This is a genomic window from Burkholderia sp. Bp8991 (assembly GCF_003853795.1).
Lineage (GTDB): Bacteria > Pseudomonadota > Gammaproteobacteria > Burkholderiales > Burkholderiaceae > Burkholderia.
The window spans coordinates 1-223,747 of the sequence record NZ_QTQJ01000002.1 but is presented as its reverse complement, the minus strand read 5'-3'; the positions used below and the strand labels follow the sequence as shown (position 1 = coordinate 223,747).

211 protein-coding genes, 1 tRNA gene and 8 pseudogenes (1 of these 220 cut by a window edge) are annotated in these 223,747 nt (G+C 67.1%); 133 read left to right on the top strand and 87 right to left on the bottom strand.

Translation table 11 applies throughout. The features are described from left to right. The 5 genes and pseudogenes from DIE02_RS03060 to DIE02_RS03040 form a co-directional block, all read left to right on the top strand. Positions 1 to 706, top strand: the 3' portion of a protein-coding gene (locus DIE02_RS03060) for a sugar transporter (protein ID WP_044843420.1). Its footprint begins 479 nt before the window's first position; only the last 706 of its 1,185 coding nucleotides appear in the window; the start codon falls outside the window, past its left edge; the stop codon is at positions 704 to 706. A 570-nt stretch (positions 707 to 1,276) separates the two neighbouring features. Continuing rightward, entirely contained in the window at positions 1,277 to 1,540 is a 264-nt protein-coding gene (locus tag DIE02_RS03055) for an ESPR-type extended signal peptide-containing protein (RefSeq protein ID WP_124528696.1), read from the top strand. After that, positions 1,537 to 1,884 (top strand): hypothetical protein, encoded by a 348-nt coding sequence (locus DIE02_RS03050; RefSeq protein ID WP_124528694.1) that lies wholly within the window; start codon positions 1,537 to 1,539, stop codon positions 1,882 to 1,884. Before DIE02_RS03055 ends, DIE02_RS03050 begins: the two co-directional genes overlap by 4 nt. Positions 1,885 to 1,911: 27 nt before the next feature. Next, positions 1,912 to 2,493: pseudogene (locus DIE02_RS03045) on the top strand (POTRA domain-containing protein); the annotation flags it as partial. Positions 2,494 to 2,532: 39 nt separating this feature from the next. Beyond that, positions 2,533 to 2,805 (top strand): annotated as a pseudogene (locus tag DIE02_RS03040) (hypothetical protein); the annotation flags it as partial. A gap of 310 nt (positions 2,806 to 3,115) precedes the next feature. Here the strand turns inward: DIE02_RS03040 and DIE02_RS03035 are convergent. After that, on the bottom strand, positions 3,116 to 4,354 hold the full coding sequence (locus tag DIE02_RS03035; RefSeq protein WP_124528692.1) for an alpha-hydroxy acid oxidase: 1,239 nt from the start codon (positions 4,352 to 4,354) through the stop codon (positions 3,116 to 3,118). A gap of 88 nt (positions 4,355 to 4,442) precedes the next feature. After that, positions 4,443 to 5,375 (bottom strand): glutarate dioxygenase GlaH, encoded by a 933-nt coding sequence (glaH, locus tag DIE02_RS03030; RefSeq protein WP_124528690.1) that lies wholly within the window; start codon positions 5,373 to 5,375, stop codon positions 4,443 to 4,445. Positions 5,376 to 5,470: 95 nt separating this feature from the next. On the opposite strand from glaH, the gene DIE02_RS03025 reads away from it, so the two are divergent. After that, positions 5,471 to 6,379, top strand: a complete 909-nt coding sequence (locus tag DIE02_RS03025) for a LysR family transcriptional regulator (protein WP_124528688.1) — start codon at positions 5,471 to 5,473, stop codon at positions 6,377 to 6,379. Between the two features lie 104 nt (positions 6,380 to 6,483). Here DIE02_RS03025 and DIE02_RS03020 read toward each other — a convergent pair whose 3' ends face one another. From DIE02_RS03020 to DIE02_RS03005, 4 genes are all read right to left on the bottom strand, one after another. Then, positions 6,484 to 6,930, bottom strand: coding sequence for a MaoC family dehydratase (locus DIE02_RS03020; RefSeq protein ID WP_221623410.1), 447 nt, complete (start codon positions 6,928 to 6,930; stop codon positions 6,484 to 6,486). An 83-nt stretch (positions 6,931 to 7,013) separates the two neighbouring features. Further along, entirely contained in the window at positions 7,014 to 7,655 is a 642-nt protein-coding gene (locus DIE02_RS03015) for a glutathione S-transferase family protein (protein ID WP_124528684.1), read from the bottom strand. 4 nt (positions 7,656 to 7,659) lie between these two features. Then, positions 7,660 to 8,286, bottom strand: a complete 627-nt coding sequence (locus DIE02_RS03010) for a glutathione S-transferase family protein (RefSeq protein ID WP_124528682.1) — start codon at positions 8,284 to 8,286, stop codon at positions 7,660 to 7,662. Between the two features lie 53 nt (positions 8,287 to 8,339). Then, a complete protein-coding gene (locus tag DIE02_RS03005; protein WP_124528679.1) occupies positions 8,340 to 8,963 on the bottom strand; it encodes an isochorismatase family cysteine hydrolase in 624 nt (207 codons plus the stop codon). A 245-nt stretch (positions 8,964 to 9,208) separates the two neighbouring features. Between DIE02_RS03005 and DIE02_RS03000 the strand changes: the two genes are divergently transcribed. After that, on the top strand, positions 9,209 to 9,721 hold the full coding sequence (locus DIE02_RS03000) for a helix-turn-helix domain-containing protein (protein ID WP_124528677.1): 513 nt from the start codon (positions 9,209 to 9,211) through the stop codon (positions 9,719 to 9,721). Between the two features lie 104 nt (positions 9,722 to 9,825). On the opposite strand, the pseudogene DIE02_RS35890 reads toward DIE02_RS03000, so the two are convergent. Together DIE02_RS35890 and DIE02_RS02990 are read right to left on the bottom strand one after the other, a co-directional pair. Continuing rightward, positions 9,826 to 10,659: pseudogene (locus DIE02_RS35890) on the bottom strand (MFS transporter); the annotation flags it as partial. A 141-nt stretch (positions 10,660 to 10,800) separates the two neighbouring features. Continuing rightward, positions 10,801 to 11,445: an isochorismatase family cysteine hydrolase gene (locus tag DIE02_RS02990; protein ID WP_124528673.1), complete on the bottom strand. Its 645-nt coding sequence runs from the start codon at positions 11,443 to 11,445 to the stop codon at positions 10,801 to 10,803. Between the two features lie 433 nt (positions 11,446 to 11,878). Here DIE02_RS02990 and DIE02_RS02985 point away from each other — a divergent pair, with 433 nt between their 5' ends. From DIE02_RS02985 to DIE02_RS02935, 11 genes are all read left to right on the top strand, one after another. Beyond that, a complete protein-coding gene (locus DIE02_RS02985) occupies positions 11,879 to 12,169 on the top strand; it encodes a muconolactone Delta-isomerase family protein (RefSeq protein WP_124528671.1) in 291 nt (96 codons plus the stop codon). A gap of 101 nt (positions 12,170 to 12,270) precedes the next feature. Then, the gene (locus DIE02_RS02980; RefSeq protein WP_124528669.1) at positions 12,271 to 12,843 is read left to right on the top strand and encodes a hypothetical protein; all 573 of its coding nucleotides are present in this window, start codon (positions 12,271 to 12,273) and stop codon (positions 12,841 to 12,843) included. Positions 12,844 to 13,476: 633 nt separating this feature from the next. Then, positions 13,477 to 14,613, top strand: coding sequence for a muconate/chloromuconate family cycloisomerase (locus DIE02_RS02975; protein WP_124528667.1), 1,137 nt, complete (start codon positions 13,477 to 13,479; stop codon positions 14,611 to 14,613). 35 nt (positions 14,614 to 14,648) lie between these two features. Continuing rightward, positions 14,649 to 14,939 (top strand): muconolactone Delta-isomerase, encoded by a 291-nt coding sequence (gene catC, locus DIE02_RS02970; protein WP_044843427.1) that lies wholly within the window; start codon positions 14,649 to 14,651, stop codon positions 14,937 to 14,939. 74 nt (positions 14,940 to 15,013) lie between these two features. Then, on the top strand, positions 15,014 to 15,958 hold the full coding sequence (gene catA, locus DIE02_RS02965) for a catechol 1,2-dioxygenase (protein ID WP_124528665.1): 945 nt from the start codon (positions 15,014 to 15,016) through the stop codon (positions 15,956 to 15,958). Positions 15,959 to 16,074: 116 nt separating this feature from the next. After that, on the top strand, positions 16,075 to 17,433 hold the full coding sequence (locus tag DIE02_RS02960) for a Rieske 2Fe-2S domain-containing protein (RefSeq protein ID WP_124519710.1): 1,359 nt from the start codon (positions 16,075 to 16,077) through the stop codon (positions 17,431 to 17,433). Continuing rightward, complete coding sequence (gene benB, locus DIE02_RS02955) at positions 17,430 to 17,918, top strand: benzoate 1,2-dioxygenase small subunit (protein WP_044843430.1); 489 nt, start codon at positions 17,430 to 17,432, stop codon at positions 17,916 to 17,918. Before DIE02_RS02960 ends, benB begins: the two co-directional genes overlap by 4 nt. A gap of 39 nt (positions 17,919 to 17,957) precedes the next feature. Then, positions 17,958 to 18,980 carry a benzoate 1,2-dioxygenase electron transfer component BenC gene (gene benC, locus DIE02_RS02950; RefSeq protein ID WP_124528663.1) on the top strand — a complete coding sequence of 341 codons (1,023 nt, stop codon included), beginning with the start codon at positions 17,958 to 17,960 and terminating at the stop codon, positions 18,978 to 18,980. Further along, entirely contained in the window at positions 18,977 to 19,753 is a 777-nt protein-coding gene (benD, locus tag DIE02_RS02945) for a benzoate diol dehydrogenase BenD (protein ID WP_124521064.1), read from the top strand. The genes benC and benD overlap by 4 nt, the downstream gene beginning before the upstream one ends. Before the next feature lie 112 nt (positions 19,754 to 19,865). Next, complete coding sequence (locus DIE02_RS02940; RefSeq protein WP_044843433.1) at positions 19,866 to 20,264, top strand: RidA family protein; 399 nt, start codon at positions 19,866 to 19,868, stop codon at positions 20,262 to 20,264. 80 nt (positions 20,265 to 20,344) lie between these two features. Next, entirely contained in the window at positions 20,345 to 21,691 is a 1,347-nt protein-coding gene (locus DIE02_RS02935; RefSeq protein ID WP_044843434.1) for an MFS transporter, read from the top strand. Positions 21,692 to 21,757: 66 nt separating this feature from the next. Here the strand turns inward: DIE02_RS02935 and DIE02_RS02930 are convergent, their stop codons facing one another. The 4 genes from DIE02_RS02930 to coxB are packed head-to-tail and all read right to left on the bottom strand — an operon-like array spanning position 21,758 to position 27,480. Further along, complete coding sequence (locus tag DIE02_RS02930; RefSeq protein ID WP_124528661.1) at positions 21,758 to 23,374, bottom strand: cytochrome c; 1,617 nt, start codon at positions 23,372 to 23,374, stop codon at positions 21,758 to 21,760. Further along, the gene (locus DIE02_RS02925; RefSeq protein WP_044843436.1) at positions 23,365 to 23,766 is read right to left on the bottom strand and encodes a hypothetical protein; all 402 of its coding nucleotides are present in this window, start codon (positions 23,764 to 23,766) and stop codon (positions 23,365 to 23,367) included. Before DIE02_RS02925 ends, DIE02_RS02930 begins: the two co-directional genes overlap by 10 nt. Then, a complete protein-coding gene (gene ctaD / locus DIE02_RS02920) occupies positions 23,763 to 26,402 on the bottom strand; it encodes a cytochrome c oxidase subunit I (protein ID WP_124528659.1) in 2,640 nt (879 codons plus the stop codon). Before ctaD ends, DIE02_RS02925 begins: the two co-directional genes overlap by 4 nt. Positions 26,403 to 26,415: 13 nt before the next feature. Next, positions 26,416 to 27,480, bottom strand: coding sequence for a cytochrome c oxidase subunit II (gene coxB, locus DIE02_RS02915; protein WP_124528826.1), 1,065 nt, complete (start codon positions 27,478 to 27,480; stop codon positions 26,416 to 26,418). Between the two features lie 304 nt (positions 27,481 to 27,784). Here coxB and DIE02_RS02910 point away from each other — a divergent pair, with 304 nt between their 5' ends. Together DIE02_RS02910 and DIE02_RS02905 are read left to right on the top strand one after the other, a co-directional pair. Then, entirely contained in the window at positions 27,785 to 27,994 is a 210-nt protein-coding gene (locus DIE02_RS02910; RefSeq protein WP_260441478.1) for an SDR family NAD(P)-dependent oxidoreductase, read from the top strand. A gap of 5 nt (positions 27,995 to 27,999) precedes the next feature. Beyond that, positions 28,000 to 29,775, top strand: a complete 1,776-nt coding sequence (locus DIE02_RS02905) for a glycoside hydrolase family 15 protein (protein ID WP_124528657.1) — start codon at positions 28,000 to 28,002, stop codon at positions 29,773 to 29,775. Between the two features lie 74 nt (positions 29,776 to 29,849). Here the strand turns inward: DIE02_RS02905 and DIE02_RS02900 are convergent, their stop codons facing one another. After that, positions 29,850 to 31,676 (bottom strand): thiamine pyrophosphate-requiring protein, encoded by a 1,827-nt coding sequence (locus DIE02_RS02900; RefSeq protein WP_124528655.1) that lies wholly within the window; start codon positions 31,674 to 31,676, stop codon positions 29,850 to 29,852. Between the two features lie 189 nt (positions 31,677 to 31,865). Here DIE02_RS02900 and DIE02_RS02895 point away from each other — a divergent pair, with 189 nt between their 5' ends. From DIE02_RS02895 to DIE02_RS02885, 3 genes are all read left to right on the top strand, one after another. After that, positions 31,866 to 32,261 carry a DUF305 domain-containing protein gene (locus tag DIE02_RS02895; RefSeq protein ID WP_044843440.1) on the top strand — a complete coding sequence of 132 codons (396 nt, stop codon included), beginning with the start codon at positions 31,866 to 31,868 and terminating at the stop codon, positions 32,259 to 32,261. Between the two features lie 512 nt (positions 32,262 to 32,773). Beyond that, positions 32,774 to 33,256 (top strand): BON domain-containing protein, encoded by a 483-nt coding sequence (locus DIE02_RS02890; protein ID WP_044843441.1) that lies wholly within the window; start codon positions 32,774 to 32,776, stop codon positions 33,254 to 33,256. Positions 33,257 to 33,369: 113 nt separating this feature from the next. Further along, positions 33,370 to 33,855 carry a DUF1641 domain-containing protein gene (locus DIE02_RS02885; RefSeq protein ID WP_124485837.1) on the top strand — a complete coding sequence of 162 codons (486 nt, stop codon included), beginning with the start codon at positions 33,370 to 33,372 and terminating at the stop codon, positions 33,853 to 33,855. Between the two features lie 93 nt (positions 33,856 to 33,948). Here DIE02_RS02885 and DIE02_RS02880 read toward each other — a convergent pair whose 3' ends face one another. The 3 genes from DIE02_RS02880 to DIE02_RS02870 all read right to left on the bottom strand — a co-directional run bounded on the left by DIE02_RS02880 (position 33,949) and on the right by DIE02_RS02870 (position 35,276). Beyond that, a complete protein-coding gene (locus DIE02_RS02880; protein WP_257772146.1) occupies positions 33,949 to 34,503 on the bottom strand; it encodes a GNAT family N-acetyltransferase in 555 nt (184 codons plus the stop codon). A gap of 211 nt (positions 34,504 to 34,714) precedes the next feature. Then, positions 34,715 to 34,936, bottom strand: a complete 222-nt coding sequence (locus DIE02_RS02875) for a hypothetical protein (RefSeq protein ID WP_124528651.1) — start codon at positions 34,934 to 34,936, stop codon at positions 34,715 to 34,717. Between the two features lie 76 nt (positions 34,937 to 35,012). Beyond that, entirely contained in the window at positions 35,013 to 35,276 is a 264-nt protein-coding gene (locus tag DIE02_RS02870) for an HPr family phosphocarrier protein (protein WP_124528649.1), read from the bottom strand. 366 nt (positions 35,277 to 35,642) lie between these two features. On the opposite strand from DIE02_RS02870, the gene DIE02_RS02865 reads away from it, so the two are divergent. Together DIE02_RS02865 and DIE02_RS02860 are read left to right on the top strand one after the other, a co-directional pair. Next, on the top strand, positions 35,643 to 35,987 hold the full coding sequence (locus tag DIE02_RS02865) for a zinc ribbon domain-containing protein YjdM (protein ID WP_044843445.1): 345 nt from the start codon (positions 35,643 to 35,645) through the stop codon (positions 35,985 to 35,987). Positions 35,988 to 36,033: 46 nt separating this feature from the next. Then, entirely contained in the window at positions 36,034 to 36,870 is an 837-nt protein-coding gene (locus DIE02_RS02860) for a spermidine synthase (protein WP_124528647.1), read from the top strand. A gap of 21 nt (positions 36,871 to 36,891) precedes the next feature. On the opposite strand, the gene DIE02_RS02855 is transcribed toward DIE02_RS02860, so the two are convergent. Further along, positions 36,892 to 37,077 (bottom strand): ribbon-helix-helix protein, CopG family, encoded by a 186-nt coding sequence (locus DIE02_RS02855; RefSeq protein WP_044843447.1) that lies wholly within the window; start codon positions 37,075 to 37,077, stop codon positions 36,892 to 36,894. A gap of 373 nt (positions 37,078 to 37,450) precedes the next feature. Here DIE02_RS02855 and DIE02_RS02850 point away from each other — a divergent pair, with 373 nt between their 5' ends. Together DIE02_RS02850 and DIE02_RS02845 are read left to right on the top strand one after the other, a co-directional pair. Then, positions 37,451 to 37,801, top strand: a complete 351-nt coding sequence (locus tag DIE02_RS02850; protein ID WP_044843448.1) for a hypothetical protein — start codon at positions 37,451 to 37,453, stop codon at positions 37,799 to 37,801. Beyond that, complete coding sequence (locus tag DIE02_RS02845) at positions 37,798 to 38,010, top strand: DUF2909 domain-containing protein (protein ID WP_044843449.1); 213 nt, start codon at positions 37,798 to 37,800, stop codon at positions 38,008 to 38,010. Before DIE02_RS02850 ends, DIE02_RS02845 begins: the two co-directional genes overlap by 4 nt. A 203-nt stretch (positions 38,011 to 38,213) precedes the next feature. On the opposite strand, the gene DIE02_RS02840 is transcribed toward DIE02_RS02845, so the two are convergent. The 7 genes from DIE02_RS02840 to hyfB form a co-directional block, all read right to left on the bottom strand. Continuing rightward, a complete protein-coding gene (locus DIE02_RS02840; RefSeq protein ID WP_044843450.1) occupies positions 38,214 to 38,411 on the bottom strand; it encodes a DUF2970 domain-containing protein in 198 nt (65 codons plus the stop codon). Between the two features lie 201 nt (positions 38,412 to 38,612). After that, positions 38,613 to 39,128: an NADH-quinone oxidoreductase subunit B family protein gene (locus tag DIE02_RS02835; protein WP_044843451.1), complete on the bottom strand. Its 516-nt coding sequence runs from the start codon at positions 39,126 to 39,128 to the stop codon at positions 38,613 to 38,615. Beyond that, positions 39,128 to 40,690 carry an NADH-quinone oxidoreductase subunit C gene (locus DIE02_RS02830; protein ID WP_124528645.1) on the bottom strand — a complete coding sequence of 521 codons (1,563 nt, stop codon included), beginning with the start codon at positions 40,688 to 40,690 and terminating at the stop codon, positions 39,128 to 39,130. Before DIE02_RS02830 ends, DIE02_RS02835 begins: the two co-directional genes overlap by 1 nt. A 3-nt stretch (positions 40,691 to 40,693) precedes the next feature. Beyond that, positions 40,694 to 42,157, bottom strand: a complete 1,464-nt coding sequence (locus DIE02_RS02825) for a hydrogenase 4 subunit F (protein WP_124528643.1) — start codon at positions 42,155 to 42,157, stop codon at positions 40,694 to 40,696. Then, complete coding sequence (locus DIE02_RS02820) at positions 42,150 to 42,809, bottom strand: formate hydrogenlyase (protein WP_044843454.1); 660 nt, start codon at positions 42,807 to 42,809, stop codon at positions 42,150 to 42,152. The genes DIE02_RS02825 and DIE02_RS02820 overlap by 8 nt, the downstream gene beginning before the upstream one ends. After that, on the bottom strand, positions 42,810 to 43,760 hold the full coding sequence (locus DIE02_RS02815; protein WP_044843455.1) for a respiratory chain complex I subunit 1 family protein: 951 nt from the start codon (positions 43,758 to 43,760) through the stop codon (positions 42,810 to 42,812). Then, complete coding sequence (hyfB, locus tag DIE02_RS02810) at positions 43,754 to 45,760, bottom strand: hydrogenase 4 subunit B (RefSeq protein ID WP_124519723.1); 2,007 nt, start codon at positions 45,758 to 45,760, stop codon at positions 43,754 to 43,756. Before hyfB ends, DIE02_RS02815 begins: the two co-directional genes overlap by 7 nt. A 245-nt stretch (positions 45,761 to 46,005) precedes the next feature. Here hyfB and DIE02_RS02805 point away from each other — a divergent pair, with 245 nt between their 5' ends. Together DIE02_RS02805 and DIE02_RS02800 are read left to right on the top strand one after the other, a co-directional pair. Then, positions 46,006 to 46,773 carry a YoaK family protein gene (locus DIE02_RS02805; RefSeq protein ID WP_044843457.1) on the top strand — a complete coding sequence of 256 codons (768 nt, stop codon included), beginning with the start codon at positions 46,006 to 46,008 and terminating at the stop codon, positions 46,771 to 46,773. Between the two features lie 168 nt (positions 46,774 to 46,941). Then, entirely contained in the window at positions 46,942 to 47,139 is a 198-nt protein-coding gene (locus tag DIE02_RS02800) for a ribbon-helix-helix protein, CopG family (protein ID WP_044843458.1), read from the top strand. Between the two features lie 319 nt (positions 47,140 to 47,458). Here the strand turns inward: DIE02_RS02800 and DIE02_RS02790 are convergent. Continuing rightward, positions 47,459 to 47,813, bottom strand: a pseudogene (locus DIE02_RS02790) (zinc ribbon domain-containing protein YjdM). A 206-nt stretch (positions 47,814 to 48,019) separates the two neighbouring features. Between DIE02_RS02790 and DIE02_RS02785 the strand changes: the two are divergent. The 10 genes from DIE02_RS02785 to DIE02_RS02740 all read left to right on the top strand — a co-directional run bounded on the left by DIE02_RS02785 (position 48,020) and on the right by DIE02_RS02740 (position 54,560). Then, positions 48,020 to 48,466 (top strand): hypothetical protein, encoded by a 447-nt coding sequence (locus tag DIE02_RS02785; RefSeq protein WP_124485844.1) that lies wholly within the window; start codon positions 48,020 to 48,022, stop codon positions 48,464 to 48,466. A gap of 35 nt (positions 48,467 to 48,501) precedes the next feature. After that, a complete protein-coding gene (locus DIE02_RS02780) occupies positions 48,502 to 48,765 on the top strand; it encodes an HPr family phosphocarrier protein (RefSeq protein ID WP_044843459.1) in 264 nt (87 codons plus the stop codon). Between the two features lie 5 nt (positions 48,766 to 48,770). Beyond that, positions 48,771 to 49,583, top strand: coding sequence for a fused MFS/spermidine synthase (locus DIE02_RS02775; RefSeq protein WP_124528641.1), 813 nt, complete (start codon positions 48,771 to 48,773; stop codon positions 49,581 to 49,583). A 49-nt stretch (positions 49,584 to 49,632) separates the two neighbouring features. Beyond that, positions 49,633 to 49,854, top strand: a complete 222-nt coding sequence (locus DIE02_RS02770) for a hypothetical protein (RefSeq protein WP_124485847.1) — start codon at positions 49,633 to 49,635, stop codon at positions 49,852 to 49,854. 184 nt (positions 49,855 to 50,038) lie between these two features. Then, entirely contained in the window at positions 50,039 to 50,518 is a 480-nt protein-coding gene (locus DIE02_RS35880) for a hypothetical protein (RefSeq protein WP_260441477.1), read from the top strand. Between the two features lie 96 nt (positions 50,519 to 50,614). Continuing rightward, a complete protein-coding gene (locus DIE02_RS02760; protein ID WP_124528639.1) occupies positions 50,615 to 51,037 on the top strand; it encodes an ACT domain-containing protein in 423 nt (140 codons plus the stop codon). A gap of 661 nt (positions 51,038 to 51,698) precedes the next feature. Further along, complete coding sequence (gene groES, locus DIE02_RS02755) at positions 51,699 to 52,016, top strand: co-chaperone GroES (protein WP_124528637.1); 318 nt, start codon at positions 51,699 to 51,701, stop codon at positions 52,014 to 52,016. A 77-nt stretch (positions 52,017 to 52,093) separates the two neighbouring features. Continuing rightward, positions 52,094 to 53,716, top strand: a complete 1,623-nt coding sequence (gene groL, locus DIE02_RS02750; protein WP_124528635.1) for a chaperonin GroEL — start codon at positions 52,094 to 52,096, stop codon at positions 53,714 to 53,716. 109 nt (positions 53,717 to 53,825) lie between these two features. Then, positions 53,826 to 54,080 (top strand): hypothetical protein, encoded by a 255-nt coding sequence (locus DIE02_RS02745; protein WP_124485851.1) that lies wholly within the window; start codon positions 53,826 to 53,828, stop codon positions 54,078 to 54,080. 84 nt (positions 54,081 to 54,164) lie between these two features. Further along, positions 54,165 to 54,560: a hypothetical protein gene (locus DIE02_RS02740; RefSeq protein ID WP_124528633.1), complete on the top strand. Its 396-nt coding sequence runs from the start codon at positions 54,165 to 54,167 to the stop codon at positions 54,558 to 54,560. A 79-nt stretch (positions 54,561 to 54,639) separates the two neighbouring features. Here DIE02_RS02740 and DIE02_RS02735 read toward each other — a convergent pair. From DIE02_RS02735 to DIE02_RS02715, 4 genes are all read right to left on the bottom strand, one after another. After that, positions 54,640 to 54,713, bottom strand: a tRNA-OTHER gene (locus DIE02_RS02735). A 47-nt stretch (positions 54,714 to 54,760) separates the two neighbouring features. After that, complete coding sequence (locus DIE02_RS02730; RefSeq protein WP_124528631.1) at positions 54,761 to 55,324, bottom strand: Hsp20/alpha crystallin family protein; 564 nt, start codon at positions 55,322 to 55,324, stop codon at positions 54,761 to 54,763. Positions 55,325 to 55,736: 412 nt separating this feature from the next. After that, a complete protein-coding gene (locus tag DIE02_RS02720; protein WP_044843463.1) occupies positions 55,737 to 56,144 on the bottom strand; it encodes an Hsp20/alpha crystallin family protein in 408 nt (135 codons plus the stop codon). A 15-nt stretch (positions 56,145 to 56,159) separates the two neighbouring features. Next, entirely contained in the window at positions 56,160 to 56,600 is a 441-nt protein-coding gene (locus DIE02_RS02715) for an Hsp20/alpha crystallin family protein (protein ID WP_124528629.1), read from the bottom strand. Positions 56,601 to 56,849: 249 nt separating this feature from the next. Between DIE02_RS02715 and DIE02_RS02710 the strand changes: the two genes are divergently transcribed. After that, the gene (locus DIE02_RS02710; protein WP_124519732.1) at positions 56,850 to 57,233 is read left to right on the top strand and encodes a hypothetical protein; all 384 of its coding nucleotides are present in this window, start codon (positions 56,850 to 56,852) and stop codon (positions 57,231 to 57,233) included. Between the two features lie 174 nt (positions 57,234 to 57,407). Here the strand turns inward: DIE02_RS02710 and DIE02_RS02705 are convergent, their stop codons facing one another. Both DIE02_RS02705 and DIE02_RS02700 read right to left on the bottom strand, forming a co-directional pair. After that, on the bottom strand, positions 57,408 to 58,712 hold the full coding sequence (locus DIE02_RS02705) for a HipA domain-containing protein (RefSeq protein WP_124528627.1): 1,305 nt from the start codon (positions 58,710 to 58,712) through the stop codon (positions 57,408 to 57,410). Further along, entirely contained in the window at positions 58,702 to 58,986 is a 285-nt protein-coding gene (locus DIE02_RS02700) for a helix-turn-helix domain-containing protein (protein ID WP_044843467.1), read from the bottom strand. The genes DIE02_RS02705 and DIE02_RS02700 overlap by 11 nt, the downstream gene beginning before the upstream one ends. A 381-nt stretch (positions 58,987 to 59,367) precedes the next feature. Here DIE02_RS02700 and DIE02_RS02695 point away from each other — a divergent pair, with 381 nt between their 5' ends. Further along, the gene (locus DIE02_RS02695) at positions 59,368 to 60,078 is read left to right on the top strand and encodes an MgtC/SapB family protein (RefSeq protein ID WP_124485856.1); all 711 of its coding nucleotides are present in this window, start codon (positions 59,368 to 59,370) and stop codon (positions 60,076 to 60,078) included. Between the two features lie 75 nt (positions 60,079 to 60,153). Here the strand turns inward: DIE02_RS02695 and DIE02_RS02690 are convergent, their stop codons facing one another. Beyond that, the gene (locus tag DIE02_RS02690) at positions 60,154 to 62,343 is read right to left on the bottom strand and encodes an ATP-binding protein (protein WP_124528625.1); all 2,190 of its coding nucleotides are present in this window, start codon (positions 62,341 to 62,343) and stop codon (positions 60,154 to 60,156) included. A 363-nt stretch (positions 62,344 to 62,706) separates the two neighbouring features. Here DIE02_RS02690 and DIE02_RS02685 point away from each other — a divergent pair, with 363 nt between their 5' ends. The 7 genes and pseudogenes from DIE02_RS02685 (at position 62,707) to DIE02_RS02655 (ending at position 69,750) form a co-directional block, all read left to right on the top strand. Beyond that, complete coding sequence (locus tag DIE02_RS02685) at positions 62,707 to 63,621, top strand: TauD/TfdA family dioxygenase (RefSeq protein WP_124528623.1); 915 nt, start codon at positions 62,707 to 62,709, stop codon at positions 63,619 to 63,621. Between the two features lie 43 nt (positions 63,622 to 63,664). Beyond that, positions 63,665 to 64,720 carry an ABC transporter substrate-binding protein gene (locus DIE02_RS02680; protein ID WP_124528621.1) on the top strand — a complete coding sequence of 352 codons (1,056 nt, stop codon included), beginning with the start codon at positions 63,665 to 63,667 and terminating at the stop codon, positions 64,718 to 64,720. 127 nt (positions 64,721 to 64,847) lie between these two features. After that, positions 64,848 to 65,789, top strand: a complete 942-nt coding sequence (locus DIE02_RS02675) for an ABC transporter ATP-binding protein (protein WP_260426155.1) — start codon at positions 64,848 to 64,850, stop codon at positions 65,787 to 65,789. After that, positions 65,786 to 66,673, top strand: coding sequence for an ABC transporter permease (locus DIE02_RS02670; protein ID WP_124528619.1), 888 nt, complete (start codon positions 65,786 to 65,788; stop codon positions 66,671 to 66,673). The genes DIE02_RS02675 and DIE02_RS02670 overlap by 4 nt, the downstream gene beginning before the upstream one ends. A gap of 175 nt (positions 66,674 to 66,848) precedes the next feature. Then, a pseudogene (locus DIE02_RS35875) lies at positions 66,849 to 67,847 on the top strand (acyl-CoA dehydrogenase); the annotation flags it as partial. Then, a complete protein-coding gene (locus tag DIE02_RS02660) occupies positions 67,759 to 68,337 on the top strand; it encodes a hypothetical protein (protein ID WP_260441474.1) in 579 nt (192 codons plus the stop codon). The pseudogene DIE02_RS35875 and the gene DIE02_RS02660, both read left to right, overlap by 89 nt. A gap of 39 nt (positions 68,338 to 68,376) precedes the next feature. Further along, complete coding sequence (locus DIE02_RS02655; protein WP_124528617.1) at positions 68,377 to 69,750, top strand: LLM class flavin-dependent oxidoreductase; 1,374 nt, start codon at positions 68,377 to 68,379, stop codon at positions 69,748 to 69,750. Between the two features lie 2 nt (positions 69,751 to 69,752). Here DIE02_RS02655 and DIE02_RS02650 read toward each other — a convergent pair whose 3' ends face one another. The 4 genes from DIE02_RS02650 to DIE02_RS02635 all read right to left on the bottom strand — a co-directional run bounded on the left by DIE02_RS02650 (position 69,753) and on the right by DIE02_RS02635 (position 74,182). Beyond that, complete coding sequence (locus DIE02_RS02650; RefSeq protein ID WP_124528615.1) at positions 69,753 to 70,952, bottom strand: LLM class flavin-dependent oxidoreductase; 1,200 nt, start codon at positions 70,950 to 70,952, stop codon at positions 69,753 to 69,755. Positions 70,953 to 71,061: 109 nt separating this feature from the next. After that, the gene (locus DIE02_RS02645) at positions 71,062 to 71,610 is read right to left on the bottom strand and encodes a c-type cytochrome (RefSeq protein WP_124528613.1); all 549 of its coding nucleotides are present in this window, start codon (positions 71,608 to 71,610) and stop codon (positions 71,062 to 71,064) included. Next, positions 71,603 to 72,871, bottom strand: coding sequence for a sulfite dehydrogenase (gene soxC, locus DIE02_RS02640; RefSeq protein WP_124528611.1), 1,269 nt, complete (start codon positions 72,869 to 72,871; stop codon positions 71,603 to 71,605). The genes DIE02_RS02645 and soxC overlap by 8 nt, the downstream gene beginning before the upstream one ends. A gap of 126 nt (positions 72,872 to 72,997) precedes the next feature. After that, positions 72,998 to 74,182, bottom strand: a complete 1,185-nt coding sequence (locus tag DIE02_RS02635; protein ID WP_124528609.1) for a porin — start codon at positions 74,180 to 74,182, stop codon at positions 72,998 to 73,000. Between the two features lie 478 nt (positions 74,183 to 74,660). Here DIE02_RS02635 and DIE02_RS02630 point away from each other — a divergent pair, with 478 nt between their 5' ends. After that, positions 74,661 to 75,005, top strand: a complete 345-nt coding sequence (locus DIE02_RS02630; protein ID WP_044846516.1) for a DUF3088 domain-containing protein — start codon at positions 74,661 to 74,663, stop codon at positions 75,003 to 75,005. Between the two features lie 67 nt (positions 75,006 to 75,072). Then, positions 75,073 to 76,071 (top strand): ABC transporter substrate-binding protein, encoded by a 999-nt coding sequence (locus DIE02_RS02625; protein ID WP_124528607.1) that lies wholly within the window; start codon positions 75,073 to 75,075, stop codon positions 76,069 to 76,071. Between the two features lie 249 nt (positions 76,072 to 76,320). Here DIE02_RS02625 and DIE02_RS02620 read toward each other — a convergent pair whose 3' ends face one another. Beyond that, on the bottom strand, positions 76,321 to 76,641 hold the full coding sequence (locus DIE02_RS02620; RefSeq protein WP_044846518.1) for a hypothetical protein: 321 nt from the start codon (positions 76,639 to 76,641) through the stop codon (positions 76,321 to 76,323). 303 nt (positions 76,642 to 76,944) lie between these two features. Here DIE02_RS02620 and DIE02_RS02615 point away from each other — a divergent pair, with 303 nt between their 5' ends. After that, a complete protein-coding gene (locus DIE02_RS02615) occupies positions 76,945 to 77,715 on the top strand; it encodes a class I SAM-dependent methyltransferase (protein ID WP_124528605.1) in 771 nt (256 codons plus the stop codon). A 53-nt stretch (positions 77,716 to 77,768) separates the two neighbouring features. Here DIE02_RS02615 and DIE02_RS02610 read toward each other — a convergent pair whose 3' ends face one another. Continuing rightward, positions 77,769 to 78,890: a porin gene (locus tag DIE02_RS02610; protein WP_124528603.1), complete on the bottom strand. Its 1,122-nt coding sequence runs from the start codon at positions 78,888 to 78,890 to the stop codon at positions 77,769 to 77,771. Positions 78,891 to 78,982: 92 nt separating this feature from the next. After that, a complete protein-coding gene (locus tag DIE02_RS02605; RefSeq protein ID WP_124519747.1) occupies positions 78,983 to 81,409 on the bottom strand; it encodes a membrane-bound PQQ-dependent dehydrogenase, glucose/quinate/shikimate family in 2,427 nt (808 codons plus the stop codon). Between the two features lie 481 nt (positions 81,410 to 81,890). On the opposite strand from DIE02_RS02605, the gene ppsA reads away from it, so the two are divergent. After that, positions 81,891 to 84,302, top strand: coding sequence for a phosphoenolpyruvate synthase (ppsA, locus tag DIE02_RS02600; protein WP_124528600.1), 2,412 nt, complete (start codon positions 81,891 to 81,893; stop codon positions 84,300 to 84,302). A gap of 48 nt (positions 84,303 to 84,350) precedes the next feature. Here ppsA and phaZ read toward each other — a convergent pair whose 3' ends face one another. Continuing rightward, positions 84,351 to 85,565, bottom strand: coding sequence for a polyhydroxyalkanoate depolymerase (gene phaZ / locus DIE02_RS02595; RefSeq protein ID WP_124528597.1), 1,215 nt, complete (start codon positions 85,563 to 85,565; stop codon positions 84,351 to 84,353). 163 nt (positions 85,566 to 85,728) lie between these two features. Here phaZ and DIE02_RS02590 point away from each other — a divergent pair, with 163 nt between their 5' ends. The 12 genes from DIE02_RS02590 (at position 85,729) to DIE02_RS02530 (ending at position 97,841) form a co-directional block, all read left to right on the top strand. Next, the gene (locus DIE02_RS02590) at positions 85,729 to 86,244 is read left to right on the top strand and encodes a flavodoxin domain-containing protein (protein ID WP_260427850.1); all 516 of its coding nucleotides are present in this window, start codon (positions 85,729 to 85,731) and stop codon (positions 86,242 to 86,244) included. Beyond that, positions 86,241 to 88,574: an FAD-dependent oxidoreductase gene (locus DIE02_RS02585; RefSeq protein WP_124528595.1), complete on the top strand. Its 2,334-nt coding sequence runs from the start codon at positions 86,241 to 86,243 to the stop codon at positions 88,572 to 88,574. Before DIE02_RS02590 ends, DIE02_RS02585 begins: the two co-directional genes overlap by 4 nt. Positions 88,575 to 88,742: 168 nt before the next feature. Then, positions 88,743 to 89,156: a hypothetical protein gene (locus DIE02_RS02580; RefSeq protein WP_124528593.1), complete on the top strand. Its 414-nt coding sequence runs from the start codon at positions 88,743 to 88,745 to the stop codon at positions 89,154 to 89,156. Between the two features lie 72 nt (positions 89,157 to 89,228). Then, complete coding sequence (locus DIE02_RS02575; protein ID WP_124528591.1) at positions 89,229 to 89,879, top strand: BON domain-containing protein; 651 nt, start codon at positions 89,229 to 89,231, stop codon at positions 89,877 to 89,879. Between the two features lie 61 nt (positions 89,880 to 89,940). Next, positions 89,941 to 90,390, top strand: coding sequence for a CBS domain-containing protein (locus tag DIE02_RS02570; RefSeq protein WP_124519754.1), 450 nt, complete (start codon positions 89,941 to 89,943; stop codon positions 90,388 to 90,390). A 164-nt stretch (positions 90,391 to 90,554) separates the two neighbouring features. Beyond that, positions 90,555 to 90,794, top strand: coding sequence for a hypothetical protein (locus DIE02_RS02565; RefSeq protein WP_124519755.1), 240 nt, complete (start codon positions 90,555 to 90,557; stop codon positions 90,792 to 90,794). A gap of 545 nt (positions 90,795 to 91,339) precedes the next feature. Next, a complete protein-coding gene (locus tag DIE02_RS02555; protein ID WP_124519934.1) occupies positions 91,340 to 92,716 on the top strand; it encodes a nicotinate phosphoribosyltransferase in 1,377 nt (458 codons plus the stop codon). Between the two features lie 66 nt (positions 92,717 to 92,782). After that, positions 92,783 to 92,956, top strand: coding sequence for a hypothetical protein (locus DIE02_RS36390; protein WP_185702551.1), 174 nt, complete (start codon positions 92,783 to 92,785; stop codon positions 92,954 to 92,956). Beyond that, positions 92,953 to 93,912 (top strand): acetyltransferase, encoded by a 960-nt coding sequence (locus tag DIE02_RS02545; protein ID WP_124519756.1) that lies wholly within the window; start codon positions 92,953 to 92,955, stop codon positions 93,910 to 93,912. Before DIE02_RS36390 ends, DIE02_RS02545 begins: the two co-directional genes overlap by 4 nt. 198 nt (positions 93,913 to 94,110) lie before the next feature. Then, positions 94,111 to 95,844: an ABC transporter permease subunit gene (locus DIE02_RS02540; RefSeq protein WP_124528589.1), complete on the top strand. Its 1,734-nt coding sequence runs from the start codon at positions 94,111 to 94,113 to the stop codon at positions 95,842 to 95,844. A 119-nt stretch (positions 95,845 to 95,963) separates the two neighbouring features. Further along, a complete protein-coding gene (locus DIE02_RS02535; RefSeq protein WP_185640832.1) occupies positions 95,964 to 97,223 on the top strand; it encodes a nitrate/sulfonate/bicarbonate ABC transporter ATP-binding protein in 1,260 nt (419 codons plus the stop codon). A 153-nt stretch (positions 97,224 to 97,376) separates the two neighbouring features. Further along, a complete protein-coding gene (locus DIE02_RS02530) occupies positions 97,377 to 97,841 on the top strand; it encodes a hypothetical protein (protein ID WP_124519759.1) in 465 nt (154 codons plus the stop codon). Between the two features lie 31 nt (positions 97,842 to 97,872). On the opposite strand, the gene DIE02_RS02525 is transcribed toward DIE02_RS02530, so the two are convergent. Next, complete coding sequence (locus tag DIE02_RS02525) at positions 97,873 to 98,466, bottom strand: rhomboid family intramembrane serine protease (RefSeq protein ID WP_124519760.1); 594 nt, start codon at positions 98,464 to 98,466, stop codon at positions 97,873 to 97,875. Between the two features lie 289 nt (positions 98,467 to 98,755). Between DIE02_RS02525 and DIE02_RS36305 the strand changes: the two genes are divergently transcribed. Then, positions 98,756 to 99,205: a CBS domain-containing protein gene (locus DIE02_RS36305; RefSeq protein ID WP_124519761.1), complete on the top strand. Its 450-nt coding sequence runs from the start codon at positions 98,756 to 98,758 to the stop codon at positions 99,203 to 99,205. A gap of 62 nt (positions 99,206 to 99,267) precedes the next feature. On the opposite strand, the gene DIE02_RS02515 is transcribed toward DIE02_RS36305, so the two are convergent. Beyond that, on the bottom strand, positions 99,268 to 100,872 hold the full coding sequence (locus DIE02_RS02515; RefSeq protein ID WP_124528585.1) for a bifunctional aminoglycoside phosphotransferase/ATP-binding protein: 1,605 nt from the start codon (positions 100,870 to 100,872) through the stop codon (positions 99,268 to 99,270). Positions 100,873 to 101,187: 315 nt separating this feature from the next. Between DIE02_RS02515 and DIE02_RS02510 the strand changes: the two genes are divergently transcribed. The 4 genes from DIE02_RS02510 to DIE02_RS02495 all read left to right on the top strand — a co-directional run bounded on the left by DIE02_RS02510 (position 101,188) and on the right by DIE02_RS02495 (position 103,234). After that, positions 101,188 to 101,628, top strand: coding sequence for a hypothetical protein (locus tag DIE02_RS02510; RefSeq protein ID WP_124528583.1), 441 nt, complete (start codon positions 101,188 to 101,190; stop codon positions 101,626 to 101,628). A 203-nt stretch (positions 101,629 to 101,831) separates the two neighbouring features. After that, positions 101,832 to 102,305, top strand: coding sequence for a universal stress protein (locus tag DIE02_RS02505; RefSeq protein WP_124519764.1), 474 nt, complete (start codon positions 101,832 to 101,834; stop codon positions 102,303 to 102,305). A 41-nt stretch (positions 102,306 to 102,346) separates the two neighbouring features. Further along, positions 102,347 to 102,622, top strand: a complete 276-nt coding sequence (locus DIE02_RS02500; RefSeq protein WP_124519765.1) for a DUF1488 domain-containing protein — start codon at positions 102,347 to 102,349, stop codon at positions 102,620 to 102,622. A gap of 177 nt (positions 102,623 to 102,799) precedes the next feature. Further along, on the top strand, positions 102,800 to 103,234 hold the full coding sequence (locus DIE02_RS02495) for an Hsp20/alpha crystallin family protein (protein ID WP_124528581.1): 435 nt from the start codon (positions 102,800 to 102,802) through the stop codon (positions 103,232 to 103,234). A 104-nt stretch (positions 103,235 to 103,338) separates the two neighbouring features. Here the strand turns inward: DIE02_RS02495 and DIE02_RS02490 are convergent, their stop codons facing one another. Then, positions 103,339 to 104,004 (bottom strand): nitroreductase family protein, encoded by a 666-nt coding sequence (locus DIE02_RS02490; protein ID WP_124528579.1) that lies wholly within the window; start codon positions 104,002 to 104,004, stop codon positions 103,339 to 103,341. Between the two features lie 230 nt (positions 104,005 to 104,234). Here DIE02_RS02490 and DIE02_RS02485 point away from each other — a divergent pair, with 230 nt between their 5' ends. Together DIE02_RS02485 and DIE02_RS02480 are read left to right on the top strand one after the other, a co-directional pair. Continuing rightward, on the top strand, positions 104,235 to 104,885 hold the full coding sequence (locus DIE02_RS02485; protein WP_059452433.1) for a BON domain-containing protein: 651 nt from the start codon (positions 104,235 to 104,237) through the stop codon (positions 104,883 to 104,885). A gap of 48 nt (positions 104,886 to 104,933) precedes the next feature. Further along, entirely contained in the window at positions 104,934 to 105,173 is a 240-nt protein-coding gene (locus DIE02_RS02480; protein ID WP_124519768.1) for a hypothetical protein, read from the top strand. 122 nt (positions 105,174 to 105,295) lie between these two features. Here DIE02_RS02480 and DIE02_RS02475 read toward each other — a convergent pair whose 3' ends face one another. The 4 genes from DIE02_RS02475 to DIE02_RS02460 form a co-directional block, all read right to left on the bottom strand. Continuing rightward, on the bottom strand, positions 105,296 to 105,538 hold the full coding sequence (locus DIE02_RS02475; RefSeq protein ID WP_124519769.1) for a hypothetical protein: 243 nt from the start codon (positions 105,536 to 105,538) through the stop codon (positions 105,296 to 105,298). A gap of 140 nt (positions 105,539 to 105,678) precedes the next feature. Then, positions 105,679 to 106,698, bottom strand: coding sequence for an LOG family protein (locus DIE02_RS02470; protein WP_124528577.1), 1,020 nt, complete (start codon positions 106,696 to 106,698; stop codon positions 105,679 to 105,681). 22 nt (positions 106,699 to 106,720) lie between these two features. Then, complete coding sequence (locus tag DIE02_RS02465; RefSeq protein ID WP_124521041.1) at positions 106,721 to 107,056, bottom strand: c-type cytochrome; 336 nt, start codon at positions 107,054 to 107,056, stop codon at positions 106,721 to 106,723. Positions 107,057 to 107,075: 19 nt separating this feature from the next. After that, positions 107,076 to 108,083, bottom strand: a complete 1,008-nt coding sequence (locus tag DIE02_RS02460) for an Acg family FMN-binding oxidoreductase (RefSeq protein WP_124521039.1) — start codon at positions 108,081 to 108,083, stop codon at positions 107,076 to 107,078. A gap of 173 nt (positions 108,084 to 108,256) precedes the next feature. Here DIE02_RS02460 and DIE02_RS02455 point away from each other — a divergent pair, with 173 nt between their 5' ends. Continuing rightward, positions 108,257 to 109,246: a zinc-dependent alcohol dehydrogenase family protein gene (locus DIE02_RS02455; protein ID WP_124528575.1), complete on the top strand. Its 990-nt coding sequence runs from the start codon at positions 108,257 to 108,259 to the stop codon at positions 109,244 to 109,246. Positions 109,247 to 109,271: 25 nt separating this feature from the next. On the opposite strand, the gene fnr is transcribed toward DIE02_RS02455, so the two are convergent. The 3 genes from fnr to DIE02_RS02440 all read right to left on the bottom strand — a co-directional run bounded on the left by fnr (position 109,272) and on the right by DIE02_RS02440 (position 113,104). Beyond that, the gene (gene fnr / locus DIE02_RS02450) at positions 109,272 to 110,045 is read right to left on the bottom strand and encodes a fumarate/nitrate reduction transcriptional regulator Fnr (RefSeq protein ID WP_124528573.1); all 774 of its coding nucleotides are present in this window, start codon (positions 110,043 to 110,045) and stop codon (positions 109,272 to 109,274) included. Between the two features lie 426 nt (positions 110,046 to 110,471). Beyond that, on the bottom strand, positions 110,472 to 111,119 hold the full coding sequence (locus tag DIE02_RS02445; RefSeq protein ID WP_124519775.1) for a response regulator transcription factor: 648 nt from the start codon (positions 111,117 to 111,119) through the stop codon (positions 110,472 to 110,474). Further along, entirely contained in the window at positions 111,116 to 113,104 is a 1,989-nt protein-coding gene (locus DIE02_RS02440; protein ID WP_124528571.1) for a PAS domain S-box protein, read from the bottom strand. Before DIE02_RS02440 ends, DIE02_RS02445 begins: the two co-directional genes overlap by 4 nt. 250 nt (positions 113,105 to 113,354) lie before the next feature. Here DIE02_RS02440 and DIE02_RS02435 point away from each other — a divergent pair, with 250 nt between their 5' ends. After that, positions 113,355 to 113,825: a universal stress protein gene (locus tag DIE02_RS02435; RefSeq protein WP_124519777.1), complete on the top strand. Its 471-nt coding sequence runs from the start codon at positions 113,355 to 113,357 to the stop codon at positions 113,823 to 113,825. Between the two features lie 52 nt (positions 113,826 to 113,877). Here DIE02_RS02435 and DIE02_RS02430 read toward each other — a convergent pair whose 3' ends face one another. From DIE02_RS02430 to DIE02_RS02415, 4 genes are all read right to left on the bottom strand, one after another. Continuing rightward, positions 113,878 to 114,711 (bottom strand): universal stress protein, encoded by an 834-nt coding sequence (locus DIE02_RS02430; protein ID WP_124519778.1) that lies wholly within the window; start codon positions 114,709 to 114,711, stop codon positions 113,878 to 113,880. Further along, complete coding sequence (locus DIE02_RS02425) at positions 114,708 to 115,211, bottom strand: universal stress protein (protein ID WP_124521033.1); 504 nt, start codon at positions 115,209 to 115,211, stop codon at positions 114,708 to 114,710. The genes DIE02_RS02430 and DIE02_RS02425 overlap by 4 nt, the downstream gene beginning before the upstream one ends. A gap of 69 nt (positions 115,212 to 115,280) precedes the next feature. Next, on the bottom strand, positions 115,281 to 116,483 hold the full coding sequence (locus DIE02_RS02420; RefSeq protein ID WP_124528568.1) for an acetate/propionate family kinase: 1,203 nt from the start codon (positions 116,481 to 116,483) through the stop codon (positions 115,281 to 115,283). Between the two features lie 8 nt (positions 116,484 to 116,491). Beyond that, complete coding sequence (locus tag DIE02_RS02415) at positions 116,492 to 117,331, bottom strand: universal stress protein (RefSeq protein ID WP_124528566.1); 840 nt, start codon at positions 117,329 to 117,331, stop codon at positions 116,492 to 116,494. Positions 117,332 to 117,527: 196 nt separating this feature from the next. Here DIE02_RS02415 and DIE02_RS02410 point away from each other — a divergent pair, with 196 nt between their 5' ends. Genes DIE02_RS02410 through DIE02_RS02390 form a run of 5 tightly spaced genes read left to right on the top strand, consistent with a single transcriptional unit; the run spans position 117,528 to position 122,697 of the window. Further along, on the top strand, positions 117,528 to 118,058 hold the full coding sequence (locus DIE02_RS02410; RefSeq protein WP_124519782.1) for a hypothetical protein: 531 nt from the start codon (positions 117,528 to 117,530) through the stop codon (positions 118,056 to 118,058). Further along, positions 118,048 to 118,794, top strand: a complete 747-nt coding sequence (locus DIE02_RS02405) for a beta-ketoacyl-ACP reductase (RefSeq protein ID WP_124528564.1) — start codon at positions 118,048 to 118,050, stop codon at positions 118,792 to 118,794. The genes DIE02_RS02410 and DIE02_RS02405 overlap by 11 nt, the downstream gene beginning before the upstream one ends. Continuing rightward, complete coding sequence (locus DIE02_RS02400; protein ID WP_124528562.1) at positions 118,791 to 120,626, top strand: alpha/beta hydrolase; 1,836 nt, start codon at positions 118,791 to 118,793, stop codon at positions 120,624 to 120,626. The genes DIE02_RS02405 and DIE02_RS02400 overlap by 4 nt, the downstream gene beginning before the upstream one ends. 2 nt (positions 120,627 to 120,628) lie before the next feature. After that, positions 120,629 to 121,660, top strand: coding sequence for a bifunctional enoyl-CoA hydratase/phosphate acetyltransferase (locus DIE02_RS02395; protein ID WP_124485950.1), 1,032 nt, complete (start codon positions 120,629 to 120,631; stop codon positions 121,658 to 121,660). Then, positions 121,657 to 122,697 carry a zinc-dependent alcohol dehydrogenase family protein gene (locus DIE02_RS02390; RefSeq protein ID WP_124528560.1) on the top strand — a complete coding sequence of 347 codons (1,041 nt, stop codon included), beginning with the start codon at positions 121,657 to 121,659 and terminating at the stop codon, positions 122,695 to 122,697. The genes DIE02_RS02395 and DIE02_RS02390 overlap by 4 nt, the downstream gene beginning before the upstream one ends. A 72-nt stretch (positions 122,698 to 122,769) precedes the next feature. Here the strand turns inward: DIE02_RS02390 and DIE02_RS02385 are convergent, their stop codons facing one another. After that, entirely contained in the window at positions 122,770 to 124,173 is a 1,404-nt protein-coding gene (locus DIE02_RS02385) for an MBL fold metallo-hydrolase RNA specificity domain-containing protein (RefSeq protein ID WP_124528558.1), read from the bottom strand. Between the two features lie 280 nt (positions 124,174 to 124,453). Here DIE02_RS02385 and DIE02_RS02380 point away from each other — a divergent pair, with 280 nt between their 5' ends. After that, positions 124,454 to 124,903 carry a hypothetical protein gene (locus tag DIE02_RS02380; RefSeq protein ID WP_124519786.1) on the top strand — a complete coding sequence of 150 codons (450 nt, stop codon included), beginning with the start codon at positions 124,454 to 124,456 and terminating at the stop codon, positions 124,901 to 124,903. A 50-nt stretch (positions 124,904 to 124,953) separates the two neighbouring features. On the opposite strand, the gene DIE02_RS02375 is transcribed toward DIE02_RS02380, so the two are convergent. From DIE02_RS02375 to DIE02_RS02335, 9 genes are all read right to left on the bottom strand, one after another. Next, entirely contained in the window at positions 124,954 to 126,444 is a 1,491-nt protein-coding gene (locus tag DIE02_RS02375; protein ID WP_124519787.1) for an efflux transporter outer membrane subunit, read from the bottom strand. Continuing rightward, on the bottom strand, positions 126,422 to 127,507 hold the full coding sequence (locus DIE02_RS02370) for an HlyD family secretion protein (protein WP_124519788.1): 1,086 nt from the start codon (positions 127,505 to 127,507) through the stop codon (positions 126,422 to 126,424). Before DIE02_RS02370 ends, DIE02_RS02375 begins: the two co-directional genes overlap by 23 nt. Continuing rightward, a complete protein-coding gene (locus DIE02_RS02365) occupies positions 127,504 to 128,208 on the bottom strand; it encodes an ABC transporter ATP-binding protein (RefSeq protein ID WP_185640954.1) in 705 nt (234 codons plus the stop codon). The genes DIE02_RS02370 and DIE02_RS02365 overlap by 4 nt, the downstream gene beginning before the upstream one ends. After that, a complete protein-coding gene (locus DIE02_RS02360) occupies positions 128,205 to 129,341 on the bottom strand; it encodes an ABC transporter permease (RefSeq protein ID WP_124519790.1) in 1,137 nt (378 codons plus the stop codon). Before DIE02_RS02360 ends, DIE02_RS02365 begins: the two co-directional genes overlap by 4 nt. Positions 129,342 to 129,373: 32 nt before the next feature. Then, the gene (locus DIE02_RS02355) at positions 129,374 to 129,559 is read right to left on the bottom strand and encodes a DUF2964 family protein (protein ID WP_124519791.1); all 186 of its coding nucleotides are present in this window, start codon (positions 129,557 to 129,559) and stop codon (positions 129,374 to 129,376) included. Between the two features lie 141 nt (positions 129,560 to 129,700). Next, positions 129,701 to 130,825 carry an ABC transporter permease gene (locus tag DIE02_RS02350; protein ID WP_124528556.1) on the bottom strand — a complete coding sequence of 375 codons (1,125 nt, stop codon included), beginning with the start codon at positions 130,823 to 130,825 and terminating at the stop codon, positions 129,701 to 129,703. Between the two features lie 2 nt (positions 130,826 to 130,827). Continuing rightward, on the bottom strand, positions 130,828 to 133,641 hold the full coding sequence (rbbA, locus tag DIE02_RS02345; RefSeq protein ID WP_124528554.1) for a ribosome-associated ATPase/putative transporter RbbA: 2,814 nt from the start codon (positions 133,639 to 133,641) through the stop codon (positions 130,828 to 130,830). Beyond that, positions 133,638 to 134,711, bottom strand: coding sequence for an HlyD family secretion protein (locus tag DIE02_RS02340; protein WP_124528552.1), 1,074 nt, complete (start codon positions 134,709 to 134,711; stop codon positions 133,638 to 133,640). The genes rbbA and DIE02_RS02340 overlap by 4 nt, the downstream gene beginning before the upstream one ends. After that, positions 134,708 to 136,201, bottom strand: coding sequence for an efflux transporter outer membrane subunit (locus tag DIE02_RS02335; RefSeq protein WP_124528550.1), 1,494 nt, complete (start codon positions 136,199 to 136,201; stop codon positions 134,708 to 134,710). Before DIE02_RS02335 ends, DIE02_RS02340 begins: the two co-directional genes overlap by 4 nt. Positions 136,202 to 136,579: 378 nt before the next feature. Here DIE02_RS02335 and DIE02_RS02330 point away from each other — a divergent pair, with 378 nt between their 5' ends. The 3 genes from DIE02_RS02330 to ftsH are packed head-to-tail and all read left to right on the top strand — an operon-like array spanning position 136,580 to position 139,717. Next, on the top strand, positions 136,580 to 137,227 hold the full coding sequence (locus DIE02_RS02330) for a BON domain-containing protein (protein WP_124528548.1): 648 nt from the start codon (positions 136,580 to 136,582) through the stop codon (positions 137,225 to 137,227). A gap of 39 nt (positions 137,228 to 137,266) precedes the next feature. Next, positions 137,267 to 137,776, top strand: coding sequence for a BCAM0308 family protein (locus tag DIE02_RS02325; RefSeq protein ID WP_124528546.1), 510 nt, complete (start codon positions 137,267 to 137,269; stop codon positions 137,774 to 137,776). 33 nt (positions 137,777 to 137,809) lie between these two features. Then, positions 137,810 to 139,717 carry an ATP-dependent zinc metalloprotease FtsH gene (ftsH, locus tag DIE02_RS02320; protein WP_124528544.1) on the top strand — a complete coding sequence of 636 codons (1,908 nt, stop codon included), beginning with the start codon at positions 137,810 to 137,812 and terminating at the stop codon, positions 139,715 to 139,717. 68 nt (positions 139,718 to 139,785) lie between these two features. On the opposite strand, the gene DIE02_RS02315 is transcribed toward ftsH, so the two are convergent. After that, the gene (locus DIE02_RS02315) at positions 139,786 to 141,582 is read right to left on the bottom strand and encodes an adenosylcobalamin-dependent ribonucleoside-diphosphate reductase (RefSeq protein WP_124528542.1); all 1,797 of its coding nucleotides are present in this window, start codon (positions 141,580 to 141,582) and stop codon (positions 139,786 to 139,788) included. A gap of 217 nt (positions 141,583 to 141,799) precedes the next feature. On the opposite strand from DIE02_RS02315, the gene DIE02_RS02310 reads away from it, so the two are divergent. The 3 genes from DIE02_RS02310 (at position 141,800) to DIE02_RS02300 (ending at position 144,907) form a co-directional block, all read left to right on the top strand. Further along, a complete protein-coding gene (locus DIE02_RS02310; RefSeq protein ID WP_124528540.1) occupies positions 141,800 to 142,735 on the top strand; it encodes a 1-phosphofructokinase family hexose kinase in 936 nt (311 codons plus the stop codon). Between the two features lie 118 nt (positions 142,736 to 142,853). Continuing rightward, positions 142,854 to 143,654 (top strand): polysaccharide deacetylase family protein, encoded by an 801-nt coding sequence (locus tag DIE02_RS02305; RefSeq protein ID WP_124528820.1) that lies wholly within the window; start codon positions 142,854 to 142,856, stop codon positions 143,652 to 143,654. Beyond that, positions 143,651 to 144,907 carry a putative glycoside hydrolase gene (locus tag DIE02_RS02300; RefSeq protein WP_124528538.1) on the top strand — a complete coding sequence of 419 codons (1,257 nt, stop codon included), beginning with the start codon at positions 143,651 to 143,653 and terminating at the stop codon, positions 144,905 to 144,907. The genes DIE02_RS02305 and DIE02_RS02300 overlap by 4 nt, the downstream gene beginning before the upstream one ends. A 285-nt stretch (positions 144,908 to 145,192) precedes the next feature. On the opposite strand, the gene DIE02_RS02290 is transcribed toward DIE02_RS02300, so the two are convergent. Further along, the gene (locus DIE02_RS02290; protein WP_124521068.1) at positions 145,193 to 145,690 is read right to left on the bottom strand and encodes a lecithin retinol acyltransferase family protein; all 498 of its coding nucleotides are present in this window, start codon (positions 145,688 to 145,690) and stop codon (positions 145,193 to 145,195) included. A gap of 468 nt (positions 145,691 to 146,158) precedes the next feature. On the opposite strand from DIE02_RS02290, the gene DIE02_RS02285 reads away from it, so the two are divergent. From DIE02_RS02285 to DIE02_RS02255, 7 genes are all read left to right on the top strand, one after another. Further along, positions 146,159 to 146,623, top strand: coding sequence for a carboxypeptidase regulatory-like domain-containing protein (locus tag DIE02_RS02285; protein WP_124528536.1), 465 nt, complete (start codon positions 146,159 to 146,161; stop codon positions 146,621 to 146,623). Between the two features lie 121 nt (positions 146,624 to 146,744). Beyond that, a complete protein-coding gene (locus DIE02_RS02280; RefSeq protein ID WP_409364359.1) occupies positions 146,745 to 149,123 on the top strand; it encodes a serine hydrolase in 2,379 nt (792 codons plus the stop codon). A gap of 327 nt (positions 149,124 to 149,450) precedes the next feature. Next, positions 149,451 to 149,813: a DUF1924 domain-containing protein gene (locus DIE02_RS02275; protein WP_260426165.1), complete on the top strand. Its 363-nt coding sequence runs from the start codon at positions 149,451 to 149,453 to the stop codon at positions 149,811 to 149,813. Positions 149,814 to 149,825: 12 nt separating this feature from the next. Next, the gene (locus DIE02_RS02270; protein WP_124528532.1) at positions 149,826 to 150,347 is read left to right on the top strand and encodes a diheme cytochrome c; all 522 of its coding nucleotides are present in this window, start codon (positions 149,826 to 149,828) and stop codon (positions 150,345 to 150,347) included. Continuing rightward, the gene (locus DIE02_RS02265; RefSeq protein WP_124528530.1) at positions 150,313 to 151,050 is read left to right on the top strand and encodes a cytochrome b/b6 domain-containing protein; all 738 of its coding nucleotides are present in this window, start codon (positions 150,313 to 150,315) and stop codon (positions 151,048 to 151,050) included. Before DIE02_RS02270 ends, DIE02_RS02265 begins: the two co-directional genes overlap by 35 nt. Positions 151,051 to 151,074: 24 nt before the next feature. Next, a complete protein-coding gene (locus tag DIE02_RS02260) occupies positions 151,075 to 151,740 on the top strand; it encodes a response regulator (RefSeq protein ID WP_124528528.1) in 666 nt (221 codons plus the stop codon). Next, positions 151,737 to 153,125: an ATP-binding protein gene (locus tag DIE02_RS02255; protein ID WP_124528526.1), complete on the top strand. Its 1,389-nt coding sequence runs from the start codon at positions 151,737 to 151,739 to the stop codon at positions 153,123 to 153,125. The genes DIE02_RS02260 and DIE02_RS02255 overlap by 4 nt, the downstream gene beginning before the upstream one ends. Before the next feature lie 117 nt (positions 153,126 to 153,242). On the opposite strand, the gene DIE02_RS02250 is transcribed toward DIE02_RS02255, so the two are convergent. Continuing rightward, positions 153,243 to 153,629, bottom strand: a complete 387-nt coding sequence (locus DIE02_RS02250) for a hypothetical protein (protein ID WP_124519809.1) — start codon at positions 153,627 to 153,629, stop codon at positions 153,243 to 153,245. A gap of 271 nt (positions 153,630 to 153,900) precedes the next feature. Between DIE02_RS02250 and DIE02_RS02245 the strand changes: the two genes are divergently transcribed. Beyond that, positions 153,901 to 154,854 carry a cation diffusion facilitator family transporter gene (locus tag DIE02_RS02245; protein WP_124519810.1) on the top strand — a complete coding sequence of 318 codons (954 nt, stop codon included), beginning with the start codon at positions 153,901 to 153,903 and terminating at the stop codon, positions 154,852 to 154,854. Positions 154,855 to 154,904: 50 nt separating this feature from the next. Here DIE02_RS02245 and DIE02_RS02240 read toward each other — a convergent pair whose 3' ends face one another. Further along, a complete protein-coding gene (locus DIE02_RS02240; RefSeq protein ID WP_124519811.1) occupies positions 154,905 to 155,522 on the bottom strand; it encodes a VTT domain-containing protein in 618 nt (205 codons plus the stop codon). Between the two features lie 234 nt (positions 155,523 to 155,756). Here DIE02_RS02240 and DIE02_RS02235 point away from each other — a divergent pair, with 234 nt between their 5' ends. Then, positions 155,757 to 158,060 carry a heavy metal translocating P-type ATPase gene (locus DIE02_RS02235; protein ID WP_124528524.1) on the top strand — a complete coding sequence of 768 codons (2,304 nt, stop codon included), beginning with the start codon at positions 155,757 to 155,759 and terminating at the stop codon, positions 158,058 to 158,060. 12 nt (positions 158,061 to 158,072) lie between these two features. Here the strand turns inward: DIE02_RS02235 and DIE02_RS02230 are convergent, their stop codons facing one another. The 3 genes from DIE02_RS02230 to DIE02_RS02220 all read right to left on the bottom strand — a co-directional run bounded on the left by DIE02_RS02230 (position 158,073) and on the right by DIE02_RS02220 (position 160,255). Continuing rightward, positions 158,073 to 159,026 carry a universal stress protein gene (locus DIE02_RS02230; RefSeq protein WP_124519814.1) on the bottom strand — a complete coding sequence of 318 codons (954 nt, stop codon included), beginning with the start codon at positions 159,024 to 159,026 and terminating at the stop codon, positions 158,073 to 158,075. A 244-nt stretch (positions 159,027 to 159,270) separates the two neighbouring features. Next, positions 159,271 to 159,837 (bottom strand): cytochrome b, encoded by a 567-nt coding sequence (locus DIE02_RS02225; RefSeq protein WP_124519815.1) that lies wholly within the window; start codon positions 159,835 to 159,837, stop codon positions 159,271 to 159,273. Between the two features lie 43 nt (positions 159,838 to 159,880). Beyond that, the gene (locus DIE02_RS02220; protein ID WP_124519816.1) at positions 159,881 to 160,255 is read right to left on the bottom strand and encodes a cytochrome b562; all 375 of its coding nucleotides are present in this window, start codon (positions 160,253 to 160,255) and stop codon (positions 159,881 to 159,883) included. A 164-nt stretch (positions 160,256 to 160,419) separates the two neighbouring features. Between DIE02_RS02220 and DIE02_RS02215 the strand changes: the two genes are divergently transcribed. From DIE02_RS02215 to DIE02_RS02205, 3 genes are all read left to right on the top strand, one after another. Next, a complete protein-coding gene (locus DIE02_RS02215) occupies positions 160,420 to 161,082 on the top strand; it encodes a response regulator transcription factor (RefSeq protein WP_124519817.1) in 663 nt (220 codons plus the stop codon). Beyond that, positions 161,082 to 162,431 carry an ATP-binding protein gene (locus DIE02_RS02210; protein WP_185640956.1) on the top strand — a complete coding sequence of 450 codons (1,350 nt, stop codon included), beginning with the start codon at positions 161,082 to 161,084 and terminating at the stop codon, positions 162,429 to 162,431. The genes DIE02_RS02215 and DIE02_RS02210 overlap by 1 nt, the downstream gene beginning before the upstream one ends. A 153-nt stretch (positions 162,432 to 162,584) precedes the next feature. Beyond that, positions 162,585 to 162,905: a DUF4148 domain-containing protein gene (locus DIE02_RS02205; RefSeq protein ID WP_124519819.1), complete on the top strand. Its 321-nt coding sequence runs from the start codon at positions 162,585 to 162,587 to the stop codon at positions 162,903 to 162,905. A gap of 142 nt (positions 162,906 to 163,047) precedes the next feature. On the opposite strand, the pseudogene DIE02_RS02200 reads toward DIE02_RS02205, so the two are convergent. Next, a pseudogene (locus DIE02_RS02200) lies at positions 163,048 to 164,029 on the bottom strand (hypothetical protein). Positions 164,030 to 164,423: 394 nt separating this feature from the next. Between DIE02_RS02200 and DIE02_RS02195 the strand changes: the two are divergent. The 6 genes from DIE02_RS02195 (at position 164,424) to DIE02_RS02170 (ending at position 168,244) form a co-directional block, all read left to right on the top strand. After that, on the top strand, positions 164,424 to 164,651 hold the full coding sequence (locus tag DIE02_RS02195; RefSeq protein ID WP_124519820.1) for a hypothetical protein: 228 nt from the start codon (positions 164,424 to 164,426) through the stop codon (positions 164,649 to 164,651). Next, entirely contained in the window at positions 164,648 to 165,454 is an 807-nt protein-coding gene (locus DIE02_RS02190) for a transporter substrate-binding domain-containing protein (protein WP_044846546.1), read from the top strand. The genes DIE02_RS02195 and DIE02_RS02190 overlap by 4 nt, the downstream gene beginning before the upstream one ends. Before the next feature lie 89 nt (positions 165,455 to 165,543). Then, a complete protein-coding gene (locus tag DIE02_RS02185; protein ID WP_124528522.1) occupies positions 165,544 to 166,230 on the top strand; it encodes an amino acid ABC transporter permease in 687 nt (228 codons plus the stop codon). After that, positions 166,227 to 166,877, top strand: a complete 651-nt coding sequence (locus DIE02_RS02180) for an amino acid ABC transporter permease (RefSeq protein ID WP_124519822.1) — start codon at positions 166,227 to 166,229, stop codon at positions 166,875 to 166,877. The genes DIE02_RS02185 and DIE02_RS02180 overlap by 4 nt, the downstream gene beginning before the upstream one ends. Continuing rightward, a complete protein-coding gene (locus DIE02_RS02175; protein ID WP_044846549.1) occupies positions 166,864 to 167,613 on the top strand; it encodes an amino acid ABC transporter ATP-binding protein in 750 nt (249 codons plus the stop codon). Before DIE02_RS02180 ends, DIE02_RS02175 begins: the two co-directional genes overlap by 14 nt. A gap of 73 nt (positions 167,614 to 167,686) precedes the next feature. Continuing rightward, on the top strand, positions 167,687 to 168,244 hold the full coding sequence (locus DIE02_RS02170; RefSeq protein WP_260428045.1) for a GNAT family N-acetyltransferase: 558 nt from the start codon (positions 167,687 to 167,689) through the stop codon (positions 168,242 to 168,244). 157 nt (positions 168,245 to 168,401) lie between these two features. Here DIE02_RS02170 and DIE02_RS02165 read toward each other — a convergent pair whose 3' ends face one another. Both DIE02_RS02165 and DIE02_RS02160 read right to left on the bottom strand, forming a co-directional pair. After that, a complete protein-coding gene (locus DIE02_RS02165) occupies positions 168,402 to 169,346 on the bottom strand; it encodes a MarR family winged helix-turn-helix transcriptional regulator (protein WP_052664729.1) in 945 nt (314 codons plus the stop codon). A gap of 154 nt (positions 169,347 to 169,500) precedes the next feature. Then, on the bottom strand, positions 169,501 to 170,532 hold the full coding sequence (locus DIE02_RS02160; RefSeq protein ID WP_124528520.1) for a Gfo/Idh/MocA family protein: 1,032 nt from the start codon (positions 170,530 to 170,532) through the stop codon (positions 169,501 to 169,503). A 218-nt stretch (positions 170,533 to 170,750) separates the two neighbouring features. Between DIE02_RS02160 and DIE02_RS02155 the strand changes: the two genes are divergently transcribed. The 7 genes from DIE02_RS02155 to DIE02_RS02125 all read left to right on the top strand — a co-directional run bounded on the left by DIE02_RS02155 (position 170,751) and on the right by DIE02_RS02125 (position 177,826). Beyond that, complete coding sequence (locus DIE02_RS02155) at positions 170,751 to 171,605, top strand: fumarylacetoacetate hydrolase family protein (RefSeq protein ID WP_124528518.1); 855 nt, start codon at positions 170,751 to 170,753, stop codon at positions 171,603 to 171,605. Next, on the top strand, positions 171,602 to 172,645 hold the full coding sequence (locus DIE02_RS02150; protein WP_082088610.1) for a cupin domain-containing protein: 1,044 nt from the start codon (positions 171,602 to 171,604) through the stop codon (positions 172,643 to 172,645). Before DIE02_RS02155 ends, DIE02_RS02150 begins: the two co-directional genes overlap by 4 nt. Before the next feature lie 71 nt (positions 172,646 to 172,716). Further along, positions 172,717 to 173,874, top strand: a complete 1,158-nt coding sequence (locus DIE02_RS02145; protein ID WP_409364358.1) for a porin — start codon at positions 172,717 to 172,719, stop codon at positions 173,872 to 173,874. Positions 173,875 to 173,909: 35 nt separating this feature from the next. Next, complete coding sequence (locus DIE02_RS02140) at positions 173,910 to 174,899, top strand: ABC transporter substrate-binding protein (protein WP_124528516.1); 990 nt, start codon at positions 173,910 to 173,912, stop codon at positions 174,897 to 174,899. A gap of 25 nt (positions 174,900 to 174,924) precedes the next feature. Beyond that, on the top strand, positions 174,925 to 176,271 hold the full coding sequence (locus DIE02_RS02135; protein ID WP_185702550.1) for an MFS transporter: 1,347 nt from the start codon (positions 174,925 to 174,927) through the stop codon (positions 176,269 to 176,271). A gap of 52 nt (positions 176,272 to 176,323) precedes the next feature. Then, the gene (locus DIE02_RS02130; RefSeq protein WP_124528512.1) at positions 176,324 to 177,574 is read left to right on the top strand and encodes a flavin-dependent oxidoreductase; all 1,251 of its coding nucleotides are present in this window, start codon (positions 176,324 to 176,326) and stop codon (positions 177,572 to 177,574) included. 48 nt (positions 177,575 to 177,622) lie between these two features. Next, positions 177,623 to 177,826, top strand: coding sequence for a hypothetical protein (locus tag DIE02_RS02125; protein ID WP_124528510.1), 204 nt, complete (start codon positions 177,623 to 177,625; stop codon positions 177,824 to 177,826). Between the two features lie 187 nt (positions 177,827 to 178,013). Here DIE02_RS02125 and DIE02_RS02120 read toward each other — a convergent pair whose 3' ends face one another. Together DIE02_RS02120 and DIE02_RS36385 are read right to left on the bottom strand one after the other, a co-directional pair. Continuing rightward, positions 178,014 to 179,291, bottom strand: coding sequence for a formylglycine-generating enzyme family protein (locus DIE02_RS02120; RefSeq protein ID WP_409364360.1), 1,278 nt, complete (start codon positions 179,289 to 179,291; stop codon positions 178,014 to 178,016). A gap of 3 nt (positions 179,292 to 179,294) precedes the next feature. After that, positions 179,295 to 179,918: pseudogene (locus DIE02_RS36385) on the bottom strand (caspase domain-containing protein); the annotation flags it as partial. Positions 179,919 to 180,318: 400 nt separating this feature from the next. Between DIE02_RS36385 and DIE02_RS02115 the strand changes: the two are divergent. The 8 genes from DIE02_RS02115 to DIE02_RS02080 all read left to right on the top strand — a co-directional run bounded on the left by DIE02_RS02115 (position 180,319) and on the right by DIE02_RS02080 (position 191,780). Further along, entirely contained in the window at positions 180,319 to 180,747 is a 429-nt protein-coding gene (locus DIE02_RS02115) for a DUF4399 domain-containing protein (RefSeq protein WP_124485919.1), read from the top strand. 42 nt (positions 180,748 to 180,789) lie between these two features. Then, positions 180,790 to 181,215, top strand: coding sequence for a DUF4399 domain-containing protein (locus DIE02_RS02110; RefSeq protein ID WP_124485920.1), 426 nt, complete (start codon positions 180,790 to 180,792; stop codon positions 181,213 to 181,215). Positions 181,216 to 181,636: 421 nt separating this feature from the next. Beyond that, on the top strand, positions 181,637 to 183,064 hold the full coding sequence (locus tag DIE02_RS02105) for an efflux transporter outer membrane subunit (protein ID WP_124528815.1): 1,428 nt from the start codon (positions 181,637 to 181,639) through the stop codon (positions 183,062 to 183,064). Positions 183,065 to 183,255: 191 nt separating this feature from the next. After that, on the top strand, positions 183,256 to 185,115 hold the full coding sequence (locus DIE02_RS02100) for an FHA domain-containing protein (RefSeq protein ID WP_124528508.1): 1,860 nt from the start codon (positions 183,256 to 183,258) through the stop codon (positions 185,113 to 185,115). Continuing rightward, positions 185,102 to 186,511, top strand: coding sequence for an HlyD family efflux transporter periplasmic adaptor subunit (locus DIE02_RS02095; RefSeq protein WP_124485922.1), 1,410 nt, complete (start codon positions 185,102 to 185,104; stop codon positions 186,509 to 186,511). Before DIE02_RS02100 ends, DIE02_RS02095 begins: the two co-directional genes overlap by 14 nt. A gap of 101 nt (positions 186,512 to 186,612) precedes the next feature. Beyond that, positions 186,613 to 187,365, top strand: a complete 753-nt coding sequence (locus DIE02_RS02090; RefSeq protein ID WP_044846561.1) for a peptidylprolyl isomerase — start codon at positions 186,613 to 186,615, stop codon at positions 187,363 to 187,365. An 18-nt stretch (positions 187,366 to 187,383) separates the two neighbouring features. Continuing rightward, positions 187,384 to 190,455 carry a peptidase domain-containing ABC transporter gene (locus tag DIE02_RS02085; protein ID WP_124528505.1) on the top strand — a complete coding sequence of 1,024 codons (3,072 nt, stop codon included), beginning with the start codon at positions 187,384 to 187,386 and terminating at the stop codon, positions 190,453 to 190,455. Then, positions 190,452 to 191,780: a sigma-54-dependent Fis family transcriptional regulator gene (locus tag DIE02_RS02080; protein WP_124528503.1), complete on the top strand. Its 1,329-nt coding sequence runs from the start codon at positions 190,452 to 190,454 to the stop codon at positions 191,778 to 191,780. The genes DIE02_RS02085 and DIE02_RS02080 overlap by 4 nt, the downstream gene beginning before the upstream one ends. Positions 191,781 to 191,795: 15 nt before the next feature. Here the strand turns inward: DIE02_RS02080 and DIE02_RS02075 are convergent, their stop codons facing one another. Both DIE02_RS02075 and DIE02_RS02070 read right to left on the bottom strand, forming a co-directional pair. Further along, the gene (locus DIE02_RS02075) at positions 191,796 to 192,566 is read right to left on the bottom strand and encodes a PP2C family serine/threonine-protein phosphatase (protein ID WP_124528501.1); all 771 of its coding nucleotides are present in this window, start codon (positions 192,564 to 192,566) and stop codon (positions 191,796 to 191,798) included. Between the two features lie 84 nt (positions 192,567 to 192,650). Further along, positions 192,651 to 192,935: a hypothetical protein gene (locus tag DIE02_RS02070; protein ID WP_044846565.1), complete on the bottom strand. Its 285-nt coding sequence runs from the start codon at positions 192,933 to 192,935 to the stop codon at positions 192,651 to 192,653. 481 nt (positions 192,936 to 193,416) lie between these two features. On the opposite strand from DIE02_RS02070, the gene DIE02_RS02065 reads away from it, so the two are divergent. Further along, positions 193,417 to 193,938 (top strand): lecithin retinol acyltransferase family protein, encoded by a 522-nt coding sequence (locus DIE02_RS02065; RefSeq protein WP_124528499.1) that lies wholly within the window; start codon positions 193,417 to 193,419, stop codon positions 193,936 to 193,938. Positions 193,939 to 193,980: 42 nt separating this feature from the next. Further along, complete coding sequence (locus tag DIE02_RS02060; RefSeq protein ID WP_044846567.1) at positions 193,981 to 194,223, top strand: hypothetical protein; 243 nt, start codon at positions 193,981 to 193,983, stop codon at positions 194,221 to 194,223. A gap of 29 nt (positions 194,224 to 194,252) precedes the next feature. On the opposite strand, the gene DIE02_RS02055 is transcribed toward DIE02_RS02060, so the two are convergent. Continuing rightward, positions 194,253 to 194,471, bottom strand: coding sequence for a hypothetical protein (locus tag DIE02_RS02055; RefSeq protein ID WP_124485927.1), 219 nt, complete (start codon positions 194,469 to 194,471; stop codon positions 194,253 to 194,255). Positions 194,472 to 194,918: 447 nt separating this feature from the next. Here DIE02_RS02055 and DIE02_RS02050 point away from each other — a divergent pair, with 447 nt between their 5' ends. Continuing rightward, complete coding sequence (locus DIE02_RS02050) at positions 194,919 to 197,042, top strand: serine/threonine protein kinase (protein WP_124528497.1); 2,124 nt, start codon at positions 194,919 to 194,921, stop codon at positions 197,040 to 197,042. A gap of 17 nt (positions 197,043 to 197,059) precedes the next feature. On the opposite strand, the gene DIE02_RS02045 is transcribed toward DIE02_RS02050, so the two are convergent. After that, positions 197,060 to 197,518: a (2Fe-2S)-binding protein gene (locus DIE02_RS02045; protein WP_044848690.1), complete on the bottom strand. Its 459-nt coding sequence runs from the start codon at positions 197,516 to 197,518 to the stop codon at positions 197,060 to 197,062. Then, a complete protein-coding gene (locus DIE02_RS02040; RefSeq protein WP_124528495.1) occupies positions 197,446 to 199,830 on the bottom strand; it encodes a molybdopterin cofactor-binding domain-containing protein in 2,385 nt (794 codons plus the stop codon). Before DIE02_RS02040 ends, DIE02_RS02045 begins: the two co-directional genes overlap by 73 nt. A gap of 281 nt (positions 199,831 to 200,111) precedes the next feature. Here DIE02_RS02040 and DIE02_RS02035 point away from each other — a divergent pair, with 281 nt between their 5' ends. After that, positions 200,112 to 202,457 (top strand): hypothetical protein, encoded by a 2,346-nt coding sequence (locus DIE02_RS02035; RefSeq protein ID WP_124528493.1) that lies wholly within the window; start codon positions 200,112 to 200,114, stop codon positions 202,455 to 202,457. 11 nt (positions 202,458 to 202,468) lie between these two features. Further along, on the top strand, positions 202,469 to 203,440 hold the full coding sequence (locus tag DIE02_RS02030) for an NAD(P)/FAD-dependent oxidoreductase (RefSeq protein ID WP_124528491.1): 972 nt from the start codon (positions 202,469 to 202,471) through the stop codon (positions 203,438 to 203,440). A gap of 149 nt (positions 203,441 to 203,589) precedes the next feature. Here the strand turns inward: DIE02_RS02030 and DIE02_RS02025 are convergent, their stop codons facing one another. Further along, a complete protein-coding gene (locus tag DIE02_RS02025; RefSeq protein WP_044848682.1) occupies positions 203,590 to 203,850 on the bottom strand; it encodes a hypothetical protein in 261 nt (86 codons plus the stop codon). 424 nt (positions 203,851 to 204,274) lie between these two features. On the opposite strand from DIE02_RS02025, the gene DIE02_RS02020 reads away from it, so the two are divergent. Further along, a complete protein-coding gene (locus DIE02_RS02020; protein WP_124528489.1) occupies positions 204,275 to 204,598 on the top strand; it encodes a hypothetical protein in 324 nt (107 codons plus the stop codon). Between the two features lie 18 nt (positions 204,599 to 204,616). Here DIE02_RS02020 and DIE02_RS02015 read toward each other — a convergent pair whose 3' ends face one another. Continuing rightward, positions 204,617 to 204,877 carry a hypothetical protein gene (locus tag DIE02_RS02015; protein WP_044848681.1) on the bottom strand — a complete coding sequence of 87 codons (261 nt, stop codon included), beginning with the start codon at positions 204,875 to 204,877 and terminating at the stop codon, positions 204,617 to 204,619. 370 nt (positions 204,878 to 205,247) lie between these two features. On the opposite strand from DIE02_RS02015, the gene DIE02_RS02010 reads away from it, so the two are divergent. The 7 genes and pseudogenes from DIE02_RS02010 to DIE02_RS01980 form a co-directional block, all read left to right on the top strand. Further along, positions 205,248 to 206,843, top strand: a complete 1,596-nt coding sequence (locus tag DIE02_RS02010) for a GMC oxidoreductase (RefSeq protein WP_124528813.1) — start codon at positions 205,248 to 205,250, stop codon at positions 206,841 to 206,843. A gap of 51 nt (positions 206,844 to 206,894) precedes the next feature. Further along, the gene (locus DIE02_RS02005; RefSeq protein WP_124528487.1) at positions 206,895 to 207,200 is read left to right on the top strand and encodes a hypothetical protein; all 306 of its coding nucleotides are present in this window, start codon (positions 206,895 to 206,897) and stop codon (positions 207,198 to 207,200) included. A 91-nt stretch (positions 207,201 to 207,291) separates the two neighbouring features. Then, entirely contained in the window at positions 207,292 to 208,101 is an 810-nt protein-coding gene (locus DIE02_RS02000; protein WP_124528485.1) for a prohibitin family protein, read from the top strand. A gap of 263 nt (positions 208,102 to 208,364) precedes the next feature. Beyond that, positions 208,365 to 209,378, top strand: a complete 1,014-nt coding sequence (locus DIE02_RS01995; RefSeq protein ID WP_124528811.1) for a hypothetical protein — start codon at positions 208,365 to 208,367, stop codon at positions 209,376 to 209,378. 533 nt (positions 209,379 to 209,911) lie between these two features. Then, on the top strand, positions 209,912 to 214,054 hold the full coding sequence (locus DIE02_RS01990) for a CheR family methyltransferase (RefSeq protein WP_124528809.1): 4,143 nt from the start codon (positions 209,912 to 209,914) through the stop codon (positions 214,052 to 214,054). Positions 214,055 to 214,259: 205 nt separating this feature from the next. Continuing rightward, positions 214,260 to 215,264, top strand: coding sequence for a chemotaxis protein CheB (locus DIE02_RS01985; RefSeq protein ID WP_124528483.1), 1,005 nt, complete (start codon positions 214,260 to 214,262; stop codon positions 215,262 to 215,264). A 179-nt stretch (positions 215,265 to 215,443) separates the two neighbouring features. Next, positions 215,444 to 215,599: pseudogene (locus tag DIE02_RS01980) on the top strand (BON domain-containing protein); the annotation flags it as partial. Positions 215,600 to 215,648: 49 nt separating this feature from the next. Here DIE02_RS01980 and DIE02_RS01975 read toward each other — a convergent pair. The 4 genes from DIE02_RS01975 to DIE02_RS01960 all read right to left on the bottom strand — a co-directional run bounded on the left by DIE02_RS01975 (position 215,649) and on the right by DIE02_RS01960 (position 218,185). After that, on the bottom strand, positions 215,649 to 216,140 hold the full coding sequence (locus DIE02_RS01975; protein ID WP_124528479.1) for a PRC-barrel domain-containing protein: 492 nt from the start codon (positions 216,138 to 216,140) through the stop codon (positions 215,649 to 215,651). Between the two features lie 674 nt (positions 216,141 to 216,814). Continuing rightward, complete coding sequence (locus DIE02_RS01970; protein ID WP_124528477.1) at positions 216,815 to 217,369, bottom strand: phasin family protein; 555 nt, start codon at positions 217,367 to 217,369, stop codon at positions 216,815 to 216,817. Between the two features lie 130 nt (positions 217,370 to 217,499). Then, entirely contained in the window at positions 217,500 to 217,697 is a 198-nt protein-coding gene (locus DIE02_RS01965) for a hypothetical protein (RefSeq protein ID WP_044848675.1), read from the bottom strand. Positions 217,698 to 217,795: 98 nt separating this feature from the next. Next, complete coding sequence (locus tag DIE02_RS01960; protein ID WP_124528475.1) at positions 217,796 to 218,185, bottom strand: hypothetical protein; 390 nt, start codon at positions 218,183 to 218,185, stop codon at positions 217,796 to 217,798. A gap of 703 nt (positions 218,186 to 218,888) precedes the next feature. Between DIE02_RS01960 and DIE02_RS01955 the strand changes: the two genes are divergently transcribed. After that, the gene (locus DIE02_RS01955) at positions 218,889 to 222,974 is read left to right on the top strand and encodes a CheR family methyltransferase (RefSeq protein WP_124528473.1); all 4,086 of its coding nucleotides are present in this window, start codon (positions 218,889 to 218,891) and stop codon (positions 222,972 to 222,974) included. Positions 222,975 to 222,995: 21 nt separating this feature from the next. Next, entirely contained in the window at positions 222,996 to 223,592 is a 597-nt protein-coding gene (locus tag DIE02_RS01950) for a recombinase family protein (protein WP_124528471.1), read from the top strand. The last annotated feature ends 155 nt before the right edge of the window (positions 223,593 to 223,747 follow it).

Below are 223,747 nucleotides of genomic sequence, written 5' to 3'. Positions count from 1 at the left end.
GATCGGCGAGGCGCTGGGCTGGCGCGTGACGTTCCTCGTGATCGGCGGCGCGGCGGCCGTCGCGCTGCTGATGCTGCGCATGACGCTGCCGGTGCTGCCGAGCCAGGGCGCCGGATCGCTTTCCAGCATCGGCGCGTTTCTCCGGAAGCCGGCGCTCGTGGCGCTGTATGCGATCACCGTGCTGGTCGTGTCCGCGCACTTCACGTCGTACACGTACATCGAGCCGTTCGTGCAGAGCGTCAATCATGCGAGCAGCAGCCGGATCACCTACGTGCTGATCCTGTTCGGCGTGGCCGGCATGCCGGCCGCGCTCTGCTTCAATCGCGTGTTTCCGGAGCGGCCGGCCGATTTTTTGCTCGCGTCGATCATCGCGCTGTCGGCCTGTCTGCTGATCCTGTTCCCGAGCGCGCTGAACATCGTCACGCTGTCGGTTCACACGCTGGTGTGGGGCGGGGCGATCGTCTGCTTCGGGCTCGCGATGCAGGCGTGGGTGCTGAAGCTGGCGCCGGAGGCGACCGATCTCGCGGTGTCGATCTTTTCCGGGCTGTACAACGTCGGGATCGGTGCCGGTGCGTTGCTCGGCAACCATATCGCCGGGGATTTCGGCCTGCCGTGGATCGGCACGTTCGGCGGCGTGGTCGGGATCTTCTCGGCCGGGATTGCGTGGGCCGCGTTGCGGCTGCATGAGCGGCGGGCGTTGGCGTAGCCGCCGCTGGGCCGGCGGGGGCGGCGATCGTGCCGCCGGCGCGTTGCACTGATCGCTGCGGCCCCGTCAATGCACAGGATGTTTACCGGCACGCGATGCGGCCGGTCACGACGCCGCGCCCGCGCGGTGCGCGCCCGCTGGGCGCCTTCAGCCTCAAACTCGATCGTTGTCCGACTTCAGGCACGCGTGCTTGGCATGCGTGATTTCACGTGGCGCCGCACGTGCACGCCGATCTGCCTCCATGTGTTCCCTGATGCTGCGATGCGTGAGCGGAAAATCGCGCGGTTGTGGCGCGCCTCGCTGAAGAGGTCGATCTCGTTGAGATCCTTTCCACGCTGCGGTAATGGGCCGGGGGATGTTAGCCGTCGGATATATCGTGGAAACTCGAGCAGCGAGGCTTGAGCGCAAGTCAATCAGTCACGTCTGAAATTCGAAATTTGAATCTCGTTTCGAAGCGTTTGACAATTGTTGACTCGCCAGTGCGAGACGCGCGGTTGTGTTCTGCGAGATGATGTGGTCATCAAATAATCGGTTGTACGCGGGTGTGCGATTTTCGAGTAGACCACAACAATGAACCAAAATAACTATCGGTTGGTGTTCAGTCGCGTGCGCGGCATGCTGATTGCTGTCGAAGAAACCGCCACCGCGTCGGGCAAGGTTGGCGGGGGCGAAGGCCCTCCCGTAGCGCGTGTGTCGCGTGGATTTGCGCGATTCGCGTTGCGTCACGCGGCATTTGCTGTACTGGTCTCGGCAGGCGCGACACCCATGTGGGCGAATGCGCAGATTGTCGGCGGCGGTGCGCACGCGCCTTCGGTAGGATTCGGAAAGAAATGAGCAATCTAACTGAAACGCAAAGGGAAGTGTGCGAGCGCTTCAATGCTCCATTTTTCGGCTGCGACATGAATCTAAAGGTCGGCATATCGCGAAATGTAAAAGAGGGAATCCGTCCTTTGAACGGGCTTCGCTTTGAGCCGGATAGCACGACGTGCGGCTGGTACATTTGGGCGGGTGAAGAGTTTTCAGAATCACCGGATTTTTTTGTGCCGCTTCATGCATTGCACCTTTCAGATTGGGCGCCATTGGTAATTCCTTACTTGGGGTTGCCGCCCGGTTGGCGCTTTTTAATTACTGAAGAATATGAAGACGTTTGGGAAGACAGCGATCTTCTTAAAGATTAATAAATTTATTTATTTTAGTGTGTGCGTATGAATAGAATCCCTCCGCGACTGGCGACGTTGTCGCTTGTACTCGCCGTACCGGTTGCGGTCCACGCACAGCAAACGCCGACGCCCGAAGATCGGGCCGCCGCCGCCCGCGCGAACGCGGAACGGGATCGACAAGCGCAGCAGCAACGCGACGCGCAGCGGCGTGACGCGGCGTTGCGCACCCCTTCCGTCCGGTCGGATGTACCGCGCGCCGAGACGTATCCGCCGTTGCCGAGCGAACAGCCGTGTTTCCGTATTGACCGCTTCGCGCTCGACGTGCCGGATTCACTGCCCGATGCCGCGAAGTCAGCCGGAGCGTCCGGGCTGCCGATGGATCGCTTCGCCTTCGCGCGTGAATGGCTCGGCCACTACGCGGGCCAGTGTGTCGGTAAGCAAGGCGTCGATACGATCGTCAAGGCGTTGTCTCGGGAAATCTTGGCGCGCGGTTACATCACGACGCGCGTAATGCTGCCGGAACAGGATTTGGCAACCGGTACGCTGAAGGTCGCATTGATTCCGGGCATGATTCGGCACGTTCGTTTCGCCGACGAGAAATTGCGCGGCACGTGGAAGACCGCGTTCTGGCGACGCTGATTGTGTTGCGCGCACTGTTCGGTGTGGCGGGCGACCTTCCCAGGCCTCGTTTACCAGCTTGGCAATCTGCTGGCATCGGTCAATGCACCATTACAGTCCGCGATCGCTGTGCAACATGCCAACAACTACGGGTATGCACTGGCGCTCGTGGCCGGATCTGTCGCCGTCACCATCGCGATACTCATCCTGTTCAGTCGCGAAAACCGGGGTGTCAACATGACCGCGGCATCGGCAACGGAAGCAAGCGGTGCGACGCCGGCTGAGGCATTCGCCACCACGCATTCATCTCATAACGCATGACTAGAAAGATCGCGAGATGAGTTCACTGTAAACGTCCGGATTGTTCGAGCGGGATGCCCTTTGCTACTCGATCAGCAGCTGACTGCGGAAGAGCGTCTGGTTCGCGAATCCGCTACACCTATGCACAGGAGCATCTCGCCCCCCCCCCCGTGATCGATGCATTTCGCCGCAAACAGACCGACCCGATAGTCTTCCGCGAGATGGGGCGATGCGAGCGGGCGGCGGCCGGCAGGCCGCACAACGCCGGAACACGCGTATGCCCCAAATCGCCTCCGGGCGCGCATCGCGGTGATATCGCGCGCTGAAACGTTCAGGCCAGTATTGCACGATCGATCTCTCCAATCGCTACCGTACCGAGCATCGCCATGTTTCGGTCGACTTCATCCCTTAGAAGGCCGATTGCATGTCGAACACCCGGCACGCCGCCCACCGCGGCGGCATACATGAACGGGCGCCCGGCAAATACGAACCTGGCACCGAGCGCGAGCGCCTTCAGAACATCTCCGCCTCGCCGGATCCCACCGTCCATCATCACGACGGTCTTGTCTCCAACGGCATCGCAAATTTGCGACAACACGGATAGCGGTTCGACCGCACCGTCGAGTTGACGCCCGCCGTGGTTCGACACGATGATCCCGTTTGCGCCAATCGCGACTGCGCGCGTTGCATCATCTGGGTGAAGGATGCCTTTGATGACCAGATTCCCGCTCCAACGCTGACGAATGTTTGCGATGTCCGACCATGACAGATGGTCGCGTCCAGTGGTGTCGCGTATTGCCGAAGCGGACAGCATTGGCGCCCCTCGTGTCGCGAACGAGTTCTCGAAGTGGGGCATTCCGTGATTGATCAGCGTCCGGGCGAACGTGCCGAGCAGCCAGCGCGGGTGGGCAATGCCGTCCATCGCGAGACGTAGCGACGGACGCAACGGAAGCGAGAAGCCCGTGCGCACGTTGTTTTCGCGATTAGCCCAGACGGGAATGTCGACCGTGAGGACGAGCGTCGAGAATCCGGCGGCTTTGACGCGCTCGATCAGTGCGTCGCGGCGAGTGGTGTCACCGGGAAGGTAAGCCTGGAACCATGTGCCCGGTGCCGCTGCATGGACCGTTTCCATCGGAATGAGCGAGGAACCGCTCATGATTGCAGGGATATTTTCATGCTTCGCGGCCGAGGCCAACACGATGTCGCCTCGGTATGCGGACATGGCACTGATTCCGACCGGTGCGATTCCGAACGGAGACGAGTAGGTGTGGTTGAAGATCGTTGTCTGCTGCGACCGGCAAGACACGTCGACAAGCACTCGCGTGCGGAACTTCAGGTGTTCGAACGCAGCCCGATTCGCCGCGTTCGACAGACCGTCCTCCGCTGCGCCTGAAATATAGCCGAAGAGCGGACGCGGCAGGACACGCCGCGCTGCCGCCTCGAAGTCCGCGAGCGAGAGGATCTGGCGGAGTCGCGGGGAGAGATGCTGTTTGACCCCGTAAGCTGCCTGTTCAATTCGCCCGACGGGCGTCGTCTCCTGCACAGTCGCGTGCTCTGCATAGTCTTTCATTTCATCGTCTCACTGTGTTGCTTCAAATCGCTGCGTTAGCCCGCCACGGTTGGTGTGTCCGACAACACGGCGAGCTGACGACGGCGCGTCAATACGCAAACCTGCCCCGCTGACGCATCAATTCACGGAACAGTGATTCGTTCGACTGGAAGGGCGCCCGTCCGTGGAGGTAGAAATAATTGTTCAGAACCACCAGGCCGCCAACCGGCAAAGAGACTTCCTTCGTGCCGGCCGATGCTTCCATCGACCTCGACAGTGCGCGGAGAAACGCCGCTTCTTCGCGGTTGGATGGCTGAACGAACTGGTCGATAAACGAGATCGACAGACCAAATTCGCCTTGAAAGAACAGCGGACGCTCGATCTGCTCGTTGACGTTCTTGGAGTCGGATCCTTTGTAGAAGAACGGCTTGGTTCCCAGCTTGTGATTGACGAAGCGATCGCGCTCTTCCCAGTCGTCGAGGTGCAGAAACCTTGATTCGCCGCCAACCGCGTTTCGTTCTGCGAATTTCATCATCAACAGCCAGTCCGTCGCGTCGCTCACGTACGTACCGTCGGTGTGCATCGTGAACAGCCGGTACGCCTGACGAAGATACGAGTCGCTGTTGTCGGTGTGCTTTACCACGAAGCGGGCGTAGTACGTTCCCGACATTGCGTCGTGATTGCTCGGGCCGAGGATATGACCGATGGCCGTACCGAACTTCACAAAGTCGGAAGGCTCCTGCGAAACGTCCTGGAGGCCGACGGTAAAGCCGCCATGCCGACGGTCCTTCACCAGTTCGATGAGCATGTCAGCAAAGTCGTTGCCGAAGCGCTCGACCAGCAGATCGGCCAGGTGATGGCGCATGAATGGGACATATTCGAGATTCTGAACGTCGATAGTGCTTGCGTCCGCGAGGAATCCGGCCAGCGCGCTGGGCTCGACCGTCACGTTCATGATGCGGTGATGCGTGGGATGCGCCGACAAGCGGAAAAGGGGGGGCCGATGCGTGATCGAACGAGGGTGGGTGATCAGTGTGTCCATGTTGTCCTCCTGTTGTTTCAGGCCTCTATTTGATGCCCCTTCTTTGATATCATCCAGAGGCAATCTGCGAATATTTATTCGCTTCTGGAGATTAAATGATCGATGCCCGTCAACTGCGATATTTCGTGGCAGTGGTGGAGGATCTGCACTTTGCCAAGGCAGCGGATCGACTTGATGTCGCACAATCAGCGCTCAGTTCGCAGATCCAGCGTCTCGAGAAGGAGATCGGCGTTCGCCTCCTGAACCGGAACAAGCGACAGCCCGTCACGCTGACCGATGCGGGGCGTTTGTTCCACGCCGAAGCGGTTGCCGCGCTACGGCATATTGAGCGTGCGGATCAGGTCGGCCGGTTGGCGGCCAGAGGCCTCGCCGGTGTCGTGCGGATCGGATCGGTAGCATCCGGTGTGAGCAGCGGTGTGCTCTCGAGAATGCTGCATCAGTTTCGGCTCACGCACGGCGACGTGCGAATCGAGGTCGTAGCCATGGAGACGCCGCGTCAGTTCGAGGCACTCGTCAGCGGTGAGATCGACGTAGGTATCGTGAGACCCTGGCGCCAACATCCGGCGGGCGTCGTGGCGACAATTGTGCAGACCGAATGTCTTTTGGTCGCGATGGCAGAAGACCACGCACTGGCGGCGAGCATGCACGTGTCGGTCAGTGACCTGAAAGATCAGCATTTCATTGCCCCACACTTCGATGATGACGACGGCGGATTCAGCGAGGTACTGACCGCGCTGGGGGTAGCGGGGGGCTTCGTCCCCTTTCTGGAGCATCGCGTTCATGATTTCATCGCCGCAATCAGTCTCGCATCTGCTGGCTACGGCGTGGTCGTCGTCCCGGAATCGATGCGTAACTTCACGCAGCCCGGAATTTGCTATCGGCCGATCGCGGATTTCGAATATCCGTGTCATCTCGCGATGGCCAGCAGGAACCGGGAGCTTTCACCCGCGGTTCGCGCATTCGTGAAGGAGTCTCTCGCGCTGTTCACCGTTCGCGCACCTTGAACGAGCTGAGCGACTTGACATCCGGCTCGGCGCCTGGCCGCTGACCGGTGTGAGCAGTCCGATTGCGTCGCTACAGATAGACAAGGCGTGGTCCCGGGCGGGCATCAACCGCGCCTGAACGCGAGGAGGCGGGCAACAGATCGCTGACACAGTTCGCCACGCTGGTTAAGCGTGTCGCTCTGCACCGTTACGACTCCGCGGTCCGGCTTCGATCTCGACGGCGAAATCTCCATGATCGTGCTGACGACATGCAGGACATCGCCGGGCCGGGTGGGGCGCGGCCACGTAATCTCGCTTCCCGCACCGATCACACCGCCTGCCAACGGAAGACTCTCTACCAGCAGCTTCATCGTGATCGCCGCTGTGTGCCAGCCACTCGCAGCGAGCCCTCCAAAGAACGTCTCGTTTGCCGTTTCCTCATCGAGATGGAAGGGTTGAGGGTCGAAACTTTGCGCGAACCGGCGTATCTGTTCGACGTCGAGCCTGTACTCCGAACTCGTGTATACCGCTCCTGGCATGAGGTCTTCAAGGTAAATCGGATTTGCGTTCATGAGGTTGCTCCTGAAAACAATGTGCTCGAACATCAGGCGATTCGGGGCACCATACGTCACTGCGCGCGATTGGGGTTCACGGCTTACCTTTGGTCAAGCTTGACCTCGAAGCCGCGTCGCACCGCGGGGCGCTCGAGCATCGCGTCGTACCATCGCTGGACGTTCGGGTAGTCCGAAAGATCGACCTTGTGCCGCTCGTGTCGCCACGCCCAGCCAACAATGGCAAAGTCGGCGATCGAAAGCTCGCCGGCCACGTACTCATGGTCGGCGAGCCTTTTGTCCAGCACCGAATAAAGCCGGCGCGTTTCGTCCGAGAAACGCTTGAGACCGTAGCGTCTATCGTCTTCCGAAGTGAGGGCGGCGAAATGATGTACCTGTCCGGGCATAGGCCCGAAGCCGCCCATCTGCCACATCAGCCATTCGATTACGGGCACTCGCTCGCGTAGGCCGCGTGGGAGAAAACGGCCCGTCTTTTCGCCAAGATAGAGCAGGATCGCGCCCGACTCGAACACGCTAATGGGCTGACCATCGGGGCCGTCCGGATCGACGATGGCCGGAATCTTGTTGTTCGGGCTGATGGCGAGAAACGCTGGCTCGAACTGCTCGCGGTTGGCAATATTCACGGGCTGAACGATGTACGGCAACGCCATTTCCTCGAGCGCCACGCTGGCCTTGCGGCCATTCGGCGTGTTCCATGCATAGAGCGTGATCGGTCCGGTTTTCATGGATTCAGCTCAGTTCGATATCAACATACTTTACGAATCCCGGACGCGTGGCAAGTAACCCGTACCAACGTTCGAGGTTGGGAAGCGGGGCACGCTCAATGCCCGGCATTCCAAACCAACGCTTCGCGAACGCGCCGAGCACGATATCCGCGATCGTGAACGTGTCGCCTTCGATGAATTTGCAGCCTTGCAACCGTACGTCGAGCACTTTCCATAGTTCCGCGACCTTCGTGGCGTCGATGGCGATTTTCGCGAGATCTCGCCTTGCCTCGGGCGTCCGGACGCTTCCCCAGAACACGGGCCGCTCAGCCGGTTGCAAGGATGACAGCGACCAGTCGAGCCAGCGGTCGATGCTGGCCCGTGCTTTCGCATCGGCGGGATAGAGTTTGGTGGATCCTCCGTACTGCATCACGAGATAGCGCAGGATCGAGTTCGATTCCCAAAGTACGAAATCACCGTCGACTAGCGTGGGGACCTTGCCCATCGGATTCATCGCGAGGAACGCGGGTTCGGTGTTGTGTCCGAACTGCAGACCGGCGTCTATCCGGTTATAGGGAAGGGCGATCTCCTCACAAAGCCACAAGACCTTCTGGACGTTGACGGAGTTGGCACGTCCCCAGATGGTAATCATGTGCGGGTCCATTCGGTTATTTATTGCTTGAGTCCGTCATCGTCGGCTAGCACTTATGCCGCGAGTGCTGCGAGCAATTCGGCCGTCGTGACGATCGAGTGGGCGAATGTGGGGCCGTTCAATTCGTGGGCGGCTCGCATCATTTCCGGGGAGAAGGCAGCGGTCGCGTCGCGCACGAGCGTCACGTGATAGCCGAGTTCCATCGCGAATCTCGCCGTGGACTCAATGCAAGTGTTTGCGAGGAGGCCAACGGTAATGACGTGCGAAATTTTGTGCTGCTTGAGCTGGAAATCGAGGTCCGTGTTGGCGAAACCGCTTTGCGCCCAATGCTCGTGGACAATGATGTCGTGTTCCTGCGGAATAAAATCGGGGTGCCAGTCGCCGCCCCAAGTCCCCTTTGCGAAAGACTGTCGCCTTTGCACGGCCCGTTGCGTTGGGTTCGGATGATCCCAGTCCTCGTAATCGCCAGGCTGCCAGCGCCGATGCGGCACATAGAGGACCTGGATGCCAGCATTGCGGGCGGAACCCACCGCTGCGCGCAAATTGTCGAGGAGCCGGACGTCGTTGGCGACTGCTTCAATCATCGGAAAGATCTTGCCGCCATGCGACAGGAAGTCGTTGTAAGGGTCGACCAGCAAGAGGCCAGTGTGTTCGGCATGGTAGACGGGGTCCGACATGGTGCTCTCCGGAAAGCGGTTCGGGGGGGGGCACGGCGCAACCGACACGGAACTTCCGTGCGACTTCGAGCATTCTCATGCCTTGAACACTCAGTATATATATGAAATTCATAGTTGCAAGGGAAGCATTAATGCCATATTGACGTCAGGGGCATCAGTAGATTGCTTCCAGCCAGTTGATGCCCTCCGCGCCAACGCGGAATCCGTGATACTATGAAAACCGTAGTTACTCTGAAGGGGGCGAAATGAAGCGCAGAGAGAAGAGAGTGACCTCGGTGTGCCCGGTGGCGCGTTCGACCGAGGTCGTCGGTGACAAATGGACGACGCTCGTGCTGCGCGAACTGTACATGGGCGCGACCCGGTTTGAGGAAATCCAGATTCAGACGGAGGCGACCCCGCAGATGCTGGCGACGCGTCTGAAGTCGCTTGAAGCGGACGGAATGGTCGAGCGACACGCGTATCAGGAAAGGCCGCTACGCTACGAGTACCGTCTCACAGAGAAAGGTCGGGCGTACTACCCGGTGATCCAGGCGCTTCGCACCTGGGGCGAAACCTGGTGCAAGAGCAAAGGCGAGGAAGTCGCCGTGCGGTTTACGCATCGTGTGTGCGGGCACGAGGTCGGCCTCGACTATATCTGTCCGTCATGCGGCGAGTATGTGGAGCGCCGCGACCTCGATGCAACCTTGAGTGCAACGTTCGCAAAAGAGCGCGAGAAAAGGCGGGAGACATATCGGGCCGCGAAGGCACGATCTGAATGATTGAGTTGGCGCACAGCGGGCAATCGTCCAGACAGCTCTGTGCGCGGCGCGCGCATCAGGACGTCGGCGACGAAGGCTAGCGCCAGACTGCGTCCCCCCGCTGCAATAAACGCGAACGCGATGGCAACCGTGAGCGCACCCGCGGTCGCGACACGGCGAGCGCCGACGCGGTCGACGATGGCGCCCAGTTGTGCCGAAACCGACAGACCGACAAGCCCGATCAGCCCAAATGCGCCAATCGTGGCGGGACCGTAGTGGTAGGGCGGGCGTGCGAGCAGTACCGCAAGGGTTGCCCAGAGCGCGCTGAAGGCGGCGAATACGAGGAACCCCATCGACGCGGAGCGGCGTAGCAACCGTTCCTGGCGGACGAGGCCAGCGAGCGAGTGCATCAACTCACGATAGCGGATCGCCGCGAGTGAGCTCGACACAGGCAGTCCCCCGATGACAAATAGAAGCCCGATGTCGATGGCGGAAGCGATGACGAATATCGAGCGCCAGCCCCACAGCGCGCCGACGATGCCGCTCAGCGTGCGTGCCAGCAGAACGCCGGAGGAAAGACCACCCAGCAGTGAACCGACCACGCGTCCGCGCGTCTCCGGTGTAGCCATGCCCGAGACCGCTGGGATGATGATTTGCGCCGAGATCGACGTCATGCCAACCAGGAAGCTGCAGAGGGCCAGCGCGAAGAAGGACGGTGCCGCTGCGCAGGCGACCAGCGCAACTGCGTTCGCGATGATCGCTCGCGAAGCCAGCGTGCGTGGCTGGATACCGTCGGCGAGCGGGACAAAGGCTAGCAGCCCCAGCGCATAGCCTAGCTGGGTGAGCGTGGCAATAAGGCTCCCACGCTCCGACGCCACAGCAAACGTTGATGCAATCTGCGGCAGCAGTGGCTGGTGGTAGTAGATGGGCGAGACCGCGAGCGCGCAGCAAAGAGCCATCAGAAAGACCTGGCGTGGGGAGACCATGGGTGCCTTTGCGAAAGTAGGGGCAGAATTGCGCCGGATTTACGGTATCGTCGGAGTCCGGAAGACTGGCGGGCATCGAATGGGAAGGCGATACCCACCATGCAGGCGAGCAAGTTACAGGGCAACGCGTGCCCAGGCTTTGGGCAACGCGTCAAGGAGCTCGCGGGTGCTCACGATACTGTGCGCGTAAGTTGGCCCGTTCAGTTCATGTGCTGCGTGCATCGATTCCCGCTTGAGAGCGGCCGTTGCGTCCTTCACGAGCGTAACGTGGTAACCAAGCTCCGTTGCATATCGCGCCGTCGCCTCTATGCAGGTGTTGGCCAGCAAACCCACGATCACCACGTGTGTGATGCGATGCTGCTTGAGCTGGAAGTCGAGATCCGTATTGGCAAAACCGCTTGAGCCCCAGTGTTCGAGTGCCACGATATCGCCCGATTGCGGCGCGAAATCGGGATGCCACTCGCCACCCCACTCGCCTTTGGCGAAGTGATGACCGCCCATGATCTTGCGCTGACTCGGGCTCGGATGACTCCAGCTTTCGTAGTCGCCCGCCTGCCACCGGCGGTGCGGTACGTAGACCACCTGGATACCGGCACTTCGCACGGCTGCGTTGATCAGTCGCAGGTTATCCAGCAGTCCGACCTCTTCGGCGACGTCCTTGACGAAGGGCCAGACTTTGCCTTCTTCAGCCAGGAAGTCGTTATACGGGTCGACAAATAGCAGTGCGGTTGATCGGGCCTCGTAGACGAAGTGGCTCATTGCGTTTCTCCGGAAGTGGGTGACACCAGAACGGTGACTTGAAGGATCACCCCTCATGCGGACACGCGCTCAGGTAGCGGCAGCGGTTCAGCTAAAGGGGGTTCCTTTGTTCACGCATTGTAGATATGAAAATCATAGTGTCAAGTTTGGCGTGAAATCCATAAGACGAGTGCGGATTTATCTCGAGTTTGGATGGGTATTTTGTGTGGTTACACGCATGGAAAAATAGTGTTACTATGAAAAACATACGCGAAGGTGTTGACACGGCGAACCGAATCGGCGGGCTGCCGTGCGGCGGCCGACGGTGTCGCAGGAACGCTGCCACTTCGTACAGACCGGCGCGATCCATTTCACCCATCGATGAGTTCCGGTGTTGTTCGTATGGTTCGTACGAACGCACCGCCTGACCGCAGGGCCATAACAGGAGAGCAACATGCAATACCTCGTAATGATTTCCCGTTCCGAAAACGCATCGTCCATGTCCCTTCATAAAGAGGAGGTCGAAGCGGAGGCTGAGTTTGTCCGCCGGCTTTACGCCTCCGGGGTAGTTCGGCAGGTATGGGTGAGGGCAGAAGGCGGGGCCTGCATGATTACGGAAGCCGACGACGAAAACGGTCTACGAAAACTCCTGAGCGAACTCCCTTTGGTCAAGGCTGGTTATCTTGCGCAGCCGCAGATCAGCCAATTGCGTTCGTATTCGGGATTTGGGCCGCGCAGTCTCTGAGTCACTCGAGCTATGACGCCGGCACGGGCCGGCGAATCGGTGGAGATGACGGCTCGCAAGTCATGTCCGAAAGTCGGCAAAACTTTGTTTGAACAATCGATATGACACGCTGGAAACTATTTGGTGTACTGATCGTAATCGTAGCGCTATTCGCTCTGGTGGCCTCTGCGATGGCACCGGACCGCGTAGCCTCGCTGCAATATGCAATACGGGCAACGGCTCGCACGTCCTTTGTTCTGTTCCTGGCCGTGTTCCTGTCTACCTCGTTTGCGAGACTCTTGCCGTCGGCGCTAACCCGGTCCCTGGTCAGGGAGCGGCGCTACATCGGATTGTCGTTCGCCGCTTCGCAGGTCCTGCATGCGATAGCGCTCATCATCTACATCAGGACAGCGCCCGAAGCATTCTGGGTGGGGCGTACGCCCGCGACGAACATACCGGGTTCCATAGGCTATTTGATGATTCTGTTGCTTACGCTCACATCGTTCGCAATGCCGGCTCGTCTGATAGGTCCGTCCAACTGGAAAAAGCTCCACCTCGCAGGCGTGTGGATACTCGCCGTCATTTTCGCGGCTTCCTTCCTCACCCGCGCCCACCATCATGCCGTTTATCTAGTACCCGGAATGATTATGGTCGTCGCCATGTTGCTACGCATGGCTGAGCGGCTTGAAGCATGACGTCAGGCAGAGATCTAGAAGCAACTTGAACGGCGGCTGCCTAATGCCGTACGTATTAGTTGGCGTGAACGTACCAGATGGTCTGCGCCGAACGCTCGTGGGTGTTCGCCGGATGTCTTCTCATGGATGGTCTGGGGCCCTTCGAGCGGCTGGGTTGTGGGACTGCTCGGTGACTGCTTGTGGCTGATTGCGGCCTTCGCCGATGTCAGAGGACCCTCGCGCCGTCGTCGGTTGCGTCCCTGGTACCCCACCTGACGCATACCGACCTTCATCGGTTCATCCGCAGAAACCGACGCCAAACCCGAAGACCGCGCGGCCACCCCACCAATCCCCTCAGGAAAACCCTGATCGGCTCAGACAGTCCACCGGTTTTCAGCCGATTTTCCCCCCGCTGAAAGCAGCCGCACCGCACCCCCGCCCAAGCAACACCCCGGACACGCAAGACCGCGCTCCAGCAAGCCTCTCAGCCCGCATACCTAGCCAAAAAAGGTATGGTGCGCCGCAATATTCCACACATTGAAGCGATTTTCAATACCTAAGAGGTATCAAAAAACGAGGCCAAAAGTATTGGACGCCCCATTTCCCCGCCGCGTATAAATCCGTCCCATGAACTCCCCACACGCAGCGTGCCCCATGTCCTCAGTCACCATCGAACGCATTGAAACCCGCCTCGTCGACCTGCCGACGATCCGTCCGCACAAGCTGTCGGTTGCCACGATGCACGGCCAGACGCTGATGCTGGTGAAGGTGACCTGCAGCGACGGCGTGACGGGCCTCGGCGAAGGCACGACGATCGCCGGGATGGCCTACGGCCCGGAAAGCCCGGAAGCGATGAAGCTCGCGATCGACGCGTATCTCGCACCCGCGATCATCGGCCGCGACGCGACGCGCATCCAGACGCTGATGGCGTTCCTCGGCAAGCTCGCGAAGGTCAATCATTTCGCGAAGAGCGCGCTCGAAACCGCGCTGCTCGACGCGCACGGCAAGCGCCTCGGCGTGCCGGTCAGCGAACTGCTCGGCGGCCGCCGGCGCGATCGCCTGCCGGTCGCGTGGACGCTCGCATCGGGCAACACCGCGACCGATATCGCCGAAGCCGAACGGATGCTCGACCTGCGCCGCCACAACGTGTTCAAGCTGAAGATCGGCGCGAAGGCGCTCGACGCGGACATCCGGCACGTGGCCGAGATCAAGCGGGCAGTGGGCGAGCGTGCCTCGGTGCGCGTCGACGTGAACATGGCATGGAGCGAAACGCAGGCCGCGCGCGCGATTCCGGCGCTCGCCGATGCCGGCTGCGAACTGGTCGAGCAGCCGGTCGCGTCGGCCGCGGCGCTCGCACGGCTGATGCGCCGCTTCCCGGTCGCGCTGATGGCCGACGAAATCCTGCAGGGCCCGGACAGCGCGTTCGAGATCGCGAAGCAGCACGGCGCGGACGTGTTCGCGATCAAGATCGAGCAAAGCGGCGGCCTGTTCGCGGCGCAACGCGTCGCGGCGATCGCGGATGCGGCCGGCATCGAGCTGTACGGCGGCACGATGCTCGAAGGCGCGTTCAGCACGGTCGCGTCCGCGCATCTGTTCGCGAGCTTCGCGAACCTGCAGTGGGGCACCGAACTGTTCGGACCGCTACTGATTACCGAAGAGATTCTCGCGACCCCGCTCGACTACAGCGATTTCGAGCTGACCGTGCCGAGCGGCCCGGGCCTCGGCATCGAACTCGACGAAGCGAAGGTCGCGCGCTTCACCCGCCACGGGCTGACGAAAGTCGCCCGCTGACCCGCGATAACCCGCTCACGTACCAGGACATCACGATGCTTTTCCACGTACGCATGGACGTCAACCTCCCGGCCGACCTGCCGGCCGCGGTGGCCGACGAGATCAAGACCCGCGAGAAGGCGTACTCGCAGGAGCTGCAACGCAGCGGCAAGTGGCGCCACATCTGGCGCATCGCCGGCGAATACGCGAACTACAGCGTGTTCGACGTGTCGGGCAACGCCGAGCTGCACGAGATCCTGACCGGCCTGCCGCTGTTCCCGTACATGAAGATTTCGGTGACGCCGTTGTGTCGCCACCCGTCGTCGATACACGACGGCGACGTTTGAGCCACGGAGCCGCCGCTTCTGCAACGGCGAGCACCCCGGGTCACCTTTCCCCAAATACACGTGGAGACACCATCATGAGCGTCAAAGTTTTCGAAACCAAGGAAGTGCAGGATCTGCTGAAGGCCGCGTCGAACGCGGGCGCCAATGGAGCGAATGGCGGCGACGCGCGCACGCAGCAGATCGTGCTGCGGCTGCTCGGCGACCTGTTCAAGGCGATCGACGACCTCGACATCACGCCCGACGAAGTGTGGGCCGGCGTGAACTACCTGAACAAGCTCGGCCAGGACGGCGAAGCGGCGCTGCTCGCGGCCGGCCTCGGCCTCGAGAAGTATCTCGACATCCGGATGGACGCCGAGGACGAGGCGATCGGCCTCGACGGCGGCACGCCGCGCACGATCGAAGGCCCGCTGTACGTCGCCGGCGCGCCGGTGCGCGACGGCGTCGCGAAGATCGACCTCGACGCGGACGCAGGCGCGGGCCCGCTCGTGATCCACGGCACCGTGAAGGATCTCGACGGCAAGCCGGTGGCCGGCGCGCTGGTCGAGTGCTGGCACGCGAACTCGCACGGCTTCTATTCGCACTTCGACCCGACCGGCGCGCAGAGCGAGTTCAACCTGCGCGGCGCGGTGAAGACGGGCGCGGACGGCAAGTACGAGTTCCGCACGCTGATGCCGGTCGGCTACGGCTGCCCGCCGCAGGGCGCGACGCAGCAGCTGCTCGACCGCCTCGGCCGCCACGGCAACCGACCGGCGCACGTGCACTTCTTCGTGACGAGCGACGGCCACCGCAAGCTGACAACGCAGTTCAACATCGACGGCGACCCGCTGATCTGGGACGACTTCGCGTATGCGACCCGCGAGGAGCTGATCCCGCCCGTCACCGGCAAGACCGGCGGCGCCGCGCTCGGGTTGAAGGCCGACGCGTACCAGGACATCGAGTTCAACTTCGTCCTGACGCCGCGCGTCGAGGGCAAGGACAACCAGATCGTCGAACGCCTGCGCGCTTCCGCCACGGCATAACCGCCCGACGGCCCGGCGGCGCGCAGGCGCCGCCGCCGGCCGGGCTCCCGCGAGATTCAATCGATACCGATGCGAGCGTGCTTGCAGGACCCGGCACGCGCACAGGAGGAACCAACATGTCCGCCACGATCGACCCCACCACCGAACTGGACCACCTGCTCGCCACCGCCGTGCAGGACGACAAGGAGGCCGGCATCTTCCGCTGCCGCCGCGACATCTTCACGAACGAGGCGCTGTACGAGCTCGAGATGAAGCACATCTTCGAGCGCAACTGGGTGTACCTCGCGCACGAAAGCCAGATCCCGAACAACAACGATTACTACACGACGTGGATCGGCCGCCAGCCGGTCGTCATCACGCGCGACAAGACCGGCGAGCTGCACGCGGTGATCAATGCATGCGCACACAAGGGCGCGATGCTGTGCCGGCGCAAGCACGGCAACAAGGGCAGCTTCACGTGCCCGTTCCACGGCTGGACCTTCTCGAACACCGGCAAGCTGCTGAAGGTGAAGGACGAGAAGACGACCGAGTATCCGGTGCAGTTCAACACGCACGGCTCGCACGACCTGAAGAAGGTCGCGCGCTTCCAGAACTATCGCGGCTTCCTGTTCGGCAGCCTCAGCGACGACGTGCTGCCGCTCGAGGACTACCTCGGCGAGGCGCGCGTGATCATCGACCAGATCGTCGACCAGGCGCCGAACGGCCTCGAAGTGCTGCGCGGCAACTCCTCCTACATCTACGAAGGCAACTGGAAGATGCAGATGGAGAACGGCTGCGACGGCTATCACGTGAGCACCGTGCACTGGAACTACGCGGCGACGATGGGCCGCCGCAAGGAGGACGGCACCAAGGCCGTCGACGCGAACAGCTGGAGCAAGTCGGTCGCGGGCGTGTACGGCTTCGACCACGGCCACATCCTGCTGTGGACCAAGACGATGAACCCCGAAGTGCGGCCCGTGTACCAGCACCGCGACGAGATCAAGGCGCGCGTGGGCGAAGTGCAGGCCGACTTCATCGTGAACCAGACACGCAACCTGTGCGTGTACCCGAACGTGTTCCTGATGGACCAGTTCAGCACGCAGATCCGCGTGGTGCGCCCGCTCGGCGTCGACAAGACCGAAGTCAGCATCTTCTGCTTCGCGCCGAAGGGCGAGAGCGACGCCGACCGCGAGACGCGGATCCGCCAGTACGAGGACTTCTTCAATGTGAGCGGCATGGGCACGGCCGACGACCTCGAGGAGTTCCGCGCGTGCCAGGCCGGCTACGCGGGCATCACGGCGATGTGGAACGACCTGTCGCGCGGCGCGCCGCTGTGGATCGACGGGCCGGACGAGAACGCGAAACGGATGGGGCTGAACCCGCGCATGTCGGGCGAGCGCAGCGAGGACGAAGGGCTGTTCGTGTGCCAGCACGAACACTGGGTGCACGTGATGCGCGATGCACTGAAGCAGGAACGCGGGGAGGTGGAAGCATGAACATCGATTACCGGACCATTTGCGCGGCGCTGTATCGCGAAGCGCGGCTGCTCGACGACCGCGAGTGGGACGCGTGGCTCACCTGCTACACGGAAGACGTCACGTACTGGATGCCCGCGTGGGACGACGACGACCGGCCGACCGACGATCCGCACAGCCAGATCTCGCTGATGTACTACGCGGATCGCGGCGGCCTCGAGGATCGCGTGTTCCGGATCAAGACCGAGCGCAGCGGCGCGTCGACGCCCGAGCCGCGCACGAGCCACAACGTGACGAACGTCGAGGTGCTGGCCGAGCGCGACGGCGAGGTGGACGTGCGCTACAACTTCCACACGCTGAACCACCGCTACCGCGTGACCGATCACTTCTTCGGCACGATGTTCGTCACGTTGCGCCAGGTGGGCGACGCGCTGCTGATCTCGAACAAGAAGATCGTGCTGAAGAACGACTACATCCGGCAGGTGCTCGACGTGTACCACGTCTGACGCCGATTGTTTCGACCAGTAACACAGGGAGACGAGGTCATGTCCACCTACAAGATTGCACTGAACTTCGAGGACGGGGTCACCCGCTTCATCGACTGCAAGGCCGGCGAGAAGGTGCTCGACGCCGCGTTCCGCGCGAAGATCAACCTCCCGATGGACTGCTCCGACGGCGTGTGCGGCACCTGCAAGTGCCGCGCGGAAAGCGGCAGCTACGACCTCGGCGACGACTACATCGACGACGCGCTCACCGAGGACGAGAAGGACGGCGGCCTCGTGCTGACGTGCCAGATGGTGCCGCACAGCGATTGCGTGATCGCGGTGCCGAGCTCGTCGGTCGCGTGCAAGACAGGCCACAGCGCGTTCGCCGCGACCGTGACGAAGGTCGACCCGCACAACGACGCGGCGATCGTGCTCGAACTCGACGTCGACGCGGCCGCACCGGTGTTCCTGCCGGGCCAGTACGTGAACATCGGCGTGCCGGGCAGCGGCCAGCACCGCTCGTACTCGTTCTCGTCCGCGCCGGGCGACACGAAGGTCGGATTCCTGATCAAGAAGATTCCGGGCGGCGTGATGAGCACGTGGCTCGAATCGGCCAAGCCCGGCGACACGCTCGAACTGAACGGGCCGCTCGGCAGCTTCTACCTGCGCGACGTCGCGCGGCCGCTGCTGTTCCTCGCGGGCGGCACGGGTCTCGCGCCGTTCCTGTCGATGCTCGAGGTGCTCGCGCGCAGCGGTTCGCAGCAGAAGGTGCACCTGATCTACGGCGTGACGCGCGATCTCGACCTCGTGCTGGTCGACGCGATCGAAGCGTATGCGGCGAAGCTGCCGAACTTCAGCTTTGCGACGGTCGTCGCCGATGCGGCGTCGAGCCACGAACGCAAGGGCTGGGTCACGCAGCACATTCCGGCCGATGCGCTGAACGACGGCGACGTGGACGTCTATCTGTGCGGCCCGCCGCCGATGGTCGACGCGGTGCGCCAGTACTTCGACGATCAAGGCGTGAAGCCCAACAGCTTCCACTACGAGAAGTTCACCCCGAACGTGACGGCAAAGGCGGCATGACCATGCAACGATTCTCCGGAAAGGTCGTCGTCGTCACCGGCGCGGCGCAGGGCATCGGCCGCGGCGTCGCGCTGCGCGCGGCGGCCGAGGGCGGCCAGGTGCTGTTCGTCGACCGCGCGGACTTCGTGGCCGAGGTGGCCGCCGAAGCACCTGGCGGCAACACGGCCGGCTTCATCGCCGATCTCGAGACCTACGACGGCGCGCGCGCGGCGATGGCGTGCGCGGTCGCGACGTTCGGCCGGATCGACGTGCTGATCAACGGCGTCGGCGGCGCGATCCGGATGCGGCCGTTCGCCGAGTTCGAGCCCGAGCAGATCGACGCCGAAATCCGCCGCTCGCTGATGCCGACGCTCTACAGCTGCCACGCGGTGCTGCCGCACTTGCTGGCCGCGGGCGGCGGCACGATCGTCAACGTATCGTCGAATGCGACGCGCGGGATTCGCCGCGTGCCGTACTCGGCGGCGAAAGGCGGCGTCAATGCGCTGACGGCGGCGCTCGCGATGGAATACGCGGAGCACAACGTTCGCGTGGTCGCGACCGCGCCGGGCGGCACCACGGCGCCGCCGCGCCGGGTGCCGCGCAATGCGGCCGGCGACAACGCGCAGGAGCAGGCGTGGATGGCCGAAGCGGTGCGGCAGGTGACCGATTCGACGTTCTTCAAGCGCTACGGCAGCCTCGACGAGCAGATCGCGCCGATCCTGTTCCTCGCGTCGGACGAGGCGAGCTACATCACCGGCACGGTGCTGCCGGTCGCGGGTGGCGATACGGGTTGAGGGGCGCACTTCTTCCGACACATGCGCGCCGCAGTCCGGCGTGCGCGCGAACGACCATCCAACGACCATCCAACAACCGGCCGGCGCCGACACGCCGGCCCCGGAGACACTCATGCCCAAACGCGAAGCGATCATCCCCGCCGGAATGGAAGCCGTGTACGAGAAAATCGGCTACGCGCCGGCGGTCAAGGTCGGAGATACCGTCTATGTATCCGGCCAGATCGGCCGCGATGCCGCGATGCAGCTCGTCGAAGGCCGCGAGGCGCAGATCGTGCAGGCGTTCGAGAACCTGAAGCGGGTGCTCGAGGCGGCCGGCGCATCGCTCGACGACGTGGTCGACCTGACGACCTTCCACACCGACATGCGCGACCTGCCGCTGTTCATGGAGGTACGCGACCGCTATCTGCATGCGCATCCGCGGCCCGCGTGGACCGCGGTCGGCGCGCACATGCTCGGCGGCTCGCCCGGTTACATCGTCGAGATCAAGGCCGTCGCGGTGCAGGCGGACTGATACGCGACCCCTTCACGCCGTAATTCAAAAACGATAAACGGATCGCCCCGCAACGACGGGGCGATCCTGGAGACGCTTTCATGACTGCTGCTTCCGTTCGCTCGATTCCCGCGCTGATCGACGACGCGCCGCTCGGCGCGTTGCAGATTCGCGTACTCGCGCTGTGCGTGCTGATCGCGCTGCTCGACGGCTTCGACACGCAGGCGATCGCGTTTACCGGCCCGGCGATCCTCGCGTCGTTCCGGCTGCCGGCGGGCGCGCTCGCCCCGATCCTGACCGCCGGGATCGTCGGCATGACGATCGGCGCGATGACGCTCGGCCTCGTCGGCGACCGCATCGGCCGCCGGCCGGCGATCATGATCGGCCTTGCTCTGTTCGGCAGCGCGACGCTCGCGACCGCATGGGCCGGCGACCCACGCCACATCCTTGCGCTGCGCTTCGTCGCGGGGCTCGGGATGGGCGGCTGCACGCCGGTGCTGCTCGCGCTCGCGGCCGAATACTGTCCGGCCCGGCTGCGCGGCGCGGTGATGACGGGCGTGCTGCTCGGCCTGCCCGCCGGCGCGATGCTCGGCGGGCTGCTCGCCGCGCGCATGCTGCCGGTGATCGGCTGGCCGGGGATCTTCGTCGTGGGCGGCGCGGCGCCGCTCGCGGTGCTCGGCCTCGTCGCGCTGCTGCTGCCGGAGTCGCTGTTTTATCTGGCATCGCGTGACGACGCACGCGCGCAGCAGCGGGTGCGGGCGACGCTGTCGAAGATCGTCGCACAGGCGCTGCCGTCCGACGCGCGCCTGTCCGTGCCCGAAGAGGCGACGACGAAAGCGAGCGTCGCCGCGCTGTTCCGCGACGGCCACGCGGGCAACACGCTCGGCATCTGGGCGATCTACCTGCTGAACTGGATCGCATGGTTCATGCTGCTGTCGTGGCTGCCGACGGTGCTGAAGGCGGCCGGCCTGACCGCGCAGCAGGCGCCGGTCGGCACCGTGATCGTCAATGCGGTGTTCATCGTCTGCGCGATCCCGCTGTCGATCGTGCTGCCGCGCGTGAATACGCGCAACCTGCTCGGCGCGATGTTCGCGTCCGGCATCGCGATCGCGCTCGCCCTCGGCTACGCCGGCACGAACTGGGCGCTGGTGTTCGCGCTCGTCGGCGCGGCCGGGTTCGGCATCGGCGGGCAGCAGATCGCGCTGAACTACCTGATCGTCGGCGCGTATCCGACCGCGCTGCGCGCGACCGCGACCGGCTGGGCGATCGGGATGGGCCGCGCGGGCGCGATCGCCGGCTCGGCCGTCGGCGGCACGTTCCTGGCGTGGGGCGGGCCGTCCGGATTCTTCCTCGCGCTGGCCGTGCCGCTCGCGGGCGCCGCGCTTGCCACGCTCTGCCTGCGCCCGGGCCGGTCCGACGTCGAAGCGGCGCCGGCGATGCCGCACTGAGCGCGTGAACCGGCCGGTCCGGTTCGTACGGTTCGATTAGTCATACATGTCGATCGCGGCCGGGGTTCAGCGGTGGATCGCCGCCCGCAACCGTCTCACATCCTGCTCCGACACCGGTGCGGCGCGATTGCCCCACGCGCCGCGCACATAGCTGACCACCGCGGCGATCTCGCTGCTGGTCAGCGCGCCGCGCATCGCCGGCATCCGCTGCACGGGCCCGTGCGTGCCGGGCGCCGGCCGTGCGCCTTCGACGACGATCCGGATCGCGCTGGTCGGGTCGGCCGCGAGCACGGCGGAATTGCCGGCGAGCGGCGGCCCGCGCCCGGGCACGCCCGCGCCGTCGGCGCCGTGGCAACGCGCACAGAATCCTGCATATACGCCGGCTCCCGGCGCCTGCTGGCCGCCTTCCGGCCGCGGCCCGGCGGCCGTCAGCCGCGGGACGCCGACGCCGAGCGGATTCGTCGCGGCGGTCGGTTGCGCGGGCAACGACTTCAGGTACACGGCGATCGCGTGGCGGTCCGCATCCGTCAGCCGCGCGGTGCTCTCGGCGACGACCGGTGCCATCGCGCCGAACACGGCACCGCGCACCGCGTGGCCGCTGCGCAGGAACGCGGCGAGGTCGTCGGTGGTCCAGCGCCCGAGGCCGTCCGCATCCGCGCCGGTCAGGTTCGGCGCGAACCAGTGATCGTTGATGCCGCCCGTCAGGAACGCGGGACTGCGTTCGTCGTAGCCGCGCTCGTTGTAGGCCGGGCCGCGCGGCGTATGGCATGCGCCGCAGTGGCCGAGCCCCTGCACGAGATACGCGCCGCGATTCCATTCCGACGATTGCGACGGCTGCGGCGCGAAACGGTCGTGGTTCGCGAACGCGAGGCTCCATAGCGCGAGCGCCCAGCGCTGGTTGAATGGAAACGGCAGTTGCGTGAGCTTCGCAGCGTTCGCGGACGGCGCCACGTCGCGCATGAAATACGCATACAGCGCGCGCACGTCATCGTCGGTCATGCGCGCGAACGACGGGTACGGCATCGCCGGATAGAGCCGGCTGCCGTCCGCGCGCACGCCGCGCCGCAACGCGTCGTCGAACTGCCGCAGCGTGTAGTCGCCGATGCCGTGCGCCGTGTCCGGCGTGATGTTCGGCGCATAGATCGGTCCGAACGGGGAATTCACCGGCTGGCCGCCCGCGTACGGCGTGCGGTCGGCCGCGTCGTGGCAGGCCGCACAGTCGCCGGCGAACGCGAGATAGCGGCCGCGCGCGATGGTGGCGGCATCGGCGCTCGCGGCGGCGGCGGCGACGACCGGGCGACGGGCGGCGGCCGCCGCGGACGCTGCGTCGCGCGGCGTGGCGGACGCCCCCGACGATGCCGAATCCGACGCCGTCGCATCGCGCGACCGCGACAGCCGGCGATCGCTTTCCACCCGCGCCGACATCGACGCCCCGGCATCGGCTGCCGCGCGAATCTTCACGAACCGCCAGCCCGATGCGGGCTCGGCCGCTTCGGCCGCCGACGCGGCATCGGCCGTATCGCCGGCGGACATCGCGTGGTCGTCGCGCTGCATGTCGCATGCGGCGAGCGCGGCGCACGCGGCGAGCGCGACGCCGACGCCGACGCCGACGCCGCGCCCCGGAACGAGACGCGCCGGGCGCGAAACGATCGAAGCGAGCGCAGCGAACGAGATCAGCGCCATGGACTGCACGGCCCCAGGAAAGCGGTGACGATCCCCGTGAACACGAGACCGATCACGAACCCGAGCGCGGCGAGCATCCCGCAGCGCGCGAGGAATCGCGTGCTGTCGTCGCGCGTCGCGGCCTCCACATCGGCGTCATGCCGGCGTTGCCACGTGCGCACGAGCCACGTGGCGAAGACGGCCGCCAGCGCGAACGCGCACGCGGCGATCAGCGCGAGCCACACGCCGACGTGCGCCCAGCGCGGCACCGCCTGCGCGACGCCGAGCGGATAGCAGGCGGTCGACGCGAGCGTTTCGGACGCGAGCATCTGCGCGAACCACAGCGCGGGCGCGCCGACCAGGCCGGCCGCGATCGCGAGCAAGGGCGTCCACGAGCGTCGCGCGCCGTTCATCCCGGGCTCCTGAGCCAGTACGGCGACACGTACAGCGCGGTGAAGATGAACAGCCACACGATGTCGACGAAGTGCCAGTAGAGCCCGCCGACCGTCAGCGCGACGCGTCGCTCGCGGCCGAAGAAGCCGGCGGCGGTCCACCCGGCGAGCAGCGCGAGGATCACGAGGCCGGCCACCACGTGTGCGAGGTGGAAGCCGGTGATCGTGAAGTACAAGCTGCCGTACAGATGCGCGGTCGGGCCGTACGGATGGTCGCGCCACTCGTGCAGTTGCACGAGCGCGAACGCGACGCCGAGCAAGAGCGCGACGGCGAGCGCGGCCACCGCGCGGGCCTGCCTGCCGGCCCGCACCGCGCGCTCGGCGAGCCACACGAACCCGCTGCTCGACAGCAGCACGACCGTATTCCCGGCCGCGAGCCCGAGCTTCGGCATCCCTTCGGGCGGCCACGGCGCGGCCGCTTGCGACTGCAGGTAGAAATAGCAGAACAGCAGGTAGCCGAACAGTCCGGCCTCGGTCACGATCAGCGTGATGACGCCCCACCAGCCGCCCGCGCGTTCGCCGTAACTGCCGACCGGCAACGGCTCGACGCACGCGGCCGGCGCGCCGGGCGGCACCGCGGCCGACGGCGGCCGTTCCGGATCCAGCCCGGCGGCCGCCGACGGCGCCTGCGTGGTATCGCGGGCCGCGAGGCGTGCGCGCTGCCCGAGCGTGCGGCGCGGCCACAGCCACACGGCGGTCCCGATCGCGCAGCCGGCGACGGCCGCGCACACGAGCGTCGGCGAGCGCGCCAGCATCGCGGCGCACACCGCGGTCGCGAGCAGCGCGAGCACGAACGGCACGCTGCTGTCTTCGGGCATCTTCAGGATCGCGCTCGGCGTCGCCGCGAGCGGCGTGACCGCGAGCGCCTCGCGCCCGTCCGCGAGCCGGTAGCCGACCTGCACGCTGGTGCGCTTCGCGTCGTCGCGCGTTTCCCACAGCGGGTGCCGCGACGCCACGAGCGGCAGCACCGCGAAGTTGTACACGGGCGCGGGCGACGCGACCGACCATTCGAGCCCGGCCGCGCCCCACGGATTGCCGCCGGCGCGCGCGCCGCGCCGCGCGCTGACCAGCGCGTTGACGACGAACATCACGATCCCGATGCCGAACACGAACGAGCCGATCGTCGTCAGCAGGTTCGACGTGTCCCAGCCCATTCCGGACGAATAGGTATAGATGCGGCGCGGCATCCCGAGCAGCCCGGAGACGTGCATCGGGAAGAAGCCGAGGTTGAAGCCGGCCAGCACGACCCAGAACGTCAGGCGTCCGAAGCGCTCGTTCATCATCCGCCCGGTGAATTTCGGGAACCAGTACGTGAGCCCGCCGAGCACCGGGAACACGTTGATGCCGAGCAGCACGTAATGCAGGTGCGCGACGACGAAATACGTGTCGGTCAGCTGCCAGTCGAGCGGCACCGCGGCCGTCATCACGCCGGACACGCCGCCGATCACGAACATCAGCACGAAGCCCGCGAAATACAGGAACGGCGTGCGGAACACCGGGCGGCCGGTCCAGATCGTCGCGAGCCACGCGAACACCGCGACCGCGCTCGGGATCGAGATCAGCATGCTCGCCGCGCCGAAGAACGCGAGCGCGAGCGGCGCGATGCCGGTCGCGAACATGTGGTGGACCCACACCTCGAAGCCGATCAGCATCGTCGCCACCGTCGATACCGCGACGGCCTCGTAGGCGACGAGCGGCCGGCGGCAGAAGGTCGGCAGCGCGTCCGACACGATCCCCATCGCGGGCAGCACGACCACGTACACCCACGGGTGCGCGAACATCCAGAACAGGTGCTGCCACAACAGCGGCCGCCCGCCGTTCGCGACGTCGAAGAAGTGCGTGCCGGCGTTTCGGTCGAGCCACAGCAGCAGGAACGCGAGGCTCACGGACGGCACCGCGACGAGGTTCGCGACCGATGCGGTGAGCGTGCCCCACACGATGATCGGCAGCCGGTCGATCGACATCCCGTGCGCGCGCATCCGCAGCAGCGTGACGACGAAGTTCGCGGCGCCGCCGGTCGTCGAGACGCCGAGCAGGATCATGCCGAGCGCATAGACGTCGATGTTCGCGCCGGCGCTGTAGTCGAGCGACGTGAGCGGCACGTAATTGAACCAGCCGCCGTCCGGCACCGCGCCGAGCGGGAAGCTCGCATACAGGAACAGCCCGGCGAACAGGAACGCCCAGTACGAGAATGCGTTCAGGCGCGGGAACGCCATGTCGCGCGAGCCGAGCATCAGCGGCCACAGATAGTTCGCGAAGCCGGACAGCACCGGCAGCGCGTACAGGAAGATCATCGTGACGCCGTGCATCGTGAACAGCGCGTCGTATTGCGCAGGCGTGAGCACCGTCGCATCCGGCCGCGCGAGCTGGATGCGCATCACGAGCGCCTCGACGCCGCCGAGCAGCAGGAATGCGAACGCGGTGACGATGTAGCGCAGCCCGATGCGCTTGTGGTCGACCGTGCCGAGCCAGCCGCGCCAGCCGGGTTCCGATTCCCACAGGCCGGCCAGTTCGCGCTCGTGCGCGGAGCCGGGCGGCGCTTCGCCGAGGTCCGGCACGCGGCTGAGCGGGGCGGGCGGGTCGCGGACAACGGCCATCGTCATCCTCCGTTCAGTGCAGCGTCGCGAGATACGCGGCGAGATCGTCGGCGTCGCGCGGCGCGAGCGCGAACGACGGCATCAGCGTCTGCGGCTTGATCTGCTGCGCTTGCGCGAGCCAGCGCCGCAGGTTGTCGGGCGTGTTGTCCAGCGTGCCGGCCGCAAGCAGCCGGCGCGATCCGAGATGCGACAGGTCGGGGCCCGCGTCGCCAGCCGCGCCGCTGCCGCGTACCGTGTGGCACCCCGCGCAGCGCGCGTCGAACAGATGTCGGCCGCGCTGCTCGGCGCCGGCCGCCGGGGCAGGCGCCGGCTGCCGCTGCGCGGCGAGCCACGCGCGAAACGCCTCGGGCGGCTCGGCCACGACCTCGAACGCCATGTGCGCGTGCTGCGCGCCGCAGTATTGCGAGCACTGTCCGCGATAGACGCCCGGCCGGTCGGCCTGCAGCCACTGGTGATTCGTCTGGCCCGGGATCGTCTGCGTCTTGCCGGCCAGTTGCGGGACCCAGAACGCATGGATCACGTCTGCACTCTTCAGTTCGACCGCGACGGGTTCGCCGACCGGGATGTGGATCTCGTTCGCGGTGACGAACGCGGTGCCACCCGCGTCGTCCGGATAGCGCACGGCCCACCACCAGTCGCGCGCGGTCACGACGATCGTGAGCGTGGGCGGACGCGGCGGCGCCGCGACCGCGCCGAGCACGCGCAGCATGTAGACCAGCGCGCCGAACAGCAGCGCGATCGAGATCGCGGAGCCGACCGTCACGATCGCGAGCCCGCTGCCGTGACCGCCGCCCGCCTGAGCGCGGCGGCGAAACATCGCGATCAGCAGCAGCACCGCGATCGTCGCGCAGACGAACGTGCACAGCGCGAGCAAGGCCCAGCCGAGCACGAGCACCGGATCTGCAGCGGGGCCGGCAGCATGCGCGACGTACGCGAGCGGCAGCGGGCCGGCGGGTGACGCAGAAGCGTCGGCCGCACGCGCTGCCCGCGGCGCGACGATGCACGCGGCCGCGGCGATGCCGGCGATGCCGGGAATGCCGGCGATATCGGCGGTATCGGCAATACGGCACGCATTCATGAACGGCGGGACGAGCAACGGCGACTCCTTGCCGGATCCGGCGGCGTGACGACAAACCGTTCGCGGCGGAGCAAGTTCCGTGCGCGGACGGCGCGTAGGCGAGGCGCCCGGCGTTGTGCACGCAACGTGCAGCGCGTTACAGCCGGCTTGTAAATCGGGCGACGGTTCATCGTTCGGGGGCAGGGTGCCGCGGCCCGTGCGATATCCGGCACGCAGTTTGCTACGCCGATCGTGTTACGGCCGGCAATCCCGGGAATGTCTCGGCGGCGTGCCGGCCACCGCGAAAAAACAGGAGGAATCGACCGTGAGGACCGTCGCGATCACGAGTGCGAATGCCGGGGGCGGCCGGGCCGCCACTCATGCGTTCGCGCGACGCGCTGCCAAGGTCGCGCTGCCTGCCCGCGATCCGCGCGCGCTGCACGACATCGCGTGCGAAGTGCGCGCGCATGGCGTCGAAGCGCTGCCGATCGCCGTCGACGTCGGCGACGCCGCCGCGCGCAAGCTGAACCGGTGAGCGCGATGCTAATCGAGGACTACGCGCTGATCGGCGACGGCCGCAGTGCCGCACTCGTCGCGCTCGACGGCAGCATCGACTGGCTGTGCTGGCCGGACTTCGATTCGCCGCCATGCTTTGCCGCACTCGTCGGCACGCCGGACAACGGCCGCTTCCGCATCGGGCCGCGCGAGCCGGGGGCCCGCGCGACGCGCCGCTACCTGCCCGGCAGCGCGGTGCTCGAAACGACGTTCGAGACGTCGTCCGGCTGCGTCGTCGTGATCGACTGGATGAACTGGGCGGCGCCCGACCCGTGCCTGATCCGCAGCGTGCGCGGCGAGCGCGGCGCGGTCAAACTCGACGTCGATCTCGGCGTGCGCTTCGACTACGGCCACGCGCTGCCGTGGTGCCGGCGGCTCGGCCGGCGCTGGCGAATGATGACGGGCGGCGACGCGATGTGGCTCGATACCGACGCGCACCTCGACGTGCGGGACGACCGGCTCGTCGGCACGCAGCGGATCGCCGCGGGCGAGCGCGCGGATTTCTGCATCAGCTACGCGCGTTCATATGACCGGCCGCCGCCCTTGCCGGATGCGTACGCGTCGCTGCGCGACACGCTCGCGTCGTGGCGCGCCTGGTCGACGTGCAATACGGCGCAAGGCCCGTATCGCGACGCGATCGAGCGCGCGCTGATCACGGTGAAGCTGCTGTCGAGCGTGCGCACCGGCGGCATCGTCGCGGCGCCGACGAGCTCGCTGCCCGAATCCTTTGGCGGCATGCGCAACTGGGACTACCGGTACTGCTGGCTGCGCGACGCGAGCTTCACGCTGCGCGCGCTGGTGCGCTGCGGCTACCGCGACGAGGCGGCGCGCTGGCGCGACTGGCTGGTGCGCGCGATCGCCGATCATCCGGCGCAATTGCAGGTGCTGTACGCGGCCGACGGCGGCCGGCGGGCGGACGAATGGGAAGCCGCGCACCTGGCCGGTTACGAAGGCGCGCGGCCGGTGCGCTTCGGCAACGCGGCGGCCGAACAACTGCAGCTCGACGTGTACGGCGAAGTGCTGGCCGCGCTGTACCAGGCGCGCCGGCACGGGCTGCCGCCCGACGACGACGCATGGATGCTCGAGCGGCGACTGCTCGAGCATCTCGCGACGATCTGGCGCGAGCCGGACGAAGGGATCTGGGAAGTGCGCAGCGGCCGGCACCCGTTCACGTCGTCGAAGGTGATGGTATGGGCGGCCGTCGAAAGCGCGTGCCGCTCCGCGCACGCGTTCGATCATCACGCGCCGCTCGACGCGTGGCGGCGCTGGGCCGATACCGTGCATGCGGACGTCCTCGCGCGCGGCTACCACGCGAAACTCGGCCGCTTCGTCGACCGCTACGACGGTGACGGGCTCGACGTGAGCCTGCTGCTGATTCCGCTGACGGGGATGCTCGACGCGTCCGACCCGCGCGTCGCGGCGACGGTCGCTGCGATCGAGCGCGAGCTGGTCGAGGACGGCCTGCCGTTCCGTTATCGCCCGCCGCGCTTCGACGATGGTTGCGAGGGCAACGAAGGCGCGTTCGTCGCGGCCGGCTTCTGGCTGGTGCAGGTGTACCGGATGCAGGGGCGCGACGCCGACGCGCACGCGCTGTTCGAGCGGCTGCTGGGCCTGCGCAACGACGTCGGTCTGCTGGCCGAGGAGTACGACGTGAAGGCGCGGCGCATGTGCGGGAATTTCCCGTTCGCGCTTGCGCAGGTCGGCCTGGTCAACGCCGCGCTCGCGCTGCAGGATGGCGGCGGCGACGTCGACATCGGCTGACCCACCGCGCTGCGCCGCGCCGCACGCGACGGGGCGGCACGACACGCGTACCGCGCCGTCCCGCCCGTGATGCGCTACGACCGGCTTGTCCCGCCCTTGCCACCGTGTTCGCCGTTGCCCGGCAACACGGCCGACAGAACCTGCCGCGCGGTCTCGACGATCACGTTCGCCTCGCGCGCGTCGCCCTTCACCAGCGTTTGCGCGAAGTGCTTCGCCTGCTGCAGCGTCACGTGCGGCGGCAGCGGCGGCACTTCCGGATCGCTCTTGACCTCGAGCACGACCGGACGGTCGGACGCGAGCGCCTCGTCCCACGCGGCGCCGAGCTGCTCCGGGTCGTCGACGTAGATGCCCTTCAACCCGAGCAGCGTCGCGAAGCGGTAGTACGGCACATCCGGGATCTGCTGCGATGCGTCGAACTTCGGGTCGCCTTCCATCACGCGCTGCTCCCACGTGACCTGGTTCAGGTCCTCGTTGTTCAGCACCATGCAGATCCAGCGCGGATCGGGCCATTGCCGCCAGTACTTCGCGACGGTGATCAGCTCGGCCATGTTGTTCATCTGCATCGCGCCGTCGCCGACCATCGCGATCACGGGGCGCGCCGGGTGCGCGAACTTGGCGGCGATCGCATACGGCACGGCGGCGCCCATCGACGCGAGGCCGCCGGACAGCGAGCCCATCATCCCGCGCCGCATCATCAGGTCGCGCGCATACCAGTTTGCGCAGGAGCCCGAATCGCTCGTCAGGATCACGTCGCCGGGCAGCCGTGGCGACAGCTCGGTGAACGCGCGTTGCGGATTCACGCCGCGACCGGGGCTCGCCTGCGCGGCCGCGCGTGCCGCGAGCGTGTCGCGCCAGTCCGCATTCCATTTCGCGATCCGGTCGCGCCAGCCGGTGTCGTCCCGTTCCTTCAGCAGGGGCAGCAGCGCGCGCAACGTCTCGGCGCTGTCGCCGACGAGGTTGACCTCCATCGGGTAGCGCAGGCTCAGCATGTCGGCCTTCAGGTCGATCTGCACGCCGCGTGCCTCGCCTTCCTTCGGCAGGAATTCCGAATAAGGGAAACCGGAGCCCACGACGAGCAGCGTGTCGCATTCGCTCATCAGCTCGTAGCTCGGCCGGGTGCCGAGCAGCCCGATCGCGCCGGTCACCCACGGCAGGTCGTCGGGTAGCGCCGCCTTGCCGAGCAGCGCCTTCGCCGCGCCCGCGCCGAGGCGGTCGGCCACCGCGATCACCTCGTCGGTCGCACGCAGCGCGCCCGCGCCGACCAGCATCGCGACCCGCTTGCCGGCATTGAGCACGTCGGCCGCGCGCTGCAGGTCGTCGGGATAAGGCACCACCTTCGGCGGCGTGTAGCCGATCCCCGAATGCACGGTGCCGTGCGCGCGCTTCGGCGGCGCGTAGTCGAGCGACTGGAGGTCGTTCGGCAGCACCAGCGCGGTGACCGTGCGCGCACCGAGCGCGATGCGCACCGCGCGGTCGACCAGGTGGCGCACCTGGCCCGGCACGACGGCAAGCTGGACGAATGCGCCCGCAACGTCCTTGAACAGCGCCGGCAGGTCGACTTCCTGCTGGTAGTGGCCGCCGAGCGCCGCGCGCGCCTGCTGGCCGACGATCGCGAGCACCGGCATGTGGTCGAGCCGCGCGTCGTACAGGCCGGTCACGAGGTGCGTCGCGCCGGGGCCCGAGGTCGCGACGCACACGCCTAGCTCGCCTGTAAATTTTGCATGCGCGGACGCCATGAAGGCGGCCATCTCCTCGTGGCGCGCCTGGACGAACGCGATCTTGCCCTCGGCCCGGCCGAGCGCGCCGAAGAAGCCGTTGATGCCGTCGCCCGGGTAGCCGTAGATGCGGCGCACGCCCCAGTCATACAGCCGTTCGACGATGAAATCCGCCACTGTCGCCATGCCGTTTCTCCTTGGTTCGGGATGAGCCGGTACGCCGGGCGCGGGCGATCGCCGTGCGCGGCGTTGCCGGTGCGTCGCGCAATGCGCGTGCCGTGCGGGCGTGCCGTCTGCGTCGGGTACGGGCGTTGCAGGCAAGCGTTGCACGCGAAGAGCAGGCAACCGACCGTTCAATTCCCGAGGAGCCGTGACATGGATGCATTCACCCGCCGCCCGGTGCGCGCGGCCCGGCACTGCGCCGCCTGCGCACTGCTGGTCGCCGCCGCGGCAGCCGTATCGCCGGCCGGGGGCCAATTGCGCCCGCCCGACACCGTGACCGTTCCCGACACCTCGACCCAGGCGTACAAGCGCGCCGACCGCAGGATGATGGATGCGATGGAGGGCGCGCGTTATTCCGGCGATGCCGATCGCGATTTCGTGTCGCAGATGGCGCCGCATCACCAGGGTGCGATCGACATGGCACGGGTCGAGCTGAAGTACGGCAAGGATCCGACGCTGCGGCAGCTCGCGAGCCGCATCGTCGCCGCGCAGCGCGACGAGATCGCGTTGATGGAGCGCTGGCAGAAGATGCACGGCGCGACGCCGTGAGCGCCGGCCATCACGCGGTTGAGCGGGCGCGGTCGGTCGTGTCGCGGCGGGCCGCATCCGAGCAGGGGGCGGGGGCATGACCGACGGCGGATGCCGCATGCCCGCGGCCAGCACCCAGGCGGGTGATCCTGCAATTGCAACTAACGGTCAGTCGCATGCCCGCCCGCGGCACGGATACGCACGCGCGGCGGCAACGCACGTCGCCGGACGCTCACGCATGAACCGGCTCGCAGGCCGCGGCCGGCTCGTGTACCGCGCCATTCGACGCGCGTCAACGACGCATGCCGCGGTTTTCGCGCCCGGCACCGTCCATGGCCGGCGGTGCTCGCCGGTCGCGGAATTTTCAAGCGCTTGTCATTTCGATCGCCCCGCCGCAGAGTAAGCCACGCGGCCCGGATGCCGCACCGGCGTGCGCGCAACGCCGCCGCAGCGGCGGCGTTGCGGCGAGGAACGGCTCATGCTGCACGTGTCGGCGAAGCCCGGCTGTCCCGGGTATCGACCACGGTGCTCCCATGACTTCCAGAACACGCTCGAACAACCCGTTGTTGAATCTCGCGGTAGCCGTCGCGTGCGGCGCGGCGGCGATGTATTTCCTCGATCCGGCGTCGGGCCGGCGGCGGCGCGCGTACGTGCGCGACAAGGCTGCCGCGGGCCGCCACGGCGTGGTCGACTACGCGAATACGCAGGCGAAGCGCGCGGCCGACCATGCGCGCGGCGCGATCGCGGGGCTGCGCGCCGACTGGCTCGCCGGCGACGCGGACGACGCACTGGTCACCGAACGCGTGCGTGCGGCGCTGGGCCATCTGGTCGGGCGTCCGCGCGACGTCGACGTGACCGTCGAGCACGGGCACGTGCGCCTGAGCGGGCAGGTGGAAGAAGCGGAACGGCATGCCGTCGTCGACGGCGTGGCCGCGCTGCGCGGCGTGCAGACCGTCGAGGACGCGATGGGCGCACGCAGCGAATACAAGGCGCCGCCCGGCGGCCCGACGCACTGACGGCGACATCGGCTGCGCGCCGGCGGGCGCGGTGAACGAAGCACGACACGAATCCGGCGCACGCGTGGCGGCCGCAACGTCCGTCACGCCGCGCCTCATCCGGAGAACCGCTGATGACCGATCGTCCCTATCCCGCCACGACGCCCCCGGCACCGGAGCCCGACGCGCACCACGCGCTCGAAAGCCTGCTCGGCAGCCTCCACCGCCATGGCTTCCTGCGCTTCGCGAACGAGGTCGTCAGTGCGAATGCGCAGATGGCCGAGACTTTCGTCGGCGCGTTCGACAAGCCCGGCATGCAAAGCGGCATGCAGAACCTCGCGGCACTCGTGACGGCGCTGTCGCGGATTCCGCCGGAGCAGTTCGGCAAGGCCGTGTTCGCGGCAGCCGACGCGCTGCATCACATCGGCGCGTGGCAGCCGGCCGAGCACGAGCACGTCGCGCCCGGCGTGCGCGGCGCGTACCGGCTGTTGCACGACGAAGCGCTGTGGGATGCGCTGACGCCGCTGCTCGAAGGGTTGAAGGTGTTCGCGCAAGGCCTCGCGCGCGAGCCGGAGAATCCGGCGTCGTCCGCGCTCAGCGACAAGCCGGCGGACACGTGACGGCGGCGGGCGCACCGACCCGCGGCATGCAAGGGTTGTGCTGGCTCGCGATCGTTGCGCGTTCCGTCGTCGGCAGCGACGGCGGCATCGTGCCTAGCGGCACGCGCGCGAAAACAGCAGCGAATCGGCGTCGTTGAAGCGGATCCGCACCGGATCGGCATACCCGGCCTTCTGCGCGACGCGGATCGACGCGACGTTGGTCGGTGCGATCAGGCACACGCTGCGTTCGAACCGGTTCTGGGCATCGAGCCAGCCGAGCGCATGCGCCAGCGCCTCGGTCGCATAGCCCTTGCCGTGCGCCCAGCTCGCGAGCGCCCAGCCGGCTTCCGGCACGCCGCGAATCGGCGGCTCGACCGCGCGGTGGAAGTCGGCGAAGCCGAGATCGCCGACATAGCGGCCCGACGCCTTCTCGCGGATCGCCCAGTAGCCGTAGCCGAGCAGCGGCCACAGCCCGCGATACGCGAGCAGCCGCATCCACGAGTCGCGCGGCGCCGACGGCTTGCCGTTGAAGATGTGCTCGACGACGGTCGGCTCGGTCCACATTGCGGCGAGCGCGTCGAAGTCGCCGAGCGGATGGCCTTCGAGGATCAGGCGGGGCGTGTCGAGAACCGGTGGGGACGTGACGGGCGGCAGGGCGCGGGAGGTCATCGGGCGTTCCATGAGGAAAGGAAGGCGAAGGCGGCACGGTGCGCCGCGCTGGGGTCCCGTACGATACCGCGGAAACCGCGGCGCGGCCGCAAATCCCCGCCGGCAGCGGGGCATGCGAATCGCATCGCCGGAATAGCCGTCGCCCGACGGGGGGGGCACGGGATGGCGGCCGCGTGACGGCAGCGCGCCCGTGCCGGCCGTTTCCTGTTTCCTACTTCCGGCTTTTCAGGAAGTCGCGGCCGTGCGCGGTGATCGATGCCGCGGAACGGCCATGCGCGGCATGGCTGACGAAGCCCGCGCCGACGAGTTCCTGCTCGACCGACCAGCCGAGCGCCGGCGCATCGCGGCCGTAGCGCACGTCGGCGAGGCGCTCGAGCGCCCAGAGCGCGGACGCGGACAGGTTGGGGGTATTGGACGTGACGTTGTCGTTCATCGCTTCCTCAGGGGACGGGTGATTCAGGGTGAACGGCACGAGGCCGTGGGATCGGGCGACGCGGCGCGCGGCGGCGTCAGCCCGCCTGCAGCAACGGCAGCAGCGCCTGGAGCGCGGCTTCCTCGTCGGGGCCGGTGGCAAGCATCTGCGCCGACGTGCCGCCATGCATCTGCAGCGCCGCGATGGCCGTTGCGTCCTTCGCGCTGCCGCTGAGCCCGTTGGCGAGCAGCAGTATCTCGCTGTGGAAGCGGTGTGCCGCCGCGACGATCGCGTCGCGGGACGCGGCCGCACGGCCGCGGTTCCATGCGGGGCCGATTTCAACGTAGACGACGGTTGCCACGTGCGGATCACCCTCGGGGAAAATCGCCGGAACGGCGTGCAATGGCCGGCCGCCAACACGGCGGGAACGCGCGGCGCGCGGCTTCCCGACGGGGCGCCGCGCGCCGTGCATCGCGTGCCGGTGCGGCATTCATCTCGAACATGTCGACATCCTCAGCGAAACCGCCATCAAGTCCGGCGAATGATCGAAAGCTGACGATTATAATACGACAACTGGATTATGTGTATTGCATTATAATGTCGTGTGCGCGTTGCGCTGCCCTGCCGATCCGTGGATCGCAGCGGTGCGCGCGCGGTCCGGGCCACGTGCTTGCGTGCCCGGTATTTTTTTTCGATTGACCTGAACCCCCACCGAATGGAAGCTGCAATGAACGCCGCCCCCGCCTGCCCGCAATGCGCGATGGAAAACACCTACCCGGACGGCACGCTTTACGTGTGCGCGGACTGCGGCCATGAATGGTCGGCCGGCGCCGGCGCCGAAGCGGGCGACGAACCGGCGGGCGACGTCGTCAAGGACGCGAACGGCAACGTGCTGTCGGACGGCGATTCCGTCGTGCTGATCAAGGATTTGCGCGTGAAGGGCTCGTCGATCACGCTGAAGATGGGCACCAAGGTGAAGAGCATCCGTCTCGTCGGCGGCGATCACGAAGTCGATTGCAAGACCGACATGGGCGGCTTCATGCTGAAGGCCTGCTACCTGAAGAAGGTATGACCGCACGCGGCGCGACCGACGCTCCGATCAACCGGGCCTGCCGAGCATGAGCGAGGATCGAGCGTCCTATGACGCATTCCTGCAGTTCCTGGCGATGCCGTTGAACGACGGCCGGCCGTTCGTGCTCGAGACGAAGCACGCGGTGTCGCTGCACTTCGACCACTTCGGCACGCAGAGCTTCATGTCGCTGCAGGATCCGGTCAGGCTCGAACTCGGTTATACGCGCGTGATGATGGGTTTCCTGCTGCTGCAGCCGGTGCCGGCGCGCATCTGCATGATCGGGCTCGGCGGCGGATCGCTCGCGAAATACTGCTATCGGCACCTGCCCGACACGGCGATCGACGCGGTCGAGATCAACCCGGACGTGATCGCGCTGCGCGACGTGTTCCGGATTCCGCAGGACGACGCGCGCTTCGCGGTGGTCTGCGCGGACGGCGCCGACTACGTGGCAAGGCCCGAGGTTCGGGCGGACGTGATCCTGCACGACGCGTTCGTTGCCGACGGCATGCCGGGCAGTTGCACGGGCGTGGCCTTTCTCGACGCGTGCCGTGCGCGGCTGAGCGAAACGGGCGTGCTCGCGATCAACTTCATGGACGACGATCCGGCGTTGCCGCGGCATCTCGAGCAACTGCGCGCGGTGTTCGACGATTCGTATGCGCTGGTGCCGTGCGGCGACGACAACAACTTCATCGCGTTCGCGTGGAAGAACGGCAACCCGTTGCCGTCGCTGCGGATCCTGCTCGAACGCGCGCTCGGGTTCGGTTCGGCCGGCGCGCTCAAGCTGTCGTCCACCGCCCGGCGCATGAAGGCCGGGGAGGGCATCGATCCCGCGCGGCTCGTGTGGCGCGCGCGTGAACATGCACGGTGGGAGATCTGCGCGTGACGGCGCCGGGTTCGGCCGGGCTTACTTCACCCGCTTGCCGAGCGTGCTCTTCGTCTTGTACGTGACGCCGTGTTTGTCGAGATACTCGCGGATCAACTGACGCACGACTTGCGACGGCGTGAGATCCTGCTCCGCGCAGAGCAGGTCGAACGCTTCTTTCTTCGCGGGGTCGATCAGGACGGTCAGGCGGGCGGTTTTCGTTTCCATCGTGAGGCGGGCGCGGTCGATATGTTAATCAAATTATAATCCATCCGTTTTCGCTGCTCTGTCCGAATGCGCGATTGTGGTGTGCGAGCGAACTCGCGACGCCGGCATTCGCGCGCTGAGAACGGATCGTCGATCGCGCGGCAAACATGATAACCGGATTATCATACCCTGTTGGCCGTATGGGGCTTTAAGTACAATGTCGGACGTGGCTGCCGGCAGCCGGGCTGCCCAAGCGGCGCCGGCGTTTGCGCGATGGGCGCCGGCCGCTTCCGTTTCCATGCGGCCCGTGCGGGCCGTCACCGCGGCGCTGCCTGGCCGTTGCTTCGCCATTACTACACGCCACTCCGCTACACGCCACTCCGATATCCGCCTCATGACCCCGATCAAGTTCGTTCTCCGCTATACGGCGATTCCGTTTGCAGCCATCGTGGCCGTCGTGGTGTGGGCCGTCGTGCCGTCGTCGAAAGAGATCGACGCGCGGCAATATGCCGCGCTGTCGCGCGGATACGCGAGCTTTCCGCTACCGTTTCGGCATGAGATATCGGAAGCGATGGAGCAGGGCCGGATCAGCGACCGCCATTACCAGACGCTCGTGCGCGATTCGCTGGGTAATGGCGTGGCGCTGGACTGGCCGGCGTCGGGCGTCGCCGACGTCGCTGCCGAGCGGCAAAGGCTGGCCGAACTGCTGAAGACCGATTCGGGTCTGGAGGAACACAAACAATGAAGATTGCGCTGGTTTCGGCGGCTTTCGTGATGATTATCGGAAGCCTGGTTTTCGCGTTGTATTTCATGAATCACGACCGCGGCGGAAGCAAGCGGATGGCGTGGTCGCTGGCGGCGCGCGTCGGGTTGTCGATCACGCTGTTCCTGTCGCTGCTGATCGCATACCGGCTCGGGTGGATCGAACCGACTGGGCTGCCGATCGGGCGGTGATGGGCGGCATTCGGTCGCGCGTCGACCGGCGCGGTCGGCGCCGATGACCTGGATCGTCGATGCGATACGGGAGAACCGGCCGATCGAGCCGGGCGACCCGATCGCACCGGGCCTGCCGATCTTCACGCCGTAGCGATCGGGCATGCGCGCGACCTGGCCGGTGCGTTGCCGTGGCGAACTCGCGCATTCGTGGCGGCGAACCGTCAACCCACGACCAGATGAACGACGATCAGCAGCAGCGCAATGAATGCGCCAAGCGCAACGAACGCGGCAATGACTACCGCGAACGGGTTGAGTTGCGTGGCATCCGCTTCGAGATTCTTTCGTTTGTTGACGCCGAGAAACGCCAGGAAGACCGCGCGGAACGCACGAACGATCTGGTCTTTACCTTTTTCAGTCATACAGTTTTCCTTCGCCTCAATAAAAGTTGCAGGGATACCGATACCGCGCGTCGCGACGCGCGTGAGCATCGCGTTTCCGTTTGCACGCGGATCGTTCGGTGGCTGTGCGCCGGGGCCGGCTTGCGTTCGAACGAGACGACGTCATGGATCCGGATATCCGCGCCTCATCGGCCGCCTGAAGGATTGCCGCGGGCATCCGCTTCACGCTCCGCGTGATCGGCAGGCGGTCAGGATGCCGCGCAGCAAATCGACCGGAGGGGGCGGGCATCCGGGGATGGTCACGTCGACGGGCAGGACCGACGAAACGGGGCCGCACACCGCATAGCTGTCGGCAAAGATGCCGCCCGTGCATGCGCACTCGCCGGCCGCGACGACGAGTTTCGGCGCCGGCGTGGCGTCGTACGCGGCAAGCACGGCGGCCTTCATGTTCAGCGTGACGGGGCCGGTCACGAGCAGCAGATCCGCATGGCGCGGGCTGGCGACGAATTTGATCCCGAGCCCTTCGATGTTGTAGTACGGGTTGTTCAGCGCGTGGATCTCCAGCTCGCAACCATTGCACGAACCCGCGTCGATCTGCCGGATGCACAAGGCGCGGCCGAGGAGGTCGAGTATGTCCTGACGAATCTGCTGCGCCTCGTGTCGCCACGCGGCTTCGGTGGCCGGCACGGGTTCGTCGGGAAAGTCGGTGCGCGCGAATTGACGGATGAGTTGCCACATCAGAGATCGTGCCCCGCGTAGTTCAGGTTGAACGACTTGTTGATCAGCGGGAAATCGGGAACGATGTTGCCGATGATCGCGTGCTCGAGCGCCGGCCAGTTCTGCCAGGACGGATCGTGGCAATGGCAGCGCGCGATGGCATCGCCCGATGCCGTCTCGAGCGCGACGAACACGTCGCCGCGCCAGCCCTCCACCCAGCCGATGCCCGCGGATGGCGCCGCCGCGGGCATGACGGCGGCGGCGATCGGCCCCTCCGGAAGATTCGCGAGCAGGTCGGTCATCAGGCGCAGCGATTCGTCGATTTCGGCAAACCGCACGGCGACCCGCGCCGCAACGTCGCCGCGCGCATCGCTGGCCGCCTGGACGGCCAGGTCGTGGTACGGGGCCGGCCGCAGGTTCGCGCGCACGTCGAAGGTCTGGCCGCTGGCGCGGGCGGCCATGCCGCGCACGCCGAAATGCGCGACGACGTCGGCATTCAGGCGGCCGGTGCCGAGAAACCGGTCCTGCAGCCCGGACTGGTCCTCGTAGATCTTGCGCATCACGTGCACGTCGCGTGCAATGCGTTCGCACTGTTCGGTGAGGATCGCCGCGTCTTCCGGATCGATGTCGACGGCCAGCCCGCCCGGCACGATCCGGTCCATCAGGTAGCGATGCCCGAAGACGCCGCCGTTGGTCCGGATCCAGTTCTCCTTGAGCCGCGAGAACTGCGCGAGACCGAACGCGAATCCGGCATCGTTGCCGAGCGCGCCGAGGTCGCCGAGGTGATTGGCGATGCGCTCGCGCTCGAGCAGGAGGGCGCGCAGCACCAGCGCACGCGCCGGCACGGCCGTGCCGCAGGCCTGTTCGAGCGCCATGCAATAAGCCCACGAGAACGCGACGGTCGAGTCGCCGGCGATCCGGCCCGCAATGCGATGGCCGTTCGATGCGGCCGTCCGTTCGAACAGCCGCTCGACGCCGCGATGTACATAGCCGAGCCGTTCCTCGAGCCGCAGCACCTTCTCGCCGACGACGGAAAACCGGAAATGGCCCGGCTCGATGATGCCAGCGTGAATCGGCCCGACCGCGATTTCATGCACGCCGTCGCCGGCAACCTGCACGAACGGGTAATCCGCTTCGTTCGATTCGAATCGCTCGATGCCGGTTGCCTGCTTCTGCAGCGGAAAGTAGTCGTCGGGCCAGTTGCCGTGATTGAGCCACGGGCGCGTGTCGCGCGCATCGCGCGCGCGCAGGCCGGTCAGGTCGAAAATGGCGCGCTGCATCCGCGTCGCGGCGGGAAACACGCCCGCGAGGTCGGGATAGTCGCCGTCGGCCCGCGGTTCCGGCCCGATCGCGAGACGCACCCACAGGACGCCGTCGTCGCATTCGTACGCCGCATTGACCGAAAATACGCGCGCGCGCGTTTCGCCGCCCCACATCGCGACGAGCCGGCTTCGTTCGCTCCGCGCGGCATGCGCGATGTCGAGCCAGCGCGGTTCGTCCACGTCAACCACGGCAGCCGGAACCTGGCCTGCCGCGTGCCGCAGGCGCGTCGAGCCGTCCGCCTGAATCAAGTCGAGTCGCATCGTTCACCCTGCCAGCATCGTCGCCGCCTGGCGGTACCACATGGCCAGGTAAGGCGGCACGTACAGGCCCAGCATCAGGCCGAGTCCCAGATGCACGAACACCGGCAGCAGCGCCGGCCGGTGTTCGAGCGGCGTCGCCGTCGTCGTTTCGCCGAACACCATCCGCTGCACGCGCGCGAAGATCGCCGCGAACGCGACGGCGAGCCCGAGCAGCAGCAACGGCGCGGTCCACGGGAGCGTGTTCATGGCCGTCGTCAGGATCAGGAATTCGCTCGCGAACACGCCGAACGGCGGCAGGCCGAGAATCGCAAGCGTGCCGAGCATCATGGCCCAGCCGACCGTCGGGCTGACCTGCAGCAGCCCGCGAATGCCGTCGATCGCCTGCGTGCCGGCCTTCTGCGCGGCATGGCCGACCGCGAAGAAGATCGCCGACTTGACGAGGGAATGGACCGTCATGTGCAGCAGCCCGGCGAACGTCGCGATCGGGCCGCCGAGCCCGAATGCGAACGTCATCAAGCCCATATGCTCGATCGACGAGTACGAGAACAGGCGCTTCACGTCCTTCTGCCGGAACAGCGAGAACGACGCGATCAGGACCGACACGAGCCCGAACCCGACCAGCAGCCGCCCCGGCAGGCCATTGCCGAGCGCGCCGTCGGCCAGCACCTTGCAGCGCAGCACCGCGTACAGCGCGACGTTCAGCAGCAGGCCGGACAGTACCGCCGAAATCGGCGTCGGACCTTCGGCGTGCGCGTCCGGCAGCCAGCTGTGCATCGGCACGAGGCCGACCTTGGTCCCGTAGCCGACCAGCAGAAACACGAAGGCGATCGACACGATCGTCGGGTCGAGCTGCGTCTTGACGGCGGCCAGGCTCGTCCACAGCAGCGCGTCGCCGTCGGTGAGCTGCCGGCTCGCGGCGAGGTACAGCAGGATCGTGCCGAACAGCGCCTGGGCGATGCCCACGCCGCACAGGATGAAGTACTTCCATGCGGCTTCGAGGCTCGCGGCGGTTCGGTAGACGCTGACGAGCAACACGGTGGCGAGCGTGGCGGCCTCCATTGCGACCCACAGCACGCCGACGTTGTCGGTCAGCAGCGCGAGCAGCATCGCGAACATGAAGAGCTGATACATGCTGTGATAGAGCCGCATTCGCGCGGCCGTCATCCGGCCGCGGGCTTCCTCGATCTGCATGTAGGGCCGGGAAAACAGCGACGTCGTCCAGCCGACGAACGCCGTGAGCGCAACGAGATAGACATTGAGCGGATCGACGAAAAACGCGCGTCCGAATGCGTACGACGGGCCGTGCTCGACGGTGCGCGCGGCAAGCACCAGCGTCGCCGCGAACGTCAGGAAGCTGAAGCCGACGTTCAGATGGCGCGCGACCCGGCTCGGCCGCACGCAGGCGAGGCACGCGGCGCCCGCGAGCGGCAGCCCGAGCACGGCGAGCACGACGTGGGCGTCATTCATCTTTGAGTTTCTCGAGGTGATGGATGTCCAGGCTGTCGAACTGCTCGCGAATCTGGAACATGAAGACGCCCAGAATCAGGATGCCGATCAGCACGTCGAGCCCGATGCCGAGCTCGACGATCATCGGCATGCCGTTGGTCGCGGCCGCCGCAGCGAAGAACAGCCCGTTTTCCATCGACAGGAAGCCGATCACCTGTGGAATGGCCTTGGCGCGCGTGATCATCGCCATGAACGACAGCAGCACGCACGCGAGCGCAATGCCGAGCGTGCCGCGCGCGACCGAGGTCGCGAGCTGGCTGATCGGCGCGGCGACGTTGAACGCGACGATCACGAGGACGATGCCGATCAGCAGCGTGGTCGGGATGTTGATGAGCGGTTCGACGTCGGTCTTGACGTCGAGCCTGCGCACGAGCCGATACAGGAACCACGGAATCACGCCGACCTTCAGCACGAGCGTCAGCCCGGCGGACACATACAGGTGCACGTCGGCCGTGACGAAGCCGAGGATCAGGTTCGCCGACACGAGCGCGACGCCCTGCAGCGTGTAGAGATGGATCAGTGACAGGATCCGGCGCTGGCTCAGCATCGCGAACGACAGCATCAGCAGCACGGCCGCGAGGAAGTTGATCAGTTGTGTCGCGTAGGCGTGCATTCATGCCCCCAGCAGCAGGTGGACGAGCATGCCGATCACGGCCAGCAGGAAGGCCGTGGCCAGGAATTCCGGTACCCGGAAGATGCGCATCTTCGCGTTGGCCGTTTCGACCACGGCGAGCGCGACACCGCCTGCCGTCAGCTTGATGAAGAGCACCGGCACCGCCAGCAGCAGCGCGACCGGATCGCCCGCATTCGCGATGCCCCAGGGCACGAACAACGCGAGACCGATGCACGAATACGCGAACAGCTTGAGGCTTGCCGCCCATTCCATCAACGCAAGGTGCCGCCCCGAATATTCGAGGATCAGCGCCTCGTGGATCATCGTGAGCTCGAGGTGGGTGGTCGGATTGTCGACCGGCAGCCGCGCATTTTCGGCCAGCGCGACCAGCGTGAACGCGATGCCGGCGAACGCCAGGCTCGGATAGATCGTGAGCTCGCCGCGGCCGAGCGTCGCGACGATGCTCGTCAGCAGCGTCGACTGCGTAATCAGCGAGGCCGACAGGAGCACCATCAGCAATGCCGGCTCCGCGAGGAAGCCGATCAGCATTTCGCGGCGCGCGCCGAGCGTGCCGAACGCCGTGCCGACGTCCATCGCCGCGAGCGACAGCGCGACGCGCGCGAGCGCGAACAGGCCGACGAGCGCGATCGCATCGGCGGCGGGCGACAGCGGCAACTCGGTCGACAGGGTCGGCACGATTGCGCACGCGAGCGTCATGGCGGCCCAGACGACATAGGGCGCGCCGCGGAACACGGGGCTCGCGCCGTGCGCGATGACCGATTCCTTGTTGAACAGCTTGTGGAGCATCCGGTACGGCTGCCAGATGGACGGCGCGCGCCGGTTCTGAAGCCAGGCGCGGCATTGGTTGACCCACCCCGTGAGCAATGGCGCGGCCGCGATCGCTATCACGATTTCGAGAGTCTGCGAGATGACGCCGGACAGGGTTACCATCGTCTCACCAACATCAGCAGCACGATCAGCACGACGAAACTGTAGGTCAGGTAAACCGCGATCTTGCCCGTCTGCAGGCGGCCTGCCCAGTCGGCGGCGCGTTGCGTGAGCGCCGCGATGCGCGCGTAGAGCGCGGACCAGGTGCGATCGGTCACCGACACCCGGTAGGCCGGCTGGGTGTCGAACGGCGACGGCAATTGCCGCTCGATGTGCAGCAGCGGTGCGAAGATTTCGCGGATCGGCTGCCCGAATCCTTCCGCCGTATCCTGCATGCGCGCGGTCGTGAACGGGAAGCCGCAGCCCCAGGGGGCCGCGCGGCGCAGCCGGCCGTGATAGAAACGCCGCACCAGCACCCACGCGAGCCCGCAGCAGGCGATGAAGAACAGCATGAACGCCGCCGGCATGTAGCTCGCGCGAGCGGCCGACACGGGCGCGAACAGCAGCCAGCCATGATTGTCCGCGCCGACGCCGGCGCCGACCAGCGTGTGCGTGACGCGATCCAGCAGCTTGACGAACTGGGCGGGCATCAGCCCGAGCAGCACGCTGGCGGCCGCGAACCAGCAGAACGCGAGCCGTTCCCACGCGTTCGCGTCGCGGGCGCGGTTCAGCTTCGCTTCTCTCGGCTGCCCGAGGAACACGATGCCGAAGAACTTGACCATCGTGTAGCCGGCCAGCGCGGCCGACATGGCGATCAGCGCGGCGGCGATCGGCACCGTCATCGCGAGCACCGAATCCGGCAACCGCGGCGCGAACAGAAAGCCCTGCAACAGCAGCCACTCGGCCACGAAACCGCTTAGCGGCGGCAGGCCCGCGCTGGCCGCGACGCCCGCGAGGACGGCCCACGCGGTCCACGGCATGAAGCGGATCAGTCCGCCGAGCCTGCCGAGGTTGCGCTCGCCGGTGGCGTGGAGCACGGCGCCCGTGCCCAGGAACAGCAGGCTCTTGAACGCCGCATGCGCAACGATCTGGTAGAGCATCGCGGTCAGCGCGAGCGCCGACAGGCTCGTCATCCCGTACGCGCGGAACAGCACCGCGAGACCCAGCGCGACGAGCATCAGGCCGACGTTGTCGATCGACGAATAGGCGAGCAGGCGCTTCATGTCGACCTGGATGGTGCTGAACACCACGCCGAGCAGCGCGGTGCCGAGCCCCAGCATGAGCAGCAGCACGCCCCACCACGCAATCTGCACGTGCAACAGGTCGAACAGCACGCGCAGCAGGCCGTACAGGCCGACTTTCAGCACGAATCCGCTGAGGAGCGCCGAGACCGGCGACGGCGCCGCGGGGTGCGCCTCCGGCAGCCACACATGCAGCGGGAAGATCCCCGCCTTTGCGCCGAACCCGACGAGCGCGAACAGGAAGGCGAACGACGCGGGCAGGGCATCCAGCGACTGCGCGCGCAGGTTGGCGAAGGTGTAGTCGCCGGTGCGCGCCTGCAGAATGCCGAAGCAGAGCAGCAGCGCCAGCGCGCCGACGTGCGAGATCAGGAAATACAGGTAACCGGCCCGGCGGATCTCGCCGATCCGGTGGTTGGTCATGACGAGAAACGTCGCGGACAGCGTCAGCGTCTCCCAGGCGACCATGAATACATAGGCGTCGTCGGCGATCAACACCAGCGCGATGCTTGCGACGCAGACGTGGTATTCGAAGCAGATCAGCCCGGGCGCGGATCCTTCACCCTTGCGGAAATAGCCGGCTGAAAAGGCGCCGATCCCAGTGCCGACGAGGCCGAGCACGAACAGGAAATAGCCGGACAGGCGATCGAGACGCAGATGAAAGGGCAGGCCGGGAAGCCCGATCGGCAGCACCGCGGCTGACGGTTCGGCAAGGATGCCGGCGAGGCCCGCCGCGCCGACGAGCAGCCCGACCAGTGCGCCGAGCGGAAAGAGGCCGTGGGCAACCAGTCGCGTGCGGCGCAGCGCCCCGAGCCCCAGCGTGCCGACCGCGAGCCACGCGGCCACGGCCAGCAGGACGAAATGGACGACCGGCACGGGTGCCATCCGGAATGTCTCCAGTACGCTCGGGTTGGACGAGGTGATGGAAAGACCGCTTCTTCCGCAGCCTGTTCCTGCCCGCATTATGACACCGAAAGACGAATCAGGATAACAAGGTATGATAATGCCGTTATCATGAAAGTCTCATGGCACCCTGGATGGAACGGGCGACCGTGGCGGTGTGCCGCGGCGCGCCGGGTTCCGCTCGGGGCGTCGTTGTCTCCCGATCCGGGCGAATGAGGGAAGATCCTATGCCAGCGCAGTACTTCCGAAGCCTGACGGGAAAACACCGCAGCGCGGCCGCGAACCGCCAGCTCGGGTTTTCGCTTGCCTTCGTCGCCGGCGCGACCAATGCCGGCGGTTTCCTCGCGGTCAAGCAATACACGTCGCACATGAGCGGGATCGTGTCGGCGATCGCGGATCAGACCGCGCTCGGCGACATCCGGCTCGTGCTGGCCGGGGTGGGTTCGCTCGCGTCGTTCCTGGTGGGTGCCGGCTGCTCGGCCGTGCTCGTCAACTGGGGGCGGCGCCGTGGCCTGCAGAGTCAGTATGTGCTGCCGCTGCTCGTCGAAGCGGCGCTGCTGCTCCTGTTCGGGCTGCTCGGCAGCCATCTCGCGCTGTGGGAAGCGTTCTTCATGCCGGTCACGGTGATCCTGCTGTGCTTCATCATGGGGCTGCAAAACGCGATGATCACCAAGCTGTCGGGGGCGGAAATCCGCACGACGCACATGACGGGCATCGTGACGGACCTCGGCATCGAACTCGGCAAGCTCTTTTACTGGAATCGTTCGAGTGCCGACGTGCACGCGCAGACGGTGATCGCGAACCGCGCGAAGCTCAGGATTCACGCGACGATGCTGGCGTCGTTCTTCGTCGGGGGGCTGGCCGGCGCAATCGGCTTCAAGCATGTCGGCTACGTGTCGACCGTGCCGCTGGCCGCGGCACTCGTCACGCTGGCGATCGTGCCCGTCGTCGACGACGTGCTCGACTATCTCTATCGGCTTGACCGCCGGTCGTGAGCCTGCACAAGGTGAAACGAAACCCGACTGCGCGTTGCCGGCGGCGGATCCTGCTTGGGGCGCTTTCGCCGAGCGTGGGCCACCCGCGCGTGCCGAATGCTTTCGGGCGCGGTACGCAAGGGCCGATGCATTATAATTAAATTAGCATATCGCCGACTCTGCCCTGCAATGGAAACGAAAACCGCACGCTTGACCATCCTGATCGATCCCGCCAAGAAAGAGGCGTTCGACATGCTCTGCGCGGAGCAGGACCTGACGCCGTCGCAAGTCGTGCGGCAGTTGATTCGCGAGTATCTCGAACAACACGGCGTGAGCTACAAGACGAAAAGCGCGCTCGGCAAACGGGTGAAGCGAAGCGCGGACTGAGTTCGCGAGCCGCCTGGACGTCGATTTCCCGGTGCGCATGCCGTGCGCATGCCAGGGTCGGTATGGGCATCCTTCCGTGTCACGTACTTCGTGCCATCCGCACGGGCCATCTTGAACCGGGCATCGTCTGCAGGAATCCTGAATACATCGCGTAGCGCGATCGCGTCCGGATCGGTTTCGATCGCGTCGATGGTCACGCCGGGCAGATTCCGATAACCGCGCTCCATGCCCGATCGATCCGGGTAGATATGTTGTCGGTGGGGAGCGCGTGCAGCGAACTGCAACGACAAGCGGGTTCGCCGTAGGTAAGCGCGCGGCGTCACGCTTCCCGGCGAAAGCACGCCGCGAGCACGAAGCTGCCCGCGTCGGTCTTGCCGTCGATCTCGTAATCGCCGCCGACGATCCGGATGCTTTTTACCTTGGCGCCCATTCTCGGCGTGATCGATGAACCCTTCACGCGCGGATCCTTGATCGGCGCGACCGCGCCCCCCGTCCGACAGCACATTGCCGTTCGCGTCCTTGACGACTCGCCTGGCCGATTCGTCAGCGGATTCGATGCCGGCGCCCGCCGACCATTCATGACCTCAGTCCGCGCACAGATGCAGTGTGCCGTTCGGGCAGGTGTATTCCATTGCGCATTGCGGGCAGGCGGGGGCACCGTTCGCGGCTTCCATCGGACGGATTCGAACCGGTCGGCGGCAAAAGCGGGCGGATACCTGCCTCGCCGGAACGGGCGCCGTGCCGTCGGCTCGCAGGCGGGCCGACCACGGGGTGGCGCACACAACATTATAATGAAATACACATTCCATGAATGCTGTCTTATAATCCAGTCTTGCCGCCGATCGCCGGAATTGAGGGCGGATTCGCGGAGGTAGCCGACATGTTCGATCTGGATGGGATGCTGCTGTTGCCCGATCGGCGGCCCATATCCCTGCCGGAGGTCGCGGGGAGCCGGGGGCTTGTCGTGGTGGGCGTCGGGCGCGGCGGCGAGCGCGGCTTCCAGATGGTCCACCGCTTCCATGATGTGGGCGAGCGGCTCGCGGCCGCCGGTATTCATCTGGCGTTCGTCTATCCGCGGGAATCGGCTCGGCATGTGATGGATCCCATCTCGGTCGCCAGTGCTCGCTTGCGGCACCATCCGCGCCTGCTGCTCGATGCGGATGGCTGCTGTTTCGCGCAGGGCGTGCCGCCTCGAGTGCTCCGTGTCGTGTATCTGAGCGGCGCAATGCAGCGTCTCGTCGGTTTCGAAATCGACATGCGCGACGCGGCATGGGAAACCGAGTTCCAGGCGTTCCTGATGGCCTGCCGGATCGCCCCGTCCCACTGAATACCAGCATCCCTCTCACGCCACACGCGAGGAACATGGCAACCGTCGTCTATTTCGAAGCAGGTCCCGCCTGGAGCCGGAACGGTGCGACCGCCGTGCGCGATGCGCTCGTGGTCACGGCGCGCCGTTTCGACAGCGACATCCTGCTGATCGCCAATGGGCGGCGCGGGAATGCCAAGGACGGCATGGCCATGTCATCGCTGCAGGTGCGTCGCGGCGCATCCGCGCAAGTCCTTGCAAGCGGTCCGGACGAAGAGGCGGCGCTTCGTGCGCTCCTGCCCTTGCTTCAAGAGGGCTGACCGACGTGCCGCCTGTCGATTTTCCGTTCCTGGGCCTGCGCGCGGCTTCCCCGGCCGAGATCGCCGACAAGCCGATCGTCGTGGAAAACGAGCACCTCGTCTCGCTGTGCTTCGACGGCCGTGGCATGCAAAGCACGATGCTGCGGGAGGCCCCGGACGCGCTCGCACTCGGCTATACGCGCACGATGATGGGGTTCCTGCTGTTTCAGCCGGAACCCGCGCATGTGGGCTTGATCGGGCTCGGCGGCGGTTCGCTCGTGAAGTATTGCTATCGGAACCTGCCGAACACCCGTCTCACGGCAATCGAAATCAATCCGGAAGTGATCGCGCTTCGCGACCGGTTCCACGTTCCACCCGACGACGCGCGCCTGGCGATCATCTGCGCGGACGCGGCGCGGCACCTGTCGACGACCGCGCACACATTCGATGCGTTGTTGCAGGATGGTTTCAATGCGGATGGTGCGCCGTCCGAGCTCTGCAGCGCAGCCTTCTACGATACCTGTCGCGCGCGACTGAACGACGACGGCGTGCTCGTCGTCAATCTGCTCGGCGACGATCCGCGACTCGGTGAGTGTCTCGCGAGGCTGCGTGAGACGTTCGGCCCGTCCGTCGCAATCGCACCGGCTGAAGACGGTGCGGGCAACGTGATCGCCTTCGCCTGGAAGAGCGACGCACCGCTGCCGTCGCTCGAGGCACTCATCGAACGTGCGGATCGGCACTGCGGCCACCACGGCATCGACCTCGTCGATGCCGCCGTACGCATCGAGGTCGGCGCCCGTTACGACTGGACGCGCCTGAGTGCGTGCCTTGCCGATTGAGTCCGATACATGCAGCACCCTTGATCATGATCAAACACCTGGAGACGCCATGAGCGATAACCAAGCTTCGACCGTTCCGACCATCTCGGCATCCGCGATCTGGGCACTGGAGCGCCTTGCCGATATTCGTTACGGTCGCGATACACCCGCACTTGGCTGGTCCATTACCCGCGAGCTCATCGGCGCAGGGTTCGTGCGCTATCCGACGAACGGCCGCGGAAGCGTCTCGATTACGGCAGCCGGACAGACGTTCCTGAAGAACCGGAAATAGTTCTGGCCGGCGTCGCTCGCGAATCGCACGGTCGCGTCGATCCGGACATCCATGCCGGGTCGTTCATGTAATGGGCGGTTGCGTTCGACAGGGGGAGCGTCAACGCGCCAGGGTGCGGCTGCGAATTGCGGTGGCGCGCGAAGATGAGCAAGCGTGCCGCTGCGGACATGACGAAAGGCTGAACGTGCTTTCCTACCTGCGGTTGTTTTTTGCGCGACGCAAATTTCGCCGGCTTCCCGTGATTCGTTTTCAATCGACGCCGATCGATCTGGGCATCGACGGTGTGCCGCATTCGGGGTGGGAAGTCGCGATACTCGCGGCATCCGGCGGTATCGTCGGCGCGGCGACATACAGCCTAGCGCCGCGAACCGATCGGGTATATGTCCATCGACTGGAAATTCTCCCGACGATGAGGCGCCGCGGCTACGGTCTCGCCTTCCTGTCGTATCTGCATCGAACGTACCAGTTGCCCATTACTCCCATCGACGACGGGTCCGAGGCCCGATCGTTCTGGCGCGCCGCGAGATCCTTTCAATCCGGAGCATGGCGCGTTACGTCCGGACAATCATCCGACGAGTTCCGCGACGCGCTGCTTCAATGGCGGCATCGGCAGGCGGTCATGCTCGGCTTGCGTTCCCCGTCGGCGAAATCATCGGATTCCTAGGCGAACCTGCGTGCCGCCGTTCGCACAAGCGGCCTTGCTCGCCGGTCATGCGCGACATAGATTGTCTTCATCGAGGTCCGACTTTCTGGAGGGGCCATGGAACTGCTCGTGGAACGCGTCGACGTATGGGCGGCAACCATCGAGGACAAGCCGGGCGGTCTTGCACGCGTGCTGAACGCGTTGCGGGATGCCGGCGCGGATTTGCAATTCATCGTCGCCCGGCGCACCCAGGAAGCACCCGGCAAAGGGGTGGTATTCGTCGCGCCGCTGCAGGGAGATCGGGAGACCCGTGCTGCCACGCAGGCGGGATTCAGCCCTAGCTCGAGCCTGCACTCGATCCGTGTGATGGGGCTGGACCAGATGGGGATCATCGCGGAGCTGACCCAGAAACTGTCGGACGGCGGGATCAATCTCCGCGGCGTATCCGCCGCCGTGCTCGGTTCGCAGTTCATTGCCTATCTAGCGCTCGACTCGCTGGCCGACGCCGAGCAGGCGACAGACATCCTGCAAAGGCCCTGAATTGCCGCTTCAGTCGACTGCCGGGTGAGGCGGGGTGCCTTTCACGGCTGAATCTCGCGTGCATTGCATCGGGCGTGCGGCGCGGTCTGCCCGAGCTTCGACCGGATGAGGCCGCCGCGGAATATCGACGGCCAATCGATTGCGGCATGCGCGCGGGCGACGCGCCGCAGCGGTGCTTCGTTCGCGTGATTCGCCGCGTACGTCTGCCGTGTTCCTGTGTATTCGCGTGCCTTCGCGTTTCGTCATGCCGTGTGAGGCAAACACGGGCGAGCGGGCAGGGGAATCGAGTTGCCCGGTGTATTTCTTCGTGTTCGAGTTTCGATGAAAAACAGATGCATTGTGATAAGAATACTTATCTTATCCTGTCTTATTCATTCAGCATCGCCCATTCCCCCGCTTGCACATTGCCGGGCTCGCTCCGGGCGCTGCGAGGGACGCGGCCGCACCGTACGTCGCCTCGGCAGGGCAATCCCATTCCGCTGCCGCTCCGAAACAATTTGTTACAAATAGCCGTTTTCACACCCCCTTGAAGCGCGCGACGGCCGCCTCTATTTCGCAATCCGCCAGACATTGGCTCGGCTGCACGGCGGCGTTCCACGCGCCCCGGTACGCGCGGCCGGATTCCCTTATTGGTGATCCTTTAATCGCTCAGGAGATGGAAATGCAGATTCGTCCCCTCTACGACCGGGTTATCGTCAAGCGAATCGAGACGCAGCGGACGACGGCTTCGGGCATCGTGATACCCGATTCCGCGGCAGAAAAACCAGAACAAGGCGAAGTCGTCGCAGTCGGCAGCGGCCGGCTGCTGCAGGATGGAACGCTGCGCGCGCTCCAGTTGAAAGTCGGTGACCAGGTTCTCTTCGGCAAATACGCAGGCCAGACCGTCAAGGTCGATGGCGAGGAACTGCTCGTCATGCGCGAGGAAGACGTCATGGGCCTCCTCGAGGCCGACGTCGGCGCCTCTTGTGAGGCCGCCTGACATCCCGAGCCGGTCGCGAACACCCGACTGGCGGTTCGCGACGGGTCGAGTCAACGACTACTATCCGGAGCAGCAACATGAGTGCAAAAGACGTCCAATTCCACGACAGCGCCCGCGCCCGTATCGTCAAGGGCGTGAACGTTCTCGCCGATGCCGTGAAGGTCACGCTGGGGCCGAAAGGCCGCAATGTGCTGATCGAGCGCGGCTTCGGCGCGCCTGCCCTCACGAAGGACGGCGTGTCGGTCGCGAAGGAAATCGAACTGAAGGACCGCTTCGAAAACATGGGGGCGCAGATCGTCAAGCAAGTCGCGTCGAAGACCGCCGATGTGGCCGGCGACGGTACCACCACGGCCACCGTGCTCGCCCAGGCGATCGTGCAGGAAGGCATGAAGCACGTCGCCGCCGGCATGAATCCGATGGATCTCAAGCGCGGCATCGACAAGGCCGTGGCCGCCGTGCTCGACGAACTGCGCAAGCTGTCGAAGCCGATTTCCACCAACAGGGAGATCGCACAGGTGGCGGCGGTCTCGGCGAACGCCGACGAGACCATCGGCAAGATCATCGCCGACGCCATGGAGAAGGTCGGCAAGGAAGGCGTCATCACGGTCGAGGATGGCAAGTCGCTCGAGAACGAGCTGGACGTGGTTGAAGGGATGCAGTTCGACCGCGGCTACGTCAGCCCCTACTTCATCAACGATCCGGAACGGCAGGCCGCGTACCTGGACGACGCGCTGATCCTGTTGCACGACAAGAAGATCTCGAACATCCGGGATCTGCTGCCGATCCTCGAGGTCGCCTCCAAGGCAGGCAAGCCGCTACTGATCGTTGCGGAAGATGTCGACGGCGAAGCGCTGGCCACGCTCGTGGTCAACGCGATGCGAGGCATCCTGAAGGTGGTGGCGGTCAAGGCGCCCGGTTTCGGCGACCGGCGCAAGGCCATGCTCGAGGACATCGCCATCCTGACTGGCGCGACCGTCATCTCGGAAGAAACCGGCAAGCAGCTGCAGAAGGCGGCACTCGAGGATCTCGGCCGTGCCAAGCGCGTCGAGGTGCGCAAGGACGACACGATCATCATCGACGGCGCGGGCGACGAGAAGCGCATCGAAGCGCGCGTGAAGTCCATTCGCACGCAAATCGAGGAAGCCACGAGCGACTACGATCGCGAGAAACTGCAGGAGCGCGTCGCGAAACTCGCGGGCGGGGTGGCCGTCATCAAGGTCGGGGCGGCGACCGAACTCGAGATGAAGGAGAAGAAGGACCGGGTGGACGACGCGCTGCATGCCACGCGCGCGGCGGTCGAGGAAGGCATCGTGCCGGGCGGTGGCGTAGCGCTCCTGCGCGCCCGTTCGATGGTGGCGAGCCTGACAGGCGCCAACGGCGACCAGGACGCCGGTGTCCAGATCGTGCTGCGCGCGCTCGAAGCGCCGCTGCGCGTAATCGCCTCGAACGCGGGGGACGAGCCTTCGGTGGTCATCGCGAAGGTGCTCGAAGGCAAGGGCAACTTCGGCTACAACGCGGCCACCGGAGAATATGGCGATCTGGTCGAGGCGGGTGTGGTCGATCCCACCAAGGTTACGCGTACGGCGCTGCAGAACGCCGCATCGATCGCCGGGCTGATCCTGACGACCGACGCGACGGTTGCGGACGCGCCGAAGGACGAAAAGCCGGCGCAGTCCGCCGAACCGGCGCTCGAGTACTGACCCGGGCAGCGGGTCTCGTACGCGCCGGCCAACAGTCGCGGCCGGCGCGACACGTTCGGCGCCGCGCGCTGCCCCGCTGAAGCGGCGCCGCTTTTTGCGGGTGACCGACATGAAACTCGAACTTTGCATCGACTCGAAGCCGCTCGACATCGAGCTCGACGACGTGGTGGCGGGACTGCTGGCCGTCCGGCTCGACTTGCCCGCAGGCGCAGACAACCGCGACGCGCTCGCGCGTTATCTCAGCGCCAAGGGCGCGCCCTGGAGTCTCGACGAAGAGCACATGCGCAGGCGCATACTGCGCCGGCTGATTCTGGATATCGCCGACCCGGCGCTGGTCATCCGCCATCTCATGGCCGACGAATGAACTTGCCCGACCGGCCGGCTCGGGATGCGGCGACATCAACCCGCGTCCCGATCGTCTTGCCAACCCGCTGAATCGGACATTGTCATGGCCAATGAACCGCGTTCGCCTGTCCGCTCGTCGATGGGGCTTCCTGCCGGCGTGCTCGGGAGGGACTACCTCAAGTTCTTGCAACTCTCAGTCGATGATGCACTGCGCGGCGCGCAAACATTCGCCGACGAAGCGCTGGAGGAAGCCATGACCGCTATCCGCCGTGGTTCGATGCGCGCGGCGCGGCCGGCCATGAAGGTCTTCTTCGACGGGGGCCGGTTCTGGCTCGCCAGTCACTTTCATCGCTACGAGGCGGCCCGCCGTCTCGGTGCCCGTCATCAGGAATTCTGGTGCGAGATCGAGCCGGGTCCAAAGGACGACGCCGTGCGATATGCGTCGCGAGTGTCCCGCTTCGGGCATGTCTGCCACGACACTTCCACCGCGGCTGGCTGACCGTCATCCATGGCTTCGGTGCGTTCGTCACCCATCGCAAGCCGCGTTTGTCGGGTGGCAGCGGATGTTCGGTTTCATGCGGGCCGTACCGGATTCGAACCAGTGACCAACGGACAAAAAAGTCGGCCGCTCCACCAACTGAGCCAACGGCCCGGTTCGTCCGATATCCGCCCGCCACCACGGCACTTTTCGTGTTTGCCCTAGCGGATTTCGATCATGCGACTTGCGGTCTGTGTCGGCTCCGACTTTGGCACGGTCAACGTGAGTACACCGTTATCGAACTTTGCCAACGTGCGATCGGGGTCGGCGTAGTCCGGCATCGGGATCGTGCGGATGAAGCTTCCGTGGGCGCGCTCCAGCCGGTAACAGCCGTTTTCCTCGCTGCGTACGTCCTGCTTTTTCTCTCCGCGCAGCACGATTGCCCCGTCCTCGACGCTCACCTTCAGATCTTCGCGCGTCATTCCGGGCAGTTCGGCGGTCACGCGCAGCACCGGTCCTTCGTCGACGACGTCGATGCGCGGCTGGAAGCGCGATGAACTGAAGTCGCCGAACCATCGTTCGAGCGCGCCACGGCCTGCGAGCGGGTCATGAAGGAATTCCTCCACCGCACGCCACGGCTCACGCGAGAACAGTCGCGGAATGTCGGGCCACGCGGCCCGCCACTGTTCGCTTGACGGCGGGTTTTCCGGGCCTTCCGCGTCGGACTTGCGGGCAGCTCCGCGAAGGAACTTGAAGGGGTTCCACTTTTTCGGATCGGTATTCATGGCATCCTCCGATTCAGCTTCAATCCGTTTCGAGCGTGGCGGCCAGCCCCTCGGGCAGCATGCGTGCCCCGAGCCTCGGCTGCGCCGGGCATGTCGCGATCGATCAGTTGCACCGCGTACTCGAGCGCATCGCGCTGCGTTTCGGCCGCGCTTGTCCAGCGCTCGCCGAAACGCGGCGGATGCCGGTCGGCCGACACCTCATCGTTCCGTTCGATCCGGGCGATGGCGATGTAGCCATCCGGTGCGGACGTGCGTGTCGCGATCGTCGCATGGGCACGGTGCGGACAAGGACCGCATGCCCTCTCCAGGACTCCTGAGCGACATCGGAAACCGGTGCCTCCCGCGCCTGGTTCGCGACGGGCGGCGGCGTTTTCCCCGCCGCCCATCTTCCCGACCCGCCATTGCCGCAGGGTCAGCCGGTCCTGACTTCGATGCGCCGTGGGCGAGCCTCGTCGCGACGCGGGATCGTCAGCTTCAACACCCCGTCCTGGAGGCTTGCCTCGATCTTCGACGTATCGAAGTCCGGTGACAGCGTGAACGTCCTCGCGAAGTGCGGCTCCCGGACCTCGGCATGCTGCAGGCGCAGATTTGCCGGCGTCGGCACCACCGCCTCGGCCTCGATCGAGAGGCTGCTGTCGTGAACCTTGACGTCCAGCTTGTCCTTCGTCACGCCGGGCAGATCTGCCCACAGTGTGACGCCCTGGTTGCTCTCGTAGATGTCGACGGCCGGGGTGAGGGTTATCCGGCGCGTAGCCTGTTCCGCGTCGCGACGCGTGACTGCGGACGGGTCGCGTTCAGCCAGTTTGGTCATGTCGTTCATGATCGGCTCCTCGAGTTACTGGACAGTGATGGCGCGTGGCTTGGACGACTCGCGCTTGCCGATACTGATCGACAGGCAGCCATTTTCGTAGCGCGCCTGGACCTTGTCGGGATCGGCGGTGTCGGGCAGCTCGATGACGCGCCGGAAGGCGCCGACGAAGCGCTCCTGCGCGTACGTACGCGTCTCGCTTTCAGTGTCGGGTTGCGTCGATTTGCGTTCGCCGCTGAGGGTCAGCAAGCCCTTGTCGATCGATACGTCGAGTTCGGCGGCGCTGACGCCCGGGGCGAAGGCGACGATCTCGATCGACTCGTCCGTCGCGCCGATGTTGATCTGAGGAAATGCGCCGAGCCGGCTCGCGCGGATGCTGGACGGGAAGCCGCCGAAGAGTTGCGCCATCTGCTGCTGCAGGCGGTCGAACTCGCTGAAGAGATCGGTTCCGAAGTAAAGATCGCTCATGATCGTATCCTCCTGGATGGCAATCGGGAGGCGAACGGGCCTACGCGCTCCAGTTCGCCTGCCGGACTGCCGGCAAACAAATCGAAACACGCAGCGCGCGGGATGAAACGGTTCGCGCGTCTGCCTGAGCGAAACTCAAGATAGGCACTCTGCGGAAAATTTCAAGGGGCGTCGGCAGATTTTTGCACTTGAAATTCCGGTGCTGGAACCTATCATCGCAGCGGCTTGGAACTGCATGCGGAGGACGCCATGGAATTCGATACGGACTGGCTTACGCTGGGCAGGCATCGTATCCGGCTGCGCTCGACGAAGGGCTTTCCGACCGAGACGATGCGCACCGTGACCGAGGTCGTCAGGCTCGCGATCGACAACAACATGAGCGCGCGGGCGCGACTCGTCGAGATCGTCTGCCGGCAGGAAAAGACCTACGACGTGCTGGTCGGCACGACGATGGCGGAGGACAAGGCTTGTGCACCGCAACTTGAAGCCGCGGTCGCGGTCGTGCTGGGCCTGTTGCCCGAACAGATCAACATCACGGTCACCCCGGTCACGCAAAAGGAGGTCGATCTGCACTTCGGCGTGTACGAACGGATGCTGTCGGAGAAGCTGAGTTCGACGCCGCCGATCCGCTGACCGAGCGGTTCGGCGCCCGGCCGTACGGCGGGCGCAGGTTCGCGTCTGCCGACATGCCGGCGCGGGGCGGGCACGGCGGCAACGATCGCGGAATGGGGCACCCGACCGACGCAGGACGTCGGATTGGCGATCCACCTGGACCGGCGCGCCCAGGTGCATGCTTCGTGCCCGTCCTCAACCGTGCGTCGGCCGAAGCGCGCGCCCCATCTCCGCGATCGGCATCGCCGCGATCGAATTCAGCAGCCGCGTCTCGCCGGCGTCCGGGCGCGCGATTGCCTGCACTTCCTCGAGCGTCTGCGCGACATGGCGATCGAGCGGTTCGAGAAAGCGCTGCAGTTCGCTTGCCGCCGCTTTCTCCCTGAGCCCGAGCGCCTGACCGAACGCGATCAGCGCGGCCGCATCGATTTCGACAAAGCGCGTCGCGTTGCCGAGCGGCATCGTCAATTCGCAGTGCGGCCAGTGATCGCCGCGATGGTCGGGGCGGTGCGTCGGCGTGTGATACACGACCGTGCTGACGATGTCGTAGAACGGCGCGAGCCGGTAGCCGCGCGCGTCGACGAAGAACGACAGGTTCTTCAGGTGCGCGTCGGCATTGCCGACCACCACGTTGAACACGGTCCAGCGGAACACCGACAGGCGCGCCAGCGCGCGCGTGCTGGTGCGCTCGATCGCGCGGGCGAGCTCCTGCGCGTTCGCGCGCTGGTACTTGAAGCCGCGGTCGTAGTTGAGCAACTGCATCGCGTCGATCGTATGCACGCGTGCGGCCGGCGCCGACGCGACGTCGCGGTCGAACCGGTCGATCACGTAGCACGCGGACGGCGCGCGCAGGAAGTGCACGTCGGGGACGTCGAGCCCCATCTTCTTCGCGAGCTTCATGCAGAAGAATTCGTTGATCGCCGAGTGCGGGTAGCCGGCCGCGCGCATGTCCGGCTTGAGCAGGTGCATCGACGGCTCGCTGCCGACCGGCTCGTACAGCGCGTAGTCGGGTGCATCGCCGCGCAGCACCAGCAGCAGCTTCTGCTGCGCGCCGGCCGCCGACATGCGCTTGGGCGCGGTGGCCGTCAGCGCGCGCTCGGGCATCGCCCGGATCCGGCGTTCGAGCTCGTCGAGCGGCAGCGGCTGCAGGCTGCCGGGCGCTTCCCGTTCGCCGTCGGCCAGCAGCGTCAGCGCGCCGGCCGATTCGCGCCCGAAGTACGCGAGCAGGCCCCACGCGTCGGCGGCGTCGACCTTCGCCTCGCGTGCGAGCGAGGTGCGCATGCCTTCCTCGGGCAGCAGGTTGTCGAAGAACCACTGGACCGGGCGATCGGTCGACGTGTCGGTGTAGGGGCCGGCGCGCAGCGCGAACGCCGGGGACAGCGGATAGGCAGCCGGCGACGCAAGCCATTGCGGGTCGTACGCGAACGACCAGATGCCCTTGTCGTCGGTCAGCGTGCCCATGCGCACGCCGTTGGCGGACGCGATCAGCGTTCTAGCCGCCATGGCTGCTCCTGCGGCGTTGCGCGGCCTTCAGCGCGGTGGCTTCCGAAATCTCGACCGACGACTCGGCGTACAGGCGCACGCCCAGTTCGCCGAGCAGCAGCATGACCTTGCCGATTTGCGCGGTCGGCTTTCCGCCTTCCACCTGGCTGATGAATTTCGGCGACAGCCCGGTCGCGTTCGCGAGTTCGTCGCGCGTGAACCCCTGCTGGAGCCGCGCCGCGCGGATGAGGTGGGCGAGCGCGCCGATCGTGTCGACGGACTGGGACTCCGACATGACGTTCTCCGTGCTTCGTATCTGATCGGGAACAGTATTGCACAACTCGCCGGCCGGGGCATCATTTCGTATCCGTACAGGAACGGAGCGGCGAACCGGGGAGCCGGTGCGCCGTTTCGTACCCAGTCGGATACGGGGAGGCGCGAAATCATGACGCAGGCGATTTTCGTATCCGAACGGATGCGGAGAAGGACGGGACCGTGACGGCGGCCCGGTCGCATGCGCGCGCGACGACTGAGCGGTCAGGGCGCTAGCCGTGCGCGCGGCGACACGCCGACACTGTGACACGCGCGCGAGCCGGGCCCGAACCTTGCGCGCCGCAAGCGTCGTCCGCGGCCACGCCGCGACGCATCACGCAAGAAGATTTGCAGGGAGGCGCGCATGGAGCCGATGCCGGTCGTACTTCAGTGGGATGCGGTCCTCGTCAGGATCGTCCTGGCGCTCGTCGCGGGCGGGCTGATCGGCCTCGATCGCAGCGAGTCCGGCAAGACGGCAGGGCTGCGCACGACGATCTTCGTTTGTCTCGCCGCGTGCCTGGCGATGCTGCAGGTCAATGCGCTGCTGCTGCAGGCCGGCAAGCCGCAGGACGGGTTCTCGGTGCTCGACCCGATGCGCCTGCCGCTCGGCATCCTGACCGGGATGGGCTTCATCGGCGGCGGCGCGATCCTGCATCGCGACGGCCTCGTATCCGGCGTGACCACGGCCGCGACGCTGTGGTTCGTCACCGTCGTCGGACTGTGCATCGGCGGCGGCCAGCTGTCGCTCGGCGCGCTCGGGCTCGCACTCGCCCTCCTGGTCGTATGGCCGCTGCGGTTGGTCGAGCAGCGCGTGCGCAGCGTCAGGACTGCGCTGGTCACGGTCGAGTACGAACTGGGCTCGACGGCGCGCGAGCGCCTGACGACCGGGCTGCACAATGCGGGCTTCGCGTGCCGCACGCGCGGTTTTCGCGAAACGGCCGCGCGTGCGTTGCGCGAGGAAGAACTGCTCGTGAAGTGGCGCGAACCGGCCGACGCCGATGCGATGCTGCGTCAACTGATCCGGATCGTCGAATCGGCCGGCCTGACGTCGATCCGCTGTTCCGAGGAGAACTGAGCCGCACGGCGCTTGCCGGAACGTCGGCTGGTTGCATGCCTCGTGCCGCATTCGGCATTCAGGATCCGGCAGCGTTCAGCGCCCGGCCTCCGCACCGGCGCCGTCGTGCGCATCGCCGTCCGTCCCCGGCCGGCTCATCGCGAGATGGAGCGCGGCCGGGTCGACCGGTTTCACGAAATGCTGCAGAAACCCGGTCGCGAGACAGCGTTCGCGATCCGCGTTGCGGCCATAACCGGTCAGCGCGAGAAAGATGCACGGCGTGACCTCGGTGATCGCCTTCAGCCGCCGCAGCAGCTCGTAGCCGTCCATCACCGGTAGCCCGATGTCGAGGATCGCGACGTCGGGGCGATAGGCGCGGTACGCGGCCAGCGCGGTGACCGGGTCGTGCACGACGGCGACCTCGTGACCGGCGTCGCGCAGCCATTGCGCGAGCGTCGACGCGGCATCCTCGTTGTCGTCGACCAGCATCACGCGCCGGCCGGTGCGGCCCGGCGCCAGGTCGCGGATGCCGGGCGGCGGCTGCGGCACGGTGACCGCCACCGTTTTCGGCCGGTATTCGGGCAGCGTGATCGTAAACGTGCTGCCGCAGCCGGGGCCGGCGCTGTCCGCGCGCACCGTGCCGCCGTGCAGCGTCACGAGGCTGCGCACGAGCGCAAGGCCGATGCCGAGGCCGCCATGCGCCTGTTTCGCTTCGCCGTCGAGCCGGTAGAACGGCTCGAAGATGCTGTCGAGACGATCGCGCGGAATGCCGGCGCCGTTGTCGCACACCTCGACGATCGCGGTGTCGTCCGCGCCGCGCGCCGCGCGCAGCGTGATGTCGCCGCCCGGCAGCGTGTATTTCGCCGCGTTGGTCAGCAGGTTCGCGACGGCCTGCGACAGCCGCACCGGGTCGCCGTGGCAGCGCGCGTCCGGATCGGCGTCGACCTGCAGGCGGTGGCGGCGTTGCTCAAGCAGCGGGCTCGCGATCTCGACCGCGCGGTCGGCGATGTCGGCGAGCCGCACGGCTTCCTTCTTCAGCGTGATCTTGCCGCGCGTGATGCGCGACACGTCGAGCAGGTCGTCGATCAGCCGGACCATGTGATCGAGCTGGCGCTGGATGATCGCGATCTCGTTCGGCGTCGCGTGGCCGTCGCGGTTGCGGATCAGCTCCAGCGCGAGCGAGATCGGCGTCAGCGGATTGCGCAGCTCATGACCGAGCACCGCGAGAAACTGGTCCTTGGCCTGATTCGCGTCGCGCAGCTCGCCCAGCAGCCGGTCGCGCTCCGCGTTCGCGGCGACGAGCTTCTCGCGCGCGGCGACGTGCTCGGTCACCTCGACCGCACTGACGATCACGCCCAGCCCGTCCGCGAGCGGCTGCGGATTGAAATGCAGCCGATACACGCGGGCGCCGTCCGGCTCGGGCCGGTCGCGGTGCTCGCCGATCGTCGTCGAGCAGCCCTGCGCGCGGGCGGCTTCCAGTGCACGCACGATCTCGGGCGCATCGCCGCCGGGCAGCACCGCCGTCAGCGGCTGGTCGACGATGTCGGTCCGGCCGCACAAGGCCGAGAAGCGGTGATTCGCGAGCACGATCCGGTGCGCGGGGCCCGACAGCAGCGCGATCGGCAATGGCGCGTGCATCAGGACGCCGTTGCGTTGCTGTTCGGCATCCTCGCGGCGGCGGATCTCGTCGCTCAGCGCGCGCGAGCGCTGCTGCGCCAGCGCCAGCGTCGGGTACAGCCCGCCTTCGTCGTCGCGCAGCGATGCGACGGGCAGGATGCGGCGGTGCAGCGCGCATACGTGGCGGAACGTCTCCGACTGCTCGGCGCTCGCAAACGCGTCGTGCGGATAGCCGCAGTAGAGCGAGAAGCGGTACCGCTCGATCAGCGCGTTCCATAGCGCTTCCACCCGCAGCGCCGCGGCGTACCGGTTGCGCGCGCACAGCAGCGCGACCATTTCGCCGAACGCATGCACGGGCCGGCCGGCGCGGATCGCCGCTTCGACGATCGTGCCGATCGAGCGGCGAAAGCGCGCGGGGTCGGGCAGGTCGCCATTCATGAAGCTGTCGAGCAGCGCATGCGCGCTCGACATGAAGATGCGGCCGCGAGCCGCGCCGCCGGCCGATGCACCGAGCGTGTGCAGGCGTTCGTGCACCGCCGCGAGGCAGGCGGGCCGCGCGATCACGATCGCGCTGCCGCCGGCGCTCAGCGCCTGGGCCGCGAACACGGCGACTTCCGACATGAGCTGCGCGTCGGACTCGTAGAACTGGACGAAGTGATCGGCCCGCATTGGCGCCGATTCCAGCAGGGGAGGGACTGTTTTCATCGCTCACGACCAGGCAATGCCGTTGGCGGCCGGCGATTCCGTGCCGCGGCCATATCCGGTCCGGCGCGCGCAAGCTGCGTGCCGGACCGGCGCCGATGCCCGGCGACGCCGCGGCATGGGCCCGGCCCACGCGGGCGGTGCCGGACGGCGCTGCATTTGTAAATACTGCAGAAAGCCCGCGCGGGGTGGCGGACGCCCGCCTGCCGGCCCCGCCGTCCGAGCAGCGATCTTTATCGCTGCAGCAGATAAACGTATCCGAATCGCTTCGTTGACGCACTGCGGCACGCGCTCGTAGATTCGCATCTTTACCGAATCAAGGGCTGTACCGTGACGACTTCCGCCATCCGCGCCGCAATATCGACGCCCGCGTTGCCGCCGGAGGCCGGCACGCAGCGATTCGACATCGTCCCGTTCGATGCGCCGCTCGGCGCCGAAGTCGTCGGCATCGACCTGTCGCAACCGCTCGGCGCCGCCGATTTCGCGCGCATCCATCGCGCGCATCTCGACCATCACGTGCTGGTGTTTCGCGACCAGCGCATCACGCCGGCCGAACACATCGCGTTCAGCCGCCGCTTCGGCCCGCTGCAGATCCACGTGCTGCACCAGTTCGCGCTGCCCGCGCATCCGGAAGTGCTGATCGTGTCGAATATCGTCGAGGACGGCAAGCCGATCGGGCTCGGCGACGCCGGCCATTTCTGGCACTCCGACCTGTCGTACAAGGAAAAGCCGAGCCTCGGCTCGCTGCTGCATGCGCAGGAGCTGCCGGCCGAGGGCGGCGACACGTTGTTCGCGAACATGCATCTCGCGTGGGACACGCTGCCCGCACACCTGCGCCGCGCGGTCGAAGGGCGGCGTGCCGAGCACACGTATCTCGCCCGCTATGCGGAGCTGCAGGCGCGCAGCCCGTGGCGGCCGAACCTGTCGGCCGAGCAGATCGCGCAGGTCGAGGCGGTGGTGCATCCGGTCGTGCGCACGCATCCTGAAACGGGCCGCAAGGCGTTGTTCGTCAGCGAGCATTTCACGACGCGCATCGTCGATCTGCCCGAAGACGAAAGCCGCGCGCTGCTCGACGAACTGTTCGCGCACAGCGTGCGTGCCGAGCATCTGTATCGGCACCACTGGCGCGAGCACGACCTCGTGTTCTGGGACAACCGCTCGCTGATGCATCTCGCGGCCGGCACGCCCGACCATCTGCGCCGCAAGCTGTACCGCACCACGATCGAAGGTGACGCGCCGTTCTGAACGGCACGTCCCGGTTCGCCGCCTCATTCTCACTGGAGTTCCGATGTCGTTTCCGCTTTTGCCGGCCCTGCGCCGCACGACCCTGGCCGCGCGCCGCGCACTGGCCGCCACGCTCACCGCGGCGCTCGCACTGGCCGCCGCCGGCACGCCGCAAGCCGCGCACGCGGAAGGCCGCATCCGCATCGCCGAGCAGTTCGGCGTGGTCTACCTGATGCTGAACGTCGCGCGCGACCAGCAACTGATCGAGAAGGAAGGGCGCAAGGCCGGCCTCGACATCAAGGTCGACTGGGTGCGCCTGTCGGGCGGCGCGGCCGTGAACGACGCGCTGCTGTCGGGCGCGGTCGACGTCGCCGGCGCGGGCGTCGGGCCGCTGCTGACCGTGTGGGATCGCACGCGCGGCCGGCAGAACGTGAAGGGCGTCGCGTCGCTCGGCAATTTTCCGTACTACCTCGTCAGCAGCAACCCGAACGTGAAGAGGATCGCCGACCTGGGCGCGAAGGACCGCATCGCGGTGCCGGCCGTCGGCGTGTCGGTGCAGTCGCGCGTGCTGCAGTACGCGGCCGCGAAGCAGTGGGGCGACAAGCAGTTCGACAAGCTCGATCCGCTCACGCAGGCGATCCCGCATCCCGACGCGACGGCCGCGATTCTCGCGAACAGCAACGTGATCACGGGCCACTTCGGCAATCCGCCGTTCCAGGAGCAGGAACTCGCGGGCAATTCGAACGCACACATCGTGCTGAATTCCTACGACGTGCTCGGCGGCCCGAGTTCCGCGACGGTGCTGTACGCGACGGAGAAGTTCCGCGACGAGAACCCGAAGACGTACCGCGCGTTCGTCGCCGCGCTCGCCGACGCCGCGCACCAGATCGCGGCAGATCCCGAGCGCGCTGTCGATACCTATATCCGCGTGAACGGCTCGAAGATCGATCGCGCGTTGCTGCTGAAGATCCTGCGCAATCCGCAGGTGCAGTTCAAGACGGCCCCGGAGAACACGCTGAAGCTCGCGCAGTTCATGTATCGCACCGGCGCGATCCGCAACGAGCCGAAGTCGTGGCGCGACTACTTCTTCGACGATCCGGCGACGGCCGGCGGCAGCTGAGCGGGCGTGGCGCTGCGGCGCCGCGATCGACGCTTATGCGTCGACGCGGTTTCGATATGTGTAATCGTTGGTTGGGCCGCGCGCGGTGCCGCCGTATGTTGATGCTTTACCCGCAAGAGTTTCGATCGTGAACGCCACTTCTCCCCGAATCGGGCTGCCGCCGTACGCGGCGCGCGGCGCCGCCGCACCGCCCGCCCAACCCGTCACCGACACCGACGCGGCGAGCCGGCCGGCATCCGCGTCCGCGCCGGCCGGCGCGCACAGCGAGCGCCTGCTGGCGATCGATCGCGTGAGCCTCGAATACCGGAGCGGCGCGCGGATCGTGCGCGCGACCCATCAGGTCAGCTTCGACGTGTACGGCAGCGACCGTTTCGTGCTGCTCGGCCCGTCGGGGTGCGGCAAGTCCACGTTGCTGAAGGCGATCGCCGGCTTCATCGAGCCCGTGTCGGGCTCGATCGCGCTCGACGGCCGGCCCGTGCAGGGGCCGGGCCCCGACCGCATCGTCGTGTTCCAGGAATTCGATCAGTTGCCGCCGTGGAAGACGGTCGTCGAGAACGTCGCGTTTCCGTTGCGCGCGGCCGCGAAGCTGTCGCGCGCCGAAGCACGCGAGCGCGCGCTGCACTATCTCGACAAGGTCGGCCTCGGTGCGTTTGCCGATGCCTATCCGCACACGCTGTCCGGCGGCATGAAGCAGCGCGTCGCGATCGCGCGTGCGCTGGCGATGCAGCCGCGCGTGCTGCTGATGGACGAACCGTTCGCCGCGCTCGACGCGCTCACGCGCCGCAAGATGCAGGAGGAACTGCTGCGGCTGTGGGACGAGTTCCGCTTCACGCTGCTGTTCGTCACGCATTCGATCGAGGAGGCGCTCGTCGTCGGCAACCGGATCCTGCTGCTGTCGCCGCATCCGGGCCGCGTGCGCGCGGAGCTCAACAGTCACGATCATTCGCTCGACAGCGTCGGCAGCGGCGACTTCCGCGAGCGCGTCGCGCGCATTCATCATCTGCTGTTCGATACCGACGTAGCGGACGAAACGCGGGCCGCACCGGCCACGGAGGGCATCGCATCATGAGCACGATCGATCCGGTCCTGCCGCCGCTGCCGCCCGTGCGCGCCGAATACGTACGCCCGCTCGACACGCCGCCCGACGCCGAACGTGCGGCGCCCGCACCGCTGTGGCGCCGCATCGTCGGCGCGAGCGGGTTTCGCCGCGCCGTCATCGCGCTCGTGCTGATCGCCGCATGGGAAATCATCGCGCGCATCGTCGCGAACGACCTGCTCGTGCCGACCTTCGGCGCGACGCTGGCCGCGTTCGTGCAGGGCATCGCGTCGGGCGAACTGCTGGTGAAGACGGGCATCTCGATGTCGGTGCTGCTGCGCGGCTATGCGCTCGGCGTATTGCTCGCGTTCGTGCTGACTTCGCTCGCGGTGTCGACGCGCATCGGCCGCGACGTGCTGTCGATGCTCACGTCGATGTTCAATCCGCTGCCGTCGATCGCGTTGCTGCCGATCGCGCTGCTGTGGTTCGGGCTCGGCACCGGCAGCCTGCTGTTCGTGCTCGTGCACGCGGTGCTCTGGCCGCTCGCGCTCAGCATGTACACGGGGTTCGCCGGCGTGCCGGCCACGCTGAAGATGGCCGGGCGCAACTACGGCCTCACCGGCCTGCGCCAGATCGCGCTGATTCTCGTGCCGGCCGCGCTGCCGTCGATCCTGTCGGGGCTGCGCGTCGGCTGGGCGTTCGCGTGGCGCACGCTGATCGCGGCCGAACTCGTGTTCGGCGCGAGCGCGGGGCAGGGCGGGCTCGGCTGGTACATCTTCCAGAACCGCAACGAGCTGTATACCGACCGCGTGTTCGCGGGCCTCGCGGCCGTCATCGTGATCGGCCTGCTCGTCGAGCATCTCGTGTTCGATACGCTCGAACGCGTGACGGTGCGCCGCTGGGGCATCCCGCACTGATCGTATCGATGCGCGTGCGCGCCGCATTCCCGGCGCACGCATAACCAAAGCTGAAATCGGTTTTTCACGCGCACCGGATGCGTCCCTATACTTTTCGGTGCTGCCTGCGGGCTGCGGCGACGGCCTGCGCAATCGTGCGGCGGGCCGTCGCTTTTCGACGATGAGGAACCGCTGCATGAATGCCCGTCATGGTGCCGAACCGCACGACGCGTTGCGCGCCGCGCTCGCCGCACTGCCCGAACTCGCGACGGCGATCGGGCGCGACGCCGCGCAACGCGAGGCGCGTCGCGAACTGCCGTTCGAAGGCTTCGCACTCTTTCGCCGTTCCGCGCTCGGCGTGCTGAGGATTCCGGTCGAACGCGGCGGCCTGGGCGGCACGCTGGTCGACCTGTTCGAGACGATCGCGACGCTCGCGGCCGCCGATTCGAATCTCGCGCACGCGCTGCGCATCCACTACGACCTGACCGAGACGCTGCGGCTGTCGCCGCGCACGCCGTTCAACGACGTGCAGCTCGAGCGCGCGCTGGCCGGCGCGATCTTCGGCGGCGCGTCGACCGAGCGCGGCACGTCGCGGCCGGGCGAGAACACGACCGTGCTGCGCCGCGACGGCGGGCACCATCGCGTGACGGGCCGCAAATACTATTCGACCGGCACCGCGTTTGCCGATTTCGCGCGCATCAACGTGGAGAACGAGCAGGGCGACGCGCTCGCCGTGATCATCCCGGTCGCGCGCGACGGCGTGCAGGTGCTCGACGACTGGGACGGCATGGGCCAGCGCATGACCGCGAGCGGCAGCCTGTTGTTGCACGACGTGCAGGTATTCGCGGACGAAGTCGCGGCCCGCGACGGCTCGACGCTCGTCGGCCGCCATTGCGGCGCGCTGCGGCAGCTTCATCTCGTCGCGACGGGCGCGGGCATCGTGCGCAACGTGGCGGCCGACGCGCGCCGCTACGTGCTCGAGCATGGCCGGCCGGTGCTGCACAGCCCGGCGGCGAGCGCGCGCGACGATCATTTCATCCAGCAGATCGTCGGCGAGCTGTCGGCGCACAGCCACGCGATCGACGCGCTCGTGCGCGACAACGCGCGTGCGCTCGACCGCTCCGCGGACGCGATCGAGGCCGGCGCCGCTCGTCGGCCGCCATTGCGGCGCGCTGCGGCAGCTTCATCTCGTCGCGACGGGCGCGGGCATCGTGCGCAACGTGGCGGCCGACGCGCGCCGCTACGTGCTCGAGCATGGCCGGCCGGTGCTGCACAGCCCGGCGGCGAGCGCGCGCGACGATCATTTCATCCAGCAGATCGTCGGCGAGCTGTCGGCGCACAGCCACGCGATCGACGCGCTCGTGCGCGACAACGCGCGTGCGCTCGACCGCTCCGCGGACGCGATCGAGGCCGGCGCGGCGGACGCGCACGAACGCGTGCTCGACAGCGCGCTCGCGACCGCGCGCACGCAGCTGATCGTCGGCAAGCTCGCGCTGTACGCGGCCGAACGGCTGTTCGAAGTGGGCGGCGCGTCGGCGACCGCGCGCGTGCACAACCTCGACCGGCACTGGCGCAACCTGCGCACGATCTTCAGCCACAACCCGCTGCTGCACAAGGCGCGGGTGATCGGCGACTACGACCTGAACGGCGTGACCACGCACCTGACCGAAGGACGCGTGTTCTGATTCCGCTGCGCCCGCAGCCCACTTTCCGGGAGCTCCCCGATGACGACCCGCACCGGCCACCTGCACCTCGGCGCGTTCCTGTATCCGACGGGCCATCACATCGCCGCGTGGCGCCATCCCGGCTCGCAGGCGGACGCCGGTGTCGACTTTCGTCATTACGTGCGGCTCGCGCAGGCGGCCGAGGCCGCGAAGTTCGACCTCGTGTTCCTCGCGGACGGCGTCGGCACGCGCGGCGACGACGTCGAATTCCTGAGCCGCACCGCGCACAGCTACGTCGCGCAGTTCGAGCCGCTGACGCTGCTGTCGGCGCTCGCGGCCGTCACCGAACGCATCGGCCTCGTCGGCACCGCGTCGACGAGCTTCAACGAGCCGTTCCACATCGCACGCAAGTTCGCGTCGCTCGACCACATCAGCGGCGGCCGCGCCGGATGGAACCTCGTCACGTCGTCGAGCGCGCACGAAGCGCGCAACTTCAACCGCGATGCGCATTTCGATCACGGCGAACGCTATGCGCGCGCGGAGGAATTCGCCGACGTCGTGCGCGGACTGTGGGACAGCTGGGACGACGACGCGTTCGTGCGCGACCGTGCCAGCGGCCGCTTCTTCGACCCGTACAAGCGCCACGTGCTCGCTCATCGCGGCCGCTTCTTCCGGGTGGACGGGCCGCTGAACGTGCCGCGCGCGCCGCAGGGGCAACCGGTGATCGTGCAGGCCGGCTCGTCGGCGGCCGGCACGCGGCTGGCCGCGCGCACGGCCGAGGTGATCTTCACCGCGCAGCAGACGCTCGACGACGCGGTCGCGTTCTACGCGGACGTGAAGGGGCAGCTTGCCGCGTTCGGCCGCGACCCCGACACGCTGAAGATCATGCCCGGCGTCTTTCCGGTGGTCGGTCGCACCGAGAGCGAGGCGAAGGAGAAGTTCGACGCGCTGCAGGCGCTGATCGACCCGAAGGTCGGGCTCGCGCTGGTGTCGGGCCTGACCGGCGGCGTCGACCTGTCCGCCTATCCGCTCGACGGCCCGATCCCGCCGCTGCCGGAGACGAATGCGAGCAAGAGCCGGCAGACGCTGACGCTCGAGCTCGCGCGCCGCGAGAACCTGACGATCCGCGAGCTGTACCTGCGCATCGCGGGCGCGCGCGGTCACTGGCAGCTCGTCGGCACGCCGGAGCAGATCGTCGATGCGCTCGAGGAACGGTTCGTGCATTACGGCGCGGACGGCTACAACGTGATGGCGCCGACCCTGCCCGGCGGCCTCGACGATTTCATCGCGCTCGTGCTGCCCGAATTGCGTCGTCGCGGGCTGTTCCGCAGCGACTACGCCGGCAGCACGCTGCGCGATCACCTCGGATTGCGGCGCCCCGCGGCGCGGCGCGCGTCGGCCGTGCCCGGCGCCGCGGCGGCCGCGGCTGCCTGAGTTCAGCGCCGCAGGCCGGCGTCGCGCAGCAGCGGCAGCACGCGTGCGCCGAAGAAGTCGAGATCCGGCCTGAAGTCGTAGAAGCTCAACTGGATGCCGTCGATGCCCGCGCGATGCAGCCGCACGATGTAGTCGGCGACTTCCTCGGGCGAGCCCGTGATCGAGATGTTGCCGCCGATCGCACGCGCGGCCGCCTGCGCGCGTTGTTCGAAGCCGCCGCGCCACGCATGGGCGTCGCTGTCGAAGCGGTGGAAGCTGCCTTCGTCCGCATGCGCGACGATCGCGTCGCGGTACGCGCGCGCCTCGGCCGCCGTCTCGCGGCAGATCACGAGCGGATTGAGCAGCGTGCGGATCGTCCTGCCGCGCGCGGCGGCGGCCGCCTTCACGCGGGCCGTATGCGCGGGCAGCGCGTCCAGCGCGAGATCGACGTCCGGGCCGGCCGGGCTCGTGACGAACACGATGTCCGAATAGCGGGCCGCGAAATCGATGCCGGCGTCGGAGCCGGTCGCGTTGATCAGCAGCGGGCGGCCGTAGCGCGGCTTCGGCGTGACGAACGCGCCGGAGAGCCGCCAGCTCGACAGCGCGGGCGCATAGCTGAAGTTGTCCGGCTGGGCCCACAGCTGGCTGACCGCGTCGACGAACTCGGCGGCCATCTCGTAACGCCGGTCGTGCTCGATCCGGTTCCAGCCGAACATCTCGTGTTCGATCGCGCGGTGGCCGGTCACGACGTTGATGCCCCAGCGTCCGCGCGAGATGTGATCGAGCGTTGCCGTGAACTTCGCGAAATGCAGCGGATGCCACGGCCCGTAGAGCACGTGGCTCGTCGCGACGAGGATGATCCGTTCGGTGCGCGCGGTGAGCGCCGCGAGCGTCATGAACGAGTCGAGCGCCTGGCCGTCGAACACGCCGCCGTAGCCGCCTTTCGGCAACCACTGCGACAGCGCGAACACGAGATCGAAGCCGAGCGCCTCGGCGCGCGCGACCAGGTCGGCGTTGTAGTCGAACGTCCAGTCGGTCGAGCGCGGCAGCGTCGAGGCGCTCCAGCCGCCGGCCTGGATCGGCAGGAACAGCCCGAGCATCAGCGGCTGCGCGAGCACGCGCGACGCGGGGCTGTCGGGGAAATCGGCCGGCGAACGGACGTCGACGAACGGCGACGCCACGAGCGGCGCGTCGGCCCGGGCCGCGGCGGATGTGTCGGTCAAGGTAGGCTCCTTGCGCGGCGCGCTGGCGCCGAACGAAAAAATCCGGCACGCGATGCCGGCAGTCTTGCCGGGCCGTTCTGCGTCGTGCCGGCCGGTGGATCGCGTCGCGTCACAGTCGTCCCGGCCGCGGGTCGGGCACGAAGCCGTCGCGGTTCGGCATCCTGACTCGCGGCAGCGTGTGCGCGTCGAGCGTCGTCTCGTCCGGCACGATGCCGTTCAGGTGCAGCACGTAGGCCGTGACCGCATAGACTTCGTCCGCGCTCAGCGACTGCGGCGCGTTGTACGGCATCGCGCGGCGGATGTAGTCGAACAGCGTCGTCGCATACGGCCAGTAGCTGCCGACCGTCTTTTTCGGCTTCGCGCCGGCCAGCGAGCCGAGGCCGCCGACGAGCGGATCGCCGACGCCGCCCTGGCCGCCGGCGCCGTGGCACATCGCGCACTTGTCGGCGAACACGTGCGCGCCGCGTGCGACCGTGCCCGCACCGGGCGGCAGGCCGCCGCCGTCGGGCGCGACGTCGATGTCCCATGCGGCGAGCGCCGCGCGGTCGACCGGCTGACCGAGGCCGAAGCCGGCACCGAACGCAGGTAGCGCAGACGACGCGAGCGCGCCCGACACGACCGCGCACGACGCGAGCCGACGCACGATCGTGTTACGCATTGCGCACCTCCCCGTCCGCGCCGACGCGCCAGTTCTGGATGCCGTTGTAGTGGTATTGGGAATTGACGCCGCGCGCGGCGACGAGCGCGTCGCGGGTCGGCTGCACGTAGCCCGTTTCGTCGGTCGCGCGGCTTTGCAGGTCGGCGGGCTCGCCGTTCCAGACCCAGTCGGCTTCGAAGCGCGTCAGCGCGCGATCGCGCACGTCGCCCGCGAGCCGCGCGGCGCGCCAGGTGCGGCCGCCGTCGGTCGAGACGTCGACCGCGCGCACCCGGCCGCGCCCCGACCACGCATAGCCGCTGATCGGGTAGTAGCCGTGCGATGCGAGCCGGTGGCCGGCCGACGGGCGCGTGATCACCGATTTCGCGTCCATCTCGAACACGAACTGGCGGGCGCAGCCGTTCGGCAGCAGGCTCGTGTACTTCGACGTTTCCTCGCGCGTCATCTCCGGCGCGCGCACGAGCTTCAGCCGCCGCAGCCACTTGATGTTCGTATTGCCTTCGAAGCCCGGCACGATCAGGCGCACCGGGTAGCCGTTCTCGGGGCGCAGCCGCTCGCCGTTCTGCGCATAGACGACGAGCGCACGCTCGAGAATCCGGTCGAGCGGCAGGCTGCGCGTCATCGCCGCGCCGTCCGCGCCTTCGGCGAGCAGCCACTGCGCGGCCGGATCGACACCCGTTTCGTCGAGCAGCGTCGACAGCCGCACGCCCGTCCATTCGCAGCACGACAGCAGCCCGTGCGTGAACTGGACGGGCAGGCCGCTCGGGCCGTTCCATTCGCTGCCGGTATTGCCCGAGCATTCGAGGAAGTGGATCCGCGATTCGGACGGAAAGCGCAGCAGGTCGTCGAGCGTGAAGCTGCGCGGTTCGCGCACGAGGCCGTGCACGACGACGCGGTGGCGTTGTGCATCGATCTCGGGCACGCCCGCGTGATGGCGCTCGTAGACGAGGCCGTTCGGCGTGATGTCGCCGAACAGGTCGGCGAGCGGCGTCATCGACGAGCCGGAGCCGGGCAGCGCCGGCGTGCGCGCGCTGCGACGGATGACGTCGCGTTCGTGCGCGCCCGGCAGGCCATACGGCGGCGACAGCAGCGGTGCGCCGGGCGTGCGCGTCCACGGCGGCACGTCCAGCGGTGCGAGCGGGGCGAGCGGCTGGCCCGCGAGCGCGCCGCCGGCCGGCAGCATCGCGGCGGCCCAGCCGCCGGCGAGCTGGCGCAGCGCCGCGCGTCGGCCGGCGCGGCGTGGGCGGGAAGGAGAGTCGGTCATGAGAGAAGCCGTGCCGCGCGCGGGCGCGGCAGCATCCGGAAAAACGGACATTCTCGGCAACCGGGCGCGACGCGGCAAACAACGATTCCCGCTTTGCTTATCGCGCCGCGCCGGCTGCGCGAACGCTCAGAACTTCACGCGCAGCCCGCTGACGAACGCGAGCTGCCGATTCGTCGACGATGCGCTGCCGATGTTCGAGATTGCTGCGATCCGGCGATAGCCACCGGACGTCGCGGTGCTCGCATCGCCCGCGGCCAGCTGGTAGATGCCGGACAGGTAAATGTCGGTGCGCTTCGACAACGCATAGTCGAACCCGAGCGTGAACTGGTGCCAGCGCGGCTTCAGCGTCTGGCCGCCGGTGCCCGGCAAGCCGCTCGCGCGTCCGTCGGTGAACGTGTAGACGCCGATCAGCGTCGCCGCCGGCGTGATCTGGTAGCGCCCGTTCACGTCGTAGTTGTTGAACTTGCGCGACGAGCCGTCGACATAGTCGAGCTGCGTGTGGCTCCACGCGAAGCCGAGGGTCGCGCGGCCGAGCGCGTAGTTCGCGCCCGCGACGCCGATCTGCTGCTTGCGCACGCCGCCGTTCAGCCCGTAGAAGAACGCGCCGCTGTAGTCGTTGCCGGTCGTCGTGGTCGCGCCGCCCACCGCGCCGCTCGTGTTCGACGTCGCGTTCGGGTGGTTGAGCCGCACATAGCCGGCGCCCGCCGACAGCGGGCCGTTCACGTAGTTCGCCGACACGCCCCATGCGTTGTTGTTCGAGAAGCCGGTGCCCGCGCCGCCGTTCGCCTGGTTGCTGAACGCGTACAGCACGTCGGCGGTGAAACCGGCGATCGTCGCGCTGCGGAACTTCACCGCGTTGTTGATCCGGAAGCTCTGGTTCAGGTTGTCGTTGTCGCCGACATGGGTGGCCGGCGACCAGAAACCGGACCCCGCGTACTGCGCGACGAGATCGGTGATCGGCTCGTACTGGCGGCCGAACGTCAGCGTGCCGAGGTCGGCCTTGCTCAGGCCCACGTACGCGGAGCGGCCGAACAGGCGGCCGCCCTGGCCGAGCCCGCCGTCGCTCGGCCGGAAGCCGCTTTCGAGCGTGAACACGGCCGCCAGGCCGCCGCCGAGATCCTCGCTGCCTTTCAGGCCCCAGCGGCTGCCGCTCAGCTTGCCGCTCGTCTGCTGGATGTTGCTCGCGCCGCCCTGGCTGTTCGTATAGGCGAAGCCGGCGTCGACGACGCCGTACAGCGTGACGGAACTCTGCGCATGCGCGCCGATGGAACCGATCGAAACCAAACCCAGGACTACCGACTTCTTGATCATGAATAACCTCTTTTTTATGGGTGAATCTGCGAGGATCACGATGCTATTGACGTCGGTCCGGTCGACGAACGTTCGATCCGTGGTTTGCAATTCGCTGCGCGAGCGAATTGCAATGCGTGCTGCTGCACGCTCGACGCGTGCGCCGCGATCGCGTCCGGCGCGCGTGCTGCAGCGGACGTATCGGCATGGATGGCGAACATCGCGCGACGGCCATGCGCGGTCGTGCGCATATCGATCGATGAAATCGTTGGATATCGCGACGAGATCCGTTCGGATGACGATGTTTTTATGCAACGCGGCTCTGTGAGACGCGCGGCCGATGCGGTAGGCACACCTGCATATCGATTCCGCAAAACGTTGGTAGGGCCGCGCGATGCAAGGCAGTAGAGTCGGGCATCCGGCCGCGAGCCGGCCAGCGCCGGGCGCAGCGCACGCAGCGAGCAGCCCGGTTGAACCACGAATATGGGAGCCGTGTGAAATGAGTCGGGATGTGTTGTTTCTGCTGGAACCGGGTTTTGCGGATCCGAAGTATCCGGGCCGACACTTCGTCTGTCCTCACGGACTGGCGATCGAAGGCCTGCTTGCGAGCGCGCCCGAGCGGGCCGGCCGCCTCGACGTGCGCCGGGTCGGTTTCGAACGGCCGCGGCACGCGGTGATCGACGTGCTCGACGACGCGCATCAGGGCCTGCCGGTGCTCGTGCTCGGTAGCGCGCAACCGGCGCCGGACGACGCGCAAGCGCTCGGCACGACGCGCTTCGTCACCGACCCGCGCCGCATCCTCGACCTGCTCGCCGAGCGCCACGGTTTTCCTTCGCTGCATTGACGCACGTCGGCCGTCGCGCACGGCGGCTTCCTTTTTCCCTTTACCGTTCAATCGACAGGAGTATCCGATGGCGTCAACTTCGGCGGCACGCCGCCGCCTGCTGCTCGCCGGCGCCGCGATCGCGGCGGGCCCCGTGGTCGCGCGGGTCGCGTTCGCCGCGCCGACCGTCAACGCCGATCTTGCCGGCACCACGCTGCGCGTCGCGACCTACAAGGGCGGCTGGCGCGCGCTGCTGCAGGCGGCCGGCCTGGGCGACACGCCGTACCGGATCGAGTGGCGCGAGCTCAACAACGGCGTGCTGCACATCGAGGCGCTGAACGCGGATGCGCTCGACATCGGCTCGGGCAGCGAGATTCCCGCGGTGTTCGCCGCACGCCAGAAGGCCAGCGTCCGGTTCATCTCGCGTACGCGGGAGGATCTGAACAACCAGGTCACGCTCGCGCGCAAGGACACGCCGATCCTTGGCATCGCGGACCTGAAGGGCAAGCGCGTCGGCTACGTGCGCGCGACGACGTCGCACTATTTCCTGTACCGGCAGCTCGCGGAGGCCGGCCTCGGTTTCGACGACATCCATCCGATCAACCTGTCGCCGACCGACGGGTTGTCCGCGTACGACCGCGGCGACCTCGACGCGTGGGCGATCTACGGCTACAACGGCCAGCTCGCGCGCAACCGTTACGGGGCGCGCGTGCTGAAGACGGGCAAGGGCTATCTGTCCGGCAATTTCCCGATCTATGCGAACCCGCGCACGCTGGACGACCCGCGCCGGCGCGCGGCGACCGGCGATCTGCTGCTGCGGTTCCAGCGCGCGTACGCGTGGGCGAACGGGCATTTCGGCGCGTATGCGCGCGCACAGAACGGCGAGACGCGCGTGCCGGTTGCCGATCTCGAGGCGATGTTCGCGCAGCGCAGCGACGACTACGCACTGCTGCCCGTCACGCCCGACGTGATCGCGCAGCATCAACGAGTCGCGGACGTATTCGCGCGAATCGGCGTGCTGGATGGGCCGGCGAACGTCGCGCCGTTCTGGGATACGTCGTTCAACGCGCTGGTGGCGTCGGCGTGATGCGCGAGCGGCGCTTCAAACGCCGGTAGGTGATGCGCGGGCGCGGCAAGGGCGAATTCTCCGTGGCGTGAGATCGCATGGTCGGCCGCCTGCGCGGCGAACGGCCAGTCGTCGTGCGTGCGGTTGCGCGGCTGGCGGATCCCGACGCTCGTGCCGCGACAGGGACGCGCAGGCGCCGAAGCGGGCGCGCCCGGCGCGAATTCAGTCGCGCGGACCGAATCAGGAGAACGTCGATCGGGCGAACGTCGCTCAGGCGAACGTCGTCGCGACCATGATGCCGAACACCAGGCCGAGCGCGATGCCGGTCAGCCGGCCGTAGATCGACGCGCGCACATTGTCGTCCAGCTCGAACGGCGAGCGCTTGTGCTTCCATACGGTGCTGAATGCCACCGGGCGGGTCAGCAGCACGGTGCACGCGATCAGCACCGGCGTCGCGACGAGCATCGCGATGCGCGGCCCGGTCCAGTCGACGCCATGCATCATCAGCGAAACGAGCACGGCGAGCGGCACCTCGACGCACAGGCCGAGCAGCGAGCCGCCGACGAAGGAGTCTCCTGGTGATTGGAACATGGTCGGTCCGTCCGTTCGAATGAAAGCCGCGCCCGTTTTCGCGTCGTTGAAAATGGTGACCGCGGTCCTTGCTGAAGCCCGTGGTCGATCGTGTGGCCGGATGTTAAGGCAAATTGTCGACCGGTTGTCGGCTATTCAAGCTATTTAACAAATGTTCGCCGGAAACCGGGTATCGTGCGCGGATCGGGACGATTCGCCGCGGTAGCCGTCGGCCACGTCGTTCCGGCAGACGGCGCCGGGGCGCCGGGGCGACGTGACCGAGCGGGTGGCGCGTACGCCTGAAGCCAACCAGGGGACTGCAACATGACTGACATTCCGGCCAACCATCCGGCGACGATCGCCTGCAAGGTGTGCGGTGCCGACGCGGACATCTGCGGCGTGGTCGATTTTTCGCGCTGCGGCGCCGACATGATCGCCGGAAAAAAGGTCGATCCGTTCGTGGGCGTGCCGATCTACTACTACGCGTGCCGGCAATGCGGATTCACGTGTACGCCGGCCTTCGACCGCTGGACGCACGACGACTTTGCGCGTCACGTGTACAACGACGACTACGCGCGCCACGATCCGGAGTATCTCGAGCATCGTCCGCAGCAGCACGCCGACCTGATCTGCACGAGCTTTCCGTCGATGCGCGAGACCCGCATTCTCGATTTCGGCTCGGGGCTCGGGCTGCTGGAAAAGAAGTTGTCCGCGCACGGCTTCGCGGATGTGACTTCGTATGATCCGTTCAGCCATCCCGTCGCGCCGCAGGGGCAGTTCGATTCGATCCTGTCGTTCGAGGTCTTCGAGCATCATCCGGATCCTCGAAGCCTGTTCGCCGACATCATCCGCTACCGGGCGCCTGCCGGCGCACTGCTGTTCCAGACGTCCCTGATCACGCCGGAGATCCTGGCGCGCGGGATCGAGCAATGGTGGTACTGCGTGCCTCGCAACGGGCATATTTCGTTCTATACGAGCCAGGCGCTGACGCTGCTGGCGACGCGGCATGGGCTTGAATTCGGCTCGTTCAGCCCGGAGCTGCACGTGGTTTTCGATCGCGCGGCGGCGCCGGGGTGGCTGGCGAAGTTCTTTTAGTGAAAGGGGCGCGTCGAGTCGATCGCGACATCGGCCGCGAACGTGCGCTTCGTCTAGAAACGATCGATCACGCCGAACTGGATACCGCGCACCGACGCACCCGGCCACGAAGGCGTGAGGCCGGTCACGTTCACGCCTCTCAGCGTGTAGGTGGCCTGGCCGCGGTTGTGAAGCCACGCGGCACTCGCATAGACCAGCACCCGCTTCGACACATCGTATTCACACGCCGCGCTGAACTGGTCGGCATCGTTGTCGCGGCCCGACCGGTCGCGCAGCCACGTATAACCCAGCGACGCGCGAAAACGCGCGTTCACCGCGTAGCGTGCGGAAGCCGACACGCCGTCGCTGTGATATCGCGGCGTTCCGCCGTCGCCATTGAAGTACGACAGGAAGGCCGTCACCGGGCCGAACGCATAGGACACGCCGCCGAGGTTGGCGCGCAGTGCGCCGCTGCCGTGGGTTTGCTGGTGTGCGTACGAAATGCGCAGCGGGCCGTCATGCCAGGCGAACGTCTCGATGTGGCCTGCCAGCCCGTTGCCGTCGCCGTCCTTCGCGTCGCGCAACGACGCCATGATCGTGGTCGAAAAGCCGTGCACCTCGGGGGACAGGTACGTGATCGCATTGCTTTCGTACGGCGTGATTTTCGACAGATTGTTCAGCCCCGACGCGATCGTGCCGGCCCCGAACGCATCGAGCTGCCCCTTGAACGGGATGTAGATCGGCGAATACTGACGGCCGACCCGCACCGTGCCGTAGCGTGAGCTCACGCCGATCCAGGCCTGGCGGTTGAACAACGTGTTGGCGGCGGCCAGGGTGCCGTCCGCCGAGCCGAAGCCGTTCTCGAGATCGAACAGGATCTTCACGCCGTTGCCGATATCCTCCGCGCCGCGCACGCCGATGCGCGAGCCGCGATACGCGCCGGAATCCATCCGGGCGACGTAACCCGCACCGGGATTCGTGATCTCGATGCTCGTGTCGATCGTGCCGTACAGCGTCACGCTGCTTTGCGCATGGGCCGCCGACGCGTGTGCGGCAATGGCCGTTGCGGCCGCACCGATGCGCAGTGCGAAACGTGTGACGGCCGCCGGCCGGCGCGATCGGCGGCGTCCCGGCGTGAGGTCGTGATTTCGGATGCGGGAAGCGGGAAAGGAATGAGTCATGGACAACGGTAGCATGCAGTCAAGACGGTGAGGTGACACGCTGAATGCGGGATGGTGCGGCAACCCTCGCCGCACCATCCCGCACGCGATCCGGTCGATTCCGGCGCTTACTTGCTGTCGGGCAGGGCGTAAGCCACTACGTAGTCGCCCCGATCGGGCGACTGGCGCGCGCCGCCTGCAGAGATGACGATGTACTGCTTGCCGCCGATTGTATAGCTCATCGGCGTGCCCTGGCTCCCGACCGGCAGCCGTGCCTTCCACAGTTCCTTGCCCGTCGAGCTGTCGAACGCGCGCAGGTAGTAGTCCTGCGTTGCGGCGAAGAACACGAGACCGCCGCCGGTCGTCAGCGAGCCGCCGATGGTGGGCATGCCGATCGGTGACGGCATGTTCATCTGCACGCCGTGAAGGCGCGTGTCCTTCACGGTACCGAGCGGGACTTGCCATGCGATGCGGCGGGTTTTCAGGTCGACCGCGGTGAGGCTGCCGAACGGCGGCTTCTGGCACGGGATGCCGATCGGCGAGAGGAAGCGGTCCTTCAGCACCGAGTACGGCGTGCCGCCGAGCGGCACGGCACCCATGCCCGCGTTCACCGATTCGTTGCCGTCGGAGGCGCCGCCGCGGTTCTTCTCCTGCTCCAGGTGGACCCAGAGGCCCAGCCGCATGTCGTTCACGTAGATCATGTCCGCGTTCGGATCGTACGACAGGCCGCCCCAGTTCATGCCGCCGAGCGAACCCGGGAAGCTGAGCGAGCGATCGGTGTCCGGCGCGGTGAAGAGGCCGTCGTAGCGCATGCCGCGAAAGATCACGCGGCACATCAGCTGGTCGATCGGCGTGACGCCCCACATGTCCGAATCCTTGAGCACGTCGGCGCCGATCTGCGGCATGCCGACGGACAGCGGCTGGGTCTTCGAATACGGCTCGTTCGGAATCGACGCGGTCTTGACCGGATGTTCGACGACCTGCGTCAGCGGCTTGCCGGTCACGCGGTCGAGCACGAACAGCTGGCCCATCTTGGTGCCGACGATCAGCGCCGGCACGCGCTTGCCGCCTTCCGCGGGGAACTCGATCAGCGTCGGCTGCATCGGCACGTCGTAGTCCCAGAGGTCGTGGTGGACCGTCTGGAAGTGCCACTTTTCCGCGCCCGTCGTGGCGTCGAGCGCGAGGAGGGACGCGCCGTATTTCTCGTCGAGCGCGGTGCGCTTCACGCCCCACAGGTCGATCGCCGCGTTGCCCACCGGCATGTAGATCGTGTTCGACGTCGCATCGTAGGTCATCGGCGCCCACACGTTCGGCGTCGAGCGCACGAAGGTCTTGCCTTGCGCCGGCTGCGCGTGATCGTCCGGATTGCCCGGATCGAATGCCCACTTCATCTTGCCGGTCATCACGTCGAAGCCGCGGATCACGCCGCCGGGCATGTCGAGCGACACGTTGTCGGCGACACGGCCGCCCGTGACCACCGTCGTGCCCGCGACCGTCGGCGGGGATGTGAGCTGGTACAACGGGCTCTTCGCGTTACCGAGGCCGGCCTTCAGGTCGACGATGCCGTGATCGCCGAAGCCGTCGCACGGCTTGCCGGTGTCCGCATCGAGCGCGACGAGCTTCGCGTCGATCGTGTTCATGAAAATGCGGCGGCGGCACACGGCCGGATCCCCGGACGCGGCGACCGGCAGGACCGGCGTCGATCCGGCGACGGTCGGCTGCACGAGCGGCTTGTCCGCATCGAAGTACGCGAGGCCGCGGCAGCGCACCCAGACCGTCGTCTTGGTCGGGAACGCATGGCGCCACTTCTCCGTGCCCGTCGCCGCATCCACGGCGATCACGGTGTTGTGCGGCGAGCACAGGAACAGCGTCTTGCCGACCTGCAGCGGGGTTTGCTGATCCTCCGAGCCGCCGCCGTCCGGGCTGAGCGGCGTGTCGCCGGTGCGGAACGTCCACGCGACCTGCAGGTGCTTCACCGTGTCGCGATCGATCTGCGCGTAGCGCGTGAAGCGGTCGCCGCCGTCCGAGTGACCGTAGGCCGTCCAGTCGTCGGTGCCTGCATTGCCGGCCGCCGGCACGGGCGTCTCGGTGCCGAACGTGCCGTGCGGCACGAACATGCCGTAGACGAATGCGCCGTTGCAGGCGAGCAGGAGTGCGGCAATGCCCCATGCCATGCCGCGTGCGGGTGCCTTGCCTTCGGCACGGCGCAGCAGCGGCCACGCCGGCGCGAGCAGCATGCCGATCATCGAGAACATGAAGATCCGCGCGTTGAGCGGCCAGAACGCGAAGCCGACTTCCCACACGGCCCACAGCGCCGTGGCGATCAGCATCACGAGGTAGATCGCGACCGCACTGGCGCGGCGCCGGGCGAACTGGACGCCGGTCGCGCACAGGGCGAGCCCGGCCAGCAGGTAGTACGGGCTCCCGCCACGGGCGACGAGCATGCCGCCGCCGATGACGAAATAAAGGCCGAGGAGCAGCGAGACCGCGCCCGCGGCGGTCAGGCCGATGCGGGCGGAAGCACGAATCGGCTCTGCAGGGGATTGCTTGGACATGAGTGTCTTCTTATCCGTTTGCGCCGGGCTGCATCGACAGGCGGGAAGAGGGCGCCGTGGGTGGCCCCGTTCGAACACGTGGAGAAGGCGCCGCACGGCATGCATGCGCGGGCTTCGCAGGTCCTGATCGTGCAGCCTGGTTAGCTGTAGAAATTAACCAAGCGGTGCATTTTAATGGCGAACCGGAGATTTTGCTCGCCCATTTTTTCGTCGATTCTTGTTCGATTGGTTGAAAGTGTGTTGCAGATTGGTGCGACGGGCGATCGATCGGAAACCCGTCGATTTCTTGCAGCAAGCGAACGAACCGCAGCGGGAAAGCCGCCCCGGGCGAAGCCGGGTGCGATGCAGCGCCGTTCTTGATGCAGGTCACGGGAGACGCCGACGCGCCGAGCCACGATGAACGTGTTCGGCCGACCGCGCCGGCCACTGCCGGCCCGCGCCTGTCGCTCGCGGCTCGGCCGCGACCATCGGAGGGCTCGTCATGGATCACGGAAAATCACACATCGTCTGGTTCGACGATCTGCGACGCGGCGACGTGGCGCGCGTCGGCGGCAAGAATGCGTCGTTGGGCGAACTGATCGCCAACCTGTCCGCACGGGGCGTGAGCGTGCCACCCGGGTTCGCTTCGACCGCGGATGCGTACTGGCGCTTCATCGATGCGAACGGGTTGAGGCAGGCCATCGGCAGCACGCTCGAAGCGTTCGGCGCACGCAAGATGTCGCTTGCCGAGGCCGGTGCGTCGATCCGGCAGGCGATCCTCCACGGAGACTGGCCCGACGACATCGCCGACGCGATCCGGGACGCGTATCGGCAACTGTGCCGCGAGGCCGGCAGCGACGACGTCGATGTCGCCGTCCGGTCGAGCGCGACCGCCGAGGATCTTCCCGACGCGAGCTTCGCGGGTCAGCAGGAAACCTACCTGAACGTGCGCGGCGAGCATGCGTTGCTCGCGGCTTGCCGACGGTGCTATGCGTCGCTGTTTACCGACCGGGCGATCGCCTACCGCGAAGAAAAGGGTTTCGATCATTTGCGCGTCGCGCTGTCGATCGGCGTGCAGCGGATGGTGCGTTCGGACCTCGGCGCGGCCGGCGTGATGTTTTCGCTCGACACGGAAACAGGATTCGACAAGGTGGTGCTGATCAACGCGGCGTGGGGGCTTGGCGAGAATGTCGTGCAGGGCACCGTGGATCCCGACGAATATGAGGTGTTCAAGCCGTTGCTCGGCGATCCGGCGTGCACGCCCGTCATCGGCAAGACGCTCGGCGGCAAGGCACGCAAGCTGATCTATGCGCGCGACGAGCATGCACCGACCCGCAACGTGCCGACCTCGAAAGCCGAGCGTGCCACCTTCGTGCTGGCGGACCGCGACATCCTGGCGCTTGCGAACTGGGCCTGCGCGATCGAGGCGCACTATGGCCAGCCGATGGACATCGAGTGGGCAAAGGACGGCGTAAGCGGAGAACTGTTCGTCGTGCAGGCACGTCCCGAAACGGTGCAGTCCCGGCGCGAGGCCAGCGCCATCAAGACCTATCGACTTGGTCGGGCCGGCCGCAAGCTGCTCACCGGCGTCAGTGTCGGCGAGGCGATCGCGGTCGGCAGCGTATGTGTGATCGACAGTCCGCGCGACATGGGGCGATTCGTCGATGGCGCGGTACTGGTGACGCGCACGACGGATCCGGACTGGGTGCCGGTGATGCGCCGCGCCGCGGCGATCGTCACCGATCATGGCGGCCGCACGTCGCATGCCGCGATCGTGAGCCGCGAACTGGGATTGCCGGCCATCGTCGGCACCGGCAATGCGACCCGCATGCTGCACGATCAGCAGGAAGTGACGGTATCGTGCGCGGAGGGCGAGGCCGGGTTCGTGTACGAAGGCATCGCGCAATACGACGTGGAGGCGATCGACCTGACCGACCTGCCGGCTACCCGTACGCAGGTCATGCTGAACCTCGCGAATCCGGCCGCGGCGTTCAGGTGGTGGCGACTGCCTGCCGACGGCGTCGGGCTCGCGCGCATGGAGTTCGTGATCAGCAACCATATCAAGGTTCACCCGATGGCGCTGGCCCACTACGATGCGCTGACGGACGCGCATGCGAAGCGCGCGATCGCTGCCCTGACGGCGGGCTATGACGACCCGTCGAACTATTTCGTCGACCGGCTGGCGCATGGCCTTGCGCGTATCGCGGCGGCCTGTCATCCCGCGCCGGTGATCGTCCGCATGAGCGACTTCAAGACGAATGAGTACGCTCATCTGGTCGGCGGCGCGCAGTTCGAACCGCGGGAAGAAAACCCGATGCTCGGCTTTCGCGGTGCGTCGCGCTACTATTCGCCGCGCTATCGTGCCGGATTCGCGCTCGAATGCCGGGCCATCGCGCGGCTGCGAAACGACATGGGATTCAGGAACGTGGTCGTGATGATCCCGTTCTGCCGGACGCTCGACGAGGCGGACCGCGTGCTCGAGGTGATGGCCGCCAACGGCCTGAAGCGTGGCGATGACGGATTGCAGATCTATGTGATGTGCGAAATCCCGTCGAACGTCATCCTCGCGAGCCAGTTTGCGCAGCGCTTCGACGGCTTTTCGATCGGAAGCAACGATCTGACCCAACTGACGCTTGGCGTGGACCGCGATTCGGCGGAACTGGCCGGGTTGTTCGACGAACAGAACGCCGCCGTGAAGTGGATGATCGCCCGCGTGATCGAGTCGGCCCGCAACGCGGGAGCGAAGGTCGGCCTGTGCGGCCAGGCGCCGAGCGATCATCCGGCGTTCGCCGATTTTCTCGTGGCGTGCGGCATCGACTCGGTTTCCGTCAGCCCCGACAGCTTCATCGCGGTCAAGCGTCGCGTGGCCGCTGCGGAGCGCGCTGCGCCCGGCGAGCGTGCGGCGCCGGAATGAACGGGGTCGGATGGGCACACGACGGTCCCGCACTGGGTTGAAGGCGCATCACGCCGCGCACGAGCGCGGCCAGCCGCGTTCGGCCCGGACGAACGCCGCTTGCAGTACCGGATGCACGTCGGCGTGCCAGTGATCGCCGGTAAAGAGCCCGTAGTGGTCGCAATCGTCGATGTCGACGCGTTGCCGGGCATCCGCCGCGAGGCCGCTGCACATGGCCAGCGCGGCATGGGTCTGGCCGGCACCGGTGACGGCATCGCACTTGCCTTCGACGGTCAGCAACACGATCGAGCGCAGCGCGGCGGGCTCGACCCGCTGGCCGTGAACGTGCCACGTCCGGTTTGCCAGGCAAGCCCGCTGGAACACGATGTCGACTGTATCGAGGAAATACTCGGCGGGCATGTCGAGGAGCGTCAGGTACTCGCGCAGTGCGCGGCGTGCGGTTGCGAGTGCGTCGGCGTCGTCGCTCGACACCGCTCGTCGATAGCGATCGACCAGCGCCATGTAGCGTTGCGGGTAGGTGACCGCGATCTCGGCGCGCTGCAGATAGGCCGGAAATACCTGCCGCCCGTATCCGGCGAAGCCGTGCGGCACCGTATCGATCAGCGTGGCGCGACACCAGTCGAGAGAATGCGACCGGGCCGCGGTGCCGAGCGCGCTCGGATTGATGCGGGCATCGAGCGGGCCGCCGATCAACGTCAGGCTCGCCGGCAGCGCGGCGTCGCGTTGCGCGCGCAGCGCGACGGCACCGAGCGACGGAAACGTCGCCTGACAGACGGCGACGACGTGCACCGGCCGGGCGTCCGCAAGCAGGGCATCGATGAAGCGGTCGAGCATCGACACGTACTCGTCGAGGCCGAATCGGCCCGCGTCGCACGGCACGTCGCGCGCATCGGTCCAGTCGGTGATGCAGACGTCGCCGTCGGCCAGCAGGGTCTCGACCGTCTCGCGCATCATCACGGCCGCATGGCCGGCCAGCGGCACGCAGAGCAGGATCACGCGTTGAGCACCGGCGTGCGAGAAGCGGCGCAGCGTGCAAAACGGCGTGTGCGAGACGATCGTTTCGTCGACGTCGATGCGACGGCCGTCCACGTCGATCGAATCGATGGCGAACCGTGGTGCCTCGGCATGCAGGTCGAGCAGGGGTTCGAAAAGGTCGGCGTAGCACGCCGCCGCGGCATCGGGCCAAAGACCGCACGTGAACCGCGCCGCCGCGCCCCACGTTCGCAACCATTGCCGTTGCCGTTCGATCAGGTCATACCACATGGCGGATGGGCGGAAAATCGCGGGAAATTTGGACAAGCCTACTGTCGCCGGATTGTGCCGCGACGGGTTGACCTGCATCAGTGTCGCCCCGATCGCCGGTGCATAAGCTGGTCCATGGATCCCGGACGGATGCACGGAGTGGGCCATGGACACGTCTCGACGCATGCTCGTCGTCTTCTACTCGCGCAGTGAAACGACGGCGGCGGTTGCGCACCGGCTTGCCGCCGAGCTTGGCGCGGATTGCGAACGGCTGCGGGAAGCCGACGATCGGCGGCGGACGGGGGCCGTCGGCTTCCTGCGTTCGCTCGCGGACGTGATCCGCGATCGTGCCGCGGACCTTCGGCCAACAGCCTGTTCGCCGTCCGCATACGATGTGGTCGTGCTAGGTACGCCGGTCTGGGCGGGCCGTGCATCGACGCCGATTTCGACCTGGCTCGCGCGGCACGGGAGCGAACTGCGCGCGACCGCATTCTTTTGCACGATGGGCCTGCGCGGCGACATCACTGCATTCGGGCAGATGCAGGCGCTGGCGCGGCAAAGGCCGATCGCGACGTGCGCGATTTCGGGGCGCGATATCGGTCGCGGCCTGGCCGCTCGGAAGCTCGCCCGTTTTGCGCGTTCGATCGCCCGCCGGCTTGCCTCCGGCGAACGGCACATGCGCGCGGAGCGGGCAACGTGACGGCGCAGTCCGGGGCCAGGCGCGACTACGATCATGTGCTGGTCGGCGGCGGCATTGCCAGCGTGTCCGCGGCGCATACGTTGCGGCGCGAAGATCCGTCCGCGCGCATCGCGATCCTGTGCGGCGAACACGTGCTGCCGTATCAGAGACAGCCGCTGACAAAGGAATTTCTCGCAGGAAACCTCACCCCGGCGGCAATCGCGATACACCCGGCGGGGTTCTACGAGATGCGCAGGATCGATCTGCTCCTAGGGGCGAGGGGCGCGTCGGTCGACTGCGGCGCGCATGTCGTCAGGCTGGAGGATGGCACCGCGATACACTACGGCAAGCTGCTGATCGCGACCGGTGCGTCGCCACGCCGTCTGGCGGTGCCGGGGGCGACGCTGGCGGGCATCGGTCACCTTCACGACCTCGACGACGCGCTCGTGCTTCGCGACAACGCCGCCCGGCGACGACGCCTGCTCGTCGTGGGCGGAGGCTTCACGGGTTTCGAGGCGGCGGCCACGCTGCGCGGGCGCGGTCTGGAGGTCACGCTCGTCGAGCGCTGCGAGCGGCTGTTGCCGCAGCTGAATTCCGTTCGGCTATCCGATCACTTTGCCGGGTTGTGTGCGACGCGCGGCGTCGACGTTCGAACCGGAACGACGGTGGAGCGCTTCATCGGAGAGCATTCGATCGAGGCGGCCGTGCTCACCGACGGCAGCGTCATCGAATGCGACCTCGTCGTGATTGCCGTGGGCGTCGAGCCAAACTGCGGGTTTCTCGCGGGCAGTGGCATCGCGACAGTGGATGGCGTGCTTGTCGACGAATGCCTGCAATCGTCGGATCCGGACGTCCATGCGGCCGGCGACGTCGCGCGGTTTCGCGATCCGGTATTCGGCGTGCAGAGGCGTATCGAGCACTGGGACAACGCGGTGCGTCAGGGGCGCTTGGCCGCCAGGAACATGCGCGGTGCGCGCTTGCCCTATCGGGATGTATCGATTTTCTACGGAAGCGTATTCGACGTACCGTACAACTTCCTCGGCAACGCTGCTGATGCGACCGAAGTCGTCGAGCAGGGCCGATTCCCGCATGCTCCGTACTCGTTGCTCTATCTGAGACATCATGTCCTGCGTGCGATGTTCTCGATCGGTGTCCGCGCGGATGAAATGACCGCCGCCGAGGAGACGATACGCCATCGGGTCAATCTCGGCGCGCAAGTCGAGGCTGTGACGCACGACGTATCGCGGCTGTGCGAACTCCCCGCGCAAACGGTCTTGATCCTGCAGGGTGGCGGTGCGCTCGGCGCATTCGAAAGCGGAGCGATCGCCGCGCTCGAGTCGCGGGGCGTCCGTCCGGACGTGATCGCGGCCGTGTCGATCGGCGCGTTCAACGGCGCGATCGCAGCGAGCCATCCGGGGCATGCGGCCGAAGCACTCGACGCATTCTGGCGCGAGCTGTCGATCAGGAGTCCGGTGGGCGTGCCGTCGTCCGCCTATGCGGGACATGCGTTGCTCGCGTGGCATATCGCGCTGTTCGGCGTTCCGAATTTCCTTCGGCCGCACTGGTGGCCTGACGGGATTCCGCCGTCCAGCTTTGCTACGTGGTGGACGAGCTGCTACGACACGCAGCCGATGCTCGCGCTACTGCGCCGCCATGTCGATTTCGACGCCCTGGCGGGCAGCGCGACGCGCCTGCTGCTTGGAGCCGTGGACGTGGAAAGCGGGGAGCGGCGCATCTTCGACAGCTATGTCGATCGCATCACGCCCGAGCACCTGCTCGCCAGCGGTAGCCTGCCGCCCGCGATGCCGTGGACGCGCATCGACGGCCGCGCTTACTGGGACGGCGGCATCATCAGCAACTCGCCGCTCGATCTCGTGATCGAACGGTGCGGGCGGATAGCAGGGCGCGTGTTTGTTGTCGATTTGTTTTCAGGGTCGCGCCCGTTGCCATCGAACCTGATCGAGGTCATGCTGCGGCGCGACGAGATCGTCTATGCCGATCGGGTTCGTAACGACCTGCGATTCGAGGAAAACGAGAACGACTTTCGCGATCTCGTCGAACGTATAACCTGCCAGCTTGATCCCGAAACGGCGGCCCGCATGCGACAACTCCCGGAATACATCCGACTCATGGGGAGTCGTGCGCCCGTACGGGTCTTCAGGATCGCGCTGAATGGCCACGCCGGAGCCACGGACACTTTCGCGCGCGACTTCGATTTTTCCGATACATCGATTGCAGCGCTGTTCGAACTCGGCCGCCGCGCGGCGCTCGCAGTGCTCGCGTCCAACGCGGCGGAACCGCTCGGGGGCGCAGCCGGCCGGCCTGGTCGAGCGAGGCCACCAACGCCTTGAACGCTTCCCACTCCACGGCGGGGAACGTTTCGATCGCTCGCGTCTTCCGGATGACCTGCATCAAGAACGCTTGCCCGGCAGGAGCGGATATTGACGTTCTCGCATGTCGACCGCGATCGACATGTCCCGTGCCTTCAGCGTCTTCACGTTCATGATCCGGACACCATCATGCCCGCCTTGTTTACGAACACGTCGAATCGCCAGATCATTTGCCGTTCCGAAGCATCGGCGCTGCGCGTGTCGGCTGCCGCGCATCGCCAGCATCACCCGATCGACGCCGGCGGCGACTGGCTGCTGAGTCCCCACGAAATCGCGATCCTGATGGTGCTCGCCAGCGAGCCGCGGCGCCAGCAGGGCGACCCCGCCGACCTGCGCTGCCTCGCCGATCGCGGTCTCGTTCGACTGGATGCGGCATCGCTTGCCGAGGCGCCCGCCCGCCTGTCGCCCGACGGGCGCCGGATGGTATCGCGACTCGCCAGGCGCGATCGCGCCTGGCAGGGGCGCAATGTCGACGTAAGGACCGGGTTTCGCGCGATCGCAGCGGAGACATCGGTCGCGATCGCTCACCACGCCGCGCGCTGACCTGTATCAATTCCACGCGGTGCAGCGGGAATTACCGTTGTTTTCATCGATTGCGGACAGGAGTCGATGGCCATGAAAAGCGACAGCGCGCTGAAGAAGGACGTCGAGCAGGAACTCGAGTGGGACCCGTCGATCGATGCGGTGCGCATCGGCGTCGAAGTGCACGAACGCATCGTGACGTTGACTGGGCACGTCGCCAGCTATCTGGAAAAGGTCGCGGTGCGCAAGGCCGTCGAGCGTATCGAAGGCGTGCGCGGCATCGTGCTGGAACTCGAGGTGCAAACGGACGACGGCAAGCATCGCTCGGACGAGGACGTCGCCATTGCAGCGCGCTCGCTCCTGATGTGGGATGCGGGGCTTGGCGAGCAGGCCGTGCACGTGACGGTCGAGAACGGGTGCGTGACGCTGTCGGGCGAGGTGATGTGGAGCTACCAGATGCAGGAGGCGGAGCGGGCCGTCGAGCGGCTGCGCGGCGTCACCCGGATCATCAACGAGATCCACGTCCGGCCGCATCCGACGCAATCCGACATCGCGGGCAAGATCCAGGCGGCCTTGATTCGGCATGCAACGGAAGAGGCCGCACACGTCGGCATTACCGTCCAGGACGGTTGCGTGACGTTGACGGGCCAGGTGGGCTCGCTGGGCGAACGGCGGCTTGCCTTCCATGCCGCGTGGTCGGCGCCGGGCGTGCGCAACGTGGTCGATCAACTTACGGTTGCATGATGGTTCGGGCGGCGGCGGACATCGATCGATGGTCCGCCTCGCCCCGGCCGGGAGAACGAACATGAATGCCGCGATGCTCTGTACCCGCGATGTTGCCATGTGTTCGGCACGAGCAACCGTCGTCGAGGCGGCGGAAATGATGCGCGGCGCGCACGCCGGCGATCTGATCGTCGTGCGCGAACAGGAGGGGCGATGCGTGCCGGTCGGTGTCGTGACCGATCGCGACATCGTGCTGACGGTCGTCAGCCCCGATGCGCAGGCCGGCTCGCTGTTCGTCGGTGACATCATGTCGGCGCCCGTCGCGACCGCGAACGTCGACGACGACATCTGGCTGCTCGCGAAGCGGATGCGCCAGCATGGCGTCCGTCGATTGCCGGTCGTCGGCGGCGACGGCGAACTGGTCGGCATTGTCTCGCTCGACGATCTGCTGCGCGCGGCCGCGGCGCTGCTCGACGAGTTGCGGCTCGTGGCGGCCCGCCAGCCGTATTTCGAGGAGAAGCAGCGTGGCTGATCCGGCCGGTTCCGGCTTCCGTCGCGCCGCGCATCGCGCAGCGGCGGTCTCGATGCCGGTGCGATGCGCCCTTCGGGCGCGCGCGAACGCCATCGCGGCTCGCGGCGTGGCGCGACCGATGAGGGAAGCAGCTTGCGCTCGCACGGCAAGGTAAGGGGGTAATCATGACGATTTCCGGTGAATTGAACGAAGCGGACTGGACCGTGGAGATCGAAACGGTTGGCGTCGAGTCCGGCGGGTACCGCTGCCGTGTCCACGTGACGGTTCGCTCACCCGACTGCAAGTGCGAGCATGTCTTCCCGCATCACCGGGTATTCGCGACCGAGCGCGAGGCAGCGCTGGAGGGACTGCGAAGCGGAATGACATGGGTCGAAATGAAGAAATCGGACACGTTCACGTACTGACGGACGGTGCTGCTCACCGTCGTCTGCACCGCATGCGCATCGGCAAGCACGGCGACACGAACCCTGCGCGCGCGGCATGACCTGGCGCCTGCGAATGCCGCGTCGCCGGCGTCCCGCCGGGCCGCGGGCATGCGTTGATCCCGGTCAAGGCCGCAGGGCACGGCCTCAATACGATGGATCGCATCTCCGCGAAGAATGACGACCATGAACAGGCTCAGACGCGCAAGCCGCGTGCTTGTGCCGTGCGCGGCCGCATGTTGCATGCCGACGCAGCCGGCACATGCGCAGCATGCACGCCATGTTCCCCGCCAGGATTTCCACGGGCGGGACTTTCGCCATTTCGCGCCGAGGGAGCGTACGCGGTGACAGCGCGGTCGAGGACCCGCGCGGATACTATCCGTATGTCGCGTCGTGCAATGGCGTGTGGACCGCGGTCCCGGCGAGTCCGGGACCCGCGCCGCAATGACGGAAGCGACGCTGCTCCAGATCGCAGCGGCCGGGTACCGGTTGCACGATTGCGCGCGAGCGACGCGGGAGGGCGCATGATGAACGGATCCTGGCCGGACGCTGGCATCGACGACGCGCTGCTGACGGATTGGTATGAACTGACGATGATGCAGGCCGCGTTCGATGCCGGAATGAACGACATGGCCAGCTTCGAGTTCTTCGTACGGGCGCTGCCCGAGCAGCGGGCATTCCTGATGGCGGCGGGACTGGAGCTCGTCCTCGACTATCTGGAGGGCCTGCGCTTTACGGCCGCCGGCCTTGAGCGACTGGCCGCGACCGGGCGCTTGCGAGCGGATTTCCTCGCGTCACTCGCCGGCTTGCGCTTTACCGGTACGGTCGACGCGATGCCGGAAGGCACGGTGTTTTTCGCCGACGAACCGATCCTGCGGATCACGGCGCCGCTTCGCGAGGCGCAGTTCGTCGAGAGCCGCGTGATGAACCTGCTCCATTACGCGACGCTGGTTGCAAGCAAGGCCGCACGCGCCACGCTCGTCGCGCATGGCAGGTTGCTGGTCGATTTCGGCCTGCGGCGCGCGCATGGCGCGGAGGCGGCGATGCTGTCCGCGCGGGCCAGCTACCTGGCAGGATTCTCCGGCACGGCGACCCTGCTCGCCGGCTTGCGCTACGACATTCCCGTGTACGGCACGATGGCGCATTCATACGTCCAGGCGCACGACGACGAAGCGCTCGCGTTCGAGCATTTCGCCCGATCGCAGCCGGATAACGCGGTGCTGCTGATCGATACGTACGATACGGAGCACGCGGCGCACAAGGTCGTCGAACTGGCGCGGCGGCTTGCGCTCGACAACGTGCGCATCAAGGGCGTCCGGATCGACAGCGGCGATCTGGCGGCGCACGCGCGCAACGTGCGCGCGATTTTCGACCATGGCGGCCTGACGGAAGCGACGATCTTCGCGAGCGGCAATCTCGATGAAATCCGGCTGCGGGAGCTCGTCCGGCAGCACGCGCCGATCGACGGTTTCGGAATCGGCACGCGGATGAGCACGTCGGCGGACGCACCGTGTCTCGACTGCGCGTACAAGCTCGTCGAGTATGCGGGCCGGGCGCGCTGCAAACGTTCGGAGGGCAAGGCCACGCTGCCCGGCCGCAAGCAGGTGTTCCGGCAATACGGCCCGGATGGGCGAATCGCCGCCGACAGCCTCGGACTCGACGGCGAGCGCATCGACGGAACGCCGCTGTTGCGGCCCGTCATGATCGGAGGGGCGCGACTCGCGGCCCCCACGCTCGGCGAGAGCCGCATTCACGCAATGCGCGAACTGTCCACGCTGCCCGATCCGATGCGTGCACTGGCGCCCGTCATGCCGCTGCAGCCGGCGATTTCTCCGGCGCTGGCGGCACTGGTCGCGCAGGAGAATGCCCGGCCGGACACGCACGCGGGGCGGCAAGCGGCATGAACGGTGCACGCATCCCGGCCGGCCGCGCGCCATCGCTTCTGTTGCGAGGAGGTGCGCGCGCGTCTCGTGTTCGCCGTCCTCGAACGGACGTTCCTCGTGCGCGGCGGGCGTGACGCCGAGACGGGCCGCGATCCGTTCGCCGAAGGCGCGACACGAGGCGAAGGCAAACAGGCTGAAAGGGAGTCGTTCCATGGCATGGCTACCTCGATTCATGCAGTTATCGCGCGTCGCGAATCATGACGCGCTTTGACGTGTTCAACGGTGATGCGGACGGCATCTGTTCGCTTCAGCAGCTGCGGCTCGAGATGCCGGCCGAGTCGGTGCTCGTGACGGGTCCCAAGCGCGACATCGCGCTGCTCGCGCGCGTGCCGGCCGCCCGAGGCGACATCGTCACCGTCCTGGACATTTCTCTCGACGTGAACCGCGCGGCACTCGACGCGCTGCTGGCGCGCGGGGTCGACATCGACTATTTCGATCACCACATGGCCGCCGCCGTGCCCGCTCATCCGCACCTTCGCACGCATATCGACACGGCGCCGGACACCTGTACGAGCGTCATCGTCGACCGATACCTGGCGGGCCGGCAGCGACTCTGGGCGGTGGTCGGTGCCTATGGCGACAATCTCGTCGGCGTGGCCGGCAGGCTCGCCGCCGCCTGCGGCCTGACGGATGCCGATGCCTACCGTCTGCAGGTGCTCGGCGAATCCGTCAACTACAACGGCTACGGCGATTGCCCGGACGACCTCTTCATGCCGCCGCCGGCCGTGTATGCGGCGGTGCGGCAATATGCGAACCCGCTCGAGTTCGCGAGGTCGCCCCTCGCGCGGCGGCTCGACGCCAACCGGCGACGCGATATCGCGCTTGCGGAGCGACAGCGCGCGAACATCGCGCTGCCGGGGGCGGACGTCTATATCCTCCCCGACACGCGCTGGGCGCGTCGCGTGCGCGGCGTTTTCGCCAATCGGCTCGCGCGTGGTGACGCGGCACGCGCTCACGCGGTGCTGACGTTGTCGGCCTCGGGTGGGTACACCGTCAGCGTTCGCGCGCCGGTCGCCGCACCGTACGGCGCAGATCGTCTTTGTCGCGCATTTCCGGAGGGCGGCGGCCGGGAAGGGGCGGCCGGCATCAACCGGCTCGCGCCGGAGCGCCTCGACGCGTTCGTCGAGGCGCTCGCGAACGCATACCCCGCCGCGTGAGCCGACGCAGGCGCGCTCGTCGGTGTGGTACGGCGTGGCCGGAACGGGTGTCATCGGGATGCTCCTGACCGGTGGCCGTTGCGCGGCAGGACTCGCTGCGATCGTGGCGCCGGGCAATGCAGGGCGGTTGACGCAGGTCAAGCCCGCCGGCCGCCCCACCCGGGAAGATGAACCGCCATCATCGGCGGGAGAGGCGTCGTGGAGCACCATGCTGAGGTATTGCGGGGCGGGCGCTGGACGCTGCCCGTGCCGGGCTGGCGGGACATCGTCGCGACGCTGATCGTGGTCGGTTTCCTGTTGCTGGCCGGCATCGCGGCGCACCAGATGGCCGGCCCGCTGGCGGTGGCGCAGCCCCCGGCGATTTCGCTGTCGCCCGCGGCGCTGCCGGGCTACACGCTGCGCACGGTCGCGCGCATGTTCGCGGCACTGCTCGCGTCGATCGTCTTCACGTTCGCCTACGCGACCGCGGCCGCGCGCAGCCGTCGCGCCGAGCGCGTGTTGATCCCGCTGCTCGACGTGCTGCAGTCGGTGCCGATCCTCGGCTACCTGTCGTTTACGGTGCTGTTCTTCCTGTCGCTGTTTCCGGGGCGGATCCTCGGCGCCGAGTGCGCGGCGATCTTCGCGATCTTCACGAGCCAGGCCTGGAACATGACGTTCAGCTTCTATCAGGCGCTGCGCACGGTGCCGCTCGATCTCGACGAAGCGAGCCGCAGCTTCCGGCTGTCCGCGTGGCAGCGTTTCTGGCGCCTCGACGTGCCGTTCGCGATGCCGGGACTCGTCTGGAACGCGATGATGTCGATGTCGGGCGGCTGGTTTTTCGTGGTCGCGTCCGAGGCGATCGCGGTCGGCAACCTGCACGTCGACCTGCCGGGCGTCGGCGCCTACGTCGCGCAGGCGATCGCGAGCCGCGACCTCGCCGCCGTGGGCTGGGCGATCGTCGCGATGAGCGTCGCGATCGTCCTGTACGACCAGTTGCTGTTCAGGCCGCTGGTCGCATGGTCGGAACGGTTCCGCTATGGCGATGCCGCGCCCACGGTCGGGTCGCGCAGCTGGATGCTCGACCTGTTCCACCGATCGCGATGGATCGGCCGTGCGGTCGGCCCGGTCCGGGCGGTGCTGCGTCGGGCGGCGCGCGCGCGGCTGCGCGGGTTCATGCCGGCATGGCGCGGCCGGATCGCGCTGCCGCGACACACGGGCGACGTGCTCTGGTTCGCGGCGTGCGGCGCGGGATGCGCGTATGCGGCGTACGAACTGTTCCGGCTCGGACGCGCGACGCTGACCTGGACGGACCTGCGCGCCGTCGCAAGCGAAGGCGGGCTCACGTTCGTCCGCGTGACCGTGCTGGTCACCCTCGCGTCGGCGATCTGGGTGCCGATCGGCATCGCGATCGGCCTCCGCCCGGGCGTGGCCGCCCGCATCCAGCCGGTCACGCAGTTCCTCGCCGCGTTTCCGGCCAACCTGCTGTTTCCGGTCGCGGTGTTCGCGATCGTGCGCCTGCGGCTCGAACCCGACATCTGGCTGTGCCCGCTGATGATATTGGGCGCGCAATGGTACGTCCTGTTCAACGTGATCGCCGGTGCGAGCGCGTTCCCGGCCGACCTGCGCGAAGCGGCCGCCTGCTTCCGGGTGCGGCCGCCGACCTGGTGGCGTCACGTCATGCTGCCGGGCGTCCTGCCGTACTTCGTGACCGGCGCGATTACCGCGTCGGGCGGCGCATGGAACGCGAGCATCGTCGCCGAAGCGGTGAGCTGGGGCGGCACACGCCTGGATGCCGGCGGACTCGGCGCCTATATCGCGCGGATGACCGACGCCGGCGACTATCCGCGCATCGCGCTCGGCGTGGCCGCGATGTCGTTGCTCGTGATCGCGACCAATCGGCTCGTGTGGCGCCCGATGTACGCGTTCGCGGAGCGCCGCACGCGGCTCGATTGAGCCCTCCACCGATCATTTATTCACGGGAGACCCGTGTGCCGAACCTCAGCGAATACACGGAAGGGAACGTCGCGAGCGCGGCCGCGCCGGCTTCGGACCCGGCGGCGGTCGTGCTCGAGATGCGGGCCGTATGCAAATCGTTCACGAAGCCGTCCGGCGAGCCGCTGCACGTGCTGGCCGATATCGATCTCGCGCTGCATGAAGGCGAGATCCTCGGGCTGCTGGGCCGCTCCGGCTCGGGCAAGTCCACGCTGCTGAGGATCGCCGGCGGGCTCGTCAAGCCCTCGTCCGGCACGGTCGCGTATCGCGGTGCGCCGCTCGCCGGCCCGACCGACGGCATCGCGGTGGTGTTCCAGACCTTTGCGCTGTACCCGTGGCTGACCGTCATCGAAAACGTCGAGCTCGGCCTCGACGCGCTGGGCCTCGCGCCGGGCGACGCGCGCGCACGCGCGGCCGCCGCGATCGAGCTGATCGGGCTCGACGGGTTCGAATCGGCGTTTCCCCGCGAACTGTCGGGCGGCATGCGCCAGCGGGTCGGTTTCGCCCGCGCGCTCGTCAGCGAGCCCGCGCTGATGTTGATGGACGAACCGTTCTCGGCGCTCGACGTGCTGACCGCGGAAACGCTGCGCACGGATTTTCTCGACCTGTGGGACGCGCACCAGCTGTCGACCCGGTCGGTGCTGATGGTGACGCACAACATCGAGGAAGCCGTGCTCATGTGCGATCGCATCCTGGTGCTCGGCGCCGGTCCGGCGCGCATCGAGGCAACGCTGAACGTGCCGCTGCCGCGTCCGCGCAGTCGGCATGATCCGGCCGTTCAGGCGATCGCCGGCAAGATCTATGCGACGCTGACGGCGCGCATCACCGACGCGACGGCAGGCCGGGAAGCGACGGGCAGCGCGCTGGCCATGAAGCTGCCCGACGTGTCGAGCCACCATCTCGCCGGATTCGTCGACACGCTCGCTGCCGCGCCGTACGAGGGGCATGCCGAGCTCGGCACGATCGCATCGGCGCTCGCGCTCCGGGTCGACGCGCTGTATTCGACGGCGGCCGCGCTCCATCTGCTCGCGTTTGCCGAATGGCACGACCGGAGCATCCGGCTGAGTGCCGCGGGTCACGTGTTCGCGCAAAGCGACGACGACGCCCGGCGGCGTCTGTTTCGCGAGCATGTCGTCCGGTTCGTGCCGCTCGCCGGGCATATCGACGAAGTGCTGGGGGAACGCGAGGGGCATCGCGCGCCGCGCGAGCGTTTCGAGCTCGAACTGGAGGATCATCTCGATCCGCGCAGCGCCGACCAGGCGCTGAGGGTCGTGATCGACTGGGGGCGCTACGCGGGACTGTTCGACTACGACGACCATACCCGCACGTTCGGCCGCTGACCGCTCGGGCCGCATGTCGGGCGCGTGCTTGATCGGCATCAAGCGTCGCGCGGCGGGGCGTGCGACGCTGGACGAACCGTCGACGCGACCGCGTCGATCCGGCAGACAAGCTCCGCAACCCGACGTCAATGACCGTTCACGGGAGGACTGACCATGAACTGGCTTTCGGAATACTTCGCCCAGCGCACGAGCCCGCTGTCGCTTTCGCTCTGGGCTCATCCGCCGCTCGCGCTCGGGCCGGACGGCCCGATCTGTCGGGAGCCTTACCGGTTGCCGTACCCGGGTGTGGAACTCGTTTTCACGGCGGCGGAAGCGGTCGAGCGCGGCGGGAAGGTCTACACGCTGCCGGCGCGTTATGACGTCAGGGGGCTGCTTGCCGCGCGCAGCACGGCGCGCGACGAGGCCGCGTCGTTCTTCCGCGAGGTGACGATTTTCGGGCCGTCGCAGTTCAATCGCGACTTCGTGGTGACGGTCAACGGCGAATTTTCGTTCGTGCCGTCGTTCTGGCAGGACGGGTCGCCCGGTTTCTCGGGCATCTGCGTGCCCGCCGCGAGCGGTCGCGCGACAGGCGAGAGAACCGGCCCGCCGTGGCTGTTCCAGGGATATCTCAGCATCTAGGGCTCGCTCCCGCCATCGGCGGGAACAGGCGTCACGCACGCATGCCCGCGCGTTTTCGCCAGAAGGCGAGGCACACGAGCGCGCCGAGCATCCCGCCGAGGTGGGCGAAATGCGCGACGCCGCTCGTGTCGCCGCTGAGGCCGGACAGCAATTCGGTCAGTGCATAGCCGGCCGCGAAGAGCCAGGCGGGCATCGGTACCGGCGGGAACAGCAGCACGACGCGCCGTTTCGGAAACAGCACGGCGTAGGCGATCAGCGCGCCGAAAACGCCGGCCGACGCACCGACGGTCGGTGCGTCGGCGGGCGGCAGGGCACGCATCACCCCGAGCTGCGCGATCGCGCCGGCCAGCACGCTCGCCAGATAGAGCGCGAGAAAGCGTGCGCGCCCGAGCACGCGTTCGACATCGCGTCCGAACATGTAGAGCCCGAACATGTTGAACGCGACATGGGCGAGACTGGCATGCAGCACGCTATAGGTCAGCAACTGCCAGACGTGGAAATCCGGTGTCGCCGGCGCGCCCGATCGGGCGGGCGGCCATAGCGCGAACAGGTCGATGAGCACCGGCCAGCCGCTCGCCTCGGCGATGAACACGGCGAAGTTCACCAGAATCAATGCGTAGGTCATGGCGACGGAATCCGCGGGACGGAGGTGGCGTTGGCGGCCAGCGGTGCGGCCGGCATCGAACGTCACGACATACCGTCACGTTAGCGGTGGCACATGCGCGGCCGTTGAGGCAGATCATGGATGGCCGCCGCCTCGCCGTCCGCGCCTCGTCGGCCCGACGGCGTACGGCACATTGACGTGCGTCAAGCCCGCCCAGGGCGCCGCGCTTACCCTGAACTCGGGAAACATGCGTCGCCGCGAGGCGGCGCGCATGCGTATCGTCCACGCAAAGGGCAACGGGAGCTTCATCATGCACATTGGAAGAATCAGTACCCGACCGGTCGAATCGTGCACGGTCGAATGCAGTGCGTTCGAACTGGCCGATCGCATGCGGCACGCGCATGTCGGCGACATCGTCGTGATCGAGTACCGTGATGGCGAAGCCATTCCGATCGGCCTGGTCACCGACCGCGACCTGGTGATCGAGGTGATGGCCCGCGGCGACGATCCGGGCGACGTGACGGCCGGCCAGATCATGTCGCGGGGTCTCGTCGTCGTGTCCGACACGGACGAGATCGGCGTCGCGCTCGATGAGATGCGCCGGTCGGGCATTCGGAGACTGCCGGTCGTCGACGATGCAGGCCGCCTCGTCGGCATCGTGACGCTCGACGATATCGTCGGGCATCTCGCGGGGCTGCTCGGCAGCGTCGCGGAAGTCGGCAAGCTGCAGCAGATCGAGGAGCAGCGTTTCCGCGCGTGACGCCGCGGGGCCGGCGCCCGGCGCGGGCCGGGCCGCTCGTCCGAGGGATTCGCGCCGCGTGCCTACGCGTGCAGCGCGGCGAGCAACGGCGCCCAGAACGCGCCGCTTTCATACGCCGCGGCATCGCAATCGGTGTCGAAACGAATCGCGATCGCTGCTTCGGCTTCGGTCAGCGGATCGGCATGCTCGATCTGCCGGGCCAGCACGGCGGCATCGGCATCGGAGGCATCGCGTCCGCGTGCCGCCCGGGCAGCGACACGCGCGGCGAGCGTTGCCCGGCTCGCGGTGAAATCGAGCATCGCGACGCGCACGCCGAGCCGTGCGGCGAGCGCGATGAACGCCGCCCGGTTGCGCCGGCGCAGGAACGTCGCATCGACGATCGCCGTGTAGCCGCTGTCGATGACCACGCGAGCCTCCGAAAGCAGTCGGTCGTAGATCTCGTCGACCGCCGTATCCGAATAGGCAACGGCGGGCAGGCGGGCGCCGGCCGATGCCCCGGCCAGGCGCTTGCGCTCGACGTCGCTGGACAAGCGGATGGCGCCGAGCCGCTCGGCCAGCGCACGGCTCGCCAGCGACTTGCCCGAACCGGAAACCCCGTGACACAGGAGCAACGCCGGCTGCGCATCGCGTCGTGCGTCGGCCATCGCCGACGCAATGCGCAGATAGCGGGCGCGTGCCGCCGCGTCGCCGCGCAGCCGGGCGGTCAGCGCGCGCACCAGCGCACGGTAGACGAAGTAGCACGGCAGCACGCCCAGTGCCGCGTGGTCGCCCGTGCGGGCCAGCCAGCCGGAAAGGAGGCGGTGGGCGCAATCCTCGCGTCCGTGGGCGGAGAAATCCATCAGCGCGAACGCGAGATCGCTCGCCACGTCGATCCAGCGGAGCGCGTCGTTGAATTCGACGCAGTCGAACATCAGGATCCGGTTCCGCCAGCGCACGATGTTCTCGAGATGCAGGTCGCCGTGGCACGCGCGCACGAAACCGCGCGCATGCCGATCGGCGAGCCGCGGTGCGATGCGGGCCAGTTCGGCTTCGTACCAGGCGCGCAGCGCGGCTTCGTCCGGTACCGTAACGTCGAGCGTGTCGAGCAACGGCCGGCATTGGGCCGCGACGCTCGCCGCGCTGCCGGGATGGCCGCGCGGCGCACGGCGCGGCGCGTGCAGATGATGGTGGGCCAGCGTATCCGCGAGGGCCTCCGCATCCGCCAGACCGTCGTCGCGCGATGCGCTGCGAACCGACAACATCGCCTGCGCGTCGAACCGGCGCATGCGCACCACGTACTCGCCCGGCACTGTCTGCTGCCGGCGCCGGCGCCCGCCGGTCGGCACCGGTGCGGCGAACGCGCATCGCCGGCCGTGCGGGACGAGCGGCCAGACACCCAGGTACAGCGGGCCGGCGAACGGCCGATTGAGCGTGCACTCCGCGAGCGCGCAGCGGCGCCGCTGTGCAGGCCGCATGAGATCGACGAAGGTGAAGTGCACCGGCTTGATGCGCTTGTACGCATAGCGCCCGGCCAGATAAACGACGGACAGATGGGTTTCGATCCGCTCGATCCGGCCCGCGGGGTGGGGATAGGTATCTGGCCGGCTCAACGCGCGATCGAATTGTCTCGACTTTCGTCGTGCATTTCCGCGACTCAGCGCGAATGGAGTATGCGGCGCTCGGGACATGATGAACGGATCGGTTATACGGGGCGCGCGTACGCGTTGCCGCGCCCGGCGGGTTGGATTCGAAACGGGCACGCACGCTCTCGTCTGCCCGATGTCGCCTGATCCGGCTGGCAGGCCGGGAACTGCCGACTCGACGAACCCTATTGCAACCGACCACGGCGCTTTCCGGGTTGATGCCAGTCAAGCCAGCCGCGCGAGAGGGCGCTTGACGCAGGTCAACCGCATTCCCCGGGGCGGCAATACAGTCGGTTCGAGCGCCCGCGCAAAGCGGTGCGTGACCGTATGCGGAATTCATGGCCGGACGAGGCATTGACGATGAAACGACGGGCATTGGCGATGAGTGTGCTCCTCGCGCTGGGTGCGTGTGCCGGGGCGGAGCGAACCGGGACATTCAGGACGATGGAAACACGACTGCTTGCAATGCGTCAGGCCGCCTCGCTGCAGTGTTCGACGCCGTCCGAGTGCGACCGGGCGTGGAGCCGCACGCGGCGCTACGTCCAGGATCATTCGTCGACCCGAATCACGCGATTCAGTGCGGACCGGATCGAGACGGCGCAACCGTATGTGGCCGGAGAAGTCTATCTCTGGGCGTCGCGCGCGGAATCGGGTGGCGGTGTCTCGGTGATCCGGCTCAAGGCGATGTGCAAGGGCATGTATGACAGCAACGGCGGCCCGGGATGGCAATACGACGTGTGCGCCAGGAAGATCCTTGAAATCGAGCAAGGTTTCCGGTCGGACGAAAACCCGCCGGGCTAGCGGCGGATGCCGTCGGTCCTCGGCAATGCGGCGCCTCGCCTCCCGGTCGGCCGGATGCCGGCCAGCGGCCGCCAGTTTCTTCTCGTGCCGGTTTCGCAATGGCTCCAAACCGTTGACCTCGGTCAACGCCTGCTCGCGGCGAGCACCGATGATGGAAGCGAATCCGAACGCCGCCGGCGCGTCGGTTCATCAGCGAGGTTCGCATGTACACGAATATCATGGTCGCCACGGACGGCAGTCCTTCGGCGCATCGGGCGCTCGAAGAAGGTCTCAGGATGGCCGGGTTGTGCGGCGCCCGCCTGTTCGCCGTGTTCGCCGTCGACAAGTCCACGCTGTTCGCCTACGGCGGCCGTATGGAGCCGGAAGCCTTGCTCGACGAGATCCGTAGCCACGGCGCCGCGATCCTGCGAGACGCCGACCGGACGATCTCGCGCGCGGCAGTCAACGGCGAGACGGACATCATCGAGACCGATTTCGGCGAGGACGTCGCGGCGCGCCTGCAGCGCTACGTCGTCGATCATTCAATCGATCTGGCCGTGATCGGCACGCACGGTCGGCGCGGGGTCCGGCGGCTGGTACTCGGCAGCGTCGCCGAAACTTTCCTCCGCGCATCGAGTTGCCCGGTCCTGCTCGTGCGCGGTGAGGATGCCGCGCCCGCGACGGTTGTGGCGGCCTAGTGTTGCTGTCGGCCAGTGTGCTAGCTGCACAGGTGATCATCATGCAGATATCGTTTCCTTCCGAACATCCGACGTATTGCGACCTTGATTCCGCGCTGAGCTTTCCGGCACTCGTCGAAGGCCGCCGCGTGCGCTGCGCGATCACCTCGGCCGCGCTGGAAGATCACTTCCGCGCGGCGTCGCCTCGCGAGCAGGATCTCGTCGACGCCTTTGCGCGCCATCGTCCCGCCATCGAGCGCGCTGCCCGCTGCCTGCTCGAGGAAATCGGCGGACGGCCGATCCTGCTTCACAGCGGCTATTTCCGCTTCTGTACGTAATCGGCCGCCGCCCTTGACGCGCATCAAGCGCGTGCCGGGGCGGGAGGGTACGCTGGATTTCGAAAGATCATTCGTCCCATGCGCGGCATGTGCTGTCGCGCCCTCCGATCTTCATTGCGGCCGCTGCTGTCGGGACGAGAGCGCCGGCCGTATGTCACCGCATCAGGAGTACGAACCATGAGCAACATGACGCGTTACGATCCGTTTTCGATCGAACCCGTATCCGACCTGTTCCAGGGGCTGTTCAGGCCGCTGCGCGGCATGGCGCTGGCAGACCAGCCCGATCTTGCATCGATGAAGATCGACGTCACCGAAAACGACAAGGCGTATACCGTCAACGCGGAGCTGCCCGGCGTCGCCAAGGACGACATCGACGTCCAGGTGACGGGCAATACCGTATCGATCCATGCGAAGGTCGAGCGCAACAACGAGCAGAAGGACGGCGAGCGCGTGATCCGTCGCGAGCGCTACAGCGGTGCGATCAGCCGCTCGTTCTCGCTGTCGGGCGACATCGACGACGCCGGCGCGACGGCGACGTATCAGGATGGCGTGCTGTCGCTGACGCTGCCGAAGAAGGCGCCGGTCGGGCAGAAGAAACTCACGATCAGCTGATCGGACGACGGGCAACGGGCGATGCAGGCACGCGTCGCCCATCGGGTGGATCCGGCGCGCGGAGCGATCCGCGCGCCGCTTCGTTGGTGCGACCGAATCTGCCCTCACGCATGCGATGGCGTACTGCCGGGCCGGTAGCCGACCGTCTGCGCGAGGATCGGCAGCTCGTCCTCGTTCAGCCGCAACGCGTCGGCGAGCGTGCGGTGATTGATCCAGCCGCGCACGACCGTTCCGAGGCCGGCCGCCGCGCAGTACAGCGAGACGTTCTGTGCGATGGCGCCGGCCGCGATCGCCGAGAACACGTCGCGCTGCTGCGGCGGCATGTCGAGTATCGCGGCCGTCCGGACGACGTAGACGAGATCCAGCGGCGCGCGGCCGACGAAGTCCTGATAGCCCGTGAGGTTGCGCGCATCGACCGCGTGTTTCAGCACGAGCCGATGCGCGGGCGCATCGTAGCGATAGACGCCGTAAGGCAGCGCGACGTAGATGTCGATTTCATTGAATGCGTGCGCGGACGGTGCCGTACGACCGCCGCTCGCCGGGCGGTTGATGCCGTCGGCCGCCCACAGCATCGTGCCGAGCGTCATCGGCGGGAGCGGTGTGGCGGCGAATTCGCGGGAGCTCATTCGGGTCGCGAGCGCCGCCATCAGCGGCACGTCGCTGTCGAGCATCGGGCGCGGCAGGTCGACGATCGCCGGCGACTCGCCCTCGGGCGATGCCGGCTGCATCACGGGCGCCGGCGAATAGGCCAACAGCTGCTGTTCGGTCATGCGAGTCTCCTTGAAGCGTGATTGCGCGTGCCTGGAACGTCGCGCCTCGGCGATTTCACGATAAGACGGCCGGGCCGTAGCGGCTTGACTTCCGTCAAGCGGCGCACCCGCCGGCCACGACGTGCGGCGCGCGGCATACGTTGACCTGCATCAGCGATCGGGCGCCGCACGTGTGCAAATCTGGCTACGTGCGGCGGACAGGCACGCCGCGGCTCACAGGAGAGCAGACGATGAAAACCGACAAGCAGTTGAAGCAGGATGTCCAGGACGAACTGGAGTCCGACCCGTCGATCGATTCGACACGCATCGGCGTCGAGGTGACCGACCGGATCGTGACGCTTTCGGGGCACCCGCCGAGCTACGCGGAGAAGCTGGCGATCGAGCGCGCGGCGAACCGCGTGGCCGGCGTCAAGGCGCTCGTCGTCGACATGACCGTGCATCTGCCGGACGACGACGTGCGCACCGACGAGGACATCGCGAAAGCGGTGCGATCGGTGCTGCACTGGACGGTCGGGCTGCATGACGACGCGGTCAAGGTGCAGGTCGAGCGCGGCTGGATCACGTTGTCCGGCAAGGTCGACTGGGCATACCAGAGCCATCTGGCCGTGCGCGCGATCTCGCAGATGCGCAGCGTGACGGGCGTGACCGACCACATCGCGGTACAGGGGACGGTCGGTGCGGACGACATCGGCGGGAACATCAAGCGCGCGATCATGCGTCACGCGGAGCGTGAGGCGAAGCATATCGCGATCGACGTGCACGACGGCACCGTGCGGCTATCCGGCAAGGTCGGCTCGTTCTCCGAGCGCAAGGCCGTGCGCGGTGCCGCGTGGTCCGCGCGCGGCGTGCGTGCCGTCGTCGACGACCTGGTGGTCGAGTAAGTCCGGCAGGCGCAGGCGCGATCCGCGGCGATCCAGGAGGGCGGCCGGATGACACTTTCAGGCGAACTTCACGAAACGGACTGGTCGGTCGCGATCGAGACGGTCGCGGCCGAAACGGGCGGCTTCCGCTGCCGGATCCACGTCACGCTCGAATCGCCGGACGGCATGTGCGAGCGGACGTTCGCGCACTGCAGGACGCATGCGACCGAGCGCGAAGCCGCGATCGACGCGCTGCGCGCCGGGATGACGTGGATCGAGATGAAGAAGTCGAATACCTTCACGGTCTGAACCGGTGGGCGGGGCGGGTCGACGAAGGCGTCGGTCACGTCGCGCGCTGCGCGCAGCCGCGCAGCGACGGGGGCCGTCGCACCGGCGACCGATACCGAGGCGCGACGCCACGACGCCGGGTATCACTCCACCTTGAGCGCGGAAAGCTGCAGCGCCTGGGCGAAGCGGGCCAGTGTGGCGATCGATCCCGTCACGCTTTCGTAGCGCTCGCGCCCGATCTGTCCGTCGAGTGTCACCAGCATGCCGGCGTCCCGGGCGAGCGCGACGAGTGCCAGCGTGTCGAGCGCGGCCGTGCCGGATGCGTCGGACGTGTCGGATGCGGCGGCCCGCATCCCCGAATCGGAACGATAGTCGGCGTGTGACATGACGGCTCTCCTGGTTGTTGTGCGATCGGCTTGCCGGTCGGCCGGTATCCGTGATTTCAGTATCGTTGCCGCGCGCCCCCGATTCAATCAGCGTGCCCCGAAGTCGAGGTAGGAATCGCACCCGTCTCGTCGGCGGATTCCTACACGGCGCGTGGCTTCGAAGACCCGTTGCAGCGTGCCGGCGCGCGTTCGCGACGCCGCGCATACCAGCTGCCTATCGCGTCCCAGATCGCCTCGGCGGATTCGCAATACGTGAACAGTTCCAGGTCGCGGCGGTCGATCATCCCTTCGTCCGCGAGAAACGCCAGGTCGACCGCGCGGCGCCAGTACGCCTCGCCGACGAGGACGACCGGCAGCGGCGCGATCTTGCGCGTCTGCAGCAGGGTCAGCACTTCGAACAGCTCGTCGAACGTGCCGTAGCCGCCGGGGAAGAAGACGGCCGCTTTCGCGCGCTCGAGCAGGTGCAGCTTGCGGATCGCGAAATAGTGGAACCGGAAGCAGAGCGCCCGCGTGATGTACGGATTGGGCGCCTGTTCACGCGGCAGCTCGATATTGAAGCCGATGCTCGGCGCGCCGCGCTCGTACGCCCCGCGGTTGGCGGCCTCCATGATGCCGGGGCCGCCGCCGGTGACGATCGCGAGCCGCGCGGTGCGCGTGCACCGGTCGGCATGGGCGACGATGCGCCCGAACGCGCGCGCGACGCGGTAATACACGCTGTATTCGACGAGCCGGCTGGCGATCGTGACGGCGCGCCGGCGGCTCGCGTCGTACGGACGCTCCGCGAGCAGGCGATTCGCTTCGTCCAGCCGCGCCTTCGCGACCGACGGCGCGACGATACGCGTGCTGCCGTAGATCACGACCGCATGGCCGATCCGTTCGTTCTGCAGGCGCTCCTCGGCTTTCCAGTAATCGAATTGCAGCCGGATGCCGCGCATGCCGGAACCCCGCAGAAGGGTCGCGTCTGCTTCGGCCGGGGCGCGGTTCGGGGATGGGGCGACGCGCCGCGCGCGGCGCGGGATGGCGTCCTTGCCGACGACGGCATCGGGCCTCGCGCGTAGCCGTTTGCCGCGCATCTTCGCGATCGTCGCGGCGGGGGCGGGGCGGCGGCGTGCGTGGCCGCGTGTCATGCCGGCGGGCGCGCGTTTGACGAGGGTCGACATGAACGGAAGCGCCCCGCGACGGTCACTGGCTCAACACCCATTGCACGAGCCGATGCGCGTCGTCGCGAGACAGCGGGCCGCCGCGATCGATGGCGGACGGCATCGGCGTGTCGCCCCAATGCACACGGCCGCCGACGCGCAGCTTGCGTTCCAGCTGCGCGGCGGCATGCGGATCGCCGCGATAGCGCTCGGCGATCTCGTGAAACGACGGCCCGAGGAACGTCATGTCGGGCGTATGGCAGAACATGCAGTGCTGCGCGTTGACGAGTTCGGTCGGCTCGGGCACGGTCGTTTGCGCGGCGGCCGTGCCGGCTATCAGCGCAATCGCGCAGAGGGCGGCGCAACGCATGATGCTCATGTTCGTTTCCTTGTCGAGATCAGGAGAAGGAGATCACTTCGTCGAGCGGGCGACGCGGCGAATGCGGCGTATGCGGGCCGCGCCCGACGCGCAGCAGCAACTGCGGCTCGCCGCGCAGCCCGAGCATGTGGCGCAGGTGGGCGCGCAACCCGGCCGTCTCGATCGGCTGGTTCAGGTACGACGCGGTATAACCGGCGCGCGTCGCGACGAGCAGGATCCGCTCGAGCGCCTGACCGGCAGCGAGCCACGCTTCGCGATCGTCGCGCACGGTCGCGATGCACACGATCAACGGCGACGCGCCGACGAGCTGGTGATGCAGCGCGGCCAGCCCGTCGCCGAGATCGAAGGTCCGTACCGCCATCGTCACGACGGGCGCGGCGAAGTCGAGCAACGTCGGCACGCCGGCCGCGAAAGCGGGCATGCCGTCCACGTGCCGGCGCGGGTCGATCCAGCTCGCCAGCTCGCGCCGGAAGCGCGGGTCCGCGAACTGTTGGCGGTCGGCCTCGGCAACCAGTTCGGCCACGCGCGCACGGTGCGCGAGCGCGTCGACGCACGCGACGTCGGCGCCTTCCGCGACGCCGGCAGCAATCAGCGCCTGCTGGATCTCGTGCGGCACGGCCGTCGATTCGAACGGCGCGCGCGTCGTGACGCGCTCGGCAATCGCATCGAACAGCGCGCCGAGGGACGCATCGGAATAGCCGTCGTCGCAGACCCGGACGAGCGCCAGCAGATCGGGATCGACTTCGGAAGGAAACGTGGTGATCGTGTGGGCGAGCCCGGCGTGATCGAGCGCGACCCGCAGGTTGAGCAATGCCGCGCCGCAGCTGATGATCAGCTCGCGATCGAACGGATCGACCACCGGCAACGCGCGGACGCGGTCCGCGCACACGGAAATCGTGGCGCCGTTGACCAGGAAGCGCCACGGCTGGGAATTGTGACTGGACGGCGCCAGCACCGCGTAGCCCAGCAGCTCCCTCAGCTGCTGGTCGGGATGGGCGCTTGCGGCAAGCGGGGGAACGGATATCATCGATCATCTCCAGGTTGCCGCGCGGGCGGCGTTTCGCCACTTCATCGTGTCAGCAACCGTCCGGCGGCCGTTGACCCACGTCAAGCGCCTGTCATCGGGGCAAACGCACGCGGTGGCGGACGACTAGCCTTGGAAAGCGAAGCGCGCGAAACCGGTCGCGCAGGGAGGCGAGCATGCTTGCGATGATGTTTGACGGCACGACCCCGCATTTGCGCGAAGCGCGCGTGCCGGAGCCGTCGCCCGCGGCGGGCCAGCTGCTGATCGACGTACACGCATGCGGCGTCTGCCGGACCGATCTCCACGTCGTCGACGGCGACCTCGCGCACCCGAAGCTGCCGCTGATTCCGGGTCACGAAATCGTCGGGACGGTGCGCAGGCTGGGCGAAGGCGCGACGGGCTTCGCCGTCGGCGACCGGGTGGGCGTGCCGTGGCTGGGCTCGACGTGCGGGCATTGCGCGTATTGCAGGTCCGGCCGCGAGAATCTGTGCGACAGCCCCGGATTCACCGGCTATACGATCGACGGCGGCTACGCCGAGCGCGTGGTCGCCGATCACCGCTATTGCGTGCATCTGCCGCAACGCTATTCCGATCTGGAAGCCGCGCCGCTCCTGTGCGCGGGCCTGATCGGTTATCGCACCCTGCGCATGGCGGGCGACGCGCGCCGCATCGGCATCTACGGCTTCGGTGCGGCGGCCCATCTCGTCGCGCAGGTCGCGCATTGCGAAGGACGCGAGGTGTTCGCGCTGACGAAGCCCGGCGACACGGCCGCGCAGCAGCTCGCGCTGTCGCTGGGTGCGGCGTGGGCGGGCGGCAGCGACGAAGCGCCGCCGGAGCCGCTCGATGCCGCGCTGATCTTCGCGCCGGTGGGGGCGCTGGTGCCGGCCGCGCTGCGCGCGCTCGACAAGGGCGGGATCGTCGTGTGCGGCGGCATTCACATGAGCGACATCCCGGGCTTTCCGTACGCGTGGCTGTGGGGCGAGCGCCGCATCGCGTCGGTGGCCAACCTGACGCGTGCGGACGCGGTCGAATTCATGCGGATCGCGGCCGCGATGCCGCTGCGGGTCGAGGCGGTGCGCTATGCGCTGACCGACGCGAACCGCGCACTCGACGACCTGCGCGGCGGGCGCGTATCGGGCGCCGCCGTGCTGGGCATGCGCGGTTGACCTGCCCGACGGCGCCGCGGCGCGCTCAGATTTGCCGCAGGCCTTCCGAATCGACGATCCGGATCTGCTTGCCTTGCGCCGCGACGAGCCCCTTGTGCTGGAACTTCGACAGCATGCGGCTGACCGTTTCGAGCTTCATGCCGAGATATTCGCCGATCTCGTCGCGCGTCATCCGCAGCACGAATTCCGCGGCCGAGTAGCCGCGTGCCTTGAAGCGCGCGGACAGATTCAGCAGGAACGCGGCCACGCGCTGTTCTGCGCTCATCGTGCCGAGCAGCAGCATCTGCGACGATTCGCGCACGATCTCGCCGCCCATCATCTGGTACACGTGATGCTGCATCGGGCGCACTTCGCGGCACATCTGCTCGAGCTGGCCGAACGGGATGATGCAGACCGTGCTGTCCTCGAGCGCGATCGCGTCGCCGTTGTGGTGCCCGGTGTACACGCCGTCGAGCCCGAGCGACTCGCCGACGATCTGGAAGCCGGTGATCTGCTCGTCGCCGTCGCGATGCATCACGATCGTCTTGAACGACCCGGTTCTCACTGCGTAGATGCTGTTGAACGCATCGCCCGCGCGAAACAGCGTTTCGCCGCGCTTGACGTGGCGCGTCGTGCAGATCATCGCGTCGACGCGCGCGAAATCGTCGGGCGTCAGATCGGACGGCATGCAGACGGTACGCAATGCGCACGTCGAACAGCGGGACGCGGCGCGCTTGGGCTGATCCGTCGGTTCGACGGGATGCAGCGGGATGAACGGGCGTAACGGCATGGTCGTCGAAACTTCGGCACTGCTGTGCATGATCGGCTCCAGTTCGGGGGCAGCGGCGGCTCGCCGTCGGGCGGGGTCGCGCTGGCCGTTGTACCGGCGGCTTTGGTCTCTGCCGCCTTCCTGTCGGGAAAGCCCCACCGGACGCGCCGGGAGACCGATACACCGGTCTCGTCGATGATGCTGCCTTGGGCTCCGGGAGGCACGTTTGTGCGTTTTTCTTGATGTGCAGTATGGATGTTGCGCAACGTCAAGAAAATCAGCCGGAATTGAAGTTGCAGTAGGTGAGATGGAAGTCTTGTAGGAGGTTTCCTACAGGGGCGCGGCAACTTGTCGCGAGCGTCGCGGGCGGGTGCGGGACGCTGATGAAGGGCGGGGCGCGGCCCGCGCGGGCCCGGCCGCCGTCACCGATGCCGTCGGGACAGCCGGGCGGGGCGCCGCCCGCGCCCGATGCCGCCGTCAGAGTTCGTCCGGGTCCTCGAACAGCTTGTGGCGCATCGCGTAGCGCACGAGTGCCGTGTCGTTCGGCATCTGCATCTTCTCGAGGATCCGCGTCTTGTACGTGCTGACGGTCTTGACGCTGACGCAGAGCGCCTGCGCGATCTCGGAAATCGACTCGCCGGTGGTGACGCGCCGGAACACGTCGAATTCGCGGTCGGACAGGCGCTGGTGCGGCAGGAGATCGGTCGGCTCGTTCAGGCTCTGCGCGAACTGCTCGGCCATGGTCAGGCTGACGTAGACGCCGCCGGCCGCGATCTTGGTCAACGCGGCGACCAGTTCGGCGCTGGCGCTTTCCTTGGTCATGTAGCCCGAGGCGCCCGCGCGGAATGCGCGCACCGCGTACTGCTGTTCGGCATGCATCGTCAGCACGAGGATATGCAATCCCGGCTTCTCGTCCTTGATCTGCTTGATGAGTTCGACACCGTTGCGGCCGGGCATCGACAGGTCGAGCACCAGCACGCTGGCATCCGTGTCGCGCATGAGCGCGATCGTCGAGGCACTGTCCTGCGCTTCGCCGACGACCTCGAAACCGCTCGCGCTCTGCAGGATGTGCCGAAGACCGTCCCTGACGAGTGCGTGGTCGTCGGCGATGAGTACCCTGATCATGACAGCACATCTCCTTGCTGGATGGCGTGAAGCGGCAGCGCCACGGTGATCGTGAATCCCGCACCCGGCCGGTTGTCGATCGTCACCGTCCCGTCGAGCATGTGCGCGCGCTCGCGGATCCCGATCAGGCCGAACGACGGGCGATCCTGCCCGTTGCGGGTGGGCTCCGGCGCGCCGTGACCGTTGTCCGCGATGCGCAGCATGCAATAACCGTCTTCCACTTTCAATGCCAGCGTCACGTTCGTCGCGTCCGAGTGTCGCGCGACGTTGGTCAGCGCCTCCTGCACGATGCGGAACAGCGTCGTCGCACCGGCGCCGGTGAACGCGGTATCGACGGGGGCGATGTCCCGCTCGACCGTGATCCTGTAACGGCGCGTGAAATCGGTTGCAAGCCATTCGATCGCCGGAACGAGGCCGAGGTCGTCCAGCATCACCGGCCGCAGATCGGCCGCGATGCGCCGGACCGACGCAACGATCGAATCGATCAGGCGATGCATGCCGCTCAGCTGCTCGCGCACGCCGGTGTTGGGGGCGACGATGCCCGCGAGCCCCAGCTCGACGGCGGACAGATCCATCTTGAGCGCGGTGAGTTGCTGGCCGAGGTCGTCGTGCAATTCGCGCGCGATCCGCGTTTTCTCTTCCTCCCGCACGTTCTGCAGGTTGGCGGACAGCTCGCGCAGTTCCTCGCGCGAGCGCTTGAGCGCATTTTCCGCGCGCACCCGCTCGGTCACGTCGCGCAGCATGACCGTGTACAGCTTGCCGGTGCCGTCGCGAATCTGCGAGATCGACGCCTCGATCGGAAACTCGGTGCCGTCGGCGCGCAAGCCGAACAGCACGCGTTGCCGCCCCATCTGGCGCTCCGACACGCCCGTCACGCCGAACTGCTCGACGTGTCGCGCATGCGCGGCGCGAAAGCGCTCGGGGATGAAGCGGGACAGCGGCGCGCCGATCGCCTCCATCGCGCTGACGCCGAACACGTGTTCGGCGGCCGGGTTGAAGATCACGATCGTCTGACTCTCGTCGACGGTGATGACGGCCTCCATCGACGACCGGATGATGCCCATCATCCGCGCCTCGGTGGGTTGGCTGTCGCCGGCGGGGGCAAGCGCTCGTTTCGCGACGACCTGCCGCACGAGCGCGGCCAGCGTCAGCGAGAGCACGGTGCCGGCCAGCAGGACGGCCGTCGTCAGACCGGACGTGTCGGCGCGCGGCGCGCTGTAGCGCAGCGCGAGCGGCGTGCCGCCGAACGTCACGGAATCGGTGCGCCGGAACAGGTCGCCGGCGGCGCTCGAGTCGCCGGCGCCGAAGCCGCCCGCATACACCGGCGCGGCCGGATTGTCGGCCATGATTTCCACGCGCAGCCGATCAAGCACGGACGAATCGACGAGACGAGCCGGATTCAGCGCGGCATAAACGTATCCGGTCGCCGTGGCGTGCCGCGTCCCGGACGAAGCGAGGTCTTCAGCGTTCGCATAAATCGGCAGGTACAGCGTCAGCTCCGTCCGCGCGAGGGCGGCATCGGTGGCGTCCTGGATCGCGTTCGCGGCGAGCGCGACCTTGCCGGTTTCCGCCGCGCGCTGCAGCGCCTGCCGCGTCGCCTGATCGTCTTCCGCCGTGCTCGGCTCGATTCTTCCGAGGCTGCGGACCGGCGACTGCAATTCGTCCAGATTCAGGCTCGCGAGATAGCGGCGCCACGCCGCTCCGGATTGCGGCGCGGGCAGGGTCGACGCGAAGCCGCGCGCGCCGCGCAATACGGCAGCCGCACCGAGGAGGCTGCGCCGGAGGTCGGCCGTCGCGAGGGTCGCGGTTTGCGCGAACCTCGCCTGGGCGGCGTGCTGCGCCCCGTTCTGCAGTACGCGGGATGCCGCGAACGTTGCAGCCAGGCCAAGCGCCAGCGTCAGCAGCGCGGCCGCGGCTGCATATCGGGCGGGCCGAATCCGGTGTAAAGCCGGTCCGGCCTGGGAGGGAGGCGCATTCACTGTCATTGCCGTTCATCCTGACGGATTTCGTCGACGGCTGGCTGGCGGCGGGCCGGACGGGGGGCACGAAAGGCGGAGCGGGACGCAACTGCGATATCGCACGGAATTGTGCGCGTTTTGCCGACGTTCGCCAATCGGGACCGATGCGCAAGGGGGCGGCGCCGCGCGTGTTTGACCCGCGTCAACGGAGCGCCGCCTGCGAGGATCAGACTGGTTTCACGAACCGGTCGACCCCTGACGACAATTGGGAGGCGTCATGTACCAAAGGATCTTTGCGGCACTCGACGGCAGCCGTGGCGCGCGCCTCGCGCTCGACGAGGCGATCTCGCTCGCCCGCGAGTCGGGCAGTCTGGTGATCGCCATGTGCGTGGTGTCGGATGGGCCGCGGCTGGCCGACGTCGACAGCGGTTATATCGACCGGCGCGACCCGGCCGGACTGGATGCGGACAAGGCCGCGATCGCGCTCGCGGATGCGGAAACCGCGTTCCGGTTGTCGGGTGTACGCGGCATCGCGCAAACGATCGACGCGTGCGGAGAGAACGTATCGGACGTGCTGGCGCGTGCCGCCGCCGAATGCGACGCGGACCTGATCGTGATGGGCACGCATGGCCGGCGCGGCGTGCGCCGCGCGTTGCTCGGCAGCGTCGCCGAATCGCTGGTGCGTATCGCGGACCGGCCGGTGCTGGTCGTACGGGAGGGGCCGGGCGCGTGTGCCGGCATGTTGTGACAGTCGTGACGGGACGAGGGCAGCCGCGAGCGGCTGCCCCGTTTTCGTTCGCTCAGTGAGACAGCAGGACCGGCACCGTCATCGTTTCGAGGATCGTGCGCGTCGCGCCGCCCAGCACGCGTTCATGCATGCGCGCATGGCTGTACAGGCCCATCACCAGCAGATCCGCATGCAGGTCGGTCACCCGGTTCAGCAGCGTCGCGCCCACGCTCACAGGCCGTTCGCGCGGCGTGCTCGAGAACGACGCGCGAATGCCGTGCCGTTCGAGATACGCGGCGACGTCGACGCCCGCCGGCGTCTTGTCCGGATCGGGTTGCCCGCGGGCGACCGTCTCGACGTTGACGAAACGCGCGCGGGCGAGCAGCGGCAGCGCGTCGGCCATCGCGCGGGCGGCTTCGCGCCCGCCGTCCCAGCCGATCAGCACGTTCTCGCCGAGCGTGCGCACGTCGCCCGCGTACGGCACGACGAGCGCCGGGCGTCCGCTGCCCATCACGACGTCCTCGACGAAGTGACGTGCGACGTAGGTCAGGCGGTCGTCGGGGTTTTCCTGGCCGAGCACCAGCAGATCGGCGTGGCGCGCGTGCAGGACCGCGGCCTCTGTCGCGTTGCCGGTCGGCGCACGCCATTCGACGCTGCGTCCGGCGCGTTCGGCGGCGCTCAGGAATTTTTCTTCCGCTTCCTTGCGCCGCTGTTCGCACAGGCGTTCGTAGACGGCCAGCTTCAGCGGTTCGTCCGGCCGCCGCAACGGCTCGAGGAGGTCCTGGCAGACCACGTAGAGGCCGATCAGATGGGCGTTCCAGCGTCCCGCGAGTTCGAGCGCGAGGTCGACGCGCGTCGCACAGCGCTCGCTGTCGTCGAGATGGACGAGCAGGGTCTTGTAGCTCATGACGGCTCCTTTTCGGTTGATGCCACGGTGGTTTCGGCGGGCGCCTGCGCGGCGCAGCTTGCCGGTATCATCAGGACCGGGCACGTGGCCTGACGCAGCACGCGCTCGGCGACGCTGCCGAGGAACAGGCGCCGGAAACCGCGCCGGCCATGCGTGCCCATCACGATCAGGTCGGCGTCGGTCTCGCCGGCGAGACCGACGATCCGGTGCGCAACGTCTTCGCCGGCCGGCGCGACGTTGTAGATCTGCGGCGTGCCGGCCACGTCGCGCGCTTTCATGCGGCGTGCCGCATCCTCCGTGACACGCAGTCCTTCCTCGCGAAATGCATCGATCAGGATCGACGGATCGTATCCGTACGTGTCGTAGGCCGGCACCAGGAAGTCGACGACGTAGACCGGGGTCAGCCGCGCACCCGTCTCCGCCGCGAGGTTCAGCGCGGCGTCGAGTGCGCGGGACGACGTATCGCTGCCGTCGAGCGCGACCAGAATGTTCGAGTACATGACGTTTCCCTTCAACGGATGCCGATGGAATCATCATCGGCGCGTATGCGCCGCTCGCGCTGATCTGGATCAAGCGTCGCGATTGGCGCGCAGCACGCGCACCGCGGCGCGCGCCGCGACCCACGCCTCGTTGGTCGGCTCGACGACCACCGTGACCGCACTCGACGCGCACGACACGACATGCGCATGATCGGCATTCGCGCGCGCATCGAGCACGATGCCGAGCCAGCCGAGCGACGCGCAGATCCGCTCGCGCAACACCGCCGAGTGTTCGCCGATGCCGGCCGTGAACACCAGCATGTCGAGGCCGCCGAGCAGCGCGGTCAGCGCGCCGGTCTCGCGCACGATGCGATGGACGTACAGCGCCAGCGCATCGCGGGCGGCTTCGTCCCCGGCCGCCTCGCGCGCGAGCAGCACGCGCGGGTCGCCCGACGCGCCCGACACGCCCTTGAGCCCCGATTCGTGATACAGCATGTGTCCCAGCTCGTCGCCGGACAGCTTGCCGGCCTCGAGCAGGTGCAGGACGACACCGGGATCGAGCGTTCCGCTGCGCGTGCCCATCATCAATCCGTCGAGCGCGGAGAAGCCCATGGTCGTCGCGACGCTGCGGCAGTCGCGCAGCGCGCACAGGCTCGCGCCGCTGCCGAGATGGGCGGCGATCACGCGGCCGTGCGCACGGGCGCCGAACGACTCGTCGAGCGCGACGGACAGGTATTCGTACGACAGCCCGTGGAATCCGTAGCGGCGCACGCCCTGGTCGAACCACGCATGCGGCAGCGGCAGCAGCTGCTCGACGCGCGGCAGCGTGCGATGAAACGCCGTGTCGAACACGGCGATCTTCGGGACGTCCGGAAACGCGTCGCGCAGCACGTCGATCGCATCGAGGCTGTGCGGCTGATGCAGCGGCGCGAGCGGCGTCAGCGTGCGCAGCGCGTCCAGCACGTCGTCGTCGACGAGCGTCGGCTCCACGTAGCGTGCGCCGCCGTGCACGACGCGATGCGCGATCGCGCCCAGCGCGACATGCGGCAACTTCACGCGGATCCACGCCGCGATCCGCGCGAGCACGGCGCGGTAGGGATCGTCCGCCGTGCCGAGCGGCAGCGAACCGTCCGGCTCGGCGTCGTAGCGGATCGACACGCTGTTGCCGGCCGCGACCGCTTCGCCCTCGTGCAGCGGCCGCCGCGCGGGGTCGCCGTGCGGCGGGTAGGCAAAGAGCGCGAACTTCACGCTCGACGAACCGGCATTGACGACGAGCAGGGCGAGCGTACGCATCGGCCGGCTCAGTGCGACATCAGCACCGGCAGCGTCATCGACGCCAGCACCGTGCGGGTGGCGCCGCCCATCACCAGCTCGCGCCAGCGCGGATGGCCGTAGGCGCCCATCACGAGGAGGTCGGAACCCGTTTCATACGCGCGCGACAGCAAGGTATCGCCGACCGCGGGGCCGGCACCGGCATCGATATCGAGCACGTTCACGTCGCGTGCGTGGCGCGCCAGCATCAGCGCGGCGTCGGCGGCCGGAATGCGCGTGGCCGCCGCTTCCGAGTCGCCGTCGACCACGGCGGCGACCGTCGCGCGCTTCGCGTGTTCGAGAAAGGGCAGCGCGTCGTGCGCGGCGCGGGCCGCCTCCCGGCTGCCGTCCCACGCGATGAACACCCGCTCGCCGATCGACGGGAATTCGCCCGTGTACGGCACGAGCAGCACCGGGCGGCCGGCGGACAACACGAGGTTCTCCGGAAACTGGTCGTCGATGTAGGTCTCGGGATCGTTCGGGTCGCTCTGGCCGGCGATCACGAGGTCGGCCAGGCGTGCGGCGCGCGGCACGGCCAGGTTCGCGCGGTCGTCGGCACGCACCCACGCGGCCGGCACTTTCGCGCGGGCCGTCTCGGCGTGGAACAGGCGTTCCAGCGCGGCGAGCCGCTCGTCGCGCTGTGCGCGTTGCTCGCGGAAGTAATCGGCGGACCCGGCCATCACGTAGAACGAATGCGGTTCCGGCGTGTAGACCGCGAACAGGCCGGTCAGGTGCGCACCGAAGCGCCGGGCGAGGCGCAGCGCGAACTCAAGGCGCGAATGCGCGCGGGCGCTCGTATCGAGGTGCACGACTATGCTCTTGTAGCTCATCGGAATCGCTCCATCGACGGGGGAACCGCCAGTGCAATCCAGTCTACGGAGCAGGGTTTCCGCGTACTTGACTCAGATCAACGGCTCCGTTGCGCGATGCCCGCACAGTGAAGCGGTCGCGATGCCGATCCCGATCCCGGGCAGGCGGCACGAGGCGCGATGCCAACCCATTGACCGGATCGAACGAGGGACGCCGATGAGTACGTACGCTTTGACGACACCGAACGACGCTTGCCGCGCGGGCTGCGATCTCGCGCTGCGCATGGTCGCGCAGAACCGCGACTGGCAGCACGAATGGCACGCGCTGGCAGGGCGGCGCATCGAGCGGGACCGCGCCGCGGTGCGCCTCCTGCAGCAGGCGCTGGCGGACACGAAAGAGTGGACGGCCTTCGGCGAGGCGACCCGGCAGGTGATGCGCGACTACGCGATCGCGAGCGTCGCGATCTGGCAGGATGCCGCCGAGCTGTGCATGCGTGCGCAATACGAGAACGCCGGCGCATGGCGCACCTGGTTGCGCGAATACGGCGCGGGCGCGATGTCGCGTTATCAGACCGACTGGCTGCCCGACCTGGGGCGACTGGCCGTGGTCAACGAAGCCAGCATGCCGTGGGCCGACTGGATGACGGCGCTGGAGCGCGGGATCGAGGACGCGAACGACGGGGCGCCGGTTGCCGTGCGCCGCCTGAACGGCACGACCGGCGCGCAGGAGAACGACCATGTGCGCTGACCGGGTCGCGTTCGTCACGGGCGGCATGGGGGGCCTCGGCGCCGCGATCAGCCGTCGCCTGCACGATGCGGGCATGACGGTGGCGGTGTCGCATACGGAGCGCAACGACCACGTCGCGACGTGGCTCACGCACGAACGCGAGGCGGGCAGGACGTTCCACGCGTTCGAGGTCGACGTCGCCGACTACGATTCGTGCCAGCACTGCGCGGCACGCGTGCTGGCCGAGTTCGGGCGCGTCGACGTGCTCGTCAACAACGCCGGCGTCACGCAGGACGCCACCTTCGTGAAGATGACCAAGAGCATGTGGGACGCGGTGCTGCGCACCAACCTCGACGGCATGTTCAACATGACGAAGCCGTTCGTGCCGGGCATGATCGAGGCGGGCTTCGGGCGGATCGTGAACATCGGCTCGGTGAACGGTTCGCGCGGCGCATACGGGCAGGCGAACTACGCGGCCGCGAAGGCCGGCATCCACGGCTTCACGAAGGCGCTGGCGCTCGAGCTCGCGCGCCACGGCGTGACGGTCAACACGGTGGCCCCGGGCTATCTGGCGACCGCGATGCTCGAGACGGTGCCGAAGGAAGTGCTCGACGCGAAGATCCTGCCGCAGATCCCGGTCGGCCGCCTCGGCAATCCCGGCGAGATCGCCGAGCTCGTCGCGTTCCTGTGTTCCGACGCGGGGGCTTTCGCGACCGGCGCGGAATTCGATGTCAACGGCGGCATGCACATGCGATGAACGGATCCGTCATGCGCATGCCGATCGAGCACGAGTCGATGCGGCCAACGGCTACGAACGTACCGGCGTCGCACCCGGCCGGATGCACGCCGGCCCGGCCGTCGCCCGCCGACGAATGGAACCGCGCCGCGCATGCGAACGTGGCCGCGATGACCTTCGGGCTGTCGCCCGTGTCGCTCGCGCTGGCCACGCTCGACTGGGGCGCGCATCTGGCCGTGTCGCCGGGAAAATGCTTCGAGCTTGCGACGCAGGCGTGGCTGGCTGCCGTGGCACCCGCGGCCAACCGGGAAGGCGAGGGCGAGGGCAAGGGCGAGGCCGACGATGGCGGCGCGGGCGGCCTGGCCGTGCACGCCGGGCAGGCCGATGCGCGCTTCGCCGCGCCCGCGTGGTCCGGATGGCCGTTTCGCGCGTACCGCGACGGCTTCCTGTCGATCCAGCGCTGGTGGCGCGACGCGACGCGCGGCGTGCCGGGCGTCGAACGGCATCACGAGGAACTGGTCGGATTCGTCGCGCGACAGTGGCTCGACGCATGCTCGCCGGGCAATTTCCTTGCGACCAACCCGGTCGTGCTCGACGCGACGATGCGCAGCGGCGGCGCGAATCTCGCGGCAGGCTGGCGGCACTGGCTGGAAGACGCGCACGCGCTGCTCGAGCGCACGCACGGCACGCGGGCCCGCGATACGCGCGCCTATCTGCCGGGACGCGACGTGGCGATCACGCCGGGCCGCGTCGTCTGGCGCAACGCGTTGTGCGAGCTGCTGCAATACGACCCGACGACGGCCGGCGTGGCGCGCGAGCCGATCCTGATCGTGCCGTCGTGGATCATGAAGTACTACATCCTCGACCTGCAGCCGCACGATTCGCTGATCCGCTTCCTGGTCGATGCCGGCTACACGGTGTTTGCCGTGTCGTGGCGCAATCCGGGCGCGGAGGCGCGCGAGCTCGGGCTCGATGATTATCTGTGCGACGGGTGCATGGCGGCGCTCGACGCCGCCCGCTCGATCTGCGGCGAAGCGGTCCACGCGGTCGGCTACTGCCTCGGCGGCACGCTGCTGGCGATCGGCGCGGCGGCGCTCGCGCGCGACGGGCGGCAGCACGAGGCGTTGCGCTCCGTCACGTTGCTCGCGGCCCAGACCGATTTCAGCGAACCCGGCGAACTCGGCCTCTTCATCGACGCGAGCGAACTGTCCGCGCTCGATGCGCTGATGTGGCGGCAGGGCTACCTGGACGGCGCGCAGATGTCCGCCGCGTTCCAGTTGCTGAACGCGCGCGACCTGATCTGGTCGCGCATGATGAGCGAATACCTGCTCGGCACGCGCACGAAGCCGAACGACCTGATGTCGTGGAACGAGGACACCACGCGCATGCCGTACCGGATGCATACGGAATACCTGACGCGCCTCTTTCTCGACAACGATCTCGCGGCCGGCCGCTACTGCGTCGACGGGCGGCCGGTCGCGCTGTCGGATATCGACGTGCCGACATTCGTGGTCGGGACCGAGCGCGATCACGTGTCGCCCTGGCGTTCCGTCTACAAGCTCCATCTGCTCACGCACCACGCGCTGACGTTCGTGCTGACCTCCGGCGGCCACAATGCCGGGATCGTGTCCGAACCCGGCCATCCGGGACGCCACTATCGCTGCGCGACGCGCGAGCCCGGCGCGCCTTACCGCAACCGGCGCGACTTCGTGAGCGAAACGCCCGCGCTCGACGGATCGTGGTGGACGTGCTGGCGCGACTGGCTGCACGCGCATTCGTCGGGCGAGGTGCCCGCACGCGTGCCGGCCGCCGGCTTCGGCGCGGCGCCCGGCAGCTACGTGCTGGAGACCTGAACATGAACCTGAACCTGCATCCGGATCCGTCCGCCGGCGCGTGCCTGCCCGGCCTGTTGCCGCGCGCGGACGGCGAACTGCCCGCCCTGATCGCGCGTGCGCGCCATGCGCCGCCGCTGACGGTGGCCGTCGTGCATCCGTGCGACACGGCCAGCCTCGTCGCGCTTGCCGCGCTCAACGCGTCGCCGCTGGGCGCATCGATCGAACCGCTGATCGTCGCGCCGCGCGCGAAGGTGTTGCGCGTGGCGAGCGAAGCGGGCGTCGATCTCGCGAAATGGACGATCGAGGACGTCCCCCACAGCCACGCCGCGGCGGCCCGCGCGGTGGCACTCGCGGCGTCGGGCCGCGCCGGCGCGCTGATGAAGGGCAGCCTGCACACGGACGAGCTGATGGGGGCCGTCGTCGCCGCGGAATCGGGCCTGCGCACCGACAAGCGCATGTCTCACTGCTTCCTGATCGAGGCGCCGGCGTATCCGCGGCCGTTCATCCTGACCGACGCCGCGGTGAACATCGCACCGGATCTCGCGCAGAAGGCGGCCATCACGCAGAACGCGATCGACGTCGCGCATGCGCTGGGCGTCGCGCGCCCGCGCGTCGCGGTGCTGTGCGCGGTCGAGACCGTCAATCCGGCGATGCGTTCGACGCTCGACGCGGCGGCCCTCGCGAAGATGGCCGAGCGCGGGCAGATCACGGGGGCGGTCGTCGACGGCCCGCTCGCGTTCGACAACGCGATATCGCAACGGGCCGCACGCGAGAAGGGGATCGACTCGCCGGTTGCCGGCCGTGCCGACATCCTCGTCGTGCCCGATATCGAAGCGGGCAACATGCTCGCGAAACAGCTCGAATACCTGGGCGGCGCCGCGAACGCGGGCGTCGTCGTAGGCGCGCGCGTGCCGATCGTGCTGACGAGCCGCGCCGACGGCGTCGCCGTCCGGGTCGCATCCTGCGCGCTCGCGGTGTTGCTGGCACAGGTCCGGCATGACGCCGCCCCGATGCCTGAACAGGCCCCCCTTTCGATGGAGGAATTGCGATGAAAGCACTCGTGTATCACGGCCCCGGGCGCAAGGCGCTCGAACGGCGGCCCAAACCGGAACTGCAGTCGCCCACCGACGCGATCGTCCGCGTGACGCGCACGACGATCTGCGGCACCGATCTGCACATCCTCAAGGGCGACGTGCCGACGTGCGAGCCGGGCCGCGTCCTCGGCCATGAAGGCGTGGGCATCGTCGAGCAGGTCGGCGCGGCGGTCGATTCGCTGAAGCCGGGCGACCACGTGCTGATTTCGTGCATCTCGTCGTGCGGCCGCTGCGAGTACTGCCGCCGCGGACTGTATTCGCATTGCACGACCGGCGGCTGGATCCTCGGCAACCGGATCGACGGCACGCAGGCCGAGTTCGTGCGCATCCCGCATGCGCCGACCAGCCTGTACCGGATCCCGGCCGGCGCGGACGAGGACGCGCTCGTGATGCTGTCCGACATCCTGCCGACCGGATTCGAATGCGGCGTGCTGAACGGCAAGGTGCAGCCGGGCTGCTCGGTCGCGATCGTCGGCGCGGGGCCCATCGGGCTGGCGGCGCTGCTGACCGCGCAGTTCTATTCGCCCGCGCGGATCATCATGATCGACCCGGACGGCAACCGGCTCGAGGTCGCGCGGCGCTTCGGCGCGACCGACTGCATCGACGGCCACGGCGTCGACCCGGTCGCGGAAGTGATGAAGCTGACCGATGGCGTCGGCGTGGATTGCGCGATCGAAGCGGTCGGCATTCCGGCGACGTTCGAGATGTGCACGGCGCTCGTGGCGCCTGGCGGGGTCGTCGCGAACGTCGGCGTGCACGGCGTCAAGGCCGATCTGCACCTCGAGAAGCTGTGGGATCGCAACATCTCGATCACGACGCGGCTCGTCGACACGGTCAGCACGCCGATGCTGCTGAAGACGGTAGGCGCCGGGCGCCTCGATCCGGCGCGCCTGATCACGCACCGGTTCTCGCTCGACGACGTGGAAAGCGCGTACGACACGTTCGGGCGCGCCGCGCAGACCCACGCGCTGAAGGTCATCATCGAAATCGGCTGAATGCCGGGCCGCGCGTGGCGGAAACCGGGTGCCTCCGCCGCCCGTCACGCGCGGCCGGCGTTGCGCCGGCAGTCAGGACGACAGCGCGGCGGGCTCCTGCGTGTTGTTTGATTCAATCGCGTCCAGATCGACGCACTGCTCGTAGGTCGGCACCTCGCACGGCCAATGCAGGCGCTCCGAGATGCGCCGGCGCATCGCATCCGCGGCAGCGGGTTCTCCATGCGTGACGAAGGTCCGCACGGGCGCGCCCTGCATCGTGCCGAGCCACTTCAGGATCTCTTCGTAGTCGGCATGGGCCGACAGCGTCGTGATCGACTCGACCTGCGCGCGCACGCGCACGTACTCGCCGTGAATCTTCAGCGTCGGCTCGTGCGCGGCCAGTGCCGCGCCGCGCGTGCCGGCGGCCTGGTAGCCGACCAGCGCGATCGTGTTGCGCGCGTCGGGCGCATGGCGGCTCAGGTGATGCAGCACGCGCCCGCCGGTCGCCATCCCGCTGCCGGCGATGATGACCATCGGGCCGTGGTGTTCGGCGATCGCCTTGGACTGCTCGACCGAGCGGATCATCGTGGCCGCGTGGCCGAGCGCATTCGCTTCGGAGGCCGTCAGCCGGTGTTCGAGGATATGGTGGCGATAGATCTCGGTCACGTCCGTCGCCATCGGGCTGTCGACGAACACCGGGACGCGCGCCATGCGGCCGGCCGCCTTCAGCCGCGCGATGTAGTGCAGGATCTCCTGCGCGCGGCCGACGGTGAAGCAGGGCATCACGACGACCCCGCCGCGCGCGAAGGTCTTGTCGAACATCCCGGCCAGCTCGTTTTCGGGATCCGACGCCGGATGCAGCCGGTCGCCGTACGTCGATTCGACCACCAGGTAGTCGGCATGCGCGGGCGGGCGCGGCGGTTGCATGATCGGGTCGTGATACCGGCCGAGATCGCCGGAGAACGCGAGCACCTTGTGGTCCCAGTGCATCACGACGCTCGCCGCGCCGAGGATGTGCCCGGCCGGCAGCAGGCGGAACGACAGGCTGCCGCCCAGCGCGGTGCATTCGTCGAAGGCGACGGGTTGCAGCAGGCGCAGCGCGCGCTGCGCGTCGTCCAGCGTGTAGAGCGGTTGCGCGGGATGATGCTTCGAATAACCGTGCCGGTTCGCGAAGTCGGCTTCCTCCTCCTGCAGCCGCGCGCTGTCGCGCAGCATGATGTCGCAGAGTTCGGCCGTGGCCGCCGTGCAGTACACCGGCCCGCGATAGCCTTCGCGGGCCAGCACCGGGAGATAGCCGGTGTGATCGATGTGCGCGTGCGTGAGCACGACCGCGTCCAGCGTGTCGGGCGCGAACGGCAGCGCGCGCCAGTTGCGCAGCCGCAGGTTCTTGGTCCCCTGGAACAGGCCGCAATCGACCAGGACGCGCCGGCCGCCGTGCTCGAGCAGGTACTTCGAGCCGGTCACGGTTTCGGTCGCACCGAGAAAAGTCAGTTTCATGGGGTGCCTCTGCGGGAGTCGACGGAACAGTAAATCGATTACATCCCGAACGCGCGGGCGGCGGTTGACCGAAATCAGGAATTGCGGGATCCCCATGCCGGCCGGGCGAGATTCCCGGCCGGCGCGCGGTTTGACGACGATCAAGCATGGGCCCCGGCGGCGGCAGGATAGTGAGTTGGTGCGTGCATGCGGTGTCGGGACCCCGTTATCCGCGCATGCCATGCGCGCGATGCGTTCGGCATCACGCGTCGCCTCACGAGTCTTTCGGGATGAACCCATCATGACGTTGATCGCCAATCTGGATGGTGCCGGGCACCTTTACCGACTGTGCTTCGTCCGCGCGCCCTGGGCGTGGTTTACCTGCTTGCCGCTCGACGAGCAATGCGGCGAGCGCTGGGCGGACGTGCCGTACCAGAATGCCGCGAAACCGCCGTACAGCGATTCGCGCGTGCAATTGCTCCGGGTCGCGTTCGACGCGCCGGGTCTGTTACCGCCCGAGGCCGGGCGGCACGGGCATGCGTGGAGCGTCCAGCAGATCAACCACGGCGCGGCGCCATGGCTGCGCAGCGAGGATTTCGTCGACGCGCTGACGCTGACCGTGCCGGCCGGGGTCACGCTCGCCACGTTCGTCGAACGGATCGAGGCCGCCGGCGGCACCGTCTACGGGCCGCTCGGCTGGGCGGAATTGCCGCCGTGGCAGCGGCCCGACGTGGTGGCGCAGACGGGCTGAATGGGGCTGAGCGGGACTGAATGCCGGTGCGGCGCGCTTGTCGGCGCGCGTCAGCCCGCATCGCCCCAGCCGCCGCCGAGCGCGACGTAGAACGCAACCGTATCCTGCAGGCGCTGCGCGACCGTCTGCAGCCACGCAATCCGCGCCTGATGGTATTGCAAGTCGGCGACCAGCAACTGGACGTAGCCGGCAATCCCCGCGTCGTAGCCGGCCTGCGTGAGCTTCAGCGCGTCACGAGCCGCGGCCATCGCGCGCGCCTGCGCATCGAGCGCCGCCGCGTCGTTGGCGAGCGCGCGCAACGTGTCGGCCACCTGCGAGAACGCCGACAGGACGACCTGCCGATAGGTCGCATCGGCTTCGTCGTACGCATCCTGCGCGGCGCGCCGCTGGTTCAGCAGCGAGCCGCCATGAAAGATCGGCGCGGTGAGTGCGGCACCGGCACTCCACACGCGGCCGGCGGGCGAGAACAGCTTGCCGGCGACGACGCTGTCGAACCCGCCCGATGCGGACAGCGAGAGGTTCGGGTAAAGCGCGGCCGTCGCGACGCCGACCCGCGCGCTGGCCACGTGCAACTGGGCTTCCGCCTGCAGGATGTCGGGGCGGCGGCGCACCAGCGACGACGGCGCCGTGTCGGGCAGGCTGGCGGGCGGCTCGATCCCGTCGAGCGACAGGTCCGGCGTCCGCCAGTCGGCCGGGTAGCGGCCGGCCAGCAGCGCGAGCAGATCGTCGGCCTGCGCGCGTTTCTGGTCGAGCGCGGGCAGCGTCGCCTCGAACGACGCCCGCTGCGATTCCAGCGTCAGCACCGCGACGTAGGCTGCCGCGCCGGCCGTCACCTGCGCGCGCGTCAGACGAACCTGCTCGTCGAGCAGGCCGATCATTTCGCGCGTCGCCGCGGCTTCGTCGCGATAGGCCGCGCGCGCGACCATCGTATTGACGACGTTCGCGGTCAGCATCAGGTAGGCGCCCGCCAGCGCCTGCCGTTGCGCATCGACGTCGGCCGCGAGCGCTTCGACCTGGCGCCGTTCGCCGCCCCACAGGTCGAGCGTGTAGCTGACCGTGGCCGACAGCGTGAACAGGTTGAAGATCGACGCCGGCAACGCCTGGCCGGTGCGCAGCGGCACAGCGCGCTGGCGCGACGCGCCGGCCTGTGCATCCACCTGCGGAAAGAAGATCCCCTGGCCGGCCCGCAGCGCGTGCTCGCTGCGCCGCAGCGTCGCTTCGGCGAGATCGAGCGTCGGGCTGCCGGTCAATGCTTCGGCGACGGTCGAGTCGATCGCGCGGCTGCCGAAGCGTGTCCACCAGTCGCGCGTGAGCGCCGCGTCCGCCGACAATGCCTGCGTCCGGCCGCCGCCGCTCCAGGAGCCGGACGCCGCGCCCGGATCGTCGGGCGGCACGAAGCGCGCGACGCGCGGCGCGGGTGGTGGGACGAAATTCGGCCCGACCGTGCACCCCGCGAGCAGCACGGCGACGGCCAGCGCGCCGGTGCCGCGGCGCAGCGCGCGCGCGCGGCGGGCCCCGTTATTTGCCTGCGACGTAGACATCGACGATCTGCCCGGGAAACAGCCGCACATTCCTGTTCGGCAAGATACGGAAAATGACCGGCAGCACGCGCACGTCGACGCGCTCGGTGCGCTGGTCGGACAGCTCGATCTTCGGCGTGACGTATGGCTGCACGCGCACGAACTGGAGATCGGCCTCGACCGATGTGCCGCGCACGAACATGTGCGCCTTCAACGCATGCAGGTCGGGTAACTGGTGGATCAGGATCTCGTCGATGTAGCAGCGGACCTGCAGCCGGTCGACCGGCGTGCCGAGCACCACGACCGGCGTGCTGCCCCGCGTATAGGTGTCGTAGAGCCCCTGCGAGGTCAGGTAGGCCCCCACGGCCGCGTTCATCGCCAGGACGGTCCCGTCCGCCGGCGCACGCAGCGTGTAGCGGGCGAGCAGTGCGGCCGCAGCGTCGGCCGCGCGCCGCAGCGCGATGGCCTGCGCTTCCTGGTTGCGCACGTCGTAGCTCCATGCGCCGGCCTTGGTCAGACGATACTGCCGCGTCACGACGTCCAGGTTGGCCGCCGCGACGCGCACCGCGTTCGCGGCCGTGTCGAGCGCGTCGCGGCTGACCGCCTTCGGATCGATGTCGTACGCGTGCCGCTGCTTGTCGTACTGGTCCTGCGCGAGCTTCAGGCTCGCCTGCGCGGCCGCCGTTTGCGCACTGGCCACGTCGAGCACCTCGCGGCGCGGCTGCGCCTTCAGCTCGTCGAGCAGCGCGGCGGCCGCGTCGGCCTGCGCCGCGAGCTGGGCGGCGGTCGCGCGTTGCACCGAGTCGTCGATCGTCAGCAGCGCGTCGCCGGCCTTCACCGGATCGCCGTCGTGCACGAGGATGCGCGTCACCGCGCCCGAGACGTCCGGATAGACGTTCACGTTCGCGCCGGCCGGCTGCTCGCTCTCGACGATGCCGTTCGCATAGACGCCGCGCGCGTACGGATTGGCGGCCGGCTTGAATACCGGCGGCTGCGGCGGCTCCTGGCGGCTGTAGACCCACGCGGCGAGGACGCTTGCCAGGAAGCCGAGCAGGGCCGCCACGAACACGAGCCGGTGTTTCATCGTGCACCTCCGCGCTCGATGCCGTTCAGCTTGCCGTCTTCCATCCGCAGGACGCGATCCGCGTACTCGAAGATCCGCGCGTCGTGCGTGACGATCACGATGCAGCGCGTGTCGTCGAGCACCTTGTGCTTGACGAAGTCGATGATCATGCGGCCCGTGTCGCCATCGAGCGACGCGGTCGGCTCGTCGAGGATCAGCAGGTCGGGCTGGCTGACGATCGCGCGCGCGATCGCGACGCGCTGCTGTTCGCCGCCGGACAGCTTCACGGGCGGCAGTTGCGCGCGGTTTGCGAGCCCGACCACGTCCAGATACGCGTGCGCTTCCTTGAGCGCGTCGTCCCACGGCCGGCGCCTCAGGATCAGCGGGATCGCGACGTTCTCCGCGGTCGTGAGCCGCGGGAACAGGTGGTAATCCTGAAACACGAAACCGATCCGGTTCAGCCGGAAATCGGCGATCGCGTCGTTCGGCTGCGCCCACAGGTCGACGCCGTCGATCGACACCGAACCGCCGTCCGGCCGCAGGATGCCGGAGATCACGCTGAGCAGCGTCGTCTTGCCGCTGCCGGACGGCCCGACGATCAGCAGCATCTCGCCGAAGTTCGCCTGCATCGACACGTCGCGCAGTGCCTGCGTGCGCGCGTCGCCTTCGCCGAACCATTTGCCGACGCCGCGCGCGTCGATCGCGATGCCGGCCATCGTCAGCCCCGGAAGATGTCGAACGGCTCGATGCGCAGCACGCGCCGCACGCCGAGATAGCTCGAAATCGTCGCGATCACGACCACCATCCCGAACGCGAGCGACAGGTTGCCGTACGTGATGAGCGCCGCATAGTCGGGAATCCGCAGTTTCGCGAGACTGATCATCAGCACGCACAGCCCGACGCCGATACCGTAACCGGTCAGCGCGGTGAACGTCGCCTGGAACAGGATCATCGCGACCAGCTCGCGGCTTTTCGCGCCGATCGCCTTCAGCGCGCCGAATTTGTCCAGGTTCTCGAGGATGAACGCATAGAACGTCTGCCCGGAAATCGACAGGCCGATGATGAAGCTGATGATCGTCATCAGCATGATGTTGGTGCCGAGCCCGGTCTCGTACTTGTAGAAGCGCGCGATCTGCGCGATGAATTCGTCGCGTGTGTACGCGCGATAGCCGAGCGCTTGCACGACGGCCTTGATGTGGGCGATGTCGGCATCCGACTTGGGCTCGACGAGGATGTAGGAGGTCGTGAAGCGTGGCGACGGAATGTAGCGGATCGCGCGGGCGTAGGTGGTGTAAAGCGTCGGCGTGCCGAACAGGCCGCTCGCGGCGACCTTCGCGATGCCGACGATCACGCCGCGATGATCGTTCAACTCGAAATCGGTGCCGACGGACGGATTCTCGAGTTTCCGGAACTCGGGATCCTGAATCGCGATGAAGCCGTTTTCCGCGTAGATGTCCTCGATGCGGCCCTGCAGCATCGTCGGGCGGCCGAGCAGGCTGGCGTCGTCGAGGCCGACGACCGTCACGGCCTGGTAGGTGCCGGAGCGCAGCTTGACGAGCGCGCCGCCGGAATAGAGCGGCACCGCATACTTGACGCCGTCGATGCTGCGCACCGCGTCGAGCACGTAGTCGGGCATGCCGATGCTGTTCGCGATCGTCTTCACGGCCGGGTCCATCACCCATACCTTCGCGCCGATATTGATGACCGACGCCGACGACTTGTTCAGGATGCCGGCGAACAGCGACGTCATCTCGATCATCAGCAGCACCGAAAACGTGATGCCGACGATCAGCGCGGTGAATTTCGCGCTGTCGTTGACGAGCAGCTTGAACGCGAGACGCAGGATGCCGTTCATGATGGCGAATCCGACGCGTCCGGGCCGTGCGCCTAGCGCCCGGACGGCGCCGGATCCAGCTGCGCGACGAACGCCACGATGCCCGACACGAGCGCGACGATCGCGTACGGGACGACCCGCTCGTCGATCAGCATCGCATGCACGACGCCCAGCAGCGACGCGAGCGCGATGAATACGCAGAGCGTCGCAAGCGCGTTTCGGTATCGCAGACCCATCATGACGTTCTCCCGGGAAGCGGCCGCCGTGGACATAGCTGCCACTGGTTGCGCAAGACATGGCGCCATGATCGCGTGCCGCGCGCCGGCACGATTGATCTGTATCAACGGACGAATCCCGGCGTCACGGGCGCGATGCGCCGATCAAGTCATCTGACCAATCGTCTTGCGGAACCGCGTCAGCGACAGCAGGAACAGCACGCAGCCGATCGCGAACAGCGCCGCGAACTGGGCCCACACCGCATCGAACCCGGCGCCGCGATACAGGATCCGCTGCGCGAGTTCGACGAAATGCGTGGTCGGCGCGGCCAGCATGATGTCCTGCACGACGGGCGGCATGCTTTCGCGCGGCGTCAGTCCGCCCGACAGCAGTTGCAGCGGCAGCAGCACGAGGACGAGCAGCATGCCGAACTGCGGCATGCTGCGCACGAGCGTCGCGAGAAAGATCCCCATCGACGTCGTCGCGAACAGGTGCAGCGCCATGCCGGCCACGAACAGCGGCACCGATCCCGGAATCGGCACGTGCAGCGCGCCGCCCACGACGAACGTCAGCGACGCGACGGCCGCCGCCGCGACGACGAGCCCCATCGACCAGACCTTCGCGAGCATGATTTCCGCCGCGGTCACCGGCATGACGAGCAGATGCTCGATCGTGCCGTGCTCGCGCTCGCGAATCAGCGCGGCGCCGGTGAGGATCATCGACAGCATCGTCACGTTGTTGATCAGTTCCATCAGCGCGCCGAACCAGACTTCGTCGAGATTCGGGTTGAAGCGCATCCGCATCGCGAGATCGACGGGCGGCAAGGACGTGCCGCGCTGGCGCCGCACGAACGCATCGATCTCGCCCGCCACGATCTGCTGGACGTAACCGCCGCCGGTGAACGCCTGCGTCATGCGGGTCGCATCGACGTTGAGCTGGACCGTCGCGTGACGGCCGGCGAGCACGTCGCGCTGGAAGTCCGGCGGAATGTCGAGCGAGAACGTGTAGTCGCCGTTGTCCAGCCCGCGATCGGCCGCGCCGGCGTCGACGAGCGGGGGCGGCGCGAACTGCGGCGGGAAGAACGCCGCCGCGATGCGCGCCGACAGCGGCGACGCATCCTCGTCGACGATCGCGATCGGCACCTTGTGCAGCGTTTCCGGGCGCGCGGTGGCCGCGACGTAGATCGACGCGCTGAACGTGTAGACGATCAGCGCGAGCAGGATCGGGTCGCGGGCGAGGCTCCACAGTTCCTTGACCCCGAGCCGGAAAATGACGAGCAGGCGCGACATGGTCAGCGCTCCTGCTTGCGCAGCAGCACGCCGGTCATGACCAGGATGACCGGCGCGGCCGCGAGCATCGGCCAGAACTGGGACGACAGGTCGGCCAGCCCGAGCGCCTTGTTGTAGACGCCGCGGCTGATCGCGAGCATGTAGGTGGCCGGATAGACGGTGCCGACCCACTTGCCGCTGCCCTCGAGCGACGACAGCGGCGTGAGCAGGCCCGAGAACTGCACGACGGGAATCAGCGTGCCGACGATCGTCATGAAGATCGCGGCGATCTGGCTGCGGGTAAACGTCGAGGCGAACAGCCCGATGCCGGTGGCCACGACGTTGAAGATCAGCACCGCGGCCGCCAGCGTCGCGAAACTGCCCTTGATCCGCACGCCGAACACGAGGTCGGCCAGCACGACCATCAGCAGGAAGTTCAGCATGGCCAGCATCACGTACGGCGCCTGCTTGCCGAGCAGGAATTCGGCCCGCGTGACGGGCGTCACGTACAGGTTGACGATCGACCCGAGCTCGCGTTCCCGCACGACGGCGAGCGCCGTCAGCATCGCGGGCAGCATCAGCAGCAGCATCGGCATGATCGCGGGAATCATGGCCGGCAGGCTCTTGACGTCCGGGTTGTAGCGATAGCGGATCGCGATGTCGACGGCCGGCGCGAGCGACACGCCGAGCCGGCGCTTCGCCTGGTCGCGCAGCCAGTTTTCGTGCATGCCGGCCACGTAGCCGCGGATTGTCTCCGCGCGCATCGGCATCGCGCCGTCGACCCATGCGCCGATCTCCACGCGGCGGCCGCGCGCGACGTCGCGCGCGAAACCGGGCGGGATCTCGAGCGCGAGCGACAGCTGGCCGTTGCGCATGCGGCGCTCGATGTCGCGGTCGTCGGCGAGCGGCGCGCGCGGCACGAAGTAGCGGGAACCGGCGAGGTTCTGCGCATAGTCCTGGCTCAGGATCGACTGATCGCGGTCGAGCACCGCGAACGTCAGGTTGTCGACGTCGAGACTGATCCCGATGCTGATCACGCACATCAGCACGAGCGAGCCGAACAGCGCCAGCGTCGCGCGCAACGGGTCGCGTCGCAGCTCCAGCACTTCGCGCCACAGATAGCTGCCGGCGCGCGCCGGGCTGAACCATGCCGCCGCACGACCGGCGCCGGCCGCCGCGGGCGGCGCGGCGAGCCAGCCGGCGTCGGACGGCGCATCGGCCGGCGCACCGTCCGCGCCATCCGCTTTCTGCGCGTCGCTCAGGTAGCCGATGAACGCGTCCTCGAGCGTGGCGGCGCCGCGCAGGCGCACCAGTTCCTCGGGCGCGGCGCTCGCGAGCACGCGGCCCGCATGCATCAGCGAGATGCGGTCGCAGCGCGCGGCCTCGTTCATGAAGTGCGTCGAAATGAAGATGGTGACGCGATCGTTGCGCGCGAGCTCGATCATCAGCCGCCAGAAGTCGTCCCGCGCGACCGGATCCACGCCCGACGTCGGTTCGTCCAGGATCAGCAGCTCGGGCTTGTGCACCATCGCCACCGCGAGCGAGAGCCGCTGCCGCATGCCGAGCGGCAGGCGCTCGGGCAGCGCGTCGAGGGCGTCGGCCAGCCCGAAGCGCGCGACCATTTCGGTCACGCGCGCGGGCACGTCCGCCTCCGGCACGCCGAACAGGCGCGCGTGCAGCACGAGGTTCTGCCGGACGGTCAGTTCGCCGTAGAGCGAAAACCCTTGCGACATGTAGCCGACGCGCCGGCGCGTGTCGATGTCGTTCGCGGCGACCGGCCGGCCGAACAGCGTTGCGGTGCCTTCGGATGCGGGCAGCAGGCCGGTGAGCATCTTCATGGTCGTCGACTTGCCGCAGCCGTTGGAGCCGAGAAAGCCGAAGATTTCACCGCGGCGGATCTGCAGGCTCACGTGGTCGACCGCGACGAAATCGCCGAACCGCATCGTCAGCCCGTCCGCCTCGATCGCGTAGTCGGCCGCCCGATCGGCCTGGAACGGCGCGATCACGACCGGCTGGTGTCCGTGCCGGCGCGCCTCCGGGAGCAGCGCGATGAACGCGGCTTCCAGCGTGTCGCAACCGGTGCGCTCGAGCAGCTCGCCGGGGCTGCCGGTTGCCAGCACGCGGCCGGCGTCCATCGCGATCAGCCGGTCGAACCGGCGGGCCTCGTCCATGTACGCGGTGGCGACCAGCACGCTCATCGCCGGGCGGGCGGCGCGAATGCGGCCGATCAGCTCCCAGAACTGCGCGCGCGACAGCGGATCGACGCCGGTCGTCGGCTCGTCCAGGATCAGCAGGTCGGGATCGTGGATCAACGCGCAGCACAGGCCGAGCTTCTGCTTCATGCCGCCGGACAGCTTGCCGGCCGGGCGGTCCAGGAACGGCTGCAGCCCGGTGCTGCGCGTCAGCGCGTCGATCCGTCGGCGCCGCTCCGCCGCATCGTGGCCGAACAGGCGCGCGAAGAACTGCAGGTTTTCCTCGACCGACAGCGTCGCGTACAGGTTGCGGCCGAGGCCTTGCGGCATGTAGGCGATGCGCCGGCACACGCGCGCGCGATGGCGGCGCGACGACAGGTCGCCGTCGAGCGTCCATACGCGGCCCTGCTGGATCGCGCGCGCGCCGGAAACGAGCGCGAGCAGGCTCGACTTGCCGACGCCGTCCGGCCCGATCAGCCCGATCATGCGGCCGGCCGGGATATCGAGCGTCACGTCGTCGAGCGCGGCCTTGTCGCCGTAGCGCAGCGAGACGCCGGACAGCCGTGCGACCCAGCCCGGATCGGCCGACACCGGCGCAGCGCCGGTCGCGCCGGCATCCGTCTCGACGGGCGCCGCCGCTTTCATTGCGGCACCCTGATCGCGAGGCGATCCGGCCAGCCCGCGTGCGGGTCGGTCTTCAGCCACGCCACGCCCGGCAACCCGGTCTTGACGAGCTTCAGGTGGCGCTGCAACAGGTCGCGATCGATGCGTGCCTTCACCCGGAACATCAGCTTCTGCCGCTCGGTGGCCGTTTCGACCGTCTTCGGCGTGAACTGCGCGGTGCTCGACACATAGGACACGCGTGCCGGAATCACGTATTCCGGTGCCGCATCGAGCACGATCCGCACGTCGGCGCCGAGCGGGACCCGGCCGACGACCGCTTCGGGCAGGAAGAACGTCATGTACACGTCGGACAGGTCGACGACGTTGAGCACCTTGCCGCCTGCCGGCAGGACTTCGCCCGACTCGGCAATCCGGTACTGGACGCGCCCGTCGCGCGGCGAGGTCAGTTCGCTGTCCGAGAGGTCGGCCCGCACGCGCGCCACGGTCGCCTGCGCGGCCGTCACGGCCGAGCGCGCCGCGACGAGCTGGGCCTGCGTGGCGTCGATCGCGGCCTGAGCGGCTTCCACCTGGGCCCGCGCGGCATTCACGGTCGCGCGCAGGCTGCCGGCGCGCGCGCGATCGTCGTCCAGTTCCTGCATCGACGACGCGCCGTCGCGCGACAGCGTTTCGGACCGCGCGAGCCGCCGCGTGGCCGCGTCCAGCTCGCTTTCCCGCTGCACGACGACGGCCGCGGCCGCGGCCTTGTCGCTGCGGCGCTGCGCGACCTGCGCGTCGATGCTCGCCGCGGTGTTCACCGCCTGCTGCTCGCGCGCCCGTGCCTCGTCGAGCTGCGCCTGCAGGACGACGACGTCCATGCGTGCGAGCGGCTGGCCGGCCGTCACGAAGTCGCCTTCGTCGACGAGCATGGCGGTGACGCGCCCCGGCAGCTTGGTCGCGACGTCGATTTCGGTCGCCTCGATGCGGCCGTTGCCGCTGACGAGCCCCGCATCCGCCTGGCCGTCGTGCCAGCGCGTCCACCCGTAGTACGCGAGGCCGATCGCAAGCACGGCCGCACCGATACCGATCAGAAGAGGGCGCGGGATGGTTTTCATGGTGTGTTATCCGAGTCTGTCGAAAGGGGCGCCGTTGCCGCGGCACTCTTGCCGGTGTCGATCACGCCGCCGCCGAGCGCGCCGTACAGCGCGACGCGGCTCGACAGCAGCGCACGACGGGTCGTGACCAGCTGCTGCTCGGCGTTCATCAGGTCCCGCTGCGCATCGAGCACTTCGAGGAAGCGGGTTGCCCCGCTGTCGTAGCGCAGCTTCGCGAGGCGCGCCCGCTCGGCCTGCGACGCCAGCGTGGCGCGCTCGATGGCGACCTGGTCGGCGAGCCAATGGCGCGCGGCGAGCGCATCGGACACGTCGCGGAACGCACGCTGCAGCGTCTGCTCGTAGCGGGCGAGCGCTTCTTCGCGTTGCGCGCGCGCCAGTGCGAGATTCGACCGGTTGCGGCCGCCGTCGACGAGCGGCAGCGTGACGTTGGGAATCACCGACCACACGCCGGACCCCGACGACAGCAGGTCGTGCAGCGCGCTGCTTCCCGAACCGATCGCACTCGTCAACGCGATGCGCGGAAAGAATGCCGCGCGCGCCGCGCCGATGTTCGCGCGGCTCGCCTGCAGTTCGCGCTCCGCCGCGATCACGTCCGGGCGCCGGGTCAGCAGCGACGAGGGCAGGCCGGGCGCGAGCGACGGCAGCACCGCGCCGTCGTCGAGCGCGAGCGGCGTGGCGCCCAGCGCCGGCGGCGCACCGACGAGCAACGCCAGCGCATCGGCCGCCGTCGCGCGGGCCTGCTGCAACTGCACGCCGAGCGATTCCGCCTGCTGCAGCAGGATCTCCGATTGCGTGAGATCGAGGCGCGAGATCGCGCCGGCCGCGTGACGAAGCCGGAAAATCCGCAGCGATTCGCGGCGGGTGTCGATCGTCGCGCGGGTCAGCGCGATGCGTTCGTCGATCTCGCACAGGGTCAGATACGCGTCCGCCACACCGGTGACGACGCTCAGCATCACCGCCTGCCTGGCCGCGTCGCTCGCGAGGTAGCGCTGAAGCGCTGCTTCCTTCAGGTTGCGCACGCGGCCCCAGAAATCGATCTCCCATTGCGTCTCGGCCAGCTGGACTTGATAGACCTGCCCGATGACGGGCGCCGGAGTGAGAAAGCCGCCCGGCGTGCGAAACCGCGCGTAGGCGGCGCCTGCACTGATCGTCGGCCATTGATCCGCGCCGCGGATGCCGTACACCGCGCGAGCCTGCTCGACGCGTGCGACCGCCGCGCGCAGATCCCGGTTGTCGGCGAGCGCCTGGCCGATCAGTGCGCGCAGGCGCGGGTCGACGAAGTAAGCCTGCCAGTCGGGCACGGGCGCGGCGGGTGTCGCGTCGGCGGACGGCTCCGGAAAGGACGCGGGAATCGGTGCGGCGGGACGCTCGTCCGGTGGCGCAAGCGACAGGCAGCCCGACAGCAGCCCCATGCCTGCCGCCAGCGCAATGGCACGCATGCGCCGCACGACGGCAGGATGACAGCGAACGGGAAGCGCGGCAGCGCGCATGGAATGCCTCGTCGAATACGGAAATGCGGGAATTCGGGATGGCGCCGCCCGCGGGGCGTCGCCGCTTCGGATTCACTTATATCCGACGATTACCGGGTTTCCCCTTGATCTGTGTCACTCGGGCGGGGATGCGTTTCGAGGGGCCGCTCGCTTGACGCGCGTGCCGGAGCATGCGTCGGACGCTTTCGCGACGGCGTGCCGGACCGGGCCGCGCAATGCCTGTCACGGGCGGCACGCCCGGTGCGGCAACGTCCGTCGCGAGCCCGCGGTTGATTGATCCTCGTCAAGCCGCCGGCGCGGCCGTGCGCGATGCTGAACACGGTGCGGCACGCATTCGCTCGCAGGCATGCGGCCGGCACGGGCCGACGGGAGACCGATATGAAGTCCGATGCAGTACTCAAGCAGGATGTCGAGCAGGCGTTGTTCTGGAATCCGGCGATCGATGCGCGCCGGATCGACGTCGAGGTTCACGACCGGATCGTGACGTTGCGCGGCACGGTCGACAGCTGGGCGCAGAAGCTCGAAGCGCAGAAGACGGCACTGCACGTCGCCGACGCGCGCGCGCTGGTGCTCGAACTGAACGTCACCCCGCCGGAGAACGCGTGCGCTGACCAGGAACTGGCGATCGCGATCACGTTCGCGCTCGGCTGGCAGGAGGCGTTGCGCGATCACAAGATCAGCGTCGAGGTCGATCACGGCTGCGTGACGCTCGACGGCGAAGTCGATCACGCGTATCAGAGCCGCGCGGCGGAAGCGATGGTGAGCCGGATGATCGGCGTCGTCGGCGTGGCCAACCGCATCCGGGTGCGTGCCGACCATACGGTGCCCGACGTCGGCGCCCGGATCGCCGAGGCGCTTGCGCGCCGCGCGCAGCGCGAAACCGCGGGAATCTCGATCGATGCAACCGACGGCATCGTCACGCTGACGGGCACGGTCGCGTCGTTGGCCGAAAGGCGCGCCGCGTGTGGTGCGGCCGGGTCGGTGAGGGGTGTCCGGCAGGTCGTCGACCGACTGAGCGTCGCCTGACCGGCTTGCACGTGCCGTCTACTACCAGGAGAAGCTGCGATGAACCGTTCGCATACCGGCCCCGGCCGAAACTATCTGCGCCGCGATAAGCGCATGCAGCCGCATACGAAGGACAGTTATCGCGAACCGAAGCGGCCCGCGGGCGACCGCATCTGCGAAGGCTGCGGCGCCGTCTGCGACGCGGGCCGCTGGACCTGGTACGCGACCCCGCTCGACCGGCGCCAGCTCGAATGCCCGGCCTGCAAGCGCATGCGGGAAAACGTGCCGGCGGGCGAACTGGTGTTGCAGGGTGCCTACCTGAGCGCGCACCGTTCGACGATTCTCGAACTGCTGCGGCATCAGGCCGATCTGGAGACGAGCGAGCACGCGCTCGAACGCATCATGGACATCGACACATCCGCCGATTCGCTCGTCGTTCGCACGACGGGCGTGCACATGGTCCGGCGCCTCGGCGAAGCATTGCTGCATGCGCATCACGGCGATCTCGCGCTCGACTATCGCGACGGCGAGGACGTGCTGCGTGCGCACTGGAAGCGCGACGATGCGTGAGCGGATGCTGGCCTGCCGGAGAGGTTCGACCCCGTGAAAAAATCATTCGACTACTCCGGGCTGCTGATTCCGGTCGCGTTCGCCGTGCTGGTCGCGGTTCAACTGCTCGCGCGCCAGCCGGTGTCGACAACGATTTCCTACAGCGATTTTCACCGCCTGGTGGACGCACGGCTCGTCGACGATCTCGAGATCGGCCCGGCGACGATCTCGGGCACGCTGCGCATGCCGCAAGCCGGCGCCGCGCTGCCCGCGTCCGATGCGGCCGGGGTGAAGGAGGCCGGCGCGCCGTGGCGCTTCACGACGAACCGGGTGAGCGACGAAGGGCTGGTCGCCGCGCTGACGAATGCCGGGATTCGCTACCGCGGCGCGACGGATACGGGCTGGATCGGCACGCTGGCGACCTGGATCTTCCCGTTGATCGGCTTCGTCCTGATCTGGAATTTCATGATGCGAAGGCCGGGCGGGATGCGGGATCTGAGCGGCATGGGCAAAAGCCGCGCCCGCGTCTACATGCAGAAGGAAACCGGCATCACGTTCGACGACATCGCGGGCATCGACGAGGCGAAGGCCGAGCTGCAGCAGATCGTCGCGTTCCTGCGCAACCCCGAACGCTACCAGCGGCTCGGCGGCAAGATTCCGAAGGGCGTGCTCGTCGTCGGCGCGCCCGGCACCGGCAAGACGCTGCTCGCACGCGCGGTCGCCGGCGAGGCAGCGGTGCCGTTCTTCACGATCAGCGGCTCGGCGTTCGTCGAGATGTTCGTCGGCGTCGGCGCGGCGCGCGTGCGCGATCTGTTCGAGCAGGCCCAGCAGAGCGCGCCGTGCATCGTGTTCATCGACGAGCTCGATGCGCTCGGCAAGGCGCGCGGCGTCGGCCTGATGTCGGGCAACGACGAGCGCGAGCAGACGCTGAACCAGCTGCTCGTCGAGATGGACGGCTTTCAGGCCAATTCCGGCGTCATCATCATGGCCGCGACCAACCGGCCGGAGATCCTCGATCCCGCGCTGCTGCGCCCCGGGCGTTTCGACCGGCACATCGCGATCGACCGGCCGGACCTGACCGGACGCAAGCAGATCCTGGCCGTGCATACGAAGCGCGTGAAGCTCGCGCCGGAAGTCGACCTGGCCGAGCTGGCGCAGCGCACGCCGGGCTTCGTCGGCGCCGATCTCGCGAACGTCGTCAACGAAGCCGCGCTGCATGCGGCGGAACTGGGCAAGCCCGCGATCGGGATGGCCGATTTCGACGAAGCCATCGACCGCGCGATGACCGGCATGGAGCGCAAGAGCCGCGTGATGAACGAACAGGAGAAGCGGACCATCGCGTACCACGAATCGGGGCATGCGCTCGTCGCGCAAAGCCGCGCGCACTGCGATCCGGTGAAGAAGGTGTCGATCATCCCGCGCGGGATCGCGGCGCTCGGCTACACGCAGCAGGTGCCGACGGAGGATCGCTACGTGCTGCGCAGGAGCGAGTTGCTCGACCGGCTCGACGTGTTGCTCGGCGGACGCGTGGCCGAGGAAATCGCGTTCGGCGACGTGTCGACCGGCGCGCAGAACGATCTCGAACGCGCGACCGCGCTGGCGCGCCATATGGTGATGCAGTACGGGATGAGCGAGAAGATCGGCCTGGCGACACTCGACGATGGCGCACGCCAGGGCGGGGCGCCGGGCGTGTGGACGCCGGGCGACGGCCGCTGCAGCGAGCACACGGCGCAACTGATCGACGAAGAGGTGCGTGCGCTGCTCGAGGAGGCGCACGCGCGGGTCACGGCAACGCTCGGCGCGCATCGCGATGCGCTCGAACGGATCGCGCGCAGTTTGCTGCAGCACGAATCGATCGATCACGACATGCTGGTGGCGCTCATCATGCCGCCGGGCGATGACGGCGAGCCGCCTCGGGCGCCGGAAGCCGACACGGAAACGACCACGGGCGTCTCCGCCTGAAGGAGCGATCGGCGCCCGCTATCGCACCGGATGCTTGCCCGGACGCTCGCCGCCGCTCATCGTGTCGTTCAACAGCCGATGCAGACGGGGCCGTCGCGCCGCGCGTGCGCCGCGTCATCGGTCACGACCGACGCGAGCCGCGGATCGGGCCGGAAAATCGTGATGCCCTTGAGCCCTTCGCGCCACGCCTGGAAGAACAGCGCGTCGACCGCCGCGAGCGAACACTGGCCGGGCATCGTCACCGTCTTGGAGATACCGGCGTCGACGCACGGCTGCAGCGCCGCGAGCATCGCGACGTGATCGGCCGGCGCGATATCCGCCGCCGTGACGAAATAGCCCGGCAGCCTGACGGTGTCGCCATGCAGTGCGCGAAACAGCCGGTGAGCGTGATTCTCCACACGAAACGGCCGGACCTGCCCGTCCGCGGTGCGGACCATGCGGCGCTGCGTCCAGCCGACGGCCGGCTCGATTCCGTTCGAACAGTTGTCGCAGAACGCGAGGCTCACGCTGCCGGCCGGCGCGAACGACAGCAGGTGGCTGTTGCGCAACCCGTGCCGCGCGATCGCGTGATGCACCTTCAGCGGCAACAGCGTTCGATACGCGGGGCCGCTCAGATAGGCGGCCGGGTCGTAGGCCGGAAACACGCCGCGCTCGGCGGCAAGCGCGGCCGACGCGGCGAACGCATGCTCGCGCATCGCGAGCGCGATCCTGCGTGCAAGCGCGCGTGCTTCCGCGCTGTCGTAGCGCAGCCTCAGCATCGTCAGCGCGTCGCCCAGCCCGGTGACGCCGACCCCGATGCGGCGCGTGCGTCGCGCTTCGTGCTCGTGCGCGGCGAGCGGCCACTTGGTCAGATCGAGCACGTTGTCGAGCATGCGGACCTGGATGCGCACCGCATCGGCGAACGTCGCGAAATCGAAGCGCGGCTCGCCGTCGATACCGAACGGGTGGAGGACGAACCGCGACAGGTCGATCGGTCCGAGCACGCAGCTGCCATAGGGCGGCAGCGGTTGCTCGCCGCACGGGTTCGTCGCGTCGATCCGCTCGTGCTCGCGCAGCGGATTCGCGGCGCGGATCGTGTCGAGAAACAGGAGCCCCGGTTCGGCGCTGTCGCGCGCGGCAGTGACGATCGCGTGCCAGAGCGTGCGGGCCGGCACCGTTGTGTAAAGGTAGCGTCCGTCGGGCAGCCGGGGCGATGCGCCGGACGTGCAGGCGGGTGGCGCGTGGTGGAAGAGCGCCCACGGCAGGTCGTGCCGGACCGCCTCCATGAATGCGTTCGTGACGCCGACCGACAGGTTGAACGTCGGCCAGCGCGCGCGTCCGCGCTTGGCCGCGACGAACGCGACGAGATCCGGATGATCGCAGCGCAGCACGCCCATCTGCGCGCCGCGGCGCGGGCCGGTGAACGGCAGCGCCCGGCACATCGCATCGAAGCGGTCGAGCGCCGCGCATACGCCGCGTCCGGACGACAGGCGCCGTTCGTACGCGTCGGCGGGTGGCACCGGCGAGAAGTCGTAGCCGATTCCGCCGCCCATCAGCAGCGTGACCCGGGCGTCGTCGAGCGCATGCGCGAGCGCCGTGTCGAGGGCCTGCACGGGGGCGTCGGCCGGAATCGCGAGCGGATGGACGAAGCAGTTGACCATCGTTCCGCCGTGGTCCGCGCCGGCGTTCGCGAGAATGCGGCCCGCGCCGATCGCACCGCGCTGCAGGTTCAGGTAGAACATGCGCTCCGCCTGCGCACGGCGCTCGGCCGGCTCGGCGAGCGACAGCGCACGGGCGACGCGATGGAAGACGGCCGCGCGAGACGTGTCGCCGGGCTGCGCATAGCGCTCGGCGAACACGGTGCTGCAAAGCGGCTGCTCGTCCATGGCGGGGCTCGGCGACGACGAATGACTCAATGTAGGCGCCTGCCCGAACGTGTCGTTGATCGAACGCAACCGGGCGCTTTCGCGGCACCGCTTGATGGCGGTCAACGCCGCGGCCGGCGTCGAACGTAACGTGTAGCCACGGCCGGCACGCCGCGGTGGGCCGGAAATCGCCACGCGGGCACCCGGCGCGCCTGCCATCGACTGCGAGCGACGCACCATGACCGATATCGTTACCGTCACGTTGAATCCGGCCGTCGATGTCTCGACCTCGGTCGAGCACATCGTCGATACCCACAAGCTGCGCTGTACACGGCCACGGCGCGACCCCGGCGGCGGCGGGATCAACGTCGCCCGAACCATTCACCGGCTCGAGGGCGACTGCGTCGCGCTGTACCTGGCCGGCGGGCCGACCGGCGACGTGTTGACGCTGCTGCTCGAAGCCGAGCGCCTGCCGGCGGTGCGCGTCCGGATCGCCGGCGAGACGCGCGAGAACGTCTGCGTGAGCGAGACCGCGACCGGGCGCGAATACCGGTTCGTGATGCCGGGGCCGCTCGTCACGCAGGCCGAGTGGCGCGACTGCGCGGCCCGCATCGACGCCATGCAGCCGGCGCCGCGCTATCTCGTGCTGAGCGGCAGCCTGCCGCCCGGCGCGCCCGACGACCTGTATGCGACGCTCGCGCGCACGGCCAGGGCAAGAGGAAGCCGGGTGGTCGTCGATGCGGCGGGCCGGGCGCTGCAAGCGGCCCTCGAGGCCGGCGTTCATCTCGTGAAGCCCAGCCTCGGCGAACTGAGTGCGCTGGCCGGCGAACCGCTCGACGACACGGCGGCCTGCCGCAAGGCGAGCGAACTCGTGGCGCGCGGGCAGGCCGACATCGTCGCGTTGACGCTCGGTGCGCGCGGCGCCTGGGTCGTCACGCGCGATCGCGCGCTGCGCCTGCCCGGCAGGCCGGCAGCGGTATGCAGCACGGTCGGCGCCGGCGACAGTTTCGTCGGCGGCATGGTCTGGGCGCTGGCGCGCGGCGTGCCGTTCGACGATGCGTGCCGCTATGCGCTGGCGGCATCCGCCGCTTCGGTCGAGCATCCGGGCACGGCGCTCTGCACGCGCGACGACGTCGAGCGGATTCATGCCGAACTGGTTGCGCAGGCAAGCTGACGTCCAGGCGGCCCGACGCGTGCACGATCGCGTCGACGCGCGATCGATCGTTGATCTGGCTCAGCGGATTGCGCGCCGCCATCGCGAAAAATGGGGCAGCCATTCCACGAGGTCCGCCATGGCCGTTCGCCTGACCGCCTTGATCGCCAGCCTGCTCCTGCTGTCGGCCGCGTCGCCGGTTTCGTCCGCCGACGTCGCGACCGTCGATTCGCCCCCGCAGCGTGTGCTGATCCTGGTCTATCACCGGTTCGCCACCGCGCGCCTGGATTCGATGACGGTGCGTACCGAAACCTTCCGTCACCAGCTGCAGGCGATCGAGGCGAACGGCTACCGCATCGTGCCGCTCGCCGACGTCGTGCGCTGGCACGACGGCCAGGCCGATGCCGTGCCGGCGCGGGCGGTCGCGATCACCGTCGACGACGGTCATCGCTCCGTCTACGACGTGCTGCGCCCGTTGCTGGGCGCCCATCCGATGCCGGTCACGCTGTTCATCTATCCGTCCGCCATCTCCAACGCCGGCTATGCGATGACATGGGACCAGCTGCGCACGCTCGGGCGCGCCGGCGGGTTCGACATCGAGTCCCATACGTACTGGCATCCGAATTTCCGCACCGAGCGCGCCCGGCTCACGCCGGACGACTACCGGCGCTTCGTGTCGTTCCAGCTGGGCCGGTCCCGCGAACGGCTCGAGGCCGAAACCGGTGAGCCGATCAGGCTGCTGGCCTGGCCGTTCGGCGTCCATGATGAACAGACCGACCAGTTGGCCGCACGCGACGGCTACGTCGCGGCATTCACGCTCGACGCGCGCCCCGTTCGTACCACCGACCCGGCAATGGCACTGCCGCGCTATCTGATGACGGACGACTGCGACACACGATGCATGAACGGATTGCTGAGAACCGCCGGGAGTCAGCCGTGATGAAACGCCTGATCATCTGTCTTCTCGTGTCGCTCGCCGGCTTCGCTGCCCGGGCGGCGCCCGTCACGATCACCGTCGTCGACGCCACGAACGGGCACCCGCTCGCCGGCGCGATCGGGCATGCGTCGGGCGTGAACCGGACCGCGGATCGCGACGGCGCGTTTTCACTGGAGATCGACGCGGCGGGCACGCGCCTGAGCGTGCGTGCGCCGGGCTACGCGCGAACCGAAGTCACGCTCGCGCCGGCCGGGGTCGCGCAGACGATCCGGATGACGCCCGTGCGTCCGAAGGCGGTCTATCTGTCCGCCTATGGCGTCGCCGACCGCACGCTGCGCGAGGCGGCGCTGTCCCTCCAGGACAAGACGGCAATCAACGCGCTCGTCATCGACGTGAAGGGCGACAGCGGCGTGACGCCGTATCGCAGCCTGGCGCGTGAAATCTCGGGTGCCGCGAACCATGCCGCCGGCGCCGTCGTGCATCCGCCCGATCTGCCGGACCTGCTGCGGACGTTCCACGCGCGCGGTCTTTACGTGATTGGCCGCATCGTCGTGTTCAAGGACGACGCGCTGGCGCGCGCTCATCCCGAGTGGGCCGTGCGCGACGCGGCCGGCGAGATCTGGCAGGACCGCGAGCATCAGCGCTGGATCGACCCGACATCGCGCGCGGCCTGGCAACACAATTACGATGTCGCCGAAGAGGCTGCCCGCATGGGTTTCGACGAAATCCAGTTCGACTACCTGCGTTTTCCCGACGCCAACGGCCTCCGGTTCGGCGAGCCCAATACCGAGGCCAACCGGGTCGCGGCGATCACCGGATTCCTGACCGGCGCGCGCGAACGGCTGCGGCCGTACAACCTGTACATGTCGGCCGACATCTTCGGGTACGTCTGCTGGAATGCCGACGACACCGCGATCGGGCAGCGGCTCGACGCGCTCGGACCGGTCGTCGACTATGTGTCGCCGATGCTGTATCCGTCCGGCTTCACGTGGGGCCTGCCCGGTTGCCGCAAGCCGACCGAGCATCCGGGCGAGATCGTGTCGCGGTCGCTGGCCGAGGCGAAGCGCCGGACCGGAATGGACGGTGTCCGGTTTCGGCCGTGGCTCCAGGCGTTTCGCGACTATGCGTTCGATCGCCGGCCGTTCGATGCCGACGAGATTCGCGCGCAGGTCGACGCGGCCGACGCGGCGGGCACGGACGGCTGGATGCTGTGGAATCCGCGCAATCGCTACGATCCTGCCGCGTTGCCGCGCTGAGCGGCACGTGCGGAGCGGCGCGAACGCGTAAGGTGCAGGGCGCGAATCGATCATGCCGTGGAATGACGACCGTTATCCGCCTGCGATGCGGAATCTGCCGCCGCCGGTTCGCGGCAAGGCGATCGGGATTGCCAACGCGCTGCTGCGGCAGGGGCGTTCCGAGGGCAGCGCGATCCGCATCGCGATCGCGCAGGCGAAACGGTGGGGGCGTGCGCATGCCGTCTTTCGTGGCCGCGGGTGACGGTCGAGTCGATGAATGACTGAACGACGGCCCTGCCGTCGATACTACGCCATACACCGTGCCGGGCATTCGCGCCCGGTCATCGCCGGATGCCACCGCGCGGCCAGTACGCACGCGACGAGCATGACGGCGACCGCGATGCCATGCGCCGGGTTGCGCAGGCACGACGCGACCTGCTCGCTCCTCGCCACACCGAAAAGGCACCACAGGCAGAAGTGCTCGCAGTTGTTCGTGAGCAGCCGGTATCGGCATTCGCCCAGGCGCGATGCCGCGCGGCGCGCGGCTTCCGTGCCGTCGTACAGCGTGCGCGCGTGGCGGATGACCGCGAGCCCGAAACCGGCACGGAAGCCGTCCAGCGTGACGACCTCGACCGGACCGCCGCTCGCATGGCGTGACCATCCCGCGTAGTGAATCACGTTGCCGTCGCCGATGTAGATCCCGTGATGCAGATAACCGGGGCGGCGGGTCACGAGGTGCGCACCGACCGGCGGTTCGCCATCCGGCATGGCGTCGTCGGCGTGCACTGCGGTCGGATCAATCATCGCCAGCTCCTCGGTCCTGCGGCGGCGGGGCGGAAGAGTCGCGCGCCGGCCGCGAAACACGTTGCTTCCTGTCACGTCTCCAGTATTGACAGCGGCGCCGCGCGGAACAATCAGCGTGGCCTGAGCTTGCTGTCCGACGTCGGGCCGCCGTGTCGGAAATTTCCGACGGGCCGTGCAATATCGGCTGACAGCCGTCACGGACGATTGCGCCGTCCGGATGCCGCTCCCCCGTGTTTTCAGGCGTGCCGCGGCGCCCGGGCAGATGGGGCGCGATGACTGTCTCGCGGGGGCCGTCCGGCCTCGTTCGGCGTCGACAGGCGCGCACTTGACTTGAGTCAACGGGAAATCGGCGTTCCGCGCGACGCTGACAGCGTCGTCGACTCGAACGAGCGACGTCACCGCACGCGACACGTTCCGCGACCGGACGGGCGGCATTGCAGCCATGCGTGCTCGATCAGGAGAGTGAAGATGTGGACCGGAACCGTGAAGATGCTGCTGCTGGCAGCCTGCCTGCTGAACATCGGTACGAACGCGCTGGCTGAAACGTCGACCGAGCCGATCATGCGCAACGGTGTCGCTTATATCACCGGCGGAATCGGCCAGGACGAGGTCACCGCGTTTCGCGATGTCGCGCCTCGCTACAACCTGCGGATCACGTTCGCGTCGAAGCGGGGCCATTATCTTTCCGATGTCGACGTCACGCTGTCGTCCGGCAAGGCGACGCTTCTCGACGCGCACACGAACGGGCCGTTCCTGTTCGCCCGCGTGCCGCCGGGGCGATATACCGTGTCCGCGCACGACAGGGCCGTCCAGGAAGTCCGGCACGTCGTCGTACCGGCGCGCGGCGCCGTCGATGTGCGCTTCTACTGGCACGACCCCGAACGGCAAGGCGCTATGCGTCTGTGTGCGGATTGTTCCGCAGCGCCGCAATAACCGGCACGCCAGTCGCGCTTTCGATCAGGACCGGCGAGGCGGCGATGCGCGGCGCTCGCGCCATCGGCGCGGCGGTCCTCCGCGCGCGGCTCGACTCCGCCGATGCGGCCGGCACGGAGGAATGAATGCAGTGGAACAGGCTCGATCGCTACGATCCCGCTGCGCTGCCGCGCTGACCGGCGCGCTGCTGTTTGCGCTTGCGCCGGCCGGAGCAAGCGCGGAATCCGGGATGCCCGCAACACAGCGGCAGGCCGTCTCGATCGACGAGGCGATCGCCGCCGAGATCGCCGACGGCCATCTTGCCGGCGCGGTGGTCGTGACGGGCGATGCCGACGGCGTGCGGGTACGCGTCGCGCGCGGCCTGCGCGTGGCGGGCGAGCACGTGGAGGCGATGACGGCCGATACCGTCTTCGATCTCGCGTCGCTGACCAAGCCGGTGGCGACGGCGGTTGCGGTCATGCAGCTCGCGGAGCGCGGCATGCTGAGCCTCGACGCGCCGGCCGCGCGCTACTGGCCCGCGTTCGGTGCGCACGGCAAGGCCGGCATCACGATCCGCCAGTTGCTCGCGCACGTGTCGGGGCTGCCGGCCGGCGTGTCGTCGTCCCGCGCGCTGCGCAGCCGTGCCGCCGTGCTGGCCGACATCGTCGCGATGGCGCCCGGCGCGCCGGCCGGCACACGGGTGCGCTACAGCGACGTCAACTACGTGGCACTCGGCGAGATCGTCGAGCGCGTGTCGCACCGGCCGCTCGACGCGTGGTGCGCCGCACACGTGTTCGCGCCGCTCGGGATGGCGAGCACCGCGTTCCGGCCGCCGGCGCCGCTGCTCGCGCGCGTGGCGCCCACCGCCGTGCGCGATGGCCGGCTGCTCCGCGGGAGCGTGCACGATCCCGTCGCGGCCGCGTTGGGCGGCGTGGCCGGCAATGCGGGCCTGTTCGCGAGTGCGGACGATCTGGCGCGCTTCGCGCGCATGCTGCTGAACGGCGGTGCGCTCGGCCCGGCGCGCGTGCTGGCGCGCCGCAGCGTCGCCACGCTCGAGACACCGGCCACGCTCGACGCCGAAGGCGACCTGCACACGCCCGGCTGGGCGGTCGGGCCGCCGCTCGTCGCGAACCGCTACCGGTTGCCGCCGGTCGGCGCGCTGCAACACCTCGGCTACACGGGCACGGCGCTGTGGATCGATCCCGTGACGCGCCGCTTCGCGGTCGTGCTCACGAGCCGGCTGTATCCCGACGAAACCGGCACGGCGCTGCCGTTGCGCTCGCTCGTGCTCGGCATCGTATCGAGCGAAGCCGCTCCCGTGACGCCGGCGCGGATCGCGACGCGCGTGCCCGCGATGGCGGCGGCCGTCGCGCAGGCCGCCCGGTTGCCGGTATCGCGCGGGCCGGTACTGGCCGGCATCGACGTGCTCGCGGCGAACGGCTTCGCGGCCGTCGCGGGCAAGCGCATCGCGCTCGTCACGAACCGCAGCGGCTTCGACCGGTTCGGCCGGCGCACGGCCGACCTGCTCGCACAGGCGCCGTGCGCGCGGCTCGTCGCGCTGTTCGCACCCGAGCACGGGCTCGGCACCGACGTCGACGAGACGTTCGGCGACACGCTCGACGCCGCGACCGGTGTGGTGGTTCACAGTCTCTACGGCGACCGCCGCCGGATCGCGCCCGCGCTGCTCGGCGACGTCGACGTGCTGGTGCTCGACCTGCAGGATGCAGGCGTACGCTTCTTCACCTACCTGGCCACGCTCGGTTACGCGCTCGAAGCCGGCGCCGCCGCCCAGCGCCCGGTGCTCGTGCTCGACCGCCCGGACCCGCTGGGCGGCGATGCGTTCGGCGGCCCCGTGGCCGATGCCGGGCCGGCCACGTTCACCGGTTATTACCCGTTGCCGCTCCAGCCCGGCATGACGCTCGGCGAGCTCGCGCGGCTGTTCAACGACCGCCTGCACGTCGGCGCGGCGCTGACCGTGGTGCCGATGGCGCATTACGCGCGCGCGATGCGCTTCGGCGACACCGGGCTTGGCCAGGTGCCGCCATCGCCGAACCTGCGCGATGGCGCCGCGCTGTCGCTCTACCCGGAGACGGGGCTCATCGAAGGGGCGGCGGTCAGTGTCGGGCGCGGCACCGCGACACCGTTCGGCGTGGTCGGCGCGCCGTGGATCGACGGGCGCATCCTCGCCGACGATCTTCGCGCGATGCGGCTGGACGCGACGTTCTCGCCGGTTCGCTTCGTGCCGGCGGAGGGGCCGTATCGCGGCAGGGTGTGCGAAGGGGTGCGCATCGAACGGCCGCCCGGCGCGACACGGCCGGGCGAGATCGGGCTGGCACTCGCGCTGGCGCTGCACCGGCGTTATCCGGCGCAGTTCCGGATCGATGCGATCCGTGCCTCGATCGGCTCGCGCGAGGTGGCGGACATGCTGGAGGCGGGGCGCTCGCTCGACGAGATCGAACGTGTCGTCGACGCGCAAAATGCCGCGTTCGCGCGCGAACGGGCGGCGTTCTTACTGTACTGAGTCCGTGCCGCGCGCCGACGGGCGCCCGATTCACCGGTCCGATGCATCCTGCTTTCCCGACAGGCTTGATTTGGGTCAAGCGTGAACGAGCCGGCGGCGGGATCCTGATCGCGAGCGCGACGGGACGCGTGCACGATGTCTCCACGGTCGATTCATGGTCGCTTCACGTGTCGTCGCGCTGATGCAATGGCACGCCGGCAGCCGCGCGTCCGAACCTTAAGAATGCGGTAAGGAGCCGGCCCGAACATGAACGCATCGCCCAGGAGAATCACGATGCGGATATCCCGTTGCGTTCGCACGCTGTGTCACCCGCGCCTTGCCGTATCGATGCTGTTCGCCGTCGTGGCTTGCGCCCATGCCGAAACGCCTGCCCGGCTGCTGGACGGCTATGCGGCGCAGGCCGGCACGAGCGCCGCGCCATCGCGGGGACAGCAGTTCTTCACGTCCCGGCATGGGCGCGACTGGAGTTGCGCGACTTGTCACGGAAGCACGCCGACCGGCCCGGGCCGGCACGTCGTCACCGGCAAGACCATCGAGCCGCTCGCGCCCGCGTTCAATCCCGCGCGGTTCACGGACGAGGCGCGGACCGAAAAATGGTTCCGCAGAAACTGCAAGGACGTCGTCGGGCGCGAATGCTCGGCAGCCGAGAAGGCGGATGTCCTGAGCTGGCTCATGAGCCTGAAACCCTGACGGCGAACGATCATGAACCACGTCGACTCGACCACTGTTCCGGGCAGGATCGCCCTGCTGCGACATGTGCGGGCAAGCCTGCTCGCGATGCTGATGACGTCGCTGCTGCCGCGCGCGGCACTGGCGGAAGACGAGATGCGGAGCGTCGCGACTCCGTTGCTGCCCAGGTACCAGCAGGAGTGCGCGACCTGCCATGTCGCCTATCCGCCCGGGGCGCTGCCCGCCGAGTCGTGGCGCCGCATCGTGAACGGTCTCGATCGCCACTTCGGCACCGATGCGACGCTGGACCCGGCGACCATCGGGCAACTGGAAACCTGGCTGACGGCACACGCGGCGACGGGTGCCGCGGCACGCCGTCCGCCGGAAGACCGGATTACCCGGTCGGCATGGTTCGCCGCCACGCACGACGAGGTACCCGCCTCCGTGTGGCGCAGCCCCGCCGTGAAGCGGCCGTCGAATTGCGCCGCATGTCATACGCAGGCAGACAAAGGAAATTTCGATGAACGATTCGTCCGCATCCCCGGCACACGATGAACCGGAGCGCTCGCGTCCCGCGCGGATACTGGTCTGGGACGCTCCGCTGCGCGTATTCCACTGGCTGACGGCCGTCTCCTTTGCCGGTGCGTGGCTGACCGCAGAGAGCGAGCGGTGGCGGCTGATGCACGTCGCGTTCGGGTACACGATGCTGGCGCTCGTCGCGTTTCGCGTCGTATGGGGCGTGGCCGGCACGCGTCATGCGCGGTTCTCGTCGTTCGTCCGTTCGCCGGCGGCCGTTTTCCGCTACGCGCTGAGCCTGGCGAAAGGCCGGCCGGAACACCATGTCGGCCACAATCCGGCCGGCGCGGTCGCGATCGTCGCCATGCTGGCGATGACGGTCGTCACCGGCGTCGCCGGCTGGGCGGCCTACACCGGCAGCGGCGCATCGTTCGGCGATCTTCATGAAGGCGCGGCGAACGCGATGCTCGCGCTCGTTACGGTGCACGTCGCTGCCGTACTCGTCAGCAGCGTCGTGCATCGGGAGAATCTGGCCCGGGCGATGGTGACGGGCTACAAGCGCGGCGCGCCGATCGACGGCATCCGGCGTGCCGGGTGGGGGATTGCCGTCGTCATGACGGCGGCGGTGCTCGGCTGGTGGTGGACGCAATGGCACGCGGCGCCGCAGCCCGTGCAAGCCGGCCGGCCCGTCGCGACGGACACCGGCCGCCCCGCCCACGGGGCGGGCCGGGACGACGATTGACGGCCGCAGGCGGAGTGCTCGATCGTGCGCATCCTGCTCGTGGAAGACGATGTCCTGCTCGGTGACGGGATCCGTGCCGGATTGCGCCAGCAAGGGTTCCGGGTCGACTGGGTACGCGACGGCGACGCGGCCCAGCGCGAACTGCGCGCGCATGCGCATGCCGCGGCGGTCCTCGATCTCGGGTTGCCGCTCGTGGACGGCATGGACGTCCTGCAGCGCATTCGTCGCGACGGCATAGCGTTGCCGATCCTGATCCTGACCGCGCGCGATGCCGTGCCCGACCGCATCAGGGCGCTCGACGGGGGCGCCGACGACTACGTGGTCAAGCCCGTCGACCTGTACGAACTCGGCGCGCGCCTGAGAGCGCTGGTCCGGCGCGCCCACGGCCGGCCGACGGAGCGGCTCCGTGCGCGGGACGTCGAGCTGGAGCCCGCGTCGCGAACCGCCCGCCGCGCCGGCGTGGCCGTTGCGCTGTCCACGCGCGAGTTCGACCTGCTGCACATCCTGATGCTGAATGCCGGCCGGGTCCTGTCGCGCGAGCAGATCGAGCAGTATCTGTACAGCTGGGGGCAGGAGGTGGAAAGCAACGCCGTCGAGGTGCACATCCATCGCCTGCGTGCGAAGCTCGGCAGCGAGCTGATCCGGACGGTTCGCGGCGTGGGTTACGTGCTCATGCGGGACGCTGCATGAAAGCCTTGCTGCCCGCGCGCTCGCTGCACGGCCGGCTGCTGACGCTCGTGCCGGCCGTGGTCCTGGCTGTCTGGCTGTCGACGCTGCTGCTGACCTGGCTCGATGCGCGGCGCGAGATCGACCGGCTGCTCGACGGCCACCTCGCGCAGGCGGCGGCACTGCTCGTCGCGCAACAGGCGCGCGGGCCGGACGACGACGACCATGCGATCGACGCGCCGATCCTTCATCCATACGGCCCCCGTGTCGCCTTTCAGGTGTTTCATGAAGGCCGGCTCGGCCTGCATTCCGAAAACGCGCCGTCGCGGCCGATGGTGGCGCCCGAGCTGACCGCGCGCGATCGGGCCTCCGGATTCTGGACCGTCGTGATCGACGGGAATGCATGGCGGGTATTCGTCGTGCACGGCGTGCGCGGCGACGTTCAGGTATTCGTGGGCGAACGAATCGAATCACGCAAGGCGATCCTGGGCGCCGTCATGCGCAGCGCATTCTGGCCGATGGCGGCTGCCTTGCCGTTGCTGGTGCTGGCCATCGGCTGGGCGGTTCGTCGCGGCACGGCACCGCTGCGCGATTTCGGGCGAACGCTGGCGAAGCGCAATCCGCAGGCGCTCGACACGATCCGGCTGGACCGGACGCCGCTCGAGATGCGGCCGATGCTGGATGCGCTGAACGGCCTGTTCGAGCGGATTCGTGCCGTGATGGACGCGGAGCGCCGATTCACCGCCGATGCCGCGCACGAGTTGCGTACGCCGATCGCGGCCGTCAAGGCGCAGGCGCAGGTTGCATTGGCGGAGCGCCATGACGAGCGGCGCCGGCACGCGTTGCGGGGCGTGCTCGAAGGGTGCGACCGCGCGGCGCGTCTGGTCGACCAGCTCCTGCTGCTTTCCCGTCTCGATGCGGGCGCACTGGCGGAGCGCGCACCGGTCGATGTATCGGCCCTGGCGAAAGCGGTGGTCGCGGAGGCCGCGCCACAGTCGATCGGGAAGCAGCAGAAGCTGGAGTTCGATGCGCCATCGCCATGTATCGTCGGCGGCAACGAGGCCTTGCTCGCGGCGATGGTGCGCAATCTGGTCGACAACGCGATTCGCTACAGCCCGCCGCTGGCGTGCATCACCGTTTCCGTCGGCCAACGAGACCGGCGCACCGTGCTGCGGGTCGAGGACAGCGGCCCGGGCATCGGCGACGCCGATTTGCGCAGGCTGGGCGAACGGTTCTTTCGGCCGGCGGGAACCCGGCCGGGCGGGAGCGGCCTCGGCTGGTCGATCGTGCGGCGAATCGCAGCGGCGCACGAGGCCGACATCCAGGTGGATCGATCGCCCGCGTTCGGCGGACTGCGCGTGGCCGTTTCGTGGCCGCCTGTCGATGCTGCCGCTGCGGCCAGGCGCTAGTCGATCATGCACGTCGCGGATCAGACTGCACGCGTTCGATGCACGGCCGGAGGTCACGGGAGCGGTCGGTCGCGGCCGGAATGGCGTGTTCGTCACCGAACACGCCGAACCGCACGATCACTGGCCGGTAGCGCCGCTTGCAGGGCCGCCAGGCTGGCCGTGCATGTAGCCCATACCCATGCCCATGCCTTGCCCGCCGTGCATGCCCCTCATGGGGGGAGCGTCAGGCAGCGTGATGCCGCGCGCCTTCGCACGTTTTTGCATCTCGGCGTGGTGCTGGGCGCGAATTTTCTCGCGCTCGGCATCCGATTTCGCGGCGAGCATGCGGGTGCGGTATGCGTTCCGCTCGGCAGGCGTCATCAGCTGGCTGCCGTACATCATGCCGCGCCACTCGACGGCGGGATCGCTAGCCGGTTGACGTGGCTGGGCATCGGCCAGACCGGACGCGATCGCGATCGCGACGCCGAGCAGGCACGAAACGGTGAACCTGTTTGCTCTGGACATGACGGTCTCCAGGTCGCTTGCATGGATTCAACGGTACGCAAAACGGGGGGCGATCCTTTGCCTCAGATCAAGTACCCCGGAGTGACCGCCAATACCATCGAATCCATGCCGCAGACACGCAGCTGTCAGACGTCTGTCAGACGTGCAACGCATCATTCCACGTCGCAGTACCAACGCGTCGGGCGCAGGCGTGCCACGTGGGCGGCCCCGGTTGCCCGCGACTTCCCGAATCCGATCGATCCTTCAATCCTGGTACGTAACCTGAATCGTGATGCCAACCAACCTCGACGTTGTTCCTGAAACCATCGCGGAAGCGACGCCCGCGATGGCCGCGGCCGCGACCCGAAGCACCTGGGTGAGCGTGGCGGTCAACCTCGCGCTGAGCACCGGACAGGTGGCGATCGGCATCCTGTCCCGATCGCAGGGGCTCGTGGCGGACGGCATTCATTCGTTATCCGATCTGATCGCGGATTTCGTCGTGCTGCTGGCCGGTCACCATAGCCGCAAGCCTGGCGACGAACAGCATCCTTACGGACATCAGCGCTTCGAAACCGGCGCTTCGCTCGCGCTTGCGGCGATCCTGCTGCTGGTCGGCGGCGGGATGCTGTGGTCCGCGATCGGTAAACTCGAGCATCCGGAAACGATCGCGCGCGTCCACGTCGCCGCGCTCTGGGTGGCGGTCATCGCGCTCGTCGCGAAGGAAAGCCTGTTCCGTTACATGCTTGCCGTGGCAACACGGGTGAAATCGAGCATGCTGGTTGCCAACGCATGGCATGCGCGTTCGGATGCCGCATCGTCGCTGGTGGTCGCCTGCGGCATCGTCGGCAACCTGTTCGGCTATCCGCTGCTCGATCCCGTCGCCGCGCTGATCGTCGGCGGGATGATCGTGAAAATGGGCGCCACGTTCGGCTGGAACGCGTTGCACGACTTGATGGACCGCGCGGCCGACGCCGAAGACGTTCGGGCGATCCGCGCGACGCTGCTCGCGACGCCGGGCGTGCTCGACGTACACGACCTGCGCACGCGCAAGACCGGCGATCTGATCCTCGTCGACGTGCATCTCGACATCGACGCCGAGCTCAGCGTTGCGCAAGGGCACGACATCGCCGTGGACGCGCGTGCGCGCGTGATGAGGCATCACCGCGTCCTGAACGTGATGACGCACGTCGATCCGCGTATGCGGGAAAGCGTTACCGAAGTGATGCCCGGAATTCGCGACCGATAGGACGCAACGGCCGGCCGCCGCAGCCGTTTCGCACTTCGCGCATACCGACGTCAATCGGAGCTGCGCGGATGATGGCCGCGCCGGAACGTCAACCGACGTTCGTTGACGAGCGCGCGCCAGTCGAGCTTCATCAACACGAACACGAGGCCGAGCAACACCAGTTGCGTGACGATGAAGTATCCGCCGAGATAAGTGCCTTCGAGTTCGGATTCCAGGTCCAGCCGGTTCGACGCGAAGCGGCCGAGATGCGCCCAGATCGCATAGGTGGCTGCGCGGCCGATGAAGAAGGCCGCCGCGATGATTCTGAGCGGCAACCCGGACAGTCCGTACGCGATGAACAGATAGTTCGACGGAAGCGGGCTCAATGCATAAAAGAAGAACGCGCCGGCGGTGAGCGTTCGGTGCTTTCGCAGCCAGCGTGTGGCGACGTCGATATTCTCGCGATCCGATTCGCGTATCCAGCGGGAGCGGACGAGCGATCGTGCGAAGGTCGCCAGGATCACGCGGCCGGTCGTGGCCGCGCCGGCCGCCACGACGGCAAAGATGAACGGATTGCCGTCCGGCAGGTTGAAGCCGACCCACGACATCGCCATCCAGGTGGGCGGGGCGAATGCCGGCATGAGATTCAGCAGCAGAATCAGCAGAAAGAGTACCGCCAGCGTCAGCACGATATCGACTCCGGGCCATCCGGTTTCACGATTCAATTTTGCTGAGGAAAGTGGCTGACGGCTTGATTCACGTCAAGCCGCGCGCCGCGCCGGCATGTCGCGGGAGGCGCGTCGTGCTGACCCATGTCAACGGTCGAGCCGCGGCGTTTCCTAGACTGGTGCCACGCCGTCCGCAACCGCAACCCGAACCGGATGCGGCGAACGCCGCCATGCGCGGCGATCGGAACAATCGTCATGTCGCGAATCCGCTGGTCGATCGATCTCGTGTTGCTGGTTCTGGCGGCGGTCACGCTCGCCGCAGGAGGCGTGTGCGTTGCGTTCGGCCTGCCTTCGTTCGCGCGCGTCGTCTGGCTGGTCGGTGCACTGCCGGTCCTGCTCGCGTTGACGGTATCGCTTGCCAGGGCCGTGGCGAGACGGCAAGCCGGCATCGATGTGCTCGCATGGCTGGCGATCGGCCTGGCGATCGCGCTCGACGAGACGCTGACCGCCGCGGTCATTGCCTTGATGCTGGCCAGCGGGCGGACGCTGGAGCGGTATGCGCAAGACCGCGCGCAACGCGAGATGACCGCGCTGCTCGGCCGTGCCCCTCGGCAGGCAACCCGGTTCGAGAACGGTGAGTGGCGTTCCGTCGGCGTGGAAACGCTCGTTCCCGGTGACAGGCTGCTCGTGCGAAGCGGCGAATTCGTGCCGGTCGACGGCACCTTGACCGACGATGCGGAACTCGACGAATCCATGTTGACGGGCGAGTCGTCCACGCAGCGGCGACGCTCCGGAGAAAGCGCCTGCAGCGGCGTGGTCAACGCCGGCGCGCCGTTCGAAATCGTGGCCCGCACGACGGCGGGTGACAGCACGTTTGCCGGTATCGTCCGCCTGGTCGCACGCGCGCAGCGCGAGCGCAGCCCGTCCGTGCGTCTCGCGGATCGCTATGCCGCGTTCTTCGTACTCGCTTCGCTGCTCGTCGCGGGCATCGCCTGGCTGCTGGCCGGGGATGTCGCACGCGCGCTCGCCGTGCTCGTCGTGGCCACGCCGTGTCCGTTGATCCTCGCCGTCCCGGTCGCCATCGTGTCCGGCATGTCGCGCTGTTCGAAACGCGGCATCCTGGTCAAGGGCGGGGGCGCGCTGGAACGACTCGCGCAAGCGACGATCCTGTTCTTCGACAAGACCGGGACGCTGACGGGAGGGCGCGCCCGCATCGTTGCGATCGAATGCGGCGCGGACGTCGGCGCGGACGTCGGCACGGACGATGTGCTGCATTTCGCCGCGTCGTTGGCCCAGGCTTCGGGGCACGTCATTTCGGACGCGCTGACGGTCGCCGCGCGGGAGCGCCGGATCACGCTGTCGCCGCCGTCGGTCGTCGTGGAAACGGCGGGCGAGGGCGTGACGGGCCGGGTCGACGGCCGGGCCGTCGCGATCGGCAAGTTCGGGTACGTCCGCGCCTGCTCGACGGCCGCCCCGTGGAGCGACGCGTTCCTGAAACGGGTCGGCAACGAGGGCGGGGCTGCCGTGTTCGTCGGTGTCGACGGTGTCATGATCGGCGCGATCCAGATGGCCGACCAGGTGCGGCTGGAAACGCCGCGGGCGCTGCGGCTGTTGAAACGCGAAGGCGTCGCGCGCCTCGTCATGCTGACCGGCGATCGGCGCGACATCGCCCAGGCCGTCGGCGAGTTGCTGGGCGTCACCGACGTGCGCGCCGAGCAGACGCCGACGGACAAGCTCGCCGCCATCCAGGCCGCGCGCAAGGAAGGCGTGACGATCATGGTCGGCGACGGCGTGAACGACGCGCCGGCGCTGGCGGCGGCCGACGTCGGTATCGCGATGGGCGCGCGGGGCGCGGCCGCGTCATCCGAAGCGGCCGACGTGGTTCTGCTGGTGGATCGGCTCGATCGGCTCGTGGATGCGATGCGAATCGCCCGACGCTCGCGCCGGATCGCGCTCGAGAGCGTGGTGGCCGGCATGTCGCTGTCGATCGTCGCGATGACGATTGCGGCGGCCGGATTCCTGCCGCCGATTGCCGGCGCGGTGATTCAGGAAGTCATCGACGTCGCCGTCATCGTCAATGCGTTGCGCGTGTTGCTGGTTCGCCCGAGGCTGACGGACGCCCGGCTCGCGGATGTCGACGTCGAGCAACTCAAGCGCGAGCACACGGCATTGTCACCGTTGCTGGACCAGATCAGGGATCTCGCGGATCGCCTGCCGCACCTGTCCGGGGCCGCCATCGCCAGCGAGCTTGTCCGCCTGATCGACTCGCTCGACGAACGGCTGCTGCCGCACGAACGCGCCGACGATCGGGACGTCTACGCGCGCCTTGCGCCGATGCTCGGTGGCGAGGACCCGCTGGCGGCGATGAGCAGCGCGCACCGGGAGATCTTCAAGATGGTTCGATCGCTCCGGCAGATGGTCGCGGACCTGCCGGGCGATGCGGCGAACGCCACGCAGGTGCAGGCGATACAACGCCTGCTGTACGGGCTGGAAGCGATCGTACGCCTGCATTGCGCTCAGGAGGAGGAACTGTTCCACGCCGTCGGAGCGGATGCGTGACGACGAAGCGCGTCATGCACGCGGCGCACTCACGAGCAGGACCGGCGTTTTCGTGATGCGCGCAACGCGTCCGGCCACGCTGCCGACCAGCCAGCGCGTGGCGCCGCGCCGCCCATGCGTACCCATGACGATCAAGTCCGCATTCCATTCGATCGCGTCGTGCACGATCAGGTGAGGCACGTCTTCGCCCGTTCGATCCGTTTCGATCAGCTGCGACTGCGAGCGCCCGGCGGGGATGCCGTCGAGCAGGGCCATGGCTTTTTGCAGTGCGTGATTGCCTTCGCCAAGCAACGCCTTTTCCAGCGTCTCGACGGGGACGAAATCACCCAGCTGCGTGGCGCGATCGAGCACGTATATCGCCCGGAATTCGGTGTCGGGCCACGAGAATTTCAATCCCGTTCGCAATGCGTGAAGCGCAATCGGGCTTCCGTCGACCGCAAACAGCATCCGCCGCGGCAGGCGCTCGGCCACCGACCCGAAACCTTCCGGCACGATGAGCAGCGGGCAGCCGACGAGCGTGCCGAGCGGGCCGGAAACCGTTCCTTCGATCCACGCGCGCAGGCCATGATGCTGGCGTGCCCCGACGATCACGAGTTCGGCCTGCCAGGCTTGCGCACTGTCGGCCAGCGCATGCGCGATATCCCCGCCGTGCGTGGACAGGTCGACGACTTCCGTGTCGAGCGCGATGTCGTCGCGCGCCATTGCGCTTCGGGCGCGCGACAGCACGTCGGATGCGTCTCGCAGCAATTCGTCGCGGGCCGATTCGAGAAACGCCGCGGATCTCGACCCGCGCGGGACGAGTGTGCGCGGACTATCCGCAACGCTGACGATGCGTACCGATGCATTCGGTGGAACGAACGCCCTGGCATACGCCAGCGCCTGATCGGATGCGGTGGAACCGTCGATGGCGATCAGCACCCGCTGGAGCGCGGGTGCCGCCTGGAAGGTCGAAGTGCTGGCGCTCATGAATGTCTCCCGGTGGCAATCGGCGATCCTGCATACGCAATTTTTTGCACCTGTCGTCTCCGCGGGTTTGACTTTCGTCAAGCGCGTTTGTCTTCGTCTTGTCTTCGTCGCGGTTCCTTTCCAGTCCGATCACGGAGCCCGCTTCCGCGACCTCATGGCCTGCCGCACCCACGCGCCATTTGTCCGACTTGATGGCGTCGCCCGGTAGCCCCGGTAGCACTCCGCGCGACGCCGTGCCCGGCGCTCAATTCCGGTCACCGGATGGAGCCCTCTGCCGAACGACACGCGTCGGCAACGGCAGAATGCGCGGCAACACGTTCTCCGACTTGAACAGCTTGTGCGCCACCGCGCCGAGCACGTGCAGGCCCACCAGCGCGGCCAGCCCGTAAGCCGTCAGCGCGTGCAGTTCTCCCAGCCAGTGCGACAGCTCGCGACTCCTGGGCACCAGGGGCGGCAGCGAGAAGAGCCCGAAGCAGCTGGCCGTGTGGCCGGCCGCATTGGTCTTCATCCACCCGAGGACGGGAATGGCGAGCATCAGCACATAGAGCAGCCCATGAACGCTGCGTTCCGCAAAATGATTGAGCGTGCCTGCCGGATTGACCGACGGCGGGAGCCTGCGTCCCATGCGTAACCGATTCACGATGCGAACCGCCACGAATCCGAGAATCGCGGTGCCGATCGATTTGTGCAGGCCGACGAGGTCTTCATTGTCGTCCAGCAACAAGCCGACGATCAGATTGCCGATCAGCGCGGCGGCGAGCAGCCAGTGCAGCAAACTGATCGACAGGGGGTAGCGGGTTATGGTTTTCATGGCGGGAATGCCTGTTCAATGGCGAAAGCGTGTCCGGCCCGGGTTATCCAAGCAGGTCGTGATAGTGCTTTTTCGATCCGTCGATTCGCCGTAACGCCTGTTTGGCGGCCGGCAGATCATTGGCCTGGATGGCACGATCGACTTCGGTCAATTCGTCGTGCAACGTGCGCATGCCTTCATCGTAGGTCGGCTGATCATTGCGATACCGCTGGCGGCTCGCCTGCTGCACATCGCTTTCGAGCCGGGCCACGTAGCCGTTCATTTCCGGAATCGTCCGGCTGTTCATGGCACCCTGCATCGCGTGCTTCATGTCTCGCATCAGCGTCTTGATCTCACCTGCGGACGCCGGCGCGGCAGCCACGAACAGCAGCGCGCCCAGCGTTGCGCAAAAACGGAGTCGGAACGGTAGCCTGTTCATGGTCGTCGATTCGATTGCGGGTGTCGGTGACCGCGACCATAGGGCGCCGACGTTAACGGATTCTTAAGGACCGGATTTTTCCGCGCCGTGCTTGATGCCGGCCGGTGCCTGCGGTTATCGTGCGCCCATGGACGCCATGTCCGCACCAAAAGGAACGCGACACCATGCGGGTGTTACTCGTGGAAGACGACAAGCTGATCGGCAGCGGGGTGGAGGATGGCCTGATCGAGGCCGGCATGACGGTCGACTGGGCGCACGACGGCAGGCATGCACGGCTCGCGCTCGAAACCACGCCGTATGACCTCGTCGTGCTCGATCTCGGCCTGCCCCGCATGTCGGGCGTTGAAGTGCTCGACTGGCTTCGCAAGCGCCGCGACCATACGCCGGTGCTCGTCATGACCGCGCGCGACACCGTCGCCGATCGCGTGAGCGGCCTGAGCGCGGGCGCCGACGACTACATCGGCAAGCCGTTCGACCTGACCGAATTGATCGCCCGATGCCGTGCGCTCGTGCGGCGCTCGCAGGGCCGCGGCACCGAGACGATCGAATACGGCGACCTGTCGGTCGATCCCGCGCTGATGACGGTGACGCGCGGCACCGAACGGATTGCGCTGACGTCGCGCGAATGCGCGTTGCTGGTCGAATTGCTGGCGAATCAGGGCCGTCCGCTCTCGCGCACGCAGCTCCAGGACAGCCTCTATGGCTGGAACGAAGAAATCGAAAGCAATGCGATCGAAGTGCATGTGTCGAATCTGCGCAAGAAACTGGGGGCCGAATTGATCCGCACGATTCGAGGTGTCGGCTACGTGGTGGAGAAAGCGTCGTGATGCGCTCGATCCGGCAACGGCTGACCTTGCTGGTGCTGTCGGGTGTCGTGGTGGTGTGGGCCTATTCGCTGGTGTCGAGCTATCGCCAGGCGATTCACGAAGCGGAGGAGTGGGACGAAACCCGCATCGAGCAGATCGCACGAGCGTTCGTCGCGCTCGATGCGTCCGATCTGCCGGTCTTCGCGGATATCGTCCTCGGCTCGGGGGAAGACAACGATGGCGACAACGACGCATCACCGCGCATGCTGTATCAGATCAGGGACGCGGGCGGACGCATCCTGGCCGCCAGCCCGGGGCTTGACGCGCTCGATCTGCCGGTGTTTCCCGCCGCCGCATCGAGCCCGATCCGGTTCGGCAATCCGAAGTGGCACGCGTACGTGCTGACCGATGCCGCGCGCGGGCGTACCGTGCGGATCTTCGAGCAACGCACGCAGCGTTCCGACTTGTCCGCGGAGGTCGCGCGCCGGGTCGCCCGGCCGCTCGCCTTCGCGTTGCCCGTGCTGGCCGTGCTGATCTGGCTGGCGATCGGACGCAGCCTGACGCCGCTGCGGACGCTGTCCGAGGCAATCGAGGCGCGTTCGCCCGACAACCTCGACGCAATCGGCACGAAGGGCATTCCCGACGAAGTGCGGCCGCTGGTTGCCGCACTGAACACGTTGCTGCAACGTCTGCGCGGCTCGCTCGATCGCGAGCGCGCATTCACCAGCGATGCCGCACACGAGCTCAAGACCCCGCTCGCCGCACTCAAGGTGCAAGCGCAAGTCGCGCTCACCGCACGCGATCCGGACCGGCAGCGGCGCGCGATGCAACGGGTCGTCGAGGGCGTGGACCGAAGCACGCATCTGGCGGACCAGCTGCTTGCACTGGCGCGACTTGACGAGACCGTACCGATGCGCGGCGAGGAGGTCGATCTCGCACGCGTGGTGCAGACCTGCATCGACGACCATCAGGCGCGCGCGAGTCGCAAGCGGATCGCACTGATTTCACGCGTCGACGGTCCGGTTGTCGCACATGTCCCGTCGACGCTGGTGCGCGTCCTGCTCGACAATCTCGTCGATAACGCGATCAAGTACGGTCGCGAACAGGGGCGCGTCGAAATCGCATCGTGGCAGGATGCCGGCGCGATCAGCCTTCAGGTACGAGACGACGGACCGGGCGTCTCGGGTGAGGACCTGTCCCGACTGCAGGATCGCTTCTTTCGCGGCGCCGATCACGACGAAAGCGGCAGTGGCCTGGGGCTGTCCATCGTCGCGCGCATCGTGGCCAAACTCGGCGGGAGTCTGACGTACGTCGACGGGTTGAACGGCAACGGGTTCGGCGTGCGCGTGAGGTTGCCGTCGTCGGCCTGACCGCCGCGGCGATTCCGGGTCCGCCCCTGTCTTTCGCGGGCGAGGCGTTCGAAGACGCGCAGTTAACATTGCCTTCAGCTGAACGGCGCATGCTGTTCTTACGGCAGAAGAGATGTTCTCGGATGCCGACCCTGTTCACTGGAGGTCGAGATCATGAAATTCGCTATCCGTACCATCATGCTGGCGGCGGCCATCATCCCCGCATTCGCAGCGGCCGCTCAATCGAGCAACGGCCTGACCCGGGCGGAAGTCCGCGCGCAGATCACGCAGGCCGAGCAGGCCGGTTACAACCCGGCCCGAAAGGACATTCACTATCCGCAATCGATCCAGCGGGCCGAGGCGCGCATCCAGGCGACCGCATCGGCCCCGCAGGCCGATACGTCGGGCTATGGGCCTGAATACAACGCAGCGGGCGACTCGGGGGGCGTGATCCAGAGTCATGCCGCGGCGCCTCGTTTGTATACGCATCATTGATGCCATGCATGCGAGCGTCGGGGGCTACGCTCACGATGATTTGCCGGCAACGATCGCCGACTCGAGCGCGCATGTGATATGAGCCGGGCGGCGGCTTTCGCCGGGCCCGGGCCGGATACCGCCCCCGTCGTTGCGCGCGGTTTCAGTCGTTGCCCTTCTCGAGCACGTTCTGCGTGAGCGTGACCGACGGAATCGTCGGCTTCAGCGACGCACGGTGCGCGCGGCTGCTCAACCACTTCCAGCCGCCCACGAGCAGCAGTGCGACCAGCGGGATCGACGCGATCGTCCACGTCCCGTTCGGGTAGTCGAACGCCATCAGCACCTGCACGCCGAGCAGGAACAGCAGTGTGAGCCACGACGTGACGGGCGCGCCCGGCATCCTGAACGGCACGTCGTCCACTTCGCCGCGCCCGACCGCCGCGCGGAACTTCATCTGGCACACGACGATGAAGCCCCACGTGCTGATGATGCCGAGCGACGCGATGTTCAGCACGATCTCGAACACGCTCGACGGCACGAGATAGTTGAGCAGCACGCCGAGCGCGCCGAAGAACGTGACGAACGGACTCTGGTCAGCCTTGTACGCGCTCCACGGCAGCAGGCAGACCAGCAGCACCACCGACGCGACGTAGAAGATCGCGATGCGCCAGATCACGTTGTTGATCGCGCGCGGCAGCACCTTGCGCGCGTCCTTGCATTCGCCGGCGGCGGTGGCCACCAGCTCGACGCCCGCGAACGCGAACACCACGCCCTGCACCAGCACCAGCGCCGGCATCATGCCGTGCGGAAAGAAGCCGCCGTGGTCGGTGATCAGATGCATGCCGGTGTCGTGGCCGGCGACCTGCACGCCCGTGCCGAGGATCACCGAGCCGATCACGAGAAACAGCACGATCGCGGCGACCTTGATCAGCGCGAACCAGAATTCCATCTCGGCGAACCACTTGCGACGGTCCGGCGGCCTGCAGACGGCCGCCCGCGCCGAGGAACAGACCGGTGCCGATCGCCCCGCCGATCGCGATCATCTGCACCTGTCGATTGCCGAGGGTCTTGTGGTAGCCGGCTTCGTGCGATTCGAGCCAGCTGCGTTTGTCGGTTTCGCCGCTTGTCGACGGTTCGGAATCGATGCCATGACGGTATCCTCGCGCGCAGATGTGATTGGATTCATCCCGATCGCGAGGCGACCGGGAACCACCGGTACCGGCGGATCGGTGCGCGGAATCAAGCGCACCCGTCCTGATTGCGATTCGCCGAGTGCGGCGAAAGGCACGGTACGTCGCGAACGTATTCAGCTGTAATTCCCACCACAAACAGAATGCAAATTTGGACCGGGCCTGTTCGAATCCGTGCATACGGGCCTCGGCCATGACGCCTCGCAGCGAAAAGCGAGCAACCTGCACGGCGTCGGCGATGCCGTGCATCGCGTGAATTCGAACTTCGTTTCGATGTCCTCATTCCGCGCGCCCCGGATCGATGCACCGGTGCCGGCGTGCGCCCAATGCAGGACTTCCGATTCGCGGGGTGAACCAGTTAGGTAATTTGGTGCGCCGGCGCGCGCTGCGAGGGCAGCGGCTGGCGCCGGTGCCGGCCCATGCACCGAAATGGGGAATGCGGTGCGCCGGAATTTCCGTCGAGTGCCGGTACGGCAAGCGTTTCACGGCGGTGGCCCGGTTTTTGCTGGAGTACCCGCGGCCGCGCAACGGTTGCGCGCTGCCCGACGACATACCAGACAAGGAAGATTCACCGTGAGCCCGACGACTCGACCGTTCCCCCGACGCACCTGGCTGGCTGCGCTGATCGCCGCCCCCGTGATGGCGCTGTTCGCTGCCGCGCCGGCGCATGCCGACGCGCTCGACACCATCGCGAAAAACGGCGCGCTGCGCGTCGCGGTGCCCGAAGACTATCCGCCGTTCGGCTCGGTCGGCACGGACATGCAGCCGCAGGGCTACGACATCGACATGGCCGAACTCCTCGCCAAGTCGCTCGGCGTGAAGCTGAAGCTGGTGCCCGTGAACAGTGCGAACCGGATTCCGTACCTGACGACCAACAAGGTCGACATGGTGATCTCGTCGCTCGGCAGGACGCCTGAGCGCGAGAAGGTCATCGACTTCTCGAGCGCGTACGCACCGTATTTCCAGGGCGTGTTCGGGCCGGCCGACGTGAAGGTGAGCGCGCCCGCCGACCTGAACGGCAAGACGGTCGGCGCCACCCGCGGCGCGCTCGAGGAGATCGCGCTGTCGCAGCTCGCACCGAACGCGACGATCAAGCGCTTCGAGGACAACAACGCGACGATCCAGGCGTTCCTGTCGGGGCAGGTGCAACTGATCGCGGCCGGCAACATCGTCGCGGCGGCGATTCTCGCGAAGAATCCGCCGCGCCGGCCCGAGGTCAAGTTCGTGATCAAGAATTCGCCGTGCTTCGTCGGCGTCAACAAGAACGAACCGCGCCTGCTCGCGAAGATCGACGACACGATCGCCCATGCGAAGCAGGACGGCACGCTGGGCGCGATGTCGAAGAAGTGGCTCGGCCAGCCGTTGCCGGCCGGACTGTGACGAATCGCAGTGTCGCCTGATACATCGCCGCGGCCGGCACCGCCGGCGCGGCGGGTGTCGTTGTCCGAACCCGACTTTACTCCATCGTCATGAGCTACCAGCTTCAATTCGGCGAGCTTGCCGAATACGCCGGCGTGTTCGCGAGCGGCGCGGCGATCACGCTCGCGCTCACCGCGGTCGCGACCGTGCTCGGCGTGGCGCTCGGCGTGCTCGGCGCGGCCGCGTACAGCGCCGACGCGCGCGCGGCCGTGCGGCTGCGCCCGCTGATCGGCGCGTACGTCGAGGCGATCCGCAACACGCCGTTCGTCGTCCAGCTGTTCTTCATCTTCTTCGGCTTGCCCGCGCTCGGCGTGCACATCGACGAATACACGGCCGCGATCCTCGCGATGACGCTCAATCTCGGCGCGTATTCGGTCGAGATCGTGCGCGCGGGCGTCGCCGCCGTCCCGAAAGGGCATCTGGAGGCGGCGTCCGCGCTTGCGATGTCGCGCGCGCAGATGCTGCGCCACGTCGTGCTGCCGCAGGCGCTCGCCAAGGTGTTTCCGGCGCTGTCGAGCCAGATCGTGATCACGATGCTCGGCTCGGCGGTCGTGTCGCAGATCTCGGTGGCCGACTTGACCTATGCGGCCGGCTACATTCAGTCGCGCAACTTCCGTGCGTTCGAGACGTACATCGTCATCGCGCTCGCGTATCTGGCGATGGCGCTGCTGCTGCGTGCCACGCTGGGCTCGATGGGGCGCCGCCTGTTCTCCCGCCGTGTGCGAGGTGCGCGATGATCGACTTCACGTTCGGGCAGATTCTCGCGAACCTGCTGCTCGCGGCCCGCTGGACGATCGTGCTGTCGATCGTGTCGTTCCTGTCCGGCGGCCTCGTCGGCCTCGGGCTGCTCGTGATGCGCGTGTCGAGCTCGACGCTGCTGCGCGGCGTCGCGAAGCTGTACATCGAGATATTCCAGGGCACGCCGTTGCTGATGCAACTGTTCATCGTGTTCTTCGGCCTGCCGCTCGTCGGGCTCGACGTGCCGCCGTGGATCGCGGCCACCGCGGGGCTCACGTTCTTCACCAGCGCGTATCTCGCCGAAATCTGGCGCGGCTGCGTCGAGGCGGTGCCGAAAGGGCAGTGGGAGGCGTCGGCGAGCCTGGCCATGAGCTACGTCGAGCAGTTGCGTCACGTGATCCTGCCGCAGGCCGCGCGCATCGCGATCGCACCGACGGTCGGCTTCGGCGTGCAGGCCGTGAAGGATACGGCGCTGGTGTCGATCATCGGCTTCACCGAGCTGACGAAGGTCGGTATCGCGATCTCGAACGCGACGTTCCGGCCGTTCGTCGTGTACGGCCTCGTCGCGCTGATCTATTTCGCGCTCTGTTATCCGCTTACCCGTTATGCGCGCACGTTGCAAAGGAGATGGCATGCCGCTCGTTGAAACCCGTGGTCTCGAAAAGAACTTCGGCACCCATCATGTGCTCAAGGGCATCGATTTCTCCGTCGAGCGCGGGCAGGTCGTCTCGATCATCGGCCGCAGCGGCTCGGGCAAGAGCACGCTGCTGCGCACGCTCAACGGACTCGAGAGCATCGACGCGGGCACGATCTCGATCGACGGCGAACGCGTCGATGCGCGGCACGCGGACCTGCGTGCGCTGCGGCTGAAGGTCGGCATGGTGTTCCAGCAGTACAACCTGTTTCCGCACCTGAGCGCCGGGCAGAACGTGATGCTCGCGCAGTCGGTCGTGAAAAAGTCGCATCGCCAGCAGGCGCGCGCGATCGCGGAACTGATGCTCGAGCGCGTCGGCCTCGGCGACAAGTTCGACGCGTTTCCGGAACAACTGTCCGGCGGCCAGCAGCAACGCGTCGCGATCGCGCGTGCGCTCGCGATGAAGCCGAGCGTGCTGCTGTGCGACGAAATCACGTCCGCGCTCGATCCCGAGCTCGTCGGCGAGGTGCTGGGCGTCGTCGCGCAGCTTGCACGCGAGGACATGACGTTGATCATGGTCACGCACGAGATGAACTTCGCGCGTGCGGTGAGCGACCGGATCGTGTTCATGCATCAGGGCAGGGTGTGGGAGAGCGGGACGGCCGAAGAGATTTTCGAGCGGCCGCAGACGGTGGAGCTGACGCGGTTTCTGGGCAGCGTCCGGAACACGGAAGCGGTTGCGCGCTGATTCGCGACGCCCGCGGGGTGCTGACACAGTCGCCCCGATCGTCGACAATCCGGCTCGTGCGCCGCGCCTGCGTGTGCCAAGCCAGCCGAGAGAGTCTTCCATGTCCGTAATATCCGTCAGGACCGCCCACCTCGACGATGCGCAGGCGATCGCCGATTTTCACGTCAAGGTCTGGCGGCATACTTATCGCGATCTCGCGCCGGCGCAGGCGCACGCCGTCCTCGACGAGCGCCATCGCGGCAGGACATGGCGGGAAAAGCTGGCGTCGAACGCGGGCGACCAATTGGTGCTCGTGGCGGAAACCGACGGCACGATCGTCGGCATCGGCGCGGCCGGCGCGCCGTCGGAGCCGATCTTCGGCGGCCGTGGCGAGATCAAGTTCCTGTACGTCGATCCCGGGTTCAAGCGTCGCGGCATCGGCCGCACGCTGCTCGCCCGGCTAGCAACGCATCTGCAAACGATGCGGTATCGGGGCGCGGCGTTGAGCGTCGTCAAGGGAAACGACGCCGCGATCGCCTTTTACGCGTCGTTGAACGGCCGGCTGGCCGGCGAGTACGTCGATGCGGGGCCGATCTGGCGATCGCGGAACATCGTGATGGTGTGGGACGATTTCGCGAGTCTCGTTTCCTGACTTCCCGCCTCGTCGCAAACACGTGCGCGCATCACGGCGCTGCTGGCGAAGTTTCAGGCGCTGGCGGGCATGGCGCTCGAGCAGCGTGCGCAGATCGATGCGTTGAGCGACACGTGCCTGTCTAGAGCGACGAGAAGCGGCAAGGGCGGCGGGAGCGTCACCGACCGACGGAATGGCGTTGTTGGTCGTGATACTCGTCATGGCTCCAGACGATGCGCTCCATCAATGTGACGAACGCATCGCGTTCTGCATCGTCGAGCCCGTGCAGCATTCGTTCGTTCGAGCGTTCGGTCGCTTCGAACAACGTTGCATACAGCGCGTCGCCGGCCGCCGTCAGGTACAACACCTTCGCACGGCGATCGGAAGGGCTCGGCTCCCGCACGATCAAGCCTTTCAGTTCCAGGCGTTCGAGCACACCGGATAGCGTGTTGCGGTCGAAACCGATGGTTTGCGACAACGTGATCTGGTCGATGCCGGGGCATGCAAGCACGGACACCAACGCGCCAAACTGAACGGGCGTGATGTCATGGCCGTCGGTTTCCTCGAGAAAGACCGTCACGGCGAACTGCTGAAGGCGCCGCATCAAATAGAGAGGGCGGTTGAGCAGCGCTGCGGCGAGGGAAGGGTCGGAATTGGATCGCGCCATCGGCACGCGCGACGCTTCGTTCGTATCGCGTATGACACGGGCCAGCATGGCAGCGAAACCTTTGCGGTCGCGTGCGGGCAGTGCGTCGAGCATCCGGGCGTCAGCGCGATCTGCGCAGATCACCAATTTTTGATACAAGGCCAGACCGGAGCCCGTAGGCCGGATGAGCTTCGCGCGGCGATCGTTCTCGTCGGTTTTGCGGGCGATCAGCTTTTTGCTTTCGAGGCGCGTGAGCACGCCCGAGACCGTAGAGCGGTCAAAACCCGTCGCGGACGTGATGCCAAGCTGATCGGTGCCCGGTGACACGACGACGGCCGTCAGCACACAAAACTGATCGAACGTTGCGTCGAGTCCGTCGGCTTCTTCAAGAAACAATCGTGTGGCGAGCGTTTGCAGCCGGCGAATCAGGTGCCCGGGCTTCTTGTGCAGAACTTCTGCGAGTGTCTTCTGTGGCATGAAGCGGACGGCGCTGCATGAATTTGAACCGGCCGATCATAGCATGGCGGCTTCGATGCGACGTCCTGTGATCAATTCGGGGCGAGAGCGCATCGAGATGATGGCCGTAATCGTGCCATATTGCCGGTCAGCTTCCGTCGGCCAGTCGAACACCTCACGCGTGGGCGATCATGTAAGCGTCGTCGATCAGCCGGACCGCCTTCAGGCAGTCGGCCACGCCGACGGGCGGCGGACGCCCATCGCGCCACGCAGACAGAATATCCGCCAGCGTACGTGAAGCAGGATTCTCGGACGGAAGGTCGACAAAATTCTCCTCGCCGTCCGCAGTGACGATTCGGATATTGCCGTCCTTCGCCATCAGCAACGCGTCGCGCCCCGCAATCTTCCATTCTCCGTCTGCGCCATCGAGCAACTTGTCGCGACCGGCGCCGGGTGTGGCGCCTTCGGTCGTGCGGCGCGGATAGGTATTCCCGACCTCGATCGTGCCGCAAATACCGTCGGGCGTGCGCAGCAGGACGGTTGCGTAGTCCTCGACTGGCGTGTCCAGCGCGCGGTGACCGATCTGTGCGCCGGTTACGTGCGCCGTGCCTCCCGTCAGCAACAGAAAGATGTCGAGGCCGTGCATGCCCAGATTACGCAAGCAACCGCCGCCCGACGCGGCCGGATCCAGCATCCACGGACAGTCCCATGCCGGATAGCGCGCCGACGTGAAACGGTTGGTTCGAATGTACAAGTGGGACAGGGGGCCGAACTGTCCGTTCTCGAGCATTCGGCGTGCGTGGCGGGCAAATGCCGACAGCCGCTGCGGCATCGGGACGGCAACGAAAGCGCCCGTCGCCCGTACCCTGGCAGCGATCGACTCGACCTCGGCGGCATTCAACCCCATCGGCTTCTCCATCACGAACGGAAGACCGCGATCGAGCAGATCATGCGCGATTCGAGCCATTCGGTCATGGCGTCCGAGTGCGACCACGAAGTCGGGCTGCAGCGTGTCGAGCATCCGGGCCGCGGCCTCGAACGCTGGCGGATTCCCGACTTCGGCGGCTCGCCTTCGTGCAACGTCAAGTCGATCGTCCTGCACGCCGACCAGTTCGACGCCAGGCATGCATGCCAGGTGGCGTAGATAGGCGGCGTCATAAATCGAATGCCAATGGCTCACACCCAGCGCAGCAATACGAATAGTCATCTTCCAGGTCTCCTCTTCGATGGCAGGTGAGCGTCGTGCAAACGCTTCGCTTGCGCGCGCCACCGGAACGTCAGATCAGCCGGCTCAACTGTAACGGAGTCATATCGTGATTCCTTGTTGACATTGATCTGCCTTGTGATAATCTGCGTACGTACTATATGGAATAAGCCGAACAGGTGCAAGTCGGCACGTACGTCAGACAGATGGAGGAGAGTGAAATGTTTCTGTGTCGTTTCAATCATGACCGGCTCGGCGTCGTCGAAAGCGGTCTCGTTTACGATGTGACAGCGGCCCTCGATGTGTTGCCGTCCGAGCGATGGCCGCAGTCGTTTGGCGATGCGCTGTACCGGCACTGGGATCTCGTGCTCGACGCAATTCGTGATGTCAGGCCGCTCGCTGCCACGGTGCCGGCGGATTCCGTGACCTGGGCCGCGCCGGTCGCCACGCCGAGCAAGATCGTTTGTGCACCGGTCAATTATCTCGATCACAAGAACGAAGCCGATGCGGACCCCGCAAATTTCTATCACCATCTGAATAAAATTCAGGAGGCCGGATTATTTTTGAAGTCGACGAGCGCTTTGGTCGGACCATCCGATGGCGTGCGATTGCGGCATCTGGATCGTCGAAACGATCACGAAATCGAGCTCGCGGTCGTCATTGGCCGCTCCGCAGATCGTGTGAGCCGCGATGATGCGCTGTCTTATGTCGCGGGCTACGCGATCGGCCTTGACATGACGGTGCGCGGGCCCGAGGAGCGCTCGTTTCGCAAGTCGGTCGACACGTTTGCGGTCCTCGGGCCCTGGCTGGTGACGGCCGATGAACTGTACGATCCGTCGCGGCTCGACATTGAGCTGAAAGTCAACGGCGAGTCGCGGCAGCGGGCCAATACGCAAGACCTGATCGTGGACGTGCCGGGGCTGATCGAGATGGCGTCGCGGTTCTACACGCTGTTTCCCGGCGATGTCATCCTGACCGGCACACCTGCGGGTGTCGGGCCCGTTGTGCCCGGCGACGTGATCGACGCGTCGATTTCGCGCATCGGTTCGATGTCCGTCCCGGTCCGTGTGGCTTGATCGGACCAACGATTCGGATCAAGAACATGAAACCATACGAAGCACTCCTTGCGCGGATGAACGACTTGCACACTGCGCCGCTCTGGGAGTTGTACATGAAAATCGCGAGCCGCGAGCCGCGCCGCACCGACCAGCCGATGCACTGGCGTTGGGATGCGTTGTCCGGCGTGATCGAGACGGCCGCACGCGAAGTCTCGCTCGAAACAGCGGAGCGCCGCGTCGTGCTGTTCGCGAACCCCGCGTTCGCACCGAAGGTCGTTACGACCACCAACCTGCAGGCCGGATTCCAGATTCTCGAGCCGGGCGAATCGGCTCGGCCACACCGGCACAGCGCCTCGGCGCTGCGGTTCATCATGTCGAGCAAGGGCGGCGCCACGCTGGTCAACGGGCAACGTTGCCCGATGGTGCCCGGCGACCTCATCACGAATCCCGCCTGGTGCTGGCATGAACACGTGAATGACACGGACGAGCGAATCGTCTGGTTCGACGGCCTCGACGTACCGTTTGTCCAGTATCTCGACGGCTTTTTCTTCGAAGAAGCACTTGAGGGCTTCACTCCGCCGCTGGACGCGTCGGCGCTTCCGGACGCGTCGCTTGTCGCCGGCGGCTTCGTTCCGGAGCCTACGGGCGCCGCGGTGCCGTTTTCGCCGCTGTACCGCTACGCCGGCGACCACATGTCGGCCGCGCTCTCGGCGATGCCGGCCGGGTCGGACGGCACGAAGCGCATGCGTTACGTCAACCCTTTGACGGGTGGCGCGATCATGCCGACGCTCGACTGCTACATGCTCGAACTCAGCGGGCATGCGCAGACGCGCGCATCGCGCAGCACGTCGAGTGCGATCTGCCTTGTCGTCGACGGCGAAGGGCGGTCGACGATCGGCGATACGACGATCGACTGGCGCAAGCACGACGTCTTCACGGTTCCTCATTGGCATTGGGTGACGCACCGGGCGGTCTCGGCTGCCCCCGCCCGCCTTTTCATGATGACCGACCGGGATCTGCTCTCGAGGCTGCATCTTCTGATCGAGCAGAACGAATAGCCACACGATGCGCGTTCGCGCATGCCGTCAACGCCGGAACAGGCGAATACGACAATATCAGGAGACTTTTGATGCAATCGACGATGATGCGGAGAAGGGTGCGCTTGCTGACGGCAAGCATCGCGGTCGCTGCGGTGTGCGACGTTCAGATGCCGGCTGCCCATGCGCAGAGCACTGTGACGTTGTATGGATTGCTATCCGAAGGGATCGGCTACGTCAGTAACGAAGGGGGCAAATCCAACGTCAAGCTCATCCCCGGCACGCTGCAGAACAACCGGATCGGCTTGAAGGGCAGCGAGGACCTGGGCGATGGATGGAAGGCGATCTTTACCCTCGAGAACGGCTTTGACGTGACCAACGGCAAGTTTCAACAGGGTGGTCGCATGTTCGGGCGCCAGGCGTTTGTCGGCCTGGCCAGCGCGAAGTGGGGCACGTTGACTGCCGGCCGTCAGTACGACGCCGCATTCGACTATCTGACCGGATTCGAGGCTGCTGTCGTCGCGGCGGGCCTGGGCGCGCACATTGGCGACAACGACAACGTGTTCGGCAGCTACAGGCAGAACAATTCGATCAAGTATCAAACGCCCGTGATCGCGGGCCTGCGCGCCGAGGTGCTGTATGCGCTGAGCAACGCCGCCGGCCAATGGGCAGTGAACCGCACGATCAGTGCCGGTCTGTCGTACGAGCGTGGTGGTTGGCGGTTTGCCGCTGCATTTCTGAATATGGACCGGCCCGGTGTCGGCGGCAACGCGGGCGGGGCGGTTACCGACGACTACGCAGGTGCGCCGTTCGTCCTGTTCCATGCGAGTCCGTTGAATCCGAGCATCGGCGTGCGGCGACAGCGCGAATTCGGCGCGGGCGGTCAATATTCGGCGGGCCCGTGGCGCGTGGCAGCCATGGCGACGGACGTGCGCTACGACTATCTCGACGGAACCAGCCTGCGCCTCGACAACTTCGATGTCAACGGATCGTACTACCTCATGCCCGATCTGATGGTGTCGGCCGCATACATCTACACATCGGGGAAGTACGGCGGAGGCTACGAGCGCGCGCCGCACTGGAACGCGGGTCAACTGAGCATCGACTATTTCCTGTCGAAGCGCACTGACCTCTATCTGTACGGCAATTACCAGAAGGCGGCCGGCGCGACCGCCGACATCTATCTGTTCGCCCCATCCTCGAGCCAGAACCAAACGGCAATCGTCGCCGGCATCCGGCACAAATTCTGATTTCCTGAGCCTGCTTCTACCTGGAGGGATCTAGCATGAAAGTTCCGATTACGGTCGCTTGTTGGGAATACGACCGGACCCGTGCCCTGTTCGACGGTCGCGTTACGATCGAAGGCTGTGACGCGAATTTTCTGAACCTGCCTGCCGAGGAGACCTTCTTCCGTGCGCTGAACGCGGCGGAATTCGACGTCACCGAACTCTCGTTCAGCAGCTATACGATGCTGCGCTCGCGCGGCGAGTGCCCCTATGTTGCAATCCCGGTGTTCCTGTCGCGCTCGTTCCGGCATTCCGGTATCTACATCCGAACCGATCTCGGGATTGAGCGCCCGGAGGATCTTGCTGGCCGCCCGATCGGCACGCCCGAATATCAGTTGACCGCAGGTGTCTGGCAACGGGGGCTCTTGCAGGACCGATACGGTGTTGCACCGTCTGCCATCGAGTGGTGGACGGGCGGTGTCGAGGAACCCGGTCGTCGAGAGAAGGTGCCGTTCGCCGCGCCGATGGGCACGCATGTCAAATGCATTCCGGATAACGAAACATTGACAGAATGGCTGCGAGACGGACGCATTCATGCATTGATCGCACCGCGTGAACCGCAGTGCTTCATCGATCGAGAGCCGAACATCGGTAGGCTCTTCCCGGACTTCGCGACCGTCGAACGGGACTATTTCGACGACACGAAGATTTTTCCGATCATGCATGTGGTTTGCATCCGTGAGTCCATCGTGGCCGAGCATGCGTGGTTGCCGTCGAGCGTATTCAAGGCGTTCGCGCAGGCGAAGCGTATCGCGGAAAGCGAATTGCGGCAGCAGGCGGCTTTGAAGGTCATGCTGCCGTGGCTGGTCTCGGAATACGAGAGCACGGTCGCCCGTATGGGACACAACTGGTGGTCGTACGGCATCCGTGGCAACGAGCGATCGCTCGATGCCTTCGTCCGCTATCACCACGAGCAGGGATTGTCCGGGAAATGCATGGCGATGGAGGATTTGTTCGCGGCCTCCACGCTCGATGTGGCCCGGATCTGACATGGATATGAAAGGAGGAGACATCATGGAGACGGAAAAGATCGACGTCGGCGCCTTGATCGACGCTTGGGGTATCACGGCATGGCAGATCGGGATCGTTGCTATCTGCATGATCGTGACGCTGCTCGACGGCTTCGACCAGTTTTCGCTCGGATTCGTCGCGCCCGCCATCAAGAACGAGTGGCAACTGAGCCCGCAACAGTTGTCCTACCTGTTCACCGCCAGCTTGTTGGCCAGCGTTGCCGGCGTGCTCGGCGGTCCGTTGGCCGACCGCGTCGGCCGACGCTGGCTCGTCATCGGTTCAACGGCCTCGTTCGGGCTTTTCACGTTGCTGAGTTGCACGGCGACGAACGCGGAGCAGTTCTTTGCGTGGCGGATGCTGACGGGTCTCGGGCTGGGCGCGGCGGTACCGAACACGATTGCGCTCTGTGCGGAAATTTCGCCCAAGCGCGTGCGCTCCACGGTGGTCGTATTGCTGATTTGCGCGGTGCCCTTCGGAGCTGCGCTCGCTGGTTTCGTATCTTCGCAGCTGCAAAGCCACTACGGGTGGCGGTCGCTATATGTCGTCGGCGGCGTCTTGCCACTGCTGGCCGCATTGCTTCTGACCGGCGTATTGCCCGAATCGATTCGCATGCTTGCGTTGCGAGGCACGTCCGGCGCGCAACTTCGCATTCGGGCAACGCTGCGGAACATCAACCCGCACTGGAATCCGCCCGACACGGTCAGTTTTTACGTACCCGAGGAAGGGCTGAGCCGAAACCCTGTCGCGAGCCTGTTCGAACCGGGACGCGCCTCCGGTACGGTGGCGCTCTGGCTCGTGATGGCGATGAATCTGCTGGAGATTACGTTCCTGGGCGTGTGGCTACCCTCGCTGATTTTACGTGCCGGGCTCGACGGTGCGGTGCCGAGCCATGTGACGTCCGTGATGCTGATTGGCGCGACGATCGGCTCCGTGCTGGTCGGGCGCATCGTTGACAGGTTCGGCACGTTTTCGATTCTGGTTCCTGTACATCTTGCCGGTGCGGTAGCGGTGGCGTCGATGGGCGTCGCGATGGGAAACATCGAAGCGATGTACTGCGCTGCATTCATGATCGGCCTGTTCGTCAACGGTGGGCAAGGCGGCGCCGACGGCATGCTCACTGCGTTCTATCCGACATCGATGCGCTCGACCGGCATCAGCTGGGCGCTGGGCGCCGGGCGTCTCGCATCGATAGGCGGTCCGCTGCTTGGTGGATTGATGCTGTCCGCGGGGCTGTCCACGCAGGCGATCTTCATGCTCGCGGGTGTGCCGGTCATCGTTTCGGCGCTGACGATCCAGGCGATGTGGCGACGCGCATCCCGTCAGTTGGAGGCAAAACCGGCAGGGCAATGAAATGGCGCTTCGGCGCGGCCTTGAAAGAACATTGGTGAGAATGGAGTGAGCTATGTACGATGAAGCAGAGGACGTTGTTGTTATTGGCGGCGGGATTGGCGGCTTGACACTTGCGCTCGCACTGCACGAGAAGGGCGTGCGTTGCCGGGTATTCGAAGCAGTGCCTCAACTCAAGCCGCTCGGCGTTGGCCTCAACCTGTTGCCGCATGCCATGCGTGAACTGGACAAGCTGGGACTGATGGACGAGCTATGCAACAAGGGGATCGAGACGCGCGAATACAGCTTCTACACCCAGCATGGCCAGCTGGTCGACCACGAGCTGCGCGGACGCTTCGCTGGCCTGGACTGGCCGCAAGTGTCGATCCATCGCGGTGACCTGCACATGACGCTGTACGACGCAGCATGCAAGCGTCTCGGGGACGATGCAATCGTGCTCGGTCAACGATTCGTCGGGTTCGATCAGGACGATCGCGGCGTGACTGCGTACTTCGAGGACGCGATGGACGAAGGACGTGTTTCGTCAGCACGAGGTAAGGTGCTCGTCGCGTGCGATGGCGTACATTCGGTCGTCCGGCGGATATTCCATCCCAGGGAGGCGCGGCCGCGCTACCAGGGTTCGACGCAGTATCGCGGCGTCACGCGCTGGAAGCCGTTCCAGTCAGGCGCGAGCATGTGCTACATCGGCACGTTCCGCACCGGCAAGCTGATTACCTACCCGATTCGCGACAACATCGACGGTGAAGGCCGTCAGCTCATGAACTGGGTGATCGAGTATGCGCGTCCGGAAGAGCATCAGCGCGACTGGAACCGCGAAGGCAAGCTCGAGGATTTCATTCACCTCTTCGAGCATTGCAGGTTCGACTGGCTCGATGTGCCTGCCATGCTGCGTGCAGCAGACGCGATCTACGAGTATCCGATGGTCGACCAGGACCCTCTTTCGTTCTGGACGCAAGGGCGCGTCACGCTTCTGGGCGATGCCGCGCATCCGATGATGCCGCGCGGATCGAATGGTGCCGCGCAGGCAATCATCGACGCAACAACGCTTGCAGAACTGCTTGGAGAAAGCGATAACTGGCCCGCTGCATTGCAGATTTATGAAGCGCGCCGACTGCAGGCGACGTCCGACATCGTGCTGGCCAATCGCGAGATCGCACCCGATGCGATTTTGCTGGTGGTCGACGAGCGCACGGGAGGACGTCCTTTCAACAACATCGACGATGTCATTTCACGCGACGAACTGAAGCAGTGGCAACTGAGGTACAAGCAGGTCGCCGGTTTCAGTGCGGACACACTTGCTCGTTGAGGAAGTCGGAAGTAACCGCGGTCAGGGAACCGGCCGCGGTCGCCTCTCATGTCGATGAAGGTTGAGACGGAGACGGGAGCCGCCGATTCGCATACGCAAAACGATGGCGCGAATACTCGTCGACCCAGCGCTCGAAGTCGTGCCGCGGCCGGTTTCGGGGACGGCATGAGCCACAACATCGTCGAAGCCTCGGTGCAGGCTGTTATCGGCATGGCGAAGCGTCTGCTGCAGCAACGCTGCGTTCAGGCTTGACGGTGCCGGGCGCCAGGCGCGCGCTCATCGCTGCGGTCATCGGTGCGTCAGCTCGACGCGTAACGGAGCGCCGAATCCGGCGCTCCAACGCGCATGCCGATACTGCCCGTCGCTCGGCGAAGCGGTGTCGACGACGCACTGGACGGCCGCAATTGCCGCGCAATCTCCCGGCCGGACCGACATCGATCTACTTCATGTCCCGCGCCACACGAAACCCGTTTGCCGAATAACGTACGCTGCTGTCGTACTTGAAGCGTGTCGAAACGGGCATGTAGCCTGCACCATCCCGCCACGAGCCGCCGCGGATGACGCGGACCTGGCAATTCGGCTCGTCCCATGAGCGGCCGTCGGCAGGCGCATTCCTGTACGAGTTGTGCCAGCAATCGCTGACCCATTCCCATACGCTGCCGCCCATGTCGTAGAAGCCGAGCGGATTGGCCGCGAACGAGCCGACGTTGTCCGGTGCGTCGGCATGCCAAGGCTGACCGCAGTCCTTGCAGTTGGCGTTGCCCGGGCGCATCTCGTTGCCCCACCAGTAGCGCGTCGCGGTGCCGCCACGGGCCGCGAATTCCCATTCGGCCTCGGTCGGCAGCCGGTAAGACTTGCCGCTGATTTTCGACAGCCACTTGACGTACAGTTGCGCATCGTCCCAACTCAGGTCGCGCACCGGCGCGTTCGCCGCCGTGTTGCTGTCGTTGGGCAGGCGCGGGCAGGCGCCTGCATCGCGGCACGCGTTCCACTGCGCAACCGTCACTCCGTACTTCGCCAGCGTAAAGGCGTGATCGAGCGTCACGCGATGCGCAGGTTTTTCCGACGGATCGCCCGAATTGCTGCCCATCGTGAAAGCCCCCGGACTGACCGCCAGCATGGCGGGGCAGGCAGGGCAATCGTGGATTTCATTGGCGGTCGTCGCGCCGCCTTTCTGCGGCGGTGCCGACGGAGCCGCCGCGGCAGCGGGCGGCGGCGCTTTCGGCGTCGAGCCGGACGTGTGCGCGGGCTGCGCCGGAGCCGGAGCCGGAGCCGGAGCCGGAGCCGGAGCCGAAACGGCGGCGGGGGCGGGGGCCGGCGCGGCGCTCGCCGTCTGCGCGGGCGCGGACGCCGCTGGCGCCTTGGGCGCGGCCGCGCGCAGTCGCGCGAGACGAGCCTGCGCCAACTGCGCGAAGCGGCCGTTCGGGTAGGTCTTCAGATAGGCTTCGTAGTCGCCCGCCTCCTTGCTGTCCTTGATCGACTCCCAGAACGTGATTTCGTACTGTTCGGCGCTGTCTTTCGGCATCACGCCGCGGCTATCGAGCGCCACGACGCCGACGTCCGCCAGCACGTCGGATCGTTGCGCCGTGCCGCCGCCGGCATGCGCGTCGCCGGTTCCAGCGCGACGCGCCCCGGTGAACGCCAACGTCGCTGCCGCACCGGACAGGGAAGACGCGATCCACGGCGTCTGCCGATGCCCGGTGGCGCGTTCGACCATCGCGCCGGCACGGTCGAAGACCTGTGCGATCCCGAGCCCCGGCACCGCGAGCGTCTGCAGCAGCGCTGCCGTGTAGACACCATGCGCGGTACCATCGGCCGCACCTGCGCCCGGCGCTGCCGCGTATGCGACGAGCGTATGCGGCGGCGGCTCGGGGGGCGCCACGTGGCCGGCACCGGGAGGCGCGATCAGACAGGAATCCAGAATGATCAGATCAATCCGGTCGCCGCGCGGCCGCGACGTCGCGGCGAACACGGTTTGCAGGTCGATACCCGTTCGAGACAGGCTGGCCGGCGCGCCGACGTCGGCATCGACCGGCGCGAGCCATGTCGCTCCGCCGACGCTGGCGCCGTGGCCCGTGAAATAGACCACCCCGGTGCCGCCGGCCGAGCCGTGGCGTTCGAACGCGGCAAGCCCGTCGAGCATCTGCTGCCGGGTCGCATTGCGCAACGTGATGACGTCGAAGCCGAGCGCGCGCAGCGCGTCGCTCATTGCATCGGCGTCATGGACGGGATTGGCGAGCGGATGATCGCGATAGGCGCCGTTGCCGATTACGAGCGCGACGCGCCGCGGTTCGACTGACGGGGCACGCGCGGACGCCGACGGCGGTGCGGGAAAAACATGCATGTCCTCGCCGGAGCACGTGCTCGATGCAACCGAGATCGACGCAAACAGGCATGCGGGCAGGAGTATTCGCCACATGTTGAGCCCCCCAGGGTGCGCCGTCGGACCCGATGCCGAAGGCGGAGCGCAGCCATTGCCGGGTGTTCGGTCGCGGCGAGCGCAATGCCGGCTTGCGGCAGGCACGGGCGCGGCCGGGACACATTCAAGATAGCACGTGCGCCTGGCGGCGATCACCGGATCCACCCGTGGGTCTTGCAAAAAACGGACATACGGATCCGCGCATCGCGGCCGGCCCGTTACCCGGGAACATCGTTATGTGCCTTCCTGTCGATTACGTCCTAAGCTGTTAGACACGCTCCACTGTCCGACGCCGCGCGCCGCCATCCACGCGAGGAGCAACACGATGCGAAGAAGGGCTACCTTGTTGGCTTTGGCCGCCACCGTCCTGGCGCCGAGGATCGCGTTCGCCGCCGGGCGTACGACTTCGCCGCCCGGCGCCGAGGCCTACATCATCTGGCCGTCCGACGGTGCAACGATCACGGGCGGCAAGTTCTGGGTGCGCATGGGCCTGCGCAACATGGGCATCTGCCCGAAAGGCATCGAGCGGCCCAACGTGGGCCACCATCATCTGCTCATCGATACCGATCTCCCGCCGCTGGACCAGCCGATACCGTCGGACCGGAATCACCTCCATTACGGTGCCGGTCAAACCGAGGCGCGCATCGAGCTGCCACCCGGCAAGCACACGCTGCAGCTGCTGATGGGCGACCACGACCACGTGCCGCACGATCCGCCGGTGTACTCGAAGAAGATCACGATCACGGTCAAGTAGCGCGCCATGCCGCGCCTGCCGCACGAACCGGGAATTGCCGCCATGAACAAGCTCATCCTCTTCGCCGTTGCCGTGACGCTGCTATGGACGGGGGCGGCGACCGCAGAGACCGGCACGCATCCCCCGAAGGCCGTCGTCTACATCGGCTGGCCCAACGATGGCCAGGTGATGCCGGCCGGACGTCCGTTCCGCGTGTGGTTCGGCTTGCGCGACATGGGTGTCGCGCCGTCGCACGTGCAGTTTCCGAACACGGGCCACCACCACCTGCTGGTCGATACGGACCTGCCGCCGATGGACCAGCCGATTCCGTCCGACCGCAATCACCTGCATTTCGGCGCGGGCGAGACCGAGACCACGCTGGAGCTTCCGCCGGGCAAGCACACGCTGCAGCTCCTGATGGGCGACGCCAACCACGTGCCGCACAATCCCCCCGTCTATTCGAAGAAAATCACGATCTACGTGAAGTGACGTCGCGCACGCCGATCGGCGACCGCCGACGTACGCGCGCTCACGCTCACGCTCACGCGAGCAGGTGAGCGCCGGACGGCAGCGCGGTCGCTCGATGCGCCAAGTGTCGGCGCACACCCGACACCCCGAGCCCGAACTGTCTGCGACGTCCCGTCACGCACCGTTGATCCCGGTACCGCGCACACGTCGCTCCAATTCCCGTCTTCGTGACCCGGACCCGCGCCGGCAGGCCTGCCGGCACGATTGCCGCCGCCCCCGCGAGCGGTTGGCACGCCCCATGCAAGACGAGACGCGAGCGTGCCACGCTGCAGCATCGACACCAACACTTCCGCCGATCCCGCATCGTCGCCGCGTTCCGCCCAAGGAGTCGATCGTGAACACCTGCCTGTCGCCGACTGCCACGCGCAACTGCCGCGGCCTCATGCGTTCGCTGGCCAGCATCGCCGGTTCCGCCGGCGCATGCGCGGCGTTGCTGTCCGGCTGCATGGACCTGAACGTGCCCGTCTACCAGCGCCCCGAGATGCCGGCAAAGACCACCTGGGCGCATGCGCACGGGCCGGTATCCGCGTCGGACACGGTCAACGCCGAGTGGTGGAAGAGCTTCGACGATCCGACGCTCGACGCGCTCATCGACAAGGCCATCGCGGGCAACGTCGATATCAAGGTGCTGGCGGCGCGCATCGGGGTCGCCGGCGCGCAGGTCGGCGAAGTGCGGGCGGGCGCGCTGCCGAGCGCCGACCTCGGCGCGGGCGTGGACTTCGAGAAGAACACGCATCAGACGCTGTCGAAGTCCTACAACCTCGGCAGCCAGGTGAACTGGGAGATCGACATCTGGGGCAAGGTCGAGAAAGGCGTGCAGGCGCAGAAGGCCGAATACCGCGCGACCGAGGCCGACTGGCGCGCCGGCTACCTGACGCTCGTCGCCGACGTGTCGAGCACGTATTTCCGGATCCTCCAGTTCGACGACCAGATCGAGCAGGAACAGCGCACGCTCGACAAGAACCGGAAGATCCTCGCGATCTACCAGTCGATGCTGGCGAACGGCATCGCGCCGCAGACCGAAGTGCTGCGGCAGAGCGCGGAGATCAACGGGCTGGCGAACGAACTGATCGAACTGCACCGCGAGCGCGACACGGCCGAGAACGCGCTCGCGACACTGCTGGGCGTGCCGGCCGGCGAATTCAGGATGCCCGCCGGCCATCTCCGGCAGCGCGTCAAGCTGCCGGACGTGCCGATGGGGCTGCCCGCGCAACTGCTGGCGCGCCGGCCGGATGTCGTCGCCGCGCAGTATCGCGTGCTCGAATCGTATGACGAAGTGGGCGCGGCGAAGCTGGCGCAGCTGCCGTCGATCAGCCTGACCGGGCGTGGCGGCACCGCGGCGTTCGCGCTGTCGGATCTCTTCAAGGCCTTCACGTTCAGCTTCCTGCCGAGCATCAACCTGCCGATGTTCGACCCGGGCGTGCGCGCGCACATCAAGACGACCGAGGCGCAGACCAAGGTCGCCGAGCAGCAGTACCGGCAGACCGTGTTTACCGCGTTCAAGGAGGTGGAAAATGCACTCGTCGATCTCGACGCGCACAAGCAGCAGCGCATACAGCTTCAGCAGCAGAGCGCGCGTCTGCGCACCGTCGCAGCGCAGGTCGAGGCGCAGCTCAAGGAAGGGCTCGTCTCGCAACTCGAGGTGCTCGAATCGGAGCGTTCGGTGGCATCCGCGGAACTCGCGCTGCTCGCCAATCATCAGCAGATTCTGAGCGACACGGTCACGCTCTACAAGGCGATCGGCGGCGGCTGGCGCGCGGTCGAAATCTCGAATGCGGGCAGCGAGTCGGCCGGCCACGCGCTGCAATGAACACGCCAGCCCTGCGCAGCCGCGCGATCGGCGCCAGCCGATTGACTACCGCCATCCGTCGCCTAAACTTTTTTCACGATCGTGCCGCCACGTGCGTTGGCGGTGCGGCTTCACTCAGGTGGTTCGAAAGCGCGTCGCGTTGCCTGCGCCGCGTCTCCATTGGCGGGCGCATGTCGATCGTTGGCCGAATCATGGTTCCAGACGCCGCTTCGATTGCCGAGCAACGCGCCGCGCTCGACCGGCAGTTCGACATCGTGCTCAAGCCGGTTTCGCATCCGGAGCTGAGCGAGATCCGGATCGACCACGCGCTGTTCGCCGTCGGGCGCACCAACACGCCGTTCGCGTCCGCCAGGCCCGAACTGGTGGCCGACCTGTCGCGCCGCCATGCGCGCATTTTCTTCGAAGGCAGCGCGGCCTACGTCGCCGATCTCGGCAGCAAGAACGGTACGGCCGTCAACGGTGTCGAGGTCGGCGACAAGCCGCACCTGCTGCGCGACGGCGACGAACTGCGCTTCGCCGGCGCGCTCGCGTACCGCGCCGCGTTCGTGCCGCGCGCGACGCATCGGCCGCCGCGACCGGCCGTCGTCACGCTGGCGCCGGAGCGCGGCGATCTCGGCCTGCAACCGGTCATCATTACCGCGTTCCCGTTCCTCGTGAGCAAGACCGACGACACGTTCGCCTGCTACCGGAACGCGTATCCGCATCAGGTCAACTACCTGTCGCGGCGTCATGCGCACATCTACGTGCAGGACGGCGAGGTCTTCGTGGAAGACCTCGGCAGCACGAACGGCACGTTCGTCGACGGCCGCCGCCTCGACGAGCATGCGGTGCCGCTCGGCGACGGCGCGCTGCTCGCGTTCGGCGGCGATCATTTCGTCTATCGCGTCGGGGTGCAGCGCGAGCCGGGGCCGGACTCCACCGTGACGGCCGCATCGTCGCCCGGCGCCGCCGCGCATGCGGCCGCCGCGGACCCCGACCGGACCACCTTCGTCGATACCGCGCATTCGTTTCTCGACATCTTCTGCACGGTGCCGGCCGTTCAGCCGGACGACGAGGTCAACCCGCACGCCGCGCATGGCGCCGCCGAAACCGCGCATGACGCGCGCCGCCGGCGCGGCAGGATCGAAGTCTTCCTGTCGGAGCTGAGCGAGGCGTTCGGCGGCAGCGGGCACGTCAACCTGCGCCGGCTCGGCGGGTGGAGCGGCGCACTGCTCGCGGCGGTCGGCCTGCTGGTCGCGACGCTGTATTTCCAGGACGCGCCGCTGCGCGAGATGCATGCGCTGCTGGCGCGCGGCGACGCCACGCAGGCGGCGCAACTCGCCGACCGTCATCTGGCGAGCCATCCCGACGACCCGGCGTTCGTCGCGCTGGGCACCGAGGCGCTCGTCCGGTCCAAAGTGCCGGACTGGATCGCCGCGATGAACGCGCGCGCCTTCGACCGCGCCCGTGCCGTCGTGCAGGACATGCGCACGCTGGCGCGCCACAACGCCGACGCGCGCCCGCTCGTCGACGAAGTCGCGTGGATCGGCGAGCTGCAGGCGTTCGTCGCCGGGCGCGGCGGGGCGGAAGCGCCGATCCGCATCTATCGCGACGAAGCGCCGATCAAGGCGCTGACCGGCCGCTGGAACGACGACCCGGGTGCGCATCAGCGGCTGCTCGACCGGATTTCGTCATACGTTCCCGCGTTCGGCGTGCTGTATGCCGACGCGCTCAGTCAGCTGCGCCGGCTGCAAAGCGACAACTCCGTCTACGTGGCCGCGCTCGAGCGGCTGCAGCGCGCGATCGCGTCGGCGCTCGACGACGACCGCCTCGACGGTCTCCCGGCGCTGCTCGCCGACGACGAGCAGCGCTATCCGCGCCTCGGCGGCCTCGACGCCGTGCGGGCGGACCTGCAGCAGTACCTGCAGTTCGAGAGCGACGCGCGGGCCGGCCACGGGCCGGCCGTACTGGATCGCCTCAGGCAGTTCCGCTTCGCGACGCCGCAATTCGCCGCCCATGTTGCGACGCTGGAGCGGCTCGCTTCGTCGGGAGGGCGCAGTGAAGCTCGATAGTCTGCTCAAGCGCGCGCGCCAGGCGCCGCCGCCGGAGCCGCCACGCTCGCTGGGCGAGGCGCTGGAGGATCACAGCGTCGAAGGGATCGCGATCCTGACGGCGCGGCCGTGGCGGCTCACGCAGGCGACCATCATCGCGATGGTCGGGCTCGTCGTGTGCGCGCTGCTGTGGTCGTTCGTCGGCCGCGCCGACGTCATCGTGACGGCGCAGGGCGCGCTCGCGCCGGAGTCCGAGGTGCGCCGCATCTACGCGCCCGTCGACGGCGAGCTGGTGGACATCTACATCGCCGAAGGTCAGCCGGTCGAAAAGAACGACGTGATCGGCCGGATCAACGCGCGCGGCGCGATCGAGGCGGCGACCAATGCGCTCGACGCGCGCCTCAAGCTCGACGACGCGGAGCGCGAATGGAAGCAGTTTCCGGACAAGAAGCAGCTGATGGAGCGCAAGGCCGACGCATTGAAGCAACAGATCGAGGTCGAGGAGCACCTGCACCAGAACCGCATTGCCGAAGGCACCAGCAAGCTCGCGCAATCGCAGCACGCGCAGATCGACGAAGCGCGCAGCAATATCGACAACGCCCGCCACGCACTCGATCTCGCGAAGGACGAACAGGACAAGTACGCGCGCCTGTTCGCGCTGCCGGGCGGCGGCGGCGTGTCGCAGAGCCAGGTGGAACAGAAGCGCAGCGCCTACCTGCAGGCCCAGGACAGCTACCGCGTCGCGCAGGCGCGGCTCACGCAGCTCGAGGCGCAGCAGAGCCACGAGTTCGCGCAGGCGAAGGCGCAACTCGAAGGCAGCGGCGAGACGCTCGCCGGGCTGCGCATCCAGTACGACGCGACCGTGCGCGACATCGCGAACACCGAAGAGAAGCTGCGTCTGCAGGTGCAGACGGCGCGCCTCGCCGCGGATGCCGCCGCGCGGATCCGCTTCGAGAACATCGACAAGGACAATTTCCTGCTCGTGCTGGCGCCCGTCTCCGGCGTGATCACCGATGTGACCACGACGCAGCCCGGCGACAAGATCCTCGCCAACACGCCGCTCGGCAGCATCGCGCCGTCGGATGCGCGGCCGGTGGTGAAGGTCGCGATCGCGGAGCAGGACCGCGCGTTCCTTCACGAGGGCCTGCCCGTGAAGCTCAAGTTCAATGCGTTTCCGTATCAGCGCTACGGCGTGATCGACGGCACGCTCGAATACATTTCGCCGGCGACGAAGCCGCAGGCGCAGACGAAGGAACCCGTCTACGAGGGCCGGGTGGCGCTCGTGCGCAACGCGTACACGATTGCCGGCACGACCTACCCGCTGCGCTACGGCATGACGGCCACGGCGGAAATCGTGGTGCGCGAGCGCCGCCTGATCGGGTTCGCGCTGGACCCGTTCAGGCAGATCGCGGGCTGACGGGCGCCGCCACGGCGCAGCGGAACGCAGGCAAGCGGTGAGGCGAGGCACCGGCGGCGCATCAGGGCGAGCCGCCGCTGACAGGGATCAAGGGGAACGAGATGACGGCAATAGTGCGTATCGACGACGAGGTGATCGGCACCGACGACTTCATCCGCGTGCTGAAGCTCAGCGGGCAGTTCGAGGGCCTCGTCGAACAGCAGGTTCGCGACCGGCTGACGGTGATCGCGGCAAGGAAGATGGGCATGCAGGTCACGCCGGAAGAAATCCAGGAGCGTGCCGACCAGTTTCGCCGCGTGCGCGGGCTGCACCGCGCCGCGGACATGAACCGCTACCTGGACGTGTTCGGCGTCAGTCTCGACGAGTTCGAGCGCTTCATCACCGATACGCTGTACCAGGAAAAGACGCTCGACACGGTGTGCAGCGATGCGGCCGTCGACGCGTACTTCAAGCTCAATTCGCCGAAGTTCGACAGCATCGAGGTCAGTCACATCGTGCTCGATTCGGAAGGCAAGGCGCGCGAGATGATGGCGATCCTCGAGGACGACCCGAGCTGCTTCGGCGACATGGCGCGCGAGCATTCGATCGCCGACACGAGCGAGCGCGGCGGCGTGATCGGCAAGGTGCTGCGCGGCTCGCTGAAGACGGATATCGAGGCCAAGGTGTTCAACGCGCACGTGGGCGACCTGCTCGGGCCGTTCGCGGCGCCCGACGGCGCGTTCTTCGAAATCTTCTCGGTGACCGCGAAACACCCGGCCGCGCTCGACGCCGACGTCGCGTCGGAGGTGCGCCGCCTGCTGCGCGAGGAGTGGCTCGCCGAGCGCGCGCAGGAACACATCATCGAGGCACGCTGATCACGGAGAACCGCATCGATGGACGCACAAGCCCCCGCCCCGGCCAGCACCCCGTCGCTCGCGGCGTTTCTCGCGTCGGTGGAGCCGCTGTCGCTCTTCTCGCACGACGAACTCGATCGCATGGCCGCCCATGCGCAGGTGCGCACCTATGGGTTCGGCGACACCGTCTGCAATCGCGGCGACCTCGCCGAGGGCCTGTATGTGCTGCGCAGCGGGTCCGTGCGCCTGATCGCCGACGAGCGCGGCAAGGAAACCAGCGTCGGCGTGCGCAAGGAACGCGAGGTGTTCGGTGAAATGGCGATGCTGCGCGAGTACTGGCACGAGGTGTCGGTGCGCGCGTCGACGAAGACCGAGGTGCTGTGCATCCCACGCAGCGCGATCGAGCCGATCGTGCGCGACAACCCGGCCGCGCAGGCGTTCGTGACGAGCTATGTCGCGATCAGCTCGGCCGGCGGTTTCGTGACGCGGCTGTTCGACCTGCGCGGCAAGCTGACGCGCGCCGAGCTCGAGGAATACGTGTCGAGCGTCGGCGTGAAGCGCGTGCCGGCCGGCAAGGAGATCGTCCGGCAGGGCCCGGGCGGCGACCTGCGGCTGTACGTCGTGCGCCAGGGCGAGGTCAGCGTCTCGTGCCGCGAGGACGGCAACGACTATCCGCTCGCGACGCTCGGCGCGGGCGAGATCTTCGGCGAGCGCGCGTGCCTGCTGCGGCAGGAGCAGGCGGCGACCGTCACCGCCGTCACCGATACGCGCCTGCTCGTCATTCCGGAAAAGACCGTGCACTTCATGCTCGAGCGCAACCCGAAATTGCGCGAGGTGCTCGAGGAGCGCATCCGCTACGTCGACCAGGAACTGCAGCGGCAGAAGAAGCTCGCCGAACGGCGCCGCCATCCGCTGCAGATCGACATCGGCGCCGACGCCGCGTTCGGCGAGCGCATGATCAAGCGTTTCGTGCTGGTCGAGCAGGCGGAGGAAATGGATTGCGGGGCCGCGTGTCTCGCGATGATCTGCCGTCACTACGGCGTCGCGATGACGCTCGGCAAGCTGCGCGATCTGGCGAACGTGACGACCCAGGGCGCGACGCTCGACAGCCTCGCGCGCACCGGCGAGGCGGTCGGCTTCGCGACGCGCGGCGTGCAGTGCACGTACGAGGCGCTGCTCGGGTTCGACCTGCCGTTCATCGTGCACTGGGAGGGCTACCACTACGTCGTCGTGTACGGCGTGTCGAAGTCGTGGGTGCGGATCGCCGATCCGGCGCTCGGCTTCAGGAAGCTGAGCGTCGAGGCGTTCGAGCGCGGCTGGAGCGGCACCTGCCTGCTGTTTACCGCGAGCGGGCCAGCCGCGGCGCCGGTCGAGTCACGCTCGCCCTGGGTGCGCTTCATCGGCTATCTGCGCCCTTACCGGAAGATCCTCGCGCACCTGTTCCTCGCGACGTTCGTGATCCAGATGCTGGGCGTCATACCGCCGCTCATCATCCAGAACATCCTCGACGGGGTCGTCGTGCACCAGAACGTCAGCCTGCTGCACCTGCTGATCGCCGGGCTCGTCGTTTCGCACGTGTTCACGCAATTGATGACCACGATCCGCGCGCATCTCTCCAACTTCATGGTGCGCAGTCTCGACTTCGCGATGATGTCGCAGTTCTACAAACACACGATGTCGCTGCCGTATTCGTTCTTCGCGCGCCGCAAGAGCGGGGACGTGTTCGCGCGCTTCCAGGAGAACCAGACGATCCGGGCGTTCCTGACGGAGTCCACCGTGACCACCGCGCTCAATCTGCTGATGATCTTCATCTACTTCACGATCATGTTCCTCTACAACGTGAAGATGACGCTGGTGCTGATCGCGTTCGTGATCCCGATCATGGCGCTCACCGCGCTCGCGACGCCGAAGCTGAAAGGCTATGCGCGCGAGGTGTTCGCCGCGTCCACCGATGCGAAGTCGCTGCTGATGGAGACGCTCGGCGGCGTCGAGACCGTGAAGGGCATGGGCATCGAGCGCTCGGTGCGGCTGAAGTGGGAGCGCAAGTATGCGAAGGCGCTCGACGTCCAGTACCGCGCGCAGGCATTCAACATCCTGGTGGCGCTGGGCAGCCAGCTGCTGAATGCGGCGACCACCATCGTGATCCTGTGGGTCGGTGCGAACCTCGTGCTCGCCCATGAACTCAGCATCGGGCAACTGATCGCCTTCAATGCGTTCATGGGCAGCGTGCTGGCGCCGCTGATGGGACTCGTCGGCATGTGGAGCCTGATGAACGACGCGGCGGTGGCGATGGAACGGCTCGGCGACGTCCTCGACATCGAACCCGAACAGCAGCCGTCCGGACTGGCCTCGCGCGTGCTGCTGCCCGACCTGCAGGGCGACATCGGCTTCGAGGGCGTGTATTTCCGCTACGGCGGCAACGAAACGCCTTACGTGCTCGAGAACATCAACTGCACGATCAAGCGCGGCGAGATGGTGGCCATCGTCGGGCGCAGCGGTTCGGGGAAGACCACGCTGGCGAAGCTGCTGGTGGGATTCTATGCGCCCACGGACGGCAAGATCGTGGTCGACGGATACGACATGAGCGCGATCGACAAGGCGTACTACCGCCAGCAGATCGGCTATGTGATGCAGTCCAATCTGGTGTTTTCCGGCTCGATTGCCGAGAACATCGCCTGCGGCGACACGAGCCCCGACTGGCGCCGCATGGAGGAGGTCGCCCGGATGGCCGACGCGCATGCCTTCATCAGCAAATTGCCGCTCGGCTACGAGCAGGTGGTGGGCGAGCGCGGCGTGGGCCTGTCGGGCGGCCAGATCCAGCGGCTCTGCATCGCGCGCGCGCTGTATCACGACCCGCGCCTGCTCGTGTTCGACGAGGCGACGTCGTCGCTCGACACGCAGTCGGAGAGCAACATCCTCGCGAACATGCACGAAATCCTGCAAGGGCGCACGGCGGTGATCATCGCGCACCGCCTCAGCACCATCATGCGTGCCGACAAGATCCTCGTGCTGTACGAAGGCGCGATCGTCGAACAGGGCTCGCACGACGAGCTGGTCGCCCTTCAGGGCATGTATTACCAGCTCGTGCAGAAACAGCTGGGCGCATCATGAAACTCTTCGACCCGCACGGATTCGGCAACTCCGCGGTCTCGTATGCCGGCCTGCTCGAGAAGATCGAGATCCTGCGCTCGATGCTGCGCTGGGCGCCCAAGCTCGAGCGTGTCGACATCGAGAAGCTGCTCAATCAGGCGAACGTGCTGCGCGACGAAGTCATGCAGATGTCGCGCAAGGAGCGCTTCGTCGAGGCCGCCGTGGCCGCGCCGCAGGCGCCCGACGCAGCCGATTCGGCCGACGCGCCGGAGGCGCCCGCGCCCGCGGTGCAACGACGGCGGCAGGCGCTGATCGAGCGCAGCTTCATCTTCGAGGGCATTTTCGGCGACAACCCGAAGCTGCTCGCCGCGCTCGAAATCGCCGAGAAGGCCGCGCCGACCGATCTGCCGGTGCTGATCGACGGCGAGAGCGGGACCGGCAAGGAGCTGATGGCGAAAGTCATCCACGCGAACGGGGCGCGCGCCGACCGGCCCTACATCTCGGTGAACTGCGGCGCGATTCCCGACAACCTGCTCGAATCCGAGCTGTTCGGGCACCGGCGCGGCGCGTTCACCGGCGCGTCGAACGATCGCAAGGGCAAGTTCGAGAGCGCGCACACCGGCACGATCTTCCTCGACGAAATCGGCGAATTGCCGCTGTCGGGCCAGGTCAAGCTGCTGCGCGTGCTGGAATCGCACGAGATCCAGCGGGTCGGCTCGGACGAGCCGATCAGCGTCGACACGCGCATCGTCGCGGCCACCAACAAGAACTTGCGGCAATTGAGCGAGCAGGGGCTCTTTCGCGAGGACCTGTTCTATCGCCTGAGCGTCATTCATCTGACCTTGCCCGCGCTGCGCGAGCGTCGCGACGAAATCCCGCTCTTGCTCGCCTACTTCGGCGACGAGGCGGCAGGGGCACTGAAGCGCAGGCCCCTGAAAACGACGCCGAAGCTGCGCGACTTCCTGCTGACGTACGCGTATCCGGGCAACATCCGCGAACTGCGCAACCTCGTCTACCGTCTGTCGTGCCTGGCCGGCGAGGTCGCGGATATCGAGCACTTGCCCGAGGACATCCGGCCGAAAACCGGGGCGGCCGCCGTTCGCGCGACCGATGACGGCACGTCGGGCAGGCCGATGTCGCTCAGCGACGCGAAGCGTGCGGCAAGCGACGAGGCGGAGCGTGCGTTTCTCGAACGCGGGTTGCAGGAGACCGGCGGCACCGTGGCCGAACTGGCGCGCCGTTGCGAGATGAACCGGTCGCACCTGCAGATGCTGCTCAAGAAGCACGGCATCCGTTCGAAAGCGTTCCGTCATCAGGACCCCGTGACGCCCGACAAGGACGCGTAGGCGTCGCGCGATCGTTCAGCGTTGCACGGAAGGATTGGCGAGCGTCCGGTCCGACGCATCGGGATCGGACGCGCGGATCACGACCGCGGTGACGTTGTCCCGGCCGCCCGCGCGCAACGCGAGGGCGACGAGCTCGTCCGTTGCGCGCGCGCAGTCGCCGCAGGCGAGGGCGGCCGAGATGTCGGCTTCGTCGAGCTCGTTGCTCAGGCCGTCGCTGCACAGCAGAAACATGTCGCCGTCGCATACGTCGATGCGTCGTTCGTCGAGATGCAGCTGCTCGGCGGCGCCGACCGCGCGCGTGATCACGTGCTGCGACGGGTGATGGCGCGCCTGCTGTGCGCTCAGGTGGCCCTGCGCCTGCAGTTCCGCGACGTGGCTGTGATCGAGCGTGAGCTGCGTCAGGCGCGCGTCGCGGTACAGGTAGATCCGGCTGTCGCCGGCCCACAGCCAGCCGCATTGGCGGCCGCTCGCGAGCAGCACCGCCACCGTGCTGCCGATCATGCGCACGCCGCGCCGGGCGGCCGATTCGCGCAATTGCGCGTTGACGGCATCGAGCGCGGTACGCGCCGCCGCGATGAAGTCCGCCAGCGTGGCCGGGGCGGCCAGCCGATCCAGCGCCTGCACGATCATCCGGCTCGCGAGGTCGCCGGCCGAATGTCCGCCCATGCCGTCCGCAACGGCCCACAGGCCACGGTGCGGCAACGCGAGGCAATCGTCTTCGTTGATCTCGCGAACCCGGCCCACGTCGGTGCGTGACGCCGAAGTCCATTGCAGTTCTGCGCTCACGGCGCGCCATTCCTTTTCGTTCAGGGCGGGTTCATGCCGATCAGGGCTTGTGAACGCGCGTTGCCGGCCGGCTTGAAACCGGCGCTAGACGAGCCGGTTCCTGCCGTCCGCGCCGACCCCGACCACGATGTTCGCGCCAGGCGCCGAGTTCGCGACGTCGATGTTCTGGATCTGGTTGAGAACCTGGTTCGCGTAGAACGTGTTGTACGTCTGATAGAGGTTGACGACCGGCCCGAACGCAGGCGCCGGCGGCGTGTAGGGCTGGATCCAGCCGAATACCCACGGCGCGCCTGCGCCGCGGATGAACGACATCGTCTTGCGGTCGATGTCGCGCTGCATGTGAAGGTCGGTAATTGCGAGCGTGGTCATGATGCGTCTCCGAATGGGGCTTGCCGACGAACCGGGTACCCGATACGTGCAAACCTCGTGCCATGCGTGACACGACCCGCGTGCGTGGCCCGGCGCGGGCGTCGATCCGCCCGGGCGCCACGCGCGGCAAGGCAAGGCGCGATCGACACGCGTTGCTTGCATCCTAGTGCGTCGCGGCCTCGTCCCGCAATGGTTGTACGCGAGCCAACAGTCGGGGCCACGAACGTGGTCGCGAAACCGACACGTGCTCCGGCACATGCAGACGGCGGTCGGGCGCGCCGACTGGTGCTGCCGCACCAACAAAATCCCCGGCAAACGGTTGGCCACGCGGCGACAGCGCGGTGCGCGGTTCGCCGGGCGCTTCCCGCCAGGCCTTGCACGGCGGGCGCCGCGAAGAGTGGCACGCTTGATGCAGGTTAGTTGGCAACCGGCTGACCCATGAGCAACACGGGCGGCCGCCAACCTGCAGACGGAGCCCGTCATGGAACGCGACCTTCAACCAGTGAACAGCATTGCGGACGCAAGCGCGCAGGCAGCTTCGCTGTCCGGCGGCGTCGATGCACTGCCGCTCGGCGCGCACCTGGTTTCCGATCGCGGCGCCTACAGCCATCACGGCATCTACGTCGGCGACGGGCGCGTCGTCCACTACGCGGGGCTGTGCACGTCGCTGCATCGCGGCCCGATCGAGGAAGTCTCGCTCGAACGCTTCGCCGCCGGTCACGCGGTGCGCGTCGTGCCGCATCCGTACGCCGCCTATGCGGGACGCACCGCAGTGCTGCGCGCGCGCTCGCGTCTGGGCGAAAACCGCTATCGCCTGCTCACGAACAACTGCGAGCACTTCTGCACGTGGTGCGTGGAAGGGACGGGCCACAGCGAGCAGGTTCGCACCTGCGTCAGGCATCCGCGGACGGCCGTCCGGTTCGCGCTGTCCGTCTGCCGCGCGCTGCTCGCGGCGCGGCGCGCGGGCGGACGAGGCGCCGCGGCCGCCATCGCCGCCGCATGAGCGACGTCCCGGCGCGTTCGACATCGTCATCAGGGGGCTCAAATGAACGGAACCGAATCCTCGCTGCGCATGCAGGTCGACAAGTGGCTCGCGCCAAGCGCGCGCGTGCCGGCGCGCATCGTGCGCTTCAGCCGCCTGCCCGCGCAACGGCGGCGCTTCGTCTGCGTCGAGGCCGTGCATCCGGCCGGCACGATCGCGATCTTCTTCTTTCGTCACGACGACGGCTCGTGGTGCGTGTTCCCGCCGGCCGATCGGCGGCCCGCGATGATGTCGCAGGCGGCCTGACCGTGCGTGCGCGGCCGGGTGGTGTGCCGTCAGCGCAACAGGGTCGGGCGCGCCGGGGACGCCACCGTTTCGGCCGCCGGTGCATGCTTCAACGCAGCCCCGCGGGCGTCGGTGTGCAGATAGGGGAAAGGCTGCGGCGCGAGCATCGTCTGATGCGCACGGACCCGCGCGCCACCGCTGATGGCGGCCATCGCCTGGCGGTCGAGGTCGACGCTTTCGGGAAGATCGTTGATGACGAGCACGCCCATGGTTGACTCCGCGAAATCGGACGGAAGAGGGGCAGCCATGCAGCATCGCGCGATGTGCCGACGTACCGGTAATCTGTCCAGTATAGGTTCGCCGCACGACCGCGCACGCTGGAAAATCGACCGGGCAGCGCGGGCGCGCGTGGACGGCGAAAACCTGAAGCCGGTTCGCGATCGATCGACGTGAATTCTAGTTCCGGCACCGATTGCACAGGGCGTGACCGCAGACTAGTATGATTTGTTAGACGTCCTGTCAGAACGCCTGCGGCCGGTGCGGCGCGCAACCGAATTCGTCTGATGATGACGTGGCAGCATGCGCAGGTTCGATGGTGTCCGGTGCATCAACGACATGTCGCGCTGCACGGGTACGTCGTGGACGGTCCTTGCCCTGGCGGCGCCGCGGAACGCCGAAGCGGGTCGGTAAGCTGAAGCTGAGTAGACGGCATACGAATGATGAGCTTTGCGCAGCTGATTCAGACATTCCAGAGCGGGACGCTGTCGCAGGAAGCGTTCTTCTCGGAGATCGACCGTGTGCTGGCGACCGATCAGGTCGATTGCGCGCGGTTGCGCGAAGTGCTCGACCAGACGCAAACCACGCAGCCGTTGTCGGACGATATCTATGCGGAAGTGCTGAAACGACTCGAGCGGTGTCGCGACAGAACGGCATCCGCGGGCGACGCGACCCGGATCCAGGAGAGCCCGATTCGGCCGGACGCGCGTCCGGGCATCGCGCCCGGGCCGTCGGGTGACGCACTGTCCGTCGACGGCGAGCGCGTGAAAGGCATCGGCGATACGCTGAACGGGCGCTTCGTGCTGGAGGAGTGCCTGGGCGTCGGCGGCATGGGTACCGTGTACAAGGCGCTCGACCTGCGCAAGCTGGAGGCGTCGGATCGCAAGCCGCACATCGCGATCAAGGTGCTCAATGTGCAGTTTCGCGGCCAGCCGACCTCGCTGATCGCGCTTCAGCGTGAGGCCCGCAAGGCGCAGACGCTCGCCCATCGCAACATCGTCACCGTCTACGACTTCGATCGCGACGGTCCGCTCGTCTACCTCACGATGGAGTATCTGTCGGGCCGGCCGCTCAGCAAGGTGCTGCGCGCGCCGGACTTCAAGGGCATGCCGCTCGATGCCGCGTTGCCGATCATCGCCGGCATGGGCCAGGCGCTCGCCTACGCGCACGAGCGCGGCTTCGTTCACTGCGATTTCAAGCCCGCCAACGTGTTCCTGACCGACCGCGGTGAGGTGAAGGTGATCGACTTCGGGATTGCGCGCGCATTCCAGCGGCGCGACGAGGATCCCGACGTGACCGTGTTCGACCCGGCGAGCCTCGGCGGCATCACGCCGGCCTATGCGAGCCCGGAGATGTTCGAGCATCTCGAGCCGGATCCGCGCGACGACGTTTACGCGCTCGCCTGCGTCACCTACGAATTGCTGAGCGGGCACCATCCGTTCAATCGGCTGTCGGCCACCCAGGCGCGTCACGACCACTTGCGGCCCGAGCGTCATCCCGGTCTCGATCGCACGCAATGGCGAACCTTGAGCGCCGCGTTGTCGTTCGACCGCGCGGCGCGCACGCCCAGCGTCAACCAGTTCCTGGAAGGCATGGGCGTGCTCAAGCCGCCCGCCCGGGCATCGGGCGTACGCGTGGGGGTGGCCGTGGGCGCTTGCACGGCGGCGGCGGTCGCCGTGCTCTGGTACGGCTACCAGGCGCTTTCGCGCAGCGGTGACGGGCGCTCCGCAACGGATACGGTTGCGCACGCGACTGCGGGCGGCGGGAATGGCGCGACGGCGAGCGCCGGTGCCGGCAGCGCGCCGGTGGCCGCCGCGAACGCCGTGCCCGCTGCTGCCAGCGCGCCGCCGCCGGCAGCACCGGCACCGGCACCGACACCCGCACCGGCGATCTCGCTGGCGGCCGTGACGGCTGCGCTGGCGCGCGTACCGTGTTCGGCGCTGGTTGCGTCGGTGCAGGATCGCGTGCTGCAGGTGCGCGGTTATACGGAAGCCGGTGTCGGCATCGGCCGCGTGCGCAGTGCACTCGGCGGTCTGGCGGGCGGGCAGGCGGCCAAGCTCGACGTGCGTCCCGTCGACGCCCGCGATTGCGAGGTCGTGAGCGCGCTGGCGCCGTACTGGCGATCGAATCAGGCATCGTCACACGCCGCGTCGCTCCGTACGCGAGCGCCGGACGCGCATCTCGCGGAAGGCAGCCCGCTGGTCATCGACATCACGACACTCGCTTACGAGTCGTATGTGAACGTCGATTACTACGTGCTGAACGGGAGCGTCGTGCATCTCGTGCCGAGCAGCCGCGAACGCGACAACCAGGCGCCGCCGAATTACACCGCGACGATCGGCAGCATGGGCGAGTGGGTGATCGGGCCGCCGTTCGGCACCGAGATGATCGTGCTCCTCGTCACGCCCGCGCCGCTGTTCGACGGATTACGGCCTTCATCCGAGCCGCGCGCCGCCTATCTCGCGGCAATCAGGCGGCAATTGAAGCTGTTCGAGGCCAAATACGGCGAGGGGCGCATTGCCGCCGATTTCATCCAGATCACGACGCATGCCAACGGCCACTGAGCGGGCCGATGCGCCGGTCAGCGGCCCAGCGCTTGCGCCGCCTGGTGAATGGCGCGGCGGATGCGGGGAAACGTGCCGCACCGGCATGCGATGTTCTTCATGGCTTCGTCGATCTGGTGGTCGTCGGGACGAGGGCAGCGCATCAGCAGCGCGGTGGCGGCAATCAGCTGGGCGCTCTGGCAATAGCCGCATTGCACGACGTCGACGGCAATCCACGCGTTCTTCAGCGCCCGCGCTTCGACGCCGTCCAGCCCTTCGATGGTGGTGATGCGCGCGCCGTTCAGCGTACCGACCGGCAACTGGCAGGCGGGCACGGCCTGATCGTTCAGGAGCACCGTGCACGCACCGCAGACGCCGACACCGCAGCCGAACTTCGTGCCGGTCAGCTTCCGTTCGCACCGAATCACCCAGAGCAGCGGCGTGTCGGGCTCGGTATCGAGGTCAGCGGTTTCCCCGTTGATACGGACTGACACCATCGGTCGTCTCCTTGCCCGGGCGGGCTCGGCTTGATGAGCGGCAGGGTGCGATGACGCACACCCGTGAGCGCATACAGCGCATTCGCCACGGCCGCCGCGATCGGCGGCGTGCCCGCTTCGCCGACGCCGTGCGGCTCGGTCCCGCCGGCCAGGACTTGCGTGACGATCTCGGGGCAAGTCTCCATGTTGACCAGCGGATAGCTGTCGAAATACTGCTGCGCGACTTGCCCGTTCTCGATCGTGATCGCCTGCTCCAGCGCGGCCGACAATCCGAAGATGATCCCGCTCTCCATCTGCTGCTCGATCAGGTTCGGATTCACGGCCAGCCCGCAGTCGATCACGCAGAACACGCGCGTCACGCGAAAGCCGTCACCGTCCTGCCGGACTTCGGCGACTTGCGCGACCACGCTGCCGAACGATTCGTGCATCGCGACGCCGCGTGCGCGCCGCGCGCCGGTCTCGTCGCGCCACGCCAGCGGCGAACGCCAGCCGGATAGCGCGACGAGCGCCCGCAACACGGCCACGTGGCGCTGGTGCGCCGGCTGCTTCAGCATGTCGAGCCGAAACTGGATCGGGTCCTTGCGAGCCAGCGCCGCCATCTCGTCGATGAAGCTCTCGACGAAGAATGCCTGATGCGAGTGTCCGACGGAGCGCCAATAGCCAACCGGAACCGGGAGCGTCACCGTATTGTGCTGGACGAGAATGTTCGCGCATTCATAGGGCAGGTCGAATGCGCCTTCCGCCGTGGTGGCGTCGGGCAGCCATTTCGCGGCGAGGCCCGGCATGCCGAAGGTGCGCGGCATCGCCTGCGCGCTGATCGACTGGCTCGCCGACACGCCTTTCCAGGCAACCAGCCTGCCGCTCGCATCGACGGCGCCGCTGTATCTCGCCACGCAGGCCGGGCGGTAGAAGTCGTGCGTCATGTCCTGCGGGCGCGACCAGATCGTCTGGACGGGCCGCCCCTTCGCATGAAGCGCGATGGCGGCCGCCTGCGTGATGAAGTCGACTTCGAGCCGCCTGCCGAAGGCCCCGCCGATCAATTGCTGGTTCACGACCACCTTGTCTTCGTCCAGGCCCAGCAGCGCCGCGACTGCCCGGCGTGCCACCATCGGAACCTGCGTGCCGCACCAGATCGTTGCCGCGTCGTCGTCGACCCGCACCGTGCAATTCATCGGTTCCAGCGGCCCGTGAGCCAGGTACGGCACTTCGTACTGCGCGACGAACGGCTTCGCGTGGCCCAGCGCCGCATCGGCGTCGCCGGCGGCGTAGAACACGTGGCGCCCGTCGTCGCCGTCGAGGGCGCGCGTCAATGCCGCGCGGACGTCCGCGGTATTCACGCCCGCAGCCGGCCCGTGATCCCATGTGACCAGCAACCCGCACAACGTCCGCATGGCGATGAAGGGATTGTCGGCAATGACGGCAACGCCTCCCGTTCCGCCGTGGTATGGCGCGATCGTGAAGACACCGGTCACGCCCTTCAGGCCGCCGACCCTGGACCGGTCGACGGCCAGCACCGTTCCGCCGAGCGTCGGGCACATCGTGACGCTCGCATACAGGAGCTTGTCCGGAAGCACGTCGATGCCATAGCGCGCGCTGCCGTCGAGCTTCGCGTGCGCCTCGATGCGGCCCAGCCGTTTCCCGACCAGCATGAAAGTCTTCGGGTTCTTCAGAGCGACATGTGCCGGGCGCGGCACGTCCCGCGCGCGCTCGACAAGTTCGCCGTACGTCGCCGAGCGCCCCGACCGATGCAGCACCGCGCCGGCTTTCGTCTCGCATTCGGCGACGGGCACCTGCCAAAGCTGCGCCGCGGCGCTGCGCAACATGATGCGGGCCGTGGCGCCCGCTTCGCGCATGGGCCCCCACAGATCGATCATGCTCGTCGATCCGCCCGTCACCATCGAACCCAGATAGCGTGCGCCGTGGCGCACCACGGCCGCCGCGCCGCGCGCGAGCAGGCTGTCGTCATCGGGACGAAACGGCAGGCCGTCGGCCAGTGATTCGCGGTCCTTGTAGATCGTGTCGAGCGGGGACATGACGATGCGCACCCGCGACCAGTCCGCATCCAGCTCTTCGGCCAGCAACATGGCCGCGCCGGTATGTATCCCCTGGCCCATTTCGGATTTGCTCATGACGATCGTCACGTCGTTAGCGGAACTGATCATCACCCAGCCGTTCAGCGGCACATCGACGCGCGACATCGCCAGCTGCGCGGGTATGGCCAGCCGGTCGTCGCGGCGCCACCACGCCCAGCCGATCACCAGCGTGCCCGCCACGCCCGCACTGCCCAGCACGAAGGTTCTGCGCGTCAACATGAGGTGGCCGCCGACATGTGTTGATCGAGTCACGGCGCCGCCGGCGAATCACGCCACGCGCCTCCGGCATTCAATGTTTCGAACACAATCAGACATTTCATTGCAGCTGCAATCACCTATATTAGTCACTGATCTCGGCAACCGAGAACCTGAATGTGAGGTTCGTTTGAAACAAGCGCTGAAGAGGCGGCCTGCCGCGACCGGATCGACATGCGTGGGGTTCCGGGACGCGAAGCGCATCGAGCCGGCCGCTTCGAACGCACCACCGCCGGAGGCCGTCGATGCTCGTCGATGAGGTTCACGCGTTGCTGCTCGGGTTGCCGGCGCCATGGCGAGCAGCGTTCGAACGTCACGGTCTCGACCTGTCCGATTCGGGCACGCCCGAGGAGACGGCGAAGCGACTGAGCCGGCCGCTGCCGATCGACTGGGACGATCCGCGCATTCACGATCTCTGCCCGGACACCACGCGGGCGATCGAGCCCGGCGACCCGGCACGCAGTCTCGTCTATCACCTGCTCGCACTGTCCACGTGCCCGGCGCCGGATGCGGGCGTGCGCCTCGAGGCAATCGACTTGCTGGAGAACTACATCGATTCGCTGGCGCCGTTGCCGCCCGACTGGCAGACGCTGGACATCGCGGTGCTGGCTTACCAGTACCGGCCCGCGCGCCGTACCGGACATCAGCAGCATGCGGACCTCGTGTTCTCGCGACTCGGCATTGCGCGCAACGGCGACGTCGACGCAAGCTACGACGAGCAGACCCGCAGCTTCGTGCCGCACGTGCCGGACGGGATCGAGCATGTCCGCGCGATGCCGGCGCGCTATGGCGCGTTTCTCGTGCGCCGGGTCACCGGCCCCGGCACGCTCGCGCTGATCGAGGGCAGGCAAGCGGGCGACGATCGGCGCACCTTCATCGAACCGGTACGCAAGCTGTTTCCCGATGAATGCCTGCCCGGACGCCGGTTGACGTTGCAATATGGCCATTGCCATCGCGGCGAGAAGCTGAAGCGGGCCGTCGAGGCGCGCTGGGGCGTGCGGCCGTCGCCATCCGGCGATCTGGGCGGCGCACCGTATGCGATCTGCTCCGAGGACGCCGGCACGGCACCGCCTGCCGGCGCGAGCACCCCGGCAGTCGCACTGAAGCGTTCGGGCGCGGCCGTACTCCTGATCCCGGCCGCGCAGCCGCTGATCGAGCCGGTGAACGCCGCCAACTTCGGCGTGCACGGCTTCGGCGTGCCGGCTCGATGGCGGCTGGCCCCGCTCGCCAACCGGCGCTTCACGACGATGAGAATCATCACGAATCTGTGGAAGCTGGTGCTGGCCGCCGTCGACGACCTGCGGCAGCACTATTTTCCGCATTTCGCGCCCGCCTGGCTTCGATTTCCCGAACCGCGCAATGCACCGGAGTTCATCAACATCCGGCACAAGGCGCATGAGGACGGCTCCTGCACGGATATGCGCGCGCATCCCGTCGACCGACGGGCATTCCTCGGGGAAGTCGGCAAAGGCGGCTATCGCGCGCAGCTGTTTCTGGATCACTGCAGCGAAGGCGTCGTGACGATCCGTATCGCCGAACTGGCGGGACACGCGGTACACCCGGCCTATTCGGTCGTTGCCGCGCCGGACTTCTACCCGTATGCCGACCAGGCGGAATTGCAGCGCTGGTTCAAGGACCGTCGGATCGATCCGAAGTCGCAGTTCAGGAGCGGCTCGCCGATATCGCTCAGCGCCGAGCGCCTGCCGGCCAATCCCCATCACATCGATCCGTTCAGCCATACGCAGGCGTTTTCGCCGCGTGACGAGACGGTCGCCGTCGCGTTCAGCCGGGCGGCACGCTCGGCGCGGCGGCGGGACCGGGAAGTGCAGATGCCGCGCATGACCTCGTTTCTGTCGGACGCGTCTTCGGGCGTGTTTGCGCCCGGCTGGGACGTCACCTATGCGGGCAACCGGCGCGGCATCTTCCTTGCCACCTTCGGGCTGGGCAGCCCGTTCGCCGAAGATATCAAGCTGTGCGCGGCCTCCAACAGCTTCTGGCCCGCCGTGAGCCCTGATGCGTCCAGAACCTTCAACCGGAGCGACGCGCCGACCGCGATCCCGATGCTCGACCATGAACTCGGCCTTCATCCGTGTCATCCGCTGGTCACGCGCGGCGACGAGTCGAACACGCGGCGCGGATGGGACGGCGAATACGGCCCGTACCTGACGCCCGACGGCAGCGTGGATTACGCGGACATCGAACGCTCGGACTACGTCGCCAACGCGCTGCACGGCGAGATGCTGTACGGCGCGTTCGAGCATGTCGATTCGGCCGAGCTGGTCCGGCGCATCGGTGCATTGCGCCATGCCGTCGCCGCATGCGACCACGGGCAAACGCCGTCGCATACGAAGCTGTGGCTGGTATCCGCGCGGGCACTTCGCGAAGCCGACGCTGCGGACGCGCCGGGCGTTGCCGCGCGCTATCGCTTTCTTTTCGTTCTGCCTGCTGCCGATGCGACGCCGGCGCAGCACATGCCGGGACGGCTGCGCGTGCGCTACGGTGAGGCGATCCGTTGCGATGCGACCGAGGCCCGGGTGATCGGCCCCGTGCTGCGCTGCGCACCGGGGCCGGACGCGCTCGGGCTTTACTGAAGGGAACCGCGATGAATGCGATCGACGTGCTCGTGGTCGGCGACGGGCCTGCCGGATGCGCTGCCGCGATCGCGGCAGCAAGAGCGGGCGGCAACGTGTGGATGCTGGGCCGCGGGCGTTCGCGGGCGGCGCCGGAATGCGTGTCCGGCGCCGCGCTCGCGCTGCTCGATCGACTGGCGCCGAGTCTCGCCCGGCAACCGCATACATGGCTCGATGATGTGGCCGATGCGCAGCGGGGACGTGCGGTCATCCGCAGCCGGCTCGACGACGGCCTGCGTGCCGAAGCGCTGGCTGCCGGCGTTCGCTATTCACGTGCGCCCGCCGGCGGGCTTCTCGCGCGTGTCGAACACGGCGCGGTCGTGGGCATCACGCACGGCGACGGCGATGTCGGCGCAAGCACCGTGATCGATGCAACCGGCGTCAACGGGTGGCTGCGTCGCGCGATGCGGCTCGATGTGACGACCGACTCTTCGCTGTTCTGGCTTCGCCGCGGCTACGCGCGCGGGCCAGGCACGCACCCCGGCACATACTGGAACATCGCGCGCGGCGGCTGGCTGTGGATGAGGGCGACGTCCACGTTCCGGATCTGGACGTCGCTATCGATGCTGCGCGATGGCGAGATCGCGTGGCCGGCGGACACGACACCCGTCGGACCGGTGTGGCGCGAGGGCAGGCGCTGGCAGTGCGTGCGCCGGACCGCGGGCCCGGGCTATATCGTGTGCGGCGATGCGGCGGGTTATCTCGACCCCGCGACAGGAGACGGTTTGCGTTTCGCCATCGCTTCCGGCCTGCGCGCGGGCGCAATGGCCGTCGACGTTTCGCGTCATCCCGGTCGGGCAAGCGTGCTGGCCGCGCTGTACTGCGACTGGGTGACAGGCAGCTACGAGCGCAGCAGAGCCGTGTTGGCACGGAGTTACGCGCGTGCTGGGCTCGATCTCGGATGGCGCGACGCAGTCCGCTGCGCGGCAGTGGATGCGGCATGAAGGCCGGTTGCGCTTTCGACCATGCAAAGAAGCCCGCCAGCGGGACCTGGCGGGCTTGAAACGCCGCGGGACGAACCCGCGGCGGGCTGAGGAACTTCGGTACGACTCGATCGAAACACTGCTGCGACTGCAAGCAAGCATCGCGAAACTTACAAGCCCAGCTTCGCGATGACCTGGCCGCCGAGGTTGTTGATCGAGTTGGTCACGCTGGTGAGATCCTGGTGGGTCGATGCATCGACCTGCGTCACCGGCGCCGTGATGGTATTGGCGCTGGCGAACGAGAATCCGCCGCCGGTCACGATGTTGTTGATACCTGCGTTCTGGAACACGCTACCCCCGCTGACGGAAGCCATTTCCTTGCGGCTGAGTTCGTGGGCGTGGGACAGATCGTTGATCATCAGTGCGGACATGGTCAATCTCCTTGAGTGTGCTGCGGTTTGGAAAGAGCACGTTTCGTTGCGCTCGCAGCTACCAATGCACGGCGCGTGCCAGGCTCTGCTCGTGCGCGCGGGAAACACATCCAACCTCATGAAAACAAACGCAATTCAATTGGATCGACGCCATTTCACCGGGTTCGCCGGGCAAGATCGGGGCACGGCGGTGTCTGGTTCTTCCAGACGGTTTCCGCGTCTGCTGTTCTATCCCGGCCAACAGGAACGGGACGTGGCGCTGGCGATTCGCGTCGAAGGCATCAACGGGCAGCCGCAGCGTGTGAGCGCCCGCGCAGGAAAGCCAGCGACGCGATGCTGCGCCGGCGGTCGACAGCAACCGGCATTGACGCAACGATCGTCACGATGTACTTCGGATCACTGAATTTAACGCGTACCATCCGGAATGGCACAACGCATCGGGGATGCCGCGCCGACGGCCAACGGGGCATCGATGCGACCACGCGGCGCCATCCGCCTCGACGAGGCGAAGCGGATCCGCGTGCAGGGAAGGGAGGTCGAAGGCGCGGTGGGATCAGCACGGCCGCTGATGGACGCGGGCGGTGCTGCCGACGGTGCGTCGGCCCGTCTGCCCGTTCATGCCGGCTTCGTTTTTGTCATGCAGGAAGCCCGCCAGGAACATGGCCTGGCGGGCTTTGAACGCCGCGAGGACAACCCCGCGGCGGGCTGGAGCGTTTCGGTCGACGCTGTCGGACACGGTTGCCGCTGAGCGGACATCCGGCGCGGCTTAGAGGCCCAGCTTTCCGACGACCAGGCCGCCGAGGTTGTTGATCGAGTTGGTCACGCTGGTGAGATCCAGGTGGGTCGATGCATCGACCTGGGTGACCGGGGCCGTGATGGTATTGGGGCTCGCGAACGAGAAGCCGCCGCCGGTTGCGATGTTGTTGATTCCGTAGTTCTGGAACACGCTACCACCGCGGACGGAAGCCATTTCCTTGCGGCTGAGTTCGTGGGCGCGGGACAGGTCGCTGATCATCAGTGCGGACATGATAAATCTCCTAAGTTTGCTGCGGTTTTGGAAGAGAGCACGTTTTCGTTGCGCTCGCAGCTACAAACGCATGGGGCGTGCCAGCCCGCATCACGCCTGCGCGATTGGCGCTTAACCCACTGAAAACAAAGGACATTCCATCCGGCTTCCGATAATTCGCCGCGTGCGCCGGGCAAGCTCGAGGAAAGACGATGTCGGGTGTTGCCAAACAATTTGCCGGGCAACTGTTTCGCGTCATCCAACACGAAGGCGGCCTGGCTGCCCGCATCGGCTTCGCTCCGTCCGGCATCGCGATGCCGCCGGAAATCCGCGGATGCTGCGGGTCGTTCGTATCGGAACCGTGGCGCACCTGCGTCAGGAGATCGTCGTCATGAGCGCGCTTGAATACGATGTCGTCGTGGTCGGCAGTGGCTTCGGGGGCGCGGTGGCGGCCTGCCGCCTCGCGGAAGCGGGATGGAGGGTGCTGGTGCTGGAGCGTGGCCGGCGCTGGACGCCGAAAACGTATCCGCGCGACGAGACCGACCCGTGGCTCTGGAACCAGCAGAACCCGCAACGCTTCCACGGCTGGGCCGACCTGCGTGTTTTTTCCGACATGTCGGTGGTGACTGCCGCGGGCGTCGGCGGCGGGTCGCTGATCTACGCCAACGTCTCGGTCGAGGCCAAACCCGACGCCTTCGAGCATGGCTGGCCGCCGGATATCACGTACGAGGCGCTTGAGCCTTATTACCAGCGCGTGGGCTGGATGCTGTCGGTCCAGGAGGTGCCCGACAACCAGATCAGCGAACGCACCCGCTTGTTGCGCGATGCGGCCGACGCCTGCGGCTGGGGCGATCGGTATCGCAAGTTGCCGCTCGCCGTGTCGTTTTCGTCGACTTACGATCCGTCCTTGCCCGACGCGCGCGACGACCGGCATTCCGTCAGGCACGTCAACGTGCACGGGGTATCGCAAGGCACGTGCGTACACTGCGGCAATTGCGACATCGGATGCCAGGTGTCGGCGAAGAACACGCTCGATCTCAACTATCTGGCCGTGGCCGAGCGCCATGGCGCAACGATCCTGCCGCTGCACGTCGTGCACAAGCTCGAGCCGCTCGGCCACGGATGGCGCGTGCATTTCAACGTCATCGATCCGGCCGCGGGCAGTTTCATGCCCGGATCCATCACGGCGACCAGGGTGATCGTCAGCGCCGGATCGATCGGCAGCACCGAGCTGCTGCTGCGCTGTCGCGACGCGCATCGCACGCTGCCGAATCTATCGCCGCGGCTCGGCTGGGGCTGGGCCTTCAACGGCGACTTCGTGACGCCCGCCTTCTACGGCAGCCGGAAGATCTCGCCGTCGCACGGCGTCACCATTTCCGCCGCGATCGACCTGCTCGACCGGGCTGCCGACGAAGGTCAGCCCTTGTTCGTCGAGGATGGCGGCGTGCCCAATCTTGCGCATGATTTCGTGCGCCGCCACCTGCAGCGTTCGCACGGCAGGGCGATGCGCACGTTCTGGCGAGCCTTCGCGCGCCATTTCGATTGCGACGACCCGGTCGAGAACATGATGCCCTGGTTCGGCCAGGCGATCGATCCGGGAGACGGGCGCATGCGTCTCGGTCGCTGCTGGTTTGCGCCGTGGCGTCGCGTGTTGCGGCTCGACTGGTCGTACACGCGATCGCAGGCGGTGGTCGATGCGATGGTCGACACGCACCGGCGCCTGTCGGCCGCCACGGGCGGCGAACCCTTCGTCCCTCCGACGTGGAGCGACTTCCACAGGCTGATCACCCCGCATCCGCTCGGTGGTTGCAACATGGGGCTCACGCACGCGGATGGCGTGGTAAACGCGGACGGAAAAGTATTCGGTTACGACGGGCTCTACGTGATGGACGGTGCGACGATCCCGCGTGCGCTCGGGCTGAATCCGTCGCGCACGATCGCCGCATTGGCCGAGCGCAACGTCGCCGTGTTGCTTGGCCGGCGTTAAGCGATGGTGTTCCGGATCGGCGACGGTTGACGGGGCATCCTGATCGTCACAATGGATCGCGTGGAAACGCGCGCCGAACGCATCGGGATCGGACCGAATATCGATATGATTTCCACGCGCGTACCGTTGGGCGGTCCTGCCTTTGCGAAACGGCAGGTATTGCAGGAGGCAAACACCTATTGTTCGTTGCAGGACGGAGCGATATTGCTTCATCACGAGCAACCGGGTAAATCTGCGATGCAGGGTGGCTACTGCGAGGCGGAGATTGCGTTTGATCGTCTGCAGGCAGGAGAACCGATGCTCAAGCGCCCGGCATCAAGGGCGATGCGACAAATGGCGTTGTGTCGAACCAGGTGAAAATGCTCCAGCTGTGACGAAGCCCGTAGGCTGAAAGCGTGGAAAAAAGGTGTCCACACCTACACCTCCAAAACTTGATGCGATAACAAAAATGATCAATCTTGCCAACTCTCGTGGGATGGGCATCGCTGTCGGGGTCGTTGTCGCACTGGCGCTCGTCACTGGTGGCTTCGTGATCGTCGGCCCTGGACAGCGCGGGGTGCTCATGACGTGGGGAGCCGTGGAACCCGGGGTGCTGGATCCCGGCTTTCATCTGAAGATCCCATTCGCGCAGTCGGTCGCCAAAATGGACGTTCAGGTGCAAAATTCGCAGGCTGCGGAGACTGCGGCGAGCCTCGATCTACAGGATGTCGCAACGACGGTGGCGACGAACTGGCACATTCTGCCGGCCGATGCGGAGTGGGTATACCAGCACATCGGAAACGAGGCCGCCCTGATCGACAAGATAATCAAGCCGGCCATCAGCAATTCCGTGAAAGCGGTGACCGCTCATTACAACGCGGAAGATTTGATTACGCACCGTGACCGCGTACGAAGAGAAATCGAGACTCAGATCACGGGCGAGCTCAAGCCATACCGACTCGTAGTCGACTCGGTAAACATCACCGATTTCCATTTCAGCACGCAGTTCGTACAGGCAATCGAGCAGAAGCAGGTTGCTCAGCAGCGTGCTCAGCAGGCGCAATACGAATTGCAGAAGGCCAAGGTCCTTGCAGATCAAAAGATTGTCGAGGCACGCGCGCAGGCCGAAGCGCAAAAACTTCTTCAGCAGACGATAACGCCCGAGATCATTCAGCAGCAGGCAGTCGCCAAATGGGATGGCCATTTGCCGGAGGTGACCTCGAGCAGCGGTGTCCTGCCGATGCTGGGCAATCTTGGTGTGCTGAAAGCGGATCGATAGGGAGGGTTCGCGCCCGATGCGACGGTTGCAGCGGGTTGCGAGTCGCGATTGGCATTTTGCGAAACCTCGCGCAGATGGTGAGCCGGATGGCATGATGGTCGAACCGCAGGCAAGCGCCGCGGACGGCAATCGCCTGGACATGAATGGGAACACCCCGGCCGCGGAAGCGAGTGGGCTCGCCCAGGTTGGGTTGTCCGAGCCCACCTATAATCGCTTTCGACTTGTCCGGGAAATCGAGGTTACCAAGGTCAGGGAGAGTCCAAATGGGACAGTGCCGTCGCAACTATGCGCGCTTCGTCGTCACCAGCTCGATCGCCGGTCTGGTCATTCTGGCAGGCGCGGGCCACGCGCACGCCGAGGACAATCCTGCGAGCTCGCCGGCCGGCTTCAAGCCAGCGGAAAGAAAGATCGACGTCTATGCGGTGTATGGCGACGGACGCGCGACCGAGGGTGGCGACATGCATTGGCGTGCGTACGAAGTCGGCTTCGGCGACGTCCTGAACGACTACTTCTCGGTCTATCTCGCATATCTGAACGAGGGCCATCCGCTGAATCACCACCGCGATGGCTTCGCCGCGCTGGGTTCGTTTCGTTGGCCGCTCGGCAATCGCTTCGCGCTCGAATTGTCGGCCGGGCCGTATTTCAGCATGGACACGACACACGTCGACAATCAGCCGCGCAACGACAAGCGATGGGGGGTGCGTGCGTCTGCAGCGGTGCGGTATTACGTCGTTCCCGACCGCTTCTTCCTCAAGGTGCAGTACAACCACGTGCAGATGATCGGCGGATTCAACTCCGACGCGGTGCTCTTCGGCATCGGCTCGGATTTTGGCGGCGATCCGGGACCGGCGTTTTCGGACGGCAAGACGCAGGTCGGCGTGTGGGCCGGGACGTCGCAGACGAACCGTCCGCAAGTGCCGATCGAAAAGGGCTACATGGTCGAAGTCAAGCGGCCGCTCGGCAATGCGTGGGCCTATTCGGCGAGCTTCATCTACGAGGGCAACAACGGCGTCGCCGGCCGCAGAGGCGTGGCAGCGCAAATCTGGTACGTCGCGCCGATCAGGAGCAAATGGACGCTTTCGGCAGGCGTAGGTCCGTACCTGTCGCGTGATCGGGACGAGGCCTCGAGCACAACGAGGCTCAACGCGTTGCTCAGCGCACAGGTGACGTATCAGGTCACGCCCGATTGGGCGGCGAGCTTGCGCTTCAATCGCGTCGCAACCGGCAACGACAAGGATCAGGACATGTTCATGGTCGGCGTGGCACGCAATTTCTAGCGCTTGTTTTCAAGCGCAGGCGCATTCTGTTCACAGAGCGTTGCTCGACAAGGCAAAGAACCCGGCGGTCAGCGAGCGGTACGGCGGCATGGGCAGCGCGCTCGAGCACGGGTGGCGCCTCGACGTTCCCGCGATGCGAATCGAGACGCATGCCCATGCGCGGGCCGGTGCGCCTGTCGGCAATAGCGTATCGCGGCGCAACGGGACGACCGGCGAATGAATTCGGGGTCAGGGTGCCGGCTCATGGCTCGATCGCCGCGTACAATACGCACGAGCGCCCGTGCAAGGTCTCGCGAGCACGAATAGGCTGCCGAATATCCATCAGGCGCTTGGACGAAACCGGCTTCACCGGTCGATATCGCGAGCCCGTGCGGTCGCCTTCGAGCGCGCTTCCGATAGCCGGCTGCCAACCTGATAGAGTGCATGGCCACGAACAGGCCCGGCCCGTTGCGGAACTGCGCCCCGATCCATGTGACGCCCCAGCGGTTGGCGCCCGACAGGCGACGTCCAGCTACAGCATCAGGAGAAAATCAATGTCACGGCAAGAGCCGACCCATCAGGAGCAGCCACACTCGTCCACCGCGGTGAAGAGCGATCTGCCGTTTCCGGTTGTGGGCATCGGGGCATCCGCTGGCGGCACGACGGCCTTGCAGACCTTCTTCGAGAGCGCGCCGACGGGCATGGACATGGCGTTCGTGGTCATCGTCCATCTGGCACCGGCACAAGTCAGCCATATGGACAACGTCCTGCAGCACACGACGGGTATGCCGGTGCATCAGGTCACGACCACGATAGCGATCGAAAAAAACCATATCTACGTGATCGCGCCCGGCATGCAGCTGGAGATGTCCGACGGTTGCCTTCGCTGTAGCCCGCTGAGCTCCGCCGAAGGTGCCGCGCTCTCGATCGACCACTTTTTCCGGACGTTGGCGGACGCTCACGACTCGCGCGCGATCGGCATCGTGCTGTCCGGTACCGGCTCGGACGGCGCGGCGGGCTTGAGCCGTATCAAGGAGGCGGGCGGCATCACGCTCGCCCAGACGCCGGACGATGCGGAGTACGCGGAGATGCCGCAGCATGCGATCTCGACGGCGCGCGTCGATATCGTGCTGCCGGCAGCCGAGATGCCGCAAAAATTGCTGGACCTCTGGGCGAATGCGCGACGCATCGAGCAACAGACCCTCGAACTCACGCAGATGCAGCAAATCGGCGATCGGCCCGGCGCCAATGATCCCGAACGGGCGCTGTCGGACATCCTGATGCACCTGCGGGTACGCACCGGCCACGATTTCAGGCTGTACAAGCGGGCGACGGTGCTGCGACGTATCGAGCGGCGCATGCAGGTGAACGGCCAGCGCGACATGCTCGCGTACCGCGACTTCCTGCGGACCGCGCCGGACGAGGCCAACGCGCTGCTGGCCGACATGCTGATCGGCGTGACCCAGTTTTTCCGCGATCGCGAGGCCTTCGACTTCCTCGAACGCGAGGTGATCGCCCAGTTGTTCGCGCCGGAATCCGCCGAGGAGCAGGTGCGGGTCTGGGTGGCCGGATGCGCGACGGGGGAAGAGGCGTATTCGATCTCGCTGCTGCTCGCGCGGGCACGCGAGGCGTCGATGTCGAGCCAGGCGATCCAGGTATTTGCGACCGATATCGACGAAGCCGCGATCGTCCGCGCACGCACGGGCTCCTACCCGCTGTCGATCGCGACGGACGTGCCTGCGCCGCTGCTGCAGCGCTACTTCACGCGCGAGGGCGCGCACTACGTGATTGCCAAGGCCGTGCGCGAGCGCATCCTGTTCGCCGCCCACAGCCTGCTGCGCGATCCGCCGTTCTCGCACCTCGACCTGATCTCGTGCCGCAACGTGCTGATCTACCTGGAGCGCGCGGTGCAGCGGCAGATCCTCGAGTTGTTTCATTTCGCGTTGCGTCCGAACGGCTATCTGTTCCTCGGCACCGCGGAATCGGCCGACGCAGCCGACGATCTGTTTACGGTCGTCGACAAGAAGCGGCGGATCTACCAGGCGCGCGTCGTCACGCATCGCGCGAAACCGGTCACGGGCTTCCCGCCGCTTTTCCAGGTCGAATCCGGCGGGGACGAGCGCTCCGCGCCTCAACCGCCGATGCGGGTTCCGGCCAGCCCGGCCCAGCGCAACTTCTCCTATTCGGAGCTTCATCAGCGTGCGCTGGAAACCTATTCACCGCCGAGCGTCATCATCGACAAGGAATCCAACGTGGTTCACCTGTCGGACAACGCCGGGCGATTCCTGCGGCATGTCGGCGGGGAGCTGTCCAGCAACATCATGACGCTGGTGCTGCCGGACCTGCGGCTCGACTTGCGCACGGCCATTTTCCGCGCGCTGCAAACGGGCACGAGCGTCGAGGCGCGGCGCGTCAAGTGGACGCACGAGGCCCGCGTGTCGTGGATCAACATGACGGTCAGGCCGTTTCACGACAAGGTCGCCAATTCGGAATTCCTGCTGATCGTGTTCGACGAGGTGGCCGGCCGCATGACCGAGGAGGATCAGGCGGAAGCGAGCGGACAGGATCCGGTGCTCGCGCAGCTCGAACAGGAGTTGCAGCACAGCCGCGAGCAACTGGCGACGATCATCGAGCAGTATGAAACGTCGGTCGAGGAGCTGAAGGCGTCGAACGAGGAGCTGCAGGCGATCAACGAGGAACTGCGCTCGACGAGCGAGGAGCTCGAAAGCAGCAAGGAAGAACTGCAGTCGGTCAACGAAGAGCTGACCACGGCGAACGCCGAGATGCAGGCGCGCATCGAGGACACGGCAAAGGCGAACGACGACCTTCACAACATCATCGCGTCGAGCGAAATCGCCACCGTCTTCGTCGACAAGGAGATCCGCGTCAAGCGCTTCACGCCGAACGCGACGGCGATCTTCAACCTGATCGATACGGACCTCGGCCGGTCGCTGTTCCATATTACGCACGCGCTGCGATATCCGACGCTCGCGGACGACGTCCGCCAGTCGTTCCAGTCGCTGCGCCTGATCGAACGCGAAATCGAGAGCGAGACGGGACGGTGGTACCTGATGCGGCTGTTGCCTTATCGCACCGCGGACGATCACATCGACGGCGCCGTCATTACGCTCATCGACATCACCGACCGGCATCACGCGGAAGAAGCGGCACGCGCGGGCGAGCAACGCCTGCGGCTGGTCGCGCAGTCGACCAAGGACTACGCGATCATCATCCAGGACAACAACGGATCGATCGTCAGCTGGAATGCCGGCGCCGAACGCATCTTCGGCTATACGGAGGACGAGATGATCGGTCAGGACGTGGAGCTGATCTACGAACCGAACGACCGGCAGGCGCTCGTGCCGGCGCGCGAGCGCGACATCGCGACCCGGGAAGGGCGCGCGGACGACGAGCGCTGGCACCGCACCAAGGACGGGCGCCGCATCTTCTGCAGCGGCGTCGTCACGCCGATTTCGGACACCTCGTTCAGCGGGTTCGCGAAGATCGTTCGCGATCTGACGTCGCGCAAGCAGAGCGAGGATGCGAACCGGGAAGCGCTCGCGCGGGAACAGGCCGCACGCGAGCAGGCCCTGAGCTCGAACCAGCTGAAGGACGAGTTCATTGCGGTGCTGTCGCATGAGCTGCGACATCCGCTCAACCTGATCGGCGTCAAGTCGGAGATGCTGCCGCGCCTTCCCGAGACGCGCGACATTCCCGCCGTGCGCGAGGCGGCCGATTCGATCCGCCAGGCCGTACGCGCGCAGGCACAGATCATCGACGACCTGCTCGACCTGTCGCGCATCCAGACCGGAAAGCTGGCACTCGACGTATCGCGGGTCGACCTGACGGCCATCTTGCGCACGATCGCGGATACGTGCGAGGCCGACGCGCACGCGCGCGGGCTGGTTCTGAAAACGGAGTTGCCGGCCGGTCCGGCCATCGCGCTCGCCGATCCGGTGAGATGCGAGCAGATATTCTGGAACCTGATGTCCAATGCGCTGAAGTTCACGCCGCCGCATGGGCAGATCGTGGTGCAGTTGACGCACGAAGGGCGGATGCTGCGTGTCGACGTCGTCGACAACGGCCAGGGCATCGATCGCGAGATGCTTCCGCATGTATTCGACATGTTTCGGCAGGCGCCGCGCGACAGGGCTCGCGGTGGCCTCGGCATCGGTCTGGCGCTCGTGCGGCAACTCGTCGAGATGCACGGCGGCCGGATTTCGGCGGCTTCCGATGGTCAGGGACAAGGCACGCGGATGACGGTATGGCTGCCGGCCGCGGCGGACGAGCGCGCGGTGTCCACCACCGGCGGTGACGTGTCGGAGCGGAGCATCGCCGGCCTGCGCGTGCTGCTCGTCGAGGATGACCAGGAGACGGCGCTGTCGCTCACTGCGCTGCTGGAGTTGGCGGGCGCGGTGGTCAGCATCGCCGAAACCGCCGCCTCGGCGCTCGAGATCCTGCCGACGACACCGATCGACGCGATCGTGTCCGACATCGGGCTCCCGGACATGGACGGCTACGAGTTGCTTCGCCGGATCAAGGCCGACCCCCGGTGGGCGAACCTGAAGGTCGTCGCGTTGACCGGCCGTAACCGCCAGGACGACGTCGACGCTGCCGCACACGCCGGATTCGATGCGCATCTCGCCAAACCGCTGGATTTCGGGATGCTGCTTGCCGCATTGACCGACCTTCAGTGAAGTCGCGGGCCTGTCCAATGCGCGTGTGACGGGATGGCAGCGGGCGACGGTCCGCTGTCGTCCATCTGCATGCATTCGTCCGCGCGTCGAGGCCGTCGATTCGAGCGTCGGTCGGCGCTTCGTACCGCCTGCTCGTACGTGGTTCATTCGGCGGCATCCCGTATCGGGCACCAATCTTGCTGCACCATCCGCATAGGAGGGTGCCATGAACCACCGAGACATTGTTGTCATCGCCTCGTCACGCGGTGGCCTCGCGGTGCTCAGGACGCTGGTCGCGGGTGTGGCCGCGGATCTCCCGGTGCCGATTTGCATCGTGCAGCACATCGGCCGGCATCGGACGATCCTGCCGGAGCTGCTGACGCGATGGGGTCCCTTGCTGGCAAGCCAGGCGATGCATGGGGAACGCCCCCAGCAGGGAAGGATTTACATCGCGCCGCCGGATCGGCACATGATCCTACGCGGCGGGATCTTCTTGTTGCTCGATACCGCTGCCGAAAACTACACCCGTCCGGCCGCCGATCCGCTGTTTCGATCGGCGGCACGTGAATACGGCGCCGGGGTGGTCGGCGTGGTGCTCAGCGGCGATCTGGACGACGGCGCAGCCGGACTGGCCGCAATCCGGGCCCGCGACGGCTACGGGATCGTTCAGGACCCCGATGAGTGCGACGCGCCTTCCATGCCGCGCAGCGCGCTTGCCGCGGCGGGCGCCGATGCGATCGCCCGGGCCGATGAACTGCCGCGGACCATTCATGCAGCGGTCTACGGTGCACGTGTGGAGGAGAAGGACAAGATGGCAGAGTTGCGCGATCTGGACGAAGAGGCCCGGCTTGCGGAGCGCGGCCTCGTGACGCCACAGCTTCTTGATGCGATCGGCGAACGCTCCGCGCTCACATGCCCCAGTTGCCACGGCGTGTTGTGGCGCATGAGTGACGATCGCCCGTTGCGCTATCGGTGCCATACCGGGCACGCGTTCTCCGTGCTTTCGCTGGAGGACGCGCAGGCGCAGAAAGCGGAAGACACGATATGGGCGGCGATCCGGGCGGTTCACGAGCGCATGATCTTTGCGCTCGAGCGCCAGAAATGGGCCCGACAGAGCGGCAACGCCGAGGACGTTGCAATCGAGCAGGCCCGCATCGATGAGAACGAGCAACTCGCGGAGGTCCTGCGCAATGCCGTGGGGGCGACGATCCACCGGAGCGAAACGCAGTAAGCGGACGCTGACTGGAAACGCGGCAGACGACGTGTGTTTCAGGGTGGCCTTGATTTCCGTTCAGTTTTCCGATGAGAGCGATCTCGACCGCATGCGGTCTTGCGAACTGCCCCAATAGACATCGGTTTTAGATCAAACGGTTGTTGTCTGGATGGCAACGCGGGGGCAAGGACAACGTGTCGTCAGGCGATATCCACGTGAAGACGCGCCACGGCGACGTCGTGCTGACGGGCAGTGTGCCGGACCTGCAGCAGCGCATGCTCGCCGTCAATACGGTGAAGCAGGTCGATGGCGTGCAGCACGCCCACGACCGGCTCACGATCCGGCCCAGATGACGGCGCACGTTTCCATGCTGCTCTCCTGCGACGATGCAACCGCCGCGTGTCAGCGCTGGCGTCCGTCGTGCCCAGGAACATTCGGCGCCAGCTCGTCTTCAGGCATATCGGACCCGAACTCGTCATCGACGCTCCAGTGAGGCACGCTGCTGTAGTAGTCGCGGATCGGTCCGGCCCATTGCGGATCGACCAGAGCCGGCCAGTGGTCCTTGTCGAATCCCGGTGCGCTGCGAACCTGTTCGATTGATACCGACAACACGAAGCACTTGTGTGCAGCGTCAAGCGTGAGCTCGTTCCATGGAATTGCGAGCAGCTTGTCGCCAATCCCGAGCAGGCCGCCGCTCGACAGCACCGCATAGGCGACTCGACCGGAGCCGACATCGAGCATGATCGCCTTGATCCTGCCGGCGTGGTCGCCGTCCGCGGTGAGCACTTTGTCGCCTTCGAGCGTACTGGCGGCCATGAAGTCGGGGCCAGGGCCGCGCGCAGTTTCACGTTCCTTGCGAATGATGCGGGTTCTGTGGTGGTCGGTGGTGTTCATGGTGATCCTACTGGCTGGCGCGAATGTCGACTGTGTCGGGCAGCGTTTCGCGCGGGTGAGTTTCCAAATCGGCGGGACGCGTCGCGCATCGTCGACATGCTGCTCCGAACGATACGCATGCGTGCCGCCGTGATACGCCTGCGGCGGCGTCGAATGTATGGCGCGCCGGCCCAAGGTCAACGCGTCGTCGCCGGCGTGGTGGGGTTTGGTCGTGTCGGATGCTCCTTCGGGGCACGCGTTCGCCAGCGCAACGGACGTTCCCGCGGCGGCGTGGCTATGCCGCTTGCGGCAGCCCCTCGCATCACATCACGACGCATCACATCACGACGCCAGCGCCGCGGGCGGCCGGGGGAGCGAGCCTGCGGGCCGCGACATGGCAACGCCGTGCAACGCCCGCAACGGCGGCGTCGACAATGCAGGAGGGCGCTACGACTTGGCCGAAACCGACACATCCGGTCCACTACGAAGTCAACGTTCGCGGCGGTGGATTCGATACGGCGAGGGACCGTTTTCAGGTTTGGAAGCACGAGCCGCCGGTTTCGCGGCCCGACAGGCTGATGTTCGAGGGCAAGAGGGAGGTGCGATGGCTCGGGAATGCCGGCTTCGACGATACCGAAGCCGTGTCCGCTTGGTCGAGTGATGTGCGGCGACAGGCTGCGGCACTGCCGGCCAAATTATCGTTTCGCCGCGCGCTGCTCCTGCTCGATCGCGCGCCTGGCGCTCTTCGACACCGCGGCCGCCGCCACATCGACGGTGCTTTGCGCGACTTCGACCGCCTGCTGCCCGGTTTTCCCTAGCGTCAGATAAAACTCGTTGGCGGCATCGATCGCGGAGTTCAAGGCAGCCACAGCCGCCTCGGAGCCGCTCGGCGCGTGTTTCGTCGCGTTTTCCACGAAGGTCTGGACACGACGAACATACGTGTCGCTTCCCTCCTGCGCGGCCTTGAGCATCGACGTCTGGGCGGACGACACGATTCCCCAGAACTCGCTGCTGTAGGACTGAACGTTCTCGGCCATCGGCGCGACGGTCGCACTCTGGATCGCCAACCAGTCTTGCGGCTTGACGATCGCGTTCTGTCCCATCTCCAGCGCGCTCTTCAGCGTCGACCGCGTGAAGCGCGCGTTGAGTTCAGCCAGTTTCCCGACACCATCGACCATCGTGCCGGCCAGATCGAAAAAAGTGTCGAGATTGGCGCGCTGCGCGCCGGAAACCAATTCATGGGTTTGCATGATCAACAATCTCCTGAATTGAATGAACTACCGTGGATGTTCACCTGCTCGGCGCGCGGACGTTGGCCACGTCACGGCTTTTCGCCTGTCGCGCCCGGCCGCCATGACCCGGTCGGTCAGCGAAGGCTGGTCAATGTGCCCGCATCACTGCACGAAGCAGTAATTCGCCGTCATCCGTCACCGAGGGACGCCGCACGCCGGAAGCGAGCCGCTCGAGTATGACGAGTTGCTGCTCGAGCAGCGTATCGAGTTCCTCGCGTTCCATGTCGATCTGGTCTGGCGACGACTTGATCAGCATGAGCGCCGCCAATTCGTGAGGGCTCAGCATTTTTGTCTCCTGGAATTTGAAATAGGCGTTTTTACCGATCCACTGAGTGTCGGTCGTGACGACCGCAAACCGGGACTACGTCGCGCGCTTTGGCGCGATCATTTTCGCCTGGAGCACGTGACGTGATCCGTGACATCTCCGGCCAGCGTCAGCCGCGGACCTGAGCGTACGCGTGCGAATGGACCGGCCGCGTCACGCGCGCCGCCCGTCCCCGATGCAGGCTCGGCTCCGGGATTCGAGATCACCGTCAAATGAAACGGCGCGACTCTCATTTCGAGATGCGGGTCGCCGAGCATGGCGGCGATGTCGGCGATGCGCATCGGATGGGCGCCGATAACGTCGACCGTCATCGATTCCGTGCGGGTCGTCCGATCGACTTCAACTCTCCAACGACACACTTTCATGCCGTTTTTTGCGAGGCATTGCCAGACCGCGATGACCTTCAGCTTGCCGAAGTCAGCACGAATCGAAAGCCTTTCAACAACCATCGCGATTTCCCTGTAAGGGGGCTCGTCCGAGCCGGGATGAGACCGTACGTAGCATAGGCTAGGGACGGTCGCGAGTACACGACGTAAACATGTCCGTATGTTGAGCATTACGGACAGCTGCGCCGACTGCAGGCAAGAGCGATTCCTCGCTCGTCGATACGTTCGAGCGTGAGAATGCGACGCCTTCGGTTGTCGATAGCGAACAAGGAGAGACGCGGCGGGGCCGGCGACCTTGTCGCGACCCGATGGTCGGCGAGATCGCGCACTGAGCGTGCGGCGCGAAAACTGCGCGTGCTCCCTGTTGTCGCCAACGACATCGATGTGCGAAGCCCGAATCCAATGGATACGTTTCCATCAGGCACATTCATGACCGATTTTCGTTGCGATCTCCCGCGCATCGGAGATTTCAGTTTCGGCAACTGTCTGCGCAGCAGTTTCGGTTATGTGAGATGTATGACGATCGATGTGTTGGGCGTCCCGCGGAAAAAAACACTCGGCGGGGCGGTGCGGCGACCCTGCGTCGCGGCAGGGGGAAGAGGCGGGCGGCGGCCCGGCGCGCGCGGCATGGCGGCATGCGGCAAAAATCTTGCAGTCGCTGCTTCTCGAAGGATAATGGAAGTTTACTGCGCATCTTGGTGCAAGCGGGCCAGGAGCCTGCCTGACCCTGGCCGCGAATACCTATTCTTCCGAAGGATCAGTAGCGATGTCGAAAAGACGCGGCCACACTCTCCCGAGCCAGGCAAATCATCCGATCGTCGGTATCGGCGCATCGGCGGGCGGGTTGAGTGCGCTCCTTGAATTTTTCGAAGCGCTGCCGGCGCGCACGTCAATGGCGTTTGTCGTGGTCGTGCATTTGGCGCCTGATCACGAAAGCAACATGGCTTCGCTGCTGCAGAAGGCAACCAGCATGCCCGTGCTCCAGGTGACGAGCGCCACGCCCATTCAGCCGGATCACGTCTATCTGATCGCACCATCGCTCGCGCTGACGATGGTCGACGACTATTTGCGCGTCGCCCCCAATCAGCCTGAGGAAGGGGGGCGCAAGGCCGCGATCGATCTGTTTTTCCGGACACTGGCGGAAGCCCACCGCGAACGCGCAATCGGCATCGTGCTGTCCGGCGCCGGCTCGGACGGGTCCGTCGGGCTGTCGAGAGTCAAGGAAATGGGCGGCATCACGCTTGCCCAGGACCCGGCGGAAGCGGAATACGACAGCATGCCGTGCAGCGCGATTGCCACCGGCATGGTTGACTTCGTGGCCACCGCGGCGGAGATGCCGCAGCGGCTAATGGACCTGTGGCTGACTGCAAAGGAAATACATCTGCCGGCGGTCGAAAACGAGGAACACCTCTACGATCTGGGCAACGAGGCGGCAGAACGGGCGCTGCGCGAGATCATGATCATCCTGCGCACGCGCACCGCGCACGATTTTCGTCATTACAAGCGGGCGACCGTTCTGCGACGGATCGAGCGCCGCATGCAGGTCAACGGCATTACCGATCTGCAGGCGTACCGCGACCACCTCCACCTGCACCCGGAGGAAACCCAGGCGCTGCTGCAGGACATGCTGATCAGCGTCACGAACTTCTTCCGCGACAAGGAGGCGTTCGACGTGCTGGAGCGGGATGTCCTGCCCGGTATCTTCGACGGGCGAGACGAGCAGGACCGCGTCCGCGTATGGTCGGTCGGGTGCGCCACCGGCGAAGAAGCCTATTCGCTGGCGATGCTGCTGCAGGATCGATCGCTGAAGTCGCCCGAGGGCAATTCGTTCCAGGTCTTCGCGACCGATATCGACGAGCGGGCGATCTCCTTCGCGCGTGCCGGCCTCTATCCCGATTCGATCCTCGCCGACGTGACACCGGGCCGCGTACGCCAGTTTTTTACCAGAGACGCCGCGCACTATCGGGTCAAGAAAGAACTGCGCGAGCACATGCTGTTTGCGCATCACAACGTGTTGAGCGATCCACCGTTCTCGCGGCTCGATCTGATTTGCTGCCGTAACTTGCTGATTTATCTGGATCGAGAAGCCCAGATTGAAATTCTGAAGATGTTTCATTTCGCGCTGCGTCCGGGCGGCGTGCTGTTTCTCGGCAGCTCCGAATCGGCCGACAGCGTCAGTTCGATGTTCACCGTCATCGACAAGCGCAACCGCATCTACCGTGCGAACGTGGCGGTGCGCGGCGATACGCTCGTGCCGGCGTCGATTTCCAGCACCCTGAGCGCACGGCCGATCGTTTCGACGGTGCAGCCGCCGGGACGCCGCCGCCTCTCCTTTGGCGACTTGCATCAGCGTCTCGTCGAGCAACATGCACCGCCCAGCGTGCTCGTCAGCCGCGATTCCGAAATCGTTCACTTGTCCGACCGCGCAGGGCGCTTCCTGCAGTACTCGGGGGGCGAACCGTCTCACAACATCATCGCGGTGGTGCGCCCCGAGCTGCGGCTCGAACTGCGCACCGCGATCTACCAGGCCTTGCACACGAATCGCAGCGTGGAAGCGCGACGTGTGAGGATAGAGCGCGAGGCACGTTCGTATTTCGTCAACATGACGGCGCGTCCCGTGCACGATCCCGAGGCCAATGCGGATTTCGTGCTGGTGTTGTTCGATGAAGTCGAAGACAGCATGAGCGGATCGGAAACATCGACGGCCGACGCGCAAAAAGATCCGATCATCGACCAGCTCGAGCGCGAGTTGCAGCGCACGAAAGAGCAGCTTCAGTCGACCATCGAGCAGTCGGAAACGTCGACGGAAGAGCTGAAGGCCTCCAACGAAGAACTTCAGGCCATCAATGAAGAACTGCGTTCGGCGACAGAGGAGCTCGAAACCAGCAAGGAAGAGCTTCAGTCGATCAACGAGGAATTGACCACCGTCAATGCCGAGCTGAAATCGAAGGTGGAGGAAACCGGCAAGATCAACGACGACTTGCACAACCTGATTGCCGCGAACGACATCGGCACGATCTTCGTCGATCGCAATATCTGCATCAAGCGTTACACGCCGCGTGCGACCGATGTCTTCAGCATCATTCCTTCCGATATCGGACGCTCGTTGCTGGATATCACGCATCGGCTCGAATACCCGAAGCTCGCCGACGATGCAGCGGAGGCGTTCGATTCGCTGCGCGTGATCGAGCGGGAGCTGAAGAGCAACGATGGGCACTGGTATCTCGCGCGCTTCGTTCCCTACCGGACGACGGAGGACCGCATCGACGGCGCGGTGCTGTCGTTCGTCGACATCACGGACCGTCGTCACGCGGAAGACCGGCTGCGCGAAGGCGAACGGCGCATGCGTATCGTGGCCGAGGGCACCAAGGACTACGCGATCATCACGTTCGACGACGACGGCCTCATCACGAGCTGGAATGCCGGTGCGAAGCGGATCTTCGGGTACACGGAAGCGGAAATGATCGGGCAGTCCGCCGATATCCTTTCGACCGAGGAGGACCGTGTCAATGACGTTGCCCGGCGCGAATTCGCGGAGGCTCGACTGAATGGGCGCACCGAGGAGGAGCGCTGGCATCAGCGCAAGGACGGCACGCACTTCTTTGCGAGCGGCGTGCTGGCGCGTCTGGATGAACCGGGTGTGAGCGGATTTGCGAAAATCGCTCGTGACCTGGGGGAATTCGCCGAGTCCGCAACGGCCGCCCGCGCCGCAAAGCCCGAACTCGTACGAGAAGCCAGCGAGCGGGATACCCAGCGGCGGCGCGACGAATTCCTTGCCGTGGTATCCCACGAACTCAAGCATCCGCTCAATCTGATTTCGGCGAGCGCGGAATTGATTGCGCGCGCGCCGGAAACGCGGCAGAACCTGAACCTTTTGCGTGCAACCGACACGATCCGGCGCACCGTGATGGGTCAAGCCCAGATCATCGACGATTTACTCGATATCTCGCGCGTACGGACCGGCAAGCTGTCGGTAGTGCGCACGCCCGTCGACCTGCGCGAGGTCGTCCGTCGTGTCACCGACGCCGTTCGGGCCGAAGCGAACCAGCGCAGCCTCGCGCTCGACGTCACCATGACGGGCTCGCCCGTCATCATCCACGCTGACATCACGCGGATCGAACAGACGGTCTGGAACCTGATCAGCAATGCGCTGAAATTCACGCAGCGCGGTTCGGTGGATGTCTCGCTGCAGGTCAACGAACATGCCGAGGCCGTGCTGCGTGTGGCAGATACCGGCAGCGGCATCGAGCCGTCGCTGTTGCCGCACATCTTCGACATGTTCCAGCAAAGCCGGGACTCGAACGCACGCCGTGCCGGCCTCGGCATCGGCCTTGCGCTGGTCAGGGATCTCGTGAGCCTGCATGGCGGCGCGGTACGGGCGGAATCGGAAGGTGTCGGCCGCGGTGCGACATTCACTATCACGCTCCCGACCCATCGCGCTGTCGCAGTTGCGAGTCCTGGCAGCGGACCCGTGGCGGAATCGTTGCACGGTCTGCATATCCTGATGGTCGATGACGACGCTACAACCGTCGAAACCTTCAAGGTCCTGCTGGAAAGCGATGGCGCGATCGTTCAGACGGCGACCAGCGGAGAAGAGGCGTTGTCCCTGCTCGACGGCCAGATACCGGACCTCGTCCTGTCCGATATCGGCATGCCGGGCATGGGTGGGTTGGCGTTCATCGCGAAGTTGCGCGAAGCGCCGGCGCTCAGATCGGTGACCTGTATCGCGCTCAGCGGCTTTGGCCAGGAGGCCGACGTGAAGGAGGCCACGAATGCCGGCTTCGATGCGCATCTGCTGAAACCGGTGGCACTGGACGACTTGCTGTCCGTTCTTGCGCGTTCGCGTCGTTGATGGCCGCTCCAGGACACCGTCGTGGCTCGCACTTATTTCTACCTCAACAAACCCGTCGATGGTCAGGATCCGGAAAAGGAGTTGTTCGAGCTCGACAAGGCCGGTTACACCGTCGTGCTCAGCCGCACCGCGATCGAACATGTGCACCCGTACGTCGCGGCAGCCGGTCGGCCGGAACTGAAGGGTCTCTTGCGGCGTGTTGCTCCCGGCGATTCTCTGGTGGTACTCGAACTTTCCGCGCTCGGGTGCAGCGCGCGCGATGTACTTTCGACGTTGATGGCATGTCGCGACAAAGGAATTTCCGTCCTGTGCGTCGAGCTCGGCAACGTGGACCTCGCAGGCCGTCCCGAACGGCAAGCGGTCAAAACGCTGCGCGCGATCGTCCAAATGGAAATCGCGACGAGAAGCCAACGCAGCCAGAACGGCCTGAAGTTCGCGCAGGAACGCGGACAGCATACTGGCCGGCCAGCCTCGCTGTCGCGCCACGATCAGGAGCGCGTCATGCGTTCGCTCGACAAAGGCCTGTCGGTCAGCGAGGTCGCACGCAAATTCGGCACCTCGCGTCAAACCGTCATGCGGATACGGGCGTCTTCCGCGACTGCCGCTACGGAAGACTGACGGGTGCGCAAATGTCTTGACTGCTCGGGTACAGTCGGAAGTGCAGTTGACATAATGCTGATGATCGAACTTTTTGATTGTAGTAGCTTTTTAGAAATGTCGTGTTCTGGCTACTTAGAAATGTCGTGTTTTGACCTCGGTATGCTGGCCGGTTC

What these genes read in the sequence shown, in the direction of transcription:
- hyfB (WP_124519723.1), bottom strand. Translation starts at nt 45,760, where the DNA reads ATGGCACCCGTGCCGGTCGTCCATTTCGTCCTGCTGGCCGTGGCCGCG.
- DIE02_RS02500 (WP_124519765.1), top strand. Translation starts at nt 102,347, where the DNA reads ATGCAGATATCGTTTCCTTCCGAACATCCGACGTATTGCGACCTTGAT.
- DIE02_RS02770 (WP_124485847.1), top strand. Translation starts at nt 49,633, where the DNA reads ATGAGCGATAACCAAGCTTCGACCGTTCCGACCATCTCGGCATCCGCG.
- DIE02_RS03035 (WP_124528692.1), bottom strand. Translation starts at nt 4,354, where the DNA reads ATGAAAGACTATGCAGAGCACGCGACTGTGCAGGAGACGACGCCCGTC.
- DIE02_RS02880 (WP_257772146.1), bottom strand. Translation starts at nt 34,503, where the DNA reads ATGACCTCCCGCGCCCTGCCGCCCGTCACGTCCCCACCGGTTCTCGAC.
- DIE02_RS02290 (WP_124521068.1), bottom strand. Translation starts at nt 145,690, where the DNA reads ATGATTGATCCGACCGCAGTGCACGCCGACGACGCCATGCCGGATGGC.
- ctaD (WP_124528659.1), bottom strand. Translation starts at nt 26,402, where the DNA reads ATGGCCGTTGTCCGCGACCCGCCCGCCCCGCTCAGCCGCGTGCCGGAC.
- DIE02_RS02715 (WP_124528629.1), bottom strand. Translation starts at nt 56,600, where the DNA reads ATGAGCGATCTTTACTTCGGAACCGATCTCTTCAGCGAGTTCGACCGC.
- DIE02_RS02455 (WP_124528575.1), top strand. Translation starts at nt 108,257, where the DNA reads ATGCTTGCGATGATGTTTGACGGCACGACCCCGCATTTGCGCGAAGCG.
- phaZ (WP_124528597.1), bottom strand. Translation starts at nt 85,565, where the DNA reads ATGTGGTATGACCTGATCGAACGGCAACGGCAATGGTTGCGAACGTGG.
- DIE02_RS02605 (WP_124519747.1), bottom strand. Translation starts at nt 81,409, where the DNA reads ATGTCCAAGCAATCCCCTGCAGAGCCGATTCGTGCTTCCGCCCGCATC.
- DIE02_RS02105 (WP_124528815.1), top strand. Translation starts at nt 181,637, where the DNA reads ATGCGTTCGCTGGCCAGCATCGCCGGTTCCGCCGGCGCATGCGCGGCG.
- DIE02_RS02325 (WP_124528546.1), top strand. Translation starts at nt 137,267, where the DNA reads ATGAACCGTTCGCATACCGGCCCCGGCCGAAACTATCTGCGCCGCGAT.
- DIE02_RS02235 (WP_124528524.1), top strand. Translation starts at nt 155,757, where the DNA reads ATGTCGCGAATCCGCTGGTCGATCGATCTCGTGTTGCTGGTTCTGGCG.
- DIE02_RS02570 (WP_124519754.1), top strand. Translation starts at nt 89,941, where the DNA reads ATGAATGCCGCGATGCTCTGTACCCGCGATGTTGCCATGTGTTCGGCA.
- DIE02_RS02985 (WP_124528671.1), top strand. Translation starts at nt 11,879, where the DNA reads ATGCAATACCTCGTAATGATTTCCCGTTCCGAAAACGCATCGTCCATG.
- DIE02_RS02060 (WP_044846567.1), top strand. Translation starts at nt 193,981, where the DNA reads ATGAACGGAACCGAATCCTCGCTGCGCATGCAGGTCGACAAGTGGCTC.
- DIE02_RS02855 (WP_044843447.1), bottom strand. Translation starts at nt 37,077, where the DNA reads ATGGAAACGAAAACCGCCCGCCTGACCGTCCTGATCGACCCCGCGAAG.
- DIE02_RS02410 (WP_124519782.1), top strand. Translation starts at nt 117,528, where the DNA reads ATGAGTACGTACGCTTTGACGACACCGAACGACGCTTGCCGCGCGGGC.
- DIE02_RS02335 (WP_124528550.1), bottom strand. Translation starts at nt 136,201, where the DNA reads ATGCGCGCTGCCGCGCTTCCCGTTCGCTGTCATCCTGCCGTCGTGCGG.
- DIE02_RS02625 (WP_124528607.1), top strand. Translation starts at nt 75,073, where the DNA reads ATGGCGTCAACTTCGGCGGCACGCCGCCGCCTGCTGCTCGCCGGCGCC.
- DIE02_RS02285 (WP_124528536.1), top strand. Translation starts at nt 146,159, where the DNA reads ATGTGGACCGGAACCGTGAAGATGCTGCTGCTGGCAGCCTGCCTGCTG.
- DIE02_RS02040 (WP_124528495.1), bottom strand. Translation starts at nt 199,830, where the DNA reads ATGTTGACGCGCAGAACCTTCGTGCTGGGCAGTGCGGGCGTGGCGGGC.
- DIE02_RS02265 (WP_124528530.1), top strand. Translation starts at nt 150,313, where the DNA reads ATGAACGATTCGTCCGCATCCCCGGCACACGATGAACCGGAGCGCTCG.
- DIE02_RS02125 (WP_124528510.1), top strand. Translation starts at nt 177,623, where the DNA reads ATGTCGATGAAGGTTGAGACGGAGACGGGAGCCGCCGATTCGCATACG.
- DIE02_RS02590 (WP_260427850.1), top strand. Translation starts at nt 85,729, where the DNA reads ATGCTCGTCGTCTTCTACTCGCGCAGTGAAACGACGGCGGCGGTTGCG.
- DIE02_RS02245 (WP_124519810.1), top strand. Translation starts at nt 153,901, where the DNA reads ATGCCAACCAACCTCGACGTTGTTCCTGAAACCATCGCGGAAGCGACG.
- DIE02_RS02895 (WP_044843440.1), top strand. Translation starts at nt 31,866, where the DNA reads ATGGATGCATTCACCCGCCGCCCGGTGCGCGCGGCCCGGCACTGCGCC.
- DIE02_RS02275 (WP_260426165.1), top strand. Translation starts at nt 149,451, where the DNA reads ATGCTGTTCGCCGTCGTGGCTTGCGCCCATGCCGAAACGCCTGCCCGG.
- DIE02_RS01995 (WP_124528811.1), top strand. Translation starts at nt 208,365, where the DNA reads ATGGGACAGTGCCGTCGCAACTATGCGCGCTTCGTCGTCACCAGCTCG.
- DIE02_RS02470 (WP_124528577.1), bottom strand. Translation starts at nt 106,698, where the DNA reads ATGTCGACCCTCGTCAAACGCGCGCCCGCCGGCATGACACGCGGCCAC.
- DIE02_RS03015 (WP_124528684.1), bottom strand. Translation starts at nt 7,655, where the DNA reads ATGAAAACCGGACCGATCACGCTCTATGCATGGAACACGCCGAATGGC.
- DIE02_RS02400 (WP_124528562.1), top strand. Translation starts at nt 118,791, where the DNA reads ATGAACGGATCCGTCATGCGCATGCCGATCGAGCACGAGTCGATGCGG.
- DIE02_RS02875 (WP_124528651.1), bottom strand. Translation starts at nt 34,936, where the DNA reads ATGAACGACAACGTCACGTCCAATACCCCCAACCTGTCCGCGTCCGCG.
- DIE02_RS02135 (WP_185702550.1), top strand. Translation starts at nt 174,925, where the DNA reads ATGGAGACGGAAAAGATCGACGTCGGCGCCTTGATCGACGCTTGGGGT.
- DIE02_RS02425 (WP_124521033.1), bottom strand. Translation starts at nt 115,211, where the DNA reads ATGTACTCGAACATTCTGGTCGCGCTCGACGGCAGCGATACGTCGTCC.
- DIE02_RS02430 (WP_124519778.1), bottom strand. Translation starts at nt 114,711, where the DNA reads ATGAGCTACAAGACCCTGCTCGTCCATCTCGACGACAGCGAGCGCTGT.
- DIE02_RS02000 (WP_124528485.1), top strand. Translation starts at nt 207,292, where the DNA reads ATGATCAATCTTGCCAACTCTCGTGGGATGGGCATCGCTGTCGGGGTC.
- DIE02_RS02575 (WP_124528591.1), top strand. Translation starts at nt 89,229, where the DNA reads ATGAAAAGCGACAGCGCGCTGAAGAAGGACGTCGAGCAGGAACTCGAG.
- DIE02_RS02830 (WP_124528645.1), bottom strand. Translation starts at nt 40,690, where the DNA reads ATGCGACTCGACTTGATTCAGGCGGACGGCTCGACGCGCCTGCGGCAC.
- DIE02_RS02350 (WP_124528556.1), bottom strand. Translation starts at nt 130,825, where the DNA reads ATGTCGCGCCTGCTCGTCATTTTCCGGCTCGGGGTCAAGGAACTGTGG.
- DIE02_RS02120 (WP_409364360.1), bottom strand. Translation starts at nt 179,291, where the DNA reads ATGGTCGAACGCGCCACCGGGCATCGGCAGACGCCGTGGATCGCGTCT.
- groL (WP_124528635.1), top strand. Translation starts at nt 52,094, where the DNA reads ATGAGTGCAAAAGACGTCCAATTCCACGACAGCGCCCGCGCCCGTATC.
- DIE02_RS02435 (WP_124519777.1), top strand. Translation starts at nt 113,355, where the DNA reads ATGTACCAAAGGATCTTTGCGGCACTCGACGGCAGCCGTGGCGCGCGC.
- DIE02_RS03050 (WP_124528694.1), top strand. Translation starts at nt 1,537, where the DNA reads ATGAGCAATCTAACTGAAACGCAAAGGGAAGTGTGCGAGCGCTTCAAT.
- DIE02_RS02160 (WP_124528520.1), bottom strand. Translation starts at nt 170,532, where the DNA reads ATGACTATTCGTATTGCTGCGCTGGGTGTGAGCCATTGGCATTCGATT.
- DIE02_RS02885 (WP_124485837.1), top strand. Translation starts at nt 33,370, where the DNA reads ATGACCGATCGTCCCTATCCCGCCACGACGCCCCCGGCACCGGAGCCC.
- DIE02_RS02210 (WP_185640956.1), top strand. Translation starts at nt 161,082, where the DNA reads ATGCGCTCGATCCGGCAACGGCTGACCTTGCTGGTGCTGTCGGGTGTC.
- DIE02_RS02525 (WP_124519760.1), bottom strand. Translation starts at nt 98,466, where the DNA reads ATGACCTACGCATTGATTCTGGTGAACTTCGCCGTGTTCATCGCCGAG.
- DIE02_RS02205 (WP_124519819.1), top strand. Translation starts at nt 162,585, where the DNA reads ATGAAATTCGCTATCCGTACCATCATGCTGGCGGCGGCCATCATCCCC.
- DIE02_RS02490 (WP_124528579.1), bottom strand. Translation starts at nt 104,004, where the DNA reads ATGACCGAACAGCAGCTGTTGGCCTATTCGCCGGCGCCCGTGATGCAG.
- groES (WP_124528637.1), top strand. Translation starts at nt 51,699, where the DNA reads ATGCAGATTCGTCCCCTCTACGACCGGGTTATCGTCAAGCGAATCGAG.
- DIE02_RS02115 (WP_124485919.1), top strand. Translation starts at nt 180,319, where the DNA reads ATGCGAAGAAGGGCTACCTTGTTGGCTTTGGCCGCCACCGTCCTGGCG.
- glaH (WP_124528690.1), bottom strand. Translation starts at nt 5,375, where the DNA reads ATGGACACACTGATCACCCACCCTCGTTCGATCACGCATCGGCCCCCC.
- DIE02_RS02840 (WP_044843450.1), bottom strand. Translation starts at nt 38,411, where the DNA reads ATGACTGAAAAAGGTAAAGACCAGATCGTTCGTGCGTTCCGCGCGGTC.
- DIE02_RS02100 (WP_124528508.1), top strand. Translation starts at nt 183,256, where the DNA reads ATGGTTCCAGACGCCGCTTCGATTGCCGAGCAACGCGCCGCGCTCGAC.
- DIE02_RS02925 (WP_044843436.1), bottom strand. Translation starts at nt 23,766, where the DNA reads ATGAACGGCGCGCGACGCTCGTGGACGCCCTTGCTCGCGATCGCGGCC.
- DIE02_RS01955 (WP_124528473.1), top strand. Translation starts at nt 218,889, where the DNA reads ATGTCGAAAAGACGCGGCCACACTCTCCCGAGCCAGGCAAATCATCCG.
- DIE02_RS02865 (WP_044843445.1), top strand. Translation starts at nt 35,643, where the DNA reads ATGAACGCCGCCCCCGCCTGCCCGCAATGCGCGATGGAAAACACCTAC.
- benC (WP_124528663.1), top strand. Translation starts at nt 17,958, where the DNA reads ATGTCCACCTACAAGATTGCACTGAACTTCGAGGACGGGGTCACCCGC.
- DIE02_RS02155 (WP_124528518.1), top strand. Translation starts at nt 170,751, where the DNA reads ATGTTTCTGTGTCGTTTCAATCATGACCGGCTCGGCGTCGTCGAAAGC.
- DIE02_RS02900 (WP_124528655.1), bottom strand. Translation starts at nt 31,676, where the DNA reads ATGGCGACAGTGGCGGATTTCATCGTCGAACGGCTGTATGACTGGGGC.
- DIE02_RS02015 (WP_044848681.1), bottom strand. Translation starts at nt 204,877, where the DNA reads ATGTCCGCACTGATGATCAGCGACCTGTCCCGCGCCCACGAACTCAGC.
- DIE02_RS02545 (WP_124519756.1), top strand. Translation starts at nt 92,953, where the DNA reads ATGACGCGCTTTGACGTGTTCAACGGTGATGCGGACGGCATCTGTTCG.
- benB (WP_044843430.1), top strand. Translation starts at nt 17,430, where the DNA reads ATGAACATCGATTACCGGACCATTTGCGCGGCGCTGTATCGCGAAGCG.
- DIE02_RS02080 (WP_124528503.1), top strand. Translation starts at nt 190,452, where the DNA reads ATGAAACTCTTCGACCCGCACGGATTCGGCAACTCCGCGGTCTCGTAT.
- DIE02_RS02180 (WP_124519822.1), top strand. Translation starts at nt 166,227, where the DNA reads ATGATCGACTTCACGTTCGGGCAGATTCTCGCGAACCTGCTGCTCGCG.
- DIE02_RS03005 (WP_124528679.1), bottom strand. Translation starts at nt 8,963, where the DNA reads ATGTCGGACCCCGTCTACCATGCCGAACACACTGGCCTCTTGCTGGTC.
- DIE02_RS02440 (WP_124528571.1), bottom strand. Translation starts at nt 113,104, where the DNA reads ATGACAGTGAATGCGCCTCCCTCCCAGGCCGGACCGGCTTTACACCGG.
- DIE02_RS02065 (WP_124528499.1), top strand. Translation starts at nt 193,417, where the DNA reads ATGGAACGCGACCTTCAACCAGTGAACAGCATTGCGGACGCAAGCGCG.
- DIE02_RS02565 (WP_124519755.1), top strand. Translation starts at nt 90,555, where the DNA reads ATGACGATTTCCGGTGAATTGAACGAAGCGGACTGGACCGTGGAGATC.
- DIE02_RS02230 (WP_124519814.1), bottom strand. Translation starts at nt 159,026, where the DNA reads ATGAGCGCCAGCACTTCGACCTTCCAGGCGGCACCCGCGCTCCAGCGG.
- DIE02_RS02630 (WP_044846516.1), top strand. Translation starts at nt 74,661, where the DNA reads ATGAGTCGGGATGTGTTGTTTCTGCTGGAACCGGGTTTTGCGGATCCG.
- DIE02_RS02690 (WP_124528625.1), bottom strand. Translation starts at nt 62,343, where the DNA reads ATGCGGGCCGATCACTTCGTCCAGTTCTACGAGTCCGACGCGCAGCTC.
- DIE02_RS02990 (WP_124528673.1), bottom strand. Translation starts at nt 11,445, where the DNA reads ATGAGCCACTTCGTCTACGAGGCCCGATCAACCGCACTGCTATTTGTC.
- DIE02_RS36305 (WP_124519761.1), top strand. Translation starts at nt 98,756, where the DNA reads ATGCACATTGGAAGAATCAGTACCCGACCGGTCGAATCGTGCACGGTC.
- rbbA (WP_124528554.1), bottom strand. Translation starts at nt 133,641, where the DNA reads ATGAAAGCGGCGGCGCCCGTCGAGACGGATGCCGGCGCGACCGGCGCT.
- DIE02_RS02745 (WP_124485851.1), top strand. Translation starts at nt 53,826, where the DNA reads ATGAAACTCGAACTTTGCATCGACTCGAAGCCGCTCGACATCGAGCTC.
- DIE02_RS02380 (WP_124519786.1), top strand. Translation starts at nt 124,454, where the DNA reads ATGACGTTGATCGCCAATCTGGATGGTGCCGGGCACCTTTACCGACTG.
- DIE02_RS02580 (WP_124528593.1), top strand. Translation starts at nt 88,743, where the DNA reads ATGCCCGCCTTGTTTACGAACACGTCGAATCGCCAGATCATTTGCCGT.
- DIE02_RS02225 (WP_124519815.1), bottom strand. Translation starts at nt 159,837, where the DNA reads ATGAAAACCATAACCCGCTACCCCCTGTCGATCAGTTTGCTGCACTGG.
- DIE02_RS02730 (WP_124528631.1), bottom strand. Translation starts at nt 55,324, where the DNA reads ATGAATACCGATCCGAAAAAGTGGAACCCCTTCAAGTTCCTTCGCGGA.
- benD (WP_124521064.1), top strand. Translation starts at nt 18,977, where the DNA reads ATGACCATGCAACGATTCTCCGGAAAGGTCGTCGTCGTCACCGGCGCG.
- DIE02_RS02620 (WP_044846518.1), bottom strand. Translation starts at nt 76,641, where the DNA reads ATGTTCCAATCACCAGGAGACTCCTTCGTCGGCGGCTCGCTGCTCGGC.
- DIE02_RS02465 (WP_124521041.1), bottom strand. Translation starts at nt 107,056, where the DNA reads ATGAGCATCATGCGTTGCGCCGCCCTCTGCGCGATTGCGCTGATAGCC.
- DIE02_RS02845 (WP_044843449.1), top strand. Translation starts at nt 37,798, where the DNA reads ATGAAGATTGCGCTGGTTTCGGCGGCTTTCGTGATGATTATCGGAAGC.
- DIE02_RS02890 (WP_044843441.1), top strand. Translation starts at nt 32,774, where the DNA reads ATGACTTCCAGAACACGCTCGAACAACCCGTTGTTGAATCTCGCGGTA.
- DIE02_RS02215 (WP_124519817.1), top strand. Translation starts at nt 160,420, where the DNA reads ATGCGGGTGTTACTCGTGGAAGACGACAAGCTGATCGGCAGCGGGGTG.
- DIE02_RS02820 (WP_044843454.1), bottom strand. Translation starts at nt 42,809, where the DNA reads ATGCACGCCTACGCGACACAACTGATCAACTTCCTCGCGGCCGTGCTG.
- DIE02_RS02090 (WP_044846561.1), top strand. Translation starts at nt 186,613, where the DNA reads ATGACGGCAATAGTGCGTATCGACGACGAGGTGATCGGCACCGACGAC.
- DIE02_RS02185 (WP_124528522.1), top strand. Translation starts at nt 165,544, where the DNA reads ATGAGCTACCAGCTTCAATTCGGCGAGCTTGCCGAATACGCCGGCGTG.
- DIE02_RS02220 (WP_124519816.1), bottom strand. Translation starts at nt 160,255, where the DNA reads ATGAACAGGCTACCGTTCCGACTCCGTTTTTGCGCAACGCTGGGCGCG.
- DIE02_RS02720 (WP_044843463.1), bottom strand. Translation starts at nt 56,144, where the DNA reads ATGAACGACATGACCAAACTGGCTGAACGCGACCCGTCCGCAGTCACG.
- DIE02_RS02485 (WP_059452433.1), top strand. Translation starts at nt 104,235, where the DNA reads ATGAAAACCGACAAGCAGTTGAAGCAGGATGTCCAGGACGAACTGGAG.
- DIE02_RS02805 (WP_044843457.1), top strand. Translation starts at nt 46,006, where the DNA reads ATGCCAGCGCAGTACTTCCGAAGCCTGACGGGAAAACACCGCAGCGCG.
- DIE02_RS02475 (WP_124519769.1), bottom strand. Translation starts at nt 105,538, where the DNA reads ATGTCACACGCCGACTATCGTTCCGATTCGGGGATGCGGGCCGCCGCA.
- DIE02_RS02740 (WP_124528633.1), top strand. Translation starts at nt 54,165, where the DNA reads ATGGCCAATGAACCGCGTTCGCCTGTCCGCTCGTCGATGGGGCTTCCT.
- DIE02_RS02510 (WP_124528583.1), top strand. Translation starts at nt 101,188, where the DNA reads ATGAAACGACGGGCATTGGCGATGAGTGTGCTCCTCGCGCTGGGTGCG.
- DIE02_RS01970 (WP_124528477.1), bottom strand. Translation starts at nt 217,369, where the DNA reads ATGCAAACCCATGAATTGGTTTCCGGCGCGCAGCGCGCCAATCTCGAC.
- DIE02_RS02700 (WP_044843467.1), bottom strand. Translation starts at nt 58,986, where the DNA reads ATGTCGGAGTCCCAGTCCGTCGACACGATCGGCGCGCTCGCCCACCTC.
- DIE02_RS02860 (WP_124528647.1), top strand. Translation starts at nt 36,034, where the DNA reads ATGAGCGAGGATCGAGCGTCCTATGACGCATTCCTGCAGTTCCTGGCG.
- DIE02_RS02975 (WP_124528667.1), top strand. Translation starts at nt 13,477, where the DNA reads ATGTCCTCAGTCACCATCGAACGCATTGAAACCCGCCTCGTCGACCTG.
- DIE02_RS02055 (WP_124485927.1), bottom strand. Translation starts at nt 194,471, where the DNA reads ATGGGCGTGCTCGTCATCAACGATCTTCCCGAAAGCGTCGACCTCGAC.
- DIE02_RS02930 (WP_124528661.1), bottom strand. Translation starts at nt 23,374, where the DNA reads ATGGCGCTGATCTCGTTCGCTGCGCTCGCTTCGATCGTTTCGCGCCCG.
- DIE02_RS02940 (WP_044843433.1), top strand. Translation starts at nt 19,866, where the DNA reads ATGCCCAAACGCGAAGCGATCATCCCCGCCGGAATGGAAGCCGTGTAC.
- DIE02_RS02710 (WP_124519732.1), top strand. Translation starts at nt 56,850, where the DNA reads ATGGAATTCGATACGGACTGGCTTACGCTGGGCAGGCATCGTATCCGG.
- DIE02_RS02310 (WP_124528540.1), top strand. Translation starts at nt 141,800, where the DNA reads ATGACCGATATCGTTACCGTCACGTTGAATCCGGCCGTCGATGTCTCG.
- DIE02_RS02670 (WP_124528619.1), top strand. Translation starts at nt 65,786, where the DNA reads ATGAGCACGATCGATCCGGTCCTGCCGCCGCTGCCGCCCGTGCGCGCC.
- DIE02_RS02610 (WP_124528603.1), bottom strand. Translation starts at nt 78,890, where the DNA reads ATGCTACCGTTGTCCATGACTCATTCCTTTCCCGCTTCCCGCATCCGA.
- DIE02_RS02175 (WP_044846549.1), top strand. Translation starts at nt 166,864, where the DNA reads ATGCCGCTCGTTGAAACCCGTGGTCTCGAAAAGAACTTCGGCACCCAT.
- coxB (WP_124528826.1), bottom strand. Translation starts at nt 27,480, where the DNA reads ATGAATGCGTGCCGTATTGCCGATACCGCCGATATCGCCGGCATTCCC.
- DIE02_RS02760 (WP_124528639.1), top strand. Translation starts at nt 50,615, where the DNA reads ATGGAACTGCTCGTGGAACGCGTCGACGTATGGGCGGCAACCATCGAG.
- DIE02_RS02145 (WP_409364358.1), top strand. Translation starts at nt 172,717, where the DNA reads ATGCAATCGACGATGATGCGGAGAAGGGTGCGCTTGCTGACGGCAAGC.
- DIE02_RS02030 (WP_124528491.1), top strand. Translation starts at nt 202,469, where the DNA reads ATGAATGCGATCGACGTGCTCGTGGTCGGCGACGGGCCTGCCGGATGC.
- DIE02_RS02025 (WP_044848682.1), bottom strand. Translation starts at nt 203,850, where the DNA reads ATGTCCGCACTGATGATCAACGATCTGTCCCACGCCCACGAACTCAGC.
- DIE02_RS02935 (WP_044843434.1), top strand. Translation starts at nt 20,345, where the DNA reads ATGACTGCTGCTTCCGTTCGCTCGATTCCCGCGCTGATCGACGACGCG.
- DIE02_RS02165 (WP_052664729.1), bottom strand. Translation starts at nt 169,346, where the DNA reads ATGCCACAGAAGACACTCGCAGAAGTTCTGCACAAGAAGCCCGGGCAC.
- DIE02_RS02110 (WP_124485920.1), top strand. Translation starts at nt 180,790, where the DNA reads ATGAACAAGCTCATCCTCTTCGCCGTTGCCGTGACGCTGCTATGGACG.
- DIE02_RS02655 (WP_124528617.1), top strand. Translation starts at nt 68,377, where the DNA reads ATGACGACCCGCACCGGCCACCTGCACCTCGGCGCGTTCCTGTATCCG.
- DIE02_RS02785 (WP_124485844.1), top strand. Translation starts at nt 48,020, where the DNA reads ATGTTCGATCTGGATGGGATGCTGCTGTTGCCCGATCGGCGGCCCATA.
- DIE02_RS02695 (WP_124485856.1), top strand. Translation starts at nt 59,368, where the DNA reads ATGGAGCCGATGCCGGTCGTACTTCAGTGGGATGCGGTCCTCGTCAGG.
- DIE02_RS02615 (WP_124528605.1), top strand. Translation starts at nt 76,945, where the DNA reads ATGACTGACATTCCGGCCAACCATCCGGCGACGATCGCCTGCAAGGTG.
- DIE02_RS02850 (WP_044843448.1), top strand. Translation starts at nt 37,451, where the DNA reads ATGACCCCGATCAAGTTCGTTCTCCGCTATACGGCGATTCCGTTTGCA.
- DIE02_RS02980 (WP_124528669.1), top strand. Translation starts at nt 12,271, where the DNA reads ATGACACGCTGGAAACTATTTGGTGTACTGATCGTAATCGTAGCGCTA.
- DIE02_RS03025 (WP_124528688.1), top strand. Translation starts at nt 5,471, where the DNA reads ATGATCGATGCCCGTCAACTGCGATATTTCGTGGCAGTGGTGGAGGAT.
- DIE02_RS02130 (WP_124528512.1), top strand. Translation starts at nt 176,324, where the DNA reads ATGTACGATGAAGCAGAGGACGTTGTTGTTATTGGCGGCGGGATTGGC.
- DIE02_RS02960 (WP_124519710.1), top strand. Translation starts at nt 16,075, where the DNA reads ATGTCCGCCACGATCGACCCCACCACCGAACTGGACCACCTGCTCGCC.
- DIE02_RS02355 (WP_124519791.1), bottom strand. Translation starts at nt 129,559, where the DNA reads ATGATGGGTCTGCGATACCGAAACGCGCTTGCGACGCTCTGCGTATTC.
- DIE02_RS02020 (WP_124528489.1), top strand. Translation starts at nt 204,275, where the DNA reads ATGGCACAACGCATCGGGGATGCCGCGCCGACGGCCAACGGGGCATCG.
- DIE02_RS02035 (WP_124528493.1), top strand. Translation starts at nt 200,112, where the DNA reads ATGCTCGTCGATGAGGTTCACGCGTTGCTGCTCGGGTTGCCGGCGCCA.
- DIE02_RS03055 (WP_124528696.1), top strand. Translation starts at nt 1,277, where the DNA reads ATGAACCAAAATAACTATCGGTTGGTGTTCAGTCGCGTGCGCGGCATG.
- DIE02_RS02815 (WP_044843455.1), bottom strand. Translation starts at nt 43,760, where the DNA reads ATGGTAACCCTGTCCGGCGTCATCTCGCAGACTCTCGAAATCGTGATA.
- DIE02_RS02645 (WP_124528613.1), bottom strand. Translation starts at nt 71,610, where the DNA reads ATGCGTAACACGATCGTGCGTCGGCTCGCGTCGTGCGCGGTCGTGTCG.
- catC (WP_044843427.1), top strand. Translation starts at nt 14,649, where the DNA reads ATGCTTTTCCACGTACGCATGGACGTCAACCTCCCGGCCGACCTGCCG.
- DIE02_RS02070 (WP_044846565.1), bottom strand. Translation starts at nt 192,935, where the DNA reads ATGACCACGCTCGCAATTACCGACCTTCACATGCAGCGCGACATCGAC.
- DIE02_RS02680 (WP_124528621.1), top strand. Translation starts at nt 63,665, where the DNA reads ATGTCGTTTCCGCTTTTGCCGGCCCTGCGCCGCACGACCCTGGCCGCG.
- DIE02_RS02255 (WP_124528526.1), top strand. Translation starts at nt 151,737, where the DNA reads ATGAAAGCCTTGCTGCCCGCGCGCTCGCTGCACGGCCGGCTGCTGACG.
- fnr (WP_124528573.1), bottom strand. Translation starts at nt 110,045, where the DNA reads ATGCACAGCAGTGCCGAAGTTTCGACGACCATGCCGTTACGCCCGTTC.
- DIE02_RS02800 (WP_044843458.1), top strand. Translation starts at nt 46,942, where the DNA reads ATGGAAACGAAAACCGCACGCTTGACCATCCTGATCGATCCCGCCAAG.
- DIE02_RS01965 (WP_044848675.1), bottom strand. Translation starts at nt 217,697, where the DNA reads ATGCTGAGCCCTCACGAATTGGCGGCGCTCATGCTGATCAAGTCGTCG.
- DIE02_RS02780 (WP_044843459.1), top strand. Translation starts at nt 48,502, where the DNA reads ATGGCAACCGTCGTCTATTTCGAAGCAGGTCCCGCCTGGAGCCGGAAC.
- DIE02_RS02445 (WP_124519775.1), bottom strand. Translation starts at nt 111,119, where the DNA reads ATGATCAGGGTACTCATCGCCGACGACCACGCACTCGTCAGGGACGGT.
- DIE02_RS02825 (WP_124528643.1), bottom strand. Translation starts at nt 42,157, where the DNA reads ATGAATGACGCCCACGTCGTGCTCGCCGTGCTCGGGCTGCCGCTCGCG.
- DIE02_RS02635 (WP_124528609.1), bottom strand. Translation starts at nt 74,182, where the DNA reads ATGATCAAGAAGTCGGTAGTCCTGGGTTTGGTTTCGATCGGTTCCATC.
- DIE02_RS02535 (WP_185640832.1), top strand. Translation starts at nt 95,964, where the DNA reads ATGCGGGCCGTATGCAAATCGTTCACGAAGCCGTCCGGCGAGCCGCTG.
- soxC (WP_124528611.1), bottom strand. Translation starts at nt 72,871, where the DNA reads ATGACCGACTCTCCTTCCCGCCCACGCCGCGCCGGCCGACGCGCGGCG.
- DIE02_RS02330 (WP_124528548.1), top strand. Translation starts at nt 136,580, where the DNA reads ATGAAGTCCGATGCAGTACTCAAGCAGGATGTCGAGCAGGCGTTGTTC.
- DIE02_RS02835 (WP_044843451.1), bottom strand. Translation starts at nt 39,128, where the DNA reads ATGTGGCAACTCATCCGTCAATTCGCGCGCACCGACTTTCCCGACGAA.
- DIE02_RS02360 (WP_124519790.1), bottom strand. Translation starts at nt 129,341, where the DNA reads ATGAACGGCATCCTGCGTCTCGCGTTCAAGCTGCTCGTCAACGACAGC.
- DIE02_RS01960 (WP_124528475.1), bottom strand. Translation starts at nt 218,185, where the DNA reads ATGGTTGTTGAAAGGCTTTCGATTCGTGCTGACTTCGGCAAGCTGAAG.
- DIE02_RS02005 (WP_124528487.1), top strand. Translation starts at nt 206,895, where the DNA reads ATGGATCGCGTGGAAACGCGCGCCGAACGCATCGGGATCGGACCGAAT.
- DIE02_RS02905 (WP_124528657.1), top strand. Translation starts at nt 28,000, where the DNA reads ATGCTAATCGAGGACTACGCGCTGATCGGCGACGGCCGCAGTGCCGCA.
- DIE02_RS02305 (WP_124528820.1), top strand. Translation starts at nt 142,854, where the DNA reads ATGGCCGTTCGCCTGACCGCCTTGATCGCCAGCCTGCTCCTGCTGTCG.
- DIE02_RS02340 (WP_124528552.1), bottom strand. Translation starts at nt 134,711, where the DNA reads ATGAAAACCATCCCGCGCCCTCTTCTGATCGGTATCGGTGCGGCCGTG.
- DIE02_RS02315 (WP_124528542.1), bottom strand. Translation starts at nt 141,582, where the DNA reads ATGGACGAGCAGCCGCTTTGCAGCACCGTGTTCGCCGAGCGCTATGCG.
- DIE02_RS02505 (WP_124519764.1), top strand. Translation starts at nt 101,832, where the DNA reads ATGTACACGAATATCATGGTCGCCACGGACGGCAGTCCTTCGGCGCAT.
- DIE02_RS02385 (WP_124528558.1), bottom strand. Translation starts at nt 124,173, where the DNA reads ATGAAACTGACTTTTCTCGGTGCGACCGAAACCGTGACCGGCTCGAAG.
- DIE02_RS01975 (WP_124528479.1), bottom strand. Translation starts at nt 216,140, where the DNA reads ATGAACACCACCGACCACCACAGAACCCGCATCATTCGCAAGGAACGT.
- DIE02_RS02705 (WP_124528627.1), bottom strand. Translation starts at nt 58,712, where the DNA reads ATGGCGGCTAGAACGCTGATCGCGTCCGCCAACGGCGTGCGCATGGGC.
- DIE02_RS02495 (WP_124528581.1), top strand. Translation starts at nt 102,800, where the DNA reads ATGAGCAACATGACGCGTTACGATCCGTTTTCGATCGAACCCGTATCC.
- DIE02_RS03020 (WP_221623410.1), bottom strand. Translation starts at nt 6,930, where the DNA reads ATGAACGCAAATCCGATTTACCTTGAAGACCTCATGCCAGGAGCGGTA.
- catA (WP_124528665.1), top strand. Translation starts at nt 15,014, where the DNA reads ATGAGCGTCAAAGTTTTCGAAACCAAGGAAGTGCAGGATCTGCTGAAG.
- DIE02_RS02045 (WP_044848690.1), bottom strand. Translation starts at nt 197,518, where the DNA reads ATGGTGTCAGTCCGTATCAACGGGGAAACCGCTGACCTCGATACCGAG.
- DIE02_RS02010 (WP_124528813.1), top strand. Translation starts at nt 205,248, where the DNA reads ATGAGCGCGCTTGAATACGATGTCGTCGTGGTCGGCAGTGGCTTCGGG.
- ppsA (WP_124528600.1), top strand. Translation starts at nt 81,891, where the DNA reads ATGGATCACGGAAAATCACACATCGTCTGGTTCGACGATCTGCGACGC.
- DIE02_RS02140 (WP_124528516.1), top strand. Translation starts at nt 173,910, where the DNA reads ATGAAAGTTCCGATTACGGTCGCTTGTTGGGAATACGACCGGACCCGT.
- DIE02_RS02270 (WP_124528532.1), top strand. Translation starts at nt 149,826, where the DNA reads ATGAACCACGTCGACTCGACCACTGTTCCGGGCAGGATCGCCCTGCTG.
- DIE02_RS01985 (WP_124528483.1), top strand. Translation starts at nt 214,260, where the DNA reads ATGAACCACCGAGACATTGTTGTCATCGCCTCGTCACGCGGTGGCCTC.
- DIE02_RS02390 (WP_124528560.1), top strand. Translation starts at nt 121,657, where the DNA reads ATGAAAGCACTCGTGTATCACGGCCCCGGGCGCAAGGCGCTCGAACGG.
- DIE02_RS02415 (WP_124528566.1), bottom strand. Translation starts at nt 117,331, where the DNA reads ATGAGCTACAAGAGCATAGTCGTGCACCTCGATACGAGCGCCCGCGCG.
- DIE02_RS02420 (WP_124528568.1), bottom strand. Translation starts at nt 116,483, where the DNA reads ATGCGTACGCTCGCCCTGCTCGTCGTCAATGCCGGTTCGTCGAGCGTG.
- DIE02_RS02050 (WP_124528497.1), top strand. Translation starts at nt 194,919, where the DNA reads ATGATGAGCTTTGCGCAGCTGATTCAGACATTCCAGAGCGGGACGCTG.
- DIE02_RS03000 (WP_124528677.1), top strand. Translation starts at nt 9,209, where the DNA reads ATGAAGCGCAGAGAGAAGAGAGTGACCTCGGTGTGCCCGGTGGCGCGT.
- DIE02_RS03010 (WP_124528682.1), bottom strand. Translation starts at nt 8,286, where the DNA reads ATGATTACCATCTGGGGACGTGCCAACTCCGTCAACGTCCAGAAGGTC.
- DIE02_RS02250 (WP_124519809.1), bottom strand. Translation starts at nt 153,629, where the DNA reads ATGTCCAGAGCAAACAGGTTCACCGTTTCGTGCCTGCTCGGCGTCGCG.
- DIE02_RS02405 (WP_124528564.1), top strand. Translation starts at nt 118,048, where the DNA reads ATGTGCGCTGACCGGGTCGCGTTCGTCACGGGCGGCATGGGGGGCCTC.
- DIE02_RS02395 (WP_124485950.1), top strand. Translation starts at nt 120,629, where the DNA reads ATGAACCTGAACCTGCATCCGGATCCGTCCGCCGGCGCGTGCCTGCCC.
- DIE02_RS02530 (WP_124519759.1), top strand. Translation starts at nt 97,377, where the DNA reads ATGAACTGGCTTTCGGAATACTTCGCCCAGCGCACGAGCCCGCTGTCG.
- DIE02_RS02480 (WP_124519768.1), top strand. Translation starts at nt 104,934, where the DNA reads ATGACACTTTCAGGCGAACTTCACGAAACGGACTGGTCGGTCGCGATC.
- DIE02_RS02280 (WP_409364359.1), top strand. Translation starts at nt 146,745, where the DNA reads ATGAATGCAGTGGAACAGGCTCGATCGCTACGATCCCGCTGCGCTGCC.
- DIE02_RS01990 (WP_124528809.1), top strand. Translation starts at nt 209,912, where the DNA reads ATGTCACGGCAAGAGCCGACCCATCAGGAGCAGCCACACTCGTCCACC.
- DIE02_RS02375 (WP_124519787.1), bottom strand. Translation starts at nt 126,444, where the DNA reads ATGTCTACGTCGCAGGCAAATAACGGGGCCCGCCGCGCGCGCGCGCTG.
- DIE02_RS02370 (WP_124519788.1), bottom strand. Translation starts at nt 127,507, where the DNA reads ATGAAACACCGGCTCGTGTTCGTGGCGGCCCTGCTCGGCTTCCTGGCA.
- DIE02_RS02555 (WP_124519934.1), top strand. Translation starts at nt 91,340, where the DNA reads ATGAACGGATCCTGGCCGGACGCTGGCATCGACGACGCGCTGCTGACG.
- DIE02_RS02460 (WP_124521039.1), bottom strand. Translation starts at nt 108,083, where the DNA reads ATGATATCCGTTCCCCCGCTTGCCGCAAGCGCCCATCCCGACCAGCAG.
- DIE02_RS02085 (WP_124528505.1), top strand. Translation starts at nt 187,384, where the DNA reads ATGGACGCACAAGCCCCCGCCCCGGCCAGCACCCCGTCGCTCGCGGCG.
- DIE02_RS02515 (WP_124528585.1), bottom strand. Translation starts at nt 100,872, where the DNA reads ATGTCCCGAGCGCCGCATACTCCATTCGCGCTGAGTCGCGGAAATGCA.